Here is a 177395-nt window from a genome sequence, read left to right as displayed (position 1 = left end):
TGGGGCCGGCTCCGGTGGTCCGGGGAGTGCGGGGCCCCCCGGCCCGGGGGGGGGGGGCCGGGCGGGCGGGGTGGCGGGGGGGGGGGGGGCCGGGGGGGGGGCGGGGGGGGGGCCCGCCCCCCCACTCCGGCGTCTGGCCGCGCTTTCAGGCGGGGATGGGCACCGGCTGGGCCGGGGCGTCCAGCCACACCGTCTGGCCGGCGGGTGTGACGGTGAGGCCGAAGCGGTCGAAGCCCGGGCGGCCTTGCGAATCCCACCAGTGGAAGGCGGCTTCCACCTCGTCCCAGAGGCGGCGCGGGCCGGACTGGACGACTTCGTAAGCGGTGCGGTCGGGCTCCCCGTCGACGGTGGCCCAGGAGGTGACGGCCGTGTCGTGCAGCCACAGGGTGTAGCTGCCGTCGTCGTAGCGCTCGACGAGGGGGAAGACCCCCGGCACCTGGACTCCGACGGCGAACATGGCCGACCAGTCGGCGATGCTCTCGGGAGAGAGGGAGGTCGCTGTTGTCTCCCCGTCCGCCGGCCACGGTCCGGACAGGTACTCCAGGCTGCTGGGCCGGGCCGAACGCTGCTGGCGCAGCCGCATGAAAGCGCACGACCTGACGAACGGTCCGCTCGCCGTGCCGTCCTCGGCGACGGTCAGCCGGACGACGGCCTCCCCGCCGTACTCGGGGCCCCAGGGAGCGACGATCACTCCGCCGGGCCGCGATTGGGAGACCCAGGCGTGCGGGACGCGGCCGACCGAACAGGTGGCGATCACCCGGTCGTAGGGAGCACCGCCGGGGTGCCCGGCGGCTCCGTCGCCGACCACGGGCGTGGGGTGGAACCGGGCCCGGGCGAGGCGCAGACGAGCGTCGGCGGCGTTGTCCCCGTCGACCTCGACCGTGACGACGTTGCGGGAGCCCAGCCGGTGGCAGAGCAGGGCGGCGTTCCAGCCCGTGCCGGTGCCGATCTCCAGCACCCGGTTGCCTGGCTCCGGGGCCAGGGCGGCGAGCATCGAGAACACCATGGTGGGCATGGAGTTGGAGCACGTGGGGGTGGTGCCCCGGTGGTCTCCGGTGTGGTCGCCGTCGTCTCACTGGGTGGTGAGCGGGATATCGGAGTAGACGGCGCGCCACCAGTCGCCGGGGTCGGCGTGCCGGTTCACGGCGTCGCCCTGGCGCACGCCGTCGCCCTGGCCGGGCCAGACGAGCGCGGGGACGAACCAGTGGCGGGGGACGGCGTGGTAGGTGGGCAGCCAGTCCGGGGTGAGGGACCCGTTCGCGATGAGCACGGAGGCCAGCCGGGCCCGACCGGCCTCCGCTTCGTGCCGCTCGGTCACGCGTCAGCGCCCCGTCGCCGGACCGCTGCCGTCCGAGGAGTTGCCACCCTCGTCACTGCCGCCCCCGCCGTGCTTGTTGCCGCGGCTGCTGTCGTCCTGCTGGCCACCCCCGGTGCCGGAACCGGACCCGCCACCGTGCTTGCCGTCGCTGAACACGGGCATGTTCTCCTCCCTTTCGCGGCGGCACCGATGCCGCCGTCGAGCAGCACGGTAGGAGGACGGTGGCCGCAAGTCGGCGTGGGATTCTCGAATATTCGGGCTTCCGGGAGACGAGGTTCGCGAGGATTCTTCAGACAGCTCCGAGACTCCTGCGGCACCGCGCGATGACCTTGTGCGCATCCGATCCGTAAACGGCCGAGTCGGCCAGCATCTCCCACACGCGCAGGTAGAGTGCCACGTTCTCCGGTTGGTCGAGCCAGAGCTCGGCGTGCCAGTCCTCGACGATGACGAGTCGCTCGTCATGGATCCAGAAGCCGTTGGCCGCAGGAAGCTTGATCGAGGCCTCGAACGGCACGATGCCCAGGGAAACGGTGTCCAGCCCGATCACACCGCTCAGTCGGTCGAGCTGCGCCGCCATGACTGCCGCCGGGCAGACGAGGGCACGAAGGGCGGCTTCCCACATGATGATGTGGTACTTCCTACCAGGCCGATAGAGGCTCTCCTGGCGCTGGATGCGGGCCCGTACTGCATCCTCGACATCGCGGGGTGACCGATGAAGGTCGACGTAGGCGTTGAAGATGTGCCGGGCGTAGTCAGCCGTCTGGAGTATGCCGACAATCATGGCGCCCTCCCACGCGCGCATGGTCGACGAACGGTTGTGCTCGGCGGTCAGTGCGTCCTGCACAGGCTTGTGCCCGGCGGCCAACTGCCGTCGCCAGGACCGGTGTCCTGACTCGAAAGCCCGGAGCCTCGCGGACAACTCGGCCGCTGCTTCTGGTTTTCCGACGCCGTCGGCCCAGGCATTGAGATCAACGTGAGTGGCAGTCTGCCGACCGGTCTCCAGTTTGCTCACCTTGGACTGCGTCCAGCCCAAGCGCTCGGCCAGCTGCCGACCTGTGAGGCCGCCCTCGGCTCGCAGCTCACGGAGCCGCCGGCCGAGGGCGATTCTGGCTTGCTGGAAGTCGGTACTCACACGCCGGACGGTACCTGAGCCTCGAACTCACGGTGCGGTGTGGCGTGGTGCCAGGCAGCGTCCCGCTCCTGGCAGGCGCGAGCCACTCGCACCGGATCGGTGATCAGCTCGACCTGGGTCAAGTCATCTTCGGTATCGAAGTGCAGCAGAGCGATGACGCGCGAGTCGAACAGCCAGGCGTCTTCTTGCGGGAGACCCAGCCGATCGGCGTCCGCGCGCCACAGGTAGCGGATGTCCTCACCGACCAGGCCGTTCCGCTTGGCGTTGTCGAGCAGGTAACGCTGGCCGATGGTGGGCGGGTTGTCCATGATCCGAACCCGCTCGAACCGCTTGCCCAGGGCGGACTGCTCGCGCCGCGAGCGGCACCAGGGGTGGTCCAGGTCCCATTCGGGATCCAGCCCGGCGACGAATCGGCGGTAGGTCTCGCTCTGTTCGTCGGAGCGGTACTGGCGACGGGTCTCCAAGCGAAATGCGGTGTGCTCGAAGCTCGTGAACATGTCTTCGAATTCCTCGAAGCTGATCAGCACGGGCTCTCGGTCCAGGTCACGCGGAGCGAAGTCGGCGAGCAACACCCGAGGCACGATGACCGCCCCCTCGCCGGGCTTGACGTTACGGAGCTGGGCGAGGTCGTCGGGATCGGTCGCGACCTCCCCCTGCACGAGGACTTCCCCGGTTTCCGCGTCTTCGTAAAGGGTCGGGCACCCGTTGTGCCCCGAGTTGCTTCCGATGTACCGCAGTCGTCGGCTCACAGCCGCTCCCCTCGCAGTCGGTCAGGCGGAATCAGGATGCCGTGGAAGCAGTGACCATGAAGCGGTGATTCTCGAATATTCGCGCGGGGAACCGAAGGTGCCGTAGCGAACCGCGTAACTGCCGACTTTGACGAAGGTTGCTCGGTTTGCGGGTTGGGCCGGAGCAGGAAGTCGGGCGGGCCGACTTCCTGCTCCGTGGGCGGGGAGTCCTAGCGGACGTCGGCGATGGCGATGGTGGTGGAGTGGCCGTCGGCCTCGGTGAGGAGGGTGCCGCCCGGGGCCCACAGAGCGGCGCCTCCGCAGCCGGTCCAGGGGCCGGCCGGGCCGACGTGGTTGGCGAGGACGACGTGCATGTCCGTGCCCTTGGCGATGCCCGGGTAGAGGGTCGCGCGTTCGTGGATGCCGTCGCCGGTGCCGTAGAGGGAGCTGGCGAGGTGGACGTCGCAGCCGTCGGCGGCGCCGCGGGAGACCAGGTCGGGGATGTGGTTGTCGAAGCAGGTGGCGAGGGCGAACCGGAGGCCGCCGAATGCGAAGCGCCCGTCGCTGTCACCTGCGGTGAAGACGCTCTGTTCGGCCTCGTAGAGGTGCTGCTTCAGGTAGGTGGTGACCAGTTCGCCGTCGGTGTCGTAGACGAACGTGCCGATGCCGGGTCGCGGCCCGTCGGTCGGGACGGCGCAGTTGATCACGGTGGCGATGCCGGTGGAGCGGAGGGCGTCCAGGCGGGCGTCGTCCGGGGTGACCCAGAGCGCGGGATCGTCGGACAGGGCGTCCAGCTCATAGCCGGTGAGGACGAGTTCGGGGAAGACGATCAGCTCGGCGCCCTGCGACTGTGCCTGTTCGGCCAGGGCGACCAGTTGCCGCACGTTGGCGGGAATGTCGGCGGGGGTGCAGGTCAGCTGGGCAGCGGCGATCTTCATGGGGACGAGCATGGCATGGGGTGGGAGTGGGAAGTCGGCATGGCCGACTTCCCACTCCGGGGCGGGGTGTCAGGCGTGCTGGTCGAATTCGCCGGCCTTGATGCCGTCGAGGAGGGCGGCGAGGGCGGCTGGGGTGGTGCGGAGGATGAGGTGGCCTTCGTCGGATTCGCGGAGTTCGACCAGTCCGGCCACGCGGCGGACCTCTATACACGCATTGCTTGCGCCGGAGTGGCTGGACTTCTGCCAGATGGAGCTATGCATGCTTGCGTTCGATCTCCTTCTTGATGTGCCGGATGAAGTCCCGTGACTCCTCCTCTGAGAGTGCAACGGATGCCATCCGCGCGAGCATCTCGCGGTAGCTCGCAAGCTGTGCAGGAGAGTCCGAGATCAGCAGGTTGTGCGTGGTATCTATCTGGAGCGTATCCAGTTCTGTCACGGGGCCTGATGCATAAGTGAAGTTTTCACTGGGGCCCGGTAGGGACTCAACGTCAAACGGCACCGCACGAATAGAGACCACCGGGTTTTCCGAGAGCTTGATTAGCTCATCGAGCTGTTCCGCGAGGATCTTGGGGCCACTGAACTGCATTCGGAGTGCTGCTTCGTGGATGAAGGCCTGAATCGGCGTACCGCCCGAGCGGACGACGTGTTGTCGCTTCATGCGGAAGTCGAGCCGGACATCAAATTCATGGCGAGGCAGCGGTGGGATCGCACGTGTGAAGACTGATCCGGCGTATGCCTTGGTCTGAAGGAGTCCATGGACGAACGTGATCGTATAGGCGGTGAGGCTCTTTGCTGTCCCTTCCAGCTCTGCGAGGTCGAGCAGGTCGGCGGAGACAGTGCCGCGATAGTCCTGCCACCAGCCTTGGCCGCGTTCGGTAGTCATCTCTGCGAGAGCGTTGATCAAGGGCTGGTTGGTGCACATGCACGTGGCGGCGATCGTCCGCAGTCGCTCGACGCTGATCCCGCTCTTCCCGGTCTCCATCTGGGTGACCTGGGCGGCGTGGATGCCGAGTTGGCGCGCCAGCTGACTGCTCCCGAGGCCGGCTTGTTCCCGCATCCTCCGCAGCTCAGTCCCCACCCGCCGTTGGCGCAGGGTCGGGTTCGGTCGAAGAGCCATGATGTCCTCTCTGCGGGTGCTGGGACCAGTGTGCCCCACGGAAGAGGGAAGTTTTCAGCGAAGGTCTTAAGCGAAAGACCGCATGCGCTATGGTCGTTCTCACCTCGATCCGACGGGTCGTCAGTAACGCCTGGTCGCAGGCGCCGCAGAGCAGCCATGCCCACCTGCCTGGCCTGGCTCACGGCGACACATGCCCGCCGGATCTCCCCACCCCATCACGCCCGGGAGTACTCCCATGCGTCACCTCAACACGCCCTCCTTCGCCCTCACTCGCCAGTCCCTGCGGGACGCGATGATCCGCTCCGGCTGGCACCCCTCCTGCACCTTCGACGCCGAACTCGCCCTTGGCGAGCTCCTGGTCAACGCCTGGCGGCACGGGCGCACGCCCGCCCCCATCGTCCAGATCCTCTTCCTCGGCCGGACCCTCCGGGTCTCCGTCTCCGACGAGAGCCCCGTCCCTCCCGACCCCCGCACCCCTTCCCCCCTCGCGGAATCCGGCCGGGGCCTCCAGCTCGTCGCCGGCCTCACCAGCCGCTGGGGCGTCGACCCGCAGGAGCGCGGCAAGTCGGTCTGGTTCGAGCTGGACGCCGCCTGATGACCCTCCCGCGCCGCCGCCCCATGAAGCCGACCGACCCCCGGATCCGCTACTACACCGAGGACCACATCCGCACGCTCCTCGCCGAACTCCAGGAGCGCGGCAAGAAGTTCGGCCTGCTCTTCCCCTCCGCGAGCACCGACAGGACCATCGACGGCCGGATCCTCATCCGCTTCAACACCGCCCCGGCCTCGACGCTCCTCAACCTCCTCACCCTCCTCCTCGACGCCGAGAAACCCGCCCCGTGCGATTCCTGATCGCGACCGCCTTCGCGGTCCTTCTCGCCCTCGCGATCGCCACGGTCGCCCTGGGCGTCATCACCGCCCTCCGGGCGGCCCCGCCCGACGAGGAGTCCTGAGTGCGAACAGCCGAAGAGGGCCGTCACCGCCCCCGGCGATCACGGCCCTCCTGCTCTGCCCGTCCCTGTTCCGCCCGCCCCGCTCAGCCCTTCGCCTCGAAGCCCGCCAGCAGTCCGCGCGGGTCGAAGGTCACCCGGATCCGGGCGATCTTCCCGTTCTCCACGTGCATCCAGTTCGCCGTCGGCGCCGGCGGCGCGATGCGGGTGTGCAGCTCGAACCAGGTGATCACCTCGTCTCCTTCCGCCACCCGTACCTTCACGTCGATCTTCTCCAGTACCTGTCCGAGGCCCCTCAATCCGCCCAGCGCCTCCTCGGCCCCCGACGCCGTGCCCAGCGCGCCGACGAAGTCGACGTCGTCGGCCAGCAGGCCCCGGAGGGTGTCGAAGTCGCCCGCCTCCCAGGCGGTGAAGTAGGTCTCGGCCAGCTCGCGTGCAGTCCTCTTCGTCGTCATGCGTCCATCCTCCCGACCCCCGATCCATCCGTCCAACAGATGGATCCGATCGGTCCCATCACCCATACCGATGGTTCGAGGTGACACCCGGTGAACGCCGAACGCCCGAGCGCACATCGCCGCCCGCTCCGGCAGTGACGCGCCGTGTCGGTTCCGGTGGTCGACGCGCGGGGTCTCGCTGCCGCCCTCGCTCGACGCTACCGACCGTCATCGCCGCAGCTCACGCATGCCTTGACGCTGAGTAAATGTCAGGTGATGCGGTTTCGGCCGACCCTGCCCGGCAAGGCGCTCAGCAGTCGAAGTGTGAAGGAGGCGTGAAGTCGATGATCACCGAACAGCAAGCCCGCTCGATGCTGCACCACCCGGTCCACGACGCGGAGGACAGCAAGATCGGCAAGGCGGACCACGTGTTCCTCTCCGACGCCACCGGCAAGCCGGAATGGGTGAGCATCAAGACCGGCTGGTTCGGAACCAGCGAGTCGTTCGTCCCGATCCGCGACGCCCGGGTCGTCGACGATCACATCCAGGTCCCGTACCTCAAGGACAAGGTCAAGGACGCACCACTGGTAACCGTCGAGGACGGCGGGCACCTCTCCGAGCGGGAGGAACGCCGCCTGTGCCGGCACTACGGCATCGCCTGGGACGAGGCCTGGAGAGCCGCCAACCAGCCCGGTGAGGGCGGCTGGGCCCACGCCGGACGCCAGACCGCCGCCGGTACCACCGCCGGCACCGCTGCCGGCACCGCTGCCAGCGCCGCCGGCCGGACCGCCGCCGGCCGGACCGCCGCCGGCCGTACCGGCGCCCGCCGGGGCGAGGACGACGCCATGACCCGCTCCGAGGAGCAGATGCGCGTCGGTGTCGAGCGGTACGAGTCGGGCCACGCCAAGCTGCACAAGTACGTCGTCACGGAGGAGCAGCAGCAGACCGTCCCGGTGCGCCACGAGGAAGCCCGCATCGAGCGCGAACCCATCACCGAGGCCAACCGGGACGCGGCCCTGGCAGGCGAGCCCATCTCGGAGGCCGAGCACGAGGTCACCCTGCACGCGGAGCGCCCCGTCGTGCACACCGAGGCCGTGCCGGTCGAACGCGTGCGGCTGGTGACCGAGGAACACGTCGACGAGCAGACCGTGAGCGGCCAGGTGCGGAAGGAGCGCATCGAGGCCGAACTCTCCGCCGAGGACCAGCAACGGCTACGGGGCAAGGGAACCCGGGGCGAGGACCGTCGCCGGTGAGCCGTTCTCGGTGAACCGTCGTCGGTGACCGCCCCCGCCCCCGCCCCCGCCGGGTCGTCACCGCCCCGCCGGGTCGTCACCGTCCCGCCGGGTCGCCACCGCTCCCGGGCGGTGACGGCCCGGCCCGCCGGAGCCGGACGAGCCGCCCGCGGCTTCCGCCGAACCGGGGCACCGGCCGTCGAATATGGTCACCGGTCATGGAGATGCACCAGCTGCGCTACTTCGCCGCCGTGGTCGACGAGGGCTCGTTCACCGCGGCGGCCGGTCGCCTGCACGTCAGCCAGTCCGGCATCAGCACCCAGATAGCCAAGCTGGAAAGGGAGTTGGGTCAGACGCTGCTGGAGCGCTCGGGCCGCCGGGTCCGGCTCACCCCCGCCGGGGAGGCGATCCTCCCGCTCGCCAAGAACGCGCTGGCCACCCTGGACGCGATCCGCCACACCGCCGCCGAGTTCGCCGACGCGGTGCGCGGGCGGGTCCGACTGGGCATGATCATGGGCTGTTCGATCCCGCCGTTCCTGGACACCGTCGCGGACCTCGGCCGCACCCACCCCGGCATCGAGCTGAGCCTGCACGAAGACCACTCGGAGGTGCTGCAGGCCCAGGTCCTCGCCGGCGCCCTCGACCTCGCGCTGATCGGCTACGCGGGCGAGATCGCCCCCGGCCTGGAGGTCGGCGTGGTGGTGGACGATCCCATCGCCGCCGTGGTGCCGGTCGGGCATCCCCTCGACCGGCCCGGCCTGAAGCTGTCGGACCTGAGCGGCGAGAAGATCCTCTGCCTCTCCCGGGGCACCGGCCTGCGCGCCGCCTACGACCGCTCCTGCGCCCGGCTGGGCCTCGCTCCCCGCGTGGACATCGAGGCCAGCTCCCCGGCGGCCGTGCTGCGCCTCGCCGAGCGCGGCGCGGGTGTCGCCGTGCTCAGCCCGTCCTCCGTCGACGGGTCAGGGCTGCGGGCCGTGCCGCTCGCCGACGCCACCACGAACGCCCGCCTGGGCCTGGTCGCCCGCCGCGACCAGCAGTCCCCGGCTGTCCGCCTGCTGCGCTCCAAGTTGCGGACCGCGCTGGGGCAGTTCCTTTAGCCTCTCCTGACGCCTCCCGGGCCTCAGGCCTTCCACCGCGGGTCGCGGCCCGAGGCGGCCAGCGCGCGGTCCCACGCCGGGGCGTCGTCCGGCACGGCCACGACGTCGGCGAAGCCCGCGTACTGCCGGTACAACGCGGCGTTCTCCTCGACGATCTCCAGGGTCAGCCGGGCGAGTTCGTCGTCGACGGCGATCTCCCCGCCGACGGCCCGGGCGACGTCCCAGCCGTGCAGCAGCAGCTCCAGGACCAGCATCCGGGCGATCCCGACCGCCGGGACGGGGGAGCCGCCGAGGTCGAGGTCGCCCTCCCAGGCGCCCGGCTCGGCCCAGGCCGCCACCGCCCGCTCCAGTTGCGCCGCGTACGCGGAGCGCCAGTCGGCGTCCGCCGTGAAGTCCCGCGCGCTGAGCTCCTCGGGCAGTTCGATGCGCCGGGCACGGTGCTCCAGGCCGTGCGAGGTGTAGAGCACCCAGTGGTTGATCAGCGCCCGCAGGTCGAACTCCGGGCAGGGCGTCGGCGCGTCCAACCGCTGCCCGGCCGGGACGGCGGCGGCGACCTCGGCTGCGGCGGAGGCGGCCCGGGTCAGGAAGGGGTGCATCGGGTGAGCGTTCATGGCACCAGCATGCCCCGGCCGGTGCGGGCGCGTCTTGAAGAAATGCGACGACTAGCCTGGTGGCCATGCACCTGCCCGAGCCCGTGCCCGAGCGCCCCGAGCCCGCGCCCGCGCCCGCGGGCCGTGAGTCCGGCCGTGAGCCCGACGCCGGTCTCGGCCGCGGGGTGCTCCACCCGGCCCGGGCCGCCGAGCTGATCAGCGTGCAGCGGCTGGCCCCCGAGCCCGCCGTGGCACGGTTCGTGGAGTGCTACTGGCTGGTGCGCTGGGACCTGTCCGGCCGGCCTCCGTACGAGCAGAAGGTGCTCGCCCACCCGAACGTGCACCTGGTCTTCGAGGCGCCGCGGCCCCGGGTCTACGGGGTGGACCGCGCGCTCTTCGTCCGGCGCCTGGAGGGTGTCGGGCACGTCCTGGGGGCGAAGTTCCGCCCCGGCGCCTTCCGGTCCTTCGCCGGGCACCCGGTGAGCGCCCTCGCGGACCGGTCCGTCCCCGCCGCCACGTACTTCGGCGCCGAGGTGGACCGGCTGAACGCCCGGATCCTCGGCGAGCCGGGCGCCGAGCCCGCCGCCGAACCGGCTGCTGGACGCGCCACCGCCACCGAACCGGCCGCCGACTCGTACGCGGCGCTCGTCGACGAGTTCCTCCGCCCCCGGCTGCCCGCTCCCGACCCGGCGGCCGAGGAGGCCGCCGCCGTCGTCGAGCGGATCACCGCCTCACCCGGCCTGTGCCGGGTGGACGAGCTGGCCCGCGAGCTCGGCGTGACCGTCCGCAGCCTCCAGCGGCTGTTCTCGGAGTACGTCGGCGCCCCACCGAAGTGGGTGCTGCGGCGGGCCCGGCTGCACGAGGCCGCCGAACGGGCCGCGCGGGCGGGCGGGTTGGACCTGGCGGCGCTCGCCGTGGAGCTCGGCTACGCCGACCAGGCCCATCTGACCCGGGACTTCACCGCGGCCGTCGGCGTCCCGCCCGCCCACTACGCGGGTTCGCGCTGAATCAGGCGGCTGCGGCAGCCGCGGCGGCCGCCTCGGCGGCGGCCCGGCCCCGGGCGCTGGCCCGCTTGGCGTAGGTCATCGTGAAGTAGACCAGGCCGCCGATCACCGCGTACGGAAGGATGTTGTTGATCGTCACCACCGTGCCGTGCGAGAGGGTGTAGACGAACACGATCCGCAGCGCGGCCTCCAGGACGAAGGCGATGCCCCACACGACGGTCAGGTTCCGCTGGACCCGCCGGAAGCCCTCGTACTGCCACATCGAGTTCCACCAGGCGATCATCTCGGGCGTGCCGTCGGTGGCGAACTTGCGGCCGAAGTAGAACATGATCGGCTTCGGCGCGGCCAGCGAGACGAGGTAGAGCACGCCCAGCAGGCCCGAGATGAAGGAGTCCTTGGCCAGCAGCATCTTCGGGTCGGTCGGGCCGATCAGCGAGACGACCAGGGTGAGGGCGACGAAGGCCAGCGAGACGACGGCGAACTCGTCGATCCGGCGGTGCCAGGCCAGGTAGATGACGCTGTCGACGACGGGGCCGAGGCCGGACAGCAGGATGGCGGTGGCCTCGCTGTAGCCGTGGTCGTGCAGCTGGTTGTAGATCATGATCGGCGCGACCACGTTGAACGCGATGCTGATCAGCCAGCCGAGTGCGGCGGCCTTCCCCTTCCGAGCAGGGGCGGTCGGAGCTACGGCAGTTGACATGGTGGTGTCCCCCGGGGCGAATTGTTGTGATCGGCGGCCCATTGTGGCGGAATCACCGCTCCGCTGCACAACCTCGGCGAGTCGACATGTCGTCAGTGGACCGACGATGCCCGGCAGTCGGGCTACGCCCCGAGGAAGCGCTGCAACTCGTCCAGCATGAAGTTGGCACCGGTGTACCCGATTCCCTGGAACCACAGCTGGTCGTCCACCGGGAAGGCCCGGTGCGCCCTGACCGCCCCCAGCGCCTGCCAGCCGGGGCTGGCCAGTGCCGCGTCGGCGCCCGCCCGCGCCGGATCCCCGTACGTCGCGTACAGCAGGAGGTCGCCGTCGGCCCTGGCGATCTGGTCCAGCGGGATCTCGAAGTCCGACTGGTCGACGTTCTGCGCGTCCGGCCGCCCCACCTGGGCGTCGGCGAGCACCGTCCCGGGGAAGCTCTGCCGCCCGTACAGCCGGATGCCGCCGCCCTCGGTGAACCGCACCAGGCTCACCCGGCGTCCCGACAGCCTCGCCGCCGACAGCGCCTGCGCCACCTGCCCGGCGTGCTTCTGGTACGCGCCGACGAAGGCCGCGGCCGCCGCGACCCGGCTCAACGCCTGGGCGTGCAGCTGGAAGTCGGCCTTCCAGGGGGCCCCGGTGGTCTGGGTGAGCACGGTCGGGGCCAGCTCGCTCAACTGCGCGTACCGGTCGCCGTCGCGGGCCTGGTTGGAGAGGATCAGATCCGGCCGCAGGGCCCGTACGGCGGCGAGGTCGGGGGCGCCGGCTGGGCCGACCATCCGGATGCCCGCCGTGCGGGAGGCGGGCCAGTAGTCCGGGTAGCGGGTGTCGGCGGCCGGGAGCGCCGCGCCGACCGGGGTGATGCCGAGCGTCAGCGCGGAGTCGAGCACATCGGTGTCCAGCACCACCACCCGCTGCGGCTCGCCCGGGACGACCACCGGGCCGGTCGCGGCGTTCACCGTGACCGGCGGGGCCGGGGTCGGGGAGGGCGTTCCGCTCGCCGGGAGGTTGTCGGCCACCGGCGGCGCCGACCGTCCGGAGGAGCACGCCGTGAGCGCGGCCCCGCCGAGGCCGGCGAGGAACGTACGGCGGGCGATCCGGGGCATCGGCGGGTCCTCCGGCGAAGGCGGCACGGCTACGGGCGGGAGCGGGGTCGATTATGTCCGAAATGGGGGCCGGAATTCCGTCAGGCTCCCGCTCGCGCTCGCGCCCGCGTCTGTGCCCCTGCACGGCGGTCGTCGGCGACACCTGCGCCTGCGCCGCCTGCGCGCCTGCACCTGCGCCGCCTACGCTTCCGCCGCTTCCGCCGTTGCCGCTTCCGCCGACGCCGCCCACGGCGCGCCCGGGACGACCAGCGGCGTGCCCGTCACCGGATCCGGCACCACCACCGAGTCCAGCCCGAACACCTCCCGCACCAGCCCCGCCGTCACCACCTCCCCGGGCGCGCCCTGCGCCACCACCCGGCCGTCCCGCATCGCCACCAGGTGGTCGGCGTACCGCGCCGCCTGGTTGAGGTCGTGCAGCACGGCGACGACCGTCCGGCCGCGTTCGACGTTCAGCCGGCGGACCAGGTCCAGCACCTCCACCTGGTGGGCGATGTCCAGGTAGGTGGTCGGCTCGTCCAGCAGCAGGATGTCCGTGCCCTGGGCCAGCGCCATCGCGATCCAGGCCCGCTGGCGCTGCCCGCCCGACAGCTCGTCCATGCTGCGCTCGGCCAGCTCCGTGGTGGAGGTGCGCTCCAGCGCCTCCGCGACCGCCGCCTCGTCCTCCGCCGACCACTGCCGCCACCAGCTCTGGTGCGGCTGCCGGCCCCGGGAGACCAGGTCCGCCACCGAGATGCCCTCCGGCGCGGTCGGCGACTGCGGCAGCAGACCGAGCCGCTGGGCGATCCGCCTGGTCGGGATCCGCGCCAGCTCCTCGCCGTCCAGCAGCACCGCGCCCCGGACGGGCTTCAGCAGCCGGCCGAGGGCCCGCAGCAGCGTCGACTTGCCGCAGGCGTTCGGGCCGACGATCACCGTCACCCGGCCGTCGGGGACGCGGACGTCCAGGCCCTCGACCACCGTGCGCGCCTCGTAGGCCAGGGTGAGGCCCCGGGCCTCCAGGCGGTGGGTCCCAGCGGTCATCAGGCGCCTCCACGGCGGGAACGGGTCAACAGCCACATCAGGTACGGCGCGCCGACCAGGCCGGTCACCACGCCCACCGGCAGCTCGGTCGGCGCGAGCAGCCGCCGGGCCAGCAGGTCGGCGAGGACAACGACCAGTGCGCCGGCCAACGCCGAGCAGAACAGCGGGACCTGCACCGAACGGGCCAGTCGGAGCGCGATCTGCGGGGCCATCAGCGCGACGAAGTCCACCGGCCCGGCGGCCCCCGCGGCGCAGGAGGCCAGCACGATGCCCAGCAGCGCCAAGCCCAGCCGGATCCGGCCCAGCCGCAGGCCGAGGCCGACGGCGGTGGCGTCGTCGAAGGAGATCGACCGCTGGGCGCGCGCGGCCCACAGCGCCACCGGCAGGGCGGCCGCCAGCACCCAGGCCAGCCGGCCGGCCTGGTCGTAGCCGGCGCCGTCCAGGCTGCCGGTCATCCAGACCGTCGCGGCCTGCGCCTGGAAGCCGTCGCCCCTGGTGAGGAACACCGAGGTGAGCGAGGACAGGGCGACGCTGATCCCGATGCCGATCAGCACGAAGCGCTGGTCGTGCAGCCCGCGCCGCCACGCCAGCCCGTACACCAGCAGCCCGGCCAGCAGCCCGCCGCCGACCGCCGCGTACGGCGCCCGGTCGGCCGAGCCGACCACCCCGTACGCCGCCAGACCGACGACCGTCGCCGTCGCGCCCCAGGTCACGCCCACCACGTCCGGGCTGGCCAGCGGATTGCGGGCGACGGTCTGGACCAGTGCCCCGGCCAGCCCGAGCGCCGCCCCGGCCAGCAGCCCGACCACCACCCGGGGCAGCCGGAACTCGCCGACCACCAGCTCGTCCGGGCTCGGCCGCCCGAGCAGCACCCTGACCACCTCGCCGGGGGAGACGGCCGACTCGCCCAGGCACAGCGCGGCGACCACCGCCCCGGCCAGCGCGAGCAGCAGCCCGAGGGCGACGGCCGCGGAGCGCCGGTGCAGCAGGAAGGACGCGCGCCCGGCCCGGACCACCGCGTACCCGCGCAGGGGCACCCGGGAGGGCACCGAGGAACCGCCCAGGGGCACCCGGGAGGGCGCCGAGGAGCCGCGCGGCGGCGCCGGCGTCATGCCGCCACCACCTTCCGCCGGCGGACCAGGGCCACCAGCACCGGCACCCCCACCAGGGACGTCATCACCCCGGCCGGGACCTCCGACGGCGGGAAGAGCACCCGGCCCAGGGTGTCCGCGAGCAGCAGCAGGGCCGGCCCGAGGACGGCGGAGAAGGCGAGCACCCAGCGGTGGTCGGCCCCGGCCACCGCGCGGGCGGCGTGCGGGACGGCGAGGCCGACGAAGGCGATCGGCCCGGCGGCCGCGACCGCGGAGCCGGTCAGGACGGTGGCGCCGACCGCGCCGACCGCGCGGACCAGGCCGGTCCTGGCGCCCAGGCCCCTCGCGGTGTCCTCGCCGAGCGCCAGCGCGTCCAGGCCGCGGGCCACCGCCACCACCAGCACGGCGCCGACCGCCAGGAACGGCAGCAGCTGCCAGGCGACGTCCGCCGTCCGCCCGGAGAGCGAGCCGACGTGCCAGAAGCGGAACTGCTCCGTGGTGGCCGCGTCCGTGGTCAGCACCAGGGTGTCGAGCGAGGCGATGAAGGCGGACACCGCCGAGCCGGCCAGCGCCAGCCCGACCGGGGTCACCCCGCCCCGGCCGCGCCCGGCCAGGCCGTGGACCAGCACGGTGGCGGCCACCGCCCCCGCGAAGCCGAACCACACGTACCCGGTGAGCGAGGAGACCCCGAAGGCGGAGATCGCGACCACCACGCCCGCCGCCGCGCCCTGGGAGACGCCGAGGATGCCCGGGTCGGCGATCGGGTTGCGGGTCAGGCCCTGCGTCACGGCCCCGGCCAGGCCGAGCGCCGCGCCGACCGCCAGCCCGACGACCGTCCGCGGCAGCCGCAGCTGCCGGACGACCACGGCGTCGGCGCCGTCACCGCCGTGCAGCAGCGCGTCCAGGGTCCGCGGCAACGGGACGGTGCGACTGCCGACCGCCAGGCTCAGCAGCACCGCGACGGCCAGCACGGCCAGTGCGGCGGCGAGCCACAGCATGCGGCGCCGGGGCGCGCGCCGCCCCTGCGGTGGTGCGGTGGTGCCGGTCATGAGCCCTCCCCGCGGACAGCTCGGGCCAACCTAGGTCCGCGTCGGAGCGCGGGCAAATCACCTCGTCACCGCCGGTGCGCCTTGGGTAGCCTGACGGCATGCCCGCGACCTGCACCACCCCGCTCACCGTCGGCTTCGACCTCGACATGACGCTGCTGGACACCCGTCCGGGCATCCACGCGACCTACCGGGCGCTCTCCGCCGAGACCGGCACCTACATCGACGCCGACCTGGCCGTGACCCGGCTCGGCCCGCCGCTGCTCGACGAGCTGCGCAACTGGTTCCCGGCCGAACACCTGGACGAGATCGCCCGCCGCTACCGCACGCTCTACCGCGACCACGCCTTCGCCCCCACCACGGCCCTGCCCGGCGCGCACGCCGCCCTCGCGGCCGTCCGCACCCACGGCGGCCGGGTCGCGGTGATCACCGGCAAGTACGAGCCGAACGCCCTGCTCCACCTGGAGCACGCCGGGCTGGAGGCGGACACCGTGATCGGCGACCTCTGGGCGGAGACCAAGGGCGAGGCACTGCGCGAGCAGGGCGCGAGCATCTACGTCGGCGACCACCTCGGCGACGTCCTGGGCGCCCGCCACGCGCGGGCCGTCGCGGTCGGCGTGGCCACCGGCCCGTACGGCGCCGACGAGCTGCGGGCCGCCGGGGCGGACGTGGTGCTCACGGACCTCACCGGCTTCCCGGAGTGGCTCGACGGGCACCTCGCGGCGAACGGGTCCGCTACGGCCCGACCCGGCGGCGCTGCGCCCGGGCGTTGACGAACAGGCCGGTCAGCGCGGCCAGGAAGCCGGCCGGCATCAGCATGCTCAGCCAGTACATGGCCGTCGGCAGCGGCGTCAGGTGCAGGAACAGCGGGACGAAGGTGATCAGGGTGGCGAGCGCGCCGAGGGCGAAGACGACCGTCCCGGCCCTGACGTACACGTCGCCGGGGTCGGTGCTCTGGCTGCTCACGTCTGCTCACTCCTCCGGGACGGCACTGGACGCACCCAGTCTGGCAGAGCGGCCGCCGGAGCCGCCCACCGGAGCGGGACGGTCACGTTGCGCAGTTTCCCGGCAGCGATGCGTTTTGATCCCTGCTGGGCGGGGGTATGCACGGGGTGCCGAGGGGCGCTACAGGTGCGTCCCGTGTCCTCAGACCCGGGGGTGTGAGCCGATGGACCGCGCAGAGCGCCGCCCCGGCCGTGCCAGTACCGGGTCGCCCGCGACCGTGAGATCCCCGCGCCCCCGATGCCCCGGGCGGGGCCTGGAGCGCCGATCCCTTGCGGAACGCGGATGAGGCAGTGACGGACGGTTAGTCTGCTCCTGACACCGTGCTGACCATGAGCGCCCGCGGGCGCCGAGCCGAGGTCGGCCGTCCTTCTTCCCACACCACCCAGCGATCCCCGGCCAGGGCCGGGATCCCTCACACCCATTCGAGGACTGTTCGAGATGCCCACCGGCCAGGTCAAGTGGTTCAACGAGACGAAGGGCTTCGGCTTCCTGTCGCGCGACGACGGTGGCGACGTCTTCGTCCACACCAAGGCGCTGCCCGCCGGTGTCACCGTGCTGAAGCCGGGCCAGCGGGTCGAGTTCGGCGTGGTCGCCGGCCACCGCGGGGACCAGGCGATGGCCGTGCAGCTGCTGGACGCGCTGCCCTCGGTGGCAGCGGCCCAGCGCCGGAGCGCCGACGACATGGCGCCGATCGTCCAGGACCTGATCACCACGCTGGACGCGGTGCTGCCCGGCCTCCAGCGGGGCCGCTACCCGGCCAAGCCCACCGGCCAGAAGCTGGCCGGCCTGCTGCGCGCGGTGGCCGACCAGTTCGACGTCTGAGGGTCCCCGGGCCACCGTCCGGCCCGGGAACCGGCCGGGACTACCCGAACGCGAGCGCACCCGGGTCGAGCGGGGGCACCAGCCCCTCCGCGGCGGCCCGGGTGAGCAGCGCGCGGACGGCCTCGTAACCCTCCTCGCCGAGGTCGGCGGTGAACTCGTTCACGTACAGCCCGATGTGCTGGTCGGCGACCGCCGGGTCCATCTCCTGGGCGTGCGCCAGCACGTAGGCGCGGCTGGCCGCCGGATCGGCCCAGGCCTGCCGGACGGAGGCGCGGATCGTCTCCGCGAGTCCGCGCAGCCGCTCCGCGCCCAGCGAGCGCCGGGCGACGATCGCGCCGAGCGGGATCGGCAGGCCGGTCTCCCGCTCCCAGGCCTCGCCCATGTCGGCCAGGCTGTGCAGGCCGTACCGGTGGTAGGTGAAGCGGGCCTCGTGGATCACCAGGCCGGCGTCCACCCGGCCGTCCCGGACGGCGGGCATGATCTCGTGGAACGGCAGGACGACGATCTCACCGAAACCGCCCGGCACCGCCCCGGCCGCCCAGAGCCGGAACAGCAGGTAGGCGGTGGAGCGCTCGGACGGCACCGCCACCGTCCGCCCGGCGAGCTCCGCGGGCGAGTCCACACCCGGCCTGGTGAGCACCAGCGGGCCGCAGCCGCGCCCGAGCGCGCCGCCGCAGGGCAGCAGGGCGTACTCGTCCAGGACCCACGGCAGCGCGCCGTAGCTGATCTTCAGCACGTCCAGCTCGCCGCGCTCGGCCAGGCCGTTGGTGACGTCGATGTCGGCGAAGGTCACCTCCGGGGCGTCCGCCCCGGGCACCAGGCCGTGCGCCCAGGCGTGGAAGACGAAGGTGTCGTTCGGGCAGGGCGAGTACGCGATGCTCAGCCGTTCAGCCACGGCCGGCCTCCTCGATCAGTTCGGGGACGGGCAGCGCGGCGAAGGCCCGCTCCAGCGCGGCCAGCGCCTCGCCGATCCGCCAGGCGGTGCGGTCGCGCGGGCCCACCGGGTTGGACACCGTCCGCAGTTCGAAGACCGGGACGCCGTACCGGGCGGCGGCCTCGGCCACGCCGAAGCCCTCCATCGCCTCGGCGGCGGCGCCCGGGTGGCGGGCGGCCAGTTCGGCGGCCCGTCGGGCGCTGCCGGTCACGGTGGAGACGGTCAGCACCGGGCCGGTCACGACCTCGCCGGCGGCCGCGCCCAGGGCCTTGGCGGCCAGCGCGACGGCGCCGGGGGCGGGGGTGTGCCGCACGGTGCCGAAGCCCAGCTCGGTGACGTCGGCGAAGCCCTCGGGGGTCTCGGCACCGAGGTCCGCGGCCACGATCGCGTCGGCCACCACGGTGGCGCCGACCGGGGCGTGCGGGGCGAAGCCCCCGGCGATGCCGGCCGAGGCGACCAGCCCGTACCGGCCGGCGGCCAGCGCGGCGGAGGCGGCAGCGGCGGCGGCGGCCGGACCGACCCCAGCGGCCAGCACGTCCACCGGCGCGCCGTCGGCGCGGTGCAGCACGCCCCCCGGCAGCGGCAGGGCGGCGGATCCGCCGGGCAGGCCGCGCAGGACGGCCTCGGCCTCGGCGGCCACCGCGACGACGACGAGCAGCCGGGCCCGGTCGGGGCCCGACTGCTCGGGGTGCGCGTCCAGGACGTGCGCGGTCATCGCAGGACCGTCAGCTGTCCTGGGTGTTCAGCTGGAAGTACCAGACGGCGATCGGGTTGTCCGAGTTCTTGTCGCCCTCGACCACGGTGACCACGGTCTTGCCGCTGGCGTTCAGCACCTTGGCGGCCTGCTGGGAACCGGAGAAGGTCGGGCCCTTGGCGTACGAGAAGAGGCTGTAGCGGCCGCCCTGGGTGGTCGAGCCGCCGTTGGTGAAGGCCCACCAGCCGGCGTCGGCCACGTTCGGGCTGACGCCGACGCCGACCTGGTCGCTCGGGGTCACGTCGGACGACGGGAGGGTGCCGGCCTTGAGCGCGTTGGTGGCCGTGTCCTGGCACTGCTGCTGCTGCTCCTCGCTGAGCGGGCTGCCGCCGTTCCAGCAGAGCGGGTCGATGGTCATCGAGGAGTTGCCGACGGTCAGGGTGGCACGGTGGGTGTTGTGCTCGGTCTGGTTGGCGGCGATCGCGACGGAGGTGCCCACCGTGGCGGCGCCGACCACGACGACGGCGCCGATGGCGGCGATGGCACGGGCATTGAGGCTCATGCGTCAGAATCTACCGGGCCCGGCCGATCACGCTACGCGGGGGTCGGCGACCGCGTGTTGCCGTACCGGCCCGCAGCGCCCCCGCACCGCCCCCGCACCGGCCCGCTCGGAGCCAGGCCGGCCCCGGCCAGGCCCGGTCAGGCCACCCGGGGAGCCGTCGGGTGCCGGCGCAGGCCCAGCCGCAGCAGCGAGTGGGCCGTCCACAGCAGCATCAGGCCGACCACCGCCGCCGCGATCGACAGGCCCAGCACCCCGTTCAGCGGCAGCACGATGCCCACCCCGCCGCCCGCCACCCAGGACAGCTGCATCAGCGTCTCCGAGCGGGCGAAGGCCGAGGTCCGCACCGCCTCCGGGACGTCCCGCTGGATCAGCGCGTCCAGCGCCAGCTTGCCCAGCGAGGCCGCCATCCCCGACAGCCCCGCGACCAGGATGACCGTCACCACGCCGTACCAGAGCGCGGCCGCCGCCGTCACGCAGGCCGCCACCAGCAGCATCGCGGTGACCGTCGCCTCCGGGCCGCGGGTGCGCAGCCAGGAGCCCAGCACCGAGCCCAGCGCGTTGCCCGTCCCGGCCGCCGCCGCCACCAGACCCAGCGCCAGCGTCGGCTGCAGCCCGCCGATCGGATCGGTGCGCAGCAGGAAGGCCAGGAAGAACACCAGGAAGCCGACCAGCCAGCGCATCGCCGCCATCGCCCGCAGCGCCAGCACCACCGAGGGGCCGACGGTGCGCAGCGAGGCCTTCACCTTCGGCGCCTTGTGGTGGATCAGGTGCGAGCCCTCGCCGTGCACCTCGGCGTGCAGGACGGCCCGCTGCTCCCCCTTCGCCGAGTCGACCTCATGCGGCAGGTGGAACGCCATCAGGGTGCCGATCACGAACACCAGGAAGGCGCCGCGCAGCGGCCAGCCCGGCCCGAGCAGGTGCAGCAGCCCGCCCACCCCGGCCGCCACGCCGGTGGCCAGCAGCCCGGCCAAGGTCACCCGCGAGTTCGCCTTCACCAGCGACAGCCGGCGCGGCAGCAGCCGGGGCACCACGACGCTGCGCACCACCCCGTACGCCTTGGAGGCCACCAGCACGCCCAGCGCCTCCGGGTACAGCGCGATGCCGCCGCCGGAGATCACCCCGGCCATCGTCCAGGCCAGCACCGCCCGGGCGAGCATCGACATCGCCATGGCCGCCCGGCGGCCGTGCGGGATGCGGTCCAGCAGCGGGCCGATCACCGGCGCGAGCAGGGCGAACGGCGCCATGGTGATCAGCAGGTAGAGGGCTACCCGGCCGCGCGCCTGGCCGGTGGGGACGGAGAAGAAGATGGTGGAGGCCAGCGCGATGGTGATCAGCATGTCGCCGAAGGAGTTCAGCGCGTGCAGCTCGATCAGCTTGGCGAGGCCGGACTCGCCGGCGCCCTCGGCGGAGGTGGCCCGGCGGATCCGGCGGCCGGCGTAGCGCACCAGCTTGCCGGTGCGCAGACCGGCGGCCGAGGCGGTGCGGACCAGGAAGGAGCGGCGGGGCTCGGGGGTCTCGTCGCCGTCCTGCTCCGGCTCCTCGCCGGGGGGAGCGGCCGGGGCCTCGGCCGGCGGACCGGCCGCGAAGCCGGCCCGGTCCGCGCCGAGGTCGAGGGGGTGGGGCCGAGGGGTGCCGTCGGCCGCCGGGACGACCCGCTTGACCAGGCTGACCCGGGTGGTGGGCGCCGCGGCATCGGCCCCCGGCCGCGGTTCGCCCGCGGCGGGGGCGGGAGTCTGCTGTCGCGGCACGGCGTCCGCCTCGTCGGGGCCGCCGGCCTGCGAGGAGCGCAGTGCGTGCTGCGACGGGTCGTCGTCCGCCACAAGCCCATCCTGCCCCAGATTCGCCGAGGCAACGCCGTAATACGCCCCCGCTCGGCGCGGCCGCGGAGGGCTCGGCTCCGCCCCGGACTGTGCCGGGGCGCCGACCGGCGGGTAGCCTGCGCAGGGTCCGCCCGTCGGGCGCCGAGCGCCGGCAGACCGGTCGAGCGGCGCGGCCGGTACCCGGGGCGGCCCCGAGTCGCGCAGAATGGACGAGGGACTACCGAGCCGCGACGAAACAGGCAACACGCCGTGGGCGACAGAAGAACTGGGAGAGAATCGACGCCGTGAGTGCTGCGATGCGAAGCCGTACCCCCGACCGGCTCTGTGCCGAGGCCGTCGAACTCGCCCGCCAGGCCGCCGAGGAGGCCGTGGGACCGGAGGCGGTCGGTCCGCACCTGGGCGTGCAGGCGGACGCCGACCGCGTCGTCACCCACAACTTCGAGTGCCTGGACGCGGCCTACCGCGGCTGGCACTGGGCCGTCACCGTGGCCCGCGCGCCCCGCGCCAAGAACGTCACCCTCGACGAGGTCGTGCTGCTGCCCGGCCCCGACGCCGTGCTCGCCCCGGAGTGGGTGCCGTGGAGCGAGCGGCTGCGCCCCGGGGACATGGGCCCCGGAGACCTGCTGCCGACCGGCGCCGACGACCTGCGGCTGGAGCCCGGCTGGACCGGCGAGGACGAGCCCGCGCCGAACTCCGTGGTCGCGCTCGCGGCCGAGGAGGATGTCGTCGTCACCGACCCGCACGTCCAGCCCGCCCCGGCCCGCGCGCGGATCAACGCCGTCGCCGAGGAGCTCGGCCTGGGCCGCAGCCGGGTGCTCTCCCGGCTCGGCCTGCACCTGGCCGCCGAGCGCTGGGAGAAGGCCCACGGCCCGCAGACCCCGATGGCGCAGGCGGCCCCCGCCGCGTGCGGCAGCTGCGGCTTCCTGGTGCCGATCGGCGGTTCGCTCGGACAGGCCTTCGGCGTGTGCGGCAACGAGTTCGGCCCGGCCGACGGGCAGATCGTCTCCTTCGCGTACGGCTGCGGCGGGCACTCCGAGGCGGCCGTCATCCCGGCTCCGCCGGCGCCGTCCGAGCTGATCCTGGACGAGCTGGTGGTCGAGCCGCTGCAGCTGCACCCGGACCGCGCCTCCGGCTCGGTCGAGCCGGACGCCCCGGCCGAGGAGCTCGGCCACTCCTGACCCAGGGTCCGCACCCGCACCCCGCACGGCCCGTCCCACTGAACCGGTGGGGCGGGCCGCGCCGTACGCGGAGGTGGGGGGCGCTGCTGCCGCGGCGTCCGCTCCCCGCCGCCGCCCGTGGGACCCCCGCCCGCGGGCGGGCGCGGGGCGCGGCGGGCCGTCATCCGGCCGTCCGGGTCGTGAGGCCTGTCCCCGGCCTTCGCGGGGCCTGTTGCGGCCGCCGTGGGACCGCCGTGGGGCCGCTGCCGGGCCGTCGGGCCGGGCCGTGGTCGGGAGCAGTCAGTGGGGCAGGGAAGAATGCCCCTACGACGTACAGGGTGGCGGAAGGCGGCAGGTCCAGTGGAACCTCGGATCATCGGCAGCGGCACGGACGAGCACCTCGCGGACCCGTTCGGGAGCGCCGCGCTGCGCCGGCGGGTCCTGGACGCCTGGGCCGCCTCGCCGGCCCGCTTCCGGGAGGACGCCAACGCCGAGGAGGAGCTGGCGCTCGGCGGCTACCGCGACCGCCTGGTCGTCGAGTTGGCGCAGAACGCGGCCGACGCGGCGGTGCGCGCCGGGCACGGCCCCGGGCGGCTGCGGCTGACCCTCGCCGACGGGGTGCTGGCCGCCGCCAACACCGGCGCGCCGCTGGACGCGGCCGCCGTCGAGTCGCTGTCCACCCTGCGGGCCTCCTCCAAGCGCGGCGAGACGCCCGCCGTCGGCCGGTTCGGCGTCGGCTTCGCCGCCGTCCTCGCCGTCACCGACGAGCCCGCCGTGCTGGGTGCCGCGGGCGGGGTGCGCTGGTCGCTCGGTGAGGCCAGGGCCCTGGCCGAGGCGCAGCCCGCGCTCGCCGACGAGCTGCGCGCCCGGGACGGCCACGTGCCGCTGCTGCGGCTGCCGTTCGCGGCCGAGGGGCCCGCCCCCGAGGGCTACGACACCGTGGTGGTGCTGCCGCTGCGGGACGCTCCCGCCGAGGACCTGACCCGCCGGCTGCTCGCCGGGATCGACGACGCGCTGCTGCTCACCCTGCCCGGCCTCGCCGAGATCGTGGTGGAGACCCCGGACGGCACCCGCACGCTCACCCGCAGCGCCGCCGAGCCGCGCCCGGACGGCGTCACCGAGGTGACCGTCACGGACGACGCGGGCGGGCGGCTGCGCCAGACCGTCTGGCAGACCGCCGGCGCCTCCGGCCGGCTGGACCCGGAGCTGCTCGCCGACCGGCCGACCGAGGAGCGCGCCCGCCCCTACTGGACGGTGACCTGGGCCGTTCCCGTCGACGAGGACGGCACCCCGCAGCGGCCCGCCGTCGAGCCGGTGCTGCACGCGCCCACCCCCAGCGACGAGCCGATCGGCCTGCCGGCGCTGCTGATCGCCTCCTACCCGCTGGACTCCACCCGTCGGCACATCGCGCCCGGCCCGCTCGCCGACTTCCTCACCGAGCGCGCCGCCGACAGCTACGCCGACCTGCTCCGCGCCCGCGGCGCCGACCTCGGCTCGCTCGGCCTGGTGCCGGGCCCGCTCGGACAGGGGCCGCTGGACAACGCGCTGCGCGCCGCCGTGCTCTCCCGGCTGCCCGGCACGCCGTTCCTGCCCCACCCCGGCGGCGTCGAGGAGGGCACGCCGGCGCTGCGGCCCCGGGACGCGACGCTGCTGGAGGGCGCGGACGGCTCGGTGGTCGAGGCGCTGGCGCCGATCTTCCCCGGGCTGCTGCCGGCCGGGCTGGAACGCCGCACCGAGCTGCGGGTGCTGAACGTGCGCCGGGTGCCGCTGGCCGAGGTGGTCGACCAGCTCGGCGGTCTGGACCGCGACCCCGCCTGGTGGCGCAACCTGTACGCGGCGCTCGGCGCGGCCGACCCGGAGGCGCTCGGCGCGCTGCCCGTGCCGCTCGCCGACGGGCGGACCGTCACCGGGCCGCGGCGGGTGCTGCTGCCCTCCGAGGACGCCGACTGGGCGGCCTTCCCCGGCTACCCCGAGACGCTGGCCGGGGCGCTCGCCACGCTGGACCTGCGGCTGGCCCACCCGGAGGCCGCCCACCCGCTGCTGGCCAAGCTCGGCGCCGGCACCGCCACCCCGGCCGGGGTCCTGGACACCCCCGAGGTGCGGGCGGCCGTCGCCCGCTCCTACGAACTGGCCGAGGACGACCTGGACGCCGCGCTGGAACTGGCCGACGCCGTCCTGGCCCTGGTCAAGGCCGCCGCCCCGGCACCCGGCGAGCACCCCTGGCTGGCCCGGCTGGCGCTGCTGGACGACGAGGGCGAGCCCGCCCGTGCCGGCGAACTCGTGCTGCCCGGAAGCCCGTTCGCCGCCCTCGCACGCGAGGAGGACGCCGGCTGGGTGGACGACGAACTGCTGGAACGCTGGGGCCCCGAGGTGCTCGCCGCCGTCGGCACCCTGGCCGACTTCGTGCTGGTGCGCGCCGAGGACGTGGTGCTCGACCCGGACGACCTGGAGCGGCTCGACCCGACCGCACCCGCCGACCGGGCCGCCGGCGGCCACCCCACCGGCCTGCTGGACGAGGCGCCGGACGGGCTCGCCGACTGGGCCGAGGACGTCCTGGAGGCGCTGCACGCGGACGAGGCGGTCGGCGTGCCGCCGGTGGCCGCCGAACTGCTTGCCGTGCGCGACCTCGACCTGGTCGACGACGACGCCTGGCCCGAGGCACTGGCCGCGCTGGCCCGCCCGCCGTACCGGGACGCCGTGGTCACTCCCGTGCGCACCCTGCTGCCGGACGGCTCCTACGCCGACCTGCCGCCGTACACCGCCTGGTGGCTGCGCGACCACCCGGTGCTGGACGGCCGCGAGCCCGCCGGGCTGCGCGCCGCCGGGGCCGACCCGCTGCTGCGCGGCCTCTACGACGAGGCGCGCACCACCCTGGACGAGCAGTTCCTGCACGCCCTCGGGGTGCGCACCACGCTGGCCGCCCTGCTCGCCGAGCCGCACGGCCCGGACGAGGTGCTGGACCGGCTCACCGACCCGGCCGCAGCGGTCGGGCATCGCCAACTGCACGGCATCCACAGCGCCTTGGCCAGGGTCGACCGGGAGCGGATCGAGCCGCTGGACGTCGTGCGGGCGCTGCCGCCGCTGGACCCGGACACCGGGCGCCGCCCGGACCACACGGTGGTGGTGGACGCGACCGAGGCGGTCGTCGCCGACGCCCCCGACCTGGTCCAGCTCCTGCACCCGTACCCGCTGCTGCCGGTGGCCCCGGCGCTCGCCGCGGACCTCGCCGAGCGGCTGCACGTGTCGCTGGCCAGCGAGGTGGCCGGCGGCCGGGTGCTCTCCGAGGGCGTGCTGCACCGGGTGCCGGCCGTGGTGCGGGAGCTGCTGCCCGGCTGCCCCGTCGTCTACGAGGAGCACGAGGAGCTGCTGGTCGTCGGCCCCGACGGCGCCGAGGCCGCGGTGGACTGGCGCTGGGACCACGAGGCGGACGCGCCGGAGCCGCCGTACGACCCGGAGCAGGCCGAAGCCGCCGACGAGGACGACGAGTTCGACGTCCCGCCGGTGCCCGGGCTGCTGCACGCCGCCACCCCGGAGGGCCTCGCGGCCGGGCTCGCCTGGTCGGTCGGGCAGTGGCACCGGCGCTTCGAGGTGCTGGCCGCGCTCAGCGAGCCGGACCGGGCGTACGAGCTGTCGGCGGCGCGGGACTTCGAGGGCTGAGCGGCGGGCCGGGCGGGCCGGCCGGGTCGAGCGGGCCTGGGCTCCGCCGGTCCCGTCCGTTCCGCCGGTTCCGCCGACCTGGCGGGCTCGGCGGGCTCAGCCGTTCCGCGGTTTGAGCCGCAGGTAGACGGTGGTGGTGACGGTCAGCCAGACCGCGCCGAGCGTCACCATCGCCGCGGCCCGCAGTGCGGGCGTGAGCCGGTCCGTCAGGCCGACGCCGACCATCGCCAGCGCCGTCAGCCCGACCGCCAGCAGTCCGCCGAGGAAGGCGGTGAACGCCTCCAACTCCCCACCCCTGCGCGCCATCCGGCACCCCCTTCCGGGTGCCATGCTAGAGCGGGCGGCCTGGAACCGGGCTCATACGACCCGGCTCGTCCGACCGGGCTCACTCCGCGCCGCGGCGCTTCATCCACGCCCAGGCGACCTCCAGCACCGCGCCGCAGATCAGCGCGATGCCCACGCCCGTCCACGGGTCGCGGTCGCCGACCAGGGAGAGCTGGAAGAAGTCGGACAGCGGCGGGACCACCAGGACCAGCGTGAACGCGCCGCCCATCGCGCCGATCAGCAGCAGCCGCCACCAGTTGTACGGCCGGGCGACGATGGCGAGCACCCAGATGGCGATCAGGAACAGCGTCAGGGTGGCCACGCTGGTGTCGGCCTTGAGGTCCGTCGTGTGGTTGGCGCGGGCCAGCGCGTAGGCGACGAAGGTGCCGGTGCCGGCGATGACGCCGCCGGGAACGGCGAGGCGCAGCACCCGCTTCACGAAGCCGGTGCGGGCCCGCTCGTTGTTGGGGGCCAGGGCCAGGAAGAAGGCCGGCACGCCGATGGTGAGGGTGGACAGCACGGTGGAGTGCCGGGGCAGGAACGGGTACGGCGCATGGGTGAAGATCACCAGCAGCGCCAGCAGCACCGAGTAGACCGTCTTCACCAGGAACAGGCCGGCCACCCGCTCGATGTTGCCGATCACCCGGCGGCCCTCGGCGACCACCGAGGGCATGGTGGCGAAGGAGTCGTTCAGCAGCACGATCTGGGCGACCGCCTTGGTGGCGTCCGAGCCGGTGCCCATCGCCACGCCGATGTCGGCGTCCTTGAGCGCGAGCACGTCGTTGACGCCGTCGCCGGTCATCGCCACGGTGTGGCCCCGGGACTGCAGCGCCCCGACCAGCCGGCGCTTCTGCTGCGGGGTGACCCGGCCGAAGACGCTGGTCCGCTCGGCCGTGTCGGCGAGCTGTTCCGGGTCCTGCGGCAGGGTACGGGCGTCCAGCGGGTGGTCCGCACCGGGCAGGCCGAGGTGGCCGGCCACCGCGCCCACCGAGACCGCCGCGTCACCGGAGATCACCTTGGCCCGGACGTCCTGCCCCGCGAAGTAGCGCAGGGTGTCGGCGGCGTCCGCCCGCAGCCGCTGCTGGAGCACCACCAGGGCGAGCGGGCTGAGGCCGGCGGCCGGGTCGGGGGAGTCCAGCGGATCGGGCGTGCGGCCGAGCAGCAGCACCCGCAGGCCCCGGGCGCCCAGCTCGTCCACCTCGGCGAGCGCCGGGTGCCCGGCGGGCAGCAGGACGTCGGGGGCGCCGAGCAGCCAGCTGGCCTCGCCGCCCTGCGGCTCCAGCAGCTGCACGCCGCTCCACTTGCGGGCGGAGGAGAAGGGCATCGCCTCGATCACCCGCCAGCCGTCGCCGCCCGGCCCCGGGCCGTCGCCCCGCCCGTACGCGTCGATCACGGCCTGCATGGAGGGGTTGGGCCGGGCGTCGGCGCCGGCCATCACGCCGAGCGCGTGCTTGACGGTGGCCTCGTCGACCGCGGGCGGCCCGCCGTCGGAGATCACCCGCAGGTCGATCACGTCCATGCCGCCCTCGGTGAGGGTGCCGGTCTTGTCCAGGCAGACGGTGTCCACCCGGGCCAGGCCCTCGATCGCCGGGAGCTCCTGGACCAGGCACTGCTTGCGGCCGAGCCGGATCACGCCGATCGCGAAGGCCACCGAGGTCAGCAGCACCAGGCCCTCGGGGACCATCGGCACGATGCCGGCCACCATCCGGCGGACGGCCTCGCGCCAGTCCCGGCCCTCGACGGCGAGCTGGCTGATGATCAGGCCGAGCGCGGTGGGGATCAGCAGATAGGTGATGAACCGCAGGATGCTGTCGATGCCGGTGCGCAGCTCCGACTTCACCAGGGTGAACTTGCTCGCCTCCTCGGCCAGCTGGGCCGCGTAGGCCTGCCGGCCGACCTTGGTCGCGGTGAAGGCGCCCGCGCCGGCCACCACGAAGCTGCCGGACATCACCTGGTCGCCGGGCTGTTTGAGGACGGGGTCGGGCTCGCCGGTGAGCAGCGACTCGTCGACCTCCAGGCCGTCCGCCTCGGTGACCTCGCCGTCCACGATGACCTTGTCGCCGGTGCCGAGCAGCACCGTGTCGTCGAGGACGATGTCGGAGACGGCGATCTGCTGGACGGTGCCGTCCCGGCGGACCTGCGGACGGGCCTCGCCGATCAGGGCCAGGCTGTCCAGGGTCTTCTTGGCGCGCAGTTCCTGGAAGATGCCGATCGCCGTGTTCGCCACGATGACCAGGCCGAACAGGCCGTCCTGGAGGGGGCCGACGATCAGGATGATCCCGAACATGACGCCGATGATCGCGTTGAACCGGGTGAAGACGTTGGCCCGGACGATCTCCTTGGCGGACCGGCTGGAACGCACCGGGACGTCGTTGACGCGGCCGCTCGCGACCCGCTCGGCGACCTCGGCGGCGGTCAGTCCGCCACGCCGCCCGGGCAGCAACCCGAGGGGGTGCGCACCGTCCCGGCGCTCTCCGTCGGCCGGCTGCTCTTCCGCGGGCTGGGCAGGCTGGGTCATGGCACCGACTCTACGGGTGCCCTTTGTCCGATGCGTGCTACTAAAGGACCATTCAGTCCGACCGGGTGGCCGGGCCCGTACCGCTGCCGGTGCCGCCGCCCGAGCCGTCGCCGTCCGCCTCGCGCTGCGCGGCCTCGGCGGCGCGGCTGCGGGCGATCGCGTCCCGGCGGGCCCGGCAGTACCAGAGGCCGATCAGGCCGAGCAGGCCGCCGGAGAGGCAGATCCACGGCCAGGTGCCGTGCCCGTGGTCGGAGAGGGTGCCCTGGAAGGGCAGCAGCACGAGGAAGGCGACGAACCACAGGACCGTGCCCCCGCTGACGATGGCGACGTCGTTGGCCTCCAGCGGAGGGGGCGAGGGGTGCAGTGGCGTCTTGGGCATGGGGCCTAGCGTACGGTGCGCCGCGGGCCGGGCGGGGGCCCCGGCGGCACGGCCCCGCCGATCTGGGGTTCTACGCGCGAAGATAGCGCGGGTGCGATCCGGAAACCATACTTTGGTCTACGCCCGGCCACCGTCGCCCCGGGCGGTCTCCCCCCTCTCCTCAGCTCCCCCACAGAGGACTCCCCGCCATGCCAGTGGTCCAGCCGACCACCGAGTCGCCCGAACCCGACGCCGCACCCCAGCCCCCGACGGGTGCCCTCGACCGCTACTTCCGGATCACCGAGCGCGGCTCCAGCCTGCCCCGCGAGATCCGCGGCGGCGTCGCCACCTTCTTCACCATGGCGTACATCCTGGTGCTGAACCCGATCATCCTGGCCAGCGCCACGGACATGACCGGGGCCCACCTCGACAGCGCCCAGCTGGTCACCGCCACCGCCCTCACCGCGGGCCTCACCACCCTGCTGATGGGCGTGATCGGCAACGTCCCGATCGGGCTCGCCGCCGGCCTCGGCGTCAACACCATCGTGGCGCTGCAGCTCGCGCCGAAGATGACCTGGCCGGACGCCATGGGCATGGTGGTGCTGGCCGGCTTCGCGATCATGCTGCTGGTCGCCACCGGCCTGCGCGAGCGGGTCATGAACGCCGTCCCGCTCGGGCTGCGCAAGGCCATCGCGATCGGCATCGGCCTGTTCATCGCCCTGGTCGGCCTGGTCGACTCCGGCTTCGTCAGCCGCATCCCGGACGCCGCCCACACCACCGTCCCGCTGCAGCTCGGCGGCAACGGCCACCTGCTCGGCTGGCCGGTGCTGGTCTTCGTCTTCGGCCTGGTGCTCACCCTCGTCCTGGTGATCCGCAAGGTGCCCGGCGCCATCCTGATCAGCATCGCGGCCTCCACCGTGCTCGCCCTGGTCATCGACCAGGCGGCCGACATCCCGGCGCTCAAGTGGGGCCTCACCGTCCCGACCTGGCCGGGCAACCCGGTCGCCGCCCCCGACTTCGGGCTGGTCGGCAAGGTCAGCCTGTTCGGCGGCTTCTCCAAGGTCGGCGTGCTGACCGGCGTGCTGTTCGTCTTCACCGTCCTGATGTCCTGCTTCTTCGACGCGATGGGCACCATCCTCGGCGTCGCCGACGAGGCCCGCCTGCTCGACGCGAAGGGCGACCTGCCGGGCATCAACAAGGTCCTGATGGTCGACGGCATCGCCACCGCGGCCGGCGGCGCCACCTCCGCCTCCGCCAACACCTGCTTCGTCGAGTCCACCGCGGGCGTCGGCGAGGGCGCCCGGACCGGCTTCGCCTCGATCGTCACCGGCCTGCTCTTCATGGTGGCGCTCTTCCTCACCCCGCTGGCCACCATGGTCCCCGCCCAGGCCGCCACCCCGGCGCTGGTCACGGTGGGCTTCCTGATCCTCGCGAACTCCGTCAAGGAGATCGACTGGGCCGACTACACCATCGCGATCCCGGCCTTCCTGACCATCGTGATGATGCCGTTCACCTACTCGATCACCAACGGCATCGGCTTCGGCTTCATCGCCTTCTGCATCCTGCGCCTGGCTGCCGGCCGGGCCCGCAGCGTCCCGGCCCCGCTGTACGCGGTGGCGGCGGTGTTCGCCTTCTACTACCTGATGCCGGCCCTCGGCCTGCTCTGACGCCCACGCGGCCCCCGCCCCACAGGCCGGCTTGCCCGGCTGAACGCTGCCCCGCCCTCCGGCCCGGAGGGCGGGGCAGCGGCGTCACTGGACGTCGAACTCGTTGCCCTCCGGGTCGGCCATGGTCGTCCAGGTGCCGGCGGGTTCGCTGACCTCGCGCAGGACGGTGGCGCCGAGGGCCCGGAGGCGGGCGACGGTGGCCGCGCGCTCGGCCGGGCCGGGGTGGAGGTCGAGGTGGAGGCGGTTCTTGGCCTGCTTCGCCTCGGGGACGGCCTGGAAGAGGATGCGGCGCCCGAGGCCGGTGCCGGAGGCCGGGTCGTACGGGTCCTCGGGGTGGCGGACGGCGGCGAGGGTGCGCCAGGCGGGCCGGCCGTCGAGTTCGGTGACGGCCTCCGGGGTGACGGCGCCGGCGTCGAGCAGGCGGGCGACCAGGGCGCTGTGGTCCTCGACGGTGTAGTCGAGGGCGGCGCCCCAGAAGGCGGCCTGGCGGTGCGGATCGGTGCAGTCGATGACGAGCTTCCAGTGCAACGGCATGTAACCGGTTCTACCGGTTACCGGCCCGCGAGGCAATCACCGCAGGTCCTGCGGCGCCGGGCGGTTGTCAAAAAGGCGACCGTGTAGGGCAGTTGGCCGTGGGCATACTGCCTGGACGGAGAAGGGGGAGGGGGGCTCGACCCATGGTGCAACAGGATCCGCCCGGGGGAGTCGAGGCGAGGCTGCTGCCGGAACTGTTCTGGCGGGCCGACAAGGCCTCGCTGGACGGGCAACGCGAGACGCTCCGGTGGCACCGGGGACTCATCGCGATGCTGGTGATCGCCGCGCTGATCGGGTCGCTCCCCGGCCCGGACCACAAGGGCGACAGCGACATCAAGCCACTGTTCTCGGTGGCCGCGTTCCTGGTCGCCGGCTACTTCTGGTCCCGGCTGCGCCGCAGCAACCCGCAGGGCCGCTGGTACGAGGCCCGGGCGGCGGCCGAGTCGGTCAAGACGCTGGCCTGGAAGTACACCGTCCGGGCCAGGCCGTTCGACGGCGAGGCCGAGTCGGCGGACGCGGACCGCGGCTACCTGCTGCAGGTCGAGGACGTGCTGCGGGCCTTCGAGGACCCGGAGATCGTGCCGCCCGGCACCGTCCCGGAGATCACCGAGGAGATGCGCCGCGCCCGGGCCGACAGCCTGACCGCCCGGCGCACGCTCTACCTGCGCACCCGGGTCGAGGGCCAGCGCACCTGGTACCGCTCGCGCGCCGAGTCCTGCGAGTCCCAGGCGGTCTCCTGGGGGCTGGGCATCGCCGCGCTGATCATCATCGGTGCGGCGGCGGCGATCGCCCAGGCCACCGGCGCTCTGGAGGTGCACGTCTTCGGCGCCAGCTCGGCGGCGGCCGCGGCGATCATCGCCTGGACGCAGCTCAAGCAGCTGCGCCCGCTGGCCGCCGCCTACCAGTTGGCCGCGCGCGAGCTGGAGAACGTCGGCAACCAGCTCTCCGACCTGGACCTCCGGGCGCCGGACGCGGAAGCGCGCTGGGCCCGGCTGGCCGCGGAGGCGGAGGACGCGGTCTCCCGCGAGCACACCACCTGGCGGGCCCGCCGGGCGTTCCCGCGGTAGGCGACGCGGGGGGAGGGGCTGGGGAGATACCGCGAAGCGGGGTGCACAGGTGTGCGGGATGCGTGAGGGTCGGGCGCTGAGGCACCGAACGTAACCGTTACGTGTCCATGCCCTGGTTTCATCGCCACCGCGCACCCGAAGTCGCTGCCCGGAGGCCCCCTTGCGCATTCTCCTGATCGCCACGGCGTTCAACAGCCTGACCCAGCGCGTCCACACCGAGCTGCGCGAGCGCGGCCACCAGGTCGCCGTCCAACTCGCGCTCGGGGACGACCAGATGCGGGCCGCCGTGGCCCGGGTCGACCCGGAGCTGATCCTCTGCCCGATGCTCACCAAGGCCGTCCCGGCGGACATCTGGTCCTCCCGGACGGTCCTGATCGTGCACCCGGGCCCGAAGGGCGACCGCGGCCCCTCCTCGCTCGACTGGGCGATCACCGAGGGCGCCTCCCACTGGGGCGTCACCGTGCTGCAGGCCGTCGAGGAGATGGACGCCGGCGACATCTGGGCGTCCGTCGAGTTCCCGGTGCCCGACTGCGGCAAGAGCGAGCTGTACCGGGGCGAGGTGGCCGACGCCGCCGTCGAGGCCGTCCTGCTCGCCGTCCAGCGGTACGAGGGCGGGCTGTTCACCCCGGAACCGCTCGACTACAGCCGCCCGGACGTGCGCGGCAAGCTGCGGCCCTTCCTGCGCCAGGAGGTCCGCCGGATCGACTGGGAGCAGGACGACACCGCCACCGTGCTGCGCAAGCTGCGCGCCGCCGACTCCCAGCCCGGCGTGCTGGACGAGCTGTACGGCCGCGAGTTCTTCCTGCACGGCGGCCACCCCGAGGACGAGCTGCGCGGCCCGGAGCCCGGTGCCGTCCTGGCCACCCGGGACGGCGCGATCTGCCGCGCCACCGTGGACGGCGCGGTCTGGATCCCGCAGTTGCGCCCGCGCCGCACCCCCGGCGGGCCGGCCACCTTCAAGCTGCCGGCCGCGACGGTGCTCGCCGACGAGCTGCACCGCGTGCGCGAGGTGCCGGTGACGCCGGCCGCGGCCGGCCGCCGGGACACCTGGTCGGAGCTGCGCTACCGCGAGGAGGGCGACGTCGGCTACCTCGAGTTCGCCTACGCGGGCGGTGCGATGAGCACCGAGCAGTGCCGCCGGCTGCTCGCCGCCTACCGCACGGCCGCCGACCGGCCCACCTCGGTGCTGGTGCTCGGCGCACCCCGGGACTTCTACTCCAACGGGATCCACCTCAACGTCATCGAGGGCGCGGCCTTCCCGGCGCTGGAGTCCTGGGAGAACATCAACGCGATGGACGACCTGGTCGAGGCGATCCTGACCACCGGCGACAAGCTGACCGTCGCCGCACTGGCCGGGAACGCGGCGGCCGGCGGCCTGATGATGGCGCTCGCCGCCGACGAGGTGTGGTGCCGGGAGTCGGCGGTGCTCAACCCGCACTACCGGCTGATGGGCCTGTACGGCTCCGAGTACTGGACGTACACCCTGCCCGCCCGGGTCGGCGCCGAGCAGGCCGAGCGGCTCACCACCGAGGCGCTGCCGGTCGGGGCCGAGCACGCCCGCCGGATCGGCCTGGTGGACCGGACCTTCGGCGGGGACGCGGGCGAGTTCCGCCGCCGGGTCGCCCGGGAGGCCTCCCGGCTGGCCGCCTCGCCCGAGCTCACCGGGCGGCTGGTGGACAAGAAGCGCCGCCGGGCCGAGGACGAGGAGACGAAGCCGCTGGCCGAGTACCGGGCGGAGGAACTGCGCCGGATGCACGCCAACTTCTACCGGGCGGGCGAGCCGTACCACGCGCTGCGGCGGGACTTCGTGCACAAGGTCTGCCCGGTGGCCACGCCGGAGCACCTCACCGGTCTGCTCGGGCGGCCGGAGTGACTGGCGGGTAGCGGCGCCCAGGGCCGGCCCGGAGCGGGACCGGGGCCGGCCCTGAGCAGGGTCGGAGCAGGACAGGGCAGGAGCGACGACGTCCGGCCGGGGTGGGACCCCGGCCGGACGTCGTCGTTCCTGCTCCCCGGTGTCAGCGCCGGGCGCGGGCCTCGCCCACCGGCCGCCGCGGCTGCTGCGGCGGCACCCGGGAGGGCCCGGTGCCACCCGGGGTGAAGGAGGCACGTGGCGGCAGCGGGGCCGCCGGACCGACCAGCACCGGCTGGGAGGCGTTCTTGCTCGGCGAGACGGCGAAGGCCAGCGCGCCGAAGAACACGTAGCAGCCGAGCCCGACCCCGAGCGGGAAGATGAACTCCAGGGCCATCACGCCGTTCTGCGTGGAGTGCGAGAGGTCCAGCCGGACGGACAGCGCCGCCATCCCGGTGTAGTGCATCGCGCAGACGGCGACGCCCATCACCGGAGCGGCGGCCAGCACGGCGAGGGTGCCCCGGATGTTCAGCGCCGCCCAGAGCGCGGCGGTGGCCGCGAACACCGCGATGGCGACCGACAGCCACACCGTGAACCGGTCGTAGTGGAGGAAGCCGGGCAGGACCATCGCGGCCATGCCGAGGTAGTGCATCGCGGCGACCCCCAGTCCGGTGGTCAGCCCACCGGCCAGCAGCGCCAGGAGGGGCCGGCGGCGCCAGTACCCGACGGTGAACAGCCCGATGCCGACCACCGCGACGGCGACCAGCAGGCTGAGCACGGTCAGCCCCGGCTGGTAGGTGATCTCGACCCCGGTGACGGAGAAGCCGAGCATCGCGATGAAGTGCATGGACCAGATGCCGGCGCCGAGCGAGGTCGAGGCGAAGAGCAGCCAGACCGCCTTGGTGCGGCCGTGTGAGACGAGTGCCCAGCGGGCGCTGCGCAGGGCGACGAAGGCCCCGAGGCAGGCGACGAAGTACGAGACCGCCGGTGTCACCCAGCCGTGGTCGGCATGATGGATCTCACCCAAGAGAGCTCCCAGGACGGTTGCGGGGATGCGGGCGCCGGGTCTCGGGGCGGAGGCGGGGGACCGGATACGGGGGTCGGTGGGGCGCGCGGAGGTGGGCGCGGAGGGGGCTCCGCCATGGGGAGACCCTGGCGTGTGGTGCCCCTGACAACGGGGACAGTAGCCACTACCCGCCGGTCGCACAAGGCTCAGGGTTTCACGAAGTCCCAGGTCAGGGTGGACCTTTACGCAGTCTGCATGATCTCGGCACCAAGCCCTGACAGGGCCCTTGCACGGCCTTCGGGCCCCGCTTGTGGGTTACTCCAGCGGAGCCAGCCCGAACGGGTGCCCCGCTGGGTCGATCAGCACCTTCAGCGTGCGGCCGTGCTGGTAGCCGGGCTCGGTCGCGCCGAGTTCGAGGGCCCTGGCGGTCGCCTCGTCCAGGTCGTCGACGTAGAAGTCGAGGTGGAAGTGCTTGCTGCCGTCCGGCTCGGTCCACGGCTCCGGCCGGTAGCCGCTCACCCGGCCGAAGCCGAGCGGGCTGCCGCCCTCCGGGTTGTCCAGGATCGCGAAGTGCTCGTCCACGTGCCGGGTCTCCCAGCCGAGGAGCTCCCCGTAGAAGGAGGCCAGCGCGACGGGGTCGGCGCAGTCGATGGTGACCATGGCGAGCCGGGCGAAGCCGCTGTCGCCCCGCCCGGGCTGGGTGCCCCGCCCGGACGGCGCGGGCGTGGCGGACTGCTCGTACGGCGCGGGGGGCGCGTACGGCACGTACGGCGCGGGCGGCTCGGCGGCGACGTCGGACATGGCTGGTCGGCCCTTCCTGAGCGGGAGTGGTGACCTCATGACCAATATGGCACCGGGCCGATCTTCCGGCACGGCGGGAACGCGTTTTTCTTTAGCGAGAGTAATGACGTAAGCTAAAGAGATGCCCGAGATGTCCGAGCAGGACCTCGCAGCGATCTCACAGCTGCGGTCGTCCACCATGCGCCTCTCCCGACGACTCAAACACCAACGGGTGGAGGAGTCGCTGAGTCCCACCGAGATGGGAGTGCTGGGCACCCTCGCCCGGTGCGGGAAGGCGACGCCGGGTGAGCTCGCCCGGAAGGAGCACGTGCAGCCTCCTTCGATGACCAGGATCGTCGCGATGCTGGAGGAGAAGGGGCTGGTGCGGCGGGAGCCGCACCCCGAGGACCGCCGCCAGGTGGTCGTCAGCAGCACCGAGCAGGCCGAGACGATCCTCGCGGAGAGTCGCCGGCGCCGAAACGCCTGGCTCGCCGAGCTCGCCCAAGGGCTCGACGAGGAGGAATGGGCCGTCCTCCGCGAGGCCGCGCCCGTGCTCTACAAACTCGCACACCTCTAGGCACACCGAACCCGGCCACGGCCGCCGGGAGACGAAGGAGCACCGCATCACCGCAGGACCGACCACCGACACCAGGAGCGGGGCGGCCGCCCCCCCCGCCCCCCCCCCCCCCGGGGGGGCCCCCCCGGCACCCCCCCCCCCCCCCCCCCCCCCCCCCCCCCCCCCCCCCCCCCCCCCCCCCCCCCGCCGCGAGGGGAGACCACCGTGACACCGCCGGCCGCAGCCAGCGCCGCCGCCATCCGTACCGACGACCCGACCACCGACCCCGCCGCGGCAGGCCCCGCGGCCGCCGACGCCCAGGCCCCCGCTCCGACGGGACTGCCCGGCAACGGCGACGACGACCCCGACGAACGCACCGCGGCGGACGACCCCGCCGCTCCCGGCCGCTCCGCGGCCCCGTCCCCCACAGGCGCCCGCTTCACCAGGCCCGGGGGGATGTTCTCCTCCCTGCGCGTCCGCAACTACCGCTACTACTTCGCCGGCCAGGTGGTGTCCAACACCGGCACCTGGATGCAGCGGATCGCCCAGGACTGGCTGGTGCTGAGCCTCACCGGCAGCCCGCTGGCCGTCGGCATCACCACCGCCATGCAGTTCCTGCCGATGCTGCTGCTCGGCCTGTTCGGCGGTGTGCTCGCCGACCGGATGCCCAAGCGCCGACTGCTGATCTACACCCAGGGCACCATGGGCCTGCTCGCCGCCGGCCTGGCCGTGCTGACCGTCAGCGGCATCGTCACGCCCTACTACGTGTACGCCTTCGCGCTGCTGCTCGGCCTGGTCACCGTGGTGGACAACCCGACCCGGCAGGCCTTCGTCTCCGAGATGGTCGAGCCCAAGGACCTCGCCAACGCCGTCAGCCTGAACGCCGCCAACTTCCAGACCGCCCGCCTCGTCGGCCCCGCCGTCGCGGGCCTGCTGATCGCCGCGGTCGGCAGCGGCTGGGCTTTCGCCGTCAACGCGCTGTCCTTCGCCGCCGTGATCGGCGGGCTGCTCGCCATGCGGGAGGGCGAACTGCGCCCGACCGAGCCGATCGCCCGCGAGAAGGGCCAGCTGCGCGAGGGCCTGCGCTACGTGAAGGAGCGGCCCGAGCTGCTCTGGCCGATGGTGCTGGCCGGGTTCATCGGCACCTTCGGCTTCAACTTCCCGACGCTGCTGTCCGGTTTCGCCTACGACACCTTCAAGGTGGGCGCCGGGCAGTACGGCCTGCTGAACACCGCGATGGCGGTCGGCTCACTGGCCGGCGCGCTGCTCGCCGCCCGCCGGGGCGCGCCGCGGCTGCGCCGCCTGGTCGGCGCGGCCCTGGGCTTCGGGCTGCTGGAGGTCGTCGCGGCCTTCGCGCCCGACTACTGGACCTTCGCGCTGCTGCTGACGCTGATCGGCGTGTTCGGGCTGAGCTTCAACACCTCGGTCAACTCCACGCTGCAACTGGCCACCGACCCCGAGGTGCGCGGCCGGGTGATGGGCCTGCTGGTGCTGGTCTTCACCGGCGGCACGCCGATCGGCGCCCCGATCGTCGGCTGGGTCACCGCCTCGTACGGGCCCCGGCTGGGCCTGCTGGCCTGCGGCGTGGTCTCCGCGCTGGCGGCCGGCGCGGTCGGCCTGGCGCTGGCCCGCAGCGCGGACCTGCGGGTGCGCTTCGACCTGCACCCGGGCCGCGGCGGCCGGGTGGTGGCCGTCGTGCCGCGGACCCGCGCGGCGAGCAAGGCGGAGCTGGCCCCGGCCTGCTGACGGCTGCGGCGCGGCCGTGCCGGTGGTGACGCCCTGCTGGTCGTGACGCCGTGCCGGTGGTGGCGGCCTGCTGGTCGTGACGCCGTGCCGGTGGTGGCGGCCTGCTGGTCGTGACGCCGTGCCGGTGGTGGCGGCCGCGACCGTCGTCCTGCCGACCCCCGGGGCCCGCCCCGGGGGTCCTCTGCGGTCCGGGCCGGGGCCCGAGGGGCGCCCGGCGGCGCCGGGTCAGAGCCGGATGGCGAGCACCTGGCCCGGCCAGACACCGGTCGGCTGCTCGACCTCGAAGCTCTCCGTCTCGGTGAAGCCGAGCGCCCGGTACTGGGCGACCAGTCGGCGGTCGGCGCCGGCGTAGCAGTCCACCCGCAGCAGGCCGATGCCGCGCCGGCGGGCCTCCTCGACCGCGTCGGCGATCAGCGCGGCGCCGATGCCCGAGCCCTTGCGGCTGCGGTCGGTGACCAGGTTGCGGACGAACAGCTCGCGCTCGTCCACGGCGGGCACGTACCGGCCGCGCTCCTCGGAGAGCACGCAGGAGCCGACCGTACGGCCCTGGCCGTCGACGGCGAGGCGGATCAGGAACGGCTCGGCGCCGTACTGCGCGATGTGCTCCGCGCGGGCCGGGTCGGTGGAGAAGGGCCGGTCGCCCCACTGGCCGGTGCGGCCCTGGTCGGCCAGCCAGGCCACGGCTCCGTCGAGCAGGGCGAGGATGTCGGGGACGTCCTCGGGACCTCCGGTGCGGATCTTCACGCCGCTTGAATCGATCATGAACCCGTTCTAGCCCAGGTTCGGGGGCGTGGGAAGAGCGGGAGGATGGGCCCATGAGATTGTTCACGGCGGTCCTGCCGCCGATCCCGGCACTCCAGGAGCTGGCCGACGCGGTCGCCCCCCTGCACGGCCTGCCCGGGGCCGACCGGCTGCGGTGGACCTCCGCCGCCAGCTGGCACCTCACCCTCGCCTTCCTCGGCCAGGTGCCGGCCGAGCGGCTGCCGGAGCTGGAGAGCGGTCTGGCCGCCGTCGCCGAGGTGCACCCGGCGCACCGGCTGCGGATCGCGGGCGCCGGCCGGTTCGGCGACCGGGTGCTCTGGGCCGGGGTGGAGGGCCAGACCTGGGCGCTGCGCAGGCTCGCCGAGGCGGTCACCGGGGCCGTCGCCGAGTTCACCGGGGACACCGACGCCTTCGGCTTCCACCCCCACCTCACGCTGGCCCGGGCCGGCTCCCACCGCGGCCACCGGCGGGCCGTCCAGCGGGTCGCGGCGGCCGAGCTGGACACGCTGGCGGCGGCGCTGGCGCCGTACTCCGGCCCGGAGTGGGAGGCCGTCGAGCTGCACCTGATGGAGAGCCGCGAGGAGGGCGGCGCCGTCCGCTACGAGTCGCTGCGCTCCTGGCCGCTGGCGGACTGGAGCTGAGGGCGCCGGTCGGCCCGGGTGCGAGCCGGAGGTACGCTCGTTGACCGTGGATCCCAAGACTCGTATGCGCATCGTCTCCGGCACCCTGGTGCTGCTGCTGGTCATCGTGCTGATCAGCTCACTCGTCAACCGGTAGGCCGGACACACGCAAGGGCCACCGCCCGCAGGCGGTGGCCCTCAGCCGTGCCGGTGTCCGGGTGCGGTCAGAGCTTCTCGACCACGTAGTCGATGCACTGGGTGAGCGCCTCGACGTCCGCCGGGTCGATCGCCGGGAACATCGCGATGCGCAGCTGGTTGCGGCCCAGCTTGCGGTACGGCTCGGTGTCCACGATGCCGTTGGCACGCAGTGCCTTGGCGACCGCGGCGGCGTCCACCGACTCGTCGAAGTCGATGGTGCCGACCACCTGGGAGCGCTCGGCCGGGTTCGCCACGAACGGGTTGGCGAAGGAGGACTTCTCGGCCCAGCCGTACAGCCGGGAGGAGGAGTCGGCCGTACGGGCGACGGCCCAGTCCAGCCCGCCGTTGCCGTTCAGCCACTCCAGCTGGTCGGCCAGCAGGAACAGCGTGCCGATCGACGGGGTGTTGTACGTCTGGTCCTTCGACGAGTTGTCGATGGCCGTCGGCAGCGAGAAGAACGGCGGGACGTACCGGCCGGAGCCCGCGATCTCGGCGGCGCGCTCCAGCGCGGCGGGGGAGAAGGTGGCCAGCCACAGGCCGCCCTCGGAGGCGAAGGACTTCTGCGGGGCGAAGTAGTAGACGTCGGTCTCGGTGATGTCCACCGGCAGGCCGCCGGCGCCCGAGGTGGCGTCCACCAGCACCAGCGAGCCCTCGTCCGCGCCCGCCGGGCGCCTGATCGGCATCGCGACGCCGGTCGAGGTCTCGTTGTGGGTGAGGCCGTAGACGTCCACGCCGGCCTCGGCGACCGGCAGCGGGTGGGTGCCCGGGGCGGTCTTGATCACCGTCGGCTCCGCCAGCCACGGCGCGGCCTTGACGGAGGAGGCGAACTTCGAGGAGAACTCGCCGAAGTCCAGGTGCTGGGACTTCTCCCGCACCAGGCCGAAGGCGGCGATGTCCCAGAAGGCGGTGGAGCCGCCGTTGCCGAGGACGACCTGGTAGTCGTCCGGCAGCGAGAAGAGGCTGCTCACGCCCTCGCGCACGCGCTTGACCAGGTTCTTGACCGGGGCCTGGCGGTGCGAGGTGCCGAGCAGGGAGGTCTGGGTGGCGGCGAGCCCACTCAGGGCCTCGGGGCGCACCTTGGACGGTCCGCAGCCGAAACGGCCGTCTGCGGGCTTGATGTCAGCGGGGATCTGGATCTGAGCCACGCGGGCAGCCTACCGGCCGGGGGCCGGCCCCGGGTACGCCCGTCCGCCGGCTGAGACTGCGGTCCCGGCTCTCCGCCGGGCGCCGACAGCGGGCCCGGCCGAGGCCGGACCCGCTGGTCAGAGGTGGTGTGCGGGGGCAGCGCGGCCGTCCGCCGGACGTGCTCAGTGGGCGATGGCGTCCCAGCCCTCGATCTCCTCGGGGCGGCGCGGGCCGGGGCCCACGTAGCGCGCGGAGGGGCGCACGAGGCGACCGGTGCGCTTCTGCTCCAGGATGTGCGCCGACCAGCCCGCGGTACGCGCGCAGGTGAACATCGAGGTGAACATGTGCGCCGGGACCTCGGCGAAGTCCAGCATGATGGCGGCCCAGAACTCGACGTTGGTGGCCAGCACGCGGTCGGGGCGGCGGTTGTGCAGCTCCTCCAGCGCCGCCTTCTCCAGCGCCTCGGCGACCTCGAAGCGCGGCGCGCCGAGCTCCTTGGCGGTGCGGCGCAGCACCCGGGCGCGCGGGTCCTCGGCGCGGTAGACGCGGTGGCCGAAGCCCATCAGGCGCTCGCCCTTGTCCAGCGCGTTCTTGACCCACTTGACGGCGTCGCCGGTGCGCTCGATCTCCTCGATCATGCCGAGCACGCGGGAGGGCGCACCGCCGTGCAGCGGGCCGGACATCGCGCCGACCGCGCCGGAGAGCGCGGCCGCGACGTCGGCGCCGGTGGAGGCGATGACGCGGGCGGTGAAGGTCGAGGCGTTCATGCCGTGCTCGGCGGCGGAGGTCCAGTAGGCGTCGACGGCCTTGACGTGCTTCGGGTCCGGCTCGCCCCGCCAGCGGATCATGAACCGCTCGACGACCGTCTCGGCCTTGTCGATCTCGCTCTGCGGGACCATCGGCAGGCCCTGGCCGCGGGCGGACTGGGCGACGTACGACAGCGCCATCACCGCGGCGCGGGCGAGGTCGTTGCGGGCCTCCTCGGCGGAGATGTCGAGCAGCGGCTTGAGGCCCCAGACCGGGGCGAGCATGGCGAGCGCGGACTGGACGTCGACCCGGATGTCGCCCGAGTGCACCGGGATCGGGAAGGGCTCGGCGGCCGGCAGGCCGGGGTTGAACTTGCCGTCCACCAGCAGGCCCCAGACGTGGCCGAAGGAGACGTGGCCGACCAGGTCGTCGATGTCGACGCCGCGGTACCGCAGCGCTCCGCCTTCACGGTCGGGTTCGGCGATCTCGCTCTCGAACGCGACGACTCCCTCAAGCCCGGGTACGAAGTCGGACATACGACGGCTCCTTCAGCTCTGCGATCGGCGCTTCACCGTGGTGGGGCGGCGCGCCAGTGACCGAATCGTGGTTGGCACTCCGTGCCAGAGTGACAGGCACGGGGTGCATTGCGCCATACACCACCGTGGTGATGTTTCCCGCAGGCCCGCTTGACTTCTCCGTCAAGGGTCGGTCGTGCCCGGGAGACCCCCGGAACCAAACACCCGGTTCCGGACAATTCCCCCTGTGACGGACGGCCAAGCGGTGGCGAGACACCTTATCCCCGACTGCGGTTCGTCCGGAGGTAGCGGTGCCGGCCGCTTGTCGTACGGGATGATGTTGGCGTGCAGACCCCGGAACGCGCCCAGCCGACGCCCCAGAGCCCCGCCAACCGGACCCCGGCCGACGTGGCCCGCCCCGGTCCGGACCTCGCCGTGATGCGCAGGCACTACGTCCACGAGGGCCTGGTCGAGGAGCAGCTCGCGCCCGAGCCGATCAGCCAGTTCACCCACTGGTTCCACGAGGCGGACGACGCCGGGGTGCTCGAGCCCAACGCCATGGTGCTCTCCACCGCCGACGCCGACGGGCGGCCCAGCTCGCGCACCGTCCTGCTCAAGGGGTACGACGCGCGCGGCTTCGTCTTCTACACCAACTACGGTTCCCGCAAGGGCTCCGAGCTCGCCGCGAACCCGTACGCCGCGCTGCTCTTCCCGTGGATCTCGCTGGCCCGCCAGGTGATCGTCCAGGGGCCGGTCGAGAAGGTCGGCCGGGACGAGACCGCCGCCTACTTCCGCACCCGCCCGCACGGCTCCCAACTCGGGGCCTGGGCCAGCGAACAGTCCAGCCCGGTCAGCGGCCGCGACGTCCTCGAGCAGCGCTACGCCGAACTGGAGCGCCGCTACCCGGAGGGCGAGGGCGTGCCCGTCCCGCCGTTCTGGGGCGGCTACCGGGTGGTCCCGGAGGTCGTCGAGTTCTGGCAGGGGCGCGAGAACCGCCTGCACGACCGCCTCCGCTACCTCGCCGACCCGACCCGGCCCACGGGGTGGCGGGTGGAGCGCCTCTGTCCGTGACCGGGCGCGGACCGACCGCCCGGTGGGCTCGGGGCCCGGCCCGGCGGGCGGTCCATGCGCCGGTCAGGTGCCTTCGCGCGACCGCCGAACAGGTGAACTTTCGGCGAGACTTCGCAGTACGAAGGGGGTAACGGGCAGGTAGTGCCGTGGAAGGGAGCGCTGCGGCTCGCACGCCCGCAGTACCCTTGCGACCAAGCCGACGTGTATACCCGGCTCTGCTTCTCTCTAACCCCCATCGTGGAAGAGAAACGAACATGACACCCGCACTGGACACCACGCCCCACACGGAACTGACGGAGCCTCAGGCGATCGCCAGTGGCGAACGGCCCTCGCTCGCCGACCTCGCCCAGCTCGGCGCCGAGGAGCTCTCGGCGAGGATCCGGCGAGCCCTCCCCGACACCGGAGCGGGTGCGGTGCCGGTCGCGGCCTTCAACTCCTCGATCTGATCGGCCGACCCGGCGGCCGAGCAGGATCCGACCGACCATGAAGCCGACGCCCCGGCCCTTCACCCAGTTCGTGGTGAAGGTCCACAGCCGGTGTGATCTCGCCTGTGACCACTGCTACGTGTACGAGCACGCCGACACCAGTTGGCGGCGGCGCCCGAAGGTCATCGGCCGAGAAGTCCTGGACGCCGTCGCCGAGCGGATCGGCGAGCACGCGGCGGCCCACCGGTTGCCCGTCGTCCGGGTCGTCCTGCACGGGGGAGAACCCCTGCTCGCCGGCCCGGACCGGCTGCGCCACGCCGCCGAGGCGCTCCGGGCGGCCCTGCCGCCCGGCTGCGCGCTGGACCTGCGCATCCACACCAACGGCGTCCAACTCTCCGACGCCTACTGCGAGCTGTTCGCCGAACTGGACGTGAGGATCGGCATCTCGCTCGACGGGGACCGCGCCTCCAACGACCGCCACCGGCGCTTCGCCGACGGCCGCAGCAGCCACCCCATGGTCCTGCGGGCCGTCCAACGGCTGCGCCGACCCGAGTACCGGCACCTGTTCGCCGGGCTGCTGTGCACCGTCGACATCGAGAACGACCCGGTCGCGGTGTACCGGGCGCTGGCCGAACTGGCGCCCCCCGCCGTCGACTTCCTGCTGCCGCACGCCACCTGGGAGGAACCGCCGAAGCGCGTGGCGGGCAGCGGTGGCACCCCGTACGCGGACTGGCTGCTCACCGTCCACGCGCTGTGGGAGGAGGACGGGCGGCCGTTCGCCGTCCGGACCTTCGAATCCGTGCACCGGACGCTGCGCGGGCTCTCCAGCCTCACCGAGTCCCTCGGACTGGAGCCCTCCGACCTCGTCGTACTGGAGACGGACGGCAGCTTCGAACAGGCGGACAGCCTCAAGACCGCGTACGACGGCGCGCCGGAGACCGGGCTCGACGTCTTCTCGCACAGCCTCGACCAGGTGGCGCTGCACCCCGGCATCGCCGCCCGGCAGACCGGCACGGACGGGCTGAGCCCGACCTGCCGCGCCTGCCCGGTGGTCCGCTCCTGCGGTGGCGGCCTCTACGCCCACCGGTACCGGGCGGACAACGGCTTCGACAACCCCTCGGTCTACTGCGGCGACCTCATGGCGCTCATCAACGGCATCGCCGGGAAGGACAGTCCCGTGTCAGTACCCGCACCGGGCGGCGAACCGCCACTGCCGCCCACCGCCTCCACCGTCGCCCCCGCCGCCGCCCTCACCGCGGCGCAACTCGACGAGCTGGCCCGCGGGCACGGCGGCGAGGACACCGTACGGGCGCTGTCCCGCGCGCAGTCGGCGCTCACCCGGGCGATGCTGGCCGCGGCCTGGGACGCCTCCGGAAGGGGCCGGGCCGAGGCGTGGGCGCTGCTGTCGGAGCTGGACGTCGCGGCGCCCGCCGCCGTGGACGCCGTGCTGGCGCACCCGTACGCGCGGGCGTGGGCCGCCCGGCGGCTCGCCGGGGACCTGTCGGTCGGGCTCGGCGGGCTGGCGGCGCTGGCCGCGGCGGCGGCGGTGCGGGCCGGGCGGGGCGACGCCGTGCCGGTGCCGGTCCGCGGCGGATGGCTGCACCTGCCGACGCTGGGGCGGATCGCCGTGCCGGACGGGGAGGCGGTGGTCACCGGACGGGCGGACGGGTTGGAGGTGCGGGCCTCCGACGGGGCGGTGTTCACCGCGCTGGACCAGCCGCTGCGGCGGATCCGGCTGGCCGGCGGGTGGACGGTCGCGCTGGAGGACCTCGACCCGCTGCGGGACAGCTACGACCACCCGGTCACCGACCGGCTGTCGGATGGCGAACTGCTCGGCTGGACGGGCGCGTTGCGCGAGGCCTGGGAGCTGCTCGGGCGGGACCTGCCGCAGTACGCGGAGGGCATCCGGACCGGACTGGCCACGGTGACCCCGCTGCGGCCCGGTCCGGACGGCCGGGACGTCAGCTCGGCGGCCCGGCAGGCGTACGGGGCGGTCGGCATCGCACGGCCCTCGACGGCGCCGACCCTGGCGCTGCTGCTCGCGCACGAGTTCCAGCACGTGAAGCTGGGCGCCGTCCTGGACCTCTTCGACCTCCACGACCGGGCCGACGACCGGCTGTACTTCGCGCCCTGGCGGCCGGACCCCCGGCCGCTGGAGGGACTGCTCCAGGGCACCTACGCGCACCTGGCGGTGACGGAGTACTGGGGCACGCGCACGGCCGCCTACGACGGGCTGCCGGGCGAGGCGGCGGACCGGGCACGGGCCCGGTTCGCGCTCTGGCGGCGGTACACGGCGGAGGCGGTGGAGCGACTGGCGGAGTCGGGCGCGCTGACACCGCTCGGCCGGGGTTTCGCGGACGGCATGCGGGAGAGCCTTTCCCCGTGGCTCGCCGTGCCGTTGCCGGCTGCGGCCGAGCGGGATGCCGAGCGGGCGCGCCTGGAGCGAGGGCAGCTGAAGCCCGCCGAGGCCTGATCCGAAGGAGTGGCCGTGACGTCCGTCTCCGCACTCGCCGACGGTTTCGCCGGACTCGGGGTCCGCCCCGGGACGGTGCTGCACGTCCAGGCGTCGCTACGGGCGCTCGGGCCGGTGCCGGGCGGGGCCGCGGGCGTCGTCGACGCACTGCTCGACGTGCTCGGCCCGGACGGCACGTTGGTGGCCTACACCGCCACCCCGGAGAACTCCTCCACCTCGCGGATCCACCAGGAGGCCGTCGCCGGGCTCGCCCCGGCCGAAGCCGAGGCGTACCGGGCGCGGATGCCGCGGTTCGACCCGGCCACCACCCCGGCCTCCCCGACGATGGGCGCGCTCTCGGAGGCCGTCCGCACCCGTCCGGGCGCGCTGCGCAGCGGCCACCCCCAGACCTCCTGGGCCGCGCTCGGCCCACGGGCGCAGGAGATCACTGGCCGCCACCCGCTCACCTCCCACCTCGGCCCGGACTCCCCGCTCGGGCGGCTGTACGACCTGGACGCCCGGGTGCTGATGATCGGCGTTCCGATGGCCAACTTCACCGCCTTCCACCTCGCGGACCTCCGGCTGCCCGGCGTCCGGCTCCGGGAGTACCGCTGCGTCGCACCGCAGGGGTGGGTCGCCTTCGAGGCCCCCGACCTGGACGACGTGCACTTCGCCGAACTCGGCGGCCACGTCCTCGCGGCCGCCTCCGGCGTCACCACCGGGCGCGTCGGCGACGCCGAATGCCGGCTGGTGCCCGTCCGGGAGGCCGTCGACCTCGCCGAACGGATCCTGCGCGCCCGCGCCTGAGCCCGCCGCGCCGCACCTGACCGGAAGGCAGCACGCCCTCCCCGGGGCGGCCGCCCCGGCTACCGGCGCTGTCGCCCCGGCTACCGGCGCTGCTGCCACTCGGCCCGGGTGAGCCGGTACTCGACCTCGCCGTGCTCGGAGCCGGGGATCGGGTCCGGCCAGTCGCCGGTGAAGGCGCGCAGGAACGACAGGCCCGACTTCTCCATGACGCGCCGGGAGCGGGTGTTCACGGCCATGGTGTTCGCGGTGACCCGCTCCACGCCGAGGTCGGTGAAGCCCTTGTCGATCAGGTGCCGCGATCCCTCGGTGGCGTGGCCCCGGCCCCAGGCCGCCCGGTTCAGCCGGTACCCGAGCTCCACCACGGCGCAGCTGTGCTCGTCGAGGGGGCGGAACTCGAACCAGCCCAGGAACGTCCCGGTGCCCCTCTCCTCGGCGGCCCAGAAGCCGCGGGTGCCGAGGCACGGGTAGTCGTGGAGGAGGCGCGGCAGGACCGCCGTCCCGATCTCCTCCCGGCTGGTCGGCGCACCGCCGTTGATGAAGCGCATGACCTCGGGGTCGTTGTCCAGCGCGAAGAGGTGGTCGGCGTCGGCCTCGGTGAACGGGCGCAACACGAGCCGCTCGGTGCGGAGGAAGGCGTGCATGCCGAGATCTTCGCCGCCCGCCGCCGGACGCGCCACGGGATATCCGGCGTCCTGCGGCGGTGGACCGGCGGTGGACCGGCGGTGCATCGGCGGCGGCGGGCGGCGCTCTCCGCGGCTCAGAGCCCGACGAAGTGGTCGAACTCGCCGTCCTTGGCGCCGAGGATCCAGGCGTTCAGCTTGGTGCGGGTGGTGGTGACGACGCGGGTGGGGTCGGCGGACTCGCGGATGTAGACGAGATCGCCCTCGGAGGCGATCTCCAGGCAGTTGGGCTGGTCGCTGCTGAAGGTCGAGCGTTGCCAGTCGAGGTGGTCCATGGGCGGCTCTCCTGATCGTCCGGGGTGGCCGGAACGAGGCTACTGCCGGAGGGCGGGGGCAGCGGCATCGTTTCGGTCATGTCAATTCGTGCGAGACGTTGTGCTATTCCATTGGGGCGTCAGTCGTTCCTACACTGAGACCCCGCGCACGGGGGCTGCGGGAACCAGGTTGCCGACGGGCCCGGGGGAGGCGCGTGTGAACGACCGTGGCTGGGACGAGGACGACGCCCGGCCGTACTTCTTCCTCTCCTACGCGCACACCCCGAAGGCCGGCGCCCGCGGTGCCGGTGACCCCAACCACTGGGTGCGGCAGCTGTACCGCGACCTGTGCGAGGCGGTGCTCCAACTCACCACCGTCCCGGCCGGGGTGCCGGTCGGCTTCATGGACGAGTCCATGCACCAGGGCGAGTTGTGGGCCGACCGGCTGTCCGAGGAACTGGCGACCTGCCGGGTGTTCGTACCGCTGTACTCCCCCCGGTACTTCAACAGCGTGCCGTGCGGCCAGGAGTGGCACGCCTTCACCCGCCGTCCGGTCTACCCGGCGACCATCGACTCGGAGCGCACCAGCGGAATCGTCCCGGTGCTGTGGGCGCCGATGAGCCGCTACCGCCTCCCCACGGTGGCCAGTGAACTCCAGTTCAACCACGCGAGTTTCGGGCCCGACTACGCCACCGAGGGCCTCTACGCGCTGATGAAGCTCAGCTACTTCCGCGCCGCCTACGAGCTGGCCGTGCACCGGCTGGCGGCCCGGATCGTGCAGGTGGCGGAGGAGACGGTGATCCCGGTCGGCCGGCGGCTGGACTTCAACGGCCTGCCCAGCGCCTTCAACGTCACCGCGCCGACCAAGCAGTTGCGGATCTCCGTCCTCACCTACCACCAGGGCGAGTTGCCGCCGGACCGCAACCCCGACTTCTACGGCGCCAAGCGGACCGACTGGCACCCGTACCGCCCGGTCGGCTCGCCGATCGCCCAGCACGCGGTGCGCCTCGCGCGGCAGTTGGGGTTCCAGCCGACCGTCCACGAGTTCGACGACGAGGTCGAGTCGATCATCGAGGGCAACGCCGAGGCCCCCGGACTGCTGCTGCTGGACCGCTGGGCGCTGCGCGACCCGCGCCGGCGCGAGCTCGTCCGCCGCTTCGACCGCTGCGACGCCACCTGGGTGAGCGTGCTGGAGCCCTGGAACACCGACGACCCGGAGTGCGACCGGGGCGGCCGCGAGCTGGTCGAGCTGAGCGACCAGACCCTGCGGATCACCCGGCGTGCGAGCCGGCCGAGCTTCCTCGGGGTGACCGGCCCGACCGGGCTGAACACCCTGGAGGACTTCGACGACGCGCTGCCCCGGGCGGCGATGAAGGCCAAGTACGCCTTCGAGGGCCGCACCAGGACCGAACCGGAGGAGCCGCCGAGGCCCCGGCCGAGCCTGCGGGAGGCCTTCCGGCGCCCGAGCGGCTACGGCCCGGAGGGGCCGGACGGCCCGGACGGTCCGCACGGCCCGGACGACCTCCACGGCCCCGAAGGGCCCGACGGCCCGCACCGCCCGCGCGGGCCGTACGACGCGCAGGACCGGTACGACGCGCACGACCCGTACGACGCGCACGACCCGTACGACTCGCAGGACGCGTACGGCCGGAACGGCCCGCACGGCCGGAACGGCTTCGAAACAGGCGGCCACCGCGTCGACTCCTTCGGCCCGGACCCGCACGACCCCGACCGTGACGACGGCGATGACCCCGATGACGGGATGGCGCCCCTGGGAGGACGAGGACACCGATGAGCGAGAACCGCACCAGGAACCTCCGCCTCGGAGGACTCAGCTCCGCCGAACTCGCCGCCCAGCGCGAGGCCGAGCAGCGGGCCGCCGAGCAGGACCGCAACGGCCGGATCATCACCTTCTACTCCTACAAGGGCGGCACCGGCCGCACCATGGCGCTCGCCAACACCGCCTGGATCCTGGCCGCCAACGGCTTCCGGGTGCTCACCGTCGACTGGGACCTGGAGGCGCCCGGCCTGGCCAAGTTCTTCCACCCCTTCCTCGACCCCGCCTCGCTGGCCGGCACCACCGGGATGATGGACCTCATCGCCGAGTACCGCGAGGAGGCGCTGCGCCCGGTCGAGCACGCCGAGGGCTGGCACCTGGACTTCGCCCGGGTGAGCCCGCACGCGATCTCGCTCAGCTGGCCGCACTTCCCGGCCGGCGGCAGCCTGGACTTCCTCTCCGCGGGCCAGTTCAACCGCGACTACTCCGAGGCCGTCACCCACCTCGACTGGGACATCTTCTACGACCGCTTCGACGGCGGGCAGTTCTTCGACGCGCTCAAGGCCGACATGGCCAAGCGCTACGACTACGTGCTGATCGACTCCCGCACGGGCCTGTCCGACATCGCCGAGATCTGCACCGTCCAGATGCCCGACGACCTGGTGGTCTGCTTCACCCTCAGCGACCAGTCCATCGACGGCGCCTCCCGGATCGCCCAGCACATCCACGACCGCTACCGCGAGCGCGGCATCCGCATCCTGCCCGTCCCGATGCGCATCGACGAGGGCGAGAAGGAGAAGGCGGACGCCGGCCGGGCCCTCGCCCGGGTCCGCTTCGACGGCCTGCCGGCCGGCCTGACCGGCGAGGAACTCGCCCAGTACTGGGGCTCGGTGGAGATCCCGTACCGGCCGTTCTACGCCTACGAGGAGATCCTCGCCACCTTCGGGGACCAGACCGGGACGCCCACCTCGATGCTGGCCGCCTGCGAGCGGCTCACCGCCGTGATCACCGAGGGCCGGGCCACCGGCCTGCCCCCGGTGGACGAGGAGGTGCGGCTGCGCTACGTGGACGCGTTCACCCGCCGCCGCCCGTCCGTCCCCGCCGACCTCTACCTGTCGTACGTGCCCGAGGACCGGATGTGGGCGGACTGGATCGAGTCCGTCCTGACCAGGGCCGGCTTCCGGGTGCTGCCGCGCGACCTCAGCGCCGGCACCGACCCGCGCGAGGAGACCGAGCGCGGGATCGACTCCGCCTACCGCACCGTCGCCGTGCTCTCGCCCGCCTACCAGCGCTCCCCGCAGGCCCGGGCGCTGTGGGAGTCGGTGGTCAGCTCCGACCCCTCCGGCACCCGGCGCCAGCTGCTGCCCGTCCGGGTCGGCGACGTCCGGCTCACCGCGCCTTTCAGCAACCGCAACCCGGTGGACCTGGTCGGCCGCGACGAGACCCAGTCGATCCAGAGCCTGCTGCGCGCGCTCGGCCGCGGCGACGCCGCGCTCGGCGACGCCCCCAGCGGCGGCCCGCGCTTCCCCGGGAGCAAGCCCGCGGTGTGGGACGTCCCCCCGCGCAACCCCTCCTTCACCGGTCGCGCCGCCGTCCTGGAGCAGCTGCGCAACCAGCTGCGCGGCGGCATGGCCGCCGTGCTGCCCACCCCGCAGACCCTCTACGGACTCGGCGGCGTCGGCAAGACCCAGGTCGCGCTGGAGTACGCCCACCGCTTCATGTCCGACTACGACCTGGTCTGGTGGATCGACGCCGAGCAGACCGAGCTGGTCGCCCCGGCGCTGGCCGAACTCGCCCGCCGATTGGGCCTGCGGGTCGGCGACTCCGTCACCGAGGCCGCCGAGGCCGCCCGGGAGGCGCTGCGCCGCGGCGTGCCCACCTCGCGCTGGCTGCTGATCTTCGACAACGCCGACGAACCCGCCGAGATCCGCCGGTTCTTCCCCGGCGGCTCCGGCCACATCCTGGTGACCTCCCGCAACCAGGCCTGGACCGGGCACGCCGAGGCGCTGGAGGTCGACGTCTTCACCCGCGGCGAGAGCGTCGAGCACCTGTCCCGGCGCGCCCGAAGCCTCTCCCGCGCGGACGCCGACCGGGTCGCCGAAGCCGTCGGGGACCTCCCGCTGGCCGTCGAGGTCGCCGCCGCCTGGCTGGACACCACCGGCACGCCGGTGGACACCTACGTCGCCCAGCTGCACGCCGAGGCGGCCCGGGCGCTCGCCGTCGGCCGCCCCGCCGACTACCCCACCCCCGTCGCCGCGACCTGGAACGTCTCGATAGGGCGACTGCGCCAGCAGTCCCCGGCGGCGGTGCGACTGCTGCAGCTGTGCGCCTTCTTCGCACCCGAACCGATCTCCATGAACCTCTTCTACAGCGACCAGATGATCCGGGCGCTGGTGAGGTACGACGCCGACCTGCGCGACAAGTTCATGCTCGGCAAGGTCATCCAGGCGATCGGCCGCTACGCGCTGGCCAAGGTCGACGCCGGCAGCAACAGCTTCCAGGTGCACCGGCTCGTCCAGGCGGTGATCCGGGCCGGGATGACCGACGAGGAGCAGGAGATCGCCGTCCACGAGGTGCACCGCATCCTCACCGGCGCCCGGCCCGTCCTCGGCGACACCGACGACCCGGCCAACTGGCCCGCCTTCGACGAGATCTGGCCGCACCTGTCGCCTTCCAAGGCGCACAACTGCGACGAGGCGGACACCCGGCAGCTGCTCATCGACCGGGTCCGCTACCTGTGGAAGCGCGGCGAGCTGGACCGCGCCCGCGACCTCGGCCACGCCCTGGACGCGGAGTGGACCAGCAAGCTCGGCGAGGACGACCGGCAGACCCTGCTGCTGCGCTTCCAGCTCGCCAACGTGCTGCGCTCCCAGGGCAACTACGCCGAGGCGCTGGCCCTGGACGAAGCGACCCTGGAGCGCCAGCGGGCGCTGCTCGGCGAGCACCACCCGTACACCCTGATGACGGCCGGCTCGCTCGGCGCCGACCGCCGCGCGCTCGGCCGGTTCCAGGCCGCGCTGGACCTCGACCAGGAGATCCTGGAGCAGTTCAGGGAGCTGTTCGGCGACGACAACCCGCGCACGCTCTCCATGGCCAACAACCTGGCGATCGACTACCGGCTGGTCGGCAACAGCGAGGCCGCCCGCGAACTCGACCAGGAGACCCTCGACCGGCGCACCGCCGTGCTCGGCCCCAAGCACCCGTACACCCTGTCCACCAAGTCCAACCTCGCCCGCGACCTGCGCGAACTCGGCGACTACCGCGGCTCGGTGGAGCTGCTGCAGGAGGTCACCTCCGACCTCGGCGACGTGCTCGACCCGGACCTCCCGGAGAACCTGCGCAACGCCAAGTCGCTGGCGGTCTCGCTGCGCCGGATCGGCCAGCTCGCCGAGGCGCGGCGGATCACCAAGGAGACCTACGAGCGCTACCTGGAGCGCTACGGCGCCGACGCCCCCGACGCGCTGGCCTGCGCCCTCAACCTCGCCGCCGACCACAGCGCCTCGGGCGACAAGGAGGCCGCCCGGGACCTCTGCGCCACCGTCTACGAGGGCCACCGGCGGCTGTTCGGCGACGAGCACCCGTTCACCCTGGCCTGTGCCAACAACCTCGGCATCTACCTGCGCGGCAGCGGCGACGTCCAGGGCGCCATCGAACGCGGCCGGCTCACCGTCGAGGGACTGACCCGATCCGTCGGGGCGGACCACCCGTACACCCTCAACGCGGTGATCAACCTGGCCAACGCCTACGGTGACGCCGGACAGACCGAACTCGCCGAGGAACTCGGCCGGGCCGCGTACGCGGGCCTGTGCGCACGCTACTCCCCGCAGCACCCCGACGCGGTGGCCTGCGAGGCCAACCTGGCGATCACCCTGCGCGCGGCCGGCCGGCACACCCAGGCCGCCGAGCTGCGCGCCCGGGCGATCGCCGAGCTGATCCGGCAGTTCGGCGAGGAGCACCCCAACACGGTGTCCGCGCGCGGCTGGAAGCGGATCAACCGGGACCTGGAACCGCAGCCGGTGTAGGCGGGCGACGGGGGCGGGGTACGCTGCGCCGTGTGCGAGCGCAGCGAGCGAACGGAGAGGTGCGCATGGACACCCCGCCCCCCGTCCTGGTCACCCGGCGCCTCGCGCCCGGCGTCCTCGAACGGCTCACCGCTCGGTACGCCGTCACCTGCCGCGACACCGACGAGGAGATGGACCGCGCCGAGCTGCTCGCCGCCGTGCGCGGCCGCCGGGCCGTCCTGACCACCCTCAACACCCGGGTGGACGCCGAGTTGCTGGACGCGGCCGGCCCGCAGCTGGAGATCGTGGCCAACCACGCCGTCGGCTACCACAACATCGACGTGGCCGCCTGCGCCGAGCGCGGCGTGGTCGTCACCAACACCCCCGGCGTGCTCACCACGGCCACCGCCGAGACGGCCTGGGCGCTGCTGCTGGCCGCCACCCGCCGGCTCGGCGAGGGGGAGCGCCTGCTGCGCTCGGGCACGCCCTGGACCTGGGGGCCGAACTTCCTGCTCGGTCTGGAGCTGGCCGGCACCCCGCTGGGCGTGCTCGGCATGGGCCGGATCGGGCAGGCGGTGGCCCGCCGGGCCCGCGCCTTCGAGATGCCGGTGAGCTACCACAACCGCCGCGAACTGCCGCCCGAGGAGGCCGAGGGCGCCGAGTGGAAGCCGCTGGAGGACCTGCTCGCCACCTCCACGGTGCTGGTCGTCACCTGCCCGTGCACCGCGGACACCCGGCACCTGCTGGACGCCCGCCGACTGGCGCTGCTGCCGCGCGGCGCGGTGGTGGTCAGCATGACCGCCGGGGTGGTGGACGAGGAGGCGCTGGCCGCCGCGCTGGAGTCCGGGGCGCTGTTCGCCGCGGCCGTGGACAACTTCGAGCACGAGCCGGACGTCCCCGCCGCGCTGCTCGCCCAGGAGCGCGCGGTGCTGGTCCCGCACCTCGGCAGCGCCACCGTCCGCACCCGGCAGGCGATGGGCGGCCTCGCGGTGGACAACATCACGGCCGTCCTGGACGGGCGCGGACCGCTCACCCCGGTGAAGGCCTGAGCGGGGCCGGCGAGGCTAACCCGCGGCCCAGGCCAGGGCGGTGGTCATCACCCGGAACGCCCCGAAGTGCGCGGCGCCGGGCTCCAGGAAGAGCTCCGCGCCCGGGATGTGGTCCGCCAGCCAGCGCGAGTGGTCGACCGGTGAGAACTGGTCGTCGGCGCCGTGCCACAGCCAGGTCGGCACCCGGATCGAGTCGACCTCGAAGCCCCAGTCGGCGGTGAACGCCAGCATGTCGTCGATCCAGCCGTCCGCCCCGTGCCGGAACGCCTCCCGGTAGTTGCTCTGCAGCATCCGGCGCAGGCCGCTGTCGCCGACCACCTCCCGGTCGGCGGCGGAGAGTTCGGTGCGCAACCCGTTCAGCAGCCGGACCGGGTCGTCCTTGATCTGGCGGGAGCGGAACTCCATCGCGTCGGCGATCCGGCCGTGCCCGCGGTCCGCCTCCCGGTAGGCGCGGACGTTGGACGGCGTCATCCCGGCGTACCAGTCCAGGCCGGCCGCGTTGCGCGGCGCCAGGCCCACCAGCACCGCGACCCGGGCGACCCGCTCCGGCAGCAGCGCCGCGCAGGCCAGCGCGTGCGGGCCGCCGCCGGAGCGGCCGAGCACCGCGAAGCCGTCCAGCCCCAACTCGTCGGCGATGGTGCGGACGTCGGCGGCCGCGTGGGAGACCCTGCGGCCGAACAGGCGGGTGGAGTCGCCGTACCCGGGCCGGTCGTAGGAGATCAGCCGCACCCCCAGCCGGTACAGCACGGTGCTGCGCGGGTGCGGGCCGACCCTGCTCCCCGGCATGCCGTGCAGCAGGAACACCGGACGGCCGCGCGGGTCGCCGAGGGACTCGACGGCGAGGGCGCGACCGTCCGCCGTTTTGACCATCCGTAACGCCACGCGTTCCTCCTCAGTGCTCCCGGTCCGTGGTGGTGCGCACCTCCCGGCGGGCCTGCCAGGTGGTGTGCTCGCGGGACACCGCGTCCTCGGCGTCCCGGGCCAGCCGGGCCCAGATCTCCTCGGCGTCCGCCGACTCGAGGTCCAGACGGGCGAGTTGGCTGCGGATCAGCTCCAGCTCGTCGGCCGCCAGCGCGTACGCGGCGGCCAGCGGCCGGTACTGGCGCAGCTGGGCCCAGGCGGTGACCGAGGCGGCCACCGCCGAGACGGTGCCCAGCGCGTCGTAGGTGAACGCTCCGAGCGCCCGCAGCACCGCCAGCACCAGGCCCAGCGCCGGCAGCAGCACGCCCAGCACACCGGCCCAGTACCCGGCCCGGGCGCAGTAGCGGGCCTTGCCGCGGTACCAGTCCTGCTGCACCCTGATCCGCTCGTTCAGGTACACCTCGCGGCGCACCGCCAGCGGCTGGGCGCGCAGCCGGCGCATGGCCTCGGTGATCCCGGCGGCCTCCACGCCGCCGGTCGGGACGGCCACCGGGCCGTCCCGGAAGGCGCCGAGCACCCGGGCGAGCTGGTAGCGGTAGAGCCCCTCGGCGTCCGGCAGGCTGCGCGGCGGCGGCCGGTAGGCGTCGGCCCGGACGGCGAACTTCCAGGCCAGCGTCTTCACCGACTCGGCGGCGGCCCGGCCCTGGTACCAGAGGCCCTCCGGGTTCTGCCGGCTGATCACCACCGCCAGCACCACCGCCCCCAGGTAGGCGCCGGCCGCCGGCCAGGCCCAGGGCTCGCCGTCGGCCGAGCCGGTCGCGGCGGCGGCCAGCAGCAGGAGCAGTTCCCAGGCGGAGAGCAGCACCGCGCGGCGCTGGCCCCGCAGCGAGGCCGCGTCGGCGGCCCAGAAGAACTCGGGCAGCAGCTCGCGCTCGCGCACCCACCCCGTCCGTTCCGCCCCAGACGCCATGCTCGGCCCCCACCCGTCGCTCCGGTCGCACCGCTGTCCTGCCCCGGGCGCCTTCCCGGTACGCCTCGCCGGCCCCCGGGCCGCCCGCAATGGCCGGGAAGCCCCCGGTGGTTGTCCGGTACGGCGCGTGTTCGGGCGTACACCCAGGGTGTGCGCGGGTGGCGGGCCGGCGGCCGTGGCGGCGGCGCCCGGGCAGGTGCCCCGGCAGGTGCCGGTGGGCGCCAGCGGATGCCGTCAGTCGCCGCAGTGGCCGCCTCGGTGGCCGCCGCAGTGGCCGCCGCAGTGGCCGCCTCGGTGGGTGCCTCAGTAGGTGTAGAGGATGCGCTCGGCGTTCCGGGCCATCTGCTCGGCGTTCCACTCGGTGCCGCCCGGGACGTTGCCGGAGCGGAACAGCGGCGGGGCGGGGGCGTCCCCGGCGGCGGCCCGGTCGGCCAGCCGGCCGACCGCTGAGGCGACCACGGCCTGCATCAGCGCGCTGGTCACGATGGTGGAGACGGGCCCGAAGGAGGTCTCGGCGCCGGGGTGGGTCAGCTCGCCGTCGCCGACCGCGACCTTGCTGTCCAGCACCACGTCGCAGTGGTCCTTCAGGTAGTCGCCGGAGGGGTGTGCCGAGGGCACCTCGCCCGGGTACGCCAGGGAGGTCACCCCGATCACCGTGAGGCCGCGGTCCCGGGCGTGCCGGGCCAGCTCCACCGGCATCACCTGGCGGCCGGACAGCGAGACCAGGAAGAGCAGGTCCCCGGCGGTCGCCGGGGTGAGGTCCAGGGTGGCGGTGGCCAGTCCGGAGACCCGCTCCAGGGCGCTGGCCAGCGGGGCCGGCATCATCGTCACCCCGGCCATCCCGGGGACGTTCAGCAGGTTCATCGGGACCAGCCCGCCGGCCCGGTAGACCACGTCCTGGGCGGGCAGCGAGGAGTGCCCGGCGCCGAAGGTGAACACCCGGCGGCCCTCGGCGACCGCCTCGGCGAGCAGGGCGGCGGCGGCCTCGATGGCGTCGGCCTCCTCGTCGCGGACCCGCCGCAGGTGGTCGATCGCGGCGTCGAAGTACCTGCCGACCAGGTCGTCCATCGGTTGCCTCCGCTCTCTGCCGGTGGGGGCGCCGGCCGGGTGGGACGGCCGGGGTGGTCCAGACCGCCAGTGGAGAAAGCTACGGCGAGCACGGTCGCGCCCCGGCGGCACCGCTGTCAACAGGAACGAAAACGGGCACCGGAAGCCCCCGGGCGGGCCCGGTTGTCGGTGCGGTACGTCAGAATTGGCGGTGAGGACACCGAAGAACGGAGCCAGCGGCGATGTCTGGGCTGATCGACACCACTGAGATGTACCTTCGCACCATCCTGGAACTGGAGGAAGAGGGCATCGTCCCGATGCGCGCCCGGATCGCCGAGCGCCTGGAGCAGAGCGGTCCCACGGTCAGCCAGACGGTCGGCCGGATGGAGCGCGACGGCCTGCTCCAGGTCGCGGGGGACCGCCACCTCGAACTCACCGAGGAGGGCCGCCGGCTCGCGGTGCGCGTCATGCGCAAGCACCGCATCGCCGAGTGCCTGCTCGTCGACGTGATCGGCCTGGAGTGGGAGCAGGTGCACGAGGAGGCCTGCCGCTGGGAGCACGTGATGAGCGAGACGGTCGAGCGCAAGGTGCTCGCCATGCTCGGCCACCCGACGCAGTCCCCGTACGGCAACCCGATCCCCGGCCTGGACGAGCTGGGCGACACCAAGGCCGAGGGCGAGGGCTTCGACGCCGCGCTCGTCCCGCTGGACACCGTCAAGCCGGGTGACGCCGGGGCCGACGTGGTGGTCCGCCGGATCGGCGAGCCGATCCAGACGGACAGCGAGCTGATGAGCACCCTGCGCCGGGCCGGCGTCCGACCGGGCTCCACGGTCAAGGTGAGCACCGGTGTGGCCGGGGTGCTGGTCGGCACCGGGGACAACGCGGCGGAGCTCGGCAAGGACATCGCCCAGCACGTCTTCGTCGCCCAGGCCTGAGCCCGGCCGGCGCGCGCACCGACGATCAGGGCCCGCTGCTCCCCGTGCAGCGGGCCCTTCCCGTCCTCCCCGGCTCCCTCCCGTCCCCTCCGCTCCCTCCCGTCCCTCCCGGTTCTCCCCTCCACCGCCTCGCCCGGCTTCCCCGTCCGAGCGACCCTTCCGGCGTCCCCACACACCGCAATTCCTCCCCTCGGCCGATCATGGCAATCCTTGAGCGCTGTCACTCGTCCGAGGGGCTTCTCCGGTTGACCAGCGGGTAGACCGAGGTCTTATCCGCACATGCGTGTGACGGGCCCCGCCTCCGGTGGGAGACAAGGCCCGTCACTCGTGCGCGTGGTCCCGCGCGGCGCACGCCCTCACCCGATCGGGCGCAGAGCGGCAGGTTCCGGGGCGGCTCCGCGGAGTCAGACTCCCGCCGGTTGGACGACCTGGTCCCGGTGCGCAGGGGCCTCGCGGCCGCAGGCGTAGGCGAGCGGGCTGATCAGTTCCGCGGCGTCCGGCAGCCAGCGGTTGAGCGCGGAGGGGGAGCGGGCCCACTGGGCGTAGCCGGTGGAGCCGACCCGGGAGGGCGGGGCGATCGTCCAGTCCCCCTCGCCGCGGGCGACCAGGTCCAGCCGCCCGGGCGGCCAGCCCAGCTTGCGGAGCATCTCCGGCAGCTTGGCCGCGACCCCGGGCAGCACCAGGAAGTGCAGCCGCCGCCCCACCCGGCCGGGCGAGGCGGGCAGCACCACGACCGGGCCGAGCTGGAGGTCCATCCGCTCCATCCGGGCCAGTGCCAGGCACCCGGCGGTCTCCGGCACGTCCAGCACGTCGAAGGACCGGCCGGTGGGCAGCAGGATCGAGGCCTTGGGCCGTTCGGTCCACCAGCGCCGCACCGCGCCCGGCCCGGCGCTCGCCTTGCGGGCCCAGTCCGCGTCCAGCGGGTGGGCGCCCGGCAGCGCGCAGCGCGGGTCGCCGCAGGAGCAGCGGGCGGGTCCGTCGCCGTCGATCAGCCAGGCGCCCGGGGCCACCTCCCAGTGGCGGTTCTCGGCGTAGCCGACGGCTTCGATCAGCAGCGGGGGCAGGCCGGCGTTCTTGTCCTGGCCGGGGGCGTCGGGGGTCTCTTCCACGGGCTGCTCAACTACCGTGCGTGAGGCTGGTTACGGCCCTGGGAGCCCCGGTCGGGTGCATCCGGGCAATGTCACCCGAACCGGTGACTCGACCGAGTTGGGGCGGGCGGAGCCCGGCGCAGCGGGGGCGCACGGAAGCATTTCCCAGGGCGCGTGGGGGGTGCGGCCCGTCACCGTGGGTATCCCGCTGGCGTTGCTGATCGCTAACCTGGTGTCAGATTCCTTGGACGGTCGGACAGTCGGCAACAGATCAGCAGAATCGTCGCCCGCCGGCCAGGGCCGGAGGGTGTGGGGAGGCGAAGCCCAATGGCCGCGAGACCACTCGTCGCACGACAGCCCAACGAGCGTCTGCAGCAACTGATCCAGGAGGCCAGCTGCTCCAACGCCGGTCTGGCCCGCAGGGTCAACCTGTGCGGCGCGGAGCACGGACTCGACCTGCGCTACGACAAGACCTCCGTGGCCCGCTGGCTGCGCGGGCAGCAGCCGCGCGGGCAGGCTCCGGCCGTGATCGCCGAGGCCCTGGGCCGCAAACTCGGCCGCAGCGTGTCGGTCGAGGAGATCGGCATGGCCGACGGCAAGAACCTCAGCTCCGGCATCGGGCTGCAGTTCGCGCCGACCCTGAACGCCGCCCTGGAGCAGGTGTGCGAGCTGTGGCGCAGTGACGTCGGCCGGCGGGACTTCCTGACCGGGGCGACGGTCGCCGCGTCCGCCCTGGTGGAGCCCAGCCGGGACTGGCTGATCACCCCGCCCGACCCGGTGGTGGCCCGCACCGGCGGCCCGCGGGTCGGCCCGACCGACGTGGCGGCGGTCAAGGCCACCACCGCGATGCTGGTCGACCTGGACCACCGCTTCGGCAGCGGCCACGTGCGCCCGGTGGTCGTCCACTACCTCAACTCGGTCGTCTCCGGCCTGCTCGGCGGCGCCTACCGGGAGGAGACCGGCCGCCAACTGTTCGCCGCGGTGGCCAGGTTGACGGAGCTGGCCGGTTACATGGCGGTGGACACCGGACAGCCCGGGCTGGCCCAGCGCTACTACATCCAGGCCCTGCGGCTGGCCCAGGCCGCCGACGACCGCGGTTACGGCGGGTACGTGCTGGCCGCCTCGATGAGCCACCTGGCGGCCACCCTCGGCAACCCGCGGGAGATCGCCCAGCTGGCCCGCGCCGCCCAGGAGGGCGCCCGGACGGTCGCCACACCGACGGCGATGGCGATGTTCTACGCCGCCGAGGCCCGCGGCCACGCCCTGCTCGGCGACGCCCGCTCCTGCGAGGCGGTGTCGGCCAAGGCACTGGAGATGATGGAGAAGCGCCGCCCGGAGGACGACCCGGACTGGATCGCCCACTTCGACGACGCCTACCTCGCCGACGAGCTCGCCCACTGCCACCGGGACCTGGAGCAGGCCGGCCAGGCCGAGCACTACGCCCGCCGGGCGCTCGACCTCCACCCGCCGACCCGGGTCCGCCGCCGCGCGGTGGACCTGGTGCTGCTCGCCACCGCCCAGCTCCAGCAGCGCGACCTCGAGCGCGCCTGCGAGACGGGCACCCAGGCGGTGCGGCTGCTCAGCGGGCTGCGCTCCAACCGGGGCGTGGAGTACCTGGACGAGTTCCGGCGCCGGCTGGAGCCCTACCGGGAGCAGCGGGTGGTGCGCGAGTTCCACGCCCGGGCGGACGCGGAGGCGGCCTGACGGAGAGCAGGAGGCGGACCAGAGACCGTCTGTGCAGGGAGCGTGTGGGATTGTCCCGCCCACGTGGTCACCCGGTGAGGCGAACCGGTAGCGTGGGCGCGACGTCCAAGGAACTGTGATGCTCCCAAGAACCGACGAGATGTGGTCCGCCGTCAGCGCGCGGTCCGGCCCAGGTGAGGAATCGCGTTGAGCCAGCGCCGCTCGTACCCCAACTCGGGGGACTTCAACCTGGACGACCTGTTCCGCCCCGAGCCCGGCCAGCCCCAGGGCCAGCCGGGCCAGCCGCAGGGTCAGCCGGGCCAACCGCAGGGCCCCACGGCCGTGCCGCCGGTCGGGCAGCCGTCCGGGCAGCCGGAGTACCTCGGCGAGGGTGCGCACACGATGCCGCCCCAGGGCGTCCCGGCCCAGCAGCCCCCGTGGGGCGCCGCACCGCAGCAGGGCTACGGCGTCCCGCAGCCCGAGGCCCCGGAGACCCAGCACCTGCCGCCGTACCCGGCCGCCGACCCGCGCGGCGGCTACCCCGCGCAGCAGCCCGGTTACGGCGTCCCGCCGCAGGCCGCGCCCGGGTACCAGGGCTACGCCCCGCAGCCGCCGCAGCAGCCGGTGTACGCCGCGCAGGGCTACGGCGAGGAGGCCCGCGGGCACGGAGCGGACCCGGACGCCACCCAGGGCGGCGGGTCCCTCCGCGGCGGCCGCCCGTCCGGCAAGCTGATCATCGGCGGTGTGGTGGCGGGCTGCGCGGCGGCCGGCGTGCTGGTCGCCGTGCTGATGAGCGGTGGTGGCGACACCAAGGGCGCCCAGAAGACCACCCCGGTGGCCGCGGCCGGCAGCAGCGCTTCCGGCAAGGGGAGCGCGAGCGGTTCCGGCGCCGCGGTCGACCCGGAGGTCAAGGCCCAGGCCCAGCCGCTCTCGGACCTGCTGGGCACGGCGAGCGACAGCCGCAGCTCGGTGGTGTCCGCCGTCGCCTCGGTGCAGAAGTGCGACAAACTGCCCGAGTCGCAGCAGGCCCTGGCCGCGGCGGCCGGCAAGCGGCGCGAGCTGCAGACCAAGCTCGGCCAGCTGAAGACCGACAAGCTGCCCGGTGGCCAGCAGCTGGTCGACCAGCTCAACGCCGCCTGGACGGCCTCGGCGCAGGCCGACGACGAGTACGCGGCCTGGGCGACCGACGCCCAGTCCTCCTGCGACCCGAAGAAGCCGGACACCGGCAACCAGCACTACAAGAACGCCGTCCAGGCCAGCGGCACGGCGACCACCGCGAAGAAGCAGGCCTCGACCCTGTGGAACGCGATCGCCACCCAGGCCGGGCTGCCCAGCCGCAGCGACGGCGACCTGTAGGGGCGGCGGCCGTCCGGGAGGGCGGCCGTTGGGCGGGCGTCGGGGAGGGCAGCCGTCCGGGAAGGTGCCGTCCGCGCCGCGGCCGTCCGGGAACGGAGCAGGGCGGGCCCGGAAGGACCCGCCCGTTCGCGCCCCGCTGCGGTCGGGCCGGGGTCGGGCCCGGGTCAGGCCGGGGGCCGGCTCCCGGTGAGCACCCAGCGGATGTCCACGAAGCCCGGCTGCTGCAGGGTCATCCGGCCGTTCCTGACCACCTGGTAGGTGATCCAGGTGTTGACCAGCCGCGGCGACTCGGTGCTGGGCAGCATGTTGGTGGTGCCCCAGTTGAGCGGCGGGGTGAGGCCGACGTCGATGCCCTCGCCGCTGTCCAGCAGTGCGGCGATCGACTTGGCGGTGGTCGGCTTCCCGGCCGCCGCCAGCTTGTCGTCGACCGCCCGGAACACCTCGTAGGCGACCCAGGTGGTCTGCACACCCGGGTCGGAGACGTCGATGGTCTGGCCGCCGGTGGTGTCGGCGCGCACCACCCCGCGCAGCCCGTCCCAGGTCTTGGCCGACTCCGGCGGGTACCAGCTGGCGACGAACGCGCCGGCCAGCGGGCCGCTGTCCCCGCCGGTGGAGTCGACCACCGACTGCTGCACGCTGCCGATCACCGAGGCGATCCGGGTGTTCTTCGGGGACAGCCGCCGGTAGGCGTCCAGCAGGTTGCCGGTCGGTTCGGCGGCCATGGCACTGGTGACGCAGTTGCCCGGCTCGTCCTTGCCGATGGCCTTGCGGGCCACCGGCGTGTAGTCGGAGGACTGCTCGGGAGCCTTGACGTCCAGCAGCTTCATCCCGGCCGGCTTGAGCGCGTTGCCCAGGTAGCCGAGCAGGCTGTCGCCGGCCGGGGTGTCCGGGCGGATCAGGGCGACGGCCTTGCAGCCGGCCTCGACCAGCTGGCGGCCGCTGCCGGCGATCAGCGCGGGCATCCCGCCGTCCACCGGGTAGGACAGCGGGCTGGAGAACTCGGGCTGGGAGAGCCCGTACCCGCCGATCAGCGGGATGCCGGCGCGTTCCAGCACGGGCATGAAGGCGTCGCCCCACTGGCTGTAGGAGCCGACCACGGCGACCGCCTTGGCCTCCACCGCCTGCTGGGCGCAGGCCTTGGCTCCGTCGGCGGTGTTGTGCTCGTTGCAGGTGATCACGTTCAACCGGTGGCCGTTCAGGCCGCCCTTGAGGTTGACGTCCTTGCCGATCGCCTGGGCGAGCGCGGTCATCCCGGGACGGTTCGCCGAGCCGGTGCCGGAGGGGGCCCAGGTCATCACGGTCAGCGCGTCGTCGGTGGTGGAGGCACCGGCCGGTCCGCCGCACGCGGAGGCCGAGAAGAGGGCGGGGAGCAGTGCCGCGGCGCTCACCGCGGCGGCGATCGGGCGCCGGCGACGGCGGCGGCGGACGATCGGGGGACGATCCTGGAGCGAGTCCCTTCGGCTGGTCATCGGTCTTCCCTCTCTGGGCGCCATCCGGCGCACCGGATCCAGCCAAGCCCCGGAGCCACAAGGCGAGAGGGCCGAAGTGCGAACGAACGGCGAACGGAAGCTGAAATCCGATGCGGTACGCGTGTAGATCGGGAGTGGAGTACGAACGGACGGGGAACGTACGATCGTCGACCATGTCCGCCAGCACAGATTCTTCGCATCGGTCCGCCCGAAACCCTTCTCGTCCGGGCCACCGCTCCAGCACCATGGGCGGCATGCCGCTCAACGACCTGCCCTGGTGGCGCTGGCGCGCCCGACTGCGCTCGGCGCTGCACATGCTGTCCGACCCCGGCTTCCAGCAGGAGACCTGGCTGGCCGGCCGCGAGGGGTACGGGGACGTGACCGACGCCGTCTACCGCCTCGTCGAGGACACCTGGCTGGACCGCTGGTCGGCGGAGAAGTACGTGGGCACGATCTTCCGGGACTCCGCCGAGGCCGCCCTGGTCGACGTCGCGGTGCTGCGCGCCGTGCAGACGCTGCACGAGGTCGGCGCGGACGCCCCGGCCTCCGCCTACCTCGGCCACCCCGGCTGGCCGGAGACCGTCCGGGCCGCCCGGGAGGCGCACGTCGCACTGGCCGTCGGCGACGGGGACGACCCGGACGCGGCGCCCAAGTCGCTCGAAGTGCTGCGCATCCTGACCCAGGTCTGAGGCGCTCCGGCGGGCAGCGCCGTCCCGCAGTACGGGCAGCGGGGCGGCGGCTGTCCAGGATGTGACACGCTGGACCGTCCACAACCGCAACGACCTCAGGACGGGATACCCCCAGTGGAACAGCAGCCGGCCAGCGCCCAGTACGTCCTCACGCTGTCCTGCCCCGACAAGCAGGGCATCGTCCACGCTGTCTCCAGCTACCTCTTCATGACCGGTTGCAACATCATCGACAGCCAGCAGTTCGGGGACGGGGGCAGCGGCCTGTTCTTCATGCGGGTGCACTTCTCAGCGTCCGAGCCGGTGACCGCCGACAAGCTGCGGGCCAGCTTCGCCGCGATCGGCGCCTCCTTCGGGATGGACTGGCAGATCCACCCCACCGACCAGCGGATGCGGATCATCCTCATGGTCAGCAAGTTCGGGCACTGCCTGAACGACCTGCTCTACCGCACCCGGATCGGCGCGCTGCCGGTGGAGATCGCCGCGGTGGTCTCCAACCACACCGACCTCCAGGACCTCACCGAGAGCTACGGCATCCCCTTCCACCACATTCCGGTCACCAGGGACACCAAGGCCGAGGCCGAGCAGCAGCTGCTGGACCTGGTCGCCAAGGAGGAGGTCGAACTGGTCGTGCTGGCCCGCTACATGCAGGTGCTGTCCGACCGGCTCTGCACCGAGCTGTCCGGCCGGGTGATCAACATCCACCACTCCTTCCTGCCGAGCTTCAAGGGCGCCAAGCCGTACCACCAGGCGCACGCCCGCGGTGTGAAGCTGATCGGTGCCACCGCGCACTACGTCACCGCCGACCTGGACGAGGGGCCGATCATCGAGCAGGAGGTGGCCCGGGTCACCCACGACGTCAGCCCGGACCAGCTGGTCGCGCTCGGCCGGGACGTCGAGTGCCAGGCGCTGGCCCGCGCGGTCAAGTGGCACAGCGAGCATCGGGTGCTGCTGGACGGCACCCGCACGGTCGTCTTCGCCTGACCGCTGCTCCACGGCGCGCCGTTCTTGCGGTGCGCCGTTCTTGCGGTGCTGCCGCTTCACCGTCGGGACAGGCGCTGCCGCTTCATCGTCGGGACAGCAGCGGCAGCGCGTGCAGCACCTCGCGCACCGCGGCCCGGTCGCCGTGCTCGCCGACCGGCAGCCGGTCCGGGTCGCGGTGCGCGGCGGCCAACTGGCAGAGCTCCAGGCCGTCCAGGACCATCGAGGCCACCGGCTCCCCGCCCGCCGGACCGGTCTCCTCGGCGTCCAGCGGCACCAGCCACTCACCCGCCGCCGGGCCGTCCACCACCAGCCGCAGCCGTCGGCCGCCCGCGGCGGCGCCGGTCGGCGGCCCGCCGACCGAGGCCACCGGCGCCCCGGCGTGCTCGGGGCGGGCCGCGCGCAGCCCGGCCAGCGCCCGGGGCAGCAGCCGGACCACCAGCCCCACCATCTGCCGCAGGTGCTGCGGAGCCGGCGGCCCGTACGGGTAGGCCACCGCGCGGGCCACGTCCTCGCCGTGCACGTAGCACTCCAGCGCGCGGTCCACGAAGGCGTCCCGCAGCGGCAGCACCGCGAAGCCGAGGTCGACCGGGGCCCCGCCCTGCGGGGCGAGCGCGGCGCCGCGCACCAGGTCGTGGGTCTGCCGCCGCCACCTGGAGCGCACCGACTGCGGGGGCAGGCCGGCCTGGTCGGCGAGCAGCCGGGCGGTGCGCGCGGTGATCGCGGTGTACGGGCCGCCCTGCGGCGGGACCCGCGGCGCCGGAGCGACCGGCTCCTGCGGCGGCACCCGCCGCTCGACCGGCGGGCGCGTCCCGGCGGAGCGGGTGGTGGACGGCCCGGCGGAGCGGATGGTGGGCGGTCCGGCGGGGGAGGCGCCGGTGGCGGTCGCGGCGGCGTCCGCGGTGGGGGTGCCGATACCGGTGGACAGCGGGTCGGGCAGGCCGAGGGCGAGCGCCAGCACACCGTCCACGGCAGTCAGCCGTCCCAGCACCTCCGCCGGGCGCAGCCGCTCGGTGCCGCCGTGCCACGGGAGTTCGGCCACCTCCTGCCACTCCTCCGGGCCGAGGTCGCGCAGCAGCGCGTCGAGCTTGGCGGTCTCCGCCGTGTACGGCATCCCCCAGGCGGGGACGGGCAGTTCGGCCGGGCGACGGGCCAGGCACCAGTCCAGCACCTGCTGACGCAGGGCGCCGGGCTGGTCCAGCGGTTCGTCGAGGGAGAGCCAGCCGGCCGCCTCGCGGAGTCGGGCCGCCTCGGTGGCGCACTCCGGGCAGCGGGAAAGGTGCTGCTCCAACTCGGCGGCCTCGTGCGGCGGGCAGGCGCCGAGGGACCAGGCGCCGAGCAGCGAGCGCAGCGCGTCGTGGTGCTCCTCGGAGGTGTTCACCCGTTCCCGTCCTCGTTCCTGCCGCGGTCCTTGCCGCCGTCCTTGCCGTGGTCCTCGCCGCGGTCCTGACGGGCGCGCCGGTCGGGGGTTCCGTCGGTCGGTCCGTCAGCCGCCTCGCCGGTCGGTCCGTCAGCCGCTTCGTCAGCCGCTTCGTCGGCCAGTTCGGTGGCCAGCAGTTCCAGCCCGAGCCGCATCCGCTGCTTGGCGGCCTGTTCGCTGATGCCCAGCAGTCGGGCCGTCTCCTGGTAGGTGCGGCCGTCGTAGTACGTCACCGCGATGGTCACACGCAGGGGCCCGGGCAAGGAGTCGACCACGTACTGTACGCGCGCGGCGGTGGCAACGGCGCGGATCTCCTCCTCGCTCGCGCCGGCGCCGCCGCCCCTGGTCCACTCGGCGGCCCGCCGGGCCCGCAGCCGTTCGACCGCGCGGCGGTGGGTGAGCGCGCCGAGCCAGGAGCGCAACGAACCCTGGGCCGGGTCGAAGTCCTCGGGGTGTTCCCAGACGTGGGCGAACACCTCGCGGGTGAGCTGGGCCGCGGACCCCTGGTCGGCGAGTATCCGGCCGGCCAGGCCGTGCACCATCGGCGCGAGCTGGTCGTAGAGTTCGCCGAGGGCGGTCTCCTCGCCGCGGGCGAGGCGCCACCGCAACTGTTCGTCCCAGCTCGGGTTCCGGTCCTGGGTGGCCATCGGGAACCACCCTTCCGACCGGTCCGCTGGCGTTACCCAACGGTATCCCGCGGCCGGTCGCCGGCGGGAGGGAATCCGGCAAGAACGGAACCCCGCCTTGCGGATGGTCCGCCCCGGAACGCGGGCGGACGGCCGGAGTGCCGGCGGGGCGCCCGGAGGCGGGTGTCGGAGGCGGGGCGCCCGGTGGCCGGCCATCCGGAGGCGGGGCATCCGGAGGCGGGGCGCTCGGCGAAGGGCGTCCGGCGGTGGGGCTGTTCGATGCCCGCTGGACATATGTCGTACGGGTGGTTCGCGAGTGGCGGGCCGGGCGCGGGGGTCGTCCGGCGGTAGGTTCCCGCCAGGGCGTGTCCGCGGCGGACCGGCGGAGGCGCCCCGGGTGACGGCCGGTCGGACCGGGCCGGGCGAGCGCCGGTGCGAGGCTCGCGAGAATGAACGGGACAGTATGCACTGCCCCGTCCCCCGATCGCCGGAATATGCCCGAAGCCCTTGCTGCCGTCCGTCCGCCCACCCATCCTGAGGCGTATTCGTGTCGCGCCGCTGCGCGGCCGGCGAGTTGGCGCGGACGAGTGGGCGCCGGGCGGACGGGTCGGCGAGCGCCCGGCCGGGCCCGGGTGGCAACGGGCGATGTGCGAGGGCCGTCGGCCGGTCGATCCGGGCCCGACCCGGCCCGATCGGGACGACGGCCGAACTGCGAGTGCGGGTGGTGGAGCGGTGCAGGTTCTTCAGGTACAGCTTGCGGTGCAGGCGGACCCCGCCGAGGTCGGCCGGGCCCGTCGGTGGGTGCGCTCGCGGCTGCTGAACCACGGTGTGGACCCGGACGCGCCGATGGCCGAGACGGTGGTGCTGGTGGTCTCGGAGCTGGTGACCAACGCCGTGGTGCACACCGGCTGTCCGGCCGTGCTGCGGCTCTGCCTGCCGATGGCCGGTGACGCGGCGCAGCCCCGTCCGGCCGGCCCGCTGCGGGTGGAGGTGGCCGACGCGAGCCGGACGGCCCCGGCCCCGCGGCACGCGGGCGCGGACGAGGACGCCACCAACGGCCGGGGTCTGGAACTGGTCGAGTTGCTCTGCGAACGCTGGGGCTGGCACCCGGACGGTACGGGCAAGCGGGTGTGGTGCGAGATCGGTGCCGATGCACGCCCGGCGGACCCGTTGGCGGGCGCGGACTGGGCGGCTTTGGCGCAATAACGGCTTTCGGCACGGTAGTCGGCCGGTGCTGATCACCGGCCGAAAGGTGACGCAACCATTCCGAATTTCGGACTACCCATTGACGTGACGTATCCGACTGATCACGCTTGGGTGCGGCTCTCCGTTGCGAGGGGACGCCGAGGGAAGTCCGTCCGCCGCCACGGTGCTGCTGTCCAGGGGGAACGCGTCAGCAGAAGGGGCCGTGGGCTGCCGGTCGCGGGCCGTTCCTCGGCGAGTGCGGAGGGCCCGGCGCGGGCTCGCGGCCCGCGCGTCGCGATCGGACGGTGGCCCGCCGCGCCGCGCTGGGGGTGCGCGCGGCCGGCTGCCGTCCGGGTGCGACCGGGAAGCGTTCAATTCCGGCCACCCGTCCGTCCTTTCCCCGGCGTCACTCAGGAAGCGCGCCGCACGGCCGGCCCGGTGCCGCCGGCCGGCACCGTCCGGAAGGTGCGCCGGTAGGCGCTCGGCGCGACGTCCAGGCGGCCGCGCAGCTGCATCCGCAGCGACGCGGCGGTGCCGAACCCGGACTCCCGGGCCACCTGGTCGATCGTCAGGTCCGTGCGCTCCAGCAACTGGCGGGCCCGCTCGGTGCGCTGGGTGGTGATCCACTGGCCCGGGCTGGCGCCTGTCTCCTCCCGGAACCGCCGGGTGAAGGTCCGTACGCTCATGCCCGCCCGGTCGGCGAGCTGGCGCAGCGACAGCGGCTCGTCCAGGTGCTCCAGCGCCCAGGCGCGGACGGCGGTGGTGCTGAGGACGCCCGTCTCCACCGGGCTCGGGGCCTCGACGTACTGCTTCTGACCGCCCTCCCGCCACGGCGGCACCAGGCAGCTGCGGGCCACCGCGTTGGCCACGGCGCTGCCGTGGTCGCGGCGCACCACGTGCAGACAGAGGTCCACCCCGGCGGCCACTCCGCCGGAGGTGAGGACGTCGCCGTCGTCGGTGTAGAGCACGTCCGGATCCAACTTCACCTGCGGGTACATCCGGGCGAAGCGGTCGGTGTAGCTCCAGTGGGTGGTGGCCGGCCGGCCGTCGAGCAGACCGGCCGCGGCCAGCAGGAAGGAGCCGGTGCAGATCGACATCAGCCGGGTGCCCGGCCGGATCCGGCGCAGCGCGGCGGCCAGTTCGGGGGTGAAGGCGGCGTCGACCACGCTCGGGGAGGTGTCGCGGGAGGCCGGCACCACCACGGTGTCGGCCCGCTCCAGCAGTTCCGGGCCGTGGTCGACGGCGATCCGGAAGTCCGTGCTGGTGCCGACCGGGCCGCCGTCCACCGTGCAGGTGGCCACCTCGTAGAGCGGCTGCCCGTCGCCGTCCCTCGCGCTGCCGAAGATCCGGGCGGGGATGCCGAGTTCGAAGGCGATCACGCCCTCCAGCGCGAGTACCGCGACCAGGTGCGCCATGTCCTGTCCTTCCGGCGGTGGGTGGCTCCGGGCCAGGGTACGCCGGAGTCGTGGCCCGATCCTTGCGAAAGCTGTCATTCAGGCCACTCGTCCGGGCGCCGGCCGCTCGGGACACTCGTCCCCGTGACCGAACGCAGCGTCCCCGCCCCCACTGCTCCTGACCGTCCCGGTCCTGACCGGGCCGTTTCCGACCGGCCCGAGGCCGAACGGGCCGTTTCCGACCGGGCCGAGGCCGAACGGCCTGTTTCCGACGAGCCCGTGGCCGACCGGCCCGTTCCCGCCAAGCGCCCCCGGGTGCACTACGCCTGGGTGGTGGCCGGCGTCGCCCTGCTCGTCCTGCTCGGCTCGGCCGGCTTCCGCTCCACGCCCAGCCTGATGATGGACGCCCTGCACAACGAGTTCGGCTGGTCGCTCGGGACGATCTCCAGCGCCACCTCCGTCAACCTCACCCTCTACGGCCTCACCGCGCCCTTCGCCGCCGCCCTGATGGACCGTTTCGGCGTGCGCCTGGTGGTGGTCTGCGCCCTGCTGACCATCTCGGTCGGCGCCGGACTCACCATGCTGATGCGCCAGCCCTGGCAACTGGTGCTCTGCTGGGGCGTGCTGGTCGGCCTCGGCAGCGGCTCGATGGCCGGCGCCTTCGCCACCACCATCACCGGCCGCTGGTTCCAGGCCCGTCAGGGCTTCGTCACCGGGGTGCTGACGGCCGCCGGAGCGGCGGGGAACCTGGTCTTCCTGCCGGTCGGCGCCTGGCTGGTCGAGCACCACGGCTGGCGCGCCGCCGTGGTCGTGGTCTCGCTCGCCGCCTGTGCCGTCGCCGTGCCCGTGCTGCTGCTGATGCGCGAACGGCCCGCGGACATCGGCCTGTTCCCGTACGGCGCGACCGAGGCGCCACCCGCCCCCGCCAACGGCGGCCGCGCCCTGGCCCGTTCGCTGCGGGTCCTGCGCGACGCCGCCCGCACCCGGCAGTTCTGGCTGCTGGCCGGTTCCTTCGCGATCTGCGGCGCCACCACCGTCGGCCTGGTCGGCACCCACTTCATCCCGGCCGCGCACGACCACGGCATGCCGGTCACCGCCGCCGCCGGCCTGCTCGCCCTCATCGGCCTGTTCGACGTGGCCGGCACCGTGTTCAGCGGCTGGCTCACCGACCGGGTCGACTCCCGGCTCCTGCTCACCGTCTACTACGGGCTGCGCGGCATGTCGCTGCTCCTGCTGCCGCAGCTGCTCGCCGGCTCGCTCGAGCCGCCCATCACCGCCTTCGTCGTCTTCTACGGCCTGGACTGGGTGGCCACCGTGCCGCCGACCGTCGCGCTGTGCCGCCGCCACTTCGGCGAGGACGCCCCGATCGTCTTCGGCTGGGTGCTGGCCGCCCACCAGATCGGCGCGGCCGTCGTCGCCGGGCTGGCCGGCCTGGCCCGCGACGCGCTCGGGAACTACGACCTCACCTGGTACGGCGCCGGCGCGCTGTGCGCGGTCGCGGTCGGGCTCTGCCTGGCGCTGTGCACCGGACGCCCGGCGGAGCGAGCGGTGGCCGCACTGCCGTAGGGCTGCGGCCGGCCGGTGGTGGGCGCCTGGTCGTAGGCATCAGTCCGGTGAACGGTGTCCGTCCGGTGAACAGTGTCCGTCCGGTCGTGCGGGCTGTTCGCCGGTGTGTTCGATCGGAGGTCTAGGCTCCGCATCATGGCGCTCACCTTCACCCTGGACCCGAAGCTCGACCCCGATCTGCGCACCGCCGTCGTCCGGCTGTGGACCGACGTGACCAACGCCGGCGGCGCGGTCGGCTTCGTGGCGCCGGTCACCGAGGACGAGGTCTGGGACACCGCCGACCGCCAGTTCGCCGGGATCGCCCCGGACGGCCCCGACCGGCTGCTGGTCGCGCACGACAGCGCGACCGGCCGGCTGGTCGGGATGCTGGTCTTCGCGTCGATGCGGTTCGAGCCGATGGCGCACTGGCGGATGCTCAAGCGGGTCATGGTGCACCCCGACCACCAGGGCCTCGGCCTGGGCGCCCGGCTGCTCGCCGAGGCCGAGCGGGTCGCCCGGGAGTGGGGTCTGGAATCGCTGCGGTTGACGGCACGCGGCGGCATGGGCCTGGAGCACTTCTACGCCCGCAGCGGCTACCGCGAGGTCGGCCGGGTGCCGGCCGCGATCCGGGTCGCTCCCGGTGACGACCGCGACGACATCACCATGTGGCTCGACCTGCGCTGATCCGGCCCGCCGGACGGCCGCGGCAGCCGGGTACGGCGGACCCCTGACCCGCTCCCGCCGTCAGGCATGCTTGACTGGAGGACCCGCCGGCCCGAAACGAGAAGGAAGTGTCCCAGTGAGCAGCAACGGCCCGCAGAAGTCGCACGCCACGCTCCGCTACACCTCCATGCGGGTCAGCATCTTCCTGGGCTGCCTGCTGGTGGCCCTGCTGCTCGGGCACTTCCAGGTCATCCCGGTCAGCGGCGAGGCCGGAGTGATCTTCCTGTTCCTGCTGGCCGCGGTCGCCTCCGCGCCGCTGAGCTACGTGCTGCTGAGCAAGCAGCGCGACGAGATGTCCTCGCAGATCTCCTCCAAGGTCGCCGGGCTGCGCAGCCGCACCGCCGAGCGGATCGCCGCGCAGAACGCCGCCGAGGACGCGGTGGACGACGCGACCCGCGCGGCCACCGCAGGCCGGAACTGACCCGGCTCGCAGCGCCGCCGCCCGCCCGTGCCGCCCGCTGATCCCCGCTCCGCCGATTCCGACGTCGCCGATTCCGACATCGCCGGTTCCCGTGCTGCCGATCCCCGTGCCGCCGCCGAGCGGCCCGCTGACGACGAGCGGTCCGGTGACCGTGACCGGCCCGGTGGGAGCGGGGCCGGGACGTGGCCGGCTCCCGTACGCCGCCCCACCGGGCGGGACGTGGCCCGGCTCGCCGGGGTCTCGCAGGCGACCGTCTCGCTGGTCTTCTCCGGCGCCGAGGCCGGGCGGCGGGTCTCCGAGGCCACCCGCCAGCGGGTCCGGGAGGCCGCCCGCAGCCTCGGCTACCGCCCGCAGGCGGCCGGGCGCCAGCTGCGGCTGGGCCGCAGCGGAATGATCATGCTGGCCGTGCCCAACCTCCAGGGACCGTTCTTCGGCCGGGTGTTGGAGGGCGTCCACCACGAGGCCGGCCGGCACGGGCTGGCGGTCGTGGTCAGCTCGGGCTGGGGCAGCGCCACGCTCGCCGAGGCCGCCACCGCCGGGCGCTTCGACGGCCTGCTGATCTGCTCCCCGGACGACAGCCAGCTGGGTGAGCTGCCCGCCGACACCCCCGCCGTCTTCCTGGATGCCGATCCCGGCACCGACCGGGCGCGGCCGACCGTCGAGCTCGACGTGGCGGGCGGCATGCGCGCGGCCGTCGAGCACCTGGCCGCCCTCGGCCACCGCAGGATCGGCCACCTGCGCTCCACCCACGCCGCGTACACCTTCCGGGTCCGGCAGGCGGCCTTCGAGCAGACGGTGCGCGAACTCGGCCTGGACGTCCTCGAGTTGGGGGTCAGTCTGAACGAGGGGTACGCCGCTGCGCGGAGCGTCGCGGGTCAGCTGCTGGAACGGGAGGACCGTCCGCGCGCGGTGATCTGCGACGACGACGTGGTCGCCTCCGGGGTCTACCAGGCCGCGGCCGAGCGGGGGTTGCGGGTGCCGGACGACCTCTCCGTGGTCGGCATGGACAACGTCGCGGTCTCCGGACTGCTCGCGCCGCCGCTGACGACCGTGGACCTGCCGGGCGAGGAACTGGGCCGGGCGGGTGCCGCCGCCCTGGCCGGGCTGTTGCGCGGGGAGCGGGTGGAGCCGGTCGCGCCGCTGGCCACCTCCCTGGTGCTGCGCTCCTCGACCGCCCCGGCTGCGCGCTGAGCACCTCGCCGGGTGGTGCGTCGTCCTGGTCGGTCGGGCAGATGACCCGGCTGGCCCGAGTGGCTCTGCGGACCCGGCTGTCCCGGCTGACCTGCTGGCCCTGCGGACCTGGCTGACCCGGCTGTCCCTGCGGACCCGGCTGTCGCCGATGGCGCGCTGAGCCGTGGCGTGAGCGTTCGCGGGGACGCCAGGGGGCCGTCGGCCGTCCCCGGCTGACAGGACTGCGCCCGCCGGGCCAGACCCCCGGCGGGCGCAGTCGCTCGTGGGGGCCGCTCAGCCCACCGGGACGGGCTGCGGCGCCGCCGTGACCGGGGTGGTGCGGAACGAGCCCCGGGCGGCGAACAGCAGCAGGCCGCCGAGTGCGATGCCGCCGGCCGCGCAGAGGGCCACCGAGCGGAGCGAGCCCTCGGCGAGGTGGCCGGAGACGGCGTAGCCGAGCGAGTTGCCGGTGGCGAACAGGGTCACCAGCCAGGCGAAGGCCTCGGTGACCGTCCCGGTCGGTGCGAGTTCGGCGACCAGCACGAAGGCGGCCGCCAGCAGCGGGGCGAGCACGATGCCGGAGAGGAAGGCCAGCGCGGCCATCGGGTACGGGCCGGGCAGTGCCACCAGCGGAAGGTAGGAGGCGGCCATCGCGAGGGCCATCATCCAGGTGCGGGTCGCGGTGGTCCGGCGCCAGTTGACGGCGCCGTAGGCCAGTGCGCCGAGCAGGCCGCCGAGCGCGGCCAGGGCCAGCAGCGTGCCGCCGCCACCCGGCAGCCCGTCGGCGTGCCGCTCGGCGTAGGCGATGAACAGCACGTTCTGGGCGCCGACTGCCCAGCCGGCGCCGGCCAGCCCGATCAGCAGCAGCACCAGGCCGGGGGAGCGCAGCGGGCCGAGCAGTCCGGCGGAGTGCCCACGGGCGGGGGCGCGCCAGTCGCGGGCCGGTCCGGCGGTGGCCACGATCAGCGCGCCGGCCAGCCCGAGCCCGGCGGCCACCCAGAGTGCGGCGACGGGGCTGAACAGGCCGGAGATCCCGGCAACGGCCAGCGGTCCGGCGACGTAGAGGACCTGCTGGGAGGCGGAGTCGAAGGCGTAGGCGGTGTCGAGCTGCTCCTCGTCGACGACGTCCGGCCAGAGCGAGCGCAGGCAGGGCTCCAACGGGGGCATGGCGAGGCCCGCGACGGCGGCGCCGAGCGGCGCGGCGAGCGGGGAGGCCGGGGCGAGGGCGAGCAGCGCGTACCCCCCGCCGGCCACCACGGCGGAGACCAGCAGGACGCGCGGCTGGCCGGTGCGGTCCACGATCCGTCCGAGCACCGGCCCGCCGACCGCGGCGGAGATCGCGTAGGCGGCGGTGGCCAGCCCGATCCGGCTGTACGGGACGTCGGCCTCGCGCAGGGCGAGGGCGATCACCAGGGCGGTCATACCGGCGGGCAGGCGGCCGAGCAGGGTGCCGAGCAGGAGTCGGGTGACGTGCGGGGCGCGGAGCAGGGCGAGGTAGCCCATCGGTGGTGTTCTCCGGTCAGGGCAGGGGAGGGGGCGGGGACACCGTGAAGGTTATACGTATAACTGCGCCCGGTCAATCCGCCCCGGGATCAGAACTGATGGGGCGTCAGGTTCGTTCGTGTCCGGAGATCGCCGGCGAGGGGTGGCCGGTTGTCGCCCGATCTCAAACAACTACTTTGAACATCTCAAACCTTTACTGCTAACGTATCGGCCGTGACCACCTCAGACGCACTGCGGATGCACGGCCCGGGCCCGCTGCCCGGCGCCGCCCGCCCGTGCGCTCTGACCGGTGCTGTGGACAGCCCGCGCCGTTGTCGCGCCACGCCCCGTGCCGGCTCGAGCTGTATCTCGGCGGCACGCCCCTGAACGGGGTCCGCGACCTCTCCCGTCCGGCCCCCTGCCGTGCCGCCTGCTCCGCCCACACCCCACCGTCAGCAACGCCCTCCCCCGGAGTCGCACCCCCATGTCCACAGCGCCCGAGGCGACCTCGTCGCCGTCCGTGCTCACCCGCATCCGCAAGACGCCGTTCTGGGTGCAGATCGTCGCCGGCCTCGTGCTCGGCGTCGCCCTCGGCTACCTGGCCCGCGCCGCCGACATCTCCTGGCTGGCCACCACCCTGGAGACGATCGGCAAGATCTTCGTCCAGCTGCTGAAGCTGGCCGTGCCGCCGCTGGTGTTCACCGCGATCGTGGTGAGCGTCGCCAACCTGCGGGGCGTCACCAACGCAGCGCGCCTGGCCACCCGCACCCTGCTCTGGTTCATGATCACTTCGTTGATCGCGGTCGCCATCGGCCTGGGCCTGGGCCTGCTGACCAACCCGGGCCAGGGCACCAACCTGAAGACCGAGGGCCTCAAGGCGCTCGACTCCCAGGGCAGCTGGATCGACTTCCTGACCGGGATCTTCCCGACCAACATCGTCGACGCCTTCGTCAAGGTGAACGTCCTGCAGATCGTCTTCATGGCGGTCGTGGTCGGCGCCGCGATCATCAAGCTCGGTGCCAAGGCGGAGCCCGTCCTCAAGCTCAGCGAGTCCGTGCTGGAGCTGACCCAGACCGCCCTGTGGTGGGTCATCCGGCTCTCCCCGCTCGGCACCCTCGGCCTGATCGGCAAGTCCGTCGCCAAGTACGGCTGGGACCTGCTCAAGCCCTTCGCCACGCTCACCCTCGACATCTACGTCGGCTGCGCGCTGGTGCTGTTCGTCGTCTACTCGTTGCTGCTGCGCTTCGCCGCCGGCCTCAACCCGCTGCACTTCTTCAAGGGCGCCTGGCCCGCGATCCAGCTGGCCTTCGTCTCGCGCTCCTCGGTCGGCACCCTGCCGGTCACCCGCCGCGTCACCGAGCGCCTCGGCGTCCCCAGCGAGTACGCCTCCTTCGCCGTTCCGTTCGGCGCCACCACCAAGATGGACGGCTGCGCCGCGATCTACCCGGCCGTCGCCGCGATCTTCGTCGCCCAGGTCTACAACATCGACCTCGGCATCAAGGACTACGTCCTGATCGCCTTCGTCTCGGTGGTCGGCTCGGCCGCCACCGCGGGCCTGACCGGCGCGATCGTCATGCTGACGCTGACCCTGTCCACCCTGGGCCTGCCGCTGGAGGGCGTCGGCCTGCTGCTCGCCATCGACCCGATCCTGGACATGATGCGCACCGCGACCAACGTCGCCGGCCAGGCGCTGGTGCCGGTGGTGGTCGCCGCACGGGAGAAGATCCTGGACGTCGCGGCGTACAACAACCCCTCCGGCGACCTGTACGAGGAGGACGCGCCGAAGGCCGTCGCCCCGGAGCAGGCGGGCGTGAAGACGCCGGCCGCGGTCTGACCGGAGCCCATCGACGGGGCCTCCGCGGAGGTGTGTTCCAGACGTTCCAGACAGACGAGGGCCTGTTCCCGGCGCCGTACGGTGCCGGGAACAGGCCCTCGTCGCGTGGGTGGCCCGCTGTGGTGGGGTGCTCCGCTTCTGGGCGGCCGTCGGCTTCTGGGCGGCCGTCGGCCGGCCCTGGGGAAAGGCAGGGGGCCCGCCGCGATGGGCAGGCCCCCTTGGGTGCTGCTCTTGTGCTCATGGTGACGGCTGTCGGGAGCCGCCGGCGGACCCGTACGGGTCCCGAGCGATCAGAACATCAGAGGATTGTCAGACAGCGGTGACGTTCTCCGCCTGCGGGCCCTTCGGGCCCTGGGTGACGTCGAAGGTGACCGTCTGGTTCTCCTCCAGCGAACGGAAGCCGTTCGCGTTGATGGCGGAGTAGTGGACGAAGACGTCGGGGCCGCCGCCATCCTGGGCGATGAATCCGAAGCCCTTCTCAGCGTTGAACCACTTGACGGTTCCCTGAGCCATGCCGTTCTCCTTGCGATGCGTGTCGGGGGCCACACCGTGTGACACCCGGTCCGCTGCGCTGATCGCCCTGCCTCCGGACGAGTCCGAAGTTTTTCGATATTGCTGAAAAACTACAAAAAGCCTGCGGTTACATGCTCCGCAGGCTTCAAGTACTGCAAGGGGAATCAAACTGCAACTGAGGGCAACGCTAGCATGCGGTCGCTGTGACGACCAGGGGTCGCTCGTGGTGCGGACGGCGCGTGTCGTGAAGGCCGGGAGCCGGGCGGGGGAAGGCCTGTTGAGGGCGCACCCGGGCGTGTCGGGTGGCCGGTGCCGACCGTCGTGACCACTGGGCATACCCTGCGGGGAGGCGTACGAACAGCAAGGGAGCGGCGCAGTGGCAGCGGACGCGCAAACGCGGGAGCCTCAGGAAAACACGCCGGTCAGGCCGCGGGTCGGCCATATCCAGTTCCTGAACTGCGTCCCCCTCTACTGGGGCCTTGCCAGGACCGGCAACCTGCTCGACCTCGACCTCACCAAGGACACTCCGGAGAAGCTGAGCGACCAGCTGGTCGACGGCTCCCTGGACATCGGGCCGATCACCTGCGTGGAGTACCTGCGCAACGCCGACGACCTGCTGGTGCTGCCCGACATCGCGGTCGGCAGCGACGGCCCGGTGATGTCCTGCCTGATCGTGAGCAAGGTCCCGCTCGCCGACCTCGACGGCCGCCGGGTCGCCCTCGGCTCCACCAGCCGCACCTCCGTCCGACTGGCCCGGTTGCTCCTGGAGGAGCGCGAGGGCGTCCGTCCGGACTACTTCAGCTGCCCGCCGGAGCTCAGCGCGATGCTGGCCGAGGCCGACGCCGCCGTCCTGATCGGCGACCCGGCACTGCGCGCCTACCTCGGGCAGGCCGCCGACCTGGGGCTGACCGTCCACGACCTGGGCGCCATGTGGAAGGAGTGGACCGGCCTGCCGTTCGTCTTCGCGGTCTGGGCCGTGCGCCGCGAGTTCGCCGAGCGCCGCCCCGAGCTGACCGCGGCCGTCCACCGGGCCTTCCTGGAGTCCCGCGACCTCTCCCTGGTGGAGGCCGCCAAGGTCGCCGAGCAGGCCGCCCGCTGGGAGTCCTTCGGGCCGGACGTGCTGGAGCGGTACTTCAGCGAGGCACTGGACTTCTCGCTCGGCGAGCGGCAGCTGGCCGGCGTCGCCGAGTTCGCCCGGCGGGTCGCGTACGACAGCGGATTCGAGCCGGACGTGGCGGTGCGGTTGCTGGAGCCGGCTGCGCTGCCGGCCGCCCTGCCGGCCGGTCGGTGACGCCGGGCGGCGGCTCCCGGCGCCAGGACCCGTCGGCGGACCTCGGGAGGCGGCGGACGCCCCTGCCGTAGGGGAGCGGCCGGCGCCTGTTCCGTGCGGGAGCGGCTGCTGTTCCTCCGGTGCGGAAGCGGCTGCCGTCTGTTCCGCGTGGAAGCGGCTGCCCTCCCCGAGGGTTCCGGAGCGCCCCGGGTCGGCCCGGACCGGTACGGTCTGCTCCCGAGACGTGTCCGGCGGGTGGCCCCCGGGTGCGCCGGAGGCGGCGCACGCGGCCGGGACCGCCTTGGGGGCGCGCGTCCGGGGGTGAGGGCGAGGGCGAGGGGAGCGTGCGGGGCATGCGGGCACTGGGGTCGGACGACCCGCGTCAGGTGGGCGCGTACCGGCTGCTGCGGCGGCTCGGTTCGGGCGGTATGGGCCGGGTCTACCTCGGCCGGACGGCCGGCGGGCGCACCGTCGCCGTCAAGGTGGTGCGTCCCGAGCTGGCGGACGACGCCGAGTTCCGCGCCCGGTTCCGGCAGGAGGTGGCCGCCGCCCGGCGGGTCGGCGGCAGCTGGACGGCGCCCGTCCTGGACGCCGACACCGAAGGCGAGCGGCCCTGGGGCGCCACCGGCTACGTCGCCGGTCCCTCGCTCACCGCCGCCGTCCAGCAGTACGGGCCGCTGCCCGACCCGGCCGTCCGCGGCCTCGGGGTCGGGCTCGCCGAGGCACTCGCCCACGTGCACGGGCTCGGCCTGGTGCACCGCGACGTCAAGCCGTCGAACGTCCTGCTGACCCTGGACGGGCCGCGACTCATCGACTTCGGGATCGCCCGGGCGCTGGATGCGACCAGCGGTTTCACTCGATCGGGTTATGTGGTGGGTTCACCCGGCTTCATGTCGCCGGAGCAGGCGAACGGGCGACAGGTCGGTCCGGCCGGGGACGTCTTCTCGCTCGGTGCCGTGCTGGCCTTCGCCGCCACCGGCGTGCACCCCTTCGGCGAGGGGGTCAGCGCGGCCGTCCTGCTGTACCGGGTGCTCCACGAGGAACCGGACGTGACCGGGGCCGCCGAGCCGCTGCGGACGATCATCCTCGACTGCCTGGCCAAGGACCCGACTGCCCGGCCCACGCCCGCCCAGCTGGCGGCCCGGCTCGACCCGGACGGCGCGGGCACCGCCCGGCTGTGGGGTTTCCTGCCGTCGGCGCTCGCGGCCGGGGTGGGGCGCAGCGCGGTGGAACTGCTGGACCTGGAGGACGAGCCGGCGGAAGCCGCGGGAGGCGGGGAGAGCAGGGGGAGCGGGGAGAGCAAGGGGAACGGGGAGAGCAGGGGGAGCGGGGGGAGCAGGGGGAGCGGGGGGAGCGGGGGGAGCGGGGAGAACAGGAAGGGCGCGGAGAACAGCAGGGGGGTTGCGGAGGCCGGCGCTGGGAGCGTGGGCGTTGCCGGGGGCGTGCGTGGCGGGCCGGGCGCCGGGGGCGCGGACGGGGCCGAGGTGGTGCCGACGCCGACCATGCCGGCCGGCTACTACCCGCCGGGCGGGTTCGGTCAGCCGGCACCGGAGAAGGCGTGGTGGCGGCGACCGGCCCGGCTCACCACGGCGGCCGTGCTGGCGGCCGCGGTGCTCGCGGGCGTGGGGTACGGACTCTACGAGCAATGGCACCGGGACGATCCGGTGGTTCCGGCCGTGGGGCCGCTGCCCGTCCCGTCGATCGACCCGAGCGACGCGATCGCCTCGCCCGGGGCCTTCGTGCCGGGCGGCACGGACGGTGCCTCGGCGTCCCGGTCGGCAGCACCGTCGACGGGCCAGGCCCCCTCCGCGTCGCCGTCGGCGGCCGCGACCGGCGGACCGAACGCGGTGCCGGCCGCCTTCCTGGGCACCTGGACCGGGGACATGGTCACCGACAAGGGACTGCCCGGCGGCACCACCACCCTCACCGTCCGTCCGGCCGCGATCGGCCAGGAGGCCACCACCAGCCGCAACGCCGTCACCGGCCTGGTGTCGATCAGCTGCGAGGGCGCCTGGACGCTCAGGTCGGTCTCCGACACCAAGCTGGTCTTCCAGTCGCGGCTGGTGCGCTCCTCGCTCCCCGGCACCTGCACCGGAGGCGCCGAGACCGAGACGCTCACCCTCCAGGCCGACGGGACGATCAGGTTCAGCTCCGCCGACCCGGCCGCCGGGAACCCCGTCGGGACGATGCACAAGGTGAACGGGACGGCGGGCTGAGGGTGTCCGAAAGGCCTGGCGTAGGCTGGTTCGGCCGTACCCCCGTAGCACTTGAGAGAGAGAAGGCCGCCAGGTGACCGAGCTCGCAGCGACCACCCTCGATGCGTCCAGCACCGACCTGCAGGCCGTGCTCGACCGGGCCGCCGGCGGTGGCCGGATCACTCCGGAGGAGGCGTTGGAGCTCTACCGCTCGGCGCCGCTGCACGCGCTCGGCTCCGCCGCCGACGCCGTGCGCCGCCGTCGCTACGCCGGTACCGAGCACATCGCGACGTACATCATCGAGCGCAACATCAACTACACCAACGTCTGCGTGACGGCGTGCAAGTTCTGCGCCTTCTACGTGCCGCCGAAGAGCGACAAGGGCTGGTCCCGCGAGCTCGACGAGATCCTGCGCCGCTGCGCCGAGACCGTCGAACTCGGCGGCACCCAGATCATGTTCCAGGGCGGCCACCACCCGGACTACGGCGTGGAGTACTACGAGCGCGCGTTCTCGGCGATCAAGGCCGAGTTCCCGCAGCTGGTGATCCACTCGCTGGGCGCCTCCGAGGTCGAGCACATGTCCCGGATCTCGGACGTCTCCGTCGAGGAGGCGATCACCCGGATCCACAAGGCGGGCCTGGACTCCTTCGCCGGCGCCGGCGCGGAACTGCTGCCGGAGCGGCCGCGCAAGGCGATCGCCCCGCTGAAGGAGTCCGGCGAGCGCTGGCTGGAGATCATGGAGATCGCCCACGGCCTCGGCGTCGAATCCACCTCCACCATGCTGATGGGCACCGGCGAGACCAACGCCGAACGGATCGAGCACCTGCGGATGATCCGCGAGGTGCAGGACCGCACCGGCGGCTTCCGGGCCTTCATCCCGTACACCTACCAGCCGCAGAACAACCACCTCAAGGGCTCGACCCAGGCCACCGTCTTCGAGTACCTGCGGATGATCGCGATCGCCCGCCTGTTCCTCGACAACGTCGCCCACATCCAGGGCTCCTGGCTCACCACCGGCAAGGAGGCGGGCCAGCTGTCGCTGCACTACGGCGCGGACGACCTCGGCTCGGTCATGCTGGAGGAGAACGTCGTCTCGGCGGCCGGTGCCAAGCACCGCTCCAACCTCACCGAGCTGATCCACCTGATCCGGGCCGCCGACCGCGTCCCCGCGCAGCGCTCGACCACGTACGAGCACCTGCGGGTGCTGGACGACCCGGCGAACGACCCGGTCGACCCGCGGGTCGCCTCGCACATCGCCTCCACGGCGATCGAGGGCGGCACCGCCCACCCCGAGCTGAAGATCCTGGACAACTGAGTCCGGACCGGTGCTGACCCTCCACCGGGCGGCCCTGGTGCTGCCCGACCCGGCCGACCCCACCGCCCCGTCCTTCGCCGACGGGGCGGTGGTGGTGCGCGGCGAGCACGTCGAGGCCGTCGGGCCCTACCCCGAGCTGGCGGCTGCGCACCCGGCGGCGCGGGTCCGGGACTGGGGACGGGCGGTGCTCACGCCCGGGCTGCGCAACCCCTACGGGCAGCGGGCGTTGGAGCGCGACTACCACCCGGACCCGCGGGAGGAGATCGGCGTCGAACCGCTCGCGGACGGCTTGGCCGGCTGTGCCGACGAGACCCGCTGCGGGGCGAGCGCACGACGGGGGCTCCAGCGGATGCTCGGCTACGGGGTGACGGCGGTGGCCGGGCCCTTCGAGCGGCCGTCGGTGCGGGCGGCGGTCGCGCGTTCGGGGCTGCGGGCGACGGCGGGGGAGCCTTCGGCGGGGGCGGGGGAGCCTTCGGCGGGGGCGGGTGCGGGGGAGCCGTCGGGCGTCGCGGTGGCCGGGGCGGGTGCGGGGGAGCCGTCGGGGGGCGCGGTGGCCGGGGCGGGTGCGGGGGAGCCGTCGGGGGGCGCGGTGGCCGGGGCGGCGCCCTTGGATCCGCTGGCGGTGCTGCCGCTGGGGCGGGCCGTGTACGGGCGGGTGACGGCCGGCGGGCGGGCGGACTTCGCGGTCTTCGAGCTCCAGGAGGCTGGGGAGGTTCGTGGGGCCGGGGTTCGTGAGGTCCATGAGGCCCAGGGGGTTTCGGAGGTTTCGGAGTTTCCGGAGGTTTCGGGGCTTCCGGAGGTTTCGGGGCTTCCGGAGGTCCGTGAGGCGGAGGTCCAGGAGGCCTCCGGAGGTTCCGCCGTTGACGAAGAGGGGAACTCCGGGCCGCGGGCGGGCGGCTGTCTGGCGACCGTCCTGGGCGGGCGGTTGGTGTACCGCCGACGGTGACGGACGGCGGGAGCCAACCGGTATGACGTACTCGTCAGTAGGCGGATCGCCCTGCTGCGCAAGGCACTTGCTTCGTGTGCACCCGAACTCCGGTACTCACCCCGGGGGGTGATTGCCCCTTCGCCGTGACCTGAGGGCCCGCCAGCGGATACGATCCCGGACAGCTCACTCCGTACCCTCACCACACCACCGCCCGTGCCCGCGGGCGGCGGGGCCGCGCCACAGGCGGGCCCCGGAGGCAAGCCAGGACAGGAACCATGCGAACCGCGACCGTTCCCCCGCCGCGCACCCCGCGGTTGGGCCGTGGTTGGTACCTCGCCGCCGTGCTCAGCGCAGTGCTGGCCGTCGGCATGTGCCTGCTCGGTTGGCGTCAGGCCGACCAGGCGGACCGGATCGGGGCACACCCGGTGAGAGTCGAAGGCGTCGTCACCCAGCTGCCCACCGGCGGCGGCACCTACAGCGCGGTCACCTACAAGGTGAGCGGCCAGCCGCACACCGCTGCCGCGCTGCCGCTGGCCGACGGCGCCAGAATCGGCGACACGATCTGCCTGGAGCACGCCGCCGACGACCCCGGAGCCGTACGGATCTGCGGCGACACCTACCCTCAGCCGGTCGGCGTCGGGCTGGCCCGGTTCAGCGTGCCGGTGGCCGTGGTGCTCTTCGCGATCTGCGTGCTGCGCATCCGCCGGCACCGGAGGACCGTCGCGGTCCGCAACGGGCAGGGCCGTCTCACCGCCAACCTCGCGCTGGCCGCCGAGGCGCTGGCCGACGGGATGCCCGCGATCACCCACGGCAAGCGCTCCCGCCGCCGGCGGCGTGCGGCCGGCCGACGCGGGGTGCACTGACCCCGTCGGGCGGCGTTCGGGCGGCCGAGGCGGGGTGCACTGACGCCGCCGGGCGGCGCGCGGGCGGCCGAGGCGGGGTGTACTGACGCCGCCGGACGGCGACCGGTGCGCCCCGTTGACCGGCGCGTCCGTTCCAGGGTGAACAATGGGTCCGTGACCCGAGCCTCTCTGGACAAGCAGCCGCACGAAGTCGCCGCCATGTTCGACGACGTCGCGGCCAAGTACGACCTCACCAACGACGTGCTCTCCCTCGGCCAGGCCCGCGCCTGGCGCCGGGCGGTGGCCGAGGCGGTGGCCGCCGGACCGGGGGACCTCGTACTCGACCTCGGGGCCGGCACCGGCACCTCCTCGCTGCCCTTCGCCGACGCCGGGGCCACGGTCGTCCCGTGCGACTTCTCGGTCGGCATGCTCACCGAGGGCAAGCGCCGCCACCCCGAGCTGCCGCTCACAGCCGGCGACGCCACCCGGCTGCCGTTCGCCGACGACACCTTCGACTCGGTGACGATCTCCTTCGCGCTGCGCAACGTCCAGGACACCGAGGCGGCGCTGCGCGAGATGCACCGGGTCACCAAGCCCGGCGGCAAGCTGGTGATCTGCGAGTTCTCCACGCCGACCTGGACGCCCTTCCGCACGGTCTACACCGAGTACCTGATGCGCGCGCTGCCGCCGGTGGCGACCGCCGTCAGCAGCAACCCGGACGCGTACGTCTACCTCGCCGAATCCATCCGGGTCTGGCCGGACCAGCCCTCGCTGGCCGCCAAGCTGCAGACGAGCGGCTGGTCGAAGGTCGCCTGGCGCAACCTCACGGGCGGGATCGTGGCGCTGCACCGGGGCTACAAGACCACGTAGCCCGGCGGGGCAGGGCGCGGGGGCCGCCGACGGCGTGAGCGGAACTAGACTGCCGGAGAACAAAAGCCGCCGTCCCCCCGCCGCAGCTCCAGGAGTGTGTCCACGTGTCCGAGACCGCAGCCGATCTGACGAAGCCGGACAGCACGGTCGAGAGCACCGCGGACGTCATCGTGGTGGGCGCCGGACCGGCCGGCTCCACGACCGCGTACTACCTGGCCCAGGCCGGGCTGGACGTGCTGCTGCTGGAGAAGACCGCCTTCCCGCGCGAGAAGGTCTGCGGCGACGGGCTGACCCCGCGCGCCACCAAGCAACTGGTGGACATGGGCATCGACGTCTCCACCGAGAACGGCTGGCTCCACAACAAGGGCCTGCGCATCATCGGCGGCGGCGTCCGGCTGGAGCTGGACTGGCCCGAACTGTCCTCCTTCCCCGACTACGGCCTGGTCCGCAAGCGCGCCGACTTCGACGAACTCCTGGCCCGCCAGGCCGAGAAGGCCGGCGCGCGGCTCTACGAGCGCTGCAACGTGAGCGGGCCGGTCCTCGACGACCGCACCGGCCGGATCGTCGGCGTCACCGCCAAGCTGGGCGAGGAGAAGCGAGCGGTCACCTTCCGCGCCCCCCTGGTGGTCGCCGCCGACGGCAACTCCACCCGGCTCTCGCTGGCCATGGGCCTGCACCGGCGCGAGGACCGCCCGATGGGCGTCGCCTACCGCACGTACTTCAACTCGCCGCGCCACGACGACGACTACCTGGAGTCCTGGCTGGAGCTGTGGGACACCCGCGACGGCCAGCGCAAGCTGCTGCCCGGCTACGGCTGGGTGTTCGGCATGGGCGACGGCACCTCCAACGTCGGCCTCGGCATCCTCAACTCCTCCTCCGCGTTCGGCGAACTCGACTGGCGCGAGGTCCTCAAGGCCTGGTGCGCGAGCATGCCCGAGGAGTGGGGCTACACGCCCGAGAACATGACCGACCCGATCCGCGGCGCCGCCCTGCCGATGGCCTTCAACCGGCAGCCGCACTACACCCGCGGCCTGCTGCTGGTCGGCGACGCGGGCGGCATGGTCAACCCGTTCAACGGCGAGGGCATCGCCTACGCGATGGAATCCGGCCAGATCGCCGCCGGGGTCATCACCCAGGCCCTGGCCCGGGTCACCGCCGGGGGGCGCGAGCGCGCCCTCCAGGCCTACCCGCGCATCCTCAAGGACGTGTACGGCGGCTACTACACGCTGGGCCGCGCCTTCGTGAAGCTCATCGGCAACCCCAAGGTCATGCAGCTGGCCGCCCAGCACGGCCTGCCCCGACCGCTGCTGATGCGCTTCACCCTCAAGCTGCTCGCCAACCTCACCGACCCCCAGGGCGGCGACGCGATGGACCGCGTGATCAACGGGCTGACTCGGGTCGCGCCCAACGCCTGATGAGCCGTGGTCCGGGCCGGGGCAAGGCCCGGGGTTGGGGCAGGGCCGGGGCAGGGCCGAGGCCGAGGCCGGGGTTGGGGCCGGGGGCCCGGGGCCCGGGGAGCCGGGTCGGGGCATGGGCTGAGAAGCTGAGGGGCGGGCTACGGGGTGGCGGCGTGCACCGGGCCGCCGCGGGCGACCCGGGCTGTGCCGGGGCTTCCGTCTTGCGGCCCGGTCATTCCGGATCGGTCGCCCCTCGGGTCGGCTGCGCCTGCTCCGCCGTCTCCGGCTGCTCCGCCGTCTCCCGCCGTTCCGAACTCTCCGGGAGGGGGCGGGCGGCGGCGGAGCGTTGCTCGACGTAGGCGAGGCGTTCGGCGAACACCCGGGACGCGTCCGGGGTGAGCGTGCGGAGCGCGACCAGGGCACTGAAGACGACGTCACAGAGCTCGTGCTGGACGTCCTCCCAGGTGTGGGTGACGCCCTTGCGCGGGTTCTGGCCGGTGGCGCCGATCACCGCCGCGCCCACCTCACCGACCTCCTCGGAGAGCTTGAGCAGCCGCAGCAGGCGCTCCTCCTGCGGCGACTGGGTGCTCTGTTCGTCCAGCCATGCGACCAGGTGGTCGACGCTCTCCCAGATCCGGCTGTCCATGCGGTGCTGCTCCCCTGCGGTGTCGTTGCTGCTGTCACCGTACGGGAGGCGAGCGTCGCCGGTGTCAGCGCTTGCTGATCTTCACTTGCCGGATGTTCACCGGGACGTTCGGGAAGCCGTCGCCCGGGTTGTTCTGGTCGTCCTCGCCGGCGGCGGCGATCTTCTGCAGGACGTCCAGACCGGCCGTGATCCGGCCGAACGGGGTGTAGGCGGGGGACAGCTTGGTGTCCTTCCAGACGAAGAAGAACTGGCTGCCGTTGGTGTTCGGACCGGCATTGGCCATGGCCACGGTGCCGGCCGGATAGGTGGCCCCGGTGAGGTTCTCGTCCGGGAAGGAGTAGCCGGGCCCGCCGCTGCCCGTGCCGGTCGGGTCGCCGCACTGCAGGACGTAGATCCGCTGGGTGGTGAGCCGGTGGCAGTGGGTGCGGTCGAAGTAGTCGTGCTCGGCGAGGAAGCGGAACGAGAAGGTGGTGCAGGGCGCCTTGTCGGTCAGGGCCTCGAAGGTGATCGCCCCCTGGTTGGTCCTCAGCGTCGCGCGGTACGGCTGAGCCGCTTTCCGGGCGTCGAAGACCGGGATGCCCTTGGAGTTGTCGGCCGGCACGGCCGGTGTGTAGGTGCAGGCCGCGCTCGGAGCAGGGGGGGCGTCCGAGGGCGCGGCGACGGCGGTGCCGGTGCTCGCCGCGAGCGGGAGGACGGTGGCGGCGGCGACCAGCGCCCAGTGCTTGCGATTCACGTGACGGGCCTTCCGAAGGGTGGTGGACGGCTGGATTGTCATGGAGGAATCATCCACGGGTGGGTGGGTCCGCGGTAGGGGGCGGGACGCCCGGGGCGGGTGTGGTGGCGCCGGGGTGATGGCGCGTCAATGGCCCTCGGGGTTGGTCGGGTCGGGGTGGGGGCGCTCGGATCGGTGAGGTCTTTGCGGTCGTCCTTGTGGTGTCGGTTGTCCTGCTCCGGTCGTCTCGGTCGTCCTGCCGGTCGTGGTTGCTCAGGCCTGGCTGCTTTCGTCGCCGTCGCCGTCGTTGCGGTCGTTGCGGTCGTTGCGGTCGTCGCTGTCGTTGCGGTCGTCGGGTTCGGCCGGAGGGGAAGCGAACAGTCCTGCGCGGGCGGCGAGGGCGGCGGCGTCGGCGGCTCGCTCGGCGGTGCGGGCGTCGAGCGGTTCGCCGGTGACGAACAGGCGGTAGTAGAGCGGGGCGGTCGCGGCCCGGACGACCTCGTCGCCGTCCGTTCCGGTGGGCAGCTCGCCGCGGGCGACGGCCCGTTCGGCCACCTCGGCGGCTTGGCGGTGGCGGGCGGCGAAGAAGGCGCGTAGCGCGGCGGCGCCGACGTCGGAGCGCTGGGCGGCGGAGATCAGCGCGGTCGGCGTGGGGCCGAGCTCCGGATCGGTGAAGACGCTGAACACCTCCTCGGTGATCCGGCGAAGGTCCTGCCGGAAGTCGCCGGTGTCGGGCAGCGGCCAGGGCTGGTCGGCGGAGGACGCCAGGGCCTCCGCGACCAGTCCGTCCACGCCGCCCCATCGCCGGTAGAGGGTCGCCTTGTGGACGCCGGCGCGGGTGGCGACCGCCTCGACCGTGAGGCCGTCGTACCCCTTCTCGGTGACTTCGGCGAGCGTGGCGGCGACCACGTCCGCCCGGACCCGTGCGGTGCGGCCACCGGGGCGCGGGGTGGGAGTGCGGGGTGGCTGCTCGGGGTTGGTCACTTCGGTCAAAGTCGACTCCAGTCGCGTTAACTCTTGCTGTGGGGTGGCGGTCATGCCATGCTGATCGTAATGCGATTCCTGTCGCATTACGAGAGGAGCCGAATGACCGCCACTGCCATCCCCGACCCCGCCCTCCTTCACCCGCTCGCCGGCCACGACCGGGTCGTCCTGCTGCGGTCGCTCGTCACCGACCCGCGGATCGAGGTCGGTGAGTACACCTACTTCGACGACCCCGAGGGTGCCACTCGCTTCGAGGAGCGGAACGTCCTCTACGCGTACGGTCCCGAGCAGCTGGTGATCGGCAAGTACTGCGCGATCGCCACCGGGACCCGCTTCCTGATGGCGGGTGCCGCCCACCCGGACATCGGCGTCTCCACCTTCCCGTTCACGATGTTCGGCGGCAGCTGGACGGAACGGACCCTCGACCTCGTCACGGGTCTGCCCACCCGGGGCGATACCGTGATCGGCAACGACGTCTGGCTCGGCTTCGGGGCCACTGTCCTGCCGGGCGTCAGGATCGGCGACGGTGCGATCGTCGCTGCCGGTGCGGTGGTCACCGCTGACGTCGAGCCGTACACCGTCGTCGGAGGCAACCCTGCCCGACCGATCCGGCGCCGCTTCGACGATGCCGACGTCGAGCGGCTGCTCCGCGCGGCCTGGTGGGACTGGCCGGTCGAACTCGTCACCGAGCACGTCCGCGTCATCATGTCCGGCACGCCGGCCGACATCGAAGCGATTGCGGCGGCGAACGGGTTGCTCGACGACTGACCGTGCGGACGGAGTGACCCGCGTGGACAGGAGGGGGCGGACCGGGAGGGTGGGCCGAACAGATCTGGGCAGGCCGGCCGGGCAGTTCGGGCCTGGTGGACCGAGTGGACCATCCAGTGTCCGGAACGCCGTTGATCACGGGGTGTCCGGTGCGCGATGATGGCGCGCCTTCGCTCCACGCCGCACCCTCGCTCCACGCCGTACCCCATGCGCCGCCGGGCTTTCCGCCCGGCTCCTGGGTCCGTCCGACGCCGTACGGTACTCGCGCCCGCCGGTTCCGTTCGCTCGGAGGGATCCTCGCCATGCCTGCCTCCCTGTCCAAGAGATCGACCTCCTCGGTCCTTCGTGATCTTCCGGTGCTGCTCGTGGCGGTGGTGTGGGGGTCGAGCTTCCTCGCCGTCCAGCGGGTGGCCGGCCCGGGAACCGTCGTGGCGATGCTCGTGCTGCGGTTCGGGCTGGTGTTGCCGCTGCTAGGGGCAGCCGCCTGGCGGGCGCTGCGACGGCTGAGCCGGGCGGAATGGCTCGGGGGCGCCGCATTGGGGCTGGTGCTCAGCGGGATCTTCTTGCTGGAGACCTACGGCGCCGTGCACACCTCCGCGACCAACGCTGGGCTGATCATCAGCCTCGCGATGGTGCTCACCCCGCTCGGGGAGAGTGCCCTCGGTCGGACCGCGCCACCGCGGGCCTTCCTGGCAGCCGCCGGAGTGGCAGTCCTCGGCGTGGCCCTGCTCACCGGGGACGGCGGGCTGCGCGCTCCCTCGCTCGGCGACGTGCTGGTGCTGGGGGCGGCCCTCGTGCGTTCCGCGTACGTCCTCGCCATGGGCCGCTGCCGGGCACTGCGGAACTCCGACATGCTCGCGGTGACTTGGATCCAACTCGCCGTGGCCACCGGTGTGTTCGCCGTTGTCGCGCTGTCCGTGGGGCCGGCGCCATGGACCCTCGCGGGCTCGTACGGGGTCGGCCAGTGGGCCTGGTTGCTCCACCTGTCCTTGTTCTGCACGCTGTTCGCCTTCTTCGTCCAGATGTGGGCCGTCAGGGCCACCTCGCCCTCTCGGGTGAGCTTGCTGCTCGGCACCGAACCACTGTGGGCCGCCGTCTTCGGGATCACCGTGGCCGGGAACCGGATGGGCCCACTCGCCCTGCTCGGCGGGGCCTTGGTGCTCGTCGCGACCGAGTGGGGCCGTCGTGCCGCCCCGATGTCTCGCCCGGCCGGGGGCGGGGACGGGGCGGGGGCCGGTCCAGCGGCCGAGACAGGGGCCGTTGCGGTCCTGGGCGCCGGTGCGGGTTCCGGGCTCGGCGAGCCGCGGCGGGAGTCGGCTCCGGTGTGACCCGTCGTCGTGGTCACCGGCGCCGCCGCAGGGTGCGACGGGCGTAGTCGACGGTGACCGCGCCGAGCAGCGGACCCCAGGCGACAAGTGGCGCATAGGCGATGGTCATCACCACCCCGGCGAGACCGTGCGGCGAATCGGGCTCCGCCAAGTTGTCGGCCCAGCGCCCGGACAGCCCCTTCATGCCGAGGTAGGTGAGTATCGCCGAGCCCAGCAGCGCCGGGATGATCGCCGCGAGCGGCCGAACCCGGCGGCCGCCGATCAGCGGGATCCACCGGGGCGCCACCTGCCCCCAGGGCCGGACCAGGCCGAGGGTCAGGAACGCCAGGGACTCGGCCAGGGCGCTCAGTGCCACGCAGTAGACGGTGCCCCACCCGGGCTGGTGCTCGCCGTACGCCGCGGCCGTCGCGCCGCTGAAGCCGACCGGGACGCCGAAGCCGAACGCGATCCGCCACAGCCCGGAGGGGATGGTGGTGAGGACGGCGGCCTTGGCGGCGAACCGGGCCCAGCGCGGGGCGGGCGGGACGTTCGCGGGAGCAAGGGCTGCCGGGTGCGCAGAGCCTGCCGGGGCGACGGGGCCGGTGGCGGCCGAGCCGCTCCGGTGCCCCGCGCTGCGGGCGTTGATCATCAGCTTTGACATGGTGGGTGCTCCCTCGGGACCAGACCGACCCCTCGGCCGGTGCGATGGCTCAAGACTGGATGTTCACCGGGGAGCCGCGGCAGTGCCGATCGGGCTGTTAGCCCTGCTCAATCAGCCTGTGGAATATGCCGATCGACACAGGCGCAGCACCCGAACCGCGACGTAATGTGACGTCAGTCGATGAGAGACGAAGGTGGTGACGATGACTCAGCTGCTGTGGCTGGTGGTGCCGGCTCTGTTGCTGCCGGCTTGGGCGGTCCGCGCGCGCTACGGCTTGGCCGCAGTGACGACCGTTCTCGGGGCGGTATCGGTGGCGGTCTCGGTCACCGTCTGGTGCGCCGGGCGCTGGACGGAGGAGAACCGTCTGTCCGGAGCGGTCGGGCTGGTCGAGGTGGCCGCCCTGCTTCTGGCGGTTCTCCTGACCCTGCGCGCCGAGGAAGGCCCCAGGTGCGCGGTGGCGACGTGGACCGCGAGTGGAGCGGTCGCCCTCTGGCCGTCTCGCTTCACGGTTGTCGAGGGGCCGGCCGACGCGTTCATGCTCTTCGGCTTCGGGTCGATGTTGTGCCTGCCGACCGTGCTGATCGGGCTCTACCTCCGGGGCCTGGACGACGGCAGGGCCAGGGCGGTGGCCGAGGCCCGTCGGGCCCAGCGGCTCGAACTGGCACACGACCTGCACGACTTCGTGGCGCACGACGTCAGCGGCATGGTCGCCCAGGCCCAGGCGGGGGCCTACCTGGCCTCCCTCGACCCGGCTCGGGCGGTCGAGATGTTCGAGCGGATAGAGCAGGCCGGGCAGCGGGCGCTGGCCTCCTTGGACCGCACCGTTCAGCTGCTGCGCAGCGAGGAGGCAGGTGGCCGGAGTCCTCAGCACGGCCTGGCAGAACTCGTGGAGGTGGCCGAGCGGTTCACCGCTGCGGGCGGCGCCGAGGTGCGGGTTAAGCTCCCCGAAGGGCCGGTGCCCCGCGAGGTGGAGGGCACGCTCCATCGGATCGTGGTCGAGTCCCTGACCAATGTCCGGCGGCACGCGCCCACCGCGCGGACGGTCGAGGTGCGGGTCCGCCGAAGCGGGGGGCGGTTGGAGTTGACCGTGACCAATGACGGCGGCGCCCCGGCCTCGGGAGGGCGCCCACGTCGGGGCGGGGGGAGCGGGCTCTCCGGGCTGGCAGCCCGGGCGGAAGCTCTGGGTGGCTCGTTGGAGGCTGGTCCGTACGAGCGGGAGGGCTGGCGGGTCACGGCGGCGTTGCCGTTGAACGCGGCCGCGGGCGCGCCGGGTCGATCGCAGGAGCCGCTGTCGGTCGGCGCAACGGCAGGGGAGGGGCAGAAATGAACAGCAGCACGGGACCGGTCCGAGTCCTGATCGCGGACGACCAGGCGGACGTGCGCAGTGCGTTCCGGATGATCCTGGACACCCAGCCGGACATCACGGTGGTGGCCGAGGCAGCGGACGGCAGCGCGGCGGTGGCCGAGGCGAAGCGGCTGCGACCGGACGTGGTGCTCGCCGACATCCGGATGCCGAAGCTCGACGGCCTGGAGGTCACCCGGCAACTGGCCGAGCAGCACAAGGTCATCGTGGTGACCACGTTCGACCTGGATGAGTACGTGCACGCTGCGCTGCGCTACGGAGCGGCGGGGTTCCTGCTGAAGCGCTCGGGGCCCGTGCTGCTGATCGAGGCGATCCGAGCCGCGATGGCCGGGGACGCGTTGATCAGCCCGCAGGTCACCGTGCGGCTGCTGCGGCACATGGCGCTTCCGGGAGCGGAACAGGCGGCGGAGCGAGTGCCGGGGTCGGGCTCCGGGATGGGCTCGGGGATGGGCTCCGGGTCGGGTGCGAAGGGCCCGCTGATAGCCGGGCCGGTGGAGGAACTGACGGCAAGGGAACGGGAGATCGCCGAGCAGGTGGCGGACGGCGCGACCAACGCCGAGATCGGCGCCGGGCTGTTCATCTCACCGGGGACGGTGAAGAACCACCTCGCCAGCATCCAGCGCAAGCTCGGCGCCCGTAACCGGGTGGGCATCGCGGCCTGGGTGTGGGAGCAGGCCGCCGGAAACCGGTAGTCACGGAAGGCCTCGATCGACGGGTGAAACCGCTCGACGGCGTCCCTCGGCAGCCGCACCGACGGCCCGCCTCCGACGGCCCGCCGCCGACGGCCCGCCGCCGACGGCCCGCCTCCGGTGGACACCCCCGTCGGCGGCGAAACGGCTGGGCGACGGCGCGGAGGGCCGAGCTGCTGGTGCTGGCAGAACCGCAGGCGACGGCGCGAGGCGGCCACGAGCGGCGGCGAAGAGGCCGAGTCGGCGGAGCGGGCGGCAGGAAGGGACCCCCCTCGGCTGCCCAGGCCAGCCCGCCTCCACCGCTGCCCGCCTCCGCCGTCGCCCGCCCCCTACGACCGCACTCCTCAGGCCGGCCCACCCTTCACACCCGGCCCGCCCCGCCGGCGCCCGCCCTCACGCCTAACCCCACCCCCATCCCCACCCCCACCCCCCGTCCCCACTCCTTGTGAACGAAGGGTCAAGCACACGTTCCGCCCCCCGCCACCCCTGCGGGTGAGCCACTATAACACGTCAACATGACGCCCGGAAATTTGCCTTCCCCCGCCTCTAGTTGATATAGCAACCCGCCACTGACCAGCCACTTCAAAGTGAGTTGGGACTGGTTGTGACCATTTGACTCCTTTGCGTTGACAACTCTGGGCATGTCCACATTCGCCACGAATAGCAGAGTGTCGTAGATCACAAAGATCCCGTTGAACTGCGTGTCGCAGATCACAAGCCGACGGGCATAGGATGCGCTCACTCCAGGGTTTGTGAACTGCCTCACATGAGGCGGATCCCGGGAACTGGGGCGCGGGTTCACCTGAGCGTGACCCGCCGGTTCCGATCTGCAGTCAAGGACGACTGGACGGAGGGAGCGGGGCAATGAATGCCTACGCGCCGATCCTCGTACTCGGTGCCATCGCGGCGGCGTTCGCGGTCGGCTCCGTCGTGATGGCCTCTCTCACCGGCCCCAAGCGCTACAACCGGGCCAAGCTGGAGGCGTACGAGTGCGGCATCGAGCCGACCCCGCAGCCCGTGGGCGGCGGTCGGTTCCCGATCAAGTACTACCTGACGGCGATGCTCTTCATCGTCTTCGACATCGAGATCGTCTTCCTCTACCCCTGGGCGGTGACCTTCGACGCCCTGGGGATCTTCGGGTTGGTCGAGATGCTCCTGTTCATCGCCACCGTCTTCGTCGCGTACGCCTACGTCTGGCGCCGCGGCGGCCTGGAGTGGGACTGAGCGCGGGCTGGTCGTTCCACCCGTCGACCCGTCGACCCGGTGATCCGGCGACCGCGCGCAACCGCTTGTGAACGGGCGGACAAGCCGGAACCGGCCGACGTACCAGAGCACTTGAGGGCATTGAGAGGGATCTGATGGGAATCGAGGAGAAGCTGCCGAGCGGCTTTCTGCTCACGACCGTGGAGACGGCCGCCGGCTGGGTGCGCAAGTCGTCACTCTTCCCGGCCACCTTCGGTCTGGCCTGCTGCGCGATCGAGATGATGACCACCGGAGCCAGCCGCTACGACCTGGCCCGGTTCGGCATGGAGGTCTTCCGGGGCTCCCCCCGGCAGGCCGATCTGATGATCGTCGCGGGTCGGGTGAGCCAGAAGATGGCCCCGGTGCTGCGCCAGGTGTACGACCAGATGGCCAACCCCAAGTGGGTCATCTCGATGGGCGTCTGCGCCTCCTCCGGCGGGATGTTCAACAACTACGCGATCGTCCAGGGCGTCGACCACATCGTCCCGGTGGACATCTACCTGCCCGGCTGCCCGCCCCGCCCGGAGATGCTGATGGACGCCATCCTGAAGCTGCACGACAAGATCCGGCACGAGCCGCTGGGCGTGAACAGGCGGCGTGCCGAGGAACTCGGCGAGGCCCTCGCGCTGAAGGCCACCCCGATCAGCGAGATGCGGGGGCAGCTGCGATGAACGACCAGGCACCCGAGACCCGCCCCGAGCAGCCGGCCCCTGAGCAGCCGGCCGCCGCCCCGCCGGCCGCGGCCCAGCCGGCCCCCGCCCCGCCGGCCGCGGCCCAGCCGACCCCCGCCCAGCCGGCCGCGGCCCAGCCGGCCCCCGAGCAGTCAGCCGCCGCCCAGCCGATCCCGGAGCAGCCGGTCCGTGAGATCCCGGTCGAGGTGGTCGGCCGCCGCCAGGGCATGTTCGGCAGCCACGACAGCGGCGACACCTCCGGCTTCGGCGGCCTGACCGCCCCGATCGCCCTGCCCGGCCCCAGCGAACGCCCGTACGGCGGTTGGTTCGACGAGGTCGCCGACGAGCTGGAGGGCGCCCTGGAGGAACAGGGCCTCGACCCGGCCGAGGTGATCGAGAAGACCGTGGTCGACCGCGGCGAACTCACCTTCCACATCGACCGCGACCACCTGCTGAGGACCGTCCGCACCCTGCGCGACGACCCGGCGCTGCGCTTCGAACTGTGCCTCGGTGTCAGCGGGGTGCACTACCCGGGCGACAAGGGCCGCGAGCTGCACGCGGTCTACCACCTGCGCTCGATCACCCACGGCCGGCTGATCCGGCTGGAGGTCACCGCCCCGGACGCGGACCCGCGGATCCCCTCCGTGGTGAGCGTCTACCCCACCAACGACTGGCACGAGCGGGAGACCTACGACTTCTTCGGCCTGGTCTTCGAGGGGCACCCGGCGCTCACCCGGATCATGATGCCCGACGACTGGCTGGGCCACCCGCAGCGCAAGGACTACCCGCTCGGCGGCATCCCCGTCGAGTACAAGGGCGCCCAGATCCCGGCGCCCGACCAGCGGAGGTCGTACAGCTGATGAGCACCCGGCACTACGAACAGACTCCCGGCGAGACCGAGGAGGCACAGGCCCGCGAGACCACCGAAGGCCGGGTCTTCACCGTCACCGGCGGCGACTGGGGCGAGGTGGTCGAAGCGGTCGGCCGGGCCGACGACGAACGCATCATCGTCAACATGGGCCCCCAGCACCCGTCCACCCACGGCGTGCTCCGGCTGATCCTGGAGATCGACGGCGAGACGGTGAAGGAGGCCCGCTGCGGCATCGGCTACCTCCACACCGGCATCGAGAAGAACATGGAGTTCCGCAGCTGGGTCCAGGGCACCACCTTCGTGACCCGCATGGACTACCTGACCCCGCTGTTCAACGAGACCGCCTACTGCCTGGCCGTCGAGAAGCTGCTCGGCATCACCGGCGACATCCCGGAGCGGGCCAACGTCATCCGCGTGATGATGATGGAGCTGAACCGGATCTCCTCGCACCTGGTCTGCCTGGCCACCGGCGGCATGGAGATCGGCTCCACCACCCTGATGACCTACGGCTTCCGGGACCGCGAGCTGTTCCTGGACGTCTTCGAGCTGGTCACCGGCCTGCGCATGAACCACGCGTACGTGCGCCCCGGCGGCCTCGCCCAGGACCTGCCGCCCGGCGCCGTCGACCAGATCCGCGAGGCGGTCAAGGTCTTCCGCTCCCGGATGCACGAGTACGACAAGCTCGCCACCGACAACCCGGTGTTCAAGGCCCGGCTGGTCGACGTCGGCCACCTGGACCTGGCCGGCTGCCTGGCCCTCGGCGCCACCGGCCCGGTCCTGCGCGCCACCGGCCTGCCGCACGACCTGCGCAAGACCGACCCGTACTGCGGCTACCAGGACTACGAGTTCGAGGTGGCCACCGCGGACAGCGCCGACTCCTACGGCCGCTTCCTGATCCGCCTGGCGGAGATGAGGCAGTCGCTGCGGATCGTCGAGCAGTGCCTGGACCGGCTGCGCCCGGGCCCGGTCATGGTGGGCGACAAGAAGATCGCCTGGCCCGCCCAACTGGCCGTCGGCCCCGACGGAATGGGCAACTCGCTCGACCACATCCGCAAGATCATGGGCACCTCGATGGAGGCCCTGATCCACCACTTCAAGCTGGTCACCGAGGGCTTCCGGGTCCCGGTCGGCCAGGCGTACGCGGCGGTCGAGTCGTCCAAGGGCGAGCTGGGCGTGCACGTGGTCAGCGACGGCGGGACGCGCCCGTACCGGGTCCACTTCCGGGATCCGTCGTTCACCAATCTGCAGACGATGGCGGCGATGTGCGAGGGCGGCCAGGTGGCCGACGTGATCGTCGCGGTGGCCGGGATCGACCCGGTGATGGGAGGCGTGGACCGGTGACCAACGTCGAACTCGGACTGCCGGCGCTGCCGGCCCCGCCGTACCCGGAGGAGGTGCGGGCCCGGCTGGCGGCCGACGCCGCCGAGCTGATCGGCCGCTACCCGCAGTCCCGCTCGGCACTGCTGCCGCTGCTGCACCTGGTGCAGGCCGAGGAGGGCTTCGTCAGCCCGACCGGGATCCGGTTCTGCGCCGAGCAGTTGGACCTCACCACCGCGGAGGTCACCGCCGTCGCCACCTTCTACACCATGTACCGGCGGCGCCCGGCCGGGAAGTACCACGTCGGGGTCTGCACCAACACCCTGTGCGCGGTGCTCGGCGGCGACCAGATCTTCGCGGAGCTCCAGGAGCACCTGGGGATCGGGAACAACGAGACCACGGAGGACGGCTCCGTCTCGATCGAACACATCGAGTGCAACGCCGCCTGCGACTACGCCCCCGTGGTGATGGTCAACTGGGAGTTCTTCGACGACCAGACGCCGGCCAGCGCCAAGAAGCTGGTCGACGACCTGCGGGCCGGCCGCGAGGTGCGGCCCACCCGGGGCGCCCGGCTGTGCGGTTTCAAGGAGACCGCCCGGATCCTGGCCGGCTTCCCCGACGAGCGCCCCGGCGCCAACGACGAGTCCGGCGCCGGGGGTGCCCCCTCGCTGGCCGGCCTGCGGCTCTCCCGGGGCGAGGCGCTGCCCGGCACCGGCGGCACCAAGGTCGTCTCCCCGCGCCACGAGGAGCCCGGACAGGAAGGGACCGAAGCGTGATGACCTCCGCAGAGCCGGCCGAGAAGCTGCTCACCCCCGTCCTGTCCGCCTCCTGGGACGACAGCCGCCCCTGGACGCTCGCCACCTACCGGCGCCACCAGGGCTACGAGGGTCTCAAGGCCGCCCTGGCCATGCCCCCGGACGACGTGATCGCCCTGGTGAAGGACGCCGGGCTGCGCGGCCGTGGCGGCGCCGGCTTCCCCACCGGGATGAAGTGGCAGTTCATCCCGCAGAACGACGGCAAGCCGCACTACCTGGTGGTGAACGCGGACGAGTCGGAGCCGGGCACCTGCAAGGACATCCCGCTGCTGTTCGCGAACCCGCACGCGCTGATCGAGGGCATGATCATCGCCTCCTACGCGATCCGCTGCGACCACGCCTTCGTCTACCTGCGCGGTGAGGTCGTCCCGGTGCTGCGCCGGCTGCACGCGGCCGTCGCCGAGGCGTACGAGGCCGGACTGCTGGGCCGGAACATCCTCGGCTCCGGCGTGGACCTCGACATCACCGTGCACGCCGGCGCCGGCGCGTACATCTGCGGCGAGGAGACGGCGCTGCTGGACTCGCTGGAGGGTCGGCGCGGCCAGCCCAGGCTGCGGCCGCCGTTCCCGGCGATCGCCGGCCTGTACGCCTGCCCGACGGTGGTCAACAACGTCGAGTCGATCGCCTCGGTGCCGCCGATCCTGGCCCGGGGCAAGGAGTGGTTCAGGAGCCTGGGCACCGAGAAGTCCCCCGGCTTCACGCTCTACTCGCTCTCCGGCCACGTCACCAACCCCGGCCAGTACGAGGCCCCGCTCGGGGTCACCCTGCGCCAACTGCTGGACCTCAGCGGCGGCATCCGCTCCGGTCACCGGCTGAAGTTCTGGACGCCGGGCGGTTCCTCCACCCCGATGTTCACCGACGAGCACCTCGACGTCCCGCTGGACTACGAGGGCGTCGGCGCGGCCGGCTCGATGCTCGGCACCAAGGCGCTGCAGGTCTTCGACGAGACCACCTGCGTGGTGCGGGCGGTCACCCGCTGGACGGAGTTCTACGCCCACGAGTCCTGCGGCAAGTGCACCCCCTGCCGCGAGGGCACCTACTGGCTGGTCCAGTTGCTCAAGCGGATCGAGGCGGGCGAGGGCGTCGACGGGGACCTGGAGAAGCTCCTCGACATCGCCGACAACATCAACGGCAAGTCCTTCTGCGCGCTGGGCGACGGCGCGGCAAGCCCGATCGTCTCCTCGCTCCAGCACTTCCGCGCCGAGTACGAGCAGCACCTGGCCGAGCGCCGCTGCCCGTTCGACCCGGCCGCCTCCACCGTCTGGGCCGACGGCCCCCGCCCCGGCCACCAGTCCGCCACCGAGAGGGAGGTGCACGCGTGACGATCACAGAGCCAACCGCCTCCACGGGACAGAAGCCCGCGGTCGAACTGGTCACGCTCACCATCGACGGCGTCGAAGTGCAGGTGCCCAAGGGCACCCTCGTGATCCGGGCCGCCGAGACGATCGGCACCCAGATCCCGCGCTTCTGCGACCATCCGCTGCTGGACCCGGCCGGCGCCTGCCGGCAGTGCATCGTCGAGATCGAGGGCCAGCGCAAACCCGTCGCCTCCTGCACCATCCCGGTCGCCGAGGGCATGGTGGTGCGCACCCAGCTCAGCTCGCCGGTGGCCGAGAAGGCCCAGCGCGGCGTGATGGAGCTGCTGTTGATCAACCACCCGCTGGACTGCCCGGTCTGCGACAAGGGCGGCGAGTGCCCGCTGCAGAACCAGGCGATGTCCACCGGCGACGCGGACTCCCGCTTCGAGGGCATGAAGCGCACCTACGAGAAGCCGGTGCCGATCAGCAGCCAGGTGCTGCTGGACCGGGAACGCTGCGTGCTGTGCGCCCGCTGCACCCGCTTCTCCCAGCAGATCGCCGGGGACCCGTTCATCGACCTGGTGGAGCGCGGCGCGCTGCAGCAGGTCGGTACCGGGGAGGGGGACGACTTCGAGTCGTACTTCTCCGGGAACACCATCCAGATCTGCCCGGTGGGCGCGCTGACCTCGGCGGCTTATCGTTTCCGCTCGCGCCCCTTCGACCTGGTCTCCTCGCCGAGCGTGTGCGAGCACTGCTCGTCGGGCTGCGCCCAGCGCACCGACCACCGGCGCGGCAAGGTGCTCCGCCGGCTGGCCGGGAACGACCCGGCGGTCAACGAGGAGTGGAACTGCGACAAGGGGCGGTTCGCCTTCCGCTACGCCCAGCAGCGGGACCGGCTGACCACCCCGCTGGTGCGGGTGGACGGCGAACTGGTGCCCGCCTCCTGGCCGGAGGCGCTGGCCCGGGCGGCCGAAGGGCTGCGCGGGGCCCGCACCGGGGTGCTGGCCGGCGGCCGGGTGACGGTCGAGGACGCGTACGCCTACGCCAAGTTCGCCCGGGTGGTGCTGGGCACCAACGACGTGGACTTCCGGGCCCGTCCGCACAGCGGCGAGGAGGCGGACTTCCTGGCCGCCGCGGTCGCCGGGCGGGGGGTGGACCTGTCCGGCGACGGCGTCACGTACGAGCGGCTGGAGCAGGCCCCGGCCGTGCTGCTGGTGGGCCTCGAACCGGAGGAGGAGTCGCCGATCGTCTTCCTGCGGCTGCGCAAGGCCGCACGCGCCCGCGGACCGAAGGTGTACTCGGTGGCGGCCTTCGCCTCCCGGGGCCTGGCCAAGCTGCGCGGCGTGCTGCTGCCGGCCGCTCCCGGCACCGAGCCGGAGTGGCTCGCGGCGCTCGCGGCGGACGAGCCGCTGGACGACGAGGCCGGGCAGGCGGCCGAACTGCTGCGCCGCCCCGGCGCGGTGGTCCTCGCGGGCGAGCGGCTGGCCGCCGTGCCGGGCGCGCTGACGGCGCTGCTGCGGCTGGCGCACGCGACCGGGGCCGAACTGGCCTGGGTGCCGCGCCGGGCCGGTGAGCGCGGTGCGGTGGAGGCCGGCGCACTGCCGGGCCTGCTGCCCGGCGGCCGTCCGGTGGCCGCGCCGGCGGCCCGGGCGGAGGCGGCCGCGGTCTGGGGGGTGGCGGAGCTGCCCTCCCGGCCCGGCCGGGACACCGGGCAGATCCTGACCGCGGCCGCCCAGGGCGACCTGGACGCGCTGCTGGTCGGCGGGGTGGACCCGGACGACCTGCCGGACCCGGCGCTGGCCGACGAGGCGCTCGCGGCGGTGCCGTTCGTCGTGTCGCTGGAGCTGCGGCCGTCCGCGGTGACGGCCCGGGCCGACGTGGTGCTGCCGGTGGCGGCCGTGGCGGAGAAGGCGGGCACCTTCCTGGACTGGGAGGGCCGGGTGCGGATGTTCGAGGCCGCGCTCAAGCCCGACCAGCAGATGGGCCGTCACCTCCAGTCCGACCTGCGCGTGCTGACCATGCTGGCGGACGCGCTGGGCCACCGGTTGGGGCTGCCGGACGTCCGGGCGGCCCGGCTGGAGCTCGACCGCTTCGGGCCCTGGCGGGGTGACCGCGCGGCCGACCCGGCGGCGCACCCGGGCGTGCTGCCGCGCCCGGCGACCGGCCAGGCGGTGCTGGCGGGTTGGCGCCAGCTGCTGGACAACGGGGTGCTGCAGGAGGGCGATCCGCACCTGGCGGGCACCCGGCACCGGGCGGTGGCCCGGATCTCGACGGCCACCGCGAAGGAGATCGAGGCCGAGACGGCGGCCGCGCTGCGGGTGACCGGCCCGGCCGGCTCGGTGATCCTGCCGCTGGAGGTCACCGACTCGCTCCCGGACCGCACGGTCTGGATCCCGCTCAACTCCACCCCGGGCGGAGCCCACCGCACGCTCGGCACCACCGTCGGCCACCTGGTCACGATCGCCGCGGCCGCGTCCGAGCCGGCCGCCGTCGAGGATGCGGGCCGGGCCGGCCGGGAAGGGGAGGTCCGATGACTCCGCAGCCGTACGAGACGCTCCACTTCTTCGGGCAGGACCCGTGGTGGCTGGTGCTGCTGAAGGCGGTGTTCTGCTTCGCGTTCCTGGTCGTGACGGTGCTGATCACGATCGTCTGGGAGCGCAAGGTGGTGGCCTGGATGCAGTTGCGCATCGGGCCGAACCGGCACGGTCCGTGGGGCCTGCTGCAGTCGCTGGCGGACGGCGTGAAGCTGGCGCTGAAGGAAGACCTGGTGGTCAAGGGCTCGGACAAGGTGGTCTACATCCTGGCCCCGATCGTCTGCGCCATCCCCGCGTTCATGGCCTTCGCGGTGATCCCGTTCGGCCCGGCCGGCAACGAGGTGTCGGTCTTCGGCACCCGCACGCCGCTGCAGCTGACCGACTTCCCGGTGGCGCTGCTGTACATCCTGGCGACGGCCTCGGTCGGCATCTACGGGATCGTGCTGGCCGGCTGGTCGTCCGGCTCGACGTACCCGCTGCTCGGCGGGCTGCGCTCGTCCGCGCAGATGATCAGCTACGAGATCGCGATGGGCCTGTCCTTCGCGGCGGTGTTCATCTACTCGGGTTCGATGTCGACATCCGAGATCGTGGCGCACCAGCAGTCGACCTGGTTCGCGGCGCTGCTGCCGGTCTCGTTCATCGTCTACGTGATCGCGATGGTCGGTGAGACCAACCGGGCGCCGTTCGACCTGCCGGAGGCCGAGGGCGAGCTGGTCGGCGGCTTCAACACCGAGTACTCCTCGCTGAAGTTCGCGATGTTCATGCTGGCCGAGTACATCAACATGGTGACCGTCTCGGCGGTGGCCTCGACCCTGTTCCTGGGCGGCTGGCGGGCCCCCTGGCCGGTGTCGACGTTCTGGGAGGGCGCCAACCACGGCTGGTGGCCGATGCTGTGGATCACGTTGAAGATCCAGCTGCTGGTGTTCTTCTTCATCTGGCTGCGCGGCACGCTGCCCCGGTTCCGCTACGACCAGTTCATGAAGCTGGGCTGGAAGGTGCTGATCCCGGTCTCACTGGTCTGGCTGGTGCTGATCGCGAGCGTGCGGGCGCTGCGCAACGAGGGCTACGGCTTCGGCCAGGTGGTGCTCTACGTGGGCGCGCCGGTCGGCGCGATCCTGCTGCTGGCGCTGGCGCGGGACTTCCTGAGGAAGCCGCCGCAGGGCGCCGGGACGTCCGAGGAGACGGCCGCGCCGAAGGGCGGGTTCGATCCGATGGCGGGCGGGTACCCGGTGCCGCCGCTGCCCGGCCAGGAGCTCCCGCCGGTGCCGCGCAGGCCCAGGCGCACCCCGAAGCAACTGCAGGACGCCCTCAACGGGGCCGACCATTCCGAAGGGAGCTGATCCGCGATGTCGTCCGACCAGACGGGCAGGGACGAGCGGGCCGAACGGCCGTCCGTCCTGGGCCCGGCCGCAGGCTTCGGCGTGACCTTCAAGGCCATGTTCAGGAAGCGGCTCACCGAGCAGTACCCGGAGCAGAAGAAGCCCACCGCTCCGCGCTTCCACGGCCGCCACCAGCTGAACCGGCACCCGGACGGGCTGGAGAAGTGCGTCGGCTGCGAGCTGTGCGCGTGGGCCTGCCCGGCCGACGCGATCTACGTGGAGGGCGCGGACAACCGGGACGAGGAGCGCTACTCGCCCGGTGAGCGCTACGGCGCGGTGTACCAGATCAACTACGCCCGTTGCATCCTGTGCGGGCTGTGCATCGAGGCCTGCCCGACCCGCGCGCTGACCATGACCAACGAGTACGAACTGGCCGACTCCTCCCGCCGGGACCTGATCTTCACCAAGGAGCAGCTGCTGGTCGGCCTGTCCGAGGGCATGGTCGACACCCCGCACGCGATCTTCCCGGGCGCCGACGAGGGCGCGTACTACCGGGGCGAGGTCACCGCGGCGGCGCCCGGGACGGTCCAGCAGGAGCGCACCGGCCGGGAGAAGGAGGTGCAGCAGTGATGACGCATCTCGCGGCCGCGACCGGGACGACCTCCACCGGCGAGGCCGTCCAGTTCTGGGTGCTCGCGGTGATCGCGGTCGGCGGAGCGATCGGCATGCTGCTGATGCGCAAGGCCGTGCACAGCGCGCTCTGCCTGGCGGCCACCATGCTGGCGCTGGCGGTCTGTTACATGGCCCAGGGCGCGGTGTTCCTGGGCGTGGTGCAGATCGTGGTGTACACCGGCGCGATCATGATGCTGTTCCTGTTCGTGGTGATGCTGGTCGGCGTGACCAGCGAGGACTCGCTGAAGGAGCACCTGAAGGGGCAGCGGGTCGCCGCGGTGCTCTGCGGGCTGGGCTTCGGCGTGCTGCTGATCGCCGCGATCGCCGACGCGAAGCTGAACCACTTCACCGGCCTGGCCGAGGCGAACGCCGAGGGCAACGTGCCGGGTCTGGCCCGGCTGATCTTCACCCGCTACGTCTGGGCCTTCGAGGTCACCGGCGCGCTGTTGATCACCGCGGCGATCGGCGCGATGGTGCTGACCCACCGGGAGCACGTGAAGGCTCCGAAGACCCAGCGCGAACTGGCGGAGCAGCGGGTCAGGGACAACATCCAGCTGCCGCCGCGGCCGGCCCCCGGCGTGTACGCCCGGCACAACGCGGTGGACGTGCCGGCGCTGCTGCCGGACGGCACCGTCGCCGAGGACTCGGTGATGTCGACGCTGCGCGAGCGCGGGCAGGTCCGGGACGTCAGCCAGGACATGCTGAAGCGGATGGCGGAGCTGGAGAACACCACCTCCGACTGGCTGGGCCGGCCGTCCTCGGAGCGGCCGGCGGTGACCGGCCCGCGCAGGTCGCTGGAGCCCGCGGGCGCCAACGCCGGCACCAGGACCGGCAACGGCACCCGGACCGCCAACGGCACCCAGGGCGGCAACGGCACCAAGGCCGCCAACGGAACGAGGACCGCCAACGGCACCAAGGCCGTCAACGGCACCGGAGCCGATCACGGCGCCGGGCCCGCCGACGGCACGGAGGCCGGCGGGGGCGAAGAGGAGGGCGAGCAGTGAACCCGGTCAACTACCTGTACCTGTCGGCCCTGCTGTTCACCATCGGCGCGGCAGGGGTGCTGATCCGGCGCAACGCGATCGTGCTGTTCATGTGCGTCGAGCTGATGCTGAACGCCTCGAACCTCGCGCTGGTGACGTTCTCCCGGCTGCACGGGACCCTGGACGGCCAGATCATCGCGTTCTTCACGATGGTGGTCGCGGCGGCCGAGGTCGTGGTCGGCCTCGCCATCATCGTCTCCATCTTCCGGACCAGGCACTCCGCTTCGGTCGACGACAGCAATCTGATGAAGCTGTAGGCGGAGGGCCTTCGGTGAACTCTCTCATTCCGCTGCTGGTGGCGGCTCCACTGGCCGGCGCCGCCCTGCTGCTGCTCGGCGGCCGGGCTCTGGACCGGTTCGGCCACTGGCTGGCCACCGCGCTCGCCGCGCTCTCGTTCGGCTTCGGCCTGGCACTGTTCTCGGACATGCTCGGCCGGAGCGCCGAACACCGGGCGGTGACCGAGCACCTGTTCAGCTGGGTCCCGGTGAACGCCTTCCAGGCCGACATCTCCTTCCGGCTCGACCAGTTGTCGATGACCTTCGTCCTGCTGATCACCGGCGTCGGCACCCTGATCCACCTGTACTCGGTGGGCTACATGGCGCACGACGAGCGCCGGCGCCGCTTCTTCGCGTACCTGAACCTGTTCCTCGCCGCCATGCTGCTGCTGGTGCTGGCCGACAACTACCTGCTGCTGTACTTCGGCTGGGAGGGCGTGGGCCTGGCCTCGTACCTGCTGATCGGCTTCTGGCAGCACAAGCCGAGCGCGGCGACGGCGGCGAAGAAGGCCTTCATCGTCAACCGGGTCGGCGACATGGGCCTGTCGATCGCGATCATGCTGATGTTCGCCGAGTTCGGCTCCTTCGCCTTCGACCCGGTGTTCGGCGGGGTGCAGCAGGCGAGCGAGGGCAAGCTGACCGCGATCGGCCTGATGCTGCTGCTGGCGGCCTGCGGCAAGTCGGCCCAGGTGCCGCTGCAGTCCTGGCTCGGGGACGCGATGGAGGGCCCGACCCCGGTCTCGGCCCTGATCCACGCGGCCACCATGGTGACCGCGGGCGTCTACCTGATCACCCGCTCCTCGGCGATCTTCGACCTGGCGCCGGACGCGCGGACCGCCGTGGTGGTGGTCGGCGCGGTCACGCTGCTGTTCGGTGCGATCGTCGGTTGCGCCAAGGACGACATCAAGAAGGCGCTGGCCGGCTCGACCATGTCGCAGATCGGCTACATGGTGCTGGCGGCCGGGCTCGGTCCGATCGGCTACGCCTTCGCCATCATGCACCTGGTGACCCACGGCTTCTTCAAGGCCGGACTGTTCCTCGGCGCCGGCTCGGTCATGCACGGCATGAACGACGAGGTGAACATGCGCCACTACGGCGGCCTGCGGCGGTACATGCCGGTCACCTTCGTCACCTTCGGCCTCGGCTACCTGGCGATCATCGGCTTCCCCGGTCTGTCCGGCTTCTTCTCCAAGGACCGGATCATCGAGGCGGCCTTCGCCAAGGGCGGCACCGAGGGCTGGATCCTCGGCCTGTGCACGCTGGTCGGCGCGGCGGTCACCGCGTTCTACATGACCCGGGTGATGCTGCTGACCTTCTTCGGCGAGAAGCGCTGGCAGGCGGACGACAAGGGCGGCCTCCCGCACCCGCACGAGTCGCCGAAGACCATGACGATCCCGATGATCCTGCTGGCCGTGGGCTCGGTGTTCGCGGGCGCGCTCTTCGACGTCAACGACTCCTTCCTGAAGTGGCTGGAGCCGGTCACCGGGCACAGCGAGGGCAACTCGCCGCTCACCGCGTGGACCGTCACCGGTCTGGCCACCGCCTGCATGCTGGCCGGCGTCGGCCTGGCGTACCTGATGTACGGGCGCTCGCCCGTCCCCGTGGTCCCGCCGGTCGGCTCCCCGCTCACCCGGGCAGCGCGCCGGGACCTGCTGCAGGACGACTTCAACCACGCCGTGCTGGTGCGGCCGGGCTCGGCGCTCGCCGCCACGCTGGTCTACTTCGACAGCCGTGGCCTGGACGGCTTCGTCAACGGCCTGGCCGCCGTCATCGGGGGACTGTCCAGCAGGCTGCGGCGGGTCCAGACCGGTTTCGTCCGCTCGTACGCGCTCTCCATGTTCGGCGGCACGCTGGTGCTGGTCGCCTCGACTCTCCTGATGAGGTCCATGTGATGACAGTGACTCGCCCTGAAACGCGTGGGGAGGTCCGGCCGTGAGCGCCCTGCTGACCGTCACCTGTGCCGTCCCGGCGGCCGGCGCGGTGCTGACCGCCGCCCTGCCGGCCGGATCGACCGAGGCCCGGCGCAGGACCACCAAGGCCGTCGCCCTGGGCATCTCCGCCGTCACCCTGGCGCTGGCCGCCCTGGTGGCGACCCGGTTCGACCCGCACGGGGCCCGCTTCCAGCTGACCGAGTCGTACAGCTGGATCCGCTCGTTCGGGATCGGCTTCTCGCTCGGCGTGGACGGCATCGGCGCCGTCCTCGCCCTGCTGACCGCCGTCCTGGTGCCGGTGGTGATGCTGGCCTCCTGGCACGACGCCGACCCCGACCAGGCGGCCCCCGACGGCACGGCCGAGCGGGACACCTTCGAGGGGCGCCGCAGGACCCAGGGCTTCTTCGCCCTGATCCTGGCGGTGGAGGCGATGGTGATCGTCTCCTTCTACGCCACCGACGTCTTCCTGTTCTACGTGTTCTTCGAAGCCATGCTGATCCCGATGTACTTCCTGATCGGCGGCTTCGGCGACCGGGCCGGCGGCCCCGAGTCGGCGCGCCAGCGCTCCTACGCGGCCGTCAAGTTCCTGCTGTACAACCTGCTCGGCGGCCTGGTGATGCTGGCCGCGGTGATCGGCCTGTACGTGATCGCGCAGGACCAGGGGTTCGGCACCTTCGATCTGCCGACGCTCACCCGGGCGGTCGCCGAGGGCAGGCTGCAGCTGACCGGCACCGCCGAGAAGGCGCTGTTCCTCGGCTTCTTCTTCGCGTTCGCGGTGAAGGCCCCGCTGTGGCCGCTGCACACCTGGCTGCCGAACGCGATGGGCGAGGCCACCGCCGGCACGGCCGTGCTGATCACCGCCGTGGTGGACAAGGTCGGCACCTTCGCGATGCTGCGGTTCTGCCTGGGGCTGTTCCCGGACGCCTCGAAGACCTTCGCCCCGCTGATCGTGGTCCTCTCGCTGGTCGGGATCGTCTACGGCGCACTGCTGGCGGTCGGCCAGAAGGACATCAAGCGGCTGATCGCGTACGCCTCGATCTCGCACTTCGGCTTCATCATCATGGGCATCTTCGCCCTGACCAGCCAGGGCCAGAGCGGTGCGACCCTCTACATGGTTAACCACGGCCTCTCCACCGCCGCGTGGCTGCTGGTGGCCGGCTTCCTGATCTCCCGCCGCGGCTCCCGGCTGATCGCCGACTACGGCGGCGTGCAGAAGATCGCCCCGGTGCTCGCCGGGACGTTCCTGATCGGCAGCCTGGCCACCCTGTCGCTGCCGGGGCTGGCCCCGTTCGTCAGCGAGTTCCTGGTGCTGGTGGGCACCTTCACCCGCTACCCGGCGATCGGCGTGATCGCCACCTTCGGCATCGTGCTGGCCGCGCTGTACGCCCTGCTGCTGTACCAGCGCACCATGACCGGCCCGGTGAAGGACGGGGTGCGGACCATGCCCGACCTCAAGGCCCGCGAACTCGCCGTGGTGGCACCGCTGGTGGCGCTGACCATCCTGCTGGGCGTCTACCCCAAGCCGCTCACCGACCTGGTCAACCCCTCGGTGAACGCGACGCTCTCGCAGGTCCACCAGACCGACCCGGCGCCGGCCCACCCGGTCGCCGCCACCTCAGGAGGTGAGCAGAAGTGAGTGCCACCGCAGTGCTCGCCGCCGCCGGCAACACCCCCGGCATCCCGGCGCCGCACATCGAGTACGGCCAACTCTCCCCGATGCTGGTGGTGTTCGGCGCCGCCGTGGCCGGCATCCTGGTCGAGGCCTTCGTCCCCCGGCGGCTGCGGCACTGGACCCAGGTCTCGCTCGCCCTGGTCGCCCTGGTCGGTGCGTTCGTCGCCGTGGTGGTGCTGGCCGCCCAGGGCCACGGCGCGCCCCGGATCGACCTGCTGGCCATGGAGTCGGTCGCCCTGGACGGTCCGGCGCTGTTCCTGCAGGGCGTGATCCTGCTGGTCGCCGTGGTCGCGGTGCTCACCTACGCCGAGCGCAAGCTGGAGCCGAAGGCCGGCGGCCTGCCCGCCGACGCCTTCGCCGCCCAGGCCGCCGCCACGCCCGGCGGCGAGCAGGAGCGCTCCGCGATCCGGGCCGGCTTCACCACCAGCGAGGTCTTCCCGCTCACCATGTTCGCCGTCGGCGGGATGCTGCTCTTCCCCGCCGCCAACGACCTGCTGACGATGTTCGTGGCGCTGGAGGTCTTCTCCCTGCCGCTCTACCTGCTGTGCGCCCTGGCCCGCCGCCGCCGGCTGCTCTCCCAGGAGGCGGCGGTCAAGTACTTCCTGCTCGGCGCCTTCGCCTCGGCCTTCTTCCTGTTCGGCACCGCGCTGCTGTACGGCTACGCGGGCAGCGTGAAGCTCGGCGACATCGCGGACGTCATCTCCGGCAAGGCGATGACCACCCCGGCGCAGCTGAGCACCACCCAGAGCGACGCGCTGCTGCTGACGGGCCTGGCGATGCTGGCGGTCGGCCTGCTGTTCAAGGTCGGCGCGGTGCCCTTCCACTCCTGGACCCCGGACGTCTACCAGGGCGCGCCGACGCCGGTGACCGGCTTCATGGCGGCGGCCACCAAGGTCGCGGCCTTCGGGGCGTTCCTGCGGCTGTTCTACGTGGCCTTCCCGGGCCTGCGGCTGGACTGGCGGCCGGTGCTGTGGGGGGTCGCGATCCTCACCATGGTGGTGGGGGCGGTGCTGGCGGTCACCCAGCAGGACGTCAAGCGGATGCTGGCGTACTCCTCGATCGCCCACGCCGGGTTCATCCTGACCGGCGTGATCGCCGTCAACAAGCAGGGCCTGTCCTCGGTGCTGTTCTACCTGGCGGCGTACTCCTTCGTGACCCTCGGTGCCTTCGCCGTGGTCACCCTGGTGCGCGACTCCAAGGGCGAGGCGACCCACCTGTCCAGCTGGGCCGGGCTGGGGCGGCGCTCGCCGCTGGTGGCGGCGGTGTTCGCGCTGTTCCTGCTGGCCTTCGCCGGGATCCCGCTGACCTCCGGCTTCACCGGGAAGTTCGCGGTGTTCCAGGCGGCGGCGGCCGGCGGGGCGACCCCGCTGGTGGTCGTCGGTGTGCTGAGCTCGGCGGTGGCCGCGTTCTTCTACATCCGGGTGATCGTGCTGATGTTCTTCTCCGACCCCAAGCCGGGCGGTCCGACGGTGGCCATCCCGAGCGCCTTCACGGCGACCGCGATCGGCGTGGGGGTGCTGGTGACGCTGGGCCTCGGGCTGCTGCCGCAGTACTTCCTGGACCTCGCGTCCAAGGCCTCGCTGTTTGCGTACTGACCGTCACCGGTCGGTTGGCTGGAGATCGGTCCGGAAGTCCGGGCCGGTCTCCAGCCCTTTATTTCCGGACGAATTCGCCCCCACCGCCGCAAGGCCCGGACAGCCGTCCTGACCAGGGCTTCCGGCCCGATCATGACAGGATCCGCACGCCCGTGCAGTGATCCACTCACGACCGGATACCCTGCCTGTATGGCCAGCGGCGGCACTCAGGGACCAGGCCGCTAGATCGACCAGGGACAGAGGAGTGGTCTTCGTGACCGTCGTGGAACCCTTCGGGCTCAGCGTGCAGGACCGCGACCTGACCCGGGACGTCCAGGCCGGACTGGACGCGGTGGAGGCGGCCCTCGGCGAGGCCGTCAAGAGCGACGTCCCCTTCATCACCGTCACCGCCAGTCACCTCCTGGAGGCCGGCGGCAAGCGCTTCCGCCCGCTGCTCCTCCTGCTGGCCGCCCAGTTCGGCGACCCGGGCGCGCCCGGTGTGGTGCCCGCCGCGGTGGTCGTCGAGCTGACCCACCTGGCCACGCTCTACCACGACGACGTCATGGACGAGGCCCCGGTGCGCCGCGGCGCCGAGAGCGCCAACTCCCGCTGGGACAACTCGGTCGCCATCCTCACCGGCGACTTCCTCTTCTCCCGCGCCTCCCAGGTCCTGGCCGACCTCGGCCCGGAGGCGGTGCGGATGCAGGCCGAGGCCTTCGAGCGGCTGGTCACCGGCCAGATCCTGGAGACCCGCGGCCCCGGCCCCGAGGCCGACCCGCTGCTGCACTACCTGGACGTGCTGGAGGGCAAGACCGGATCGCTGATCGCCGTCGCCTGCCGGATAGGAGCGCAGATGGCCGGCGCCGAACCCTGGATGGTGGACACCCTCGGCGAGTTCGGCGAGCGGATCGGCATCGCCTTCCAGCTGGCCGACGACGTGCTCGACATCGCCAGCGACGGCGACGAGTCCGGCAAGACCCCCGGCACCGACCTGCGCGAGGGCGTGCCCACCCTGCCGACGCTGCTCCTCGAGCGGATGCCCGCCGACCCGGCCGACCCGGACGACGTCCGGCTGCGCGAGCTGCTCACCCAGGCCCTCTCCGACGACGAGCTGCACGCCGAGGCGCTGCGCCTGCTGCGCCGCCACCCCGCGCTGGAGCACGCCCGCCGGGAGACGCTGCGGCACGCCGAGGAGGCCCGGGCGCTGCTCGCCCCGCTGCCGGACTGCGCGGCCAAGGCGGCCCTGGAGGGGCTCTGCGACGCGGTGGCGATCCGCACGATGTGAACGGGCCCGGGAGCGGGCGGGCGATCCGGCCCTCGCTCCCCGGCGGGGTGCGCCGATGGGGGAGACTGACTCCCGTCAGCTCACGCCTGCCCGGAAGGCCACCATGCGTCGCGTCGTCATCGCCGAGGACTCCGTACTGCTGCGGGAGGGCCTGACCCGGCTGCTCACCGACCGGGGCCTGGAGGTCGTGGCGGGCGTCGGCGACGGAGAGGCGCTGGTCAGGACCGTGCACGGACTGGCGGCGGCCGACGCCCTGCCGGACGTGGTGGTCTCCGACGTGCGGATGCCCCCCACCCACACCGACGAGGGCCTGCGCGCCTGCGTGGAGCTGCGCGGCCACTACCCGCAGCTGGGGGTCCTGGTGCTGTCGCAGTTCGTGGAGGAGCGGTACGCCTCCGAACTGCTCGCCGGATCCACCCGGGGCGTCGGGTACCTGCTCAAGGACCGGGTCGCCGAGGTGCGCGAGTTCGCCGACGCGGTGGTCCGGGTCGCCGAGGGCGGTACCGCGCTGGACCCGGAGGTGGTGCAGCAGCTGCTCAGCCGCAGCCGCAAGGGCGACGTTCTGGCCAATCTCACTCCGCGCGAGCGCGAGGTGCTGGGCCTGATGGCGGAGGGCCGCACCAACGCGGCGGTGGCCAGGCAGCTGGTGGTCTCCGACGGGGCCGTGGAGAAGCACGTCAGCAACATCTTCCTCAAGCTGGGCCTGGCCCAGAGCCCGGAGGACCACCGCCGCGTGCTCGCGGTGCTGACCTACCTGAACTCCTAGGGCCCGTCTTCAAACCCCCGCCTGCGGGCCGACGCTCCCCCGGCCTTCGGCCGGGAGGTGCCCCCAGGGCACGCGCCTCGCCGCGTTGTCGTCGGTCGCCGATGGCCCCCAGCCTCCGGCCGGGAGGTGCCCCCACCGCATGGACTCTCCCCCAGCCTCCGGCCAAGAGGTGCCCCCATCCTCCGCCTTGCGATGCACGCACCCCAACGCCGCCCCGCCCGCCCTTCGGGCGGACGACGGGGGTTTGAAGACGGACCCTTAGCGCCTGCCCGGCCCGGGGCCTCCTGCTCCGTCCGACGCGGCCGCCGGAGCGCGGAAGGATCTCCGGCGGCCGAGTGTTGTCCGAAGAGCGGCACGGGCGCGCGGGAGGCTGCAACTTCCTGCCGAAGTTCCGGTCGCGCTCGAGGCCGCATGCATAAGATGCGAGCGGTGCACCAGGCGGACGGGGCACAGGGCCGCGCCCGCGGTGGTGTGCCCACGAGGAGGTCCGCGGCAGTGACCAGTCAGGTCGATCAGTCAGAGGCAGTGGACGGATCGGGCGGCGACGAGGCTCGTACCGGCGACGGTGGCGGACGCCCCGGCGCGAACGGGCCCGACGGTCCGCACGCCCCGGGTGGCCCGCCGGCGAGGCGCGCCAAACCCATTCGCAGACTCGACCGGGTGATCATCCGTTTCGCGGGCGACTCGGGTGACGGCATGCAGCTCACCGGGGACCGGTTCACCTCGGAGACGGCGAGTTTCGGCAACGACCTCTCCACGCTGCCGAACTTTCCGGCCGAGATCCGGGCCCCCGCCGGCACGCTGCCCGGCGTCTCGTCCTTCCAACTGCACTTCGCCGACCACGACATCCTCACCCCGGGCGACGCCCCGAACGTGCTGGTGGCGATGAACCCGGCGGCCCTCAAGGCGAACCTGCCGGACCTGCCGCGCGGCGCGGAGATCATCGTCAACACCGACGAGTTCACCAAGCGCGCACTGGCGAAGGTCGGCTACGCGGCGGATCCGCTCGGCGACGGCTCGCTGGACGGCTTCCACCTGCACAAGGTGCCGCTCACCACGCTGACCCTGGAGGCGCTCAAGGACAGCGGGCTGGCCCGCAAGGACGCCGAGCGGGCGAAGAACATGTTCGCCCTCGGCCTGCTGTCCTGGATGTACCACCGGCCCACCCACGGCACCGAGACCTTCCTGCGCAGCAAGTTCGCCAAGAAGCCGGAGATCGCCGAGGCCAACATCGCCGCGTTCCGGGCGGGCTGGAACTTCGGTGAGACCACCGAGTCCTTCGCGGTCTCCTACGAGGTGCCACCGGCCAAGCTCCCCGCCGGGCGCTACCGCAACATCTCCGGCAACCTCGCCCTCTCCTACGGGCTGATCGCCGCCGCGCAGCGCTCCGGGCTGCCGCTCTACCTGGGCTCGTACCCGATCACCCCGGCCTCGGACATCCTGCACGAGCTGTCCAAGCACAAGAACTTCGGCGTGCGCACCTTCCAGGCGGAGGACGAGATCGCCGGCATCGGCGCGGCCCTCGGTGCCGCCTTCGGCGGGGCGCTCGGCGTGACCACCACCTCGGGGCCCGGCGTCGCGCTGAAGTCGGAGACCATCGGGCTGGCCGTCTCGCTCGAACTGCCGTTGCTGATCGTGGACATCCAGCGCGGCGGCCCGTCCACCGGACTGCCGACCAAGACCGAGCAGGCCGACCTGCTGCAGGCCATGTTCGGCCGCAACGGCGAGGCGCCGGTGCCGATCGTCGCCCCGGCCACGCCCGCCGAGTGCTTCGAGGCGGCGCTGGAGGCGGCCCGCATCGCGGTGACCTACCGGACCCCGGTCTTCCTGCTCTCCGACGGCTACCTGGCCAACGGCTCCGAACCCTGGCGGATCCCCGCCGTCGACGAACTGCCCGAGATCGACCCGCAGTTCGCCACCGGCCCGAACCGCGAGGACGGCGCCTTCTGGCCGTACCTGCGCGACCCGCACACCCTGGCCCGGCCCTGGGCGGTGCCCGGCACGGCCGGTCTGGAGCACCGGATCGGCGGCATCGAGAAGCAGGACGGCACCGGCAACATCTCCTACGACCCGGCCAACCACGACTTCATGGTCCGCACCCGGCAGGCCAAGGTCGACGGCATCACGGTCAAGCCGGTGGAGGTCGACGACCCGACCGGCGACGCCCGGGTCCTGGTCCTGGGCTGGGGTTCGACCTACGGCCCGATCACCGCGGCGGTGCGCCGGGTGCGCGCGGACGGCGGCGAGATCGCCCAGGCGCACCTGCGCAACCTCAACCCCTTCCCCGCCAACCTCGGTGCGGTGCTGCGCAGTTACGAGAAGGTCATCGTGCCGGAGATGAACCTCGGGCAGCTCGCGCTGCTGCTGCGGGCGAAGTACCTGGTGGACGCCGAGTCCTACAACCAGGTGCGCGGACTGCCGTTCAAGGCGGCTCAGTTGGCCGACGTGCTGTGGGCGGCGATCGGCACCCTGGACGAGGAGGACCACCGATGAGCGAGAACGGCTTCCCGTCCCTGAAGCTGGTGCCCAAGGCCGAAGCGCCGCAGAGCGCCCGGGACTTCAAGACCGACCAGGAGGTGCGCTGGTGCCCCGGCTGCGGGGACTACGCCATCCTGGCGGCGGTGCAGTCCTTCATGCCGGAGCTCGGGATCAAGCGCGAGAACACCGTGTTCGTCTCCGGCATCGGCTGCTCCTCCCGCTTCCCGTACTACATGAACACCTACGGGGTGCACTCGATCCACGGCCGGGCGCCGGCGATCGCGACCGGGCTGGCCTCCGCCCGGCGGGACCTGTCGGTCTGGGTGGTCACCGGTGACGGCGACGCGCTGTCGATCGGCGGCAACCACCTGATCCACGCCCTGCGGCGGAACGTCAACCTGAAGATCCTGCTCTTCAACAACCGGATCTACGGCCTGACCAAGGGCCAGTACTCGCCCACCAGCGAGGTCGGCAAGATCACCAAGTCCACGCCGATGGGCTCGCTGGACGCGCCGTTCAACCCGCTGTCGCTGGCCCTGGGCGCGGAGGCCACCTTCGTGGCGCGCACCATCGACTCCGACCGCCAGCACCTCCAGTCGGTGCTGCGGGCGGCGGCGGAGCACGAGGGCACGGCGCTGGTGGAGATCTACCAGAACTGCAACATCTTCAACGACGGCGCCTTCGAGGTGCTGAAGGAGCCCGGCACCCGGGACGAGGCGCTGATCCGGCTGGAGCACGGCCGGCCGATCCGCTTCGGCGCGGACGCGGCCAACGGCGTCTTCCGGGCGCCGGACGGCGAACTCTTCACCGCCGCGGTCACGCCGGACAACGAGGCGGCGCTGCTGGTGCACGACGCCCACGCGGCGAGCCCCGCCACCGCCTTCGCGCTCTCCCGGATCGCCGACGCGGACACCCTGCACCACACGCCGATCGGCGTGCTGCGGGACGTCGCGCGGCCGGTCTACGACGAGCTGATGGCGGACCAGCTGGCCACCGCCGCAGCCCACCGGGGGCCCGGCGACCTGGCGACGCTGCTGGCGGGCAACGACACCTGGACGGTGGACTGACCGACCGGAAGCCCGACGCGTCGGCGCCCCCGTCCGAGGGCCGGACGGGGGCGCCGTTGCGTGGGGGGCGCCGCCTGCGGCGCGGTCGCGCCTTCCGCGGTCACCGCTTCGGCCCGGTCACTGCTGCGCGGCGTTCACCGGCCCGTTCGCCGCCGGGCCCACCGGCTCGCCGTGATCGCGGCCGTGATCACTGCTTCACCCATTCGACCAGCTCGATCGGCACCCCGTTCGGGTCGGTGACCTGGAACAACTTCTCGCCCCACGGCTCCTCGCGCAGCGGCAGGGTGATCTCGACGCCCTCGCCGCGCAGCCGCCGCTCCTGCGCGGCGATGTCCTCGACGACGAACGCCAGGGCCACCCCGTCCGCGGTCCGGTGCCGCTGCTCCTCGGGCAGGACCTCCAGTCCGCGCCGCAGGTAGACGACGTTCACCCCGCCGTCCGGGTGGCCGAGGGAGACGAAGCCGTCGGCGGACATCTGCTCCTGGTAGCCGAAGTGCCGCTGGAGGAAGGCGGCGGAGGCGGTGACGTCCTCGACGGTCAGGGAGACGGCGGTGCTGGTGATCTGCATGGGCGGAGCCCTCTCGTCAGTGCGCGCATTTATCCCGTACGACGTACACTGTACATCGTACGGAGAATCGGGCCAAGGGTCGGCGAGTACCTCTCGGTGAAGAACTTCCGGCGAGCGCCGGTCGGCGGGTGTCCGTCTCATGGCGGTGCCCCGCCGAAGGGGGCGGGGCACCGCTCGGTGACGGGAGGCGTCAGAAGACGCAGGGGATCCCGCCGTCGGACTCGGCGTCGACGGACGGGCCCTGGACGGGGAGGTTGGCGGCCGGGTCGCCGGTGGCGGGTGCGGTCGGGGCGGCCGGCTTGTCGGTGGCGGCTCCGCTGAAGGAGGTGCCGAGGGTGACCACCACGTGGTCGGCGCCGACCGAGGCGGATTCGGTGGCGGTGACGCCGTAGCGGGCGGCGATCCGGTCCGCGGCGTCCTTGGCGTCCTTGCCGTGGACCACGGTGGTGGTCTTCGGCCTGGTGGCCGCCGGGCCCGTCCGACCGGCCTTGAACCCCATGTCGGTCAGGGCCTTGGCCTCGGCGGTGGAGGATACGCCGGCGGCACTGGAGGCGTTGAAGACGTCCACGGTGACGGAGGCCGCGGTGGTGGTCGGCGTGGCGCTGGTGGACGCGGCCGAGGGCGCGGGGGTCCGGGCGGGCTCCGCGCCGGGGGTGTCGCCGGGAGCCGGAGCGGGGGCGGCCGCGTCGGCGTAGCCGAACAGCTGCTTGACCACCTTCTGGATCTTGGCCGGCGTGACCAGGTTGACGTCCTGGCCGTTGCGGGTGCCGAAGCCGTCGAAGGTGAGGGTGTTGAACTCGACGTTGCCGCCGGTCAGGGCCGGGGCCTGCTGGGCGAAGTCGAGGACGTTCCACTGGTTGTCGATGACCAGGTCCTTCTGGACGACGCCGAACAGGCCGTTGAGCTTGCCGATGTCGCTGATGACGCCGTCCTGCTTCAGCTTGTGCACGACGGAGGAGATGAAGGCCTGCTGGCGGTGGGTGCGGGCGAAGTCACCGGTGTTGCCCTTGCCGTCGTCCAGGTTGTGGCGCTGGCGGACGAAGGCGAGTGCCTGGGAGGCGTTGAGCTTGTTGATGCCCTTGTGGAAGTCGGCGCCGGAGCCCTGGCCCTCCATGGCCGGGTCCTTGGTGTCGTGGGTCAGGCAGACCTCGATCGGCTCGACGGCCTTGGCGATGTCGTAGAAGCCCATCAGGTTGACCTCGGCGATGTGGTCCACCGGCTGGTCGAGGAACTTCTGCACGGTCCGGATGGTGGCGGCCCGCCCGGCGTCGCGGCCGGCCTTCTCCAGGTCGGCGCCCTTGAGGCCCTTGGCCTGGAGGGTCGGGTTCACCTTCTCCTTGGCGATCCCGTAGGCCTCCTTGATCTTGTGCATGCCCTGCTGGGTGCCGTCCCCGTTGTAGGTCATGACGTAGTCGTCGCGCGGGATGGAGACCGCCTGCACCTTGCCGCCGCCGGCCGGTATGTGCAGCAGGATCAGCGAGTTGGTGTTGTAGCCGCCGACGTCGGAGCTGTGGCCGGCGTGCAGTTCGTCCTGGACGAACTCGGGCGGCAGGTCGGTGCCGTCCATGTTCTTGCGGCTGTCCAGGCCGATCAGCAGCAGGTTGACCGAGTTGTCCAGGTGCTTGGGCGCGTCCTTCTTGGTCTCGGTGATCGCGTTGGACGTGGTCATGCCGTCGGTCAGGGAGGTGTACTCGTACCAGACCACGCCGCTGGCGGCGAACACCGCGAAGCCGGCCGTGCAGGCCACCGCCCGGGCCGCGACCAGCGCCGGGGAGCTCCGGCGGACGGAACCGCCCCCGGCGGCCCTGCGGGCGTCGGCCCGGCCGCCGTCCGGCTGTGCGGGCTGCTGCTCAGGCATGCTGCCTCCTCCGGTCCGCGGCCGCCCGGACCGCGATCACCAGCAGGGCCGCGGCGGCGGCCTGCGCCATCACCGGGAAGCCGTTCACCACCCACTTCGCCGAGCCGGTGGCCAGTCCGCTGCCGCGGTACTTGGCGCCGTCCGCCGCCAGTTCGGCCACGGCCGTGACGCCCAGCACCACCGGCGGCGAGGCGGCGAGCACCCACCACCAGCCCCGGCGGGTGCTGAGTCCGGCGGCCAGGGCCGTCCCGAGCACCGCGCACACCGCGAAGGCGATGCCCATGCCGGGCCCGGACAGCTCGTCCACCACCGCGCCGACCAGCGGGAGTCCGACGGCCGCCACGGCGGGCAGGGTCGGCCCGCCGGAGAAGGGGCGCCGGGGGCGGGTGGGGCCTCCGGCCGTCCGCCGCCGTGCACCCTGGTCGGGCGACCGTCCTCGTTGCCCCGCCACGTACTCACCCCCGGTGTTCCCCGTGATCGGCGCGCCGTGTCGGCGCCTGCGCCGCCCGGTCGCTGTGGGAGAGCGGTTGCGGCGCTGCCAGTACGGGACGCTGGTGCCAGGCCGGCTGGTTCCCGTGCGCCCGGTGGGCCGGGTGCTGATCGGGGTCGGCCGGTCGTCTTCTGATGTCGCTACGGACCTCTGATGTGCTCTACAGCGGTGTAGAACTCATCCGCAGCATAGAGCACACCAGTTCGGCCCCGCCGGTCCCGTGGGCGGGGCCGGCCCCTACACTGCACCGGGCAGTTTTCGACGGGGCCGGCGAGTGCGCGGGCGGAGGAGGGGGCGGGCGTGGCGAGCGCGGGCGGAACGGGGCGGCCGGAGAAGCGGAAGGCGATCAGCCGGGCCGCGACGGCGGTGTTCGGGCGCGAGGGGTACGTCCGCGCCAGCATGGACGCGATCGCGGCGGAGGCCGGGGTGTCCAAGCGGACCGTCTACAACCACTTCGCCGACAAGGAGACCCTCTTCCTGACGGTGGCGCTGCAGGACTCCGCCGAACTGGCCCAGGTGCTCAGCAGGTTGACGGCAAAGCACCTGGGCCGGGTGGTGGACCTGCGGCAGGGCCTGGTGGACTTCGCGGTCGAGCGGGCACTCGCCGTCCTCGCGACCGGGGAACGCGGGGCGCTCGGCCGGGCGATCCGCGCCGAGGTGGCCAACATCCCGGCGGACGTGCTGGAGGCCTGGCTCGAGGCCGGTCCGGAGGCCGTCCAGCGGGACCTCGCCGGGCACTTCGCCGCGCTCGCCGGACGCGGCCTGCTGGCCGTCGGTGAACCGGCCCTGGCTGCCGAGCAGTTCACCCTGCTGACCTTCCACGGCGTTGCGGAGCGCTCCTTCTGGGGTGCCCTGCCGGTGGCCGAGGAGGAGGTCCGGCGGATCGCCGGGGAGGGCGTGGACGCGTTCCTCAGGCTCTACGGCGTCTGACGGCGCGGCGCCCCGCGCGGAGAGTGCACCGGCGCCCCTGCGCGGGGAGGGCAAAGCCCCACGCGGGGAGGGCAGGGCGTGCCCGCGCGGTGAGGGCAGGGCGCCCGGCACGCGGAAGGGGGGCGGCGCCCGGCGCCGCCCCCGACCCGCGGGTCACTTCCAGTTGATGCCCTTGCCCAGGGTGTACGGGTCGGCCCAGTACTCGGCGCCGGCCACCTTGGTCGCCTGCGGCGCCAGGGCCAGCACGCAGGAGGTGATGGACTGGCCGTTGGTGAAGCCCTTGGGGAAGGAGGGGTGCGGGCACTTGTCGAAGGTGCCGATGAGCATCACCTCGCTGGCCTCCGAGCCGTCCGGCAGCGTGCCCTTCATCTGGGTCAGGCTGGAGAACGACAGGTCGGTGCTGCCGACGTTGGTGACCTTGAACCGGACGTAGTACGGCACCATGCCCGCCGCCTTGTCGCCCAGCTTGAGCGGGGCGAGGTCGGCCGGGTCGCCCTTGTCGATCGAGGTGACGGCGAGCGAGACGGTGCCCTTGGTGCTGCCCGAGCTGAACGGGATGGTGACGGCGTCGCCGATCTTCACGGTGGTGCCGGGCGCCGGGGTGGAGCCGGCCGGTGCCGGGGCCGCCGTGCCGGTGGGCGCACCGGTCGGGGCGGCGGTGATGCCGCCGGTCGGAGCCGCCGCCGAGCTGGTGGGCGCGGCGGAGGAGGTGGCGGGCGCCTGGGTGGCGGGCGGCGTCGTCGCGGTGTCCGACGACGCGGCGTCGTCGTTGCAGGCGGTCAGCGTGAGCGCGCCGGCGGCGGCCAGGCCGACCAGGGCCAGGGCGCGGCGACTGCTGCGGATGTGCTTCATGTGATGTCCCCCGTCGTTGCGGGCCACCGTGGCGGCGGCCCTCCTGAGGGACGTTCATAGCGTGGCGCGCAGGCGGAGCGCCAGCTTTCCCGGCCCGTCCTGACGGCGTCGTGACGAGCCTCACGCGACTTCGTGACAAGGGATGCCGAGTCGTGATCGACCGTTCTCGAACGGGTCGGCGCCCGGCCGGAACCGGCGGCGTGCGATTCTGGCCGGCATGTTCCCGGACACTGCGCAGATGATCGATCAGGCCGGTCGGCTGGTGGCCGACCGCTTCCCGGACGCGCGCGCCGTCCTGCTCGCGGGCTCTGCGGCGGCCGGGTGCGCCACCGCCACGAGCGACCTCGACCTCGCCGTCCTGGTCGCCGACGGTGGCGAGACCTACCGGGAGACCGTCCGCTTCGAGGGCCGGCTCGCCGAACTCTTCGTCCACACCGAGGCCGGGCTCGCCGAGCTGTTCGCGGCCGACGCCGCCTCCCGCCGGGCGACCATGCAGAGCATGTACGCCACCGGTCTGCTGCTCGCCGACCCGTACGGCGCCGGTGCCCGGGCCCGTGCCCGGGCCGAGACCGACCTGCGCGAGGGGCCGCCCGCGCTGGACCGGGCGACGCTGGAGACCCTGCGGTACGGCCTGACCGACCAGGTGGACGACCTGGTGGACGCCCGGGACGCCGTCGAGCGCCTGGTCGTCGCCGGGGAGGTGCTGCGCGCTGCGGCCGACCTGCTCTGCGACCACCACCGCGCCTGGGTCGGCGGCGGCAAGTGGCTCCCGCGCCGACTGCTGGCGGCGGACCGGGAGTTGGGCACCGCGCTGCTGGACGGCCACCGGCTGGTCTGCGGGTCGGGCCCGGTGGAGCCGCTGGCCGCGGCGGCGCGGCGGGTGCTGGAGCTGGTCGGCGGACCGCTGGCCGAGGGCTACCGGCGGACCTGGACGGGTGTCGTCCGGCGGGTGGTTTGAGGGCCGCTGCCGCCCAGCTGCGGCAGGCGTCGACGGCGGACCCCCGGCCGGCGCCCATCGCGGCGGGGCCCGGAGCAGGAAGTCGGCCGGAGCGACTTACTGCTCCGCGCCGGTCAGTTCGCCGACCTGAGGGGCGTCAGCGGCACGGTGACCCGGCTCTCCCAGGCCTGTTCCAGTGCGCGCACGAACGTTTCCGCAGGCTGGGCGCCGGACACCCCGAGCCGCCGGTCCAGGACGAAGAACGGTACGCCCGTCGCCCCCATCGCGCCGGCCGTCGCCTCGTCCTCGCGCACCGCCTCCGCGTACGCCTCCGGGTCGGCCAGCACGGCTGCGGCCGCCTCGCCGTCCAGGCCCGCCTCGACGGCCAGCTCGACCAGCCGGCCTTCGCCGAACGCGGAACGCTCCTCGGCGAAGTTGGCCCGGTACAACGCGTCCAGCAGCTCCGGCTGGCGGCCGTGCTCCCGGGCGAAGTGCAGCAGCCGGTGCATGTCGAAGGAGTTCGCCGCGTCGCGCCCGCCGGCCAGGTACGGCAGCCCCTCCCCGTGCGCGTTCTCCGCGATCCGGGCTTCCGCCGCCTCGGCCTGCTCCAGGCTCATGCCGTACTTGGCGGCCAGCAGCGGGATGACCGGCCGGGCCTCGTGCGGCGCGTGCGGGTCCAGCTCGAACGAGCGGTGGACGACCTCCACCTCGTCGCGGTGCGGAAAGGCCTCCAGGGCCTTCTCGAACCGGGCCTTGCCGATGTAGCACCACGGGCAGTTGATGTCGCTCCACACCTCGACGCGCACGGCGCGGTCCTCCTTCCAGCCCCACGCGGACCTCCCGCGCGGGCACCAGGCGGAACGCTCGCCTCCGCATGAATATTTCTTGTCCTGAAATATTCAGGTGCGGCAGGCGCGGCGCGCCGGGAGGATGGCAGGGGCGTGGCCGTGTCCGTCCGCCTCCGAGGTCCGCTTGCGGGAGTCGCCGTGCCCCTGTCCTTCGAGTTCGTCCGCCGCCTGGACGGCCTGGGCTACCGCTTCCGCGAGGACGGCGTGTTCAACGGCAGGCCGTCGTTCAAGCGGGTCGACCTGGACGTGTGGTGCCGGTGGCTGCCCGGACGCGGCTGGTGCACGGTCGGCGCCGACGGGATCGGCAACGGCTGGCCGCTGCTCGGTCGGACCGGGGAGGAGGAGTTCCCGCCCCTCGGGCCCTGGCGCAGCTGGAAGGCCGGCAAGTCCTACCTCTACGACCTCCGCCGCGTCGACGAGCCGGGCGGGTCGGGGCCGGGCGGGAGCCGGTCGAGCGGGTCGGGGCCGAGCGGGTCGGGGCCGGACGGGACGGGGCCGGCGGCCTGACCGGTGGCGGGGTGCGCCGGTCGTCGGCGTCCGGGGCCGGCCGGCCATCCGCCGCGGTCCCCGCTGCGACGCCCGGGGAAGGGCGGAGCAGCCGGCCCGGCCGACTTCCTGCTCCGGTGCGGGCGGGAGGGCCGCGCTCGGCGGGCGAGCCGTCAGCAGGAGAGGTTGCCGCCGCCCACGTTCGTGCCGAGCACGCCGACGAACTTCTTGAACAGGTTGATCCGGTCGTTGCGCTGGTCCGGGTTCTTGCCGTTGCACTCCAGGTCGCCGTTGATGCTGCGGATGGTCTCGCCGAAGCCCCGGTTGTTGACGATGGCGTCGTGGCCGGTCATCGACCCGGCGCCCCGCTGGCTGTTCCAGAACCAGAGGCCGGTCTTCCAGGCGACGGCCGGGTCCTTCTCCACCCGGTACGGGTCGTGCAGCAGGTCTATGTGCAGGGCGTCGCCCGCGGCCTTGTAGTTGAAGTTCCAGCTGAGCTGCAGCGGCCCGCGGCCGTAGTAGGCGGAGCGCCCGGCCGGGCAGCCGTACGGCTGCGAGGTGTCGCAGTAGTGCGGGTAGTTGGCGGTGTTCTGCTCGACGACGTACTTGAGGCCGCCGGTCTCGTGGCCGACGTTGGCGAGGAAGGCCGCCGCCTCGCGCCTGCGGGTGGCGGTGTCACCGGTGTTCGTGAAGCCGGGGTAGGCGCTCAGGGCGTCGGTCAGGCCCCTGTACGTGTAGAAGGGGTTCCGGCTCGGGAACATCTGGTTGAACTGCGCCTCGCTGACCACGAATGATCCGGCCGCAGCCGCCTGGGTGGCCGTCGGTCCGGCCAGGGCGAGGGTGCTGAGAAGGGCGGCCGCGGCGGCCGTGGACAGTGCGCGGGAGAGCTTCATCGTTCCTCAACTGGCTTGGAGGAGACGGCACTTCGCCGACGGTGCTTCGCTCTCGAAGCACCGGGGCCATCGTGCTGGGCGGCAGCTCTGTCGCGAACACTTCTAAGGTCTAAACCACTCGTACGGGTGGTATTCGGCGGCGGCCCGCGCGGCCGGTGCCCCGGCCGACCCCCTCAGCGGCGAACTCGCCCCCGCCGTAGGGCCCTTCGGCGGCTGCGCGCCGGGATGCCCGGCCACCCGCCCCCGGCCAAGGCGCCCCCGGCTACCCCATTCCCGGCAGCGGCTCCTGCTCCACCTCGAACCGCGCGACCCGCTCAGCCGGATCGCGGCACTCCGGCCCCAGCCGCAGCATCCGCGACTCCGGGTCGTGCAGCGGCCGGTGGCAGCGGCGGCAGGTGACCCGGGCCCGCAGGGCCTGGGCGGTGTCCGTACCGGGGAGCGGCTCAGGGCTGGTCATGGGGAGACGGTAGCCGCCGGGGCGATCCGGTGCCCGCGCATCCGCCGAGGACGGACCGCCGGGAGCGGACGTGAAAGGATCCGTTCCATGGCCACGGACCGCAGCAGCGCAGGAGACCCGGCGCGCACCCTCGCCCTGCTCTGGGGGCTGACCGCGGAGGAGAAGCCCGGCCGGCGCGGCCCGAAGCAGGCCCGTTCGACCGGCGAGATCGCCGCCGCCGCGATCGCCCTGGCGGACGCCGAGGGCGTGGACGCCGTCACCATGCGCAGGGTCGCCCAGGAGCTGGGGCTCTCCCCGATGGCGCTCTACACCTACGTCCCCGGCAAGGCCGAGCTGCTCGACCTGATGCTGGACACGGTCTACGCCACGATGCCCCGCAGCACCCCGGCCGACCAGGGCTGGCGGGCCAGGGTCACCGCCGTCGCGGACGACAACCGGGCCCTGTTCGCCGCCCACCCCTGGGTCGCCGCCGTCTCCACCAGCCGCCCGCCGCTCGGCCCCGGCCTGATGGCCAAGTACGAGTACGAGCTGCGCGCCTTCGAGGGCACCGGGCTGCCGGACGTCGAGCTGGACGCGGCGCTGACCCACCTGCTCGGCTTCGTCCAGACCTGCGCCCGGATGGCCGCCGACGAGCGCGCCGCCCAGCAGGACAGCGCGCTGACCGACGAGCAGTGGTGGAAGGCCAACGCCGAGCTGCTCGCCCGGGTCTTCGACCCCGAGCGCTACCCGGTCGCCGCCCGCGTCGGCGCCGCCGCCGGCCAGGCGCACGGCGGCGCGTACAGCCCGGAGCACGCGTACGCCTTCGGGCTCGGCCGGGTGCTGGACGGGCTGGCAGCGCTGGTCGAGGCGCGCTAGCCCAGGGGCGGCGGCCGTCCCCGCATCCCCCTGATCAGGTCCGGAGTCCAGTGATCAGGACCGGTGTCCGCGTAATGTCATGACCAAAATCCGGAAACGGAGATGACAGGCCGCCCTCCCGCCGGTTACCGTCGCCTGGATACATCGCGCGCGCGGGAGGGCACTCGGCCATGCCACAGACAACCCAGCAGGACAGCGGCCGAGGCCTCTGGTACGGCATGGCGGCCTACGGCATCTGGGGGCTCTTCCCGCTGTTCTGGCCGCTGCTGGAGCCCGGCGCCGCCGACGACATCCTGGCCAACCGGATGGTCTGGTCCCTGGTCGCCGTAATCCTGATGCTGGTCGCCCAGCGGCACTGGAGCTGGATACGCCCGCTGCTGCGCCAGCCCCGCCGCGTCGCCATGCTGGCGGGCGCGGCCACGGTGATCTCCGTCAACTGGGGCGTCTACATCTGGGCCGTCAACAACGGCCACGTGGTGGAGACCAGCCTCGGCTACTTCATCAACCCGCTGGTGACCATCGCCTTCGGCGTCCTGGTGCTCAAGGAGCGGCTGCGCGGCGCCCAGTGGACGGCCGTCGGCATCGGCGCCGCCGCCGTCGCGGTGCTGACCGTGGCGTACGGGCGGCTGCCCTGGATCGCGCTCGTCCTGGCGCTCTCCTTCGCCACCTACGGCCTGCTGAAGAAGCAGGTCGGGCTGAGCGGGCTGGAGAGCCTGGCCGCGGAGAGCGCCTTCATGTTCCCCTTCGCCCTCGGCTACCTGGTCTACCTGGAGCTCAGCGGCCGCGGCACCTTCGGGCACACGGTGCCCGGCTCGTACGGCTGGGGGCACTCGGCCCTGCTGATGCTCAGCGGTGTGATCACCGCGATCCCGCTGCTGTTCTTCGGCGCGGCGGCCGTGCGGGTGCCGCTGACCGTGCTCGGGCTGCTGCAGTACCTCGCGCCGGTGTTCCAGTTCCTGATCGGCGTCGCGGTCTTCCACGAGTCGATGCCGCCCGCGCGCTGGGCCGGCTTCGCGCTGGTCTGGGCCGCGCTCGCGCTGCTCACCTGGGACGCGCTGCGGCAGGTGCGGGCCGACCGCGCCGGGCGGGCCGCGCTCCGTCCGCAGCCCGCCCCGGCCCAGCCGGAAACCGTCAGGCGCTGATGTCCCGGCTGGTGAACCGCGACCAGGCCGCCGAGCCGAACACGGCCACGTAGGCGGCCTGCAGGCCGAGGTCCTTCAGCACGCCGTCCCAGTACATCGGCTCCCGCAACAGGTCGGAGAAGCTCATCCAGTAGTGGGTGAAGAGGAACGGCCGGATCGCGTCCAGCTGCGGGAAGGAGTCCAGGATCTGGACGGTGATCACCAGGCCGACGGTCGCGGCCATCGCCGCGATGCCGCTGCCGGTGAGGGTCGAGACGAACAGCCCGATCGCGACCAGTCCGGCCAGTGAGACCGCGACCACGGCGGCCACCAGCACCGCCCGCAGCAGCGCGTCGGCGAGGCCGATGGTGTCCCCGGAGATCAGCGTCACCTCGCCGAGCGGGAACAGCGCGGCGCCGGTGGCCAGCGCCGCGACCGCGACCGCGGCCGTCGCGGCCAGGCAGAACACCAGACCGGCGGTGAACTTGGCGGCCAGCAGCCTGGTCCGCCCGGCCGGGGCGACCAGCAGGTAGCGCAGCGTCCCGGTGGCGGCCTCGCCCGCGACGGAGTCCCCGGCCACCACGCCGACCGTCATCGGCAGGAAGACCGGCAGCGCCACGGCCAGCGCCGTGAACACCAGGAACAGCCCGTTCTGGGTCGTCTGCGCGATGAAGCTCGGACCGTCGCCCCCGTGCGGGCTGTCGGTGTTGAGCTTGACGATCACCCCGATCAGGATCGGCAGCACCGCCAGGATGCCCAGCAGCACCTTGGTGCGCAGCCGGCGGAAGGTCAGGTGCAGCTCGTTGCGGAACAGCGCCAGGAACCCGGCCGCGGTCTGCGGCCGGCGGCCGGCCACCGCCACCGCCTCAGCCTGCGACATCGAAGCCCTCCCCGGTCAGCGCCACGAAGGCGTCCTCCAACGTGCCCCGCTCCAGACCGAAGCCGTGCACCCGTACCCCGGCCCCGACCAGTGCCGCGCACAGCTCGGGCAGCACCTCCTCGCCCCGGGCGCCCAACTCGCCGTCCACCCGGCCCTCGCCGGGCACCAGCGAGCCCACCCGCTGCGCGGCCAGCACCTCGACGGCCCGTGCCACGTCCGGGGTGCGGACCACCAGCCGCCCCTGGGCCCGGGCGGCCAGCTCGGCGACGGTGCCCTGCACCACCAGCCGGCCCCGGGACATCACCGCGGCGTGGGTGCAGACCTGCTCGATCTCGTCCAGCAGGTGCGAGGAGAGGAACACCGTGGTGCCCTCCGCCGCGACCTCCCGCACCAGCGCCCGGATCTCCCGCATGCCCTGCGGATCCAGGCCGTTGGTCGGCTCGTCCAGCACCAGCAGCTCGCGCGGCTGCAGGAGCGCGGAGGCCAGGCCCAGGCGCTGCTTCATCCCCAGGGAGTAGGCGCGCGCCTTCTTCCCGGCCGCGGCGCTCAGCCCGACCCGCTCCAGCGCCGAGTCCACCCGCTGCCGGCGGGTGCGCGGGTCGGCGGTCGGGTCGGCGGAGTCGAAGCGGATCAGGTTGTCGCGTCCGGAGAGGAAGCCGTACAGCGCCGGGCCCTCGATCAGGGCGCCCACCCGGGGCAGCACCGTGGCGACGGACCGCGGCATCGACTCGCCGAGCACGGTGGCCGCACCGGAGGTGGGGGCGATCAGGCCCATCAGCATCCGGATGGTGGTGGTCTTCCCGGAGCCGTTGGGGCCGAGGAAGCCGAACACCGAGCCGCGCGGCACGGCCAGGTCCAGGCCGTCCACGGCGAGTTGGCCGCCCCGGAAGCGCTTGGTCAGGCCGTGGGTCCTGATCACGTCACCGGGGGAGGAGACGGCGGCGGCCGGAGTGGCTGCCGAGGAGCCGGCGGCGGCTGTGGTGGCTGCGGCGGAGTCGGCGGCGGACGCGGTGGGGCGAGGAGCGGGAGGAGCGGACGGAGCGGGGGCCGAGCGCGGTGCGGCGCCCGTGCCCCCGCCCGACTCCGTAACGTCCCCCGTTACGGGAGTCCCGGTCATCCGTCAGTTCACCCCGGCGGCGTGCTGGAGGACCGGCAGGGTCACCGCGCCCGCGAAGACCCGGCCGTCGTCGGTGAGCAGGACGTTGACGACCTTGGTGCTGATCAGCGTGCCGCCGCCGACGGGCTTGCCGAGCGACTTGACCAGCGCCTGCGGGTCGAGCGGCCGGCCGTGGCGCTTGCCCTGGCCGCCGTCGCCCTTGGCGTCACCGGCCGGCGCCTCGACCGCACCGGGCAGCCGGGTGGAGACCACGGCCGTCCAGCCCTCGCCGACCACGTTCACGCCGCCGTGGTCGGCGGCGGCCCCGGCCGCGGGCGCCCCGGCCTTGCCGTCGTGGCCCTTGACCGCCTCGTCCGCCTTCCGCTCCGTCACCGCGGCGCCCTTGGGCACCGTGAAGTCGAAGGTCTTCGCGGCGGGCGCGGTGAAGGACACCTCGGTGAAGTGGACGTCCAGCACCGTGGAGCCGTCGGTGGACTTCACCACGACCGCGAGCGGCACGCCGTTGTCGGCGGCCACCGAGATCCGCACCTCGGCGACGGTCGAGCCGGACTGGGTCGGCTTGACGCTCAGCTGGTACGCGTTCTGCCCGGCCACCTTGGCCGTCCCGGCCACGGTGACCGAGGTGGTGCCGGCGCTCGCGCCGAGGAACTGCTTGGCGGCCTCCTGCGGCGTGGTCGGCACCCCGGCCAGCGGCGTACCGGTCCGCGGCGCGCCCGGCTGGTGCCCGGCGGCCGGACGCCCGGTCAGGTGGACCGCGCTGTTGGTCGAGCTGTCCCAGGCCCAGCTCTGGTCGCCGTTGTGGACCAGGGTGTAGCCCGCCCGGTCCTCCAGCAGGTCCACCCGCTGGCGGTCCGGCCCGTCCACCGCGACCCGCAGGGTCCGGTCCCCGCCGAGCAGGCCGAGCAGCTTGCTCTGGGGGTCCGCCGCGGAGCCGCTCTTGCCATCGCCGCCGTCGCCGTGGCCGGACGCCGCCGCGGCGAGCCCGCCGGCCCCGCTCAGCAGCTGGGTGGGCAGCCCGAGGTCGGTGGAGACCGACACCGTCCCGGACAGGGCCTGGGCGTCGGAGCCGAGCGCCTTGGCCACCAGCTGCTCCGCCGAGAGGGCGGGCAGGTCGGGCGGGGAGTCGGCGGCCAGCGCGGGCACCAGCCCGATCCCGGTCGCGATCACCGCGGCCACGGCGAGCGGCACACCGGCCCGTGCCAGGGTGCGCCGCCGCGAACGGAACGGCACCCCGCCCTCGTGCTGCTCCCCCGCCGCCGTCTCATTGGTCATGGCGTCCTCAACTCCTCCGTGGATCCGTGCGATCGGCACTGCCCCTCCATTAGAGGTCGGCGCCGGCGCGCCGTCATCGCCCTGAAGGGGCAGATCGGGGTGAACCTGGTGGGTATCCCGACCCTGAGACGGCCTCAGGGTTGACTCCTCCGGACGTACGACACCTGGCGTAGGGTCGCGCCATGGACGGAACCGCCGTGGACGCAAGCAACACCCCGACCGCGAACGCGATGCGGCGCGCCCTGCGCCGCGCCCGTGACGGCGTCGCGCTCGACGTGACCGAGGCCGCCGTACTGCTCCAGGCCAGAGGCGACGACCTGCGCGACCTGTGCGCCGGTGCCGCCCGGGTGCGCGACGCCGGGCTGGAGGCGGCCGGACGCCCCGGCGTCATCACCTACTCCAAGAGCGTCTTCATCCCGCTCACCCGGCTCTGCCGCGACAAGTGCCACTACTGCACCTTCGCCACCGTCCCCGGCAAGCTGCGGCGGGCCGCGAAGGGCACGGTGGGGGCACCTCCCGGGCGGAGCCTGGGGGCGTTCATGTCCCCGGACGAAGTGCTGGAGATCGCCCGGCGCGGGGCCGAACTCGGCTGCAAGGAAGCCCTGATCACGCTCGGGGACAAGCCCGAGGACCGCTGGCCCGAGGCCCGCGAGTGGTTGGACGCGCACGGCTACGACGACACCATCGCCTACGTCCGGGCCATGTCCATCCGCATCCTGGAGGAGACCGGCCTGCTGCCGCACCTCAACCCCGGCGTGCTGAGCTGGACGGACTTCCAGCGGCTCAAGCCGGTCTCCGCCTCGATGGGCATGATGCTGGAGACCACCGCCACCCGCCTGTGGAGCGAGCCCGGCGGCCCGCACCACGGCTCCCCGGACAAGGAGCCGGCCGTGCGGCTGCGGGTGCTGGAGGACGCCGGCCGCAGCTCCGTCCCGTTCACCAGCGGGCTGCTGATCGGCATCGGCGAGACCTACCAGGAGCGCGCCGAGTCGCTGTTCGCGCTGCGCAGGGTCTCCCGGGCCTACCACGGCATCCAGGAGCTGATCCTGCAGAACTTCCGCGCCAAGCCGGACACCGCGATGCGCGGCATGCCCGACGCCGAACTCGACGAGCTGGTGGCCACGGTGGCGGTGGCCCGGCACCTGCTGGGCCCGACCGCGTGCCTCCAGGCGCCGCCGAACCTGGTCGACGGCGAGTACGAGCGGCTGATCGCGGCCGGCATCGACGACTGGGGCGGCGTCTCCCCGCTCACCCCGGACCACGTCAACCCCGAACGCCCCTGGCCGCAGATCGACCGGCTGGCCGAGCGCTCGGCCGCGGCCGGCTTCGAGCTGCGCGAACGCCTCGCCGTCTACCCCGAGTACGTGCTGCGCGGCGAACCCTGGCTGGACCCGCGGGTGCTGCCGCACGTGCGCGCCCTGGCCGACCCGGCCACCGGGCTGGCGAACCCGGACGCGGAGGTCCGGGGCCTGCCCTGGCAGGAGCCCGAGGACCTCCCCGAGGCGTACGGGCGCACCGACCTGCACGCCGCCATCGACACCGAGGGCCGCACCGGCGACCGCCGAGCCGACTTCGAGGACGTGTACGGCGACTGGGAGGTGCTGCGCGAGCAGGTGCTCGCGAAGGGCGCGCCCGAGCGCCTCGCGGGCGACCTGCGCGAGGCGCTGGCGGTGGCCGCCGACGACCCGGCCCGGCTCACCGACGACCACGCGCTGGCCCTGTTCCACGCCGACGGCCCGGCCCTGGACGCACTGTGCCGGATCGCCGACGACGTCCGGCGGGACGCGGTGGGGGACGAGGTCACCTACTGCGTCACCCGGAACATCAACTTCACCAACGTCTGCTACACCGGCTGCCGCTTCTGCGCCTTCGCCCAGCGCCGCACCGACGCCGACGCCTACACCCTCTCCCTGGAGCAGGTCGCCGAACGGGCCGCCCAGGCCTGGGAGGTGGGCGCCACCGAGGTGTGCATGCAGGGCGGCATCCACCCGGACCTGCCCGGCACCGCCTACTTCGAGATCGCCCGCGCGGTGAAGGAACGGGTGCCCGGCATCCACGTGCACGCCTTCTCGCCGATGGAGGTGGTCAACGGGGCCACCCGGACCGGCCTTTCGATCCGCGACTGGCTGCAGCGCGCCAAGGAGTCGGGCCTGGACACCATCCCCGGCACCGCCGCCGAAATCCTGGACGACGAGGTCCGCTGGGTCCTCACCAAGGGCAAGCTGCCGGCCGCGACCTGGGTCGAGGTGGTCACCACCGCGCACGAACTGGGCATCCGCTCGTCGTCCACGATGATGTACGGGCACGTGGACACCCCGAAGCACTGGCTCGGCCACCTGCGGCTGCTCGCCGACATCCAGCGGCGCTCCCTCGAGAAGGGCAGCGGCGGCTTCACCGAGTTCGTCACCCTGCCGTTCGTGCACACCAACGCCCCGGTCTACCTGGCCGGCATCGCCCGGCCCGGCCCGACCGCCCGGGACAACCGCGCGGTGGTCGCCATGGCCCGCCTGCTGCTGCACCCGCTCATCCCCAACATCCAGACCAGCTGGGTCAAACTCGGCGCGGAGGGCGCGGCCGAGATGCTCCGCTCGGGCGCCAACGACCTCGGCGGCACCCTGATGGAGGAGACCATCTCGCGGATGGCCGGGTCGGCGTACGGCAGCTACAAGTCGGTGCGCGACCTGCAGGCCATCGCCGAGGTGGCGGGCCGCCCGCACCGCCAGCGCACCACCCTCTACGGCGAGGTGCCGGCCGAACGGCGGGCCGCTGCGCTGGCCTCGGACGGCCACCTGCCGGAGCTGCTGCCCGTCCTGGACTGACACCGGTCGCGGGTCCCGGCCGCCGTCGCCACGGCGGCGGCCGGGTGGGGAACCGAAGTGCGAGGGACGCCGCCGGTCCGCTCGCGTCTTCGAATACAGTGCCAGGGCGCGCGCCGCGGCCGCGCGTCGCGCGGCCCCCGCCCCGACCCCCGACGAAAGGCGCTCCGTCGTGATGCCCCTGTGGTCACGCGCCCAGCAGCAGGACTTCCGCAGCCGGGTGCGCGGCTGCCTGCTCGGCGGTGCCATCGGTGACGCGCTCGGCGCCGGCGTCGAGTTCGAGTCACTGGAGAAGATCCGGGCCCAGCACGGCCCCCAGGGCGTCACCGGCTACGTCCCCGCGTACGGGCGCACCGGCGCCGTCACCGACGACACCCAGCTCAGCCTGTTCACCGTGGACGGCCTGATACGAGCCCACATCCGGCGCGACACCGGCAGCTGGCACCCGCCCACCGACCTCCACCTGGCCTACCTGCGCTGGGCCGCCACCCAGCACGACTGGGGCCCCGACGAGCGCCGCCCCGACCTCGGCTGGCTCGGCCGCGAGGAGTGGCTGTACGCCCGGCGCGCCCCCGGCCAGGGCTGCCTGACCGGCCTGAGCGGGCCGGACGGCGAACGGCTCGGCACCGTGGAGCGGCCCAAGAACCCGCACTCCAAGGGCTGCGGAACGGTGGTGCGCGCGGCGCCGTTCGGCCTGCTCACCACCTGGGAGCCGGGCCTGGTGTTCCAGCTGGCGGTGGAGTGCTCGGTGCTCACCCACGGCCATCCGACCGGCTACCTGGCGGCGGGCGCCTTCGCCGTGATCGTCCAGTCGGTGGCCCGCGGCGGCACCCTGGAGGAGGGCGTCCACCTCGCGCTGGCGCTGCTCTCCGAGCGGCAGGCGCACGAGGAGACCACGGCCGCGTTGCGGGCCGCGCTGGACGCCGTCCGGGGCGGCGAGCCCTCCGCCGAGCGGGTCGAGGCGCTGGGGGAGGGCTGGGTGGCCGAGGAGGCGCTGGCGATCGCGGTCTACTGCGCGCTGGTAGCCCACGACGTGCGCTCGGGCCTGCTGCTGGCCGTCAACCACTCCGGGGACAGCGACTCCACCGGCGCGATCTGCGGCAACCTGCTCGGCGTGCTGCACGGCGACACCGCACTGCCGCCGGGCCTGGTGGCCGGGCTGGAGGGCCGCGGCGCGATCCTCGAACTCGCCGACGACTTCGCGCTGGAGCTGATGCACGGGACGGAACTGCACGACCGGCGCACCCCGGAGGGGCTGCACTGGGCGGTCCGGTACCCGGTCGCGCACTGAACGGGTGGCCCGGCGGCGGGAGCCGGTTCCCGGGAGCTGGACGTGGGGAACCGAGCCTCCGGAGTCGAACCCTAGAGGGCGACCTGGAGTCGACCCCGGACACCAGGAAGCAGACACCCCGGCGGCGCAACGCCCCGGGAAAGGGCAGTTGCCCGGAGCGCTGACCGCCGACGGGCCGACGGACAGCGCTCCGGGCAACCCCTCCGAGCGCGGACCCGGTCAGACCTCGCCGAAGGCGCCGGCCGCCGTGGCGGACGCGAACGCGTTCCAGGCCTCCGTGGAGAAGTGCAGTTGCGGGCCGAGCGGGTCCTTGGAGTCCCGGACCGCCACCGCTCCGGCGTCAGGTCCGGCGATCTCCACGCAGGCGCCCTGCCCGCCGCTGTAGCTGCTCTTGCGCCAAGGGGTTCCGTGCTCGGAGGGGTTGCTCATTCGTGGTATCCCTTTTCGATGTCGGCTATCAGCGACCGGGTCTCCGCCACACCGAGTGCGGCCGCTCTCAGGTAGTCGTAGAGACCGGTATAGCGGCGCACGTCGGCCTCCTTCTCCAGGTAGAGGTCGCTCGTCACACCTTCGAAGTAGACAACCGTGGAATCGGCTGACTCCGGGAACTCCAGCAGGGAGAATGTCCCGGTCATGCCGGGGTGGGCGCCGTGCGAGAACGGGATCACCTGGATGGTGATGTTCGGGCGCATGCTGAGTTCCAGCATCTGCTGCAGCTGCCGGGCCATGACCTCGCGGCTGCCGACCTCGCGGCGCAGCGCCGCCTCGTCTATGACGGTCCACAGGCTGCCGAGCTGGTTCTCGCCGTGGATGCGCTCCTGGCGCTTCATCCGGACCTGCACCCGGCGCTGCACCGCTATCGCGTCGGTGTCCGGCTGGGTGCCCTCGACCACGGCCTGGGCGTACTGCTCGGTCTGCAGCAGCCCGGGGATGAAGGAGGACTCGTAGGCGCGGATCGAGGAGGCCTCGGCCTCCAGGCCGATGTAGACGCTGTACGGAGTCGGCATGTCGTTGAAGTCGTGCCACCAGCCGCGCTGGCGGGACTCCTTGGCCATCTCCATCAGGCTGGTGCGCATCTGCTCGTCGGACACGTTGTAGACGTCGCAGAGATCGCGCACGTCGCGTTGGCTGATGCTGCGGCGGCCGTTCTCCAGCCGGCTGATCTTCGACTGGGAGACCATCAGCCGGCCGGCCACCTCCTCCGCCGTCATCCCGAGGGCCTCGCGGAGCTTGCGCAGCTCCGAGCCGAGGCGCCGCCGGCGCACGGTGGGATTGATGTTCGCGGACACGTCGACCTCCGGCCGGACCTCTGGTGATCGTTGGAACGGCAGTCCTCGGAACACTTCGGACATTGGGACCAACCCCCCTGACTTGGAGCAGCATGACACCTCGGGCCAGGTCGGCGCCGGGGAATCACAGCAGCGCAGTAGAACAGATCATCGGAAAAGCACGTCTGTGAGACAGCGGCAGCCCCCAGGTGGTAATGCGGCTCGACGACTCGCACCGGACATTGCCGAAGGCCTATGCCGGGCCCCCGGGAACGACAGAGGGGCGGTCGCCGGGCGACTTGCGTCGCGGGGCGACCGCCCCTCGGTGTCTCTGCGGTGCTCTCCGGTGCCTTACTGGTGCGTCGTGGCGGTTCGGGTGCGAGGTGCGTGGTTCACGGTGCGTCGCGGGCGACGCACCGTCAGCCGCCGATGGGGTCAGCGGCCGAGGGGATCAGTGGCCGGTCCCGGACCGACGGCCGATCCGGCGGCCGATCCGACAGCCGACTCGACGTCGGATCCGACGAGGCTCCGACGACCGATCCGACGGCCGATCCGGCAGCCGACCCGACGGCCGACCGGTTCGTGGCGACCGGTCCGGATCAGCGGACCGCGACCCGGGGAGCGGCGATCCGCCCGCCGGTGGGCCGGCCCGCCACCCGGGCGCCGCCGGAACGCCCGGCGCCTGCCCCGGAACCCTGGGAAGAACGGTTCTGCTGCGTCGGCAGGCCGTTCTGCACGTCCATCACGGCGTGCGCGACCATCCCGCCGAGCGGGTCGTACCGGATCAGGTCGCGCAGCCGCGACCGCGAGGACCGGCCCTCGTTGCCGGGGTACAGGTGCTTGCCCAGCCCCACCGAGTGGGCCAGCGCGGCCAGCGCTGCCGTCCGCGGGTCCGGCGGCACGCCAGTGCGGATGGCGGCGTCCAACCGCTGCTTGATCGCGGCGTTGGTGCAGTCGTCGGACGCCTGGTACCTGGTCGTCGGCAGCACCCCGCACACCTGGCCCGGCACGGCGGTGACCATGCCGCAGCGCTCCAGGTGCGCCAGGTACGTCTGCCGCAACCCCAGTCGGGGCCCGCCGATCCAGTGCGCCGCGCGGACCGGGCTGCCGCGTCGGCGCAGCAGTTCCAGTGCGTGGTCAAGGGTCGGGTCGCCGGTCGGCCGTGCGAGCACGACGGCGATCCGGTCTCCCTCCGGTACGATCCGTCCGGCCAGGGACAGCTCGACGAGCTGCGCCCCGGCGAGTCCGAGGTCGAGGGTCTGCGGCTGCGCCGTGGTGCCCGTGGTCGGGTCCAAAGCGAGCAGCAAGAGTTCCTCGGGAACAGTTCTGCGGCTCTTGCCCATCCAAGCCTCCCCGCGTGGATGAGAGACAGGGTGACGCCTCTCACACGGGCTTGTCGAGTACGCCTCCGAATCGTGACCTTGCGGTGAAGGCGCGGAACCGGCGGCCGCGGCCGCGGCGTCTGAGCGTTGAACGGGCCGCGGTGCGGCCGTGCGGCGGCAATACGCGCCGGTCGGGCGGGGTGTGCGCGGCCGGTGGACCGCATGTGGCGGAGACTGTACAGGTACACGGGGCGGGGCGTCGGCTTCCCGAAATCGGGTCTGCCGGTGCCCCGCCGGGCGTTGAGGAGGCTGGGATACGTGGGCGAGTCCCCCGACAGGGTGCTGAGGGACGGCGAGCGGGAGCGGGACGGCGAACCCGAACGGACCGGTGCGACGGCCGACACGGCTGACGGCGCCGAGGGCGGGTCGACCGGTCGGACGGCTGCCGGGGCGTCAGCCCTCGGCGCGGGCAAGACGCCTGCGGGGGCGACCGCCGCGTCCCCGGCTGCGGCGTCCGCCGGGACCTCCTCCGAGACTTCCGCCGAGACCTCCTCCGACGTGTCCGCCGAGGAGTCGGCCGCAGGCTCCAAGGGTGGCTCGACCGTGCAGATCCGCGTCCGGGATGTGGACAGTCGGACGACCATGCTGCGGCTGCCGGTGGACAACAAGACCACCGCGCTGCGGCTGCCCGAGGGGCTGCTGAAGGCGGTGGGTGAGGAAACCGCCGAGCTCGGCGAGGAGAAGGAGGAGTCGGCCGCGCCGAGTGGCGCGGGGGAGGGCGCCGTCGAGCGCTCGTCCGGCGCCGACCCCCGTCTCGCCATGCGGACGGGCGGCGCGGTGGGCGCCACGGGTGCGCGGCCGTCCGGCAAGGGGGCCGCCGAGGCGTCCGGCAAGGGCGCCGCCGAGCCGTCGGAGAAGGCCGCCGAGAAGGTCGCCGAGAAGGCTGAGGAATCGTCGGAACCGTCCTCCGTGAAGGACGGTTCCGCGACCGACACACCGGCGAAGGGGGAGTCCGCCGCCGCCCCCGCGAAGTCCCGCGACACGACGGAGCGGGCGGAGCCGGCCGAGAAGGACGACACGCCCGATCCCACGAAGTCCGGAGAAGCCGCCGAGTCCGGGGACGCCGACGGCTACGACCCGACCAAGACCATGCTGCTCACCAAGCCGCCGGTTCCGACCGCCAAGGCCGGCGGGGACGCCAAGACCGCCAAGGCCGGCGGGGACGCGGTGAACGCCGTGAACGCCAAGGACGGCGAGGCCGGAAAGCCGGCGAAGCCGGAGAAGCCGGAGAAGGCGGAGAAGCCCGCGCCGCGGAGCGCCCCCGCCGCGCCGGCCGCGGGCACCGTGCCCGAGCCCCCGGCACCCGCCCCGCTGCCCGACCCCGAGCCCGTCCCCCAGCCGGAGCCCGACCCGCGCCCGGCGCCCAAGCCCGTACCGGAGCCCGACCCGCGCCCCGCGCCGCCGGTCCCCGTGCCGCCGGTCCCCGCGCCGCCCGTCCCGCCGCTGCCCGCCCCCGAGCCGCTGCCGTCGCCCGAGAACACGGCCGAGGCGATGGAGGTCCTCGCCTCCCTCAACGCCCGTCCGGTCTCACCGCTGCGCCGGGCCCTCAAGCGGATCACCATCTGGACGGTCTTCCTGGCGGTGGTGCTCGGTGCGGTCGTGGTGGCCCAGCTGCTGCGTCCGCTGCCGGACGCGAAGGTGAAGATGTCGGCTGCGGGCAGCTTCAGCTTCTCCGGCGACCCGCTGGACCTCGCCTGGCCGGCGAAGGGCCAGTCCGCCGCCGAGGTGGTGGGCGTCGGCAGCCTCGGCAGTTCGGGCCAGGAGACCCCAGCCCCGATCGCCAGCGTCACCAAGGTGATGAACGCCTACCTGATCCTGCAGAAGTTCCCGCTGAAGAAGGGGGAGAGCGGCCCGAAGATCACCGTCGACAAGCAGGCCGCGCAGGAGTCCGGCAACAGCGACGAATCACGGGTGACGCTCACCGAGAACCAGGTGCTCACCGAGTACCAGGCGCTGGAACTGCTGATGCTGCCGTCCGCCAACAACGTGGCCCGACTGCTCGCCCGCTTCCACTCCGGCTCCGAGGACGCGTTCGTCAAGCAGATGAACGACACGGCGGCCAAGTTCGGCATGACCAACACCGTCTACGCCGACCCGGCGGGCTTCAGCTCGGACACCAAGTCCACCGCGAAGGACCAGTTGAAGCTGGCCGAGCAGGTCATGCAGGACGAGATCTTCCGGCAGATCGTCTCCACCCCGGACACCACCTTCAACAACACGAAGATCCTCAACACCAACAACCTGATCAACCCGAAGACCGGCGTCATCGGCGTCAAGACCGGCTCCAGCACCCCGGCCGGCGGCTGCCTGATGTGGGCCGCGTACAAGGAGATCGGGGGTGTGCGGCGGCTGATCCTGGGGGTCACCCTGGGCCAGCAGGCGACCTCCCCCAAGGACGGCGACGGCATCCTGCCGACCGTGCTGAAGGTGAGCGCCAAACAGATCCAGGCCGCCCAGAACGGGCTGACCGGTCAGACCCTGGTGAAGAAGGGCGACGTCGTCGGCTCGGTGGACGACGGGCTCGGCGGCTCCGTCCCGGTCGTCGCGACCAAGGACCTGGTGGTGGCCGGCTTCCCCGGCGTCAGCGGGACCGTCACTCTCGACCCGGCCAAGATCGGTCACCACGAGAAGGCCGGCAAGGAGGTCGGCACGCTGCGGGTGGGCTCGGGCGCCGACAAGGTGGAGGTCCCGGTGGCCCTCCAGTCCGACCTGGACCCGCCGTCCATCCAGTCCCGGCTGCTGCGCCTGCTCTGAGCGCCGCTTGGTGCGGGCACGAAAGGGGGAGCCGGTCCGGTACCGGCTCCCCCTTCGGCGTCGTCGGAAATCTCAGGTCGGGGGCTCTCAGGTCCGGGGGGTCTCAGGTCGTGCGGTCGAGCAGTGCGAGGGTGAGCCCGCCGAGCGGCACCACCGCGTCCGGCGCGCCGTATCGGGCCCGCAGCACCTGCGCCTGGTCCTCGGCCACGGACGCCAGCGGATCCGCGGTGTCCCCGAGGACGAGCAACCAGATCCGTGGCACGTCCCCCAGGCAGGCGGCGGGCTGCCGGCAGGCCTCGGGGGTCAGCTCATCGGCGTCGTCGGCGCTGCGCGCCACGAAGACCGGGAACGGCCGGACGCTCCGGGGCAGGTAGTAGCTGATACCCGGCCAGACCATCGCCCAGGACTGGTCTCCCATCGGGGCGGCCATCCCGTCCCCCGGGCGGTAGCCGGCGACGATCTCCGAAGCCGCCGCCCGGAACGGCTCCTCCGAGCGGGTGTGCGAGCCCGCGTACCGCACCCCGGGCTGCGCGGGCAGCGCCGCCACGGCCGGTGCGGCGAGCAGGGCCGCCGCCAGCAGCCCGCCGGTGAGGGCCGCGGCCCGAGGAGAAACGATTCTTCCCAGAGCTCGCCGCCCACCGGCCCGGTCGACCACCGCGCGGTACCCGGCCGCGACCCCGCCGCCGGCGAGCACCGCCCAGGCGGGCACCGTGAACAGCAGGTACCGGTCGAGGAAGTACGACGTGGTGCTGTGCGACACCGACCAGACGCCCACCACCGGCAGCACCGCCAGCAGGAGCGGCTGGCAGGCCGGGAGGCGTCGGCCGGGCAGCAGCAGGGCGAGCAGGGCCAGCAGGGCGAACGCCTGGGCCACCCGCTCCGTGCCGAACAGGTGCCCGTCGAAGTCGACCAGGTCGGAGAAGGACGGAGTCTCCAGCCAGCCGAGCTGCCGACCGGACTGCCGACTGCCGAGCAGTGCCACCGGCAGCACCGGCAGCACGGCCACGGCGAGGGCGACCGGGTACTGCCGGAGGATCCGCCGGCCCGTCCCGGCCCGGCCGCGCCGAGCGTGCAGCAGCACCACCGCGACCTGCCCGAGGACCGTGCTCCACGAGACCAGGTGCCAGACCCCGGCCAGCACCATCGCGGTGCAGAACGGCGCCCACCGCCGCGGGCCGGGCCGCTCCAGCGCCCGCAGCAGGAAGTACGTGGCGGCCGCGATCGAGCAGGTCGCCAGCGCGTAGGCGCGCGCCTCCTGCGCGTAGTGGGACACCTGGGGCGGCACCGTGAACAGCAGCCCCGCCCCGACCCCGGCCAGCCGGCCGCCGAAGAGCCGTTCGGCGGTCAGCGCCACGAACGCGGCGGCCGCCGCCATCGCCAGCACGGACGGTATTCGCAGCGCCACCGGGGAGGCCCCGAACACCGCCGTCCAGCCGTGCATCAGCAGGTAGTACGCGCCGTTGCTGGCGTCGACGTGCCGGAGCAGCCCCAGCAGGTCCCCCAGCGAACGCGTGGACACCGTCCAGGTCGCGATCTCGTCCCGCCAGGGCTCGGGCGTCCCCACCCGGTACGAGCCGACGGCCAGCATGACCACCGCGGGCCAGAACCACACCTGCCCCAGCAACCGGACGGCCGGGCGTACAGCTGCTGTCATCACGGCCTTCGTCTCCTTCGGCGGCGTGCCGGGGCGATGGGAACACTTGTCGGCAGGCTACGTGACCTGCTCTGACGCCCCGTCGGCACCCGCCCCCCGGCGTCGTCCCCGGCCACCCGCCCCCAGGCGACCCCCGATCCGGTACGCTGTGAACGGCCTGGTCACAGACCGGCCTCGCCTCAGTAGCTCAGGGGATAGAGCACGGCTCTCCTAAAGCCGGTGTCGCAGGTTCGATTCCTGTCTGGGGCACAGCACGGCGCCGCAACTCGCAGGCCCCCGTCCGGCTCGGACGGGGGCCTGCGGCGTTGCTGCCCGGGGCCGTCAGCGGACGGGCTCGTCCGGGCGGTCGACGGGGTCGCCGAGCTCCGCGTCCTCGGCGCGCGGCGGACGGACGTAGGGCACGATGACCCGCTGGACGCGCGGGCGGGTGAGCCAGTTGACCCGCCGTACGTCCCGGGCCAGGGCGCCCGGCCGCCAGAGCTCGATCAGGGCGGTCACCACGCCCAGGACGACGCCGGCGGCCAGCCAGCCGGCCAGGACGTCGCTGGGCCAGTGCACCCCGAGGGCGACCCGGGTCCAGCCGATGGTGAGCACCGTGCCCGCGGCCACCGCGCAGGCGGCCGTCCGGCCTCGGCGGTGGACCCGGTACCAGACCAGGCCGACCAGGACGGCGCAGGTGATCGCCGAGGCCATCGCGTGCCCGGAGGGGAAGGCCGGACCGCCGGCGTGCGAGACCGGGTCGCCGAAGGCGGGGCGTTGGCGGCCGACGGCCAGCTTCAGCGCCCACTGGGCGCCCCACCCGACCAGCGCCTGGGCGGCCACCCAGCCGGCCAGCGTCCTGGCCCCGATCAGCAGGAGCCAGGTGGCCGCGAGGCCGAGGAGGACACGCATGGTGACGGGCCCGCCGATGTCGGAGAGGGTCTGCACCGAGGCGGTCCAGATCCGGTGCTCCCGTGCGTAGATGTGGAGTTCGGTGACCCAGTCCTGGTCGAACTCGTGCAGAGGGTGCCAGTGGCCGGTCACCAGCACCGCCAGGAGGCCGAACAGCGCGGCACAACCCAGCGCGACCGCGGCGTCCCGGAGGAGGCCGCGGTGACGCTCGGTAGCGGAGGTCGTGCTGTTGGTCAGGTGCATGCCTGACACCTTCCCAGCGCGCCGCACCGATGGGGAGCTGGGGCGATAGCGATTTGGCATCTTTTGTGAGGAGGACCTGCGTGCGCCGGGGTGTGAGCGCGGGCGGAAGGCGGGGCGCACGGGAACGTACGCGCCCGCTCGCCGGTTCAACGGTCGGGCGGCATTTCTGTGTGGGGCCGGTGAAGGCGTGCTCCGCTTCGATCGGTCCGGGTAGTCGCGTACGGGCGCGGACCGTGGCCGAACGGTCGCGGACCGTCAGAACCGAAGTGAAAACCGGCAGGATACTGCATCGCCGGGAAGAATCTGAGTGACTTGGGAATGTTGTCCGGATTCTGTTCGTTGGATCGTTACGTGTGAGCCCCCGCAGGGCCCGCACTTCTTGCCCCCGCGGGGCAGGGCAGGCAGACCTCGGCAACACCAGTCAAAGGGAGCAAGCATGGCCACCCGTGCCGTCGTTCGCGACAGGGCCGACCGGAGTCGCGCGGCCCGCCCGACCAACCTCGAGGCCGACCGCGACCTGGTCGGGATGTACCTCGACGAGATCGCCAGGACGCCCTTGCTCGACGCCGCCGAGGAGGTCGAGCTGTCGCTGCGGATCGAGGCCGGCGTGTACGCCCAGCACTTGCTGGACGAGGACCAACTCCCGGACGGCGTCACCCGTGAGGAGCTGGAGGCGATAGCCGAGGACGCGGAGCGCGCCAAGGACGTCTTCATCCGCTCCAACCTCCGCCTAGTGGTCGCGGTCGCACGCCGCTACCCGCGCAGCGGCCTTCCGCTGCTGGACCTCATCCAGGAGGGCAACGCCGGCCTGGTGCGCGCCGTCGAGAAGTTCGACTACGCCAAGGGCTTCAAGTTCTCCACCTACGCCACGTGGTGGATCCGGCAGGCGATCACGCGCTCCATCGCCGACCAGTCCCGGACGATCCGGCTGCCCGTGCACCTGGTCGAGGAGCTCGGCCGGATCCGGCGGGTGCAGCGGGAGAAGTCCAAGGAGCTGGGCCGCGAGGCCGAGCCGGCCGAGATCGCGGCCGAGCTGGACACCACCGAGGCCCGGATCAAGGACGTGCTGGACTGGGCGCGCGACCCGGTCAGCCTCAACATGTCGGTCGACGACGAGGGCGAGACCCAGTTCGGCGACCTGGTCGAGGACACCGGGGCGACGTCCCCCGAGGACGCCGTGATGGTCATGCTCCGCCGCGAGGAGCTGGACGACCTGATCGGTCGGCTGGACGACCGCACGGCCTCGATCATCCGCTCCCGGTACGGCATGGAGGACGGTCGCGAGCGCACCCTCACCGAGGTGGGCAAGCAGCACGGCCTCACCCGCGAGCGGATCCGCCAGATCGAGAAGCACGCGCTCGCCGAGCTGAAGAAGATCGCCGACCACGCGGGCTTCGAAGCCGCCTGACGTACCCGGCGCAACGGCCACGGACGACCGAGCCGACTGCCCCTCCCGGGCCCGGATGCGGAGCTCCCGCACCCGGGCCCGCGGCGTGCCACGGGGCTCCTACGCTGGAGGGACAGGACGGCGCGAAGGCGAGCAGGGGAGTGGACAAGGTGAGCGGGCAGGAACAGGGCGTGCAGGGACAGAAGGAGAAGGGCGGGCAGGGCCAGGGCGAGCACGATCGGCAGGGGCAGGGGCAGGGGCAGGGGCAGGGGCAGGGGCAGGACGGGAGCGGCCGGGCGGCGGGCCAGGAGTCGACGGACCGACGGGCGGCCGCCGCCAAGAGCCGGCTGGTCTTCCGCGACCCCTTCGACCAGCAGTCCCGGGACGACACCGACGCCGGCTGGGGTGAGCGCCCCGGGACTGGGGAGAGCGGTGGACGGGGCCTGGACTGGTACCTCAGCCAGCGCCCCCCGCACCACGGGGACTGAGGCGGCACGGACGGACCTGCCGCCGGACTGACGGAACGCGGGATCGATCGAGTGCGGGATCGATGGAGTGCGGGATCGGGGGAGCGCGGGACTAACGTGCCGTGACCAGCGCGTCGCGGATCTCGGTCAGCAGTTGGACCTCCTTGGCCTCGGCCTCCGCCGCCTCCTCGGCGGCGGACTTGCGGCGGGCCGCCATCCGGTTCATCGGCACGATCAGCACGAAGTAGACGACGGCCGCAGTGATCAGGAACTGCAGGGCGGCGCTGAGCACCGATCCCCACAGGATGAGGATTCCGGACGTGACCTCACCGGTGGAGCTGACCTCGCAGGGCCCCTTGAGGCAGGAACTGTAGGACGCCAGGTCCTTCGTGCCGAAGACCCCCACGATCGGATTGATCACGCCCTTGACGAAGGCGTTGACGATGTTGGTGAAGGCCGCGCCGATGACCACGGCGACGGCGAGTTCGACGACATTTCCACGCAGCAGGAATTCCTTGAAGCCTTTCATGCCGCCTCGAACGACGAAGTCGTTCCTGGGTTACGGGTGGTCTTCGGCGATCCCGGATTGACAACCCGTACGGCTCACGGAGCCCCCGGGCGGCGGCAGTCCGGCTCCGGCCCGCGCCGGCCCGAAGGCCAGCGCCGCCGCCACCGCGAGCAGCACCAGCGCGGGCACTCCGGCCCGCCGCCGGACGGCGCGACGCCAGCGGTACCACCCGCCGCAGCCGCGCCGGATCGGCGGGAAGCTCGGCAGCTCCAATCGGGGCGGCACGGTGGGGGCGGGCAGCGGGACGGACGGGCTCACGGTCGTCATCGAGGTCACCTCCGGACTCGGTCGGTCGGCTTCGGTGAACCACACGATGCGCGTCCCGGGTGCGGACGGAAATCCCTTTCCCGCAGCCTGTGGATAACCCCGCCCCTGTGGATAGATTCGTACGCCCGAACGAGTGAGACCAGCCTCCCCGCGCTGACGGAAGCCCCGTGCTGACCGCCCGACGGAAGCCCCGCGCTGACGGAACGCGGCCGGCCCGGCCAGGGAAAAGGCGAAAGGCCCGCCGCCCCGCACGAAGCGGGGCCGACGGGCCTTTCGCGAAACTTCCGGACGGAACGCCGCGGGGCGGCGCCGAGATCAGCTCGCGGCCGCAGCCGGGCTGCTGGAGGAGCTCGACGAGCTGGACGAGCTCGAGGAGCCGGACGAGGACGACGACGAGCTCGAACCCGACGACGACGTCGAGGAGCCGGAGGACGCACTGCCGCCCACCGAGCTGCTGGAGGACGAGCGGCTGTCGGTCCGGTAGAAGCCCGAGCCCTTGAACACGACGCCCACGGCCGAGAAGACCTTGCGGAGCCGTCCCTGGCATTCGGGGCACGTGGTCAGCGCCTCGTCGGTGAACTTCTGCACCGCCTCCAGGCCGTTGCCGCACTCGGTGCACTGGTACTGGTACGTGGGCACTTGTCTTCCTCCTGGCACTCTCGCCTGATGAGTGCTAACGATGGTCAATGATGCGGCATTCCGCTGGATCAGTCCAGCGACTCCGGTGTGACGTGAGCCGGTGCCGGACCACCGCCGCCCGCCCGTTCAGCCCTTGGCGGCGCCGACCAGCTGCGCCGCGCCGCCGCGCTCGCCGGATCCGGCGACCACGCGGCCGGGTCCGCCCGGCGCCACCAGCAGGTGCCGCATCGACACCAGCGCGAGGAGCCCCAGCCCGGCGCCGATCACCGGCACCAGGAACCCCACCGAGGGCCCGTGGCCGTCGATCAGCTTGCCCGCGGCCATCGAGCCGACCGCCAGCCCCAGTCCGATCGCACCGGTCAGCCAGGTGAAGGCCTCCGTCTTGGCACCGTCCGCGACCAGCGTCTCGACCAGGGTGTAGCCGCTGATCAGGGTGGGCGCGATGGCCAGACCGCAGACCAGTCCGGCCACCGTCAGCGCGATCAGGTTCGGCATCGCCCACAGCACCGAGCAGCCCAGCACCAGCAGGGTGTAGCTCATGACCATCCGCTGCTGGACCGGCCGCCGCCAGGCGATCACGCCGTACAGCACACCGGCCAGCATCGAGCCGCCCGCGAAGATCCCGTACACCGTGCCGCCGGCGTCGTGATGGCCGACCGAGTCGGCGAAGGCGTTCACCGACACCTGCATGCCACCGAACACCGCGCCGACCCCGAGGAAGGCCCCGACCAGCAGCCGGACGCCGGGTGAGGCGAGTGCCGAGGCGCGCCGCGCACCCGGCTGGGGAACGATCCGGGCCGGGGCGGTGCGCCGCTGGGCGGCGAAGGCGAGGCCGCCGACCAGGGTCAGCGAGGCCTCGGCGACCAGCGAGGCCGCCGGGCTGACGAAGGCGGCGATGTTGGCGGCCAGGATCGGGCCGATCACGAAGGTGAACTCGTCCGTCACGGACTCGAAGGCGAACGCGGTGCTCACCTTGGCCGCGGCCGTCGGGGAGGCGCCCTCCGCGGTGAACTTGGCGACCCAGCGGGCCCGGACCATCGCGCCGATCTGCGGCACGCTCGCCCCGGCGGGGACGGCGGCCAGGTACAGGCTCCAGGCCGGTGCGTGGCCGAGGGCCAGGGCGATCAGCAGCGCGACCGAGGCCGCGTGCACCAGCACCGTCGGGACCAGCACGGCGGCCTGGCCGTACCGGTCGGCCAGGCGCCCGGTCTGCGGCCCGATCAGGGCCTGGGAGACCGCGGCGACGGCGGTGACCGTACCGGCGGTGCCGTACGAGCCGTGGGTTTGGGTGACGAGCAGCAGGATGCCCATGCTGAGCATCGCGTACGGCAGTCGCGCGACCAGGGCGGGGGACAGGAACGTCCAGGCGCCGGGCGTGCGCAGCAGTTCCCCGTACCCGACCCGGGCGGGGGTGTCGGTGGCGGTTTCCACGGTGTCGGCCGCGGTCTCGGGGGTGCTGTCCGCGGCGGTGTCGACCGTTCGGCGGGCCGTCACGGTCGGTCCTTCCTGCTGCCTGGTAGCGCGGCAGGGCATGGGGTGGCCCCGACGGCGCCGAGAGTCGTCCTCTCGCGCGTCGACCGGGGTAGATACCGGGTCGGCCGGGCCTGGTGGGCCGGGGCCGGACCGCGGCCGCCGAGCGGTCGCGCCAACTCTGCGTCAGGCAGATGCTGGGGGTGGTCTAGCGGTGGTTATACGGCGTAGTCGAACCAGCATACAGTTACGCGCGTAGACTCCGCCAGGCCACCCCAGGAATCCCAGCCGCCCCACGCCGCCCGGGCGCGCCGCAACCCGCTGCTCCGCGCCCCGCGCCCGCCCCGAGACCGGCGCGGCGGCCTCAGCGCCCGTACAGCCAGCCCGCCAGCTTGCCGCCCTTGTCCACGGCCCGCAGCCGCCGCTCCGCCGCCTCGCTGACCTCGTCCGTGGTGACCACCAGCAGCTCGTCCCCGCCGCGCAGCACCGTCGCCTTGTCCGGTACGAAGGAGTTGCCCTCCCGCACCACCAGGGTGACCGCCGCCCCCTTGGGCAGCCGCAGCTCGCTGACCTCCACGCCGGCCATCCGCGAGGCCGGCGACAGTGCGACCGACAGCAGGTGTCCGTGCAGCTTCTCCAGCGGGGCGGACTCGATGCCGAGGTCCTGGCCCAGCGCGCCCTCGCCGATCCGCAGCCGCTTGGCCACCCAGGGCAGGGTCGGCCCCTGGAGCATGGTGAAGACGACGACCAGGATGAAGACGATGTTGAACACGTCCTCGGCCTTGTGGGCGCCGGAGACCACCGGGATGGTGGCCAGCACGATGGGCACCGCCCCGCGCAGCCCGGCCCAGCTGAGCAGTGCCTGCTCGCGGCCGGGCACCTTGAACGGGGTCATGGTGAGCACCACCGAGAGCGGCCGGGCGAGGAAGACCAGCACTCCGCCGACCACCAGCGCGGGCACCACCGCGTCGCCCATGCTCTCCGGGGCGGAGAGCAGCCCGAGCAGCACGAACATGCCGATCTGCCCGATCCAGGCCAGCCCGTCCGCGAAGCCGCGCACGGCCGGTCCGTGCGGCAGCTTGGAGTTGCCGAGGATCACCGCGCAGACGTAGACGGCGAGGAAGCCGGAGCCGTGCAGCAGCGCGCCGCCGGCGTAGGCGAGCACGGTCAGCGCCATCACGGCGATCGGGTAGAGGCCGGAGGAGGGCAGCGCGACGTGCTTGACGCCGTACGCGCCGAGCTTGCCGACGGCGAGGCCGACCGCCGCGCCGATCGCCAGCTCGGCGACGATCGTGCCGATCATGACGTACCAGGGGTCCAGCTCCCCGGTGGTGGCGAAGGCGACGACGAGGATGACCACCGGCGCGTCGTTGAAGCCGGACTCGGCCTCCAGCAGGCCGGTGAGCCGGTGTGGCAGCGGGACCGTCCGCAGCACGGAGAAGACGGCGGCGGCGTCGGTGGAGGAGACGATCGCGCCGAGCAGCAGGGAGGTCCGCCAGTCCAGGCCGACCAGCCAGTGGGCACCCGCCGCGGTGACGAACACGCTGACCCCGACGCCGAAGGTGGCGAGCGCGGTGGCCGCCGGCATCATCGGTCTGACGTCGCGCCAGCTGGTCTTGAGGCCGCCCTCGGCCAGGATCACCACGAGCGCCGCGTAGCCGAGCACCTGGGTGAGCTCGGCGTTGTTGAAGGTGACGCCGATTCCGTTCTGGCCCAGCGCGACGCCGATCCCGAGGTAGATCAGCAGACTCGGCAACCCTGATCGGGTCGAGAACCGCACGGCGACGACCGCGACGAGGAGGATCACGGAGGCTTCGAGGAGGAGCTGGTTCAGATGGGCGACGTTCACGCAGTGGCACCTCGGGCAGGCATGGGCGGGCGGGGTGTCTGGCGGTGCTGAGGATGTTCGATGAGCAGGGAGAGGGTGCGTCGAGCACCGGGACCGCTAAGAAGGCGTCAATGCTCCTGTTGCGGATCGTTACTCATTCTAACATTTTGCCATATCTTTAGCTTGGTCCCCCGTTCACGGCGCTCCGCCGACTCGGCCTAATGTGGTGCCCTGTCACGGCCGCAGGCCCTGGACACGCCCGCCCGCCCCGAAGTCAGGACCGCAAGGACCCAGATGCCCCGCTCGAAGAAGTTCCGGCGCGCCCGTCTGATCGTGATCGTGCTGGTCGTGCTGCTGGTGGCCGGAGTCGGCTACGGCGGCTACCGCGGGGTCACCGCGGTCCGTGCCTCCTTCCCGGAAGTGGACGGCAGCGTCAAGGTGGCGGGCCTGAGCGCGCCGGTCGACGTCAAGCGGGACGCCAACGGCATCCCGCAGCTGTACGCGGACACCGCCGAGGACCTGTTCCGCGCCCAGGGCTACGTCCAGGCGCAGGACCGCTTCTGGGAGATGGACGTCCGCCGCCACATCACCGCCGGCCGGCTGTCCGAGATGTTCGGCGACGGCCAGGTCGACACCGACGCCTTCATCCGCACCATGGGCTGGCGGCAGGTGGCGCAGAAGGAGTTCGACACCAAGCTGTCGCCCGAGACCAAGAAGTACCTCCAGGCCTACTCGGACGGCGTGAACGCCTGGCTCGCCGAACACCCCGGCGGTGAGAAGGCCTCGCTGGAGTACGCCCTGCTCGGCGTCGTCAACAGCGGCTACAAGCCCGAGCAGTGGACCCCCGTCGACTCGGTGGCCTGGCTCAAGGCGATGGCCTGGAACCTCTCCGGGAACCTCCAGGAGGAGGTCGACCGCTCGCTGCTGGCCCAGGACTTCGGCCCGGACAAGATCGCCGAGCTGTACCCGGAGTACCCGTACTCCCGCAACGGCACCATCGTGAAGACCGGCACCGTCTCCGGCGACACCTACCGCCCGGCCGACGGCTCCACGCCGTCCGGCGCCGCCCCCGGCAGCGCCACCGCCCAGGGCGCGGCCACCACCAAGGCGCTGATGCAGGGCCTCACCGACCGGATCGACGCGATGCCGCAGCTGCTCGGCCGCCCCGGCCAGGGCATCGGCTCCAACTCCTGGGTGGTCGCGGGCTCGCACACCACCACCGGCAAGCCGCTGCTGGCGAACGACCCGCACCTCGGCCCCGGCCTGCCCTCGGTCTGGTACCAGATGGGCCTGCACTGCCGGACCGCCTCGCCCGCCTGCCAGTTCGACGTCTCCGGCTTCACCTTCGCCGGCATGCCCGGCGTGGTGATCGGCCACAACAAGGACATCGCCTGGGGCTTCACCAACCTCGGCGCCGACGTCACCGACCTCTACCTGGAGAAGGTCACCGGACCGGACACCTACCAGGTGGACGGCAAGGACGTGAAGTTCGACCTGCGCAAGGAGACCATCAAGGTCGCCGGCGGCGAGGACCGCACCATCACCGTCCGCACCACCCAGACCGGCGCCCCGCTCATCTCCGACCAGAGCACCGAGCAGCAGAACGTCGGCAGGTACGCCCCCAACGGCAGCTCGGCGCCCGACCGCGGCACCGGCGGCTACGGCGTCGCCCTGCAGTGGACGGCGCTCAGCCCCGGCAAGACCATGGACGCCGTGTTCGAGCTGGACCGGGCCCGCAACTGGGACGACTTCCGCAGCGCCGCCAAGGACTTCGCCGTCCCCGCGCAGAACCTGATCTACGCCGACGCCAAGAACATCGGCTACCAGGCCCCGGGCGTCATCCCGGTGCGCGGCAAGGGCGACGGCTCCATGCCCGCCCCCGGCTGGGACCCCACGTACCAGTGGAAGCCGGACCCGGTCCCGTTCACCGCGCTGCCCTGGAGCCTCAACCCGTCCTCGGGCTACATCGTGACCGCCAACCAGGCCGTGGTGGACCAGGGTTACAAGTACTCCCTGACCAAGGACTGGGAGTACGGCACCCGGGCCAAGGAGATCACCGACCAGATCGAGGGCCTGCTCAAGAACAACGGCAAGATCTCGCCGGACGACATGCAGAACCTGCAGCTGGACAACACCAGCATCATGGCCAAGACGCTGGTCCCGCTGCTGCTCAAGCAGCAGATCGACGACCCGTACGTGCGCGAGGCCCAGGACCTGCTCAAGGACTGGAACTACCACCAGGACGCCGACTCCGCCGCCGCCGCCTACTACAACGGCGTCTGGCGCAACCTGCTCGGCCTCGCCTTCGGCCAGAAGTTCCCGGCCGACATCCGGGCCAAGGACAACTGCCTGCTGGTGCGCCAGCAGGACGACCCGACCAAGCCGGACAGCTCCAGCAGGATCGTCACCCAGTGCGGCACCCGCGACCCGGGCAAGGCCCAGCCGGACGGCGGCGACCGCTGGACCGAGGTGGTCCGCGCCCAGCTCGACAAGCCCGACAGCTCGTGGTGGACGTACATCGACTCCCAGCACAAGGAGCAGAAGGGCCTGGACAACCTGCTCAAGGAGGCGATGAAGAACGCCCGGCAGGACCTGACCTCGCTGCTCGGCAAGGACGTCTCCACCTGGAGCTGGGGCCGCCTGCACAAGCTGGAGCTGCGCGAGCAGACCCTCGGCACCGACGACTCCTCGATCGCCTCCGGCGTCGTCCACAAGCTGCTCAACCGCGGCCCCTACCGCCTCTCCGGCGGCTCGGCGGCGGTCGACGCGGCGGGCTGGAACGCGGCGGCCGGCTACCAGGTGGACTGGATCCCGTCGATGCGCATGGTGGTCGACCTCAACGACCTGGACTCCTCGCGCTGGGTCAACGTCGGCGGCGCCTCCGGCCACGCCTTCAACGACAACTACAACGACCAGACCGACCTCTGGCTCAAGGGCAAGCTGCTGACCTGGGCCTTCACCCCGGACGCGGTGGAGAAGGCGACCAAGCACAAGCTGGTGCTCGCCACCGGCTGACGGTCCGCAGCACGGCGCCAGACCGGCGGCCCCGCTCCCACCCGGGAGCGGGGCCGCCGCCGTTCCCGGCCGAGCTGCGGCCGTTTACCGCCGAAGCCGCCGTTCCCGGCCCGGCCCCGTGCTCAGTCGCTGCGCCGTTCCCGCCGGAGTCCCGTGCTCAGCTCCCGCCCGAAGTCCCGTGCTCAGCCGAGCCTGCACACCCCCGCCGGGGTCACCGCCAGGTCCACCGGCCGGTCGTGCGGCTCGTCCGGCACCCGTTCCAGCACCTCGTCCTCGTACAGCAGCACCGCCAGCACCGGCCGCACCCCGGCCCGTTCCAGCCGGGCCAGCACCCGGTCGTAGCTGCCGCCGCCCCGGCCCAGCCGCAGCCCGGCACGGTCCACCGCCAGACCGGGCAGCAGCACCAGCGAGGCCGCCGTCACCGCCTCCGGCCCCAACCGCGGCCCGACCGGCTCCAGCAGTCCGCGCCCGGCCGGGGCGAGCGCCTCCGGCCCCGCGTACTCGGCCCAGTCGAGGTCGTTGTCCGGCAGCAGGACGGGCAGCAGCACCCGGGCTCCCGCCGCCCGCAGCGCGTCCAGCAGCGGCCTGGTCCCCGGCTCCGCGCCCACCGACACGTAGGCGGCCACGGTCGCGCCCGGCCCGGCCAGTTCCCCGGCGTGCCCGGCCAGCGCGCGGGCGGCCTCCGCACGCCCCTCGGCGGACCGTGCGCGGCGTCGCGTCAACAGCCGTGACCTCAGGTCGCTCTTCTCGTTGTGCACCGGATCCTCCATGTCTCCAGACCGCCGACGCGCAGAGCCTGACACGCGAAAGGGCGCCCCGATTGTCCACCCCGCTCCTGCTCCAGGCCCTGGCCGTGCTGAGCGCCCCGGCCACGGGCGCCGCCACCGTGCTCGGGCTGCGCGCCCGCCGGGAGCGGGCCGGGGCGGCCGAGGAGCGGCAGCGGCTGCGGGCGCGGATCGCCGAACTGGAGGAGCGCTGCGCCGAGCTGGAGCGCACCGCCTCCTGCGACCCGCTCACCGGCGTGTGGAACTACCGCCACCTGCAGCTCACCCTCGACCGGGAGATCGAACGGGCCCGCCGCGCCGAGCACGCCGACCAGGCCGACGGGCCGCGCCCGCTCGCGGTGCTGCTGCTGGAGATCGCCGGCTTCGACGCCGTCATCGCCGAGCACGGCCGCGCCCGCGGCAACGCGATACTGCGCGACCTCGCCCAGCGGCTCGCCATGGAGATCCGCCGCTCCGACACCCTCGGCCGCTACAGCGGCCACGAGTTCCTGGTGATCCTGCCGGACACCGGCGCCGACGGCGCCGCGCAGGTCGCCGAGCGGCTGGTCTGGTCGGTCCGGCGCCACCTGCTGCTCGACTGGTCCTCCGGCACCCGCGCGCCCCGGCCGGCCCGGGGCAACGGGCTGACCGCCTCGGCCGGCGTCGCCGTGCTGCCCGGGGACGGCACCCATGCCGCCGTCCTGCTCCGGGCCGCCGACGCGGCGCTCGCGGAGGCCCGGGCGGCCGGCGGCGACTGCTGGCGCACCGCACCGCCCCCCGGGCGGCGTTCCACCGGGCCCGGCGGGCCGCCCGCCACCCCTCCGGAAGGGGCGGCGACTGCCGAACGTGACCGTTCGGAAAAGGCGGGTAGTCTGTCCGCCTGTACCGGAGGGGACCCGCTTGCCCAGCCGGTCGCTTCCCATACGCCTGCCACCGTGGCCGTGCCCCGCGACGCGCTGTCCTAGCCGTCCGACCGCGCTCGGCCGGGCGAAAACGTGCCTGAGTAAGGTAAACGCATGACGACGACCACCTCCCGAATTCCGGTAACCAAGGCCGTGGTACCCGCGGCCGGACTGGGCACCCGCTTCCTGCCGGCCACCAAGGCCACCCCGAAGGAGATGCTGCCCGTCGTCGACAAGCCGGCGATCCAGTACGTCGTCGAGGAAGCCTCGGCGGCCGGCCTGTCCGACATACTGATGGTCACCGGCCGTAACAAGCGCGCGCTGGAGGACCACTTCGACCGCGCCTACGAGCTGGAGGAGCTGCTCGTCCGCAAGGGCGACGAGGACCGCCTGCGCCGGGTGCGCGAGTCCGTCGAGCTCGCCAACATGCACTACGTCCGCCAGGGCGACCCCAAGGGCCTCGGCCACGCCGTCTCGGTCGCCGAGCAGCACGTCGCCGGCCAGCCCTTCGCCGTCCTCCTCGGCGACGACCTGATCGACCCCCGCGACCCGCTGCTCGCCCGCATGATCGAGGTGCAGCAGGAGCTCGGCGGCTCGGTCGTCGCCCTGATGGAGGTCGACCCCTCCCAGATCCACCTGTACGGCTGTGCCGCCGTCAAGGCCAACGGCTTCGGCGAGGACGTCTTCCAGGTGACCGACCTGGTCGAGAAGCCCGAGCCCGGCGAGGCCCCCTCGAACTACGCCGTCATCGGCCGCTACGTCCTCGACCCGCTGGTCTTCGACGTGCTGCGCGAGACCCCGCCCGGCCGCGGCGGCGAGATCCAGCTGACCGACGCGCTGCGCGAGCTGACCAGCCGTGAACCCGCGGACGGCGGCCAGGTGCACGGCGTCCTCTTCAAGGGCCGCCGCTACGACACCGGCGACCGCGCCGACTACCTGCGCGCTATCGTCCGTCTGGCCGCCGAGCGCGAGGACCTGGGCCCGGAGTTCCGCTCCTGGCTGCGGGAGTTCGTCGGCTCCGAGCTGCAGGACTGACACCCAGACAGAGAGCGAGCCGCCGATGACCGGGTCCACCGAGCACAACACCACCTCCGCAGCCTGCTGCGACGGGTCCGGGGACCGGGCACCGGCGGCTCCTCGCTTCTGGACCGTCGACGAGCACCTCGCCGACGTGCTCTCCGCCGTCGGCCCGCTGCCCGCGATCGAGCTCCAGCTGCTCGACGCCCAGGGCTGCCGGCTCGAGGAGGACGTGGTCGCCGACGGCGACCTGCCGCCCTTCGACAACAGCTCGATGGACGGCTACGCGGTCCGCACCGCCGACACCGAGGGGGCCACCGACACCTACCCGTCGGTGCTCTCGGTGGTCGGCGACATCGCCGCCGGCGCGGGCGAGCTGCCCAAGGTCGGCCCCGGTCAGGCCGCCCGGATCATGACCGGCGCCCCCGTGCCGCCCGGCGCCCAGACCGTCGTCCCGGTCGAGTGGACCGACGGCGGCACCGGCACAGGGGTGGCCGCCGCCGCGATGACCGCCCCGGTCGCCGACGAGGAGGTCCGGGTGCTGCGCCCGGTCGCCGAGGGCGCGCACATCCGCCGGCGGGGCAGCGACGTCGCGGCCGGCGCCACCGTCCTGGAGGCCGGCACCCGGCTCGGCCCGACCCAGATCGGCCTGCTCGCGGCGATCGGCCGGCCCACCGTGAAGGTCCGCCCGCGCCCCCGGGTGGTGGTGCTCTCCACCGGCAGCGAGCTGGTCCAGCCCGGCGAGCCCGTCGGGCCCGGGCAGATCGCCGAGTCCAACAGCTTCACCCTCACCGCGGCCGCCCAGGAGGCCGGCGCCATCGCCTACCGGGTCGGCGCCGTCCCCGACGAGGCCGAGCGGTTGCGCGCCGTCCTGGAGGACCAGCTCGGCCGGGCCGACCTGATCGTCACCAGCGGCGGGGTCAGCGTCGGCGCGTACGACGTGGTCAAGGAGGTCTTCGCGTCCTACGGCGGGGTCGACTTCCGGAAGCTGCGGATGCAGCCCGGCAAGCCGCAGGGCTTCGGCCGGATCGGCGGCGGGGCCGGGGTGCCGCTGCTCGCGCTGCCCGGCAACCCGGTGAGCGCCTACATCTCCTTCGAGCTGTTCGTCCGCCCGGTCATCCGGACCATGCTCGGCGCCGCCGACGTGCACCGTCCGGTGGTGCGCGCGCTCTGCCCGTCCGCGCTGCGCTCCCCGGCCGGCCGGCGGCAGTTCCTGCGCGGCCGGTACTCGGCGGCGGAGGGCACGGTCGAGCCGGTCGGCGGCGCGGACTCCCACCTGGTGGGCGCGCTCGCCAGGGCGAACTGCCTGATCACCGTCCCCGAGGACGTCACCGCACTGCCGGCCGGCAGCGAGGTCGACGTGGTGTTGCTGGACTCCTGACCCCCTCCCCCCGCGGAGGGAGGGGTACGGTAGCGCGGTATTCGACCTGCGCGCCCCTGGAGTGACCCGTGACGACGACACCGAGCCCCGGCGACCGCCTCACCCACGTCGACGAGCAGGGCGCCGCCCGGATGGTCGACGTCTCCGAGAAGGCCACCACCGCGCGCACCGCCGTCGCGGCCGGGCGGGTCACGGTCTCCCCGAAGGTGGTCGAGCTGCTGCGCGGCGAGGGCGTGCCCAAGGGCGACGCCCTCGCCGTGGCGAGGATCGCCGGGATCATGGGTGCCAAGCGCACCCCGGACCTCATCCCGCTCTGCCACCCGATCGCCGTCTCCGGGGTCACGGTCGACCTCGCCGTCGCGGACGACGCGGTCGAGATCACCGCGACCGTCAGGACCGCCGACCGCACCGGCGTGGAGATGGAGGCGCTGACCTCGGTGACGGTGGCCGCGCTGACCGTGATCGACATGGTCAAGGCGGTGGACAAGGGCGCCGCCATCGAGTCCGTCCGGGTGCTCAGCAAGACCGGCGGCAAGAGCGGCGACTGGTTCGCGCCGGAGGCCGGGGCATGACGCCGGTCGGCAGGGCACTGGCCGTCACCGTCTCCAACCGGGCCTCGGCCGGGGTCTACGAGGACAAGGGCGGCCCGCTGCTGGTGGCGGGCCTGACCGCGATGGGCTTCACCGTCGACGGCCCCCGGGTCGTCCCCGACGGGGAGCCGGTGGAGGCCGTCCTGCGCGAGGCCGTCGCCGCCGGGTACGACGTGGTGCTGACCACCGGCGGCACCGGCATCTCGCCGATGGACCTCACGCCCGAGATGACCGCCCGGGTGATCGACCGCCCGATCCCCGGCATCGCCGAGGCCGTCCGCGCCCACGGCCGGGACAAGGTGCCGACCGCGGCGCTCTCCCGCGGGCTCGCGGGGCTCGCCGGACGTACCCTGATCGTCAACCTGCCGGGCTCGACCGGCGGCGTCAGGGACGGCCTGGCCGTCCTGGAGCCGCTGCTCGCCCACGCCGTCGACCAGCTCGGCGGCGGGGACCACCCCCGGCCCGACGCACCAGCTTCCGGGAGAGCGCACTGAACGCCGGCTGGCCGGTAGAGCTCCACGAGGGGGAGGTCACGCTGCGCCCGATCCGGGCCCGTGACCAGCGCGAGTGGCAGGAGGTGAGCCGCCGCAACCGGGACTGGCTGCGGCGCTGGGAGGCGACCGTGCCGCCCGGCCCGGCGGGCCGGGTCGCGGGGCCCCGCCCGACGTACCGGCAGATGGTCCGCTTCCTGCGGCACGAGGCCTCGGCCGGCCGGATGCTGCCCTTCGTGGTGCTCTACAAGGACCAGCTGGTCGGCCAGTTGACCGTCGGCGGGATCACCTGGGGCTCGATGTGCTCGGCCAACATCGGCTACTGGATCGACGAGGCCGTGGCCGGCCGGGGCATCATGCCGACCGCCGTGGCGCTTTCGGTGAACTACTGCTTCCGCACGCTCGGACTGCACCGGATCGAGGTCTGCATCCGCCCGGAGAACGGCCCGAGCCGGCGGGTGGTGGAAAAGCTCGGCTTCCGCTCCGAGGGAATCCGCCCGCGCTATCTCCACATCGACGGCGACTGGCGGGACCACCTGGTCTATGCCCTGACCGCCGAGGAGGTCCCGGAAGGGATGCTGGAGCGGTGGCGGGCGCTCAGCTCCGGCCAGGGCCCCGATAATTGAATACATGTTCGAAAGAAATATCGATATGGCATCGGCGCGTCGGCGGACCGCCACAAATACCGGCAAAATAGTCGGAGAATCAGCTTGATCACACGACACGCCGCGTCAAATTGCTGCCACGCCTTCCCCGTCGCCCGTACGGTGTGAATCGTGAGCAGTAGCGGCCTTATCTACGCCGTCATCGTAGGGGCCTGGGCCGCCTATCTGGTGCCGATGTGGCTCCGCAGGCAGGACGAACTCAACGAGGCGCGCCCGACGGAACGCTTCAGCACCGCCATCCGCCTGCTGGCCGGGCGTTCGGCGCTGGAGCGGCGGGCAGCCCGGGCCCTGGGCGACGAACCGCGCGACGACGAGCACAGCGACGACGGTCCTCCCGAACGGGACGAGGCCGCCTCCGGCGACCCCGCCGCCCGGGAGTCCGAACCCCTCGCGGAGCGATCCGCGGAACGTCCGGCCGAACGGCCGGCCCCCGCGCGGCCGGTCGGGACCGAGCGCCGGGCCCGGCTGCTGGCCCGCCGGCGCCGGATGGTCACCGTCCTCTTCCTCGCCTTCGCGCTGGGCGCCGTGGTCGCGGCGGTGGCCGGACTCGCCTTCCTCTGGGTCCCGGCGGTGCCGGCGGTCCTCCTCACCCTCTACATCGGCCACCTGCGCAAGCTGGAGCGCCAGCGGTACGAGGTGAAGCTGGACCGCGCCCGGGCCGCCCAGGCGGCCGAGCACCTGCGCCGCCGCGAGCAGCAGCGCGCCGAGGCCCCGGCGGCCGGGCGGCACCCGGCCGAGGAGCCCGCCGACGCGGAACCGGCCCCGGCCGCGCCCGCCGAGCAGCCGCCCGGCCGCCGCCCGCACCTGCGGCTGGCAGCCGAGCCGGAGGAGCCCACCGTCGCGGTGTCGGCCTCCGCGGTGGCCGAGGCGACCGAGCACGAGGAGTGGGTCGACGGCATGCGGGAGCGCGGTGCGGCCGGCCCGGACTCCTGGGAGCCGGTGCCCGTCCCGCTGCCGACCTACGTCACCGCTCCGGTCGCCCCCCGGGTCTCCCGCGGCCTCGACCTGTCGGCCCCCGGCACCTGGACCGCCGGGCGCCCGGCCGAGCCCCGCAACACCCCGCTGTTCGACCAGTACGCCGAGGCCCCGGAGCCGGAGGCCCGCCGCCGCGCGGCCAACGAATGACGGTGACCGCCCCCCGGTCAGGGGGGTGGTCACGGACCCCCTCCGGAAGGTGCTAGAGTTTCTTCTCGTTGGGGCTGTGGCGCAGTCCGGTAGCGCACCTCGTTCGCATCGAGGGGGTCAGGGGTTCGAATCCCCTCAGCTCCACCCAACGGATCGACTCGGATCGGTCCGGAAATCCCGCCGGGAGTCAACTCCCGGCGGGATTTCGCGTTTTGCGCCCACCGGGATCCTCGGGGCGGGCGCCGTGGCGGAGATCACAACACGCTCCCGGCCGGGATTCTGACGCCGTTTGGGCCTCAGGGGGGTCGGTTATGGTGGGTGGACCCAGACGCTGACGAGGGAACGATCTGGTCTATCTCAACGGGGTGCCATCGCGGTGCGCGAGTTCGGTCTGGAACGGTGGACGCGAGAAGCGGACCCGGAGGAACCCGGCGGACGCCCGGCGACCGGAAGACCGAACTCCCTGACCCTCGCGGCGAGCTGCGCGGCGGCGCTGTCGCTGGCGGCGTTCGTCCTGGTGCGGCACCTCCACGGGGCGACCATGGTCGACATGCTGGTCTACCGTGCCGAGGGCCGGGCGGTGGTGGACGGCACGGACCTCTACGCGATGCGGCTGCCCGGCTGGGACCTGCCGGCCACCTACCCGCCGTTCGCCGCGCTGCTGTTCGTCCCGAGCTCCTGGTTCGACGTGAGCACCCTGCGCGTCCTGGTGATGCTCCTCAACTACGCGCTGCTGGCCCTCGCCGTCCACCTCTCGCTGCGGCTGGCCGGCTGGCCCCGGCGCACCCGCCCGGGCGCCGTGATCCTCGCGACCGGCCTCGCCGTCTGGCTGGAGCCGGTGTACACCACGTTCCAGTACGGCCAGGTCAACCTGGGCATCCTCTGCCTGGTGCTGTGGGACCTGACCCGCCCGGACCGCAGCCGGTTCAAGGGCGTCGGCATCGGCCTGGCCACCGCCGTCAAGATCACTCCGGGCCTGTTCACCGTCTACCTGTTCCTGACCGGCCGGATCCGGGCCGGCCTGGTCTCGGTCGCCACCTTCCTCGGCGCGGGCCTGATCGGCTGGATCGCGCTGCCGGACGCCTCGTACGGCTTCTGGAGCACCTACCTGTGGGATCCGAGCCGGGTCGGCGTCACCGTGCTGGTGGACAACCAGTCGCTGCGCGGCGCCGTCTGCCGGCTGCTCGACGCCAACGACCCGGGGTCGGTCGGACTGGTCGCCTCCGCGCTGGTCGGGGTGGTCGGGCTCGGGGTGGCGGTGCTCGCCGGGCGCTCCGCCCGGGTGCTGCGCCGGGCCGACGCCTGGGGCGCCGTCTGCGCGGCCCTCACCGCGCTGCTGGTCTCGCCGATCAGTTGGACCCACCACTGGGTGTGGTGCATCCCGCTGATCGCCCTGCTGGCGGTGGAGGCCAGGACCGGGGCGCGGCGGGTGCTGCCGGCCGTGCTGCCGGTGGTGACGCTGGCGGTGTTCCTCTCCCACGTGATGTGGGCGGTGCCGCACCGCTGGGGGCGCGGCGTCGCCTGGTACTGGCAGCTGCCCGGCTCGATCTACCCGCTGCTCGGCATCGCGGTGCTGGCCGTCGTCGGCCGGCGGCTGTACCGCGCCCGGCGCGGGGCCGTCGACGCCTCGGCCGGCGCCCGGGCGCTGCTGGAGCCCGTCCGGGACACGGGGGACGTCCGGGACGCCGAGCTCGAGCGTGACCCCGCCCTGACCAATCGGACCTGACGGATCAGAGTCGACGTGACCACCCAGACCGCAACCCCGACGCCGTCCAGGGCCGCCGCGCCCGCCGCCCGCCGGGCGGTGGCCGTCCTGGACTCCCCGGCCCGCCGCACCGCGCTGCTCGGTGCGCTGTGCTTCGCGGTGACGTGCGCCGTCGGCCTCCAGGGCTGGGCCTCCGTCTCGCTCGGTGGCTTCGACCTCGGCATCTTCGACCAGGGCGTGCGCGGCTACGCCCACTTCGGGCTGCCGGTGTCGACGCTGAAGAGCTACCACCACGAGTTCCCGCCCGGCTTCTCGCTGCTGGGCGACCACTTCTCGCCGGTACTGGCGCTGCTCGCGCCGCTGTACTGGATCTGGGACGACCCCCGCTCGCTGATCATCGGGCAGGCGCTGCTGTTCGCGCTCGGGGTGCCGCTGATCCGGCGGATCGCCGCCCACTGCTTCGCTTCCGCCGAGCCGCGCACCGCCCGGCGGGCGGCCGACCTGGCCGGGCTGGTCCACGCGCTCGGCTGGCCGCTGCTGGTCGCCGCCCGGGTCGGCTTCCACGAGGTGGCGTTCGCCGTCCCGCTGACCCTGCTGATGCTGGAGCGCGGCCTGGCCCGCCGGTACGGCACGGTGGTGCTCGCCGCCGCCCTGCTGTGCTGCACCAAGGAGGACCTCGGCCTCATGGTCGGCGCGTACGGCCTGGTGCTGCTGCTCCGCAACCGCCGCACCGGGGACCGCGCCGGGCGCTTCACCGGGATCGGGCTGCTGGTGGGCGGGCCGGTCGCCTCGGCGGTGGCGATCACGTGGCTGATCCCGGCGATGGGCGGGGAGCCGGGCTACTACTGGAACTACACGGCCCTCGGCGCCGACGGCGGCGAGGCCGTCCGCAACCTGCTGCACGACCCGTCCCTGCTGGTCCGGACGGCCTTCGACCAGCCGCTCAAGCCGCTGCTGCTGCTCTGGCTGTTCGGCACGATGTTCCTGCTGCCGCTGCGCTCGGCGACCGCGCTGTGCGCGCTGCCGCTGCTGGCCGAGCGGATCCTGTCCAGCAACCCCAACCACTGGTCGATCGCCCGGCACTACGACTCGATGCTCTGGCCGATCCTGCTGACCGCCGCGATCGAGGTGCTGGGCCGGCTGAGCGGCGCCGAGCGGCCCGAGCGGACGCGTCGGCGCGCCCGGCTGCTGGGTCTGGGCGCGGCGGGGGTGGCGCTGGTGGCCGCCGTGCCGATCGGACTGCTGCAACTGGCCGTGCCGTCCTCCTGGGAGCCGAGGGCGAGCGAGGCCGCGCTGGTCCGGGCGGCCGCGTTGATCCCGGACGGGGCCTCGGTGGAGGCGGACAACCAGATCGCGCCGCGGCTGACCGCGCGGGCCGACGTGGTGCTGGTGGACGGGACGCCGCGCGGACGCGAGTACGTGCTCACCCGCTCGGACAAGCGGTCCTTCCCGTTCAAGACCGACCGGGAGCAGGCCGACCGGATCCAGCTGCTGCTGGCCCACGGCTACCGGCAGGTCTGGGCCGAGGACGGGGTGGTGCTGCTGCACCGGGAGAGTGGTGAGCCGGTACCCGGCGAGCACGTGCCCGGGCCGGGCAGCAAGCCGGTCCAGGACGAGGTGCCGTCCGACGTGGGACACAACCTGTTCAAGGGCTGAGGCCCCGGTCACGGGCTGCGGGTGCCCTGGTCACAGGCCGTCGGCGCCGCCCGGCCCGGGCTCCCGGACGATGACCACCGGGCAGGGCGCGTGGTGCAGGCAGTACTGGGCGACGGTGCCGAGCGGGGCGTCCGGCGGGGTGGAGCGGCCGCGGTTGCCGAGGACCAGCAGGGCGGCTCCGCCGGCGGCGGCGACCAGGGCGGGGCCGGGCGCCCCGGCCTTGAGGTGGCGGCGCAGCGGCACCGCGCGGGCGGCGGCCGTCTCGGCCAGGCCCGCCGACTCGGCGAGGATGGCGGCGGCCCGCCGCTCCGGGCCGAAACCGTCCAGGGCGGGCGGGACGAGGCCGTGCTCGCCGTGCAGGCAGGGGAACTCCCAGACGGCCACCGCCTCCAGCGGGCCGCCGGTGAGGCCGGCCAGGCGGGCCGCCCAGACGACGGCCGCGCGGGCGGGCGCGGAGCCGTCCACGCCGACCACGATCCGGCCGCGGGGCTGCATGCCCCCATGGTCGCAGAACGCGGCAGGGCCGGCCGGACGTCCGGCCGGCCCTGCCGCGGGCGGTTACGGGCGGTCGGCGTAGGAGCCGTGCTGGTGCGAGCCCTGGGGCGGGACGCCGCCGTAGCGGCCGGGGCGCTGCCCGTGCGGGTGCCGGGTCAGGTTGTAGCCGAGGACGCCGGCCAGCGCGGCCAGGAAGCCGCCGCCGATGGTCCAGTACCAGCGGCTGTTCCAGCCGGAGAACCAGCCGGTGTACCAGTGCTCCTCCTCGGCCACCGGGGCGGCCGGCTTGGCGGTGCCGGCGCCGCCGCCGACCGGCGGGACCAGCGGGGCCTTCAGTTCGCCGCCCTCGGGCTGGGCGTTGTCGGCGCCGCCCTTGGAGCTGACGTGCAGGCGGGCGCCGGCGGCCAGGCCGAGGTCGGGCTGCGGGGCGTCGCTGACCGAGAGCCGGACGTAGTAGGTGCCGGGCAGCGGGTCGCCGGACCACGGCTCGGCCCAGGTGCGGACCTCGCGCAGGGTGCAGTCGAGCGCCACGGTGGCGGTGCTCTGGTCGGCGGTGGCGTTCTGGGTGCCGGCGGTGCAGGCCTGGCGGCGGCGCAGCCCGTCGAAGACCTCGACGGTCCAGGTCTGCGGGCCGTGGCGGTCGGCCGAGGGGGCCAGGGTGACGTTCAGGCGGACCGTCGGCGTCTGGCCCTCGGAGGCTCCGAACGCCCAGTACAGGTAGTCGCCGGTGGAGATGGAGACGTCGGCGTCCTGGCCGGGGGAGAGGTTGACCGCGGTCAGGAAAGAGGTGCCGGCCTTGGTGGCCGGGGCCGGGGTGCCGCTCGCGCTCGCCGAGGGCGACGGCGCGGCGGAGGCGGCGGGGGCGCCCAGCGCGAGGGCGGGGAGCAGGGCGAGGGCGGCGAGGGCGCCGCGGATCGTCGTACGCATGGTCAGTTCTCCCGCCAGACGGCGATGCGCCAGCGTGCGATCCAGCCGAAGAGCAGGCCGAAGGCCAGGCCGGCCAGGGTGAGGGTGAGCAGCAGGATCCAGCCGCGGCCTAGGCCCATCGCGGCGCCCTCGGGGGCGGGCGAGGAGGAGGCCAGGTCGACGGTCAGTTCCAGCGGCATGCCGGGGTCGGTCTGGACGCCGGGCTGCGGGGCCAGCGAGTTGCTGACGACCAGGCAGACGGTGGTGTCGGGCTTGTCCTTGGCCGAGGAGGACGCGGAGGTCGGGCTCGCCGTGACGTAGCCCTTGGAGTCGGCGGTGGACCAGCGCAGGCCGGTGGAGATCACGTCGGCGCGGGTGCTGCCGGCGTCGGTGCCGCGGACGAGCTCCTGGCCGGTGGCGCTGGTCGCCTGGAGCAGGACGCCGTAGTCGCGGTTCACCGCGCGGTCGAGCGAGACGCTGACGGAGGCGCGCAGCTCCTGGCCGGACTTGACCGGGATCTTGTAGACGCGGTGCTCGGAGAACTTCTCGCGGTCGCTGTAGACGCCGGGGGCGAGCACGGGTGCGCTCTCGCACTTGTCGGTGCCGGCGGTCTTGGTCGGGGTCACCGCGTAGGTGTCGTTGGTGCGGTCGACCAGCTGCTTGACCTTGTCGGTGAGCTGCTGGGGGGTGCGGACGTCGGTGTAGGTGCCGCCGGTGGCGTTGGCGATGCAGAGCAGCTGCTGGCGGGTCTTGTCGTCGTGCGCCAGGCCGAGGGTGTCGACCACCAGGTGGATGCCCTGGGCGGCGAGTTCGCGGGCGACGTCGCAGGGGTCGGGCGGGGTGCAGGTGTCCTCGCCGTCGGTGATGAGCACCACCCGGCGGGTGGTCTCGCCCTTGCCGAGGTCCTGCGCGGCGCCGCGCAGGGCCAGGCCGATCGGGGTCCAGCCGGTGGGCCGCAGGGTGGCGACCGCGGTCTTGGCCTCGACCTTGTCGGTCTTGCCGACCGGGAAGAGCTGCTTGGTGTCCTGGCAGCCGAGGTTCCTGTCGTTGCCGGGGTAGGTCGCGCCGAGGGTGCGGATGCCGAAGTCGGTCTCCGGCGGGAGGGCGTCGATCACCTCGTTCAGCGACTGCTGGGCCACCGAGATGCGGCTCTTGCCCTGGATGTCGGTGGCGGTCATGGAACCGCTGACGTCCAGGATCAGGTCGACCTTGGGGTTCTCCTTGGGCGCGGCTGAGGCGCCGGCTGTTGGTTCGCTGGCATGGGCGGGCAGGCCGAGGAGCAGCGAGGCGCCCGTTATCGCCAGGGCGGTCAGCAGGCTGCCGAGCCTGGTCGTCGGTCGTCGTCCGGTAGTCACGCGCCAGATCCTAGGGATCATCAGTTCGCCAAGGCCAAACGGGACCGGACGGTGCTGCCGCCCGCCGGTCCGTGAACTCCGCGAAATGGGCGGGACCTTGTGGCTCCCGGGCATCACGCCGCTCCTACCCGCGCCCGGATAGCCTTCGACGGGACGTGGACACGGGGGCGGGTGGCCCTGCCCTGGGGCGAACTGGTGCTCGCCACGGCTCTGCTGGCCGTCGTCGGTGCCGGCGCGGCCGTTCTGGCGGGGCGGCGGGCGCCGTGAGGTGCGGGGATGATGCCGGCAATGGCGGACACACCGGGGCGAAGAGCCGATGCGCGTGGTCCGTGCTCGTTAGATTGACGGATCTGGGCGCGGGCGCCGCCGCACCGGCGCCCCGATCCGGCTCCTCCGCCTCCCCCAGGACGGTTCGTGGCGACACCCTCCGCCGTGATGAGATCCGCCCGGCCGGCCCGGTCGGTGCCGACCGGGCGCACCACCGAGCTGCTGCTGGTGCTGACCGCCGTCCTGGCCGCCGTGTTCGGCTACATCGAGGTGGGCGCCAACCTGGACGGCGCGGTGCCGGCCGACGCGGCGGCCTACGCCGCCGTGCTGGGCGTGCCGGCCCTGGCGGCGCACGCCGTCGTCCGGTGGCGGGCCCGGTACGCGGATCCGCTGCTGCTGCCGATCGCCGTGCTGCTCAACGGGATCGGGCTGGTGGTGATCCACCGGCTGGACCGGGCCACTCCGGGGCGGGCGGCCGCCTCGGCCCAGCTGCTCTGGTCGGGTCTGGGAGTGGCGCTGTTCATCGCCGTCGTGCTGCTGGTGCGCGACCACCGGCGGCTGCGCCGCTACGCCTACCTGGGGGCGCTGCTGGCCCTGGTGCTGATGGTGCTGCCGATCTTCTTCCCACCGGTGTACGGCTCGCGGATCTGGATCGTGGTCGGGCCGCTCTCCTTCCAGCCGGGGGAGTTCGCCAAGGTGCTGCTGGCCGTCTTCTTCGCCGCCTACCTGGCGGTGCACCGGGACGCCCTGGCGCTCACCGGCCGCCGGGTCTGGCGCTGGCAGCTGCCGCGCGGGCGGGTGCTCGGGCCGGTGCTGCTGATCTGGGCGGCCTCCGTCGGCGTGCTGGTGCTGGAGACCGACCTCGGCACCTCGCTGCTCTTCTTCGGCCTCTTCGTGGTGATGCTGTACGTGGCCACCGCGCGCACCGGCTGGATCGCGATCGGCCTGGGCCTGGCGGCGGTCGGCGCTGTGACGGTCGGCCTGCTCTCACCGCACGTCCACAGCCGGGTGGCGGACTGGCTGGACCCGCTGGGCTCGATCGCGGCGGGCCGGGGGGCCAACCAGCTCGCCCAGTCGCTGTTCGCCTTCGCCTGGGGCGGTGAGCTGGGCACCGGGCTGGGCAACGGCCACTCGGTGCTGATCGGCTTCGCCGCCAAGTCGGACTTCATCCTCGCGACCATCGGCGAGGAGCTCGGCCTGACCGGGCTGATCGCGGTGTTCCTGCTCTACGCGGTGCTGGTCTCGCGGGGGTTCCGGACCGGCATCGCGCTGCGCGACCCCTTCGGGCGGCTGCTGGCGATCGGCCTGGCGGCCATCGTCGGCCTGCAGGTGTTCGTGGTGGCCGGCGGGGTGCTCGCGCTGATCCCGCTGACCGGGATGACCATGCCGTTCATCGCCCAGGGCGGCTCCTCGGTGGTGACCAACTGGATCATCGTCGCGCTGCTCGTGCGCATGAGCCACGACGCCCGGCAGCCCGTCCCCGAGGGGCCGTGATGGCGCGGATCCGGCTGCGGGGGAACGGCCCGCAGGGGCTGCCCGGGATCTCGGTCACCGGGCGCCGGGCGGCCACCTTCTGCCTGCTGCTGGTCGCGGCGCTGTGCGTGCAGGCCACCCGGGTGCAGGTCTTCGAGGCGGCGGACCTCGACCGCAACACCGCCAACCAGCGGCTCACCGTCGAGCGCTACGCCCAGCCGCGCGGGAACCTCCTGGTCGGTGGCGAGCCCGTCACCGGCTCCCGGGCCACCGGCGGCCGGTACGCGTACAAGCGCACCTACACCGACGGCCCGGCCTACGCCGCCGTCACCGGCTTCGCCTCCCAGGCGTACGGCACCACCCAGCTGGAGGCGACCGAGGACGGCCTGCTGACCGGCACCGACGGACGGCTGACCGGCTGGGCGCTCTGGGACGCGATCACCCGCAGGCAGAGCCCCGGCGGGGACGTGCACACCACGATCGACCGGGCCGCCCAGCAGGCCGCGATGAGCGGGCTCGGCCGCCAGAAGGGCGCGGTGGCGGCGATCGAACCGGCCACCGGGCGGATCCTGGCGCTGGCCAGCACGCCCTCCTACGACCCGGGGAGCTTCGCCGGAGCCGGCGGCGCCGACCGGACGGCCTGGAACCGGCTGCAGGCCGACCCCGACCAGCCGATGCTCAACCGGGCGCTGCGCCAGACCTACCCGCCGGGGTCGGCCTTCAAGGTGGTCACCGCCGCGGCCGCGCTGGCGAGCGGGGTGGTCACCGATCCGAGCGCGCCGACCGCGGCGCCGTTCCCGTACGTGATGCCGGGGACGACCACGGCGCTGGTCAACGACAGCGCCGTCTGCGACCGGCCCGGGCAGTCGCTGGACGCGGTGATGACCGCCAGCTGCAACAGCGTGCTCGGCTACCTCGGGGTGCGGACCGGGCTGGAGCGGATGGTGGCGACGGCCGAGGGCTTCGGCTTCAACGACCCGGAGCTGGACGTCCCGGTGCGAGCGGCCCGGTCGAACTTCGACACGCGGATGGAGCCGTCGCAGCTGGCGCTGTCCTCGATCGGGCAGTTCGACACCGCGGCCACCCCGCTGGTGATGGCGATGGTCGCGGCCGGGATCGCCAACGACGGGACGGTGATGCGGCCACAGCTGGTGGACAGGCTGACCCGGAGCGACGGGACGGCGGTGGAGGTGATGAAGCCGGCCGTGTACCGGCGCCCGCTGACGCCGGCGGTGGCCGGGCAGGTACGGAGACTGATGACCGACGTGGTGGAGAACGGCACCGGCGGCAACGCCCGGATCGCCGGGGCGGTGGTCGGCGGCAAGACCGGCACCGCCCAGCACGGGGTGGACAACAGCGGAACGCCGTACGCCTGGTTCATCTCCTGGGCCAAGCCGGCCGGCTCGGACGCCGTGCCGCCGGTCGCGGTGGCCGTGGTGGTCGCGGACAGCGGTGCCTCGGACGTCACCGGGGGCGCGCTGGCGGCGCCGATCGCGCGGGAGGTGATGCGGGCGGTGCTCGACCGCTGAGACCGGCCGGTAGCGGCGCTGAACTGGCCTTTTACCCCGCCTTGAGAGGGGTCTGCCGTGTGCGAAGTGTCCGGTTCGTTACCTTCGGTACTACGGTTCGTACAATGCGGAGCCCGGGACTGTTCGTTTGCGACACTGGTGCATTCGGGGGGTACTGTCCCATCTTTGTTCGGTTGGTCCCCGATGGCACCCCCTCGTGCCCCGGGTGACCGGACACTAGGACACCCTCCCCCGCCTAGAAGGATCGCGGTCTTGGCCAGCAACACCCTTGGTGCGCGTCTACTGCGACGCAAGCCCGTATCGTCCCTGATCGCGGAGAGCGACGGCCACAGCGGCCTCCCGGCCGGTGCGCCCGAGGAGGGCGGACGCTCCGGCATCCACCTCCGCCGCTCCATCGGGCTCTGGCAGCTGTCCGCGATCGGCATCGGCGCAACCATCGGCACCGGCATCTTCTTCGTGCTCAGGGACGCGGTCCCGGCGGCCGGACCGGCCGTCATCCTGTCCTTCGTGGTCGCCGCGGTCACCGCCGGACTCACCGCGCTCTGCTACGCCGAGATGGCCTCCGCGATCCCGGTCTCCGGCTCCTCGTACTCCTACGCCTACGCCACCCTCGGCGAGGGCGTCGCCTTCGGCGTCGGCATCTGCCTGCTGATGGAGTACGGCGTCTCCGCCTCCGCGATCGCGGTGAGCTGGGCCGAGTACCTGAACAAGTTCCTCGACCTCGCCTTCGGGGTGAAGATCCCCGAGCAGCTGTCCGGCGCCCCCGGCGGCGGCCACTGGTTCAACCTGCCGGCCCTGCTGCTGGTCGCCATGGTCTGCTTCCTGCTGGTCCGCGGCGTCAGCGAGTCGGCGAAGGTCAACGCGGCCATGGTCGGAATCAAGATCCTGATCCTGCTGCTGTTCGTCGGCGTCGCGCTCACCGGCTTCCACTCCGGCAACCTCACCCCGTTCATGCCGCTCGGCATCGGCGGTGTGCAGGTCGCCGCGTCCAGCATCTTCTTCTCCTTCATCGGCCTGGACGCCGTGTCCACCGCCGGTGAGGAGGTCGAGAACCCGCGCCGCACCCTGCCGCTGGCGATCATCATCTCGCTGGTCGTGGTGACCCTGATCTACATCCTGGTCGCCCTCGCCGGCATCGGTGCCCAGCCGTGGACCAAGTTCGACGGCCAGGAGGCCGGGCTCGCCCAGATCATGCAGGACATCACCGGCCAGGGCTGGCCCGCGATGATCTTCGCGGTCGGCGCGATCATCTCGATCTTCAGCGTCACCCTCGTGGTGATCTACGGCCAGACCCGCATCCTGTACTCGATGGGCCGCGACGGCATGCTGCCCAAGCGCTTCGCCCAGCTCTCCCCGCGCACCGGCACCCCGGTCTGGAACACCATCGTGGTGGGCGTCGGCGTGGGCGCGCTGGCCGCGTTCATCCCGCTGAACGTCCTGGCCGACATCACCAGCCTCGGCACCCTGATCGCCTTCTCGGTGGTCTCGATCGGCGTGATGGTCCTGCGCCGCACCCAGCCCGACCTGCCGCGCGGCTTCAAGGTGCCCGGCTACCCGGTCGTCCCGCTGGTCAGCGTCGCCTTCTGTGTCTACCTGATCGCCGGGCTGCACGCCGACACCTTCCGGGCCGGCGGGATCGCCCTCGCCGTCGCGGTGGTCGTCTACTTCGGCTACAGCATCAAGCACTCCAAGCTGGAGCAGAACGAGGAGCAGGCCGCCCCGGTCGACAGTCCGACCGTCTGACCAGGCCGTTATCCAATCGTGAAGGGCCGCCGCTCGGTACGGCACCCGGCGGCCCTACGCGCGTAGCACCCCGATCGGCGCGGAACGCCATGGCGACAGGGCCCGCTCGGCACCCATAACCTTCCACCATGGTGAGCACCCGCACGCCCGGCTTCTCCCGCCCGCGCGGCCGCTTCACCGGCCGCGCCAGAACGCCGGCCCAGACCGTCAGCGCCGAGGTGCCGTCCAGACCCGGACGGCCGCCGAGAGGCTTCTCGACCCGGCCGTTCCCCCGACAGCGTGGTGAAAGCACGTTTCCGCCCACGCCCGATCGGTGGAATCCCGCCCGGCTCGCCTCGCTGCGCTCGGTCCAGCTGCTCGGCTGTCTGGTCGCGGCCGGCTGGGCCGCCGCCTTCCCCCTGGTCTCCGACCTGCCCAACCAGCGGCTGTGGGGCCTGGTCGCGGCCCCCGCCTACCTGCTGGCCGGGCTGTTCTGCCTGGCCCTGCCGCGCCCTTACGCCCCGCAGGCCGCCGCCGCGGTCGCCCTCGCCGGCGCCGTCTTCGCCCCCCTGGGACTGCTCGCCCTGAGCGGCCGCCACCAGTCCGAGGTCATGGTGGTCGAACGCTCGGCCCACCTGCTGCTCACCACCGGTGACGCGTACCTGCCGCACCCGGTGGTGGTCACCGACTACAACCCCTACCTGCCGGCCATGGCCCTGTTCGGGTTGCCGCGCCAGCTGCTCGGCAGCTCCACCGCCTTCACCAGGGTCGCCGGCGACGCGCGCATCTGGTTCGCCCTGACCTTCGTCGCCTGCCTGCTGTGCGCCTGGCGGCTGCTGCGGCCCAGCCGGGACCGCGCGCCGCTGCTGCCGCTGGCCGTGCTCACCGCCTCGCCGCTGATAGCGCTCGCCCTCGCCGTCGGCGGAGTCGACCTGCCGCTGATCGGGGTCTGCTGCCTGGCCATGGCGCTCGCCGAGCGGGACCGGACCGTCGGCGCCGGCCTGGTGCTCGCCCTGGCCTGCAGCCTCAAGTGGACCGCCTGGCCCGCCCTGCCGGTGGCCGTCCTGCTGCTCTGGCGGCTGTACGGGCGCCGGCCCGCCGCCCGCACCGCGCTGATCGGGGTCGGGGTGAGCGCGGCGGTGATCCTGCCGTCCGTCCTGACCCAGCCGGACCAGGTGCGCGACCAGGTGGTGCGCTTCCCGCTCGGGATGACCGCGATCCGCACCCCGGCCGGCAGCCCGCTGCCCGGCAAGGTGCTGGCCGGCTTCGGGCCCACCGGGCACTCGATCTCGCTGGCGCTGATGACGGTGGCCCTGGTCGGGGTGGCGATCTGGCTGCTGGCCCGGCCGCCGGTCTCCGCGATCGCGGCCGCCGACCTGCTGGCCGCGGGCCTGGCGATCGCCTTCACCCTCGCCCCGGCGGGGCGCTTCGGGTACCTGGCGCTGCCGGTCGTCCTGGTGATCTGGCCCCGGCTGGCGGCCCGGCGCTGGAGCAGCCGCCGACCCGTCCCGACCCGGCTGCTGAACGCGCCGCAGCCGGTGCTGCCTGGGCGCTGAGGTCCCGACCGACGGGCGGAACGGCCGAGGGCCGGAGCCTGCGGGGGACGGACCGGGGCCCGCGCGACCGTCACGGTCGAACGGGCTCCGGGAGCCCTCCCGCTCAGCGGCCGGCGGCCGCCTTGAGCAGCGAGGCGACCGCCGGGCCGGCCGCGTCGACGCCGTGGCCGCCGCCCTGGACCTCGGCGGCGACCGCGATGTTGCCGCGGAAGGCGGTGAACCAGCTGTTGGTGGTGGACGCGCCCTGCACCTCGGCGGAACCGGTCTTGGCGCCCGCGTTGTCGGTGATCCCGGCCATCACGTCCTTGGCCGTGCCGCCGACGGCGGTGGCGTTCATCATCGCGCGCAGCTTGGTGGCGACGTCCGGCGCGATCTGGCGGGCCGCCTGCTGCTGCGGCAGGCCGGCGACCAGGATCGGCTGCTTGAACGCGCCGCTCTGGACGGTCGCGGTGATCGAGGCGATGGCCAGCGGGTTCATCTGGACCTTGCCCTGGCCGATGTAGTTCATGGCCTGCTCGTCCTTGCTGCCCGGCGTCGCCGGCACCTTGCCGTCGGCGTTCGGCAGGCCGGTCTTCCACTCCAGGCCGATGCCGTACACGTCCTTGGCCGTGGCGGCGAGCGTCTCCGGCCTGAGGCTGGTCAGGCCCTGGTTGATGAAGGCCGTGTTGCAGGACACCATGAAGTCCTGCTGGAGGGTGTTGTTCGGGAAGGCGCCGGGGAAGTCGTTCGGGATCGCCACCGGGTTGCTGCTCTTCTCCGGGCACGCCACCACGGTGTCCGGGTTGATCCCGGCCTCCAGCAGGGCCGTCGAGGTGACGATCTTCATCGTCGAACCCGGGGCGAGCAGGCCGGTGAAGGCCCGGTTCTGACCGGTGGCCGGCGCGTTGGCGAAGGCCAGCACCTGGCCGGTGCTCGGCTCGATCGCGACGATGGAGCCGGACTTGCCGCCCAGGTCCGTCATCGCCTTCTCGGCGGCGGCCTGGACGGTGTTGTCGATGGTGACCTTGAACGGCTTGCCGGGCTTCGGCTCGACGATGGTGAACAGCTTGTCGGGCGCGGTCTTGCCGGCGGGGTCGGTGATCACCACGGCGCTGCCCGCGTCCTGGTCCTTGTTCGGGTCCGGCGGCAGCAGCTTGCGGGCGTTGTCCTGGAGGCTGGCCATCAGCGCCGGGGTGAGCGAGGCGCCCTGCAGCGGCTTGCCGTTGCGGTCCACCACGGTGGACGGCGGGGCGAAGACCTGCTGGGTGGCGATCGTCTCGGCGCCGGACAGGTGCGGGTGGATCACCGACGGGGCCCAGTGCACGGCCGGGGTGTTGTCGCTCATCTTCACGACGTTCAGGAAGCCGTTGTAGTCCCAGACCCGGCTGGTGCCCTCGAACTCGGCCCGCGCCTTGAAGCCCATCAGGACGCCGGTCGGCCCGGGGGTGGCGGACGGCGAGTCGGTGGCCCCGGGGGTGCCGGTCCCGGACGGGGCCGCGGAGGCCGCGCCGGTGGGCTTGGCCGGGGTGGGCGTGCCGGTGGCGGAGGCGAAGGCCTGGGGCGTGGCGGGGCCGGCCGGGGTGAGGGTCAGCGCGCTCGGCTTCACCGAGTCCTTGAAGGCCGTCAGCGCGGTGGTGGCCGTCGCCGGGTCGTCGGTCAGCGCGGCCGCCTTGGCGATGTCGCCGGACGCCCAGGCCGCCAGGAAGTCCTTCGCACCGCTGGCGGCCTGGTCGGCGGAGGGGGGCTCGGCGACCACCGTCCGGGCCTTCTTGCCGTCGGAGGACCCGGAACCCGAGCCGCCCATCAGGCTGTAGGCGCCGTAGCCGCCGCCCGCCAGGACGACGACGGACACGCCGGTGATGATGCCGATCTTCGCGCCACTGCGCATGGTGCAGGTCCCCCAGGGTCTCGCGGCCGGGCGCAACCGGCCGGGGGCCGGAAACGCGGTACCTCCCCACCCTAGGCAGGGCGGATCGGTGCGCCGACGAAACGCCCGGGACTTGTGACGGATCTGGTACGTGTCGTGCACCGCGTACGGACGGTTCGGGGGTGCCCTGTGTGGGCGGACGGTCCGGCGGCGCCAACCGGGCCGGGGCCGGGCCGGGTGCCGCGACGCGGCTCAGATCCAGGTGTTGAACCACATCCGGCTGCGCCAGTCGTCCAGCGGGATGGTCTGCCCGGTGAACAGCGGGAAGAAGTACAGGAAGTTCCAGACGATCAGCAGCACCAGCAGCCCGGCCGCCGTCGCCCCGATGATCCGGCGGTCCCGGGGGGCGCCCGGCGGCCCGATCAGGGCGCCGAGCAGCATCGTCACGGCGAGCACCAGGAACGGGACGAACACCACCGCGTAGAAGAGGAAGATCGTCCGCTGCTGGTAGAGGAACCACGGCAGGTAGCCGGCCGCCAGGCCGCACAGCAGGGCGCCCGCCCGCCAGTCCCGCCGGAACGCCCAGCGCCACAGGCAGTACACCAGCGCCACCACGGCCGTCCACCACAGCAGCGGGGTGCCCATGCCCAGCACCTCGCGGGCGCAGTCGGCGGCCGTGCAGCCGGCCTGGCCGAACTTCGGGGACTCGTAGTAGAAGGAGACCGGGCGGCCCAGCACCAGCCAGGACCACGGGTTCGACTGGTAGGTGTGGGGGTCGCTCAGGTGGGTGTGGAACTCGTAGACCGTCGAGTGGTAGTGCCACAGGGCGCGCAGGCCCTCGGGTATCCACGGGTAGTCGGTGGAGCGGCCGACCGCCCAGTCCCGGCCCCAGCCGCCCCGGCCGGGCGCGGTGCTGCTGGCGAACCAGCCCCACCAGGAGGCGAGGTAGACGGCCACCGAGACCACGACGACCGACACGAAGGCCGGCACCACGTCCCGGGCGAGCACCGCCAGGTACGGGCGCGGCGCGCCGGCCAGCCGGCGGGCGCCGACGTCCCACAGCACGGTCATCACGCCGAAGGCCGCCGCCACGTACAGCCCGCTCCACTTGGTGGCGCAGGTCAGGCCGACGCAGACGCCGGCCGCGATCCGGTACGGGCGCCAGCCCAGGTGCAGCCGCTGCGCCGCCCGCGCGTCGGCGACCCCGCCCAGCCGGGCCGCCAGCCGGGCCCGGGTGCGGTCGCGGTCCAGCAGCAGGAAGCCGAAGGCGGCGAGCATCCAGAACATCACCACCAGGTCCAGCAGCGCCGCCCGGCTGAGCACCAGGTGCAGGCCGTCCACCGACAGCAGCAGGCCGGCCACGCAGCCCAGCAGGGTCGAGCGGAACATCCGGCGGGCGATCCGAGCCAGCATCAGCACCGACAGGGTGCCGAGCAGCGCCACCGCGAAGCGCCAGCCGAAGGGGTTCATGCCGAACAGCTGCTCGCCCGCGCCGATGATCCACTTGCCGACCGGCGGGTGCACCACGTACGAGGGCGTCGCGCGGTACGGGACGGCCGCGCCCGGCGTCATGATCGTCGTGTTGGCGTCCTCCGGCCAGCTGATCTCGTAGCCGCCGTGCCAGAGCGCGTAGGCGTCCTTGGCGTAGTAGGTCTCGTCGAAGATGATCGCGTGCGGCTGCCCCAGGTTCGTGAACCGCAGCAGCCCGGCGAACACCGCCACCGCGATCGGACCCAGCCAGCCGGACCAGCGGCACAGCAGGTACCAGAGGCCCTGCGGCAGCCGGACGCCCAGCCGCAGCAGCAGCGGTGACTGCGGGACGTCCCGCGCGGTCACCCCGGAGCCGTCCGGCATCGGGGGCGCCAGGCGCTCGGTGAGCGTCGCGGTCGGGCCCGGGCGGTAGCCGTACCGGGCCAGGCGCTCCCGCCAGCCCGGCGCCGCCTCCGGGGGCGACGCGGGCCCGGCCCCCGTGGTCGGAGCCGGGCGGGGGGACGGCAGGCCGACACCGCCCTGCGCGGAGTGGTCCGTACCAGTGGGCGTCTGCGCCGCCGTGTCGCCGTTCATCCGCCACATCGTAGGGGCGCTCTTCGCACGGTTGAGCGGTCCCTCGGAAGCTGCCCGAATCATCACCAAACGCCCCGGGGTGGCGGAGCTGCGAGGATGGGGCCCGTGACAGGAGTACTCGTTCTCGCAGGCACCCCCATCGGCGACGTCTCGGACGCCCCGCCCCGACTGCTCACCGAGCTGGCCGCGGCGGACGTCATCGCGGCCGAGGACACCCGGCGGCTGCGCCGGCTCACCCAGGCGCTCGGGGTGACCCCGACCGGGCGGGTCCTCTCCTACTTCGAGGGCAACGAGGTCGCCCGCACCCCCGAGCTGGTCGAGGCGCTGCTCGGCGGTGCCCGGGTGCTGCTGGTGACCGACGCCGGGATGCCCTCCGTCTCCGACCCCGGCTACCGGCTGGTGGCGGCGGCCGTCGCGGCGGAGGTGAAGGTCACCGCCGTCCCCGGGCCGTCCGCGGTGCTCACCGCGCTCGCGCTGTCCGGCCTGCCCGTCGACCGGTTCACCTTCGAGGGCTTCCTGCCGCGCAAGACCGGGGACCGGGCCCGGCAGCTGGCCTCGATCGCGGCCGAGCCGCGCACCATGGTCTTCTTCGAGGCGCCGCACCGGATCGCCGAGGCGCTGGCCGCGATGGCCGAGGCCTTCGGGCCCGGGCGCCCGGCGGCCGTGTGCCGCGAGCTCACCAAGACCTACGAGGAGGTCAAGCGCGGGCCGATCGGCGAGCTGGCGGCCTGGGCGGCCGACGGGGTCAAGGGCGAGATCACCGTCGTGGTGGCCGGCGCCCCGCCGGCCGCGCCCCGGGAGCTGACCCCCGCCGAGCTGGCCCGGCTGGTCGCCGTCCGCGAGGAGGCCGGGGAACGCCGCAAGGAGGCCATCGCGGCCGTCGCGGCGGAGCTGTCCGTGCCCAAGCGGGAGGTCTTCGACGCCGTCGTCGCGGCCAAGAAGGACGGCCTGGACGGGGTTCTGAAAAAGGGGTGAATTCCGGGGGTTGCGGGGCTGGCGGGGAGTCGTACCTTGGAATGAGGCCCCGATAAACCCCCGCTCAGCTGAAGTTTCGGTCCCGGTTCCGGCAGTCCGGGAGGCCCTTCGTATAGGACTTCCCAATGCGCATCCAATTCTTCACAAGCAGGGCTTCGGTCGGGGCGGTCCGGGCATTTCCTGGAACGGAAAGACCCAGCCGGGCGAG

At 73.2% G+C, this 177395-nt stretch carries 158 protein-coding genes and 2 tRNA genes; 89 read left to right on the top strand and 71 right to left on the bottom strand.

Annotated features, from left to right (window positions below):
* Window positions 1-145: 145 nt before the first annotated feature.
* The 8 genes from ACGF07_RS14680 to ACGF07_RS14645 form a co-directional block, all read right to left on the bottom strand.
* On the bottom strand, window positions 146-1015 hold the full coding sequence (locus tag ACGF07_RS14680) for a methyltransferase domain-containing protein (protein ID WP_392898595.1): 870 nt from the start codon (window positions 1013-1015) through the stop codon (window positions 146-148).
* A gap of 57 nt (window positions 1016-1072) precedes the next feature.
* Window positions 1073-1318: a hypothetical protein gene (locus ACGF07_RS14675; protein WP_392898592.1), complete on the bottom strand. Its 246-nt coding sequence runs from the start codon at window positions 1316-1318 to the stop codon at window positions 1073-1075.
* 3 nt (window positions 1319-1321) lie between these two features.
* A complete protein-coding gene (locus tag ACGF07_RS14670; RefSeq protein WP_350747064.1) occupies window positions 1322-1480 on the bottom strand; it encodes a hypothetical protein in 159 nt (52 codons plus the stop codon).
* A gap of 127 nt (window positions 1481-1607) precedes the next feature.
* Window positions 1608-2450: a helix-turn-helix domain-containing protein gene (locus ACGF07_RS14665; RefSeq protein ID WP_392898589.1), complete on the bottom strand. Its 843-nt coding sequence runs from the start codon at window positions 2448-2450 to the stop codon at window positions 1608-1610.
* Entirely contained in the window at window positions 2447-3199 is a 753-nt protein-coding gene (locus tag ACGF07_RS14660) for a DUF6879 family protein (protein WP_392898586.1), read from the bottom strand. The genes ACGF07_RS14665 and ACGF07_RS14660 overlap by 4 nt, the downstream gene beginning before the upstream one ends.
* A 209-nt stretch (window positions 3200-3408) precedes the next feature.
* Window positions 3409-4116, bottom strand: a complete 708-nt coding sequence (locus ACGF07_RS14655; RefSeq protein WP_392898584.1) for a carbon-nitrogen hydrolase family protein — start codon at window positions 4114-4116, stop codon at window positions 3409-3411.
* A gap of 69 nt (window positions 4117-4185) precedes the next feature.
* Complete coding sequence (locus tag ACGF07_RS14650) at window positions 4186-4377, bottom strand: DUF397 domain-containing protein (protein ID WP_392898582.1); 192 nt, start codon at window positions 4375-4377, stop codon at window positions 4186-4188.
* Entirely contained in the window at window positions 4370-5233 is an 864-nt protein-coding gene (locus ACGF07_RS14645; protein WP_392898580.1) for a helix-turn-helix domain-containing protein, read from the bottom strand. The genes ACGF07_RS14650 and ACGF07_RS14645 overlap by 8 nt, the downstream gene beginning before the upstream one ends.
* Window positions 5234-5468: 235 nt before the next feature.
* Here ACGF07_RS14645 and ACGF07_RS14640 point away from each other — a divergent pair, with 235 nt between their 5' ends.
* On the top strand, window positions 5469-5828 hold the full coding sequence (locus ACGF07_RS14640) for an ATP-binding protein (protein ID WP_392898577.1): 360 nt from the start codon (window positions 5469-5471) through the stop codon (window positions 5826-5828).
* Complete coding sequence (locus ACGF07_RS14635) at window positions 5828-6085, top strand: hypothetical protein (protein ID WP_350742918.1); 258 nt, start codon at window positions 5828-5830, stop codon at window positions 6083-6085. The genes ACGF07_RS14640 and ACGF07_RS14635 overlap by 1 nt, the downstream gene beginning before the upstream one ends.
* Before the next feature lie 184 nt (window positions 6086-6269).
* Here ACGF07_RS14635 and ACGF07_RS14630 read toward each other — a convergent pair whose 3' ends face one another.
* The gene (locus ACGF07_RS14630) at window positions 6270-6638 is read right to left on the bottom strand and encodes a nuclear transport factor 2 family protein (RefSeq protein WP_392898574.1); all 369 of its coding nucleotides are present in this window, start codon (window positions 6636-6638) and stop codon (window positions 6270-6272) included.
* Between the two features lie 323 nt (window positions 6639-6961).
* Between ACGF07_RS14630 and ACGF07_RS14625 the strand changes: the two genes are divergently transcribed.
* Both ACGF07_RS14625 and ACGF07_RS14620 read left to right on the top strand, forming a co-directional pair.
* Window positions 6962-7870, top strand: a complete 909-nt coding sequence (locus ACGF07_RS14625; RefSeq protein ID WP_392898572.1) for a PRC and DUF2382 domain-containing protein — start codon at window positions 6962-6964, stop codon at window positions 7868-7870.
* 197 nt (window positions 7871-8067) lie between these two features.
* Entirely contained in the window at window positions 8068-8946 is an 879-nt protein-coding gene (locus ACGF07_RS14620; RefSeq protein WP_392898570.1) for a LysR family transcriptional regulator, read from the top strand.
* A 23-nt stretch (window positions 8947-8969) separates the two neighbouring features.
* Here the strand turns inward: ACGF07_RS14620 and ACGF07_RS14615 are convergent, their stop codons facing one another.
* Window positions 8970-9557, bottom strand: a complete 588-nt coding sequence (locus ACGF07_RS14615; protein ID WP_392898567.1) for a TIGR03086 family metal-binding protein — start codon at window positions 9555-9557, stop codon at window positions 8970-8972.
* 65 nt (window positions 9558-9622) lie between these two features.
* Between ACGF07_RS14615 and ACGF07_RS14610 the strand changes: the two genes are divergently transcribed.
* Window positions 9623-10543 (top strand): DUF6597 domain-containing transcriptional factor, encoded by a 921-nt coding sequence (locus ACGF07_RS14610; RefSeq protein WP_392898564.1) that lies wholly within the window; start codon window positions 9623-9625, stop codon window positions 10541-10543.
* A 1-nt stretch (window position 10544) separates the two neighbouring features.
* Here ACGF07_RS14610 and ACGF07_RS14605 read toward each other — a convergent pair whose 3' ends face one another.
* The 5 genes from ACGF07_RS14605 to ACGF07_RS14585 all read right to left on the bottom strand — a co-directional run bounded on the left by ACGF07_RS14605 (window position 10545) and on the right by ACGF07_RS14585 (window position 15497).
* Window positions 10545-11240 carry a VC0807 family protein gene (locus ACGF07_RS14605; RefSeq protein WP_350742930.1) on the bottom strand — a complete coding sequence of 232 codons (696 nt, stop codon included), beginning with the start codon at window positions 11238-11240 and terminating at the stop codon, window positions 10545-10547.
* A 122-nt stretch (window positions 11241-11362) separates the two neighbouring features.
* Entirely contained in the window at window positions 11363-12340 is a 978-nt protein-coding gene (locus ACGF07_RS14600; RefSeq protein WP_392898561.1) for an ABC transporter substrate-binding protein, read from the bottom strand.
* Window positions 12341-12520: 180 nt separating this feature from the next.
* Window positions 12521-13357, bottom strand: coding sequence for an ABC transporter ATP-binding protein (locus tag ACGF07_RS14595; protein ID WP_392898559.1), 837 nt, complete (start codon window positions 13355-13357; stop codon window positions 12521-12523).
* Entirely contained in the window at window positions 13357-14469 is a 1113-nt protein-coding gene (locus ACGF07_RS14590) for a FecCD family ABC transporter permease (protein ID WP_392898555.1), read from the bottom strand. Before ACGF07_RS14590 ends, ACGF07_RS14595 begins: the two co-directional genes overlap by 1 nt.
* Window positions 14466-15497 (bottom strand): FecCD family ABC transporter permease, encoded by a 1032-nt coding sequence (locus ACGF07_RS14585; RefSeq protein ID WP_392898553.1) that lies wholly within the window; start codon window positions 15495-15497, stop codon window positions 14466-14468. Before ACGF07_RS14585 ends, ACGF07_RS14590 begins: the two co-directional genes overlap by 4 nt.
* A gap of 98 nt (window positions 15498-15595) precedes the next feature.
* On the opposite strand from ACGF07_RS14585, the gene ACGF07_RS14580 reads away from it, so the two are divergent.
* Window positions 15596-16267, top strand: coding sequence for an HAD family hydrolase (locus tag ACGF07_RS14580; RefSeq protein WP_350742940.1), 672 nt, complete (start codon window positions 15596-15598; stop codon window positions 16265-16267).
* On the opposite strand, the gene ACGF07_RS14575 is transcribed toward ACGF07_RS14580, so the two are convergent.
* A complete protein-coding gene (locus tag ACGF07_RS14575) occupies window positions 16230-16460 on the bottom strand; it encodes a hypothetical protein (protein ID WP_350742942.1) in 231 nt (76 codons plus the stop codon). The two genes, ACGF07_RS14580 and ACGF07_RS14575, sit on opposite strands and share 38 nt — an antisense overlap.
* A gap of 477 nt (window positions 16461-16937) precedes the next feature.
* On the opposite strand from ACGF07_RS14575, the gene ACGF07_RS14570 reads away from it, so the two are divergent.
* Window positions 16938-17321, top strand: coding sequence for a cold-shock protein (locus ACGF07_RS14570; protein WP_030289703.1), 384 nt, complete (start codon window positions 16938-16940; stop codon window positions 17319-17321).
* 40 nt (window positions 17322-17361) lie between these two features.
* Here the strand turns inward: ACGF07_RS14570 and ACGF07_RS14565 are convergent, their stop codons facing one another.
* From ACGF07_RS14565 to ACGF07_RS14550, 4 genes are all read right to left on the bottom strand, one after another.
* On the bottom strand, window positions 17362-18216 hold the full coding sequence (locus tag ACGF07_RS14565) for a 1,4-dihydroxy-6-naphthoate synthase (protein ID WP_392898549.1): 855 nt from the start codon (window positions 18214-18216) through the stop codon (window positions 17362-17364).
* Window positions 18209-18970, bottom strand: a complete 762-nt coding sequence (locus tag ACGF07_RS14560) for a futalosine hydrolase (RefSeq protein ID WP_392898547.1) — start codon at window positions 18968-18970, stop codon at window positions 18209-18211. Before ACGF07_RS14560 ends, ACGF07_RS14565 begins: the two co-directional genes overlap by 8 nt.
* 10 nt (window positions 18971-18980) lie before the next feature.
* The gene (locus ACGF07_RS14555) at window positions 18981-19511 is read right to left on the bottom strand and encodes a hypothetical protein (RefSeq protein WP_350742961.1); all 531 of its coding nucleotides are present in this window, start codon (window positions 19509-19511) and stop codon (window positions 18981-18983) included.
* A 137-nt stretch (window positions 19512-19648) separates the two neighbouring features.
* Window positions 19649-21001 (bottom strand): MFS transporter, encoded by a 1353-nt coding sequence (locus tag ACGF07_RS14550; RefSeq protein WP_392898609.1) that lies wholly within the window; start codon window positions 20999-21001, stop codon window positions 19649-19651.
* A gap of 626 nt (window positions 21002-21627) precedes the next feature.
* On the opposite strand from ACGF07_RS14550, the gene ACGF07_RS14545 reads away from it, so the two are divergent.
* Both ACGF07_RS14545 and ACGF07_RS14540 read left to right on the top strand, forming a co-directional pair.
* Window positions 21628-22509 carry a DUF3027 domain-containing protein gene (locus ACGF07_RS14545; RefSeq protein ID WP_350742975.1) on the top strand — a complete coding sequence of 294 codons (882 nt, stop codon included), beginning with the start codon at window positions 21628-21630 and terminating at the stop codon, window positions 22507-22509.
* A gap of 339 nt (window positions 22510-22848) precedes the next feature.
* Window positions 22849-26145 (top strand): sacsin N-terminal ATP-binding-like domain-containing protein, encoded by a 3297-nt coding sequence (locus ACGF07_RS14540; protein ID WP_350742963.1) that lies wholly within the window; start codon window positions 22849-22851, stop codon window positions 26143-26145.
* A gap of 96 nt (window positions 26146-26241) precedes the next feature.
* Here the strand turns inward: ACGF07_RS14540 and ACGF07_RS14535 are convergent, their stop codons facing one another.
* The 3 genes from ACGF07_RS14535 to ACGF07_RS14525 form a co-directional block, all read right to left on the bottom strand.
* Window positions 26242-26451: a hypothetical protein gene (locus ACGF07_RS14535; protein ID WP_350742965.1), complete on the bottom strand. Its 210-nt coding sequence runs from the start codon at window positions 26449-26451 to the stop codon at window positions 26242-26244.
* A gap of 79 nt (window positions 26452-26530) precedes the next feature.
* Window positions 26531-28987 (bottom strand): HAD-IC family P-type ATPase, encoded by a 2457-nt coding sequence (locus tag ACGF07_RS14530; RefSeq protein ID WP_392898542.1) that lies wholly within the window; start codon window positions 28985-28987, stop codon window positions 26531-26533.
* A 52-nt stretch (window positions 28988-29039) separates the two neighbouring features.
* Entirely contained in the window at window positions 29040-29366 is a 327-nt protein-coding gene (locus ACGF07_RS14525; protein WP_392898540.1) for a DUF2530 domain-containing protein, read from the bottom strand.
* A 188-nt stretch (window positions 29367-29554) separates the two neighbouring features.
* Between ACGF07_RS14525 and ACGF07_RS14520 the strand changes: the two genes are divergently transcribed.
* Complete coding sequence (locus tag ACGF07_RS14520; protein ID WP_350742971.1) at window positions 29555-31012, top strand: NCS2 family permease; 1458 nt, start codon at window positions 29555-29557, stop codon at window positions 31010-31012.
* Between the two features lie 84 nt (window positions 31013-31096).
* Here the strand turns inward: ACGF07_RS14520 and ACGF07_RS14515 are convergent, their stop codons facing one another.
* A complete protein-coding gene (locus ACGF07_RS14515) occupies window positions 31097-31546 on the bottom strand; it encodes a VOC family protein (RefSeq protein WP_392898537.1) in 450 nt (149 codons plus the stop codon).
* A gap of 143 nt (window positions 31547-31689) precedes the next feature.
* Here ACGF07_RS14515 and ACGF07_RS14510 point away from each other — a divergent pair, with 143 nt between their 5' ends.
* Together ACGF07_RS14510 and ACGF07_RS14505 are read left to right on the top strand one after the other, a co-directional pair.
* Window positions 31690-32613, top strand: a complete 924-nt coding sequence (locus ACGF07_RS14510; RefSeq protein ID WP_350750066.1) for a DUF4231 domain-containing protein — start codon at window positions 31690-31692, stop codon at window positions 32611-32613.
* A 160-nt stretch (window positions 32614-32773) separates the two neighbouring features.
* Window positions 32774-34486 carry a hydrogenase maturation protein gene (locus ACGF07_RS14505; protein WP_350750069.1) on the top strand — a complete coding sequence of 571 codons (1713 nt, stop codon included), beginning with the start codon at window positions 32774-32776 and terminating at the stop codon, window positions 34484-34486.
* Window positions 34487-34628: 142 nt separating this feature from the next.
* Here the strand turns inward: ACGF07_RS14505 and ACGF07_RS14500 are convergent, their stop codons facing one another.
* Window positions 34629-35489 (bottom strand): MHYT domain-containing protein, encoded by an 861-nt coding sequence (locus ACGF07_RS14500; protein WP_392898534.1) that lies wholly within the window; start codon window positions 35487-35489, stop codon window positions 34629-34631.
* Between the two features lie 294 nt (window positions 35490-35783).
* Complete coding sequence (locus ACGF07_RS14495) at window positions 35784-36269, bottom strand: VOC family protein (protein WP_350750230.1); 486 nt, start codon at window positions 36267-36269, stop codon at window positions 35784-35786.
* A 121-nt stretch (window positions 36270-36390) separates the two neighbouring features.
* Here ACGF07_RS14495 and ACGF07_RS14490 point away from each other — a divergent pair, with 121 nt between their 5' ends.
* Both ACGF07_RS14490 and ACGF07_RS14485 read left to right on the top strand, forming a co-directional pair.
* Window positions 36391-36825, top strand: a complete 435-nt coding sequence (locus tag ACGF07_RS14490; RefSeq protein WP_392898532.1) for a MarR family winged helix-turn-helix transcriptional regulator — start codon at window positions 36391-36393, stop codon at window positions 36823-36825.
* A 204-nt stretch (window positions 36826-37029) separates the two neighbouring features.
* A complete protein-coding gene (locus ACGF07_RS14485; protein WP_392898530.1) occupies window positions 37030-38550 on the top strand; it encodes an MFS transporter in 1521 nt (506 codons plus the stop codon).
* Window positions 38551-38775: 225 nt separating this feature from the next.
* Here ACGF07_RS14485 and ACGF07_RS14480 read toward each other — a convergent pair whose 3' ends face one another.
* A complete protein-coding gene (locus ACGF07_RS14480; protein WP_392898527.1) occupies window positions 38776-39312 on the bottom strand; it encodes a GNAT family N-acetyltransferase in 537 nt (178 codons plus the stop codon).
* A gap of 53 nt (window positions 39313-39365) precedes the next feature.
* Here ACGF07_RS14480 and thpR point away from each other — a divergent pair, with 53 nt between their 5' ends.
* Window positions 39366-39953 carry an RNA 2',3'-cyclic phosphodiesterase gene (thpR, locus tag ACGF07_RS14475; protein WP_392898524.1) on the top strand — a complete coding sequence of 196 codons (588 nt, stop codon included), beginning with the start codon at window positions 39366-39368 and terminating at the stop codon, window positions 39951-39953.
* A 203-nt stretch (window positions 39954-40156) separates the two neighbouring features.
* On the opposite strand, the gene serC is transcribed toward thpR, so the two are convergent.
* Window positions 40157-41275 carry a phosphoserine transaminase gene (gene serC / locus ACGF07_RS14470; protein WP_350738772.1) on the bottom strand — a complete coding sequence of 373 codons (1119 nt, stop codon included), beginning with the start codon at window positions 41273-41275 and terminating at the stop codon, window positions 40157-40159.
* A 162-nt stretch (window positions 41276-41437) separates the two neighbouring features.
* A complete protein-coding gene (locus ACGF07_RS14465) occupies window positions 41438-42538 on the bottom strand; it encodes a citrate synthase 2 (RefSeq protein WP_350738769.1) in 1101 nt (366 codons plus the stop codon).
* A 417-nt stretch (window positions 42539-42955) separates the two neighbouring features.
* Here ACGF07_RS14465 and pdxH point away from each other — a divergent pair, with 417 nt between their 5' ends.
* From pdxH to ACGF07_RS14445, 4 genes are all read left to right on the top strand, one after another.
* Complete coding sequence (gene pdxH / locus ACGF07_RS14460; protein ID WP_350738787.1) at window positions 42956-43588, top strand: pyridoxamine 5'-phosphate oxidase; 633 nt, start codon at window positions 42956-42958, stop codon at window positions 43586-43588.
* 254 nt (window positions 43589-43842) lie between these two features.
* Window positions 43843-44034 (top strand): FxSxx-COOH cyclophane-containing RiPP peptide, encoded by a 192-nt coding sequence (fxsA, locus tag ACGF07_RS14455; protein ID WP_392898521.1) that lies wholly within the window; start codon window positions 43843-43845, stop codon window positions 44032-44034.
* Window positions 44035-44071: 37 nt separating this feature from the next.
* Window positions 44072-46486 carry an FxsB family cyclophane-forming radical SAM/SPASM peptide maturase gene (locus tag ACGF07_RS14450; protein ID WP_392898518.1) on the top strand — a complete coding sequence of 805 codons (2415 nt, stop codon included), beginning with the start codon at window positions 44072-44074 and terminating at the stop codon, window positions 46484-46486.
* 15 nt (window positions 46487-46501) lie between these two features.
* Complete coding sequence (locus ACGF07_RS14445) at window positions 46502-47272, top strand: aminoglycoside N(3)-acetyltransferase (RefSeq protein ID WP_392898515.1); 771 nt, start codon at window positions 46502-46504, stop codon at window positions 47270-47272.
* 80 nt (window positions 47273-47352) lie between these two features.
* On the opposite strand, the gene ACGF07_RS14440 is transcribed toward ACGF07_RS14445, so the two are convergent.
* On the bottom strand, window positions 47353-47913 hold the full coding sequence (locus ACGF07_RS14440) for a GNAT family N-acetyltransferase (RefSeq protein WP_392898513.1): 561 nt from the start codon (window positions 47911-47913) through the stop codon (window positions 47353-47355).
* A 116-nt stretch (window positions 47914-48029) separates the two neighbouring features.
* Window positions 48030-48227, bottom strand: coding sequence for a DUF397 domain-containing protein (locus tag ACGF07_RS14435; protein WP_350738755.1), 198 nt, complete (start codon window positions 48225-48227; stop codon window positions 48030-48032).
* 196 nt (window positions 48228-48423) lie between these two features.
* On the opposite strand from ACGF07_RS14435, the gene ACGF07_RS14430 reads away from it, so the two are divergent.
* From ACGF07_RS14430 to ACGF07_RS14420, 3 genes are all read left to right on the top strand, one after another.
* Entirely contained in the window at window positions 48424-50001 is a 1578-nt protein-coding gene (locus tag ACGF07_RS14430) for a TIR-like protein FxsC (RefSeq protein ID WP_392898510.1), read from the top strand.
* Window positions 49998-54005 (top strand): FxSxx-COOH system tetratricopeptide repeat protein, encoded by a 4008-nt coding sequence (gene fxsT, locus ACGF07_RS14425; RefSeq protein WP_392898507.1) that lies wholly within the window; start codon window positions 49998-50000, stop codon window positions 54003-54005. The genes ACGF07_RS14430 and fxsT overlap by 4 nt, the downstream gene beginning before the upstream one ends.
* Window positions 54006-54070: 65 nt before the next feature.
* A complete protein-coding gene (locus ACGF07_RS14420) occupies window positions 54071-55033 on the top strand; it encodes a 2-hydroxyacid dehydrogenase (protein ID WP_392898504.1) in 963 nt (320 codons plus the stop codon).
* Between the two features lie 15 nt (window positions 55034-55048).
* Here the strand turns inward: ACGF07_RS14420 and ACGF07_RS14415 are convergent, their stop codons facing one another.
* The 3 genes from ACGF07_RS14415 to ACGF07_RS14405 form a co-directional block, all read right to left on the bottom strand.
* Complete coding sequence (locus tag ACGF07_RS14415) at window positions 55049-55903, bottom strand: alpha/beta fold hydrolase (RefSeq protein WP_350738781.1); 855 nt, start codon at window positions 55901-55903, stop codon at window positions 55049-55051.
* Window positions 55904-55925: 22 nt separating this feature from the next.
* Window positions 55926-56834, bottom strand: a complete 909-nt coding sequence (locus tag ACGF07_RS14410) for a DUF4231 domain-containing protein (protein WP_392898502.1) — start codon at window positions 56832-56834, stop codon at window positions 55926-55928.
* 333 nt (window positions 56835-57167) lie between these two features.
* On the bottom strand, window positions 57168-57932 hold the full coding sequence (locus tag ACGF07_RS14405; protein ID WP_392898500.1) for a sugar isomerase domain-containing protein: 765 nt from the start codon (window positions 57930-57932) through the stop codon (window positions 57168-57170).
* A 221-nt stretch (window positions 57933-58153) separates the two neighbouring features.
* On the opposite strand from ACGF07_RS14405, the gene ACGF07_RS14400 reads away from it, so the two are divergent.
* Window positions 58154-58846 (top strand): metal-dependent transcriptional regulator, encoded by a 693-nt coding sequence (locus ACGF07_RS14400; RefSeq protein ID WP_350738740.1) that lies wholly within the window; start codon window positions 58154-58156, stop codon window positions 58844-58846.
* Window positions 58847-59250: 404 nt separating this feature from the next.
* Here the strand turns inward: ACGF07_RS14400 and ACGF07_RS14395 are convergent, their stop codons facing one another.
* Window positions 59251-59955: a bifunctional DNA primase/polymerase gene (locus ACGF07_RS14395; RefSeq protein WP_350738737.1), complete on the bottom strand. Its 705-nt coding sequence runs from the start codon at window positions 59953-59955 to the stop codon at window positions 59251-59253.
* A 306-nt stretch (window positions 59956-60261) separates the two neighbouring features.
* On the opposite strand from ACGF07_RS14395, the gene ACGF07_RS14390 reads away from it, so the two are divergent.
* Complete coding sequence (locus ACGF07_RS14390; RefSeq protein WP_350738735.1) at window positions 60262-61638, top strand: transcriptional regulator; 1377 nt, start codon at window positions 60262-60264, stop codon at window positions 61636-61638.
* A gap of 186 nt (window positions 61639-61824) precedes the next feature.
* Window positions 61825-62973, top strand: coding sequence for a hypothetical protein (locus ACGF07_RS14385; protein WP_392898496.1), 1149 nt, complete (start codon window positions 61825-61827; stop codon window positions 62971-62973).
* 164 nt (window positions 62974-63137) lie between these two features.
* Here ACGF07_RS14385 and ACGF07_RS14380 read toward each other — a convergent pair whose 3' ends face one another.
* Window positions 63138-64442 carry an ABC transporter substrate-binding protein gene (locus ACGF07_RS14380; RefSeq protein WP_392898494.1) on the bottom strand — a complete coding sequence of 435 codons (1305 nt, stop codon included), beginning with the start codon at window positions 64440-64442 and terminating at the stop codon, window positions 63138-63140.
* A gap of 173 nt (window positions 64443-64615) precedes the next feature.
* On the opposite strand from ACGF07_RS14380, the gene ACGF07_RS14375 reads away from it, so the two are divergent.
* Together ACGF07_RS14375 and purU are read left to right on the top strand one after the other, a co-directional pair.
* A complete protein-coding gene (locus tag ACGF07_RS14375) occupies window positions 64616-65131 on the top strand; it encodes a hypothetical protein (RefSeq protein ID WP_350738727.1) in 516 nt (171 codons plus the stop codon).
* 105 nt (window positions 65132-65236) lie between these two features.
* Window positions 65237-66112 (top strand): formyltetrahydrofolate deformylase, encoded by an 876-nt coding sequence (gene purU, locus ACGF07_RS14370; protein ID WP_392898606.1) that lies wholly within the window; start codon window positions 65237-65239, stop codon window positions 66110-66112.
* A gap of 82 nt (window positions 66113-66194) precedes the next feature.
* Here the strand turns inward: purU and ACGF07_RS14365 are convergent, their stop codons facing one another.
* On the bottom strand, window positions 66195-67490 hold the full coding sequence (locus tag ACGF07_RS14365) for a zf-HC2 domain-containing protein (protein WP_392898491.1): 1296 nt from the start codon (window positions 67488-67490) through the stop codon (window positions 66195-66197).
* Window positions 67487-68176, bottom strand: a complete 690-nt coding sequence (locus ACGF07_RS14360) for a sigma-70 family RNA polymerase sigma factor (RefSeq protein WP_392898488.1) — start codon at window positions 68174-68176, stop codon at window positions 67487-67489. Before ACGF07_RS14360 ends, ACGF07_RS14365 begins: the two co-directional genes overlap by 4 nt.
* Before the next feature lie 711 nt (window positions 68177-68887).
* Between ACGF07_RS14360 and ACGF07_RS14355 the strand changes: the two genes are divergently transcribed.
* On the top strand, window positions 68888-69361 hold the full coding sequence (locus ACGF07_RS14355; protein ID WP_350738716.1) for an ATP-binding protein: 474 nt from the start codon (window positions 68888-68890) through the stop codon (window positions 69359-69361).
* Window positions 69362-69750: 389 nt separating this feature from the next.
* Here the strand turns inward: ACGF07_RS14355 and ACGF07_RS14350 are convergent, their stop codons facing one another.
* A complete protein-coding gene (locus tag ACGF07_RS14350) occupies window positions 69751-70755 on the bottom strand; it encodes a helix-turn-helix domain-containing protein (RefSeq protein ID WP_350738713.1) in 1005 nt (334 codons plus the stop codon).
* A 123-nt stretch (window positions 70756-70878) separates the two neighbouring features.
* Here ACGF07_RS14350 and ACGF07_RS14345 point away from each other — a divergent pair, with 123 nt between their 5' ends.
* The 4 genes from ACGF07_RS14345 (at window position 70879) to ACGF07_RS14330 (ending at window position 74614) form a co-directional block, all read left to right on the top strand.
* Window positions 70879-72300 carry an MFS transporter gene (locus ACGF07_RS14345; protein WP_392898485.1) on the top strand — a complete coding sequence of 474 codons (1422 nt, stop codon included), beginning with the start codon at window positions 70879-70881 and terminating at the stop codon, window positions 72298-72300.
* Between the two features lie 135 nt (window positions 72301-72435).
* Entirely contained in the window at window positions 72436-72963 is a 528-nt protein-coding gene (locus tag ACGF07_RS14340) for a GNAT family N-acetyltransferase (RefSeq protein WP_350738707.1), read from the top strand.
* A gap of 115 nt (window positions 72964-73078) precedes the next feature.
* Window positions 73079-73423, top strand: coding sequence for a DUF4229 domain-containing protein (locus tag ACGF07_RS14335; RefSeq protein WP_350738704.1), 345 nt, complete (start codon window positions 73079-73081; stop codon window positions 73421-73423).
* 219 nt (window positions 73424-73642) lie between these two features.
* Complete coding sequence (locus ACGF07_RS14330) at window positions 73643-74614, top strand: LacI family DNA-binding transcriptional regulator (protein ID WP_350738701.1); 972 nt, start codon at window positions 73643-73645, stop codon at window positions 74612-74614.
* A 273-nt stretch (window positions 74615-74887) separates the two neighbouring features.
* Here ACGF07_RS14330 and ACGF07_RS14325 read toward each other — a convergent pair whose 3' ends face one another.
* Window positions 74888-76096: an MFS transporter gene (locus ACGF07_RS14325; RefSeq protein ID WP_350738698.1), complete on the bottom strand. Its 1209-nt coding sequence runs from the start codon at window positions 76094-76096 to the stop codon at window positions 74888-74890.
* A gap of 463 nt (window positions 76097-76559) precedes the next feature.
* Between ACGF07_RS14325 and ACGF07_RS14320 the strand changes: the two genes are divergently transcribed.
* The gene (locus tag ACGF07_RS14320; protein ID WP_392898481.1) at window positions 76560-77909 is read left to right on the top strand and encodes a dicarboxylate/amino acid:cation symporter; all 1350 of its coding nucleotides are present in this window, start codon (window positions 76560-76562) and stop codon (window positions 77907-77909) included.
* 309 nt (window positions 77910-78218) lie between these two features.
* Here the strand turns inward: ACGF07_RS14320 and ACGF07_RS14315 are convergent, their stop codons facing one another.
* Entirely contained in the window at window positions 78219-78422 is a 204-nt protein-coding gene (locus tag ACGF07_RS14315) for a cold-shock protein (RefSeq protein ID WP_188301247.1), read from the bottom strand.
* A 376-nt stretch (window positions 78423-78798) separates the two neighbouring features.
* Between ACGF07_RS14315 and ACGF07_RS14310 the strand changes: the two genes are divergently transcribed.
* From ACGF07_RS14310 to ACGF07_RS14280, 7 genes are all read left to right on the top strand, one after another.
* Window positions 78799-79713: a menaquinone biosynthesis protein gene (locus ACGF07_RS14310; RefSeq protein WP_350740279.1), complete on the top strand. Its 915-nt coding sequence runs from the start codon at window positions 78799-78801 to the stop codon at window positions 79711-79713.
* Window positions 79714-80045: 332 nt separating this feature from the next.
* On the top strand, window positions 80046-81908 hold the full coding sequence (locus ACGF07_RS14305) for a serine/threonine-protein kinase (protein ID WP_392898477.1): 1863 nt from the start codon (window positions 80046-80048) through the stop codon (window positions 81906-81908).
* Between the two features lie 73 nt (window positions 81909-81981).
* The gene (gene mqnC, locus ACGF07_RS14300; RefSeq protein ID WP_350740274.1) at window positions 81982-83202 is read left to right on the top strand and encodes a cyclic dehypoxanthinyl futalosine synthase; all 1221 of its coding nucleotides are present in this window, start codon (window positions 81982-81984) and stop codon (window positions 83200-83202) included.
* Between the two features lie 10 nt (window positions 83203-83212).
* The gene (locus ACGF07_RS14295) at window positions 83213-84148 is read left to right on the top strand and encodes a hypothetical protein (protein WP_392898474.1); all 936 of its coding nucleotides are present in this window, start codon (window positions 83213-83215) and stop codon (window positions 84146-84148) included.
* Window positions 84149-84405: 257 nt separating this feature from the next.
* A complete protein-coding gene (locus ACGF07_RS14290) occupies window positions 84406-84993 on the top strand; it encodes a hypothetical protein (protein WP_350740263.1) in 588 nt (195 codons plus the stop codon).
* Window positions 84994-85146: 153 nt separating this feature from the next.
* Window positions 85147-85842 carry a demethylmenaquinone methyltransferase gene (locus ACGF07_RS14285; RefSeq protein WP_350740260.1) on the top strand — a complete coding sequence of 232 codons (696 nt, stop codon included), beginning with the start codon at window positions 85147-85149 and terminating at the stop codon, window positions 85840-85842.
* Window positions 85843-85946: 104 nt separating this feature from the next.
* A complete protein-coding gene (locus tag ACGF07_RS14280; RefSeq protein WP_392898471.1) occupies window positions 85947-87257 on the top strand; it encodes a geranylgeranyl reductase family protein in 1311 nt (436 codons plus the stop codon).
* Window positions 87258-87471: 214 nt separating this feature from the next.
* On the opposite strand, the gene ACGF07_RS14275 is transcribed toward ACGF07_RS14280, so the two are convergent.
* The 3 genes from ACGF07_RS14275 to ACGF07_RS14265 form a co-directional block, all read right to left on the bottom strand.
* On the bottom strand, window positions 87472-87885 hold the full coding sequence (locus ACGF07_RS14275; RefSeq protein WP_392898469.1) for a MazG-like family protein: 414 nt from the start codon (window positions 87883-87885) through the stop codon (window positions 87472-87474).
* A 64-nt stretch (window positions 87886-87949) separates the two neighbouring features.
* On the bottom strand, window positions 87950-88660 hold the full coding sequence (locus ACGF07_RS14270; RefSeq protein WP_392898466.1) for a peptidylprolyl isomerase: 711 nt from the start codon (window positions 88658-88660) through the stop codon (window positions 87950-87952).
* A 210-nt stretch (window positions 88661-88870) separates the two neighbouring features.
* Window positions 88871-89635, bottom strand: coding sequence for a TetR/AcrR family transcriptional regulator (locus tag ACGF07_RS14265; protein WP_392898464.1), 765 nt, complete (start codon window positions 89633-89635; stop codon window positions 88871-88873).
* Between the two features lie 48 nt (window positions 89636-89683).
* On the opposite strand from ACGF07_RS14265, the gene ACGF07_RS14260 reads away from it, so the two are divergent.
* Entirely contained in the window at window positions 89684-90349 is a 666-nt protein-coding gene (locus ACGF07_RS14260) for a CatB-related O-acetyltransferase (protein ID WP_392898461.1), read from the top strand.
* Window positions 90350-90651: 302 nt separating this feature from the next.
* Complete coding sequence (locus ACGF07_RS14255; RefSeq protein ID WP_392898458.1) at window positions 90652-91677, top strand: DMT family transporter; 1026 nt, start codon at window positions 90652-90654, stop codon at window positions 91675-91677.
* A 13-nt stretch (window positions 91678-91690) separates the two neighbouring features.
* On the opposite strand, the gene ACGF07_RS14250 is transcribed toward ACGF07_RS14255, so the two are convergent.
* Entirely contained in the window at window positions 91691-92317 is a 627-nt protein-coding gene (locus ACGF07_RS14250; protein ID WP_392898455.1) for a hypothetical protein, read from the bottom strand.
* Window positions 92318-92519: 202 nt separating this feature from the next.
* Here ACGF07_RS14250 and ACGF07_RS14245 point away from each other — a divergent pair, with 202 nt between their 5' ends.
* The 20 genes from ACGF07_RS14245 to ACGF07_RS14150 all read left to right on the top strand — a co-directional run bounded on the left by ACGF07_RS14245 (window position 92520) and on the right by ACGF07_RS14150 (window position 117199).
* Window positions 92520-93644, top strand: coding sequence for a sensor histidine kinase (locus ACGF07_RS14245; protein ID WP_392898453.1), 1125 nt, complete (start codon window positions 92520-92522; stop codon window positions 93642-93644).
* Window positions 93641-94372, top strand: a complete 732-nt coding sequence (locus tag ACGF07_RS14240; RefSeq protein WP_392898450.1) for a response regulator — start codon at window positions 93641-93643, stop codon at window positions 94370-94372. The genes ACGF07_RS14245 and ACGF07_RS14240 overlap by 4 nt, the downstream gene beginning before the upstream one ends.
* A gap of 861 nt (window positions 94373-95233) precedes the next feature.
* Entirely contained in the window at window positions 95234-95593 is a 360-nt protein-coding gene (locus ACGF07_RS14235) for an NADH-quinone oxidoreductase subunit A (protein WP_030060100.1), read from the top strand.
* Between the two features lie 134 nt (window positions 95594-95727).
* Window positions 95728-96282: an NADH-quinone oxidoreductase subunit B family protein gene (locus ACGF07_RS14230; protein ID WP_350740236.1), complete on the top strand. Its 555-nt coding sequence runs from the start codon at window positions 95728-95730 to the stop codon at window positions 96280-96282.
* Window positions 96279-97142 carry an NADH-quinone oxidoreductase subunit C gene (locus ACGF07_RS14225; RefSeq protein WP_392898448.1) on the top strand — a complete coding sequence of 288 codons (864 nt, stop codon included), beginning with the start codon at window positions 96279-96281 and terminating at the stop codon, window positions 97140-97142. Before ACGF07_RS14230 ends, ACGF07_RS14225 begins: the two co-directional genes overlap by 4 nt.
* Window positions 97142-98494 carry an NADH-quinone oxidoreductase subunit D gene (locus ACGF07_RS14220; protein WP_350740230.1) on the top strand — a complete coding sequence of 451 codons (1353 nt, stop codon included), beginning with the start codon at window positions 97142-97144 and terminating at the stop codon, window positions 98492-98494. Before ACGF07_RS14225 ends, ACGF07_RS14220 begins: the two co-directional genes overlap by 1 nt.
* Window positions 98491-99246, top strand: a complete 756-nt coding sequence (gene nuoE / locus ACGF07_RS14215; protein WP_350740227.1) for an NADH-quinone oxidoreductase subunit NuoE — start codon at window positions 98491-98493, stop codon at window positions 99244-99246. Before ACGF07_RS14220 ends, nuoE begins: the two co-directional genes overlap by 4 nt.
* Window positions 99246-100607 carry an NADH-quinone oxidoreductase subunit NuoF gene (nuoF, locus tag ACGF07_RS14210; protein ID WP_350740224.1) on the top strand — a complete coding sequence of 454 codons (1362 nt, stop codon included), beginning with the start codon at window positions 99246-99248 and terminating at the stop codon, window positions 100605-100607. The genes nuoE and nuoF overlap by 1 nt, the downstream gene beginning before the upstream one ends.
* Window positions 100604-103117 carry an NADH-quinone oxidoreductase subunit G gene (locus ACGF07_RS14205; protein WP_350740221.1) on the top strand — a complete coding sequence of 838 codons (2514 nt, stop codon included), beginning with the start codon at window positions 100604-100606 and terminating at the stop codon, window positions 103115-103117. The genes nuoF and ACGF07_RS14205 overlap by 4 nt, the downstream gene beginning before the upstream one ends.
* Entirely contained in the window at window positions 103114-104457 is a 1344-nt protein-coding gene (gene nuoH, locus ACGF07_RS14200) for an NADH-quinone oxidoreductase subunit NuoH (RefSeq protein ID WP_350740219.1), read from the top strand. Before ACGF07_RS14205 ends, nuoH begins: the two co-directional genes overlap by 4 nt.
* Window positions 104458-104463: 6 nt before the next feature.
* On the top strand, window positions 104464-105066 hold the full coding sequence (nuoI, locus tag ACGF07_RS14195; protein ID WP_350740216.1) for an NADH-quinone oxidoreductase subunit NuoI: 603 nt from the start codon (window positions 104464-104466) through the stop codon (window positions 105064-105066).
* Entirely contained in the window at window positions 105066-106112 is a 1047-nt protein-coding gene (locus tag ACGF07_RS14190) for an NADH-quinone oxidoreductase subunit J (RefSeq protein WP_392898443.1), read from the top strand. The genes nuoI and ACGF07_RS14190 overlap by 1 nt, the downstream gene beginning before the upstream one ends.
* Window positions 106109-106408 (top strand): NADH-quinone oxidoreductase subunit NuoK, encoded by a 300-nt coding sequence (gene nuoK / locus ACGF07_RS14185; protein WP_195911268.1) that lies wholly within the window; start codon window positions 106109-106111, stop codon window positions 106406-106408. Before ACGF07_RS14190 ends, nuoK begins: the two co-directional genes overlap by 4 nt.
* A 14-nt stretch (window positions 106409-106422) precedes the next feature.
* Entirely contained in the window at window positions 106423-108318 is a 1896-nt protein-coding gene (nuoL, locus tag ACGF07_RS14180) for an NADH-quinone oxidoreductase subunit L (RefSeq protein ID WP_392898441.1), read from the top strand.
* A gap of 40 nt (window positions 108319-108358) precedes the next feature.
* On the top strand, window positions 108359-109993 hold the full coding sequence (locus ACGF07_RS14175; RefSeq protein WP_392898439.1) for an NADH-quinone oxidoreductase subunit M: 1635 nt from the start codon (window positions 108359-108361) through the stop codon (window positions 109991-109993).
* Entirely contained in the window at window positions 109990-111624 is a 1635-nt protein-coding gene (gene nuoN / locus ACGF07_RS14170; RefSeq protein WP_350740207.1) for an NADH-quinone oxidoreductase subunit NuoN, read from the top strand. The genes ACGF07_RS14175 and nuoN overlap by 4 nt, the downstream gene beginning before the upstream one ends.
* 253 nt (window positions 111625-111877) lie before the next feature.
* Entirely contained in the window at window positions 111878-112888 is a 1011-nt protein-coding gene (locus ACGF07_RS14165; protein ID WP_392898436.1) for a polyprenyl synthetase family protein, read from the top strand.
* 103 nt (window positions 112889-112991) lie between these two features.
* Entirely contained in the window at window positions 112992-113654 is a 663-nt protein-coding gene (locus ACGF07_RS14160) for a response regulator transcription factor (RefSeq protein WP_350740201.1), read from the top strand.
* Window positions 113655-114179: 525 nt separating this feature from the next.
* Window positions 114180-116147, top strand: a complete 1968-nt coding sequence (locus tag ACGF07_RS14155) for a 2-oxoacid:acceptor oxidoreductase subunit alpha (protein ID WP_392898603.1) — start codon at window positions 114180-114182, stop codon at window positions 116145-116147.
* Entirely contained in the window at window positions 116144-117199 is a 1056-nt protein-coding gene (locus ACGF07_RS14150; protein WP_392898433.1) for a 2-oxoacid:ferredoxin oxidoreductase subunit beta, read from the top strand. Before ACGF07_RS14155 ends, ACGF07_RS14150 begins: the two co-directional genes overlap by 4 nt.
* 187 nt (window positions 117200-117386) lie before the next feature.
* On the opposite strand, the gene ACGF07_RS14145 is transcribed toward ACGF07_RS14150, so the two are convergent.
* The 3 genes from ACGF07_RS14145 to ACGF07_RS14135 all read right to left on the bottom strand — a co-directional run bounded on the left by ACGF07_RS14145 (window position 117387) and on the right by ACGF07_RS14135 (window position 119968).
* Complete coding sequence (locus tag ACGF07_RS14145) at window positions 117387-117767, bottom strand: VOC family protein (protein ID WP_392898431.1); 381 nt, start codon at window positions 117765-117767, stop codon at window positions 117387-117389.
* A gap of 190 nt (window positions 117768-117957) precedes the next feature.
* Complete coding sequence (locus tag ACGF07_RS14140; RefSeq protein ID WP_392898428.1) at window positions 117958-119625, bottom strand: LCP family protein; 1668 nt, start codon at window positions 119623-119625, stop codon at window positions 117958-117960.
* A complete protein-coding gene (locus tag ACGF07_RS14135; protein ID WP_392898425.1) occupies window positions 119618-119968 on the bottom strand; it encodes a DUF6542 domain-containing protein in 351 nt (116 codons plus the stop codon). Before ACGF07_RS14135 ends, ACGF07_RS14140 begins: the two co-directional genes overlap by 8 nt.
* A gap of 447 nt (window positions 119969-120415) precedes the next feature.
* On the opposite strand from ACGF07_RS14135, the gene ACGF07_RS14130 reads away from it, so the two are divergent.
* A complete protein-coding gene (locus tag ACGF07_RS14130; protein WP_392898423.1) occupies window positions 120416-121045 on the top strand; it encodes a TetR/AcrR family transcriptional regulator in 630 nt (209 codons plus the stop codon).
* Window positions 121046-121198: 153 nt separating this feature from the next.
* Here the strand turns inward: ACGF07_RS14130 and ACGF07_RS14125 are convergent, their stop codons facing one another.
* Window positions 121199-121897 carry a hypothetical protein gene (locus ACGF07_RS14125; protein WP_350740790.1) on the bottom strand — a complete coding sequence of 233 codons (699 nt, stop codon included), beginning with the start codon at window positions 121895-121897 and terminating at the stop codon, window positions 121199-121201.
* 238 nt (window positions 121898-122135) lie between these two features.
* On the opposite strand from ACGF07_RS14125, the gene ACGF07_RS14120 reads away from it, so the two are divergent.
* Complete coding sequence (locus ACGF07_RS14120) at window positions 122136-122855, top strand: nucleotidyltransferase domain-containing protein (protein WP_392898420.1); 720 nt, start codon at window positions 122136-122138, stop codon at window positions 122853-122855.
* 113 nt (window positions 122856-122968) lie between these two features.
* Here the strand turns inward: ACGF07_RS14120 and ACGF07_RS14115 are convergent, their stop codons facing one another.
* On the bottom strand, window positions 122969-123640 hold the full coding sequence (locus ACGF07_RS14115) for a DsbA family oxidoreductase (RefSeq protein ID WP_392898418.1): 672 nt from the start codon (window positions 123638-123640) through the stop codon (window positions 122969-122971).
* 180 nt (window positions 123641-123820) lie between these two features.
* Between ACGF07_RS14115 and ACGF07_RS14110 the strand changes: the two genes are divergently transcribed.
* Window positions 123821-124189, top strand: coding sequence for a hypothetical protein (locus ACGF07_RS14110; protein ID WP_392898416.1), 369 nt, complete (start codon window positions 123821-123823; stop codon window positions 124187-124189).
* Window positions 124190-124341: 152 nt separating this feature from the next.
* Here ACGF07_RS14110 and ACGF07_RS14105 read toward each other — a convergent pair whose 3' ends face one another.
* A complete protein-coding gene (locus tag ACGF07_RS14105) occupies window positions 124342-125061 on the bottom strand; it encodes a chitinase (RefSeq protein ID WP_392898414.1) in 720 nt (239 codons plus the stop codon).
* Between the two features lie 262 nt (window positions 125062-125323).
* On the bottom strand, window positions 125324-125518 hold the full coding sequence (locus tag ACGF07_RS14100) for a DUF6011 domain-containing protein (protein WP_350740800.1): 195 nt from the start codon (window positions 125516-125518) through the stop codon (window positions 125324-125326).
* 87 nt (window positions 125519-125605) lie between these two features.
* Between ACGF07_RS14100 and ACGF07_RS14095 the strand changes: the two genes are divergently transcribed.
* Window positions 125606-126373 carry a TetR/AcrR family transcriptional regulator gene (locus ACGF07_RS14095; RefSeq protein WP_392898411.1) on the top strand — a complete coding sequence of 256 codons (768 nt, stop codon included), beginning with the start codon at window positions 125606-125608 and terminating at the stop codon, window positions 126371-126373.
* Between the two features lie 170 nt (window positions 126374-126543).
* Window positions 126544-127515 (top strand): EamA family transporter RarD, encoded by a 972-nt coding sequence (gene rarD, locus ACGF07_RS14090; RefSeq protein WP_392898408.1) that lies wholly within the window; start codon window positions 126544-126546, stop codon window positions 127513-127515.
* Here the strand turns inward: rarD and ACGF07_RS14085 are convergent.
* The 3 genes from ACGF07_RS14085 to ACGF07_RS14075 are packed head-to-tail and all read right to left on the bottom strand — an operon-like array spanning window position 127505 to window position 130763.
* On the bottom strand, window positions 127505-128374 hold the full coding sequence (locus ACGF07_RS14085) for an ABC transporter permease (RefSeq protein ID WP_350740806.1): 870 nt from the start codon (window positions 128372-128374) through the stop codon (window positions 127505-127507). The two genes, rarD and ACGF07_RS14085, sit on opposite strands and share 11 nt — an antisense overlap.
* Entirely contained in the window at window positions 128361-129491 is a 1131-nt protein-coding gene (locus ACGF07_RS14080; protein ID WP_392898405.1) for an ABC transporter ATP-binding protein, read from the bottom strand. Before ACGF07_RS14080 ends, ACGF07_RS14085 begins: the two co-directional genes overlap by 14 nt.
* Window positions 129492-129494: 3 nt before the next feature.
* Window positions 129495-130763, bottom strand: coding sequence for an outer membrane lipoprotein carrier protein LolA (locus tag ACGF07_RS14075; RefSeq protein WP_392898403.1), 1269 nt, complete (start codon window positions 130761-130763; stop codon window positions 129495-129497).
* Between the two features lie 182 nt (window positions 130764-130945).
* Here ACGF07_RS14075 and ACGF07_RS14070 point away from each other — a divergent pair, with 182 nt between their 5' ends.
* Window positions 130946-133582, top strand: a complete 2637-nt coding sequence (locus ACGF07_RS14070) for a bifunctional FO biosynthesis protein CofGH (protein ID WP_392898400.1) — start codon at window positions 130946-130948, stop codon at window positions 133580-133582.
* Between the two features lie 172 nt (window positions 133583-133754).
* Window positions 133755-134870 carry an ADP-ribosylglycohydrolase family protein gene (locus ACGF07_RS14065; RefSeq protein WP_350740815.1) on the top strand — a complete coding sequence of 372 codons (1116 nt, stop codon included), beginning with the start codon at window positions 133755-133757 and terminating at the stop codon, window positions 134868-134870.
* A 219-nt stretch (window positions 134871-135089) separates the two neighbouring features.
* Here ACGF07_RS14065 and ACGF07_RS14060 read toward each other — a convergent pair whose 3' ends face one another.
* The 3 genes from ACGF07_RS14060 to ACGF07_RS14050 all read right to left on the bottom strand — a co-directional run bounded on the left by ACGF07_RS14060 (window position 135090) and on the right by ACGF07_RS14050 (window position 137481).
* Window positions 135090-135299 carry a DUF397 domain-containing protein gene (locus tag ACGF07_RS14060; RefSeq protein WP_350740817.1) on the bottom strand — a complete coding sequence of 70 codons (210 nt, stop codon included), beginning with the start codon at window positions 135297-135299 and terminating at the stop codon, window positions 135090-135092.
* The gene (locus tag ACGF07_RS14055) at window positions 135296-136159 is read right to left on the bottom strand and encodes a helix-turn-helix transcriptional regulator (RefSeq protein ID WP_350740819.1); all 864 of its coding nucleotides are present in this window, start codon (window positions 136157-136159) and stop codon (window positions 135296-135298) included. The genes ACGF07_RS14060 and ACGF07_RS14055 overlap by 4 nt, the downstream gene beginning before the upstream one ends.
* A 578-nt stretch (window positions 136160-136737) precedes the next feature.
* A complete protein-coding gene (locus ACGF07_RS14050) occupies window positions 136738-137481 on the bottom strand; it encodes a GPP34 family phosphoprotein (protein WP_392898397.1) in 744 nt (247 codons plus the stop codon).
* A 297-nt stretch (window positions 137482-137778) separates the two neighbouring features.
* On the opposite strand from ACGF07_RS14050, the gene ACGF07_RS14045 reads away from it, so the two are divergent.
* Window positions 137779-140274: a serine hydrolase gene (locus ACGF07_RS14045; protein ID WP_392898394.1), complete on the top strand. Its 2496-nt coding sequence runs from the start codon at window positions 137779-137781 to the stop codon at window positions 140272-140274.
* A 103-nt stretch (window positions 140275-140377) separates the two neighbouring features.
* Here ACGF07_RS14045 and ACGF07_RS14040 read toward each other — a convergent pair whose 3' ends face one another.
* On the bottom strand, window positions 140378-141928 hold the full coding sequence (locus ACGF07_RS14040; RefSeq protein ID WP_392898391.1) for a glycosyltransferase family 39 protein: 1551 nt from the start codon (window positions 141926-141928) through the stop codon (window positions 140378-140380).
* A gap of 176 nt (window positions 141929-142104) precedes the next feature.
* Here ACGF07_RS14040 and ACGF07_RS14035 point away from each other — a divergent pair.
* Window positions 142105-142177 (top strand) — tRNA-Arg (locus tag ACGF07_RS14035).
* A gap of 72 nt (window positions 142178-142249) precedes the next feature.
* On the opposite strand, the gene ACGF07_RS14030 is transcribed toward ACGF07_RS14035, so the two are convergent.
* Window positions 142250-143062, bottom strand: coding sequence for a phosphatase PAP2 family protein (locus ACGF07_RS14030; protein ID WP_350740827.1), 813 nt, complete (start codon window positions 143060-143062; stop codon window positions 142250-142252).
* 436 nt (window positions 143063-143498) lie between these two features.
* On the opposite strand from ACGF07_RS14030, the gene ACGF07_RS14025 reads away from it, so the two are divergent.
* Window positions 143499-144470 carry a sigma-70 family RNA polymerase sigma factor gene (locus tag ACGF07_RS14025; RefSeq protein WP_350740829.1) on the top strand — a complete coding sequence of 324 codons (972 nt, stop codon included), beginning with the start codon at window positions 143499-143501 and terminating at the stop codon, window positions 144468-144470.
* 149 nt (window positions 144471-144619) lie between these two features.
* Entirely contained in the window at window positions 144620-144937 is a 318-nt protein-coding gene (locus ACGF07_RS14020; RefSeq protein WP_392898387.1) for a hypothetical protein, read from the top strand.
* Between the two features lie 91 nt (window positions 144938-145028).
* Here the strand turns inward: ACGF07_RS14020 and mscL are convergent, their stop codons facing one another.
* From mscL to ACGF07_RS13995, 5 genes are all read right to left on the bottom strand, one after another.
* Window positions 145029-145445, bottom strand: a complete 417-nt coding sequence (gene mscL / locus ACGF07_RS14015; RefSeq protein ID WP_350740833.1) for a large conductance mechanosensitive channel protein MscL — start codon at window positions 145443-145445, stop codon at window positions 145029-145031.
* A gap of 30 nt (window positions 145446-145475) precedes the next feature.
* The gene (locus ACGF07_RS14010) at window positions 145476-145751 is read right to left on the bottom strand and encodes a hypothetical protein (RefSeq protein WP_350740835.1); all 276 of its coding nucleotides are present in this window, start codon (window positions 145749-145751) and stop codon (window positions 145476-145478) included.
* Between the two features lie 315 nt (window positions 145752-146066).
* Window positions 146067-146390 (bottom strand): FmdB family zinc ribbon protein, encoded by a 324-nt coding sequence (locus ACGF07_RS14005; protein ID WP_350740837.1) that lies wholly within the window; start codon window positions 146388-146390, stop codon window positions 146067-146069.
* Window positions 146391-146516: 126 nt separating this feature from the next.
* Entirely contained in the window at window positions 146517-147884 is a 1368-nt protein-coding gene (locus ACGF07_RS14000) for an MFS transporter (RefSeq protein WP_392898383.1), read from the bottom strand.
* A 340-nt stretch (window positions 147885-148224) separates the two neighbouring features.
* On the bottom strand, window positions 148225-149709 hold the full coding sequence (locus ACGF07_RS13995; protein ID WP_350740841.1) for a potassium/proton antiporter: 1485 nt from the start codon (window positions 149707-149709) through the stop codon (window positions 148225-148227).
* A 273-nt stretch (window positions 149710-149982) separates the two neighbouring features.
* On the opposite strand from ACGF07_RS13995, the gene ACGF07_RS13990 reads away from it, so the two are divergent.
* The gene (locus ACGF07_RS13990; RefSeq protein ID WP_392898380.1) at window positions 149983-152703 is read left to right on the top strand and encodes a penicillin acylase family protein; all 2721 of its coding nucleotides are present in this window, start codon (window positions 149983-149985) and stop codon (window positions 152701-152703) included.
* Window positions 152704-152885: 182 nt separating this feature from the next.
* Here the strand turns inward: ACGF07_RS13990 and ACGF07_RS13985 are convergent, their stop codons facing one another.
* Complete coding sequence (locus ACGF07_RS13985) at window positions 152886-153473, bottom strand: 5-formyltetrahydrofolate cyclo-ligase (RefSeq protein ID WP_392898377.1); 588 nt, start codon at window positions 153471-153473, stop codon at window positions 152886-152888.
* Window positions 153474-153523: 50 nt separating this feature from the next.
* Between ACGF07_RS13985 and ACGF07_RS13980 the strand changes: the two genes are divergently transcribed.
* The 10 genes from ACGF07_RS13980 to ACGF07_RS13935 all read left to right on the top strand — a co-directional run bounded on the left by ACGF07_RS13980 (window position 153524) and on the right by ACGF07_RS13935 (window position 162999).
* Window positions 153524-154432, top strand: coding sequence for a GGDEF domain-containing protein (locus ACGF07_RS13980; RefSeq protein ID WP_392898374.1), 909 nt, complete (start codon window positions 153524-153526; stop codon window positions 154430-154432).
* A gap of 51 nt (window positions 154433-154483) precedes the next feature.
* The gene (gene galU / locus ACGF07_RS13975; protein ID WP_350747364.1) at window positions 154484-155404 is read left to right on the top strand and encodes a UTP--glucose-1-phosphate uridylyltransferase GalU; all 921 of its coding nucleotides are present in this window, start codon (window positions 154484-154486) and stop codon (window positions 155402-155404) included.
* A 25-nt stretch (window positions 155405-155429) separates the two neighbouring features.
* On the top strand, window positions 155430-156767 hold the full coding sequence (glp, locus tag ACGF07_RS13970; protein ID WP_392898371.1) for a gephyrin-like molybdotransferase Glp: 1338 nt from the start codon (window positions 155430-155432) through the stop codon (window positions 156765-156767).
* Window positions 156768-156898: 131 nt separating this feature from the next.
* Window positions 156899-157339 (top strand): cyclic pyranopterin monophosphate synthase MoaC, encoded by a 441-nt coding sequence (gene moaC, locus ACGF07_RS13965; protein WP_392898601.1) that lies wholly within the window; start codon window positions 156899-156901, stop codon window positions 157337-157339.
* A complete protein-coding gene (locus ACGF07_RS13960; protein WP_392898368.1) occupies window positions 157336-157851 on the top strand; it encodes a molybdenum cofactor biosynthesis protein B in 516 nt (171 codons plus the stop codon). The genes moaC and ACGF07_RS13960 overlap by 4 nt, the downstream gene beginning before the upstream one ends.
* Window positions 157848-158474, top strand: a complete 627-nt coding sequence (locus ACGF07_RS13955) for a GNAT family protein (RefSeq protein WP_350747387.1) — start codon at window positions 157848-157850, stop codon at window positions 158472-158474. The genes ACGF07_RS13960 and ACGF07_RS13955 overlap by 4 nt, the downstream gene beginning before the upstream one ends.
* Window positions 158475-158624: 150 nt before the next feature.
* Window positions 158625-159638: a hypothetical protein gene (locus ACGF07_RS13950; protein ID WP_392898365.1), complete on the top strand. Its 1014-nt coding sequence runs from the start codon at window positions 158625-158627 to the stop codon at window positions 159636-159638.
* A 70-nt stretch (window positions 159639-159708) separates the two neighbouring features.
* Window positions 159709-159782: transfer RNA gene (locus tag ACGF07_RS13945), tRNA-Ala, on the top strand.
* A gap of 232 nt (window positions 159783-160014) precedes the next feature.
* On the top strand, window positions 160015-161364 hold the full coding sequence (locus ACGF07_RS13940; protein ID WP_392898362.1) for a glycosyltransferase 87 family protein: 1350 nt from the start codon (window positions 160015-160017) through the stop codon (window positions 161362-161364).
* A 15-nt stretch (window positions 161365-161379) separates the two neighbouring features.
* Complete coding sequence (locus ACGF07_RS13935; protein ID WP_392898359.1) at window positions 161380-162999, top strand: DUF2079 domain-containing protein; 1620 nt, start codon at window positions 161380-161382, stop codon at window positions 162997-162999.
* A gap of 30 nt (window positions 163000-163029) precedes the next feature.
* Here the strand turns inward: ACGF07_RS13935 and ACGF07_RS13930 are convergent, their stop codons facing one another.
* The 3 genes from ACGF07_RS13930 to ACGF07_RS13920 form a co-directional block, all read right to left on the bottom strand.
* Complete coding sequence (locus ACGF07_RS13930; protein WP_392898356.1) at window positions 163030-163494, bottom strand: universal stress protein; 465 nt, start codon at window positions 163492-163494, stop codon at window positions 163030-163032.
* Between the two features lie 63 nt (window positions 163495-163557).
* Window positions 163558-164421 carry a peptidase gene (locus ACGF07_RS13925; RefSeq protein WP_350739311.1) on the bottom strand — a complete coding sequence of 288 codons (864 nt, stop codon included), beginning with the start codon at window positions 164419-164421 and terminating at the stop codon, window positions 163558-163560.
* 2 nt (window positions 164422-164423) lie between these two features.
* Window positions 164424-165755, bottom strand: a complete 1332-nt coding sequence (locus tag ACGF07_RS13920; RefSeq protein ID WP_392898353.1) for a VWA domain-containing protein — start codon at window positions 165753-165755, stop codon at window positions 164424-164426.
* A 435-nt stretch (window positions 165756-166190) separates the two neighbouring features.
* Here ACGF07_RS13920 and ACGF07_RS13915 point away from each other — a divergent pair, with 435 nt between their 5' ends.
* The 4 genes from ACGF07_RS13915 to ACGF07_RS13900 all read left to right on the top strand — a co-directional run bounded on the left by ACGF07_RS13915 (window position 166191) and on the right by ACGF07_RS13900 (window position 172302).
* On the top strand, window positions 166191-167516 hold the full coding sequence (locus ACGF07_RS13915; protein ID WP_392898350.1) for an FtsW/RodA/SpoVE family cell cycle protein: 1326 nt from the start codon (window positions 166191-166193) through the stop codon (window positions 167514-167516).
* A complete protein-coding gene (locus ACGF07_RS13910; protein WP_392898347.1) occupies window positions 167516-169024 on the top strand; it encodes a penicillin-binding transpeptidase domain-containing protein in 1509 nt (502 codons plus the stop codon). The genes ACGF07_RS13915 and ACGF07_RS13910 overlap by 1 nt, the downstream gene beginning before the upstream one ends.
* 183 nt (window positions 169025-169207) lie before the next feature.
* Window positions 169208-170767 (top strand): APC family permease, encoded by a 1560-nt coding sequence (locus tag ACGF07_RS13905; RefSeq protein WP_392898344.1) that lies wholly within the window; start codon window positions 169208-169210, stop codon window positions 170765-170767.
* A gap of 128 nt (window positions 170768-170895) precedes the next feature.
* Window positions 170896-172302: a glycosyltransferase 87 family protein gene (locus ACGF07_RS13900; RefSeq protein WP_350739290.1), complete on the top strand. Its 1407-nt coding sequence runs from the start codon at window positions 170896-170898 to the stop codon at window positions 172300-172302.
* A 103-nt stretch (window positions 172303-172405) separates the two neighbouring features.
* On the opposite strand, the gene ACGF07_RS13895 is transcribed toward ACGF07_RS13900, so the two are convergent.
* Both ACGF07_RS13895 and ACGF07_RS13890 read right to left on the bottom strand, forming a co-directional pair.
* Window positions 172406-174169 carry a penicillin-binding transpeptidase domain-containing protein gene (locus ACGF07_RS13895; RefSeq protein ID WP_392898340.1) on the bottom strand — a complete coding sequence of 588 codons (1764 nt, stop codon included), beginning with the start codon at window positions 174167-174169 and terminating at the stop codon, window positions 172406-172408.
* 231 nt (window positions 174170-174400) lie between these two features.
* Window positions 174401-176212, bottom strand: coding sequence for a phospholipid carrier-dependent glycosyltransferase (locus ACGF07_RS13890; RefSeq protein ID WP_350739284.1), 1812 nt, complete (start codon window positions 176210-176212; stop codon window positions 174401-174403).
* 105 nt (window positions 176213-176317) lie between these two features.
* Here ACGF07_RS13890 and rsmI point away from each other — a divergent pair, with 105 nt between their 5' ends.
* Entirely contained in the window at window positions 176318-177187 is an 870-nt protein-coding gene (gene rsmI, locus ACGF07_RS13885; RefSeq protein ID WP_392898337.1) for a 16S rRNA (cytidine(1402)-2'-O)-methyltransferase, read from the top strand.
* The last annotated feature ends 208 nt before the right edge of the window (window positions 177188-177395 follow it).

Source organism: Kitasatospora sp. NPDC048194 (assembly GCF_043202455.1).
In the GTDB taxonomy this organism is placed as follows: domain Bacteria; phylum Actinomycetota; class Actinomycetes; order Streptomycetales; family Streptomycetaceae; genus Kitasatospora.
This window is presented reverse-complemented; position numbering and strand designations above follow the sequence as displayed.

What these genes read in the sequence shown, in the direction of transcription:
- ACGF07_RS14680 (WP_392898595.1), bottom strand. Translation starts at nt 1,015, where the DNA reads ATGCCCACCATGGTGTTCTCGATGCTCGCCGCCCTGGCCCCGGAGCCA.
- ACGF07_RS14670 (WP_350747064.1), bottom strand. Translation starts at nt 1,480, where the DNA reads ATGCCCGTGTTCAGCGACGGCAAGCACGGTGGCGGGTCCGGTTCCGGC.
- ACGF07_RS14655 (WP_392898584.1), bottom strand. Translation starts at nt 4,116, where the DNA reads ATGAAGATCGCCGCTGCCCAGCTGACCTGCACCCCCGCCGACATTCCC.
- ACGF07_RS14650 (WP_392898582.1), bottom strand. Translation starts at nt 4,377, where the DNA reads ATGCATAGCTCCATCTGGCAGAAGTCCAGCCACTCCGGCGCAAGCAAT.
- ACGF07_RS14645 (WP_392898580.1), bottom strand. Translation starts at nt 5,233, where the DNA reads ATGGCTCTTCGACCGAACCCGACCCTGCGCCAACGGCGGGTGGGGACT.
- ACGF07_RS14640 (WP_392898577.1), top strand. Translation starts at nt 5,469, where the DNA reads ATGCGTCACCTCAACACGCCCTCCTTCGCCCTCACTCGCCAGTCCCTG.
- ACGF07_RS14635 (WP_350742918.1), top strand. Translation starts at nt 5,828, where the DNA reads ATGACCCTCCCGCGCCGCCGCCCCATGAAGCCGACCGACCCCCGGATC.
- ACGF07_RS14630 (WP_392898574.1), bottom strand. Translation starts at nt 6,638, where the DNA reads ATGACGACGAAGAGGACTGCACGCGAGCTGGCCGAGACCTACTTCACC.
- ACGF07_RS14625 (WP_392898572.1), top strand. Translation starts at nt 6,962, where the DNA reads ATGATCACCGAACAGCAAGCCCGCTCGATGCTGCACCACCCGGTCCAC.
- ACGF07_RS14620 (WP_392898570.1), top strand. Translation starts at nt 8,068, where the DNA reads ATGGAGATGCACCAGCTGCGCTACTTCGCCGCCGTGGTCGACGAGGGC.
- ACGF07_RS14615 (WP_392898567.1), bottom strand. Translation starts at nt 9,557, where the DNA reads ATGAACGCTCACCCGATGCACCCCTTCCTGACCCGGGCCGCCTCCGCC.
- ACGF07_RS14610 (WP_392898564.1), top strand. Translation starts at nt 9,623, where the DNA reads ATGCACCTGCCCGAGCCCGTGCCCGAGCGCCCCGAGCCCGCGCCCGCG.
- ACGF07_RS14605 (WP_350742930.1), bottom strand. Translation starts at nt 11,240, where the DNA reads ATGTCAACTGCCGTAGCTCCGACCGCCCCTGCTCGGAAGGGGAAGGCC.
- ACGF07_RS14600 (WP_392898561.1), bottom strand. Translation starts at nt 12,340, where the DNA reads ATGCCCCGGATCGCCCGCCGTACGTTCCTCGCCGGCCTCGGCGGGGCC.
- ACGF07_RS14595 (WP_392898559.1), bottom strand. Translation starts at nt 13,357, where the DNA reads ATGACCGCTGGGACCCACCGCCTGGAGGCCCGGGGCCTCACCCTGGCC.
- ACGF07_RS14590 (WP_392898555.1), bottom strand. Translation starts at nt 14,469, where the DNA reads ATGACGCCGGCGCCGCCGCGCGGCTCCTCGGCGCCCTCCCGGGTGCCC.
- ACGF07_RS14585 (WP_392898553.1), bottom strand. Translation starts at nt 15,497, where the DNA reads ATGACCGGCACCACCGCACCACCGCAGGGGCGGCGCGCGCCCCGGCGC.
- ACGF07_RS14580 (WP_350742940.1), top strand. Translation starts at nt 15,596, where the DNA reads ATGCCCGCGACCTGCACCACCCCGCTCACCGTCGGCTTCGACCTCGAC.
- ACGF07_RS14570 (WP_030289703.1), top strand. Translation starts at nt 16,938, where the DNA reads ATGCCCACCGGCCAGGTCAAGTGGTTCAACGAGACGAAGGGCTTCGGC.
- ACGF07_RS14560 (WP_392898547.1), bottom strand. Translation starts at nt 18,970, where the DNA reads ATGACCGCGCACGTCCTGGACGCGCACCCCGAGCAGTCGGGCCCCGAC.
- ACGF07_RS14555 (WP_350742961.1), bottom strand. Translation starts at nt 19,511, where the DNA reads ATGAGCCTCAATGCCCGTGCCATCGCCGCCATCGGCGCCGTCGTCGTG.
- ACGF07_RS14545 (WP_350742975.1), top strand. Translation starts at nt 21,628, where the DNA reads ATGCGAAGCCGTACCCCCGACCGGCTCTGTGCCGAGGCCGTCGAACTC.
- ACGF07_RS14535 (WP_350742965.1), bottom strand. Translation starts at nt 26,451, where the DNA reads ATGGCGCGCAGGGGTGGGGAGTTGGAGGCGTTCACCGCCTTCCTCGGC.
- ACGF07_RS14530 (WP_392898542.1), bottom strand. Translation starts at nt 28,987, where the DNA reads ATGACCCAGCCTGCCCAGCCCGCGGAAGAGCAGCCGGCCGACGGAGAG.
- ACGF07_RS14525 (WP_392898540.1), bottom strand. Translation starts at nt 29,366, where the DNA reads ATGCCCAAGACGCCACTGCACCCCTCGCCCCCTCCGCTGGAGGCCAAC.
- ACGF07_RS14520 (WP_350742971.1), top strand. Translation starts at nt 29,555, where the DNA reads ATGCCAGTGGTCCAGCCGACCACCGAGTCGCCCGAACCCGACGCCGCA.
- ACGF07_RS14515 (WP_392898537.1), bottom strand. Translation starts at nt 31,546, where the DNA reads ATGCCGTTGCACTGGAAGCTCGTCATCGACTGCACCGATCCGCACCGC.
- ACGF07_RS14510 (WP_350750066.1), top strand. Translation starts at nt 31,690, where the DNA reads ATGGTGCAACAGGATCCGCCCGGGGGAGTCGAGGCGAGGCTGCTGCCG.
- ACGF07_RS14495 (WP_350750230.1), bottom strand. Translation starts at nt 36,269, where the DNA reads ATGTCCGACGTCGCCGCCGAGCCGCCCGCGCCGTACGTGCCGTACGCG.
- ACGF07_RS14490 (WP_392898532.1), top strand. Translation starts at nt 36,391, where the DNA reads ATGCCCGAGATGTCCGAGCAGGACCTCGCAGCGATCTCACAGCTGCGG.
- ACGF07_RS14480 (WP_392898527.1), bottom strand. Translation starts at nt 39,312, where the DNA reads ATGATCGATTCAAGCGGCGTGAAGATCCGCACCGGAGGTCCCGAGGAC.
- thpR (WP_392898524.1), top strand. Translation starts at nt 39,366, where the DNA reads ATGAGATTGTTCACGGCGGTCCTGCCGCCGATCCCGGCACTCCAGGAG.
- ACGF07_RS14465 (WP_350738769.1), bottom strand. Translation starts at nt 42,538, where the DNA reads ATGTCCGACTTCGTACCCGGGCTTGAGGGAGTCGTCGCGTTCGAGAGC.
- pdxH (WP_350738787.1), top strand. Translation starts at nt 42,956, where the DNA reads ATGCGCAGGCACTACGTCCACGAGGGCCTGGTCGAGGAGCAGCTCGCG.
- fxsA (WP_392898521.1), top strand. Translation starts at nt 43,843, where the DNA reads ATGACACCCGCACTGGACACCACGCCCCACACGGAACTGACGGAGCCT.
- ACGF07_RS14450 (WP_392898518.1), top strand. Translation starts at nt 44,072, where the DNA reads ATGAAGCCGACGCCCCGGCCCTTCACCCAGTTCGTGGTGAAGGTCCAC.
- ACGF07_RS14440 (WP_392898513.1), bottom strand. Translation starts at nt 47,913, where the DNA reads ATGCACGCCTTCCTCCGCACCGAGCGGCTCGTGTTGCGCCCGTTCACC.
- ACGF07_RS14435 (WP_350738755.1), bottom strand. Translation starts at nt 48,227, where the DNA reads ATGGACCACCTCGACTGGCAACGCTCGACCTTCAGCAGCGACCAGCCC.
- fxsT (WP_392898507.1), top strand. Translation starts at nt 49,998, where the DNA reads ATGAGCGAGAACCGCACCAGGAACCTCCGCCTCGGAGGACTCAGCTCC.
- ACGF07_RS14420 (WP_392898504.1), top strand. Translation starts at nt 54,071, where the DNA reads ATGGACACCCCGCCCCCCGTCCTGGTCACCCGGCGCCTCGCGCCCGGC.
- ACGF07_RS14415 (WP_350738781.1), bottom strand. Translation starts at nt 55,903, where the DNA reads ATGGTCAAAACGGCGGACGGTCGCGCCCTCGCCGTCGAGTCCCTCGGC.
- ACGF07_RS14405 (WP_392898500.1), bottom strand. Translation starts at nt 57,932, where the DNA reads ATGGACGACCTGGTCGGCAGGTACTTCGACGCCGCGATCGACCACCTG.
- ACGF07_RS14400 (WP_350738740.1), top strand. Translation starts at nt 58,154, where the DNA reads ATGTCTGGGCTGATCGACACCACTGAGATGTACCTTCGCACCATCCTG.
- ACGF07_RS14390 (WP_350738735.1), top strand. Translation starts at nt 60,262, where the DNA reads ATGGCCGCGAGACCACTCGTCGCACGACAGCCCAACGAGCGTCTGCAG.
- ACGF07_RS14380 (WP_392898494.1), bottom strand. Translation starts at nt 64,442, where the DNA reads ATGACCAGCCGAAGGGACTCGCTCCAGGATCGTCCCCCGATCGTCCGC.
- ACGF07_RS14375 (WP_350738727.1), top strand. Translation starts at nt 64,616, where the DNA reads ATGTCCGCCAGCACAGATTCTTCGCATCGGTCCGCCCGAAACCCTTCT.
- ACGF07_RS14360 (WP_392898488.1), bottom strand. Translation starts at nt 68,176, where the DNA reads ATGGCCACCCAGGACCGGAACCCGAGCTGGGACGAACAGTTGCGGTGG.
- ACGF07_RS14350 (WP_350738713.1), bottom strand. Translation starts at nt 70,755, where the DNA reads ATGGCGCACCTGGTCGCGGTACTCGCGCTGGAGGGCGTGATCGCCTTC.
- ACGF07_RS14340 (WP_350738707.1), top strand. Translation starts at nt 72,436, where the DNA reads ATGGCGCTCACCTTCACCCTGGACCCGAAGCTCGACCCCGATCTGCGC.
- ACGF07_RS14325 (WP_350738698.1), bottom strand. Translation starts at nt 76,096, where the DNA reads ATGGGCTACCTCGCCCTGCTCCGCGCCCCGCACGTCACCCGACTCCTG.
- ACGF07_RS14320 (WP_392898481.1), top strand. Translation starts at nt 76,560, where the DNA reads ATGTCCACAGCGCCCGAGGCGACCTCGTCGCCGTCCGTGCTCACCCGC.
- ACGF07_RS14315 (WP_188301247.1), bottom strand. Translation starts at nt 78,422, where the DNA reads ATGGCTCAGGGAACCGTCAAGTGGTTCAACGCTGAGAAGGGCTTCGGA.
- ACGF07_RS14305 (WP_392898477.1), top strand. Translation starts at nt 80,046, where the DNA reads ATGCGGGCACTGGGGTCGGACGACCCGCGTCAGGTGGGCGCGTACCGG.
- ACGF07_RS14290 (WP_350740263.1), top strand. Translation starts at nt 84,406, where the DNA reads ATGCGAACCGCGACCGTTCCCCCGCCGCGCACCCCGCGGTTGGGCCGT.
- ACGF07_RS14275 (WP_392898469.1), bottom strand. Translation starts at nt 87,885, where the DNA reads ATGGACAGCCGGATCTGGGAGAGCGTCGACCACCTGGTCGCATGGCTG.
- ACGF07_RS14270 (WP_392898466.1), bottom strand. Translation starts at nt 88,660, where the DNA reads ATGACAATCCAGCCGTCCACCACCCTTCGGAAGGCCCGTCACGTGAAT.
- ACGF07_RS14265 (WP_392898464.1), bottom strand. Translation starts at nt 89,635, where the DNA reads ATGACCGCCACCCCACAGCAAGAGTTAACGCGACTGGAGTCGACTTTG.
- ACGF07_RS14260 (WP_392898461.1), top strand. Translation starts at nt 89,684, where the DNA reads ATGACCGCCACTGCCATCCCCGACCCCGCCCTCCTTCACCCGCTCGCC.
- ACGF07_RS14255 (WP_392898458.1), top strand. Translation starts at nt 90,652, where the DNA reads ATGCCTGCCTCCCTGTCCAAGAGATCGACCTCCTCGGTCCTTCGTGAT.
- ACGF07_RS14250 (WP_392898455.1), bottom strand. Translation starts at nt 92,317, where the DNA reads ATGTCAAAGCTGATGATCAACGCCCGCAGCGCGGGGCACCGGAGCGGC.
- ACGF07_RS14245 (WP_392898453.1), top strand. Translation starts at nt 92,520, where the DNA reads ATGACTCAGCTGCTGTGGCTGGTGGTGCCGGCTCTGTTGCTGCCGGCT.
- ACGF07_RS14240 (WP_392898450.1), top strand. Translation starts at nt 93,641, where the DNA reads ATGAACAGCAGCACGGGACCGGTCCGAGTCCTGATCGCGGACGACCAG.
- ACGF07_RS14235 (WP_030060100.1), top strand. Translation starts at nt 95,234, where the DNA reads ATGAATGCCTACGCGCCGATCCTCGTACTCGGTGCCATCGCGGCGGCG.
- ACGF07_RS14230 (WP_350740236.1), top strand. Translation starts at nt 95,728, where the DNA reads ATGGGAATCGAGGAGAAGCTGCCGAGCGGCTTTCTGCTCACGACCGTG.
- ACGF07_RS14225 (WP_392898448.1), top strand. Translation starts at nt 96,279, where the DNA reads ATGAACGACCAGGCACCCGAGACCCGCCCCGAGCAGCCGGCCCCTGAG.
- ACGF07_RS14220 (WP_350740230.1), top strand. Translation starts at nt 97,142, where the DNA reads ATGAGCACCCGGCACTACGAACAGACTCCCGGCGAGACCGAGGAGGCA.
- nuoF (WP_350740224.1), top strand. Translation starts at nt 99,246, where the DNA reads ATGACCTCCGCAGAGCCGGCCGAGAAGCTGCTCACCCCCGTCCTGTCC.
- nuoH (WP_350740219.1), top strand. Translation starts at nt 103,114, where the DNA reads ATGACTCCGCAGCCGTACGAGACGCTCCACTTCTTCGGGCAGGACCCG.
- nuoI (WP_350740216.1), top strand. Translation starts at nt 104,464, where the DNA reads ATGTCGTCCGACCAGACGGGCAGGGACGAGCGGGCCGAACGGCCGTCC.
- ACGF07_RS14190 (WP_392898443.1), top strand. Translation starts at nt 105,066, where the DNA reads ATGACGCATCTCGCGGCCGCGACCGGGACGACCTCCACCGGCGAGGCC.
- ACGF07_RS14160 (WP_350740201.1), top strand. Translation starts at nt 112,992, where the DNA reads ATGCGTCGCGTCGTCATCGCCGAGGACTCCGTACTGCTGCGGGAGGGC.
- ACGF07_RS14150 (WP_392898433.1), top strand. Translation starts at nt 116,144, where the DNA reads ATGAGCGAGAACGGCTTCCCGTCCCTGAAGCTGGTGCCCAAGGCCGAA.
- ACGF07_RS14145 (WP_392898431.1), bottom strand. Translation starts at nt 117,767, where the DNA reads ATGCAGATCACCAGCACCGCCGTCTCCCTGACCGTCGAGGACGTCACC.
- ACGF07_RS14140 (WP_392898428.1), bottom strand. Translation starts at nt 119,625, where the DNA reads ATGCCTGAGCAGCAGCCCGCACAGCCGGACGGCGGCCGGGCCGACGCC.
- ACGF07_RS14125 (WP_350740790.1), bottom strand. Translation starts at nt 121,897, where the DNA reads ATGAAGCACATCCGCAGCAGTCGCCGCGCCCTGGCCCTGGTCGGCCTG.
- ACGF07_RS14120 (WP_392898420.1), top strand. Translation starts at nt 122,136, where the DNA reads ATGATCGATCAGGCCGGTCGGCTGGTGGCCGACCGCTTCCCGGACGCG.
- ACGF07_RS14105 (WP_392898414.1), bottom strand. Translation starts at nt 125,061, where the DNA reads ATGAAGCTCTCCCGCGCACTGTCCACGGCCGCCGCGGCCGCCCTTCTC.
- ACGF07_RS14100 (WP_350740800.1), bottom strand. Translation starts at nt 125,518, where the DNA reads ATGACCAGCCCTGAGCCGCTCCCCGGTACGGACACCGCCCAGGCCCTG.
- ACGF07_RS14095 (WP_392898411.1), top strand. Translation starts at nt 125,606, where the DNA reads ATGGCCACGGACCGCAGCAGCGCAGGAGACCCGGCGCGCACCCTCGCC.
- rarD (WP_392898408.1), top strand. Translation starts at nt 126,544, where the DNA reads ATGCCACAGACAACCCAGCAGGACAGCGGCCGAGGCCTCTGGTACGGC.
- ACGF07_RS14085 (WP_350740806.1), bottom strand. Translation starts at nt 128,374, where the DNA reads ATGTCGCAGGCTGAGGCGGTGGCGGTGGCCGGCCGCCGGCCGCAGACC.
- ACGF07_RS14080 (WP_392898405.1), bottom strand. Translation starts at nt 129,491, where the DNA reads ATGACCGGGACTCCCGTAACGGGGGACGTTACGGAGTCGGGCGGGGGC.
- ACGF07_RS14075 (WP_392898403.1), bottom strand. Translation starts at nt 130,763, where the DNA reads ATGACCAATGAGACGGCGGCGGGGGAGCAGCACGAGGGCGGGGTGCCG.
- ACGF07_RS14070 (WP_392898400.1), top strand. Translation starts at nt 130,946, where the DNA reads ATGGACGGAACCGCCGTGGACGCAAGCAACACCCCGACCGCGAACGCG.
- ACGF07_RS14065 (WP_350740815.1), top strand. Translation starts at nt 133,755, where the DNA reads ATGCCCCTGTGGTCACGCGCCCAGCAGCAGGACTTCCGCAGCCGGGTG.
- ACGF07_RS14060 (WP_350740817.1), bottom strand. Translation starts at nt 135,299, where the DNA reads ATGAGCAACCCCTCCGAGCACGGAACCCCTTGGCGCAAGAGCAGCTAC.
- ACGF07_RS14050 (WP_392898397.1), bottom strand. Translation starts at nt 137,481, where the DNA reads ATGGGCAAGAGCCGCAGAACTGTTCCCGAGGAACTCTTGCTGCTCGCT.
- ACGF07_RS14040 (WP_392898391.1), bottom strand. Translation starts at nt 141,928, where the DNA reads ATGACAGCAGCTGTACGCCCGGCCGTCCGGTTGCTGGGGCAGGTGTGG.
- ACGF07_RS14030 (WP_350740827.1), bottom strand. Translation starts at nt 143,062, where the DNA reads ATGCACCTGACCAACAGCACGACCTCCGCTACCGAGCGTCACCGCGGC.
- ACGF07_RS14025 (WP_350740829.1), top strand. Translation starts at nt 143,499, where the DNA reads ATGGCCACCCGTGCCGTCGTTCGCGACAGGGCCGACCGGAGTCGCGCG.
- mscL (WP_350740833.1), bottom strand. Translation starts at nt 145,445, where the DNA reads ATGAAAGGCTTCAAGGAATTCCTGCTGCGTGGAAATGTCGTCGAACTC.
- ACGF07_RS14010 (WP_350740835.1), bottom strand. Translation starts at nt 145,751, where the DNA reads ATGACGACCGTGAGCCCGTCCGTCCCGCTGCCCGCCCCCACCGTGCCG.
- ACGF07_RS13990 (WP_392898380.1), top strand. Translation starts at nt 149,983, where the DNA reads ATGCCCCGCTCGAAGAAGTTCCGGCGCGCCCGTCTGATCGTGATCGTG.
- ACGF07_RS13985 (WP_392898377.1), bottom strand. Translation starts at nt 153,473, where the DNA reads ATGGAGGATCCGGTGCACAACGAGAAGAGCGACCTGAGGTCACGGCTG.
- galU (WP_350747364.1), top strand. Translation starts at nt 154,484, where the DNA reads ATGACGACGACCACCTCCCGAATTCCGGTAACCAAGGCCGTGGTACCC.
- glp (WP_392898371.1), top strand. Translation starts at nt 155,430, where the DNA reads ATGACCGGGTCCACCGAGCACAACACCACCTCCGCAGCCTGCTGCGAC.
- moaC (WP_392898601.1), top strand. Translation starts at nt 156,899, where the DNA reads ATGGTCGACGTCTCCGAGAAGGCCACCACCGCGCGCACCGCCGTCGCG.
- ACGF07_RS13960 (WP_392898368.1), top strand. Translation starts at nt 157,336, where the DNA reads ATGACGCCGGTCGGCAGGGCACTGGCCGTCACCGTCTCCAACCGGGCC.
- ACGF07_RS13930 (WP_392898356.1), bottom strand. Translation starts at nt 163,494, where the DNA reads ATGCAGCCCCGCGGCCGGATCGTGGTCGGCGTGGACGGCTCCGCGCCC.
- ACGF07_RS13925 (WP_350739311.1), bottom strand. Translation starts at nt 164,421, where the DNA reads ATGCGTACGACGATCCGCGGCGCCCTCGCCGCCCTCGCCCTGCTCCCC.
- ACGF07_RS13915 (WP_392898350.1), top strand. Translation starts at nt 166,191, where the DNA reads ATGAGATCCGCCCGGCCGGCCCGGTCGGTGCCGACCGGGCGCACCACC.
- ACGF07_RS13910 (WP_392898347.1), top strand. Translation starts at nt 167,516, where the DNA reads ATGGCGCGGATCCGGCTGCGGGGGAACGGCCCGCAGGGGCTGCCCGGG.
- ACGF07_RS13905 (WP_392898344.1), top strand. Translation starts at nt 169,208, where the DNA reads ATGGCACCCCCTCGTGCCCCGGGTGACCGGACACTAGGACACCCTCCC.
- ACGF07_RS13900 (WP_350739290.1), top strand. Translation starts at nt 170,896, where the DNA reads ATGGTGAGCACCCGCACGCCCGGCTTCTCCCGCCCGCGCGGCCGCTTC.
- ACGF07_RS13895 (WP_392898340.1), bottom strand. Translation starts at nt 174,169, where the DNA reads ATGCGCAGTGGCGCGAAGATCGGCATCATCACCGGCGTGTCCGTCGTC.
- ACGF07_RS13890 (WP_350739284.1), bottom strand. Translation starts at nt 176,212, where the DNA reads ATGAACGGCGACACGGCGGCGCAGACGCCCACTGGTACGGACCACTCC.